This window comes from Bacillus sp. 1NLA3E, from assembly GCF_000242895.2.
Lineage (GTDB): Bacteria > Bacillota > Bacilli > Bacillales > Cytobacillaceae > Bacillus_BU.
This window is the reverse complement of the sequence record NC_021171.1, coordinates 2,479,873-2,710,558: the sequence shown is the minus strand read 5'-3', so window position 1 is coordinate 2,710,558 and position 230,686 is coordinate 2,479,873. Positions and strand designations below refer to the sequence as shown.

Sequence of the window (230,686 nt, the reverse complement as noted above, 5' to 3'; positions counted from 1 at the left end):
CTTCTTTAAAGAACTAATTACCAGCATAAAAAATATATTTTCGTAAGCAGAGGATTTCCCCTCTGCTTTATTTAATATGCGCAAACAAAAAGAGTGCCCACTGGCACTTTATAGTAAGGGAAAGTTTTTTGGACGTTGTTCGAACTTGGTCATAGCCTTAAAATCAACTCAATGGAAAATTCAAAACCAGAGTAGGTAAGCTCGAACAACTTTTATTTAACAATGATAATTATAATGAAAGAGTTTTAAGAACAAATGAACAGGATATTAAATATTTGTAACGAAATGAAGTCGAACTATTACAAGCGTGCTCTTAATAAACACTTCCCTTTTCTAAACTTCTATTTTGGACTAACTGATATTTTTTCAGCCTTCTATAAAGAGTAGATCTGGCAATATTCAATCTTTTTGCAACAGCTGATAAGTTCCAGTTAGTTTCCTCCAAAAGGCGTATGAGCACTTTCTGCTCTTCATCATGGATTAACGATAGTTTTGGCTTCTGATTTGTACTTGAGTTACTTATCCCATACTCAATTAAGTATGCAGGTAAGTCTTCAAAGGTAATGAGGGAAGAATCGCTGAAAATGACGGCATGTTCCAACACATTTTGTAACTCTCTAATGTTACCAGGCCAGGGATACTCTAAAAAATATTTAAAGATATCTTCTGATAGTGAAAGCTGCTCTTTCTCGTATTTATTGGTTAATTGCTTTAAAAAATATTCGACTATCAAAGTAAGGTCATCTTTTCGTTCACGAAGAGGAGGAATATTGACACTTACCACATTAAGCCTGAAAAATAAATCCTGGCGAAAAAGCCCTTTGTTACAAAGGTCGTATAAATTCTTATTCGTAGCTGCAATGATTCTTACGTTCACTGAAATCGGTTTGGAGGAGCCAATTCTTGTAATTTCTTTTTCTTGCAGGACTCTTAGAAGGTGTACTTGTAATTCAAGTGGCATCTCCCCAATTTCATCTAAAAATAAGGTTCCTCCATGTGCTTCTTCAAATTTCCCCTTTTTCCCTTCCTTTGAAGCACCTGTGAAAGCTCCTCTATCATAACCAAATAATTCGCTTCCAATCAGTTCCTTTTGGATGGCTCCGCAGTTGATTGCTAAAAAAGGTTGATCGCATCTGTGACTTGATTTATGTATAGACTGAGCGATTTTCTCTTTTCCAGTACCACTTTCCCCCAAAAGCAATATCGGTACGTTTGACATAGCGGCTTTTTGGCATTTGTACAATGTATCTAAGAATCCCTCTGAAACTCCAATTACATCCTCCCACGATCCATCCTTTAATCTAAGACGAGATGTAGAGCGGAGTGCTTTTTTGTTTTTATCAATAAATATCACCCGATATCCAACAAGGTTTTCCATATAATGGAGTTTTTCGATTGAGTGAACTTGGAAATCACCAATATTGATTTCAATGGCTGGATAAACTTCATCTTTTCCAGGCAGGGCCTGATTTAGTTCATTTATTAAAGAATGGAAACTTAGATTTAATCGCAAATCTGTACCAGGTGTAAGTTTGAAATACCTAGCTAATAATTCACTACTTTTTACAGTGAAAAAGGTATGGTTAAGAACAAGAACATGATCTTTTTTCCATTTATTTACAGATTGGAAAAAAGATTCGGTTAAATAGTAATTAACCTTCATATAAATCTCAGCGAATTGTTTTTCTATTATTTGGGCGAGAGATACCGCTAATCCTAATGTATGAGGCTGGGCGTTGCCCCAAAATCCCGTAAAATCTACCGCTCCAATCATTTCTTTTGTAAAGGGGTGAGTGATTGGTGCGGATGAACATGTCCATGGGTGACAGCCTAGACAAAAATGTTCTGCAGAGAATATTTGAATGGGAGTCCTAGTAGCAAGACTTGTTCCAATTGCGTTTGTCCCGGCGCTCTTTTCGCTCCAGTCCATACCCGGTATAAAATTCATTTTCTCGGCTTCCCGCCACTCCTGTTTTTCACCTTTTAAATAAATAATATAACCGTTACGGTTTGTTAGGGTGATGAGATATCCAGTTCCAAACATCTTTTGATAAAAATCATCAATAATTGGCTTCGAAATTTTGTAGAGTTCTGATTTTTCTAATACCTGTTTCAACCCCATATCTGTTAAAAATGTATTTGTTTGGAGTTGACTAGGATTAACGTTGATTTCCTGACAACGCTTCCATGATTCTAAAACATTTTTTCTTATTTTATTAGGGCTGACCTCCCCCCACGCTTTTGAAACAAAATTCTCCCATAAAGTTGCTAATTCCCTAGTTCTATCAGGTAAATTTCGGGTTGAGAAGATAGATATAAAATTGTTTCCCATCACTGCCCCCTTAATAATTATTAGAATATTAAGAATATTATATCATCATCGGTTAAAAGGGAAATCGGACGATTATCCTTTTATTACTCTTTTAGAGTGTTTCATGATTCAATTGTCGCGCTACAGTTGTTGCGATTCGCTCCATGTCTTTGTTTAATCTTTTAGAATTCCTTTTAAACTTAACGTTTTTAAAGGTTCAAGACTTGGCACAGAAATTGCATTATAAATTTGTGTAAATGTTTAAAAGTTTCTGATGAAAGAAAGGGGAGAAAAGTATGGACACAATGACAACTAGGAAAGCACAAATACTTGCCATCGATGCTGGAGGGACGATGACAGATACCTTCATTATTGATGATAATGGTGATTTCGTTGTTGGAAAAGCGCAATCAACACCTGAAGACGAATCAATTGGCCTTCTTAACTCAGCTCGGGATGCACTTACATACTGGGAGACAACAGTAGAAGCTGAATTTCCAAAGTTACTGGCTGGTGTTTACTCCGGTACGGCTATGCTAAATCGTCTTGTCTCAAGAAAGGGACGTAAGGTTGGATTAATTGTCAATAAAGGGATGGAAGACTTCCACCGTATGGGTCGCGCAATCCAAGCATACCTCGGCTATTCCTATTCAGACCGTTTACACTTAAACACACATCGCTATGATCCGCCGCTGGTTCCGAGGGAATTAACAAAAGGTATTACTGAAAGGGTCGATATTTTTGGAAACGTTGTCATTCCGCTTTATGAGCATGAAGTAGAAGGAGCAGTTCAAGAATTATTGGAACAGAATGTTGAGGCAATCGTTATCAGCCTGCTTCATTCTTATAAATATCCTGCACACGAACGAAAAATTAGAGATATTGCCATTGCTACGTTGAAAAAGGCAGGGAAGGATATTCCTACTTTTGCATCGGTTGATTATTACCCAGTAAGAAAAGAGACTCATCGGACAAATACAACGATTATCGAAGCCTATGCCGCTGACCCGTCCCGCGAGACGCTGAATAAAATCGACGATATGCTAAGGGAACATGGTACGACCTTTGACCTAAGAGTCATGGCAAGCCACGGAGGAACAATTAGCACCCAGGCAAATGAGTTGGCTCGAACGCTGGTTTCAGGGCCGATTGGCGGTGTGGTTGGAGCAAAATATCTTGGCGAAGCTCTTGGTATTCCAAATATAGCTTGTTCAGATATCGGGGGTACTAGTTTTGATATGGCACTTATTACCCAGGGTGATTTAAGTATAAATACGAGTCCTGACATGGCTAGATTAGTATTATCATTACCACTTGTTGCCATGGATACAGTTGGTGCAGGGGCTGGGAGTTACGTTAGAATCGATCCGAACTTTAAGTCTTTAACGCTTGGGCCTGATAGTGCCGGATCAAAAGTGGGTGTCTGCTACCCTGAAGGTGGCGTAGAAACTGTTACGGTCTCGGACTGTCATGTTGTTCTCGGTTTGATCAACCCCGATAATTTCCTCGGTGGGGAGGTAAAACTTGACCCAGTACGTGCCTATGAAGCAGTAAAAAAACAAATCGCCGACCCACTTGGGTTAAGTATTGAAGATGCGGCCTATGGTGTAATCGACTTGCTAGAGAGCCAATTACGTAACTACTTAGAGTCAATGATTTTAGGGAAAGGTTATTCCCCTTCACAATATGTTTGTTTTTCTTACGGTGGAGGAGGTCCGCTTCACACTGCAGGCTATACAAAGGGTCTTGGTTTTGAAGAAGTGTTAGTCCCCGCTTGGGCAGCTGGATTTTCTGCGTTTGGTTGTGGTGCAGCAGACTTTGAATATCGCTACGATAAGACTCTCGATATCAATGTGGACCAAATTGCAGGAGATGACATTAAGCTAATGGCCGGCAAAGAATTGCAAGGTGCATGGGATGAGTTGATGGAAAAAGTAGCAGCAGAATTTGAAAAAAATAAGTTTGATAGAAAAGATGTTGATTTTAGACTTTATTTCCGCATGCAATACCAGGGTCAATTGAATGACCTAGAAATAGAAGCGCCAATTAAATCCTTTAAAAGTGTTCTTGATTGGGAAAATCTTGTAGAAGCTTTTGAGGATACTTACACGAGAATTTATGCGAAAGCCGCAAAATCACCAGAGCTGGGGTACAGTATTACCGGTGCCATCATTCGGGGTATTGTGGATGTCGCAAAACCGCGAATTCCTGAAGAACCACTGCTAGGAGAAAAACCGGCAGGAGATGCATTCCTTGGAAAGCGAAACGTTTATTGGAAAGGCGAATGGATTAAGGCAAATATTTGGGAGATGGAAAAACTAAATCCTGGTAACAAGATTGGGGCATTTTCAATTCTCGAATCTCCTGCGACTACCTTTGTCATTCCACCAGGTTTTGAAGCTTATCTTGATGAACATAGAATTTTCCATTTAAAAGAATTTTAAGGATAAAGGGGGGTTTTTGTATGAATCGAACTGAAAAGGGTCTACAAAGCCAGAAAAATATAGGCTGGGATGGGAAAACACTTCAGCAAATGCGCACTGAAGTCGATGAAGTTAGTCGAGAAACTGGACATTATGCCGGGTTAAGAACATTACCATTAAAAGAAACCGATCCGATTCGCTACGAAAAAATCTTCTCAAAATTGCGGGGCGGGGTCGTACATGCACGGGAAACAGCAAAAAAGGTTGCAGCATCTCCAATTGTTGAGCAGGAAGGAGAATTATGCTTCACTCTTTATACACCAGAAGCTGATTCCGTTGTAACTTCCACTGGAATTATCATTCACGTTGGGACGATGGGTTCAGCGATAAAATACATGATAAAAAATGATTATGAATCAAACCCGGGAATTGAGGACGGAGATATTTTCTGTAACAATGACTGTCAAATTGGCAATGTTCATCCTTGTGATGTCCATACCATCGTTCCAATTTTTCACAATGAAGAGGTTATTGGATGGGTCGGTGGGGTAACCCATGTAATCGATGTGGGAGCAACAGCGCCAGGTAGTATGACAGTGGGCCCAGTTTCTCGTTATGACGACGGCTACCAAGTGGCCTGTCGTAAGATTGGGAAAAGCGATACGTTATTAAAGGATTGGGTCATTGAAAGCCAACGCTCTGTTCGGACTACTAAGTATTGGTTATTAGATGAACGGACACGTATTGCAGGGTGTCACATGATTCGAGACCTTGTGCTAAATATTGTCAAAGAGGAAGGAATCGATACTTATAAACATTTTATTAGAGAAGTCATTGAGGACGGACGCCGCGGTTTTGTTAATCAGGTAAAAAGCATGTTGATTCCTGGAAAATACCGCCAAGTTTCCTTTGTTGACGTTCCTTACAAAGATTTGGATGTTCCACCCTACGCTAGAGTGAACACAATCATGCATGCACCGACCGAGATGACCGTCCATAAGGATGGTAAGTTCCAAATAAATTTTGAAGGGGTTAACAGATGGGGGTGGCATAGCTATAACGCTACACCTGTTGCGATTACGAGTGGAATCTGGGTAATGATGTCCCAAACCTTAATCCCAAATGACCGGGTAAATGACGGGGCACTCTACGCGAGCCATTTTGATCTCCCATATGGCTCTTGGCTGAACCCAGACGATATTAGGACAGCACATAGCTATGCATGGCATTTCCTGGTCTCGGCATGGAGCCCGTTATGGCGGGCACTTAGCCGAAACTATTTCGCACGTGGTTATCTCGAGGAGGTAAACGCAGGTAATGCCAACACCTCTAACTGGCTCCAAGGGGGCGGTGTGAACCAGTTCGGCGAAAATCACGCCGTGAATAGTTTTGAATCAGCAGCTGAAGGAATTGGAGCAAGTGCGGTTCGAGACGGTATTAGCCATGCAGCTGCGATCTGGAACCCAGAAGGTGATATGGGTGATATGGAAATTTGGGAGCTGGCGGAGCCCCTCTTATATCTAGGACGTAGCATTAAACCAAACACGGCTGGTTACGGAAAATATCGTGGTGGAAGTGGATACGAAACATTACGAATGGTTTACGGTGCGAAGGATTGGACGATGTTCTTTATGGGCAACGGCTACATGTCGAGTGACTGTGGACTAATGGGTGGTTATCCAGCCGCATCAGGCTATCGCTTTGAAGCACATGGAACAAATTTGAAGGATCGTATTGACAAGAAACTACCAATCCCGACTGGTGGAGACACTGATCCTGATAATCCGGAATATGAGCAATTAGTTGATGCTACAGAGATTATTCGTGATAAACAATCGATTACAACCGAAACGATATTTGAAAACTATGATCTGTATTTGAACTACCTTCGTGGGGGTCCAGGATTCGGGGATCCACTTGAGCGTAGCCCAAAAAGCATCGAAGAAGATTTGAATGACGGCCATCTTCTTCCGCGTTTTGCTGAGAAGGTATATGGAGCGGTGATCAACGAGTCACAAAAGGGTAATTTTATCGTTGATGAAAAAGCGACTGAGGAACGCCGTAATCAAATTAAAAGAGCACGGTTGAAACGTGGTGTTCCAGTTTCTGAGTGGATGAAACAAGAGCGCCAAACGATTATTAACAAAGAAGCAGCAGTCCAAGTACGACATATGTATGCAAGCAGTTTTGCCTTAAGCGAAACCTTTGCTGCGGAGTTTAAAGAATTCTGGGATTTACCAAAAGAATGGAAAATGACGGAAGCTGAGTTAGGTGTACCTATATTTGGAGCAAAAATTAACCATAATCAATAATTATACTAAATGGGGTGGGGTGAAAACATGACACAATATGATCGCAAAACGATTGAAGAATTAATAGATGGGACGATCGATTTCTATAAGCTAAAAGAAATGCTCTCAAGCTTTAAAGATGCTGACCGCTTTGAAAAATATGTCAGCATACTCCAAGAAAGAGTTGCGTGGAAGGACCCAATTTTGCTCCCGGCTGGACTTCATTTATATATTGTTCAGAAGGCGAACGGGGACCGAATCGTAAAATGTGACTGTGGCCATGAGTTCTGTCAGGCAAGCGACAATTGGAAGCTTCATTCTCTTATCAATGTTCGCGATACTCAAGAAAAACTTTCGGACCTTTATCCGAAAATGCTGGCTCCAGATCCAGAGTGGCAAGTAATTCGAGAGTACTATTGTCCGGAATGTGCCGCTCAGCTTGAGGTGGAAGCAGTTACACCTTGGTATCCAATCTTGAAGGATTTTGAACCAGATATCGATACGTTTTATACTGAGTGGTTAAAAAAACCACTTCCGGTCGCAAAATAATTTTATGGATGGAATGGGCGACAGCGTTTAGCTGTCGTCCATTTTTGTGGTGCAAGAAGCTTTAAATAATCATACGCTGTTTGTTGATACTATTAGGGGTGACTAGTACTCTATACGAGACTCCCCCACTGTTTTTTTGAAAAAGAAGAGGTGGACAAGAATAAATATTTCTTAGCATCAAAAGAATATTTGCTATTTCGTTGATAAACACTCAATATTAATACGATAAGTTCTTATCAGTATGGTGATACGTAAAAGAAGAAAGTAGGGATTATGTTTGCCTGATTTTTTATCAATGGGTATATCAGAAATGTTAGTGGAAAAATTACAGGAATCTGGTGTTGTCACACCGACTCCAATACAAGAACAAGCTATTCCTTATGTCATGAAAGGAAACGATATTATTGCTCAAGCACAAACTGGGACAGGTAAAACATTTGCGTTTATTTTGCCAATCCTCGAGCACTTAGATCCTGAAGCATCACATGTTCAGGCACTCATCGTAACTCCAACAAGAGAATTAGCCTTGCAAATTACCGGTGAGTTTAAAAAACTAATCAATGATTTACCAGGAATAGATGTGTTGGCTGTTTATGGGGGGCAAGATGTTGATAAACAGTTAAAAAAATTGAAGAAAAATGTTCAAATTGTTGTCAGCACACCGGGACGATTATTAGATCACATAAGAAGAGGAACTGTTAACTTATCGGAAATCTCCTCTCTTGTCCTTGATGAAGCAGATCAAATGCTACAAATTGGCTTTTTGAACGAAGTAGAGGAAATCATTGATCAAACACCAGCAAGTCGACAAACCATGTTATTCTCTGCGACAATGCCTCCTGAAATTAGGACCCTTGCTCGCAAACATATGCGGGAACCAAAATATATCCAAGTAGAAAAAACACAGGGACCCGCTCAAACGGTTAATCAATTGGCGATTCATACTGTGGACAGAGCCAAACAAGCAACGCTGATCGGACTAATTGAAGCACATCGACCATTCTTAGCTGTTATTTTTTGCCGAACGAAACGAAGAGTAAGCAAGCTTTATGAAGCACTTAGATCACATGGGTATAAATGCGATGAGTTACATGGAGATCTGTCACAAGCTAAAAGAGAACAGGTTATGAAACGATTTAGAGATGCTGAGGTGCAATTGCTGATTGCTACAGATGTTGCTGCTAGAGGGCTTGATGTTGAAGGGGTTACCCATGTATACAACTATGATATTCCTCTTGATTCAGAAAGCTATATTCACCGAATTGGTAGAACAGGTAGAGCAGGTATGACCGGCATGGCAATCACATTATATGCTTCTAAGGATCGCCCGCTTCTTGATTTGATCGAAAAAGAACTCAATTTATCAATTGAAAAACAAAATCTTGGTAATATGGAAAAGACAGATGATGAAACTGTGGATCGTCCGAATCGCTCTTCCTCAAGCCAAATGGAGAGACGGGGCAATCGAAAGGGAAGATCAGGACGTACTGAAGGTCCCCGAAGACAAGGAGATAAGCGTAGTAATAAGTTTGAGGATCCTAACATCACAAGAGATCGAAGAGGTAATTTGTTAAAAGATTCACGAAGCAGAACAGAAGTTAAAGGTAAAAAGTCCGAGGTTCCACGCCAACCAAGAGACCGAAATGAAGTTAGGTCCGAAGGCGCGCGTCCAGCAAGAAATCGAAATGAAGGTGCCCGTCCACAGAGGAGCCGGAACGAAGCCAAGTCTGCTGATTCCCGTCCACAGAGAAGCCGGAACGAAGTCAAGTCTGCTGATTCCCGTCCACAGAGGAGCCGGAACGAGGTCAAGTCTGCTGATTCCCGTCCACAGAGGAGTCGGAACGAGGTCAAGTCTGCTGGTTCCAGTCCATCAAGAGGCCGAAATGAGGTAAAGTCTCAGATTTCTCGCCCTTCAAAAAAGCGGAATGATTTTAAGTCTCAAGGACCTAATAATAGATAAATATTAAATTTTGTAATAAATTCTAAATCCTCTATTGACGTGTCCATAAATAATTGATAGTATCACTTTATTATTTAAATATATCGAAAGCGATGAATGTTATGGGTAACACTATTACAGGAGCAGCTTCTGGAGAGACCGCCAATTGCGTGGCGCCGAAGGATTCACAATCTCAGGCAAAAGGACAGAAGAGTAACTAATACATATTTTTGTATGTTATTCTACTACCTACCAAGATTGGAGAAATCCAATCTTTTTTTTATTGTGTTAAAGCTCAATGTTGATTTTTTGCACAAAGTTGATTGTAGTGGAAGGCACGAAGACTCCTGCGGGAGCAGCGGGACAGGTGAGACCCCACAGGCGCTTAAGCGCCGAGGAGGCTCACCGCCCGCCCCGCGGAAAGCGAAGTGACTGGAGCGGAAATCAACAGCCTAGTTTAACAGAGCTATTTTTTTAAAAATACTAATGAGGTGAAAATCATGAACAAAAGACGTGCAGTTGTAAGTGTAGTTGGAAAAGATCAAGTGGGCATTATCGCCAAGGTGACCAACATCCTGTCAGAGAATAGCATCAACATTCTTGATATTAGCCAGACGATACTACAGGACTTTTTTACAATGATGATGATTGTAGATGTATCTGGAACTGAAAATTTAGATGTTTTACAAAAACATTTTGATGAAGTTAGTGAGGAACTTAGCCTTAAAATAAATATACAGCTTGAAGAAATTTTCCAAGCCATGCACCGGATTTAAAGGGGGATTAACAAATGAATATTGCTATTCAAGAAATGATGGAAACGATCCGCATGGTCCAAATGGAAAACTTGGACATTCGGACCGTAACAATGGGGATTAATCTTCATGATTGTGCTGACTCTGATTTTGAAAAAATGAATGACCGAGTCTACGATAAAATAGTGAACTATGCTAGTCGGTTAAAAGAAGTAGCCGAAGAAGTTGAAAAAGAGTTCGGGATTCCAATCATCAATAAACGCATTTCGATCACTCCCATTGCCGAAATTCTTGGTAATGCAACTAAAGACCAAGCAATCATATTAGCAAAAACGCTAGATCGAGCAGCCGTAATACTAGGAATTGATTTTATCGGAGGATATTCTGCTCTCGTACATAAAGGAATTGCAAAAGGGGACCAAACCTTGCTCGATGCATTACCAGAGGCATTAAGTGTAACCGAGCGAGTATGTGCGTCTGTTTCAGTTGCTACAACAAGAACAGGTATTAATATGGATGCAGTTAGTAAACTTGGTGTGATTATTAAAGAAGCGGCCGAACGTACAAAAGACCAAAATGGTCTAGCCTGCGCAAAGCTTGTGGTGTTTTGTAATCCTGTGGAGGACAACCCATTTATGGCTGGTGCTTTTCACGGATCAGGTGAAGGGGAAGTTGTTCTTAATGTTGGCGTAAGCGGTCCAGGCGTTGTCTTGAATGCACTTAAACGTCATCCTGAGGCGGACCTTGGCGAAGTATCAGAAGTCATCAAGAAAACAGCTTTTAAAATTACTCGTGCTGGTGAATTAATTGGTCGAGTGGTAGCGGAGCGACTTGGTGTTCCATTTGGAATTATGGATTTGTCGCTTGCACCAACTAATGCGATAAACGACAGTGTTGCTGAAATTCTTGAAGAAATCGGTCTCGAGCGTGTGGGTACACATGGAACAATTGCCGCACTCGCCCTTATGAATGACGCCGTGAAAAAGGGTGGGGCTATGGCTAGTTCATACGTCGGTGGCCTAAGTGGCGCGTTCATCCCCGTTAGTGAAGATAACGGAATGATTCGTGGTATTCTCGATAAATCATTAACACTTTCCAAATTAGAAGCGATGACATGCGTCTGCTCGGTCGGTCTCGATATGATAGCCATTACAGGAGATGTAACTCCATCTACCTTATCAGCGATCATTGCCGATGAAGCAGCAATTGGGATGATTAACAAAAAGACAACCGCAGTTCGGGTTATCCCTGTCCCGGGTAAAATAGAAGGGGATTTAGTAGAATTCGGTGGGTTACTAGGCCGTGCACCAGTAATGGGTGTCAATCCATTCAGCTCAGAAAAATTTATCCGTCGAGGCGGTCGAATACCGGCTCCATTGCAGGCATTAATTAATTAATACACAAAAAAGCATTCGAGGTGAATTCCTTGAATGCTTTTTTATATCAAGGGGCTGTTAAACTAGAATGTTGATTTCCGCTCCAGGCGCTTCGCTTTCCGCGGGGCGGGCGGTGAGCCTCCTCGGCGCTTAAGCGCCTGCGGGGTCTCACCTTTCCCGCTGCTCCCGCAGGAGTCTTCGCGCCTTCCACTCCAATCAACATGGTGCAAAAAATCAACATTGATCTTTAACCCGGCCTATAGTAATATTTGGGACAATCTTATTTCCCGCGTATTATCTGGACTCGTCCAACTTGTCCATCCGTTAGTCTTACTTTTATTCCATGGGGGTGTGTACTAGAGTTGGTTAGAATATCTTTCACTACACCACTCGTTAGTTTGCCGGTTTTTTGATCTGATTTTAAGACAATTTCAACGGCAGTCCCAGGAGTAATGTCTTTTCTATTTTGTCCGTTCATTATACACCCGTTCTTCTAGCCTGGTTATTTGCCTTTTTTGTTTGTTGGCTTTTCAATTTTTTGGTTGCGGTGGATCCATTCGAGAAAGATTTGTTATTTGATGTTTGATTTTTCTTATTTTCAAGCTGTTGTTTAATTGCTTCTTGTAGGCTCATTTTCTTTTTTGGTGTTTCGGTTTGATCTTGCTGATTGGAATCAGTCATAATTCATCCTCCTATGTATTGTGGTATATCAATTATAAACTATTGTCCCACATTTAAGTGATTTCCATATCTTTTTACAATAAAAAGTATCGACCATGATTATATTTTAAACGATTGGATAATGCAAATTTCTAAATTGAATTTCAATAGTTTGATATAATTAGGTTATATAGTTCTGGAATATTTAGGTAATAACACAAGGTAAGTAATAATAATTTTGGAGGCGTACCATGGAAAGCTGGATTACCCATTTCATGGAACAATTTGGATATTTGGGTATATTTTTATTAATGTTCTTAGAAAATGTCTTTCCGCCGATTCCTTCGGAGTTAATTCTAACGTTCGGAGGATTTATGACCACTTATTCAGATATGAACATCTTAGGAGTCATTTTTGCTGCAACAGGTGGTTCTGTTTTAGGAGCGGTCATTTTGTATGGGGTCGGATTGCTTATTGATGTTGAGAGATTGTTGAAAATCATTGATAAATGGGGAAAGTATCTTAGAATCAAGCAGAAAGATATTCTCAAAGCAGATGATTGGTTTGATAGACGTGGCTACTGGACCGTTCTTTTTTGCCGGATGATTCCATTGGTAAGAAGTATAATCTCCATTCCAGCAGGGATGTCGAATATGAAATTTCTACTCTTTTTGTTTTTTACCACGGTTGGGACCTTAATTTGGAATTTAATCCTTGTTACTGCTGGTGCTTTGTTAGGGAAGTCATGGGACAAGGTTCTATATTATATGGGTATTTATTCGAATATCATTTACTGCATTTTAGGTGTCCTCGTCTTTGTGTATTTGATAATTACCTTTAAAAAAAAGAGAAAGTAATTATTTTTAAATAATTAAGATCAGAGAAAAATTCACAAAAATTTTATAACGAACGAACAATTAGCAAAAAATTGAGGTCTTTTTATACAGATTGACCTAGATACCTTTTCAATTTGTTGTTTCGTTGGTACGGGAGGGCTCATAAAGTGTGGATGAATTACTGTATCAATTAATTATAGAAGCAAAACGTGGAAACGAAGAAGCCTTCTCATCACTGGTCACCCGCTACAAAAGGCAAGTGTTTCGCCATGCTTTTGCGATGGTAAATGATCGCATGGAAGCAGAAGATATTTCACAAGAAGCCTTTGTAAAAGCTTACTTCTCGATTTCAAAATTAAATAATGAATATGGGTTTGTTTCTTGGCTAACCCGGATCGTCTCAAATTTATGTTATGACAGGATAAAGAAAAAGGAAAAAACCGTACCGTTTGGGAATGGTGAAAAAGACCTATTATTAAGTACGTATTCTTCTCATAATCAATCCCAAATGAGGATGACGTTACAGGAAGCTATGCAAGAGCTTTCAGTAGAATATCGGACTGTTCTGGTATTAAGGGAGGTAGAAGGGTACTCCTATAATGAAATGGCTGAAATCCTTCATATTCCCCTTGGAACGGTAAAATCTCGATTAAGTGCAGCAAGGGAATTATTAAAAAAAGAACTGGTAAGGGGGGACTGAAATGCATGACCATGTTAAATCATTATTATCTGCTTATGTTGACGACGAACTTGATTCGGAAGAAACTTCAATAATCGATCATCATGTTGCACTTTGTGAGGAGTGTAAACATGAATTGGATCATCTAATGTTCATGAAAAAGGAAATCATGGCACTATTTCATTTTGTAGAGGCACCTGATGAACAGTTTGAACAGTCTGTCATGAAGGAAATAGCTGATCTTTCCTGGAAGAAACGCAACGTGTTTCGACCGCTTCTTTTGGGAAGTACTTTTGCAATTGCATTCATATTTGGGGTTGTTTTCCTTAAAATGGGACATTTCCTATTTATCGGTATGAAGCTAGCTACTGCTTTTGTAAAAATGGCTCTCAGTGTAGTCCATGCATTAGTTGCAATTAGCTCTTCGATCCCATCTATATTTGGGGTATTCATCATTACTTCCCTAATAATTATTGCCATTTCAGGTTGGTCAATCCGCTATTTGCTTGAAACAAATACAACAGGGTAAGGAGTTGAGAGTTTTGAAAGTAGCGCGATTATATTGTGTTTTTACGATTATTTTAATCTTTTTTATTGTTGCTCCCCCTGCTATGGCGAAGGAAAACCATATATTAGCCAAGAAGCAGACTACGATACCAGAGCAACAAAGTGTTGAAAGCGTAATCGTCGTTGGGAACGATGTTGTGATTAAAGGTTCAGTGACGATTGCAGTAATCGTTGTGAATGGAAATTTGAAGATTAATAACAAAGCACATATCAAAGGACCGGTTGTTGTCATTGGAGGGGATGTAGAACAACAAAAAGGTGCTCGGGTAACTGAACAAGTGTTGTCCTTAAATCTAAACAATGAGACGAAAAATAGTCTATTTCTTGGATGGTCGCTATTTTTGGGAAGCTGGCTCCTAAAGGTTGCTGGGAGTATTCTGCTCATAACCATTACAGTATTATCTGGGGTAATTTTTAAGAAGAGGATAAAGAGTGCAACCGGGTATTTGAAAGTTCAGCCTGGAAAGTTGGTTCTTACAGGTGCAGTTGCCTTTCTGGGAATCTGTGCATTCATTACATTGTTATCGATAACGATTATTGGCATTCCGATTGTGGTTATTTTACTGTTAGGAGTCCTCATCTCTTTTTTCATGGGGATGGCGACCATCAGCAAATTTTTAGTAGACAGAATGGCAAGTATGTCTGAAAAGCCTGAGTGGCTTTTGTTACTAACAGCTGCATTTGTCCTAGTTTCGTTCATGAATTTCCCCTTATTAGGAGGGCTAGTGAGTCTAATGATCATTTGGCTGTCTCTCGGTTTTTCTGTAAAGCGCACCTATGACTTTATCTCAAATTTAAAAAATAGAAAACAACTCAATAACAATAAGTAGCTCAAGGTTAAAAAGCATTCAAAAAAAGCACGAGGGGGAGAATATGAGAAACCTAAAAATTGTGGCGATGGTTAGTTTTTTTACTGATTTAGGAACCTACATGGTTTATCCGCTTGTCCCACTGTTTCTAGTTTCGGTGGGAACCACACCATTGATTATTGGAGTGATCGAAGGGGTTGCCGAGAGTATTACCAGTATATTAAAGTTTGTAACTGGCTATTTTTCCGATCGCATGAAAAATAGAAAAAGGCTTGCTATATATGGGTACGGTTTTTCGGCAGTTGGAAGACTTTTACTCATTTTCTCCCAGTCATGGGTTGGGGTTTCTCTTTGGCGAATAGCTGACAGGGTAGGTAAAGGGATTCGGACTGCTCCTCGTGATGCGTTAATTATTGAAGCAGGGGGGAAGGAGAACCATGGTCGATCTTTTGGAATTCAACAAACGATGGATATGCTTGGGTCTGCAATTGGGGTGGCTGTTGCTTTTGGTTTAATTTTCATCGGAGGTAAGCAATATTCAACCGTCTTTCTATATTCTATTATTCCTGTCTTGATTGGATTTCTCTTATTGTTTTTTATCAAAGATCCTAAAGGAATCACTTTAAGTCATACAAAATCATTCCGATTAAACCTGCGAGGTTTAGATAAACAGCTCAAGCAGCTGTTACTCGTCATCCTTTTGTTTACGATTGCCAATTCCTCTAACCAGTTCCTAATTCTTCGTGCATCAGATATTGGGATAACTACGGATAAGATTCTTCTTTTATATTTAGTCTACCACCTGTCCACGTCTATTCTTTCATACCCTATCGGATTTTTATCAGATAAAATAGGACGAAAAAACTTGCTTGTTGGGGGTTATATATTATATGGCTTCATCTATTTAGCCTTTGCCATGATTCACTCTGCAAGATGGATCTGGTTATTGTTTGCTTTGTATGGAATATATACAGGAATGACCAAAGGGGTGGAAAAAGCGTTAGTTGCTGATTGTGCACCAAGTCATCTAAAAGGGACTTTGATGGGATTGTACGCAATGATTACGGGTATAGGTTTACTGCCAGCTTCTGTATTAACCGGATTTATCTGGGACCATTTTGGTGCTGCATCATCGTTTTATTTTAACGGGGCGTTGGCATTAGTAAGTGCGGGGTTTATTTATTTAGTACTATCAAGGAAAACGGAGAGAACTGCTCCAGTAAATTAATACAATCAGTTCTAATTTAAGGAGCCACTAGGAATTTAATACCCCCGTGGCTCCTTTTTTAGGATTGATTTATTTAGAAAATACAAAGACTTTTTGACCAAAATAATTGGAAATTGTGTAAAGGCCTGTACCAAACAATACCGCAATATCGGTTTTAAACGAACTAGAAATAAAGGAAACTTGATCCAATGCCCAGTTTGTAAATTGTTTACCTAAATAATACGATATAAAATAGCAAACTAAGATGACGATCATAAACCGGAGAGCGCTCTTACCGACAGGAGCGTTGCTCTTAAAGGTAAAAGTTTTGTTAAGAAAATAACTGACTACCGCCCCAATGGAATTACCAATAAAGGTAGAAAGCCAGTAACTCAGCCCGGCAGCATGAAGAAGGATGTACATGCTAGAAAGCCCAACCATAGTATTGACCAGGCCAACGATTAAAAATCGAAAAAAAGGATGGAGCAATTAATTCACTCCTTTTTTGGGTTTAAATTGAGAAGTAAATACTTGATGCTTTTGATTACGGACCATGACTTCGGTTTCAACTGTATAACGTGGACGACGTTTGACTTCTTCATATATTTTACCAATATATTCTCCAATAAGTCCAACACTCATTAAGAGTAATCCTCCGATAAGCCACAATGAGGTCATGATTGACGTCCAGCCTGATTCGGTATGTCCCATGAGTTTTTCAATGAGTGCATAACTACCAGCAGCCCCACTAATAAAAAAGGCCAGGAACCCAATTAAGGTAATAAACCGAATCGGGCTCACACTAAAGGAGGTAATCCCGTCAAAGGCAAAAGATAGCATTTTTTTCAAAGGGTATTTTGATTCACCCGCAAAACGTTCCTTGCGGTCATATAAAACCTGGGTGGTATTAAAACCAAGTAGTGGAACAATTCCTCGTAAAAACATATTTGTTTCACTAAATCTGGAAAGCTCTTCAAGGGCTCTTTTGCTCATTAACCGGAAATCGGCATGATTATAGACTAAATTAATTCCGATCTTTTGCATGAAACGGTAAAAGGACTGTGCGGTTGCTCGTTTAAAGACTGTATCATTATCCCGACTTTGCCGTACTCCATAGACAATCTCGAAACCCTGCCAGAATTGGACCACAAATTCGCGAATAACCGAAATGTCATCTTGAAGGTCTGCATCAATCGAAACGACGCAGTCAGCATTTTCCTTGGCAGATTCAAGTCCTGCTATTAACGCTTTTTGATGTCCAAAATTACGAGCCAATTTTAAGCCTGAAACATATGGATTTCTTGTGCTCTCCAATTGGATGAGTTCCCAGGTTTTGTCGCGGCTACCATCATCAACAAAAAGTAGGTAGCTTTCAGTTGAGACCAATTTTTCTTTTATTAATGAAGAAAGACATTCGGTTAACTGGCTTGCAGTTTCGCTAAAGACTTCCTCCTCGTTATAACAGGGAACAACAATTGATAAGATAGGTTGTTGTTGCATTTTACTCACTCCTCAAAATGTTTATCTTACTTCGTATAAGTATATCTTCCAGGCTGATTCACGGTTGTCGAAAGACCTGAGAAATTGAAGGTGATTGGCTTTCGCATTTATTATTGGAACAGAGGAAAAAATATAGCGACCCCCTAATTTTTTGAAGGCTTCTGTATTTAAGTCCAAGTGCCTAATTTTCTTAGTTGAATTTTTTCTAAAATCATATTTTTTTCCGAGTTCATCCACAAAAATATAAACCCGATTGCCCCAGTGATCATAATAGTCTTTTAGCTTGTTATTTTTATCTAATTCGTTGGCGATGATTTTTCTAAATTGGTACTTGTACTTTAGTGGATAATAGTTATTGTACGTATCAAGCGTATAAAATCCATTATATTGAGCGATTGCTGGGTGAAGCCCGATGCTAGCCACTCGATACGATTGTTGTGGCTTGCCTATATATTTGTTTATTTCTTGAAACTGCTTTTCCGCATAAAACTCTTTAAAGGATGGATAATCTACGATTCGATAGCGGATTTCCTCATTAAATCCAGTTAAAAACAATACTTGAAGAATCATTGAAATGATGATCATTCGTTTCCAATGTTTTTTCATGTCCCAAAGGATGGACAAAGCAAGAGCGAAGCCAACATATATGACCAGGGGTCGTAAAAAATGAAAGCGAGCAAAATTAAAGGTGTTTAATAGATGGAATTTTTCCTTTAAAGGCTCCCAGCCCTTGTAAAACCAAAATGCATACCAAACGGACAACACGAAATTTATTAGTAATAGAAGCATAAACCTTTTTTCAGTTTTCCATTGTTTGTTCTTGATCAAAAGATACAGAACTAGGAATACTAAAGGCAGAATAATCATGGTGTGTAAGGTCATGACATGGGTATGACCTAAGGTGAAATTCTTAAAGACAAGTCTGATTGTATGCCAGAAGCTTAGTTTTGATGACAAAAATTCGTCTCGACTGGTTGGTCCTTCCCCAAAAACAAGAGAAGCAACAAGGCGATACTCTACTGCTAAATATAAGGATGTCATATAGGCAATACTGGTTAAAAAAATGATGTTCCATTTTTTTTTCACGATTAAATCTCTTAGCCAAAGCAGGCCCATGGCTACAAGAAAAAAGAAAAAGCCAAGCACAAAGCTAGAGTATAGAGGAAGAAGTGTTAGTACTAACCATTCCCTCCACGAAAAATCCCGCTTCCTTATATTTAAAAATGCCCAGAGTGCCAATGGATGCCCAAGTGTACTCAACATCCCTGAAGGCCAAAATGGAGTTAGGGCAAAAGCAAGAGCGACGCCAACTCGAATCAAATATTTCTCTTGATCTATTACAAAATGTTTTTTTAGTAATAAATACATGCCTAAGAAAGCCACGAATCTAGTTATTGATTGACTAAGTGCATAGGCCGTCATCGGTGAAAATAAGGAATGTAGCCAAACTATCCCACTGAGCTCTGTCCCAAATGCACTCCTAGGCAGTCCATTTATGATCTGAGGAATGGTGGAGTGAAGCGAGCCGAACAATTCACCACTGTTAATTAAAACCCTATACCAGGCAATGTTTGAATCCAGATTATCATGCACCCGAATATGGGCATTTTCGCCTAACAAAAACAGAGGCAAAAGATTGATTACAATCATTAATACTGAAATCAGAATAGCGAGGTTCTCGTTACTCTTCCAGTTTCTAACCGATAACATTTTAAACCACCAATCTTTAATATAATTTCCACTATGTAAAAAGACTTTATATTGGCTGAAAAGTTCGGTTAATCAAAAATAAATTCCTTTAATAATTTTTTGAAAAGGAAATTAACAAGGTGGACAACACTTTTTGTGGATTTTTTATCGGTCTGTAACTTTTAATAAAATAAATTAGGAGTTCCAATATAAATATATTGACATGAATATTTACTTAGTGATATTATAATAAATTTGATTAAAAATGATTTATGTGTTAATCTTATAAAGTAGCTAATATGGAGGTGGATGAACTGTTTAAAATCGGTGATAACATTGTATATCCAATGCATGGAGCAGGTGTCATAGAGGCCATTGAAGAAAAGGAAGTCCTTGGAGAAAAACGGCAGTATTTTGTGATTAAAATGCCAATCAATAATATGCAAGTGATGATTCCACAGGCTAAAATAGAAAATTCACGCATACGGATGGTTGTTGAGAAGCCGGTACTTGATAATGTTTTAAATGTTTTTCATCATGGAGAGTCTGATCGTTCCCTCACTTGGAAGGAAAGATACAAGTCCAACATGGAGAAAATGAAAACAGGCGAAATCCAAGAAGGTGCCGAAGTTGTTCGCGATTTAATGCGGATAAACAAAGAAAAGGCATTAAATACTAGCGAAAGACAAATGCTTGATAATGCACGGAGAATCTTTATTAGCGAATTAGGTTTAGTCAAAGGGATATCCGAAATTCAAGCTACAGATTTGTTAAATGTAGAAATAGCCTCTCAAGGCTGAAAATAGATACGTTAATCTTTTAAAAAAATAAGCTGAAAGGCTTTTTTTTTTTTGCATAAGGCTGTGTTAAAGCTTAATGTTGATTTTTTGCACAATGTTGATTGGAGTGGAAGGCGCGAAAACTTCTGCGGGAGTAGTGGGACAGGTGAGACCCCGCGTAGGTGCCATTTATTTGGCATTGAAAATGAGACTAAACCAAAGCCATATTCATGACTTTTTCGAAAGGAGCAGTTCCAATGACATTTTGGAAAGTAAATGGCTTTATCATTTCTACAAAAAAAGAATTATTAGACTACGACATGATATTTAATTTTTTAAGCAAGGAGTCTTATTGGGCGAAAGAGAGAACAAAGGAGACTGTTGAAAAATCAATAAAAAATTCTGCGCTTTGTTTTGGGATTTTTAAAGAGGATTCAAATGTGGTCAACCACCAAGTGGGATTTGCAAGAGTCATTTCTGATTTAGCAACATATGGTTATCTCTGTGATGTATTTGTCCTGCCAAGTTATCGAGGATTAGGACTTTCCAAATGGTTAATAGAAGTGATCACAAACCACCCAGAGCTTAAAGATATTCGGAGATTGTTATTGGCGACTAAAGATGCTCATTCTTTATACGCAAAATACGGTTTTGAGCCGTTAGATGCACCAGAAATGTTTATGCAAATTACCCGTAAATAATCGATCTAAACTACATAAACAAACAAGGTCCAATAGGCATTTTCCAATACACTGCATACGAATATAGAGTGAGTGGATTGGAGTGAGTGATGATGAGGGACCAAAATAAACGACAGAATGATAAAAATACTGAAAATAACAAACAGTTAATTCTTGAATTAGAAAAAAATGTGGCTATAGGGGTCTGGATAAAAGTAATTGGTCAAGTCATTGAAGTAATCAATTTGTCAAAAATTATGACACTAAGTGAAGAATTGAGTTCAGATTTTAATGAACGACAAGTTTTAACAGGGGTGTGGATTCAAACCATTGGGCAATTTATGGAAGGGATTGGGGTTACTAAGCAGGTCCTCACAAGCAATGAATTTCTAGACTTGGAAGGACAGAAAATAACGGTAACGGGCGATTGGCTGCAAGCACTTGGTATTGTTCTCGAAGCTAACGCAGGTTCAAAACTTGTAACAGAGGAGCAAGAAGAATTAATAGTCAAACGGCCATTTTTGCCCTAATTCCATAAATAGGATGCAGACCATAAGAAATGAGTGTTCGTTCATACTATTTGCATGAAAATAAATTTTTATTCCAATAAGGATCGTAAGTTAATTTGCAAGGGAAACACTATATTCCAGTATAATTTAAGCGCAGAATGTGAAAATTAGGACATGGAAGGAAATTCACTTCTGAACTCTAATGAAGGGTGTGCTTAATTTTGAACAATAAAAAATGGATGACTACTTTAATGAATCAAAGCAAAAAAATAAATATGTTTGGGAAAAAAAAGACGAATAAAGGAACCTTGTGGGCCTCTCTTATTGGTCTTGGTGTGAGTGCGGCGGCTTATAGTGTCGGCCGAAGCCAAAGTCAAAGCAAGAACCGGACAAATCCATTACAAAGTTTGATGAAAAATATCCAGCAAGGCAGTAAAAATATCTCTATCCCAAACATGGCAGGATTAACGGAGTTCTCCGAAGAGTTAAGTCCGAAAAAAGAGGATTCTAACCGAAGTTCAGAACAAAAAGACGAAGCAAATTTTTCAGAAACCATTCCAACCGAGGACCTATTAAATAACGATGAAAATCTTTAATATCATTGATTCTGGCTGCCGCATAGGCAGCCTTTGTTGATTGAAAGGACAACTATATACGTGGCAGAATTTTATGCTTGAAAACATTTTATTGTATGAGATGCTATAAGGAGCAAAAGGACTTTGATAGGAGTTGTTTTTAATGAAAGAAAAAGTTATTGAAGAATGTACTTCCATCATCCAAAATTCAACTAATATAGTGGTGTTAACAGGTGCTGGGATCAGTACAGAATCAGGAATACCTGATTTCCGATCCCGAACGGGGATTTATCAGGAAACACCTGAAGAACTTCTCTCAATCGATTATTTTTATGACCATCCAAAGAAGTTTTATCAGTTTGCGATGGAGAACTTACATCATCCAAGGGCTGTGCCAAATATCGGTCACGAGTTATTGGCGAAATGGGAAGAAAAATCTAAAATTACTCATCTGATTACCCAAAATATTGATGGATTACATCAAAAAGCTGGCAGTAAAAATGTGATTGAATTTCATGGGACAATGAAAACGTGTTCATGTATGAATTGTGGGAAGACCTATTTAGCAGAGGAAATGGTCAAAAGGATGAAGGAAAGTGATCATTTTTATGTTTGCAATCATTGTGAAACCCAAACCGAAGAACATCATTATATTAAACCAGATGTTGTTTTGTTTGGCGACTCAGGTCAGTGGTTTACCTATGATGGGTTTAAGACGATTACTGATATGATACATCGCGCGGATTGTCTGCTCGTGCTTGGATCTAGTTTAAAAGTTACTCCTTTTTCAACTTTTCCTCGAGATAGACAACCTGGGGTTCCGCTCATTATTGTTAACAAGGGGACAACGGCTTATGATTTAGAGCCAAATACATATGTGATTCAAAATTCGATCAGGGATACGTTGAAAAAAATAGATCTGAATTTGGAGGCCTGAGACTTGGGGGGAAATGAGAAGTGAGGGCGAAATCGTAAAGGTTTTGCTCTATTGTTTTTAAAACTATATTATTGTAGAGTTATAATTACTCTAAATCAAAAAAACTAAATAGTATTTTCTCATTAAAGGAAGTGTAAATATTGTCTAATCAATTAAAGAAAGATGACAATATTCTTAATAGCTTAAGGGCAGACTGTAAAAATTGTTTTGGTTTGTGCTGTGTTGCCTTGCCCTATGCAAAATCTGCTGATTTCGCTTACGATAAAGATGGTGGTACTCCTTGTCAAAACTTGCAAGCAGATTATAGCTGTCGTATTCATGATAACCTTAGACAAAAAGGGCTTCGGGGATGTGAAGTATATGAATGTTTTGGTGCAGGTCAAAAAGTTTCCCAAGTCACCTACAATGGAAATGATTGGCGTGATCATCCAGCCTTGGCTAAGGAAATGTTTGATGTATTTCCCATTATGCAACAATTTCACGAAATGCTATGTTATTTACATGAAGCACTTAGGTTAGCTGAGGCTCAATCTATTTATAAAGAACTGTTGGTTGCAATAGAAGAGACAGAAAATCTTACTCAACTAAGTCCAAAATTGATCATAGACATTAATGTACCATCTCAAAGAGTGATTGTTAATGATTTGCTTTTAAAAACAAGTGAATTAGTGCGTGCGAAAGTTAAAAATAAAAAACAGAATAAAATAGGTAGAGGTAGTAACCTTATCGGGGCAAAGCTGAGAGGAGTGGACCTTAGAGGTGCCAACTTAAGAGGCGCATTACTTATTGCAGCTGACCTGAGAGACTCCGATATGAGAGTAACTGATCTTATCGGTGCAGACTTAAGAGACGCAGATTTAAGTGGAGCTAATCTCACAGGAAGTATCTTTCTCACTCAAGCACAAATTAATTCGGCCAAGGGTGATAGTAATACTATATTACCACCGACTTTATGCCTCCCTAATCACTGGTTAAAGTATGGGGAAAATAAATAAATGCGGCACCTCTGAAAAAACAGAGGTGTTTTTGTCTTTTTTAAACGTCCTAATGGTTATTAAAAATCAAATCTCTTATCAACGTAGACGCTTCCGTCAGCTTGTAATTCGGCAAAAAAGACTTCTTTCATATTCTTAATTCCTTGATTTCTTAATTGAAGAACAAGCCAATCCTCTTGCAAATTAAGTTCTTTAAGATTTTTTAAAACAACTCTTCCGTCAACTACAAGCTCAGAGGGTAAGTATTTCCGTGGCACGACCGGAATTTTTGCATCTTTTTTGGTCACGGATTCTTGTTCTGCCTTTTTTAGGACGCTAAACTGTCCGTTTGGTTCAAGAATCGCATAATCAACCTCAGTTACTGAAAAGACATCCTTTGTTCTCAGCAGCATGCTAATATCGTCCATATTTAATTTATTGGAAGCCATTGCTTTTTCAAGAATTTTTCCGTTTTTAATGATAATGGTCGGCTCACCATCTAAAAGCACACGCGCTTTGGAGGATTTGAGACTAATTAATTCGATTGTTAAGGTTAAAATTGCCCAAAACGTTAGTCCGGTGACTCCGTCAATGAGTTTTATATCTCTGTGTACTACCATATCGCCAGCAATATTGCCTAGTGCGATTCCAGTTATGTATGTGAAAAATGTAATATTACTTAATTGTTTTTTTCCAAGGATCCTAGTTAAAAGCAATAATACAAAAAATCCGATTAAGGTTCTGATAAATGTTGTTGTAATAGTCTCCATGTTGATCCTCTTTGAAAAATTATTAGTATTTTAATGAAAAAAATGGAGGATTGATATTACTGGGGATGGAAAAAAGCAGGGGAGTTACCCCCTACTCAATGTTTCCTTCGGCATCTAAAATTTCATCAAATGCCACTGACACTTTTTCAAACTCTTCGTCACTTTCGATCGCCGCTAGTTCACCCTCAGCATCCACTTTCAAAAAGAAAATATCAATATCCTCATCGTCGTCACTTTGAATGTCTTCGACAAATCCGACTGCAACATACTCCGTTTCTTCTATTTCTATTACACCAAGGACTTCAACTTCCTGCTCCTGTCCCTCATGATCACTAATACTAAAGACTTCTCCTACTTCAACTTTATCCATTTAAATTCCCCTTCCTTTTCCATAGTTGGTAAGACCCAACAATCTATATTCTATCATCCCAAACAGGAGGAATTTCATACCATGAAAAAAATAATTATTTGGGAATTTTGTTCTAAAGTAACATTGAGGTCAAAAAGGCAATGATTTGATATTTAGACAAGTTCTGCGGGGTGTCAGGTAGGTAATTCGTAAAGTTATATAGAATTTATAATAGTAGTTTTTTTAAATAAAGGCTGTGTTAAAGCTCAATGTTGGTTTTTGGCACAATGTTGATTGGAGTGGAAGGCGCGAAGACTCCTGCGGGAGCAGCGGGACAGTTGAGACCCCACAGGCGCTTAAGCGCCGAGGAGGCTCAACGCCCGCCCCGCGGAAAGCGAAGCGCCTGGAGCGGAAATCAACATTCTAGTTTAACAGAGCCTAAATAAAAAGAGTCATTAAAAGGTTAGAAATAGGCAAAACTCGGATATTGAGTATAAATAGTGTTTCTGGGAGGTTCGGCAAATGAACAAGCTATTTGTAGACAAAACAATTGAAATTAATGCTCCAATTACAGTGGTTTGGGATACTATAACTAAGCCTGAATACACAGGTCAGTGGGCTCAAGAATTCTCAAGTGGTGGGCCACAGTTCCACATTGAATCAGATTGGACACTTGGAAGTCCAGTGTTATGGAAAGGAAAGGATGGAACAACCGTTGTTGAAGGAAATGTGACCGCTTCTGAGCCAAACAAACTATTACGTTTTACCGTATTTGATGTTAGAAGTGAAGAAAGACCATTAGTAACTGAAGAAGATGGCATAACCCTCAGACTTTCTATGGTGAATGGAAAGACAGAACTACATGTTTTGCAAGGTGATTTTTCTGTCATGTCAGAAGGAGAAAAGTACCGTGATGCAAGTGCAGAAATTTGGGACAAAGTTCTAATAAAAGTTAAAGAAATGGCAGAGAAGGAAGATTAACCGTGGTGGAAAATTTAGTATTAATTTGAGTTCAAAACTGAAAAAAATAAAGGATCTTTGTTGTTTTATACTACCAAAAGTTATAAAATCAGATAATACCAAGTGATAAACTTGGTGATGGGTTGAGAATGAGTTTAGGAGGGAAAGCATGCCAAATAGTTTACAAGACACAACAACATTACATAACGGTGTTATAATGCCATGGTTTGGATTGGGTGTATTTAAGGTTCAGGACGGTTCAGAAGTAATCGAATCTGTGAAAGCCGCAATTAAGAATGGTTACATAAGTATTGATACTGCAGCTATTTACCAAAATGAAGAAGGTGTCGGTCAAGCCATAAGAGAGTCAGGAGTACCGCGCGAGGAATTATTTATTACTTCGAAAGTGTGGAATGCTGATCAAGGTTATGAGTCTACCCTACAAGCATTTGAGACAAGCTTAACGAAACTTGGTTTGGATTATTTGGATTTATACCTAATTCATTGGCCTGGGAAAAATAAATACAAAGAAACATGGAGAGCACTTGAAAAGTTATATAAGGATGGGCGCGTCCGGGCAATTGGTGTAAGTAACTTTCAAATTCATCACTTAAAAGATCTTATCAGCGATGCCCAAATCAAACCGATGGTTAATCAGGTTGAGTTCCACCCACACTTATCACAGAAAGACCTCCTTTCTTTTTGCCAACAAGAGGGAATCCAGTTGGAAGCATGGTCGCCACTAAAACGAGGTGAACTATTAAGTGACCCGACAATAAATGAAATCGCTGCAAAATATCAAAAAACTGCTGCTCAAGTCGTTTTGCGTTGGGATTTACAAAATAAAGTAGTGACAATTCCTAAATCCATTAAAGAACATCGCATTATAGAAAATGCTAATGTCTTTGATTTCGAATTAACTGCAGAAGATATTGAAAGAATTGATAGTTTGAACAAAGATGATCGGATCGGTTCTGATCCAGATAAAATGACTGTTGGATTTACTGATTGAAAACAGTCGTAGGATAAATAGATGAGGGCACCTTTTTAGAAATTCTAAAAGTGTGGCCTCATTTTTTTGCCTTCGATTTACTACCATTTTCCTCTTTGTCTAAAAACCTCTCTTTTAAGTTTGGGGAAGGCAGCATACAGTTCTCTTGCCTACCAAACCATTTATAGCGATTTTTTGCGACAATATCATAAAAGAAATCCCTAATAAAACGTGGAATCAATAGAAAGATACCAAACAACTTCCATGGCCAATTCAACTTCATGCTTATTCTCAAAGCAGCACTTGATTTCAGATAGGACTTTTCATTCTCAATTAATACGATGCTATTTATGTCCTTATCCACATGGTACTGATTTAATAATCTTTTGCCTATATCACCCTGAAGTGAAGCGAATTTATAATGTTCAGCAGGATCATTTTGAATGATAAATTGGACACTTTGGTTGCAAAAATTACATACACCATCAAATAGAATGATACTACCCATTATTTCACCAACTTTCCAAAAAACTTTCCCAAAATCGCCAAAATAATAATAATTTAAGCGACATCTTGTAGCTTTTTTCCGTCCAAGTTATTATATTTAATGGATTGGGTTATAAAAATTAATGTAGTGGGTTAGAAGGCTTAAGGGAAAAACTCCATTTAACTTAAAATACCACAAAAAGGAAGTTTTGTATGAATAAAATATACTCACTTGGTTTAAGTTTTCTCTTGTTATCACTTCTATTTGCAGGATGTAGTGGTAAAAACCATTTTGCTGAAAGTGATCAAATCAAAAAAAATCAAATCACTTCTAAAGAGAATGGTGATTCGAAGCAAGAGAGCAAAACAACAGAAGCTATAAAGGAAACGATCCCCTCTACAACAAATGAGAGTAGTGAACAAAATGCAGGTAAGCAGGAGGCAACAGCACAAGAGAATATTAAGATTGCAGATCAAGTAAATACGTCATCTCAGAAAAATGGTGCGATTCATGTAATTGCCCAACCAGAGAGTATTCCTGTGCTTGTCAATAAACAAAACAAGCTACCTGATTCATATATACCCAAGGATTTAGTTAGTACAACGGTCCCTTTTGTATCTTCAGCGACGACTGAAAAGAGAAAAATGAGAAGTGAAGCAGCCGAAGCATTAGCAAACCTTTTTGCAGGGGCAAAGCAACAAGGCGTGAACCTATTAGGTGTATCAGGTTATAGATCACACAGTACACAGGTTAATTTATTTAATTACTATGTAAAAATAGATGGTTATGAAAGGGCTAGAACATATAGCGCACTTCCTGGAACAAGCGAGCATGAAACAGGTCTTTCTATTGATGTTACTGGAGGTAATGGTAAATGTGCAGCCGAAGATTGCTTCGCTAATACGACCGAAGCTAACTGGCTTCAAGCGCATGTGGCTAATTATGGATTTATCATTCGATATCCAAAAGGCAAAGATGCTATTACTGGATATAAATATGAACCATGGCACATTCGTTATGTAGGAAAAACAATAGCTACTGAAATCATGAGCAAAGGTAGCACACTTGAAGAATATTACAGCACACTTCCAGTAAATAACTAAAAATAGTGGTGCCTGACCCCAGTGCTTTAAAGCAAAGCACTGGGGGTCAGGCACCATTTTTTGCATTAACGCGTTAAACCTCTTTGTCATTGGCCTTTTTTTCTATTAGTTGAAAAAACTATTTATAATTATTCATTTTTATGATTAAATATTAATATCAGAATTAAAGGATAATGTTATAAAATAAATGATAAACAAAAAGGTGAGAACGATGGTTGAAATTAGAAAGGCAAAGATTTCGGATATCGAAGTAATTTATGATTTAATTAATGTATACGCACAACAGAGGGTCGTACTTTCGCGGACGAAAGAATCGCTCTATCAAAATATTCAATCGATGTTTGTAGCAGAGATCGACAAAAAAGTAGTTGGCTGCGCAAGTTTAACGATTTTTGATCACCAATTGGCAGAAATTAGGTCATTGGTGGTTGACCCTGATATGGGAAAAAAGGGAATAGGTAAGCTTTTGGTTGAACAGATAGTCGAAGAAACGAAAAGAATTGAAATCGATCGGCTCATATCGCTTACCTACCAAGTTGATTTTTTTCAAAAATGTGGTTTTGAAATTACAGTTAAGGATAGTATGCCGCAAAAAGTATGGAAAGATTGCATCAATTGTCCTAAAATGCCAAGCTGCGATGAAATAGCAATGGTTTATTATATTAAGTGATTCCTAAATTACCAGAAACCCCCTCTTTTTAGTAGAGGGGGTTTTTTTCTCCAATAATTTATTCTTCTCTTTATCTATCAAATATCTCCCCCTATTAACCATATCCTTCATCAATTTCCAACAAGTATAATGTTATAAAATGTAATATTAACCAATAATTTGTCACTAAAATATTATACGCTATTATAACTGTAAATTTAACCCTTTTTTTGAAAAATATTAAAATTTATAATGTATATATAACAAGTTAATATTTTCCAAAAGGGAGAAAATGCTATGCAGGTAGAACAAATGCGAAAACCGAAGAAGAAATGGATTGTAATAGGAGTGGTCACTTTAATAGTAATCATTGCTGGTATTAACATTATGGTCATGCAAAGTAAAAATAAAACTAGTAAAGAAGATTTGAAGTTTGCATTCGCCAAAGAGAGAGAAATAAGAAACACAAAGTTAGTTTCAGGCAGTGTCGTGCCTGCAAATCAAGAAACATTTTATCCAGACGCAACAAAAGGGAAGGTTAAGGAAATTTTTGTTCAAGAAGGACAACAAATTGTGAAAGGACAGAAGCTTTTTTTATATGAAAATCCTGAGCTTTCTATTCAAACCAAGCAGTTGGATATTGATAAAAAAATGACCACCTTACGTAATGACCAAGGTAAAAGTAATATTGAAACCGTAAAAAAGCAAATCCAAAAGGCAAAAAATGACGGAGCAGGTAATGAAATAACCGACCCGCTAGAATCACAATTGCAGGATTTGCAATTACAACAAAAAACATCGGAATTGGAGATGGAGAAAAACAAACTGCAATCCGAGGAATTGCAGCTAAAGCAAAATGAATTAATCGTTGTTAGTAGCATTGCTGGAATTGTGCAAAAGGTTGAAAAAGATGCTGCACAAAGTACTTCCCAAACACAAGGAGCAGCAGGTAAACCGATTGTTCAAATTGCTTCTCAGGATCCGTTCCAGGTACAAGGGACATTATCAGAATTGCAAAAGGCCCAAATCCTGCCGAATCAACCTATCACAATTTCCTCCAAAGCCATTGTTAACAAAACATGGAAAGGAAAGATCACTAGTGTAAGTCAGTACCCTACATCAGACGAAATGGGTCAAATGACAGCAGGTGCAACTGGGCAGACATCACAAAATATCTCATTCTATCCGTTCAAAGCGACATTAGATTCTCAAGAGGAATTATCACCAGGTTATCATGTCTCCATTCAAGTTGAGTTAGAATCCAAGAAAATGCTAGCGGTACCGCGCAGCAGTATTGTAGAAAAAGGGGATTCCTCATTTATCTATGTAGTGAAAGGCAAGAAACTTAGCAAACAAGCAGTAACGATGGGAATGGGTGATGGTGAGTGGACTGAAGTATTAGAAGGATTGAAAGCAGGAGATAAGGTTGTTAATCATCCTTCCGCAAATGTGCACGATGGGATGGAAGTGAAGGAGAAATGATTAGTTTAAAGCAAATCAGTAAGACATACAAACAGGGAGCACTTGAAGTGCCTGTACTCCATGATATTAACATTGAAATCGAAAGTGGTGAATTCGTATCAATCATGGGACCGTCTGGGTCAGGGAAATCAACGTTGATGAACATAATCGGGTGCCTAGACCGCCCGACAAGTGGAGAGTACATCTTGAATGATGTAAATATCCTTCAAGCCGAAGAAACTAAGCTTGCCCTCATTCGAAATCAATACATAGGTTTTGTGTTTCAACACTTCCACCTTTTGCCTCGGTTAACAGCGTTAGACAATGTGGAATTACCGCTTGTATACGGCGGGATTCGTAAAAAAGATCGACGGGAACGGGCATTTGAAGCACTAGCTAAAGTTGGCTTAGCAGATCGTGTCCACCATTTACCAAACCAGCTTTCCGGGGGGCAAAAACAAAGAGTTGCCATAGCACGTTCAATCGCGAATAACCCGACATTTATTTTAGCTGATGAACCAACAGGTGCTCTTGATTCAAAATCTGGTGAACAGGTAATGAATATTTTCACCCAACTGAATAAAGAAGGGACAACAATCATCATGGTTACGCATGAGGACGAGGTGGCCGCTTTTACAAATCGCCGGATTTTACTGAGAGACGGCCAAATTACTCAGGATAGAAAGGGTGTTTTTGCGTGAGTTTATTGGACAGTATTAAAATTGCCCTTTCGTCTATCCTTGCTCATAAGCTCCGTTCCACACTTACCATGCTCGGAATCATTATCGGTGTGGGATCAATTATTACAGTTGTAGCGATTGGCCAGGGTGGTGAAGCTTCGTTAAAATCCCAGTTTGCCGGTGCAGGAAATAATACAATCCAAATCAACTTTACTCCTGATAACGAAGATCCCTTCGCGATGCCGTTTGAGCAGGTTCCTACTTTTACACAGGAAAATTTATTGCAACTTAAAAGGATTCCCGAGGTTGCCCATGTCATTGCGACCAACAGTGCCATGGAGCCTCTTTATGTGAATGAAAAGAATATTGGTGCACAAATCTATGGGATAACCAATGATTATTTTGCCGTGAATTCTTTAAAAATGACAGCAGGCAGGAAGATAAGTGAAATTGATTTTTCCCAGTCCAGCAATGTGATTATGATAAACCAGCAGGCAGCAAAAGATTTTTTTCAAGAAAAAAAAGCAGTAGGTCAAATTCTCGAAATCCATGGACAACCATTTGAAGTGATTGGTGTTTACAAGGTGGCCGATAATATTTTCGGATTAGGAATGCCTGAATTGCTTATGCCACTTACGATATGGCCTGTTTTATTTGGAACAGAAGAAATTCAATCTGTGACATTGCAAGCAAGGGAAGTTAGTAAGCTTGAGATAGCAGGACAGAAGGCAACAAACCTCCTCAACGACGCAAGGCCTTCTGATTTAGCCGGTAAGTACGAGGTTTTCAATCTTGAAGAAATCAAGAAAAGTATCTCAAAGGTAACAAATATCATGACCATGATCATCGGAGGGATCGCAAGTATTTCGCTTCTCGTCGGTGGAATCGGTGTCATGAACATCATGCTTGTTTCTGTTACAGAACGAACAAGAGAGATCGGGATCCGAAAAGCATTAGGTGCAACAAGAGGGAAGATACTTCTGCAATTTCTGATTGAAGCGATGATGCTTACTATGTTAGGCGGGATTATTGGTATTGGATTAGGTGTCGGTGGAGCTTTTATCGTATCGCACTTTGCGAAGTGGCCTCCATTAGTATCAGGTAAGGTTGTGCTTGGGGGAGTTCTATTCTCAATGGTTCTTGGAATAATTTTTGGGCTGATGCCAGCAAACAAAGCGGCCAAGCTTGACCCAATAGATGCTTTACGTTACGAATAAAAAGGAGAGTGGATAGTTTGGAAACCAATTTATCTTATGAAGAAGTACAAGGAAAGAAGCCCTCAATTTTCGGGGTCATCACATCACCATCCCAACAATTTGAGAGAATGAAAGAAAAGGCTCCAATTGGAGTGCCGTTAATTATTATGATGTTGTTGATGGCTGTTACAGGGGCACTCGTTTCGTTTATTAGTTTAAATAATCCTATATTAACAAATTCAGAGCTAATGCCTACGGATTTTAAAATTCCAGTTGGATTGACAGTTGCAATGGGTGCTGGAGGAGCATTGGTTGGAGGAACGATTATGTTTTTCATCGTAGCTGCCTTCTATAAAGTTTGTATGATCATAATGGGAAATGATACAGCCTATAAAAAGGTATTAGTAATTGTTATTTATGCTAATATTATCTCTACAATTGGTTTGTTGGTTAACGCTTTAATCGCACTTGTTTTAGGCGGATACGAAGCTACTTATACAAGCTTGGCTCCCTTGTTTACTGATAATCAGGTGCTACATACAATTGCCACGAACTTTGATATTTTTAAAATTTGGTACTATATTGTGTTGGGGTTAGGTTTACATATCGCCGCAGGATTAAGCAAAAATAAAGCAATCACCCTTGTTTTGATTATATTTATCGTTAGTGTAGGATTAAGCTCGTTTGGTGGTTTTATTCCCAAACCAGGGCTATAATAGCTCCTAAAACACAAAACAAAGAAGCGATTTGGATAAAACCGGTCGCTTTTTCTTTTTTTGTGAAAAGTTTAAGAAACGGGATAGTAATAGAGGTATAAGGATTTGCTCCATTGAAGAGAAATCTTGGCCAATAAGAATATCTATTTTCCGAAAGAATATAAATAACTAGAGAAACACAGGTGAGTGTAATTAATACATAAGGAGACCTTAAATGTATAAGAATAGGGTATATTTTTATATTGATCAGTATAGAACACAGGAAATGTCTTTTTATATGAGGTGTGTTTTTATTGCCTTTGGAGCAACACTGGTAGCTATTTCATTACAGTTATTTTTGATAAAAAATTATGTTATTGATGGTGGAATAATAGGTATATGTATACTAATCTCACAAATTTTCAGTATTAAAATCGGTATCCTTATTATATTATTAAACACTCCTTTTTTAATTATCGGATATTATTACCTAGGGAAAAGGTTTCTCTTACTAAGTCTTTATGCAATTTTTGTCCTAGCTATCGGAACTTATATCTTAGAACCCTATCCTGTCTTAACAAATAAACCTATTTTAGTTATTTTTCTTGGCGGCATCATTTTAGGATTAGGAGTAGGGATCATTATTCGGTTTGGAGGTTCTTTAGATGGGACAGAGGTTATGGCTATTTTGTTGAGTAAACGCTCTTTTTTTTCAATTGGACAATACGTGATGTTTTTTAATTTCTTCATTTTTGGGAGTTCTGTTTTCGTTTTTGGCATCGATGAAGCCATGTATTCCTTGGCAACTTTTTATATTGCATATAACACAATTGACTTTTCTATTAAAAGTAGTAACTTTTAAGCCACCTTTTCGCTCAATAAGTTGGCTTCATGAAATATAATCAGTTTAAGATGCGGCAATGATTCCAAGTAAAAAGAGACTATCCGAAATTCGGAAGTCCCTGGTTGCACTTATTTTTTATTCATGCCTTTTTGGGGAGTCATGCATATCAATCCTGGTTGAATCCTGAGGATTTACAGCTGATTTAATGCCCGAAAAAAATACTCCACCAACAATTCCAAGACAAATAACGAATCCTATTGTTTCCACCCATAAATACGCCATGAAATATCCCTCCTTTTATTGATGTATATGCATTGTGGTGATCAAAATTCACATGTATTCATTCAATAAGGAAGGTTGTTTTTTTTTTTTTTGCAGGTTCAGAATTCTTGAGGATGGATCATGGAGTAGTACATGATTACGGCTACCGAAATGTACCAGTAATGTTGATTTCCGTACCAGGCACTCGCTTTCCGCGGGCGGGCGGTGTGCCTCTTCGGCGCTAAAGCGCCTGTGGGGCTGCAGGGGTCTTCATGCCTTCCACTCCAATCAACATTGTGTAAAAAATCAACATTGAGCTTTAACACAGACTTTAGATTAAACCACTGTCTCGAAAAAAATGAATACTTATCTCGGCCTAATTAAACATGTATCTCGGATGAAAAATAACCTCCTACAATGAGATGACAATGATTATTCATTGATCTCCAGCAAACGGGCCAGATTGTTGAATAAGAGAAGGAATTATTAGAAAGTGAATCGAAGCTCTCAGTTATTCAATTAACGGCAGTAACAAAATAATAAAAAACCTTTAAAACTTACATAAAGTCCTTTTTATGCCCCCTAGAGAATATACATGTAAAAATATTTTTTATATGGGGGATTATATGAAGTTGAAAGGGAGGATAAGTTTAAGCGTTGGTTGGATAACTTTGTTTCTAATGGGTACTGATTTATTTGTGGTATCCCCATTATTACCGTTTATTTCGGAAGCATATAAAGTTAGTGCATCGACCACTGGATGGATGGTAACTGTTTTTGCAGTTACATATGCTTTTTCGGCTCCTTTCTTCGGTTGGCTTTCAGATAAAAAAGGACGGAGAACATTGATTACATTTGGCTTATTGCTGTTCGCTATTTCTAATACGCTAACTGCATTTTCTCCTTCATTTTTATGGATGATTGTTAGCCGTATTTTAGCTGGTTTATCCGTTGCTTCAATCACTCCTTTGATATACGCAATCATTGGAGATATTGCCCCACCCAATCGAAGAGGAACATGGCTTTCGATTGTTGTCTCAGGACACTTGACGGCTCTTTGGGCAGGAGCGCCATTCGGTACGTTATTAGAGCATTTTCTTGGATGGCGCTCAGTATTTGTTGTAATGGCAATCATAGGAGCCATATTGGCGGTAGTGAATTTTAAAACATGGGAATCTATTCCTAATAATGATTTAACAAGAAACCTATTAGAAGGAAATCTGCTAAGAATACTTTGTTCTGTAAGTGTTACTACCATTTGGGCGATTTCAATGTATACCCTTTATGTTTATTTAGGTGCAGCTCTTTACTCCAAAAATAAATTCTCATCATCAGAAATCGCATTAGCTGTTACTTTTTATGGTGTCGGTGCTGTTTTTGGGAGCCTTACAAGTGGGCAATTAACAGATAAATTCGGAGAAATGAAAATTTCGAAGGCTACGCTAATTTTCTTAATTCTAATACTCATTTGTTTAGGGATATTCTTCTCATCTGGTGATTGGGTTTATTTCTTTCTTTTTATTTGGGCTTTAGTTGGGTATGCAGGATTTACATCATACCAAGCACGATTAGCTGTGGAATATCCAAAAGAACGAGGAATTGTTATGGCATGGAATAATACGGCTCTGTATATTGGTATTACCATTGGTTCAATAATTGGAGGTTTTGTCATATCTAATTGGGGATATTCTTTACTTCCATATGTTTGTAGCGTTGCAGCAATCGTAAGTTTTGTGCTTAGTACCCAAAAGGTACAAGAAGCCAAAAAAGAATCAGCTTTTTCAACAGATACATGACCTCGGAACGAGGTCTATTTGGGATTCAGCCGAGATACATGTAAAAACGGGCAAATTACACGATATCAAAAATAGCATTAAGAAACGTGGGTTTTATGCACAAAGCGCAACTTCAAACTAAAAAAGTCAAATTCCCTGTACGTTTTCAAAGGGAACTGACTTTTTTTATTTGACTTCTTCAAGGGGGACCGCCAACAAAATGCGGATTTCGCACGTTAAGCCACTTTTATAATAAAAAAGCCGGATTCCTGCTCGCCAAGAGGCTCCGGCTTATGTTAATTACACTCTGATTCTCGTTAGCTTTACTCAGTGATATTTTTTAAGCCTTTTTGAAGCCGATCTTGGAGATTTGTACGCACCGCAGGCCATTCTTCTGCAATGATTGAAAAATAAGCTGTATCCCTAATGCTACCATCACTTGCAGGGAGGTGTGCCCTGCGAATGCCTTCAAAAGTAGCACCAAGCCTTTGTATAGCAGAACGTGAACGTATGTTACGAGCGTCAGTTTTCAGTGTGACTCTGATTGTATTCCACGAATCAAATGCATGGGCAAGCATCAGAAGCTTGCACTCTGTATTAACACCAGTACGTTGGAACGAAGCTGCATACCAAGTGCTACCGATTTCTGCCACGGTTGGTGGAGTCAAATCTGTGGGTGAAAGCCCACTTGCAACGCCCGGAGGCCATGAAAAAACTTCTAGATCAAGAAATCGTGTTGTTCCGACAATACCGCCCGTGTCGAGGTGACGAACCACAAATGGCAACGCACGACCTTTCGAAAAGTCGGCTAGAGCAATTTCAATGTAACGTATAGTATCTTCTTGTCCATTTGGAACATAAGTATATGTATAAGTTGACCTATCTTCTAAGGCAGCAACACAGAGATCATTAACGTGGTCAATCGTCAAGGGTTCTAAGCAGACTAAGTGACCACGAAGCGTAACTGGCATTAGCATGGTATCATACCCTTCAAATTACATAAATTAGTTTATTTTACAATGCATCTTTTAGCATTACTTCCAGAGAGTTGAATATATTTAGTTGTTATTATAAACATTATGAGTTGTATTTGTCCCGATGAATCGCCAGTGACAATGACAAGTAAATGTCAGTAAGCTTCACGTCTACTATCATTTTTAAGGCATTTTCTTTTTGAAAAATCACGACTAAATTTTAAAAAAATTTAGATATCCATCTTAACGTTCTTGCCTGGGTAGAAAGCCAATTGCGGATCCAATTGATTTTCTTTTGCAGTTCGTACGCTGGGGGTAAGTCTAAAAACAACTGTATGACTCCCTAGAGAGGACCGATATTTCTCAACATGGGATTGTGAAAGGCTTTTATCGTAATAGCCGGGTACGTACTTATCTAGCATGGCTTGCATTGCCGTGGTAGCTTCTTTTAAATCAGTTACCGTTTCTAGTACTCCAAACAGCATCACACTCATGTACGCAGTATCTGTCTTGGCGGGTATAGGACTTACCATGGTTCCATATTCTTCACATAATGTGAAACAACAGTTGGGATTGGCATGAATCAAATCTATTTTTCTCCCCTGCGCAGCTCCATGAAAATACAAAGCTTCATTCATCCAGATAAAATTTAAAGGAACAACATAAGGAATCTCCTCATCAGTTAATCCAAGGTAACCTGTTCGTGCGTGGCTTAAAAACTGATCAATACGCTTATCATCTGTACATAGCCTTTTTTCTTGGCGGATCTTATGCATTTTTCATCCCATCTTTCTTTATAAATGATAAAATCATTCTAGAGGAATTTTGTACATGATAAAAGTGACAGAATTAAAAAGTTTAATAGGGACAGATGGAGGGTTAACAGTGGAACTTACCCCGTTTTTAAACAAGAAGTTGCCAGAATCTTTATACAGCCAGTTGTATCATTGGATTAAGAAGGAAATTGAAGAAGGTAGGCTCTTGCCAGGAATGAAGATGCCATCAATTCGCCAGCTTACGACTCATTTAAAGGTCAGCCGGAATACGGTTGAGGCAGCATATCAGCAGCTACAATCAGAGGGATACCTCGAAAGTGTCCCTAAAAGTGGAATATGGGTAGCTGAAATTGAGAAACCTTTACTACATCCACTTGAGGTGGAACATCCTATTATGTTGGAATGTAAGCCTTCAAGCGAAGTCCTTGTGGATTTTGAATATGGAAATGTCGATCTTGACAAATTTCCCTTGAAGCAATGGAAGAAATGTCTGTCAGACGCAGTTGATCAAGAGAACAACTGGTTATTTCAGTATAGTGAGAATCAGGGTGAATTTGAATTGAGGCGGGAGATATCAAACTATTTACTGCAATCCAGAGGTGTACGCTCTGTACCAGAACAGATTCTTATAACGGCCGGAACTCAGGCCTCCATGGCGTTGATCTGCCATCTTTTAGCACTCCGGGAAAAAACCGTGGCTATGGAAGAACCGGGTTACAGTGGAGTTCGATCGGTCTTAGAAGACCAGGGATGCTATATTGATCCCGTGCCTCTTGAGAAGGATGGATTGTCAGTAGAGCATATTCAAACGAGCAGGGCAAAAGCCGTATACTTAACGCCTTCTCACCAATTTCCATTTGGTATGGTTCTTTCCATTTCGAAAAGAATGCGATTACTAAAATGGGCTTATCAAACTGGAGGATACATTATTGAGGATGATTATGACGGCGAGTTTCGATACCGGGGACATCCGATTCCTTCGCTAAAATCCCTGGATGAACATGAAAGGGTTATCTATTTAGGTACATTTTCTAAATCATTTCTACCTTCAGCTCGGTTAAGTTATATTGTATTTCCACCTTCTCTAATGGTTCAATATTCACGAAAGTTCGCAGCTTATAACCAATCTGTCTCTCCTATTATTCAGAGGGCTATGGCCCTGTTCATGCAAACAGGGGAATTCGAAAGGCATATTCGAAGAATGCGCAAGATGTATCAAAGAAAACATCAGGCTTTGCTAAGGAGTATTGAACAATATATGGGCACTCAAGTAAAAATTGTTGGAGAAAAGTCAGGCTTACATATCTTATTGAAACTAAAAGGCGTAACAGCCTTCGAGCTGATCGAAAATGGTCTACAGAAGGGTGTCAAAGTTTATTCCCCGTCAAGGTTTTGGCTTAATCCAAACACCGAAGGTAATTCCTATATCATGTTAGGATTTGGTGGATTATCAATTGAAGAAATTGAAAAAGGAGTCAGATTACTCGCTAGCTGCCTCCCATGAAGAGGGAGAACAGTAAGTAATAAACATATTGGCTTAATCAATAAATCCAAATAAAAGGATAGTAGAAAAACCTCATTTATATACGTTAAGGTGAAATGTATCATAAATGGGAAGAGTGGTTTATTCAACAATCGGGCGCTAACCTTGAACAAGGATAGCGCTTATTTTCAATTGAGCAATTTAATTGAGTAAGGTTATTGAGCTAATAATTCAGGAGTCGAAGAAGTAATCACCTGATTCTAGAAATATTAAAATTTAGTTATAGAAAAAGAAGATATAATGAAATAGGGCGAAATGTGCTAAGGTAGCATGATAGTTTTCATTGAATTTTTTATAAAATGGAGATAAGGGATTTAGGAGGAATAGTATTTTGCAGGTTAGTAAAGAAACAATCTTTAAAAATAATAAGAATATTGAATTTACACATATCACAAATGGAAGTTCAGTTGTTTGCTTTATGTTTTCTGGAGCAGGTTATACATATGAAAAACCCTTATTATATTACTCTACAATGACGATGCTTCAAAATAAATATGATGTTGTCCATATCCACTATACTTACGACCAGGATATATTTAAGTTTCCTTTAGAAGATATTGGAGAGATCTTAATTAAGGATGTAAATCCAGTAGTTACTGAGATTCTTAAACAAAATCAATATAAGGAACTTATTTTTTTAGGGAAATCCCTTGGTACATTTCCTATTATTAAAGATTTTATGAAGGATGAGCTATTTATCAATTCCAAAATGATTTTACTTACACCATTATTAGATTTTGATTCAATTTATGAATCTTTGATGAACTGTAATCATTCAGCACTTATCGTTATAGGTGACAAGGACTCACATTATAGAAGTGAAAGAATCGAAGCACTTATTGAACGTAAACCAACAATTAAAATCGAAATAGTACCTAACACTAACCACCAATTGGATAATGAGCCACTTGATACTTTAGCATCAATATTAATTATGAAAAAAGTAATGAGTAGGTTGGAGGACTTTTTAAAATATAATTTGTTCAAGTAAAAGGGGGCGCTATTTCAAGAAGAATAAGTAATTTTAGGACTAAGCTCATATTTTTAGTTATTCCATTAAAGGGCGCAAGAATTGAAAAAGCGGACTATCTTAGCAGTCCATTTTTCTTGGTCTTTAATCATTTAAATGACAGGTTTGTTTAACAAAAATATACAAAAATTTGAGTTGTTTGTATATACTTAGTAAAAAAAGTGAAGGTGAGTGTTTTTAAAGTGAGAGTAGCTTATTTAGGACCTCAGGGGAGTTTTTCGGAAGAAGCAGCATATAAATACTTCACAAATGATAATGTTGAATGGTATATGTGTGATTCTATAATAGAAGTTCTTGAAGCAGTTGGGGAGAATAAGGCTGAAACGGGAATTGTTCCAATTGAAAATACTATTGAGGGCACAATAAATATTACGGCAGATGGTTTGTTGAGAAATCAGTTATATATAGAAGCTGAAATTATCTTCCCAGTTTCCATGAATCTTCTTGTTGTAGAAGAAGGAATACAATTGCATGAAATACGTGAAGTATGGTCAATTTATCCCGTTCTTGCTCAATGTAAGGAATTCATTCGAAAAGCCAAGGTTAAAAGTAAACAGTTTGATAGTTCTTCAGCAGCAGCCCTAGCTGTAAAAGAATATGGAAGAAGAGAAGTTGCAGCAATTTCTTCTGAATCTGCAGCAAAATTATTTAATTTACATATAGCTAAAGGCAACATTCAAGATAATCTTGAAAATCATACTAGATTTGTTGTAGTTAGTAAGGATTATGAGAACTCAAAACAATGGAATAACAAAAATAATAAAACAATGCTATTAGTCTCTCCGAATAAAGAACATTCAGGAGTCCTATCCTCAATTTTGAATGTATTTACAGCTCTTTCAATAAATTTAACATGGATTGAATCTCGCCCTACTAAGAAAAAATTAGGAACTTACCACTTTTTTATTGAAGCAGAAGGTGGATTACATGAGAACAAAATTAGTAAGGCAATAACTATTCTTGAGGCTTTTGGTCATGAGGTTCATGTATTAGGGACCTATCATACCACGCATTTATAAATTTATTTTCTAATTATTTATCTTCAATACAGGTATTTTAGAAATCAAAGCATTGAATATAGAGCTTTGTAAAGTATTACTAATTTGGTGCGAATCTTGCATAAGATTTAAACAAAAATCTTCCACAAACGGGCGCAAGAATTGCACAACGATGGACTGTTTCAACAGTCCATTTTTCTTGGTCTTTAATCGGTTAAATGGCAGTTTAGTTAAAGAAGGAAAGATATTATAATTGTTAAAATGAGACTTAATGGGAGGCGAAATTACACTTGGATAAGACTCAAGTAAAGGTTTATTTCAGCTTGTTTGGAGATGACTTTCCATTAGATGATGTAACGGAAAAGTTAGAAGTAACACCTACCGACACTTATAAAAAAGGCGATTTAATTCCAAACCGTTCAACTGTTATTAGAAAAGAAACAAGTTGGGATTTAGGAACAGGCTACCAAGTTTCACTTGATGTAAATGACCAACTAAAACAAATTATAGATAGGCTACAAAATAAGTCATCAATAGTTAACGAAATAAAAGAGGCTTATTCCTTGGAGTGTAAATTCTTTATTGTAATTAATATAGAAAAGGGAAATACCCCTGCTTTATATTTGGATAAAGACATTATAAAATTTGCTTCAAGTATTGAAGCTGAATTTGATGTAGATTTGTACGCTAATCCTTATGATGATTTTGGCGAATAAAAAAGTACAAACTTTATTTCACTAATGGGTTCGTTGCTTGAAGAAGCATTAAGTGATTTTAGGACTAATGCTATATTTTAGTTATTCAATTATAGGGCGCTTTCCTTTAATAAGGATTAGCGTCTATTTCCATTTTAGGGCCATTTAATAGAGCGATACCTTTAGTGAGACTTTAATATTATGTAAATTTATAAGCAAATTGTGAATGACTGCACTTAAACTAAAGTGAGCAGGATTGTTGAAGTTGCTTGGTAATGTAACTAATAATATTTTGGAACGGGATACTAAGATGTACTTAAATAATTTATATTGTAATAATATGTTGAAAAATATAACATTTAAGTAGCGCTTTAACCAAAATGTTATAAAGGAGCCTTTTTATGTCAGACAAAATTACATATAGAGATGCAAGTATTGAAGATTTACCAATTATAGTGGATATTTATAATTTGACTGTTCCAGGCAGAATGGTAACTGCTGATACTGAACCTGTAACTATAAATGACAGATTAGATTGGTTTAAAGAACATAACCCATCCAAAAGACCTTTGTGGGTTGTAGAATACGAAGAAAAAATTTGTGGTTGGGTAAGTCTCCAATCTTTCTACGGAAGACCAGCCTATGATGCAACTGCCGAAATAAGTATTTATTTTCATGAAGATTTTAGAGGTAAAGGACTTGGGAAAAAGGCTCTAAGTAAAGTTATAGAGGAATGTCCTAAGTTTGAAATTGATACCTTACTTGGATTCATCTTTGCACATAATGAGCCGAGTATCAGACTATTTTCAAGTTTCGGTTTTGGGAAGTGGGCTCATTTACCAGAAGTCGCTAAATTAGATGGGATTAAGAGAGATTTGGTTATTCTTGGGAAAAAGATTTCTTAACTTTTAAGAACTATAATTCTTCAACTAACTAAGTGCGTTACAATAAGAAAAATTAGTGGAATATTTGATTCTATTATATTTTGATTTTCAGCATTCGGGCGCTATCTTGGTACATACAAGGATAAGCGCTCATTTTCCATTTTAGGGCCATTTAATGGAATAAGGATTGTTGGTATGGGGAAAAATCCAAAAATTCACGAAAGGAATAAAAATATTAAAAAGGGAAACTCTTAAGAAAAAAGGAGGATCAAATAAATATGACCTTGAAAAATCAGTGGATATATAATATTGCAATGATTTTACTCTCGTTCCAACTTCTTCCTTTTATTGGAAATGGTAGTTTAAAAAGATTCCTTCCTGCGTCTATACTTATTGTTATTTTTGAAGCAATTAACGTAGCATTTGGAAAAAAGCGAAAATGGTGGATTTTTTATAATAAGCCAAATTCATATATTTCAGGGGAATTTCCTTTTAATATTGGACCATTTTTTTTAGCTTCAATATGGATATTAAAGAAAACTTATGGAAATTTTAAAAAGTTCCTTATACTTAATGCAATTATCGATGCTTTCTTCGCTACTATTTATATTACAATACTTGAAAAATTGAAAGTCGTTCGTTTAAGTAGAATAAATAACTTTCAATTTTTTCTTTATTTCTTTTACAAGGCTTTTTCTTATATGGATTCCAATACATAATTGAAAAAAAGAAATTCAATTAACCGATTCTAAGACATCCAATTAATTCACTAAAGTAACGGGGCGATAGCACAAAAGCTAAAAAACAATTTTTTTCTTCTTTAATAATTTCCATTTTCCACAAATGAAAGAGTTAAAGATCAAAGCTGTCATTACCGGCAGCTTTTTCTTATTGTGCTAACCGGACAGGTTTTATATCAAGATTAGTCATAATAAAAACATCTTGTATATTAATTTACAGGGGACAAAACACTAGGAAATAGTATAATTATAGTTATTATGTATTTTTCTGTAAAAAGGATGTGTGTTTGTTGAGAATTGACTTTTTTCTCCCAGCAATTGTTATCACTAGTGTTTGGCTAATTTTTAAGGCAGTTAACGTAATTTTAATTATTAAGAAATTCGATTTTAAACGAGAAATTGTAAATTCATTCTATTTCATAAGTGTGATGGGAATAATAGGGCAAACACTTTTCCCACTTGAGATAGCTACGGGTCCTGAATACCAATCACGTAATAATTTTATACCATTTTCGAGTATCAATGAGTTATTAAAACACTTTTATTATTTTGTTCCATTAAAAAATATATTAGGAAATATTATTTTATTTATGCCGTTTGGTTTCATTCTTGGTTTGAAATTTAAGCGAGTAAACAATATGTTGAGTGTTTTTTTAGTAGGTGCATTAAGTTCAACGTTAATTGAACTTATTCAACTATTACTTCCTAACAGAGCATTCGATGTTGATGATATTATATTAAATACTAGTGGTAGTATTATAGGTTTCCTAATACTGAAAGCAACCAAAATTGAAAAAATCATTGGATTTCGTACGATTCAAAACGAATAATAGGGATTGGTTTATTGAAGTACGGGAGCTTTTGTAAAGAATTTAGGGGGCATTTTTGAAGCACTATCCTTTTTTGTCCATATCTCCATGTCCCTCATTTTGGATGAGTTGGTATAATTAACTAGAAATAGGGATGGAGGTTTGAATATGATAAGGAAAGGACACTACATCTGCTTGTGTTTTTTACTGTTAATTTGGGTAGCCGGCTGTTCCATTAGTAGTGATATTGAACAAAAGGAAGTAAAAAAGGAAACGGAAATGGTAGAAGTTCAACGATTAAACCAATTGGAGAACGAAAGTACGGTTGCTTTTACGTACTCTAAGGATATCAGAATCTTTAAAGAAGCTGCTAAAACTGCCGTGAAAGAACCAGGAATCGCGAATATAATAGATCCCATGTATAAGGTAACAGTGGGGAAAGAGTCGTATTTCCTTTGGGTGGGCAATGGTCACGGTACTATCATGAATACAAAGGATAAACAAACCGTTTACAGTCTACTTGACCAATCAACAAAAGATATAGAACAATTATTCATGAAAACATATCCTGCAATTAAGAAAGATGGGACACTTGATATGGCCTCATCTTCAAATTTCCCGTTGGATGATAATAACGTAGGTTTTTTTATAGGAGCCCTAAATCCGACCCCAATTGAAAAGGTCGAAAATGGTGTCTATATTCAAGGGGTACATGCCCACGGAGACCGCCAGGTGTTTCAAATTTTTTCTAAAGTATCGCAGGGAGATTATCAGTATGCTGCGGCTCGGCTCGAAGGTGAAAAACTGATTATTGAAGTAACGAGCCACAAGGCAAATAGCGGGGAGGTTTCCCACCCATATGTGATACATTCTTTATCTATGAAAGAAAATCCCAGATATTATGTTGTTATTCGGAACGGTATAACGGAGAAGAAGGAAGAAATTTTTTACGGAATTGAATAGAGTTTAAAAAAAGAGACTTTTTTGTTTAAAATTGATATTAAGCTACAGGTAGATTAATCCAGAAAGGATTAACCCCTTTGTTATGAGTTTCTCTATTGAACAATGAACAACGTGGTAGCATCGTGAAGAAATGTACTTTTACTATAGGGTGCTTGTGCGGCCGAGCCTAGGTCGTATCATATAGCGGGTGGGATTCCCGTCGAGTAAGAACTAGCCATTCGCTCGTAGCGAGTCTTGGAGGGCTAAAGGTAACTTTAGTCTTTAAGCGTAGACAGTTAGGTGGCGGGCCGAAAGCCAAATGGTTGAAGGGATTGAGCTCCATAATGTTAGTAAACCGAGAGGGCTGATGCGTTAAGCACAGCAGAAAGCTACATTTTATCTTTCGTTAAAGGCAAGAAGGGTAAAGCCTCTCTGGAGTCAGAGACCTTGGCACGTCATACATTGATATGATACGGCAACTCGGGAGACCCTACCGGTCTTTTCTTTTTTTTTAGAAGAGTATGGTCTACAAGCGATAATAAGCAAGGAAACCAAATGCCGATGTAGGGAGTCGGATAGCAGCGTAGTACCAATGAAGTTGGGTAATGCCGATGGAGGAAAGGCTAGCTACCAGTTATCACCCTTACTAGGGACACATTTACTACACGCAGAGGTAGGTATAATAAATGGAAACAAAACTACTAAGGATAGCAGAATTAGCAAAATCTGATCCTAAAATGAAATTTACATCTCTTGCACATCTATTAAATGAAGAAGCATTAGTTCAATGTCATCTTGAACTTCCCAATAAGAGGGCAACTGGGATTAACGGTACAACTAAAGAGCAATACGGTGAAAGTTTAGAAGAAAACATAGAGGATTTAGTAAGTAGGCTTAAAAGCAAAAGCTATCGTCCTGTTCCAGTAAGGAGAATGTATATTCCAAAGCTCAATTCAAACAAGAAAAGACCATTGGGAATACCGGAACATGAAGATAAGATTGTTCAAAAAGGCATTACAAAGATACTAAATACCATTTATGAAAATGACTTTCTAGACTGTTCCTTTGGATTCCGCCCAAATCTTAACTGCCACGATGCTTTGAAAATACTGAACCACTATATTGAAAATAGGTCAGTAAATTATGTAGTAGATGTAGATATTAAAGGATTCTTCGACAACGTTGACCACATATGGATGATGGAGTTCTTAAAACAGCGAATCGCTGACCCTAACCTACTAAGAATAGTTGGTAGGTTTCTTAAAGGTGGATACATGGAGGAAGGTAAGAAATACAAGACAGACAATGGCACACCGCAAGGTGGATTATGCAAAGCTTAGCATAATCCACCTTATGCAAAGAAAGTTATTATGCAAAGTAAAAAGTAGAAAGCTTATTATTTCAACGTTTTTTTTTGAATTACTTTGCATAATTCTTTCGGTTTACAGATCAATATTTGAAGAAAATTGGTCGGAAAATAGCTAAATCTTGACAAATTGAACTAATTTTTCTGCCTTTTTGAGTGTTTTGCTGAATGTTTATCAAGATTATTATGCAAAGTAAATGAAGCATAAACTCATTAAACTCTGCATTTACAGCACCTACTTTGCATAACGCGTAACTTTGCATAAGGTGGAGTAATATCTCCGATATTAGCCAATGTATACCTCCACTATGTCCTCGACCTGTGGTTTGAGAAAAGGGTTAGGAAACAGTGCAAGGGACAAGCATACATAGTGAGATATGCAGATGATTTTGTTTGTTGTTTTCAATATAAAAGTGAAGCCCAGCAATTCTTCCATTCTTTAAAGCTGAGATTAAAGAAATTTAATTTAGAAATAGCTGAGGATAAAACCAAAATTATTCCCTTCGGGCGGTTTGCGGAGCAAAATGCAAATCAACAGGGGAGAAATAAACCAGCAACTTTTGATTTTCTTGGGTTTACACACTATTGTGGGAAAAGTAAACAAGGGAGATTTAGAGTAAAACGGAAAACAAGCAGAAAGAAAGTACAAGGTAAACTAAAAGAAACGAAAGAATGGCTGAAGAGTAATAGAAGTAAAGATATTCATATGATTATGGATAGATTTAAACGCTCACTAATAGGTTATTACAACTATTACTGCATCACTGATAATACTCAAAATGTTAACAACTTCAAAGACAAAATCGAAAAGCTATTGTTTAAATGGCTCAATAGAAGAAGCCAAAGGAAATCCTTTACATGGGATAAATTCAGTCTATTTCTTAATAAATATCCACTTCCATCACCAAGAATAAAAGTGAATATATACGATTTAAGGAAAGAGATTAGCTATATTCTGTAAATGATAACTAGGAGGAGCCGTGTGCGTAAATAGCGCAAGCACGGTTCTGTGAGGGGGGTGGAGTCCAATTTACCGCAAGGTAGAAAGGCTCCCTTCTACTCGACTAGTAAAAAATTCGGGGGCATTTTTGCAGCAATATCGCTATTTCCACTAATTAGCAATCGGGGGCATTTCTTAAACAAGAGATGAGCCTGATTGTGGAGCAACTCCTTTAAAAGAAAATTTGAATCCTATGCTAACTTTTTTTTATTGACAAAATTTAATTAATCGATAGAATAATAAACAATTAATATTATATTTGCATAATGAAGGTTTGTTTAAAGCATTTCAGAGTATATGAACAAAGGCTATGATAAGAAGTAGTAACAATCATGTAAACAGACAGAAAGTTACCGGTTGATGAGAGGTGCATGTTGAATGATTGTGAATTCATCTTGGAGCTGTGTACTGAAAAGGATTCCTTAGTAGGATACACCGGCTTAGCACCCGTAATCATGTGCTAAAGTATCGTCAGATGACTGTACTTACAAAGGTAAGCAATATGAGTTGCTTATGAAATAAAGGTGGTAACACGTGTTTAAATCGTCCTTTTGGTTAATCCAAAAGGGCGTTTTTTTTTTATCTTTTTATATTATTTAAGGGAGGAATTTTGATTGAGTAAAGATAATCAAAATAAGAGACTTCAACGTGGTTTAGACAATAGGCATATCCAGTTAATTGCACTTGGAGGTGCAATTGGAGTTGGATTGTTTTATGGTTCAAGTGCAACCATTCAAATGGCTGGTCCATCCATTTTGTTCTCCTATTTAATCGGAGGCTTAGTTATTTTTACAATTATGAGAGCACTTGGGGAAATGGCTGTGGATGAACCGGTTTCAGGTTCATTTAGTTCTTATGCACATCGATATTTAGGGGCGTTTGCAGGTTATTTATCAGGCTGGACCTATTGGTTTATGTGGGTTGTCGTTGGAATGGCAGAAATAACGGTGGTTGGTGTTTATGTGAATTACTGGTTTCCGGAAATTCCACAATGGCTGACAGCATTGGCTGCACTTATCGTAATTACAATGATAAACCTTGCAAATGTAAAAGCATTTGGAGAGTTTGAATTCTGGTTTGCACTGATTAAAGTTGTAACTATAATCGGAATGATTCTCCTTGGTTTAGGAATCATTTTCCTCGGAATTGGGAACGGAGGTCAGCCAATCGGTTTTGACAATCTTTGGACTCATGGAGGATTTATGCCAAATGGAATCAAAGGTATTATTATGTCAATGGTCCTCGTAATGTTTTCATTTGGCGGGGTAGAATTAGTTGGAGTTACGGCAGGGGAAGCAAAAAATCCTCAACAATCAATTCCAACAGCCATCAACAATGTAATCTGGAGAATATTAATTTTTTATATTGGTGCATTAGGAGTCATGATGATTATATATCCTTGGAATGAGGTAGGCATGATTGGAAGTCCATTTGTGTTAATTTTTGATAAAGTTGGAATTCCTGGTGCGGCAAATATAATTAACTTCGTTCTCATAACAGCAGCCTTATCTGCCTTTAATAGTGGGGTATTCGCTTCAGGAAGAATGTTATACAATTTATCACTGCAAAATAACGGTCCGAAATATTTCGGAGAGCTTAGCAAGAATGGAAGTCCGAGACGAGGAATCCTAATCTCTTCAATGTTTTTATCAGTCGCAGTAGTTTTGAATTATATTATTCCTGAAAAAGTGTTTCTGTATATTTCTTCTGTTGCAACGGTTGCGGTTATTACTAGCTGGACGATTATCCTGATTACACAATTAAAGTTTAGACAATCCAAAACAAAAAATGAAATAAAAAAATTAGCATTTAAAATGCCGTTATACCCAGTTTCAACCTATTTAGCTTTGACATTTTTAGCACTTGTCATTGTCTTAATGGCATTTATTAAGGACATGCGAATCGCATTAGTTGTAGCACCTATATGGTTTTTGATTCTTTATATAGGATATAAAATAAAAAAAAGGGATTCGACAGAGAGTATCATTAAAAGGGAGAATGTTGGATAGCCTCTTTTCTAGTATTCATAACCAAATAACAGCCATTTGTGAAGAAATATGCTTAAAGGGGCGCCTTAGTAAAAAAATCAAAAAGCATTTTTGCAGATCTATTGCATTTACCACTATTCAGCTATCGTGCACTTATATGATGTAACTAAAGCCTAATTTCTCACTTACAACACCGAGAAATTAGGCTTTTTATATTTTAATTTTCATACAGTTTATATCCTCATTTTCCTGGCGCTACCGCTACCATACAAAATAGTGAATTAGAGGGTCTTTTATTGGTAAAAATCTGGCAAAGTGTGACAAATTACTGGTCAAATACTGGTGCAAAAAATGGTAGAAGTGGTAAATTCTATTGGCCGTAATCAGTAGTACCTTATCTATATTCAGTAATAATCGGATGAAATTGGTAGTCATTTAAGTTAATGGAGTTTTCATCATAGAACTTGATGCCCTCACTTTCTAATGACGTCCTTTGGATAAAAAATGACTCTTCCGCTTTTAGTCCAATCTCACCTTTAGCATTTATGACTCGATGCCAGGGAAGGTGATATTTTTCACTCATTGAATGGAGAATTCGAACCACTTGGCGTGCACCTCTTGGGCTTCCTGCCAAACTCGCTATTTGCCCGTAAGTCATTACTTTTCCTGATGGAATTTGCTGAATAATGTAAATCACTCGCTCGGTAAAAGTCTCCAAATTATATTTCTCCAATCATAATGCAAATTAGCTATCGAAATAGATTTTAACATGTTTTTTTGTTTTTCTTTTATATAAAAATTACAACACCGAAAGAAACTTGACAATAGAACCTAAGCAATGGTTTTTCAAAATGTTTACTAATAGTGCATGAAAATTGTCTGTAAGGTTAATCTATTTTTGACTAACTTTAGAAAAGGGGCATTAAAAAGATGACTGAATCTAATCGAACAGAAGCAGAACAATGGAAAGCAAGAAAACAATCACAAAACCCACATGGCAAGGTCAAGTCTTTTGATCAGCTAGCTGAAGGTACAGGGAAAACTGAATCTAAAAACAAGTAAAGCCGGGTGAAAAAGAGACTGACTCTAAAAGTTATTTTTTAATGACTTTTAAGGTCAGCCTTTTTGCTATAACGAGTCGGATCGGGATATTTGTTAATTGAATATGGTATAATTTCCGTAATAGAGGATTTTAAGATTCTACCTATAAATGTGTTATCTTTTTGGACTTCTAATAGGGTCGTGAGCAAATGTTAGGTGTAGAAGAGGTTAATTTTATTAAAGAGTGTATTCCTTTTTATGAACAATTAAATTTTGATGAACAAGATCAATTAAAGCGGGCAATGACTCGGCAAGTGTTGTCCAAGGGAGGACAGCTTTCAGAGCAGAATGATCATTGTAACGGACTGGTTGTGGTGGAGACTGGAAGGATTAGAGCCTTTATTATGTCTGCTGACGGAAAAGAAATTTCACTTTTTAGGCTTAATGCAAAAGATATTTGCATTCTTTCGGCATCGTGCTTATTTAATAATTTGAATTTCAAAATCTATCTTGATGTTGAAAAAGACAGCTCCATTTATTTAATTCCATCAATTGTTTTTGAAGAAATAAGTCACTATAATATAAATGTTAAAGAATACATGTTGGAGCACATGGCTTCACGATTCTCATCAGCTATGTGGGTGATGGAACAGGTCGTTTTTGGTAGCTTATCTAAGCGGGTGGCCAGTTTTATCTTAGAACAAACAGTTCTTGAGGATAGCCAAACATTATGTATTACACATGAAACGATAGCGAAAAATATTGGGTCTGCTCGTGAAGTGGTAAGTAGAATGTTAAAGCATATAGAAAGTGACCAAATAATCTCCACATCTCGAGGAGCCATCTTTGTGAACGATCTTGAAAAACTAAAAATGTTGGCACAATAAAAGATGACGGTCAATTTAACTAGACCATCATCTTTTTTAAACGTCAAAATCAATTAAACTATAACTCTGTTTTAATATACTCAATCATTCTAGGTGTAATATGCGGAATGATAAGAGGGAGCATGTTGGGCATTAATGCATCTAGTGTCTTAGGAAGTAAATCTGGCATCAGTTGCTCCATGTCATCTGGAAGTGGCCCTACTCTCCGTGATACCTCCGCTAACATTTCAGGCATCACCTTTGGCATAATTTCTGGAACTAGCTTCGGCATTAAGGTTGGCATCATTTTAGCCATCATATTCAATCCGCCCGGCGTGTGCTTCATGGCTTTCATCATTGGCACCATACCTGCTGGCATGTTTTCCATCATAGGTTTCAATAATGAAGCCATAACATCAGCAAGGACTTCCGGATTCATTAAAACGATAAATTTTTCAAAGTAACTCCACATTTCCAATGAGTAATCGGTTTTATCTTCGATATGATAGCCGAGCCCTTCCATGACAAAACGGGCTAAGTCGGTTATCTGTAAGTCTAGCTTATTCTTGCTGTTTGAATCCCGAAGCTGAACTTGGCAGCAAGGGCATAAAGCCACTACCGTTTTTGCTTTCGCATCGACAGCCTCTTGCAACCTTATTCCTCCCAGTTTTGGTGCGACGGGCATTTCACCAATTAAGGTAAGGACCGATCCACAGCATAGCCCTTCCTCACGATTATGCTCCATCTCGACAAAATCGACTCCTGGAATTGCTTTTAATAGATCTCTTGGTGGCTCATAGATTCCTTGCGCTCTACCAGCATGGCAAGAATCGTGGAAGGTGACTCTCTCATTTACTTCATGGTCAAATTTAAGTTTTCCATCTTTGATTGCTTCTGCAGCAATCTCAGAATAATGCTTCACTTCGAAATCATATTCGATACCTTTTTTAGCAGCTAATTCGGCATATAACTCTTTCCAAACTAAACCACAGGCCGGACATGAAGTGACGATCGTTTTTGCCCCGCGCTTTTTAGCTTCTGCAACATTGTGTTCAAAAATCTCTTCGAACACATCCCATTTTCCCGCCACCTTCATCGGAATCCCGCAGCAAGCTTCATCACTGCCCATATAGGAAAAATCAACTCCGGCCTGATCCAATAATCTTACAGTGGCTTCAGCAACATCAGTGTTCACAAAAGAGGCGGTACAGCCGGCAAAATATAAAACATCGGCTTTCTCTTTTATTTTTGCCTTTATTTCGTCAGGGACCCAGTTTGCCCGTTTTTCTTTCTTACCCGCCCAAATATTACGTTCTCCACGGAGTGATGCAGCCATCATTTCGAAAGGAGGGAAGGTCATTCGTTTTTCCTCATCAATAAGATTTCCCCTCAGCTCCATCCAGTTATGCTCGATTGGAATGTCCAATTGACAGCGAGTGTTACAGACTTCACAGGTTGTACAGAGCAAAAAGTTTTGAACTGTATCAGGATTGAATTTTTCCCTGCCTGCAATGACCTCGCGAATATAATGGTATTTTCCTCTTGGTGATTGGGATTCCCAACCTCTTCCTGCAAATTGTTCGCATGTAGATACACAATATCCACAGCGAGAGCACGCAGTGGCGTAATAGGCAATATCGCCTGGTATTCCTTTTTTCTTGCCCTCCCTAACTGCATCTCCTAATGGTGCAGTTGCTGCGTTTGCAATAGGTCGGATAAGGGGTTCAAAAGTGGACGCTGTCCCCATGATAGTATCAATTAGGCCGCCCCCTAATACCTTATTGGGGTTAAATAAACCTTTCGGATCAATCTCAGCTTTATAGGATTTCACTTTTTCATATCGATCATGACCAAAAACATTCTTGGCTTCACGTCGGAAGTAAAGTCCAGTTGCATAGGCAGAACCACCATGCTTTTTAGCTATTTCAATCACCGAAAGGGACAAAGCAAATGCCATGTTAAACGCAAAGGTCCGTTCATCATGGGGGATAAAACCTAGCAAAATAACCTTTTCCCTTTTAGCAGCCATTCCTTCCAGGACAAAGGAATGTTTGATTTTAGTATCAATATCAGTTAGCACTGCTGCCAAATTTTTTAGTGGTACTACTACTTCAGTTGGAATGATCGAAGGACCAATTCTTTTAAACCGCATCGGTTTAAAGCGATCAGACCATTCATGTTCGGCTGCCTCCTGAGAAAGTTCGGTGCCTCCATGCTCATTGGTGATTTCACTTAAACCTTTATTAATTGCTTCGTGTCTAGATGCAGGATAAGCAATGACAAGAACAAATGTTTCGGGTAATTCGGGATCTGCCTTCCGGTTCTTTTCCTCATAAGGATGGCCATGCCGGTGGGGAAGCTTCTTTTTTAATCTCATTGATTCAGGGTTTAAAAAAGTAATCGACCAAATCGGTAATTCCGCTTTATAAATAGCAGATAAAGCATTCCCGATGGCTTGGTTGTCTCTAAAAGAAATTAATCGATGAACTTCAGGTTCCAACTCTCTTACTTTCATCGTAATCTTGGTAATGATACCGGTAATTCCTTCCATATCGGCAATATAAAGCTGTAGTTCCGAGCCGGTAAAGGTCTTTATATCCCCGTCAGGTAAAATCACATTCGCTTCAAGAACATTTTCTTTAAAAACCCCAAATTCATACCCGCCGAAACCAGTACCACCCTGTGCTAATAAGCCACCAACAGTGGAAGAAGGAAGGGAAGAAGGATATAAAATCAAGTCGAGGCCCTCTTTTTTTAATTGTCTTTGCAATTGTTCCCAAATAATACCGGCCTCTACGGTAACCTGTAGGTTCTCCTTATCAATCGCAATGACTCGATTCATGCCAGAAATATCGATTACGATCGCTCCTTCCTCTGGAAGTACACCTCCAAACCCGGATGTAGACATTCCACGTGGAACTAGCTTCACATTTTCCTCGTCTGCCAGTCTAACAAGCTGCACGATTTGCTCGTCATTTTCAGGACGAACAACTCCACCGGGAATCCCAACTGGAAGAAAAGGCTTTACCAAACCTGGTAATGCACCCACGTCATAGGAATACATTTTCCGTTCAACCCGATCTGTTCTAACTCTGTTCCCAAAAATATCCATCAATTTCTGTTCTAGCTTTTCACTTACGGCTACCATTTAAATTCCCTCCGAATCAAATATAGATCCTTGTCAACGTCAAAGCTGATAATCGAAAAAGGAAGAAGGATATGCTTTCTCTTAACATTATTATCGTTTTTTAACACGTTCGATCTCTGTGATATAGTCACACTCAACCCATGCAGTTGTTACGGCTTTATTACAGTTTATCGGTGGAAGTTGATTGTCAATAAGTTCGGTGAGCCAAAAGATAAACAAAGAGACACCATCGTTGCCAAAAGAGTGGGTATTGGCAGAAAAAGTTTTAAAATCAACAATGTAAATTAAAAAAGGCATTTTAAAAAAGGATTTTCCCTATGTAAAGATGAAAGTGTAGGAATGTACAAATCCGTGGAGGCGATTTATGATGCAAAGTAAAATGACAAAACTCCTGCAAATTGAACATCCAATTATTCAGGCACCTATGGCTGGAGGGATCACGACTTCAAGTCTAGTATCATCCGTATCAAATGCAGGTGGTCTAGGAATGATTGGTGCTGGATATATGAGTTCCAGCCAAATTCGTGATCAAATAAGGGAAGTTAAGCAATTAACCAAGAAAAATTTTGGGATAAACCTATTTATTCCCAGCGAATTTAATGTTTCAGAGAGTGCTATTTTAAAAGCAAACCAATTGTTACAACCCATTAAAGAACAGCTAAATTTAAAAAACATTTCCTATAAACTTCCCATTGTTAAAAATGAATGGGAGACTTTTCATGAACAACTAAGAGTTGTAATAGAAGAAGGAGTCCCAGTATGTTCCTTTACTTTTGGGGTTCCTTCTAAGGAAGTTATAAAAGAGTTAAAAAAACATCAAATCACTTTAATAGGAACAGCAACAACAGCTAGAGAAGCCAAAATTATAGAAGATGTCGGAATGGATATCATTGTCGTTCAAGGAAGTGAGGCGGGTGGACACCGCGGAACATTTGTAGGCAACCCTCAAGATAGTTCAATTGGATTAATATCACTCATTCCACAAGTAGTGGCAGAGGTGAATATTCCAATATTGGCTGCAGGAGGAATTATGGATGGTAAAGGATTAAGGGCATCGATTTGTTTAGGAGCATCGGGAGTACAGATGGGAACGGCATTCTTAACCTGTTTGGAAAGTGGCGCTCACAATGCCCACAAACAAGCCATTCTTAAATCTAAGGGAGATCAAACAGTTTTAACTCGAGTGTATTCTGGAAAATGGGCTAGGGGGATAAAAAACAAATTCTATTCCCATCTCCAGGAACATGAAGTGACACTGCCAGATTTTCCGATTCAAAATACATTAACAAGCACGATTAGAAAGGCTGCTTCAATGCAAAACAACCCAGAATATATGTCATTATGGGCAGGCCAAAGTGCAAGTTTGGCTAAAAATCTGTCTGTTGAAGAGTTAATGAACCAAATTATTGCTGAGGCAAAAGAAGTTGAAAAAAACTTATAAAAAGGCCGAGTTAAAGCTCGGTGTTGATTATTTGCAAACTGTTGATAAAGAAGTGAATTGGAGCGAGCGGCTGTCTAAGAAGGTAGATTATAGGATGGAAAAAGAAGTGCTAGCAGGAATTTTTACGGGATACAAAAATAAAAGGATGACAATAATAATATTATGTTAACACCCAGTAAGAAGCTTTTGTCTTGCTAAGTTGAATTAATCTCCAAAATAGAAGGCAAGCCTTGTTAATGCAGGCTTGCCTTAATCTCTATGATGAAATTTTGAAAAAACGCGGCAGGTTACCCGCGTCTTCCGCCTCTACCGCCTCGTTTTGTTTCAGTGCTACGTTTGAGGGTAGATAAATTCTCTTCGCTAGCCTTTAAAAACTTGGCCATTTTATCTTCGAAATTTTCTTTTGGTTTGAAATTGCTTTTTGAACCACGGAAGTCTTTTGAACGACTATCTGGTCTTCCCTGTCTTGCTGGGCGTTGCGAATAAGAAGTGCTTTGTCCTTCGGGTCTATCTATAGCCTTCTTAATAGACAAGGCTATTTTTCCCTCTTTTTCACTAATCACTTTTACTTCAATCTGGTCGCCTACTTTGAGATGGTCATTAACATCTTTTACATAGCTATCCGCAACCTCACTGATATGCACAAGACCTGTTGCGCCTCCTGGTAATTCTACGAATGCTCCAAAATTGGTGATGCCTGTTACTTTACCTTGGACCTTGCTGCCTACTTCGACTGACATAAAAATAATGTTCCCCCTCGTTAATGTTAAAACCACTTTATTATAACAAATCCAGGGGATAATTTCAATCCGTGGATTAGCTTTTATTTTCTTGCTATCTAGAATGATAAATAACAATTATTTATCATCACTATCCTGGTGCTCGGGTGAAAATAGCACCAATGTCACTACAGGTGGCTGTCTTTATTATTCAAATTTAGGAGACAAAGGTGCCTCTAGGATTTTTCCACTTGTTGATTAAAATGTTCTGAAATCAGTTGATCAAGCTTTTGGAGTTCTTCAAAACTAAAAATTTCGTTACTTGTTTTCAAAGATAAAAGAGCACTTTCAATCAAAAATACTCGAGGGTCCTTTGAGTGCAATAGTTCATCCTGAACAAAGTCTAGCAACTCAGTGTACTTTGTTGGGTCTTCACAAGTACTTAAAGCCTTTTTTAATGAAAATACAGCCTGATGAAGCTTTTGCTGAAATTCTTGATCGTTTTTTTTACAGTCAGGAAACCAACTCTCTAATACCTCAGGTTCAATTAATTGAACTCTAGATTTTGTTACTTCGTCAACCATCTTGACAACACGGTCAACACTATAACGGACTACCTGGTGGATGCTGGCATTTGATTCATGACCCAATGCATAATATTTAAGGTTGTACTGTAAGAGCCCCATAAACATAATGGCACAATCCAACAAATATGGTTTCGTACTATCGTCGAAGATGTCAGTAAACCGATTGTATACCCAACGTAACATGCTTAAGTTACCTAATTTTATGAATTGTTTTAGTTCCACATCATTTGAGAAGTTTACTTCTTCAAAGAGTGAAAACAATTTATTTGCTCTATTCGTTTTCATTTGTAATTCAATTTGTGTAATGAAAATGTCAATGTTAGCAGAATCTTGGCCAATCAGTAATTCGTTACGATCCAGTTCCAGTTTCTTGTATATCGTTTTAAAAAGGGCAATTAATAATTCATTCTTTGATGAAAAATAATTATAAAAGGTTCCTTTAGATATCCTACTATAGTCTAAAATATCCTGAATGGATGTGGCTTGAAATCCTTTTTCGATAAATAACTGATGGGCCATTTTTATGACATGCTGTTTCCTGTCTTTCATATCATCACCTATAATCATAATAGACTGTGTGTACAAAAATCATAGTACATGATTTTTGATTAATAAACAAATCCTAGTAAATATCAGGATATATTTTGATTGCAAAAATTGAACTGATGTTATATGATATATTTCTATCTGAACCGATAGTATAAAACAATGAACTAAATGTCTAGGGGGAAAACAATGAACCATTCCATAAAAAAGACTGATCGCCCACCATACGGAGTGATTGCGGTCTTGATATTCGGAGCTTTTATTGCTTTTTTAAACAATACGTTATTAAATATCGCCTTACCATCGATAATGAAGGACTTAAACATTGAAGCATCTACAGTACAGTGGCTGACTACAGGCTTTATGTTAGTAAATGGGATACTGATTCCAACTACTGCATTCTTAATTCAAAAATTTTCTGTTCGGAATCTGTTCTTAGCAGCAATGGCTTTATTTACACTAGGGAGCCTTGTTGCTGGAATTGCACACATATTTCCGATTCTATTAGCGGGTCGGATGCTTCAAGCTTCAGCATCAGCTATCTTGATGCCGTTATTAATGAATGTCATGTTGACCAGCTTCCCGGTTGAGAAAAGGGGAGCTGCAATGGGGGTATTTGGGTTAGTTTTAATGTTTGCACCAGCAATTGGACCGACTTTATCTGGTTGGATTATTGAACATTATGACTGGAGAATGCTATTTCACTTTGTAACGCCTTTTGCCATAATCATTTTCTTAATTGGCTTTTTCTTACTAAAAGACAAAAAAGATAAAATTGACCTGCGACTTGATTTCTTTTCGGTCCTTTTATCCAGCTTAGGTTTTGGCGGCTTGTTGTATGGATTTAGTTCTGCAGGTAAAAAAGGCTGGGATAGTCCTGAAGTATACTTGACGCTTTCTATTGGTTTCATTTCACTAGTTTGGTTTATTTTACGTCAATTAAAGCAGGAAAAACCAATGCTTAACTTCAGGATCTATAAATACCCAATGTTTGCTTTATCATCCGTTATTTCCATGGTTGTTACCATGGCGATGTTTTCGGGGATGTTATTAACACCAATATATGTTCAAACTGTTCGCGGTATTTCTCCACTAGATGCTGGCTTAATGATGTTACCGGGTGCGATTTTAATGGCGATTATGATGCCGATTACCGGTAAATTATTTGATAAGTTTGGTGGACGTATGTTAGCCATTGTTGGCTTAACTATTACGGCTGTAACTAGCTATTATTTCAGTAAATTAACACTTGACACTACCTATACAAATTTAATTATTTTATATTCTGTTCGTATGTTTGGTATGTCCATGGTAAATATGCCAGTAACCACAAATGGCTTAAACCAGTTACCAGCTCGCTTCTATCCACACGGTACTGCGATGAATAATACAATGTCACAAGTATCTGGAGCTATTGGTACTGCATTATTAATCACAATCATGTCAAATCGTGCAAAAACACATGCTACTGAAATTGCAGCAGGTATGATGAAGAAGGCGACTGAGAAGGCAGCAGCTGCTGGAGTGGCGCCAACACCTGAAATGCTCGCTCAAATAAAAGAACAAATTACCATGAAAGCCATGCTAGAAGGAATTAATGATGCTTTCTTTGTAACAGTATTTATTGCACTCCTGGCACTAGTTCTTGCATTGTTCATCAAACGGGCAAAAAGAGCGGAAGAAGATTCGGTAGAAAGAACTACCGGTCAAGAGAATTCTCGGAAATTAGCAGAAAACTAATCACTAACAAAGTGTCAATAAAAGGAGATTGGAGATCATCCTATGATGATAACTAATCTCCTTTTTATTTTAGGCTCTATTGTTTTTGTGGAAAGCGCCGAGGATGCTCACCGCCCGCTCCGCGGAAAGCGAGCATCCCGGAGCGGAAATCAACAACACTTCTCTTTGAAAAATGGCAAACAAAATTTACGGAAATAGCCTTTTTTAATAACAACATATTGACATGAAAATAGAGAGTGTGATATTAAATGTATATCGGATTAGCACTCGATAGGATAGAGTGCTAATTGTAAGATGTCTAGTTTTTAAAATCATCTATTTTCCTTTATACTAATTGAATGGGTGTTCACGTAGTTCTAAAAATGAAAGGAGAAATAATAATGGCAAAAAAACAGTTTCAAGCAGAATCTAAACGGTTACTAGAAATGATGATTAATTCAATTTATACTCATCGTGAAGTATTTCTGAGGGAGCTCATCTCTAACGCTAGTGATGCGATTGATAAAATTTACTACAAAGCATTAACGGACGATACGCTAAGTTTTAGCAAAGACAGTTATTACATAAAAGTAGTTGCCGACAAAGAAAATCGGACTTTGAAAATCATTGATACTGGAATTGGAATGACCGAGGAAGAGCTGGAAAATAACCTTGGAATTATCGCCAAAAGTGGTTCATTAGCCTTTAAAAAAGAAAATGAATTAAAAGATGGATATGATATCATTGGTCAGTTCGGCGTAGGATTTTATGCAGCTTTTATGGTGGCAGACGATGTTACAGTAATCAGTAAAGCAGTAGGCAGCGATCAAGGATATAAGTGGGAGTCAACTGGTGCAGAAGGATATACAATTGAGCCATATGAGAAAGAGTCAGTAGGAACTGAGATTATCCTTAAAATAAAAGAGAACACAGAAGATGATAACTATGAAGAGTATCTTGAAGAGTATCACTTAAAATCGATCATCAAAAAATACTCTGACTTTATTCGCTATCCAATCAAGATGGATGTAACTGGAAAAAGGCCTAAAGAAGGTAGCGAAAATGAATTTGAAGATTATTCCGAAGAACAAATTATCAATAGTATGGTTCCTATTTGGAAAAAGAATAAAAATGAGCTAACAGCAGACGATTACGATAAATTTTATATCGAAAAACGATACGGTTTTGACAAACCTATCAAACATTTACATATCAGTGTGGATGGAACAATAAGATATAATGCCATATTGTATATCCCTGAAAAAATTCCATTTGATTACTATTCAAAGGAATTTGAAAAGGGCTTAGAGCTATATTCAAATGGCGTATTGATCATGAACAAATGTGCAGACTTACTTCCAGACTATTTTAGCTTTGTCAAAGGAATGGTCGATTCGGAGGATTTATCATTAAACATTTCTAGAGAGATGCTACAACATGATCGTCAATTGAAGTTAATCGCAAAAAACATCAACAAAAAAATTAAGAGTGAATTGCAAGGTTTAATGAAAAATGAAAGAGAAAAGTATGAGGAATTTTACCATTCCTTTGGCAGACAATTAAAATATGGTGTATATAGTGATTTTGGTGCCGAAAAGGAATTATTGCAGGACCTTTTGATGTTCTACTCCTCTAAAGAAAAGAAACTTGTTAGTTTGGATGAATATGTTACAAGAATGCCTGAAGATCAAAAATATATTTATTATGCTTCTGGGGAATCGAATGAAAGAATTGAAAAGTTGCCACAGACTGAATTTGTTTCGGAAAAGGGTTATGAAATATTATACTTTACCGATGAAATTGATGAGTTTGCCATCAGAATGCTAATCAATTATAAAGACAAAGAATTCAAATCAATATCAAGTGGTGACCTCGGGATTGAAGTAGATGAAAATCAAACAAACTCCGAGTCGGAAGAGAAGGAAAACAAAGAACTTTTTGACTATATGAAAGCCATTTTAGCAGAAAAGGTAAAGGATGTAAGAATTTCCAAACGATTAAAGTCTCATCCTGTTTGTTTATCAACAGACGGTGAAATCACAATCGAAATGGAAAAAGTCCTAAGTGCAATGCCTGATAACCAAAACGTCAAAGCAGACAAGGTATTGGAAATTAATAAAAATCATGAGGTATTCCTTTCCTTAAAAGATGCGTTTGCAAGCGATAAGACTAAATTAGATCTTTATACTAAGCTTTTGTACAATCAAGCATTGTTAATCGAAGGGTTACCAATCAACGATCCAGTTGAATTTACAAATGATATTTGCAAATTAATGGCCTAGTATAAAAATAACAGCCTCGCACTAATCATTAGTGCGAGGCTGTTTTGTTAATATGTAGTTATTTTAACTTGAAAAAAAATAAAAAAAGGTAAATAATATAATAGTTTTACCAAACCAACTACCTATTGTTCCTTAAAGAACAAGACAATATAGTTGTGAAAATTTGAATTTTGGAGGTTCAGGAAGGTTCCATGAAAACTAGGGAAGCCTACTATGACAACGCGAAGGTTTTATTAATTTTTCTAATGGTGTTCGGTCACCTACTTCAATCATACATTCAGGAAAACAAATTCATTTTTGCTTTGTATACCACGATTTATCTATTTCATATGCCAGCATTTATATTAATTTCCGGGTACTTTGCCAAAGGATTTAGACAAAAGGGTTATTTATTAAAAATAACAAAAAAGCTGATTGGGCCTTATTTAATCTTTCAAGGAATTTATTCATTCTATTATTATTTTATTCATGAAAAAGATGAAATCAAAATTGATCCCTTGGTCCCAGAATGGTCATTATGGTTTTTGGTGAGTTTATTTTGCTGGAATATTATGCTTTTTCTATTTACGAAATGGAAAGCCAGATATGGACTTTTGCTATCAGTTTGTTTGGGGGTAGTAGTCGGTTATTTTAATGGAATAAACGATTATTTAAGCCTATCAAGAACACTTGTATTTTTCCCATTGTATTTACTGGGTTTTTATTTGAAAAGAGAACACTTTCTGAAAATACGAGATATTAAAATCAAACTCATATCGTTAATCATTCTACTTTCGATATTATTAGCATTTTATATACTACCTGAATTTAATTATAAATGGTTTTTTGGATCAAAGCCTTATATTGATTTTCATGTTTCTGGTATTAATGGCGGAATCGTTCGCTTAGGAGTTTATATGTTAACTTTACTCACAACGCTTGGATTTTTTGCATTTGTTCCAAGAAAAAATTTCTTTTTCACAAAATGGGGAACGAGATCTTTATATGTTTACCTTTTACATGGCTTTTTTATTAAATATTTTAGAAATAGCGGATTAGAAGAATTATTAAATGAACCAGGGCAAGTTTTCGTGCTTATTTTCCTTTCATTACTAATTATTACGATCCTTTCAAGTAATGTAATTAAAGCAATCGCCCAACCATTTATTGAACTTAAAATGTCGGCATTAAAGAACTATGTAATGAACTTCACAAATAATTTGAAAGAGGTTAATAACTAGTCCAGAAAAGATGAGAGATTTATAAGTGAAGTTTATATAGGCGTTAGTGGGAGTTGTTGATGAGAAATTATACTATATTGACCTACATGGTTATGGTTTTAATGATAGTAGTTCTTTCTGGTTCTTCCGTTCAGAGGAACGTATTAGCTGTGGTTGCACTGGGTGATTCAATTACTTATGGAACCGGAGATCCATTGAATAAAGGTTATATTGGAAGGTTTAATGAGCAGTTTGAGAGGTTAAAGGGAACCACTGTACACATAAATAATTATGGTATACCAGGTTATACTGCAGAAAATCTGATAGAACAGCTTAAGAGTGAAAAAATTAAAAAAGAAATTCAAGAATCAAATTATATCATTGTATATATTGGAACAAATGATTTTAGAAGGAGTGCCAAATATCAATTCAATCCGATTAATCTCAAAAAGATGAAGGATGGAAGAAGTGATTTCTCCAGAAATCTGCAACAGATTCTTGAAAAAATAAGAAATGAAAATGGATCTGCACCAATTATTGTGATGGGGCTTTACAATCCTTATACCCAATATAAAAACCACAAACAGATCCTTGCAGAGATCAATAAATGGAACAAGGACATAACTAAGGTTTCTTCATATTATGAACCGAATATGTTTGTTCCGACAATTGATTTGTTTGAAGGTAAACCTAAAAAAAGGTACTTTAGTGATTCCCTGCATCCAAACGCTGCTGGGTATGAGTTAATTTCAAATCGACTTTTTGAGAAAATGCTAATCCTTTCAGATTCTAATCATTAGAATAACCTCCGTGTATGATCAATGGAGTGATTATTATAAAAAACTAGCCATGCACCTTATCCAAGTGCATGGCTAGTTTTATCTAGAAAATAAAAACATAATTTTGGCTAGTTGTAAAATTAAATGCAACAGCTTAAAACGTGAAAAGCCACAGATAAACCGTGTATGATTAAGTCGACTAAAACAAGATCATAACGGGAGGTTTATCTAATGGCTTGCACTAATTCTAGCACAACCCTACGGACTTTCAAACACCTTACTAGTTTCGAACGTGGAATGATAGCTGCCCTACACTCACAAGGCAAGTCCATGCAGGAAATCGCAGTTGGCATAGGACACGATCGTACGACTGTCTGGCGTGAAATTAAACGTGGTACTACAACACAGATGCGTTCGGATCGATCCACTTATCAGGCCTACTTTCCGGAAACAGGGCAGACAAAGTACGATACAAACCGAATGGTTTGTGGGGCTAAGATTAAGCTTGATCATTCACTGGAATTCATTCAATTTGTTGAGTCGAAGATACTGGATGACAAATGGTCCCCTGATGCTGTTTGTGGATTTGCCCAAGCCGGCGGTCTTTTTCAGGGTGCTACTGTATCCACAAAGACTCTATATAACTATATTGAACGTGGATTCATCGCAGTGAGAAACATTGATCTTCCTATGAAACTACGGCTAAATACAAAGAAAAAGCGAATACGCGTAAACAAGCGAATCTTTGGTCGCAGTATTATTGAACGTCCTGCAGAAATCGAAGACCGTAAGGAATTTGGCCACTGGGAGATTGATACTGTCATCGGAAAAAAAAGCCTAGACGAAGCTCTCTTAACAATTACTGAGCGGAAGACCCGTAAAGAAATCATTATAAAGATTGCCTCTAAGGGAAGTGAGGCCGTAATTGCCTCGATTAATGAATTGCGAAATACCTATGGTTCTATGTTCTCTCGTGTATTCAAGACCATTACTTCTGACAATGGCTCTGAGTTTGCAGAACTCGTCCCTACCCTAATCAACGAAGACACAGATATCTTCTATACTTATCCTTATACTTCTTCCGAACGTGGCACGAATGAGCGCCACAACGGATTGATCCGTAGGTTTATTCCTAAAGGTAAAGCTATATCCTCCGTTGCGGATGAGACGATCTTGTACGTGGAGAATTGGTGTAACCGCCTACCTAGAAAGATTCTCGCCTATCGAACGCCTGAGGAATGTTTTCTAGAAGAGCTCGAAAATATTGCATAAGTCACGGTGAGTCTGAACTTTCATGTTTTGTTGCATTTAATATTGCAATTTACCAAAACATAATTTTCAAATAAATGAATTGACAAGCTCTTCAGAATTCGCTAAGATATGGGGAATCACTAATTCGCTTTAACGCGTCAAACCGCTAATATTATATAAGGAAAGTAAAGAGGGGGACAGTTCAGTTTAGATAACCAAGAATAATGATTATCTATATTAGCAATACATAAAAAATACTAATCTAATAATTAGCCAAGGAGGAAAAACAAATGAAAAAAATAGTCATAGCTATTGTATGTGGAATGTTGTTAATGCTCACGGCATGTGGAACGGGGAGCAAGAAAAGTAGTAGTAAGCAGGAAGAAAAGAAAATCGTGAAAATTGGTATCATCCAGCTTGTTGAGCATCCTGCCTTAGATGCAGCGAGAGAAGGGTTTGTTTCTGCATTGAAGGATGCGGGGTATGTGGAGGGTAAAAACTTAAAGATAGATTACCAGAATTCACAGGGCGATATAAATAATAATATGACGATTGCCCAAAATCTAGTAGCTGACAAAAATGATTTAATATTTGCAATTACTACATCAAGTGCACAGGCTGTGGCAACATCAACTAAGGATATTCCAGTCCTGTTTACTGCCATAACTGACCCAGTTAAAGCAGATTTGGTCCAAAGCTTAGACCACCCAGGTGGTAATGTTACGGGTACATCGGATACTCATCCAGATGCAATCAAAAATACAATTAAGTCTATTAAAACTTTTTTCCCGAATGCAAAAAAAGTTGGAATTGTTTATAATTCAGGTGAATCAAATGCTGTTCTGAATGTGGAAAACGCGAAAAAGGCGTTAAAAGATAACGGCTTAGAGCCAGTATTAACCTCCATTGCCACCAGTTCTGAAGTGAAACAAGCAGCGGAATCGTTGGTTGACCGTGTTGACGTTTTATATGTTCCGAAAGACAATACTGTTGTTTCAGCCCTTGAGGCGATTATCAAAGTATCCAATGAACATAAAATCCCAACCTTTGTTGGGGAAGGGGATTCAGTAAAACGCGGTACATTTGCTTCATACGGTTTTGAATACCATGATCTCGGATACACCACTGGAGAGATGGCGGTTCAAATTCTAAAAGGGAAAAAACCGAGTGAAATTCCGGTCGGTTTTCCAAAAAATCTGGAGCTTTACATCAACAAGAAGGCAGCAGCGCAAGAGGGGATCACTGTAACAAAAGAAATGACAAAAGATGCTAAAATTGTTGGCGAATGAACTTAGTGTGATCAGAATTAGCTGACAATCTAAATTAATCATTAACAGCCCTACATGTAATTAACGTAGGGCTGTTTTTACCTTGTATATCGATTCGCATAGCTCGAGGCCACGAATGCATTGGGTTTAATCTTCGGTTCAATACCCATGGATTCCATTCTAGTGACCATCTCTTTCACAAAAGCACTGGTCTTATTTCGTTTCCCTGCCCCAATATCGATATGACCTTCCATCGTAAAGGTAGCTCCTTGGTAAAGATACGGCAAAATAATATGAATTAACTGTTCCTTTCCATTTTCATCAAACAATGAAACAATTTCCTCTGTTAATGATAATTCAAACGAAATGCGTTCGTGTAAATGGGTCATTTTCCTTGGAATGGTCACCTTTCTAATACACGCCCACACGCCTTTTCCTTGATTTTGAATCACAATACCGGTAATAAAAACAGTTTTTGTTTTATGAACTTGGGAATCAGTTCCGATCATCAACCGGAAATTTCCACTTGGATACAATTTCATAAACTCCTTAATTCGCATAAAGACCTGCTCAAAGGACATACCATTTTCCTGCAGATTTTGAAAAGAATAGTCAACAACATGGTTCTTTTCCATCTTAGTAGCACCACAACTTTCCCATTCCAATATTGGATAGATATTTCATCTTATTTATAAGTATGGGAAAAGTTTTGATGTCGTGCCGGATACTTATTAACGTAAAGGAAATTAGACTGTTTGAAGTTAAATCCAATCGCCGTAGGTTAAGAGTGAACATTACAGTTGGGGACTAAAAAGAGTGGCGTTACAGTTAAACCAATTATGATTATGAATAAAGACAAAAAGAAAGTGTCCGAAAGTATACTTCTTGGACACAGATAATAAAATCTAGGATATTTTTACCATATCGTACGAAAGGTTTTTTTGATCCCATTTGAAAATTCCTTCACGTAATCTAATAATAGGATCGAAGGGGAATGGGGATTCTTGTAGTTCCAAATTCTCACCATTGTCAATTTGGTCAACATATTTTTTTCGTAATTGGAGCAATTCCATTTCAGAAGCTATACGGAGCACCATTTCCAATGTGATTTCGTTTTCACTGACCCCTTTACTACTACAAATGCTATCCTGAAAGCTTTTGTTATATTGGATCATCATTGGTAGGTCTTTTATAGATGCAACGCCGAAAACATCTTTAATGATATCGTCGTATTTTAACTGGGAGCCTGTCGCAAGTGTTTTAAGATCTTTCTCTGGATTTTCTAAATAATAAATCGTTTCAATTTCATTCCCCATGGAGAACACCCTTTCTAATACGTAACCAATTTTTATTCCTTACTCTTATTATGACATATTTTCGCCATTTTAGGGTGACATGTATTTAAATCTTGCTCGAAGATTGCTTTATTTTGTCGATATTTATTTTGCGGGAGTCATCAAAAACAGTAGATTAAGGTAAATATTAAGTATTATTGGGGTTCGACATAGATAAGTCGTTTGCCATATTTTTATGTATGAAGATGTCTATTTCTGCGCTTACCCAGGAAATTAAAATTAAGTTTCCCAAAGTTGGTTACCGTTTTTTATAATAGAATTAGTAAATGTTAAACTAACTTTTAAGAGGTGATAGAATGAGCTCTGCGGTGATAAAATCTATTAACATTGGAAAACCAGTTTCTTTAGAGTTTAAAACTAGGGGGATTTCTTCAGGGATTAATAAGAAGCCGGTAGAAAAGCCGCTATTTCTTTCAACACTAAATTTTTCGGGGGATGAACAAGCGGATTTAGTTCATCATGGTGGTAAAGATAAGGCTATTTGTGTTTATCCCTATGAGCATTATGTTCATTGGGAAAAAGAGTTGAAACGGCCATTATCATATGGAGCTTTCGGTGAGAATCTTACAACAGTGGGTTTACTAGAAGATGATATTTGTATTGGAGATATATTCAAATTTGGTGAGGCTATTGTTCAAATTAGTCAGCCAAGGCAACCTTGTTATAAGTTATCTCTGAAATACGGTGTAGAAGACCTTCCTATTAAAATTCAACAAACGGGATACACTGGATTTTATTGTAGAGTTCTCAAAGAAGGGACTGTTTCCAAAGAGTTGGGACTGACCCTTATGCACCGCCACCCTAAAGGAATAACCGTTTCTTATGCGAATCTGATTATGCACCACGAAAAAGGTAATATCGAAGGATTAAACAAAATGCTAGATATTGATGAGTTGTCCGAAAGTTGGCGTGCGACGTTTATCAACAGAAGAGATGGAATAGCTGTTGATGCTGAAAGAAGGTTACTTGGGAACGATAAAAAATAAAAGGAATCAGTGCCAGGATATTTCCAGTTGATTGGATGTTCCTGGTACTTTTTTTTTTAAGATGGTTGGTTTTGTCCAATTTTTGAATACCTAAACCATATTAATCCATACTAACAATGATATTTAGTGATTGGAGTAGTGATGTTATGGAATCTTTTGAACCACAAAATGAGACTGAAGCAATATTACATGATTATAAGCTAGGTTTAGGTACTTTTACTCAAAAGATGCCAGATTTAGCTCAGCATTTTAATGCTTTTACAGAGGCATGTTTTAAAGAAGGGGAGTTATCACAAAAAGAAAAACAGCTTATTGCATTAGGGATTAGCGTATTTTCACAAAATGAATATTGTATTATCTATCATACAAAAGGATGTCTTGATCAAGGAGCAACTGAGGAAGAGATTTTTGAAGCAATTGGTGTATCTGCCGCATTTGGAGGCGGCGCAGCAATGAGTCAGGTTGTAACACTTGTACAAGCCTGCATTACAGATTTAAATAAGTAAAAGCAATAAGGCAATGAAATTTATTTTTATCCGGCAAAAAAGATTTTATGGTATAGGAGGTTTTTCATCTTGGCGAAACTTCTTCAAAATCAGGTTGCCTTGATTACAGGGGCGGGCTCTGGGATCGGTAGGGCCACCGCATTGAAGTTAGCACAGAACGGGGCAAAGATTGCGTTAGTTGATTTGCACAAAGAAAACATCCAACAAGTCAATCAGGAAATTGTAGAAATAGGTGGCCAGGCTATCGTACTTGAAGCAGATGCTTCTTCTCCGGAACTTATGAAGGAGTGTTTTGAAAGTACCTTTGCAAAGTGGGGTCAGCTCGATATTGTCTTTGCTAATGCAGGAATCAATGGAGTTGTTGCTCCAATTGAAGATCTAAGCCCTGATGATTGGGATCTGACCATTTCAAATAATTTGAAAAGTACTTTTCTAAGTATTAAATATGCCATTCCACATATGAAGACAAACGGTGGGAGCATTATCATCACAAGCTCGATTAATGGTAACCGCATTTATAATAATATCGGTATGTCAGCCTATAGCACATCAAAAATTGCCCAGATGGGGTTTGGGAAAATGGCAGCCTTGGAACTGGCTAAATATCAAATAAGAGTTAATATGATTTGCCCAGGTGCAATTAAAACAAATATCAATGATAATACTTGGCCTGAAAAAAACAAATTGGAAAAGGTGAAGATTCCGATCCAATACCCTGAAGGAAGTCAGCCATTAGAACATGCACCGGGAAAACCAGAACAAGTGGCAGATCTAGTTTTATTTTTGGCATCCGCTCACTCTAATCACATTACTGGAAGCGAGATTTTTATTGACGGGGCAGAATCGCTTTTATAAAAAATAGTTACGGTAATCTATTAAGGGGAGGTTATTCCTTTAGTAGACAGGTCATCCATAAAAAATGGTGAGGTGGTGCTCCTATGGAAAAAGGTAAATTGCACAATACTGGTTGGCATTTGAAAAGAAAACAAAATGAAGAAAGGTTGGAAATTAGTTCAACCGGGTACGGTTTGGAATCAGTTACATCAGAAACCGATGAAGATCAAACAAAACATAATAATAACCCTTCTTGTGGGGGCTTATAAATTTATAAATAGGTTACAACAAGATGCTAAAAACAAAATCATCCTTATGGAAAGGGATGGTTTTTTGTCGTTTGAAAGATGGTTGGAAAGAAATGAATGTCCCATCTAAATTCGGAGATGTACCGTGGATATAGATTGTCGGATTATGTCGTGAATTTGTGATAAAATAATAGATGTTTATCGTATATGAATCTAGTATTAAGTGAGAGAGAGTGAACTAGGTGGGGAAAAAAGAAGTTGCGTTGGCACAATTGGAAAGCATTTTGACCGAGTTAAAAGAAGGACAAAACGAAAGTGCTGCTACCGCTGCAATTGGACATAGAGAAAAAGTATCTCATAAATCTGGTACTATAGCCAGACTCATCTTTAAAGTATGGGGATTAAAAATATTAATTTTTACCATTATTATCGTGTTGGCCATATCTGGAGCCTTATGGTTGTATTCGGGAAATCTAGTAAAAAAAGAAAGCTCAACATTTGTTGAACAGGTTCAGGAATTATCGACACTAGCAACGGCAGAAGCCCATATTAAGGTCGTAATTGAGCAGGAAGATAATAAGGTATTCGGGAAAAACATTTCAATGGATATCCCTGGAACAAAACGGGAGGCATTATTGATTATTCCTGCCACAGTGCTTGCTGGGGTTGATTTAAAAGGGATTACTTCAAAGGATATTAAAATTAACAATAAAACTAAAGAACTTGAAATCGTCCTACCACATGCAAAGCTCATTCAGGGTCCCTCAATTCAGATGGATAAGGTACAAACTTTTTCAGACGAGGGCTTGTTTCGCGGGAATGTTGAGTGGGATGAAGGTTTTGACTTCGCCTCCGAAGCACAAAAGAAAATCAAAAAAGAAGCAACGGACATAGGCCTACTACAAACAGCCGAAAAAAGTGCAGATAAAATCCTTAAAGAATTTTTTAGCAACCTTGGCTATTCAGTAAAAGTAACATTTAAGTAAAGTTCGATAAAAAAATATGAGTGTTGGCATCAATTATATATGGGCGGTGCTGGCACTCCTACGAATAGGGAATTTAATAAGAAATCATAGCATTAGAGACACTTCGCAATACGCAAAGCGTCTCTTTTTTGAACGGTTTTTTTTTAAATTTTTTTCACATTTTTCACCCATTTAATTAGGAATAATGTGTAAAATTATATCAATAATAGTTGAAGCTATGTAGACTAATGAAAAAGGTGGTAATAATGGGTACCAAAATGATTAAATGCCCAGGTTGTGGTTTAACCCTCCCTGATCAACAAATTGTATTACCTAATCGATACAACGCTACAGGTGAATGCTATCAAAAATATAGTGAACTTAGCACATACACGCTGAATAAACAGGACATTTATTTCAATCACCAGCATGCTATTGATACATACAGTGCACAGCATTCTGGTAGTGGGATGAAAAACATAACAACCGCATACTCATTAATTGGATTATATTATGCGATTGAACACGGGTATACAGGAAAGCAAGTACAACATATACATATGTTACTATCAAAACAAAAATATAACTGGCAGGGATTGCAACCTCCGAATAAGCACTATTCCATAACAGTTTACGATGTTTTAAAGGAAGAACCTGGAGAAAAACGTGATGTTATGCTCCGAAATTGGATGGATGATGTTTGGAATTGTTGGAAGGATCAACACCAGTGGGTGAGAGACATTATGAAATCCTTATTAAAATAGTAATTATTTCAAATCAAATTCATTTATTATCATTGATCTTCTATAAGAGTAATCCAGATAAATAAATTTTTAACGTGAAGGATAAACGACGCTGAACGAGGGAATATAATGGACAAAAAAAACGATGAAAAAAGTGAGTTTACTGAACCAGCCTTTGAAGATTTTTTAGTTGAGGAAGTGGACCCTCACAGTGAGCAAAAAAAGAAGCGCCGCTCCATTATGATTCGGTCCGTGGCAATGATAATAGCCTTTATGTTCTTGATCAGTAGCTTTTCTTCATTTTCAAGTATTTTCAATCTACCTGCCTTTCATTTTGTAAAAACCTCCTACCAATTATCTAAACAAAAGGATATTCAACAATATAAAAAAGCTGTCGTTTCCGTTGAGGGAAGCGATTCAAAAGGAACTGGTTTTAATATAGTTGCGGATGGATACATTATCACGAATTATCATGTGATTGAAAAGATGAAACCAATTTTGGTTTATTTTCCCGATGGACAAGTGTTTAAAGCGACTCTCGTTCATGGCTATCCTGAAGTAGATTTAGCGTTCTTAGATATAAAAGGGAAAAACCTCCCCGTTTTACCGTTAGGAAGGGATTCCAGGTTAACAGAAGGGGATTCTGTTTATGTTATCGGAAATCCTTTGGGGTATTATCAAATTGCCAATCAAGGTGAAATGATTGGATATGAGGTAGTAGAAAAAATAGAAGCTCCTATCCTTGCGTTGACAGCTCCCATATTTCGGGGAAATAGCGGTAGTCCTGTCATAAATAAAGAAGGAAAAGTGGTGGGAGTGGTGTTTGCCACAACCGTACCAAAACTAACGAAAAGGGAAAATCCCGAGGGATTAGCGATTCCGATTCGTGAAGTGTTAACCCGTTTGCCCAAATAAACTCTTGTCAGATGATGTAAAGTACTTTCCTGAAAAGTGTATAATAAAATTAGGTTTTTTATGAAAGATTGCTATTTTTTTTATAGGTAAAGAAGTTTATTGGAGCGGAAGGTGCGAGACTCCTGCGGGAGCAGCGGGACAGGTGAGACCCCGCAGGAGCTTTAGCGACGAGGAGGCTCACCGCCCGCCCCGCGGAAAGCGAGCATCCTGGAGCGGAAAATCAACCACATATAAAATTAACAGAGCTACAAGTAAACCCTGATATATTAGTTTGAGATATTATTTATACATAATCGGAGTGATATGAATGGACCTTCAATTAAAAGGAAAAAACGTACTAATTACAGGTGGTTCAAAAGGAATCGGAAAAGCAATTGCGAAAGCCTTTATTTCAGAGGGAGCGAACGTATCAATTGCTGCACGCGATTTAGTTTTTTTAGAAAAAGCAAAAGAAGAGTTAGGTGGGGATGTTTCCCTTTTCCAAGTTGATATTTTGAAAGCTGCTGAACGAATAAATCTGATTCAATCTTATATCGAACAGAATGGTTCAATCGATATCCTAATCAATAATGCAGGTGGTAGTAATGGAGGTAGTGCGACAGAAACAGCAATGGACTTATATTATGAAGCAATGGAGCTGAATTTTTTTTCGGCTGTTCATTTAAGTAAACTTGCTGTTGATGATATGAAACTACGCCGGAGTGGTTCAATCATTAATATTACGTCGGTCTATGGAAGAGAAAGCGGAGGCAAAACCACATACAATAATGCAAAATCTGCTCTTATAAGCTTTACTAAAGGTTTGGCAGACGAGGTTATCTCAAATGGGATTCGGGTTAACAGCATTGCACCTGGGAGCATTCTTCATGAAACAGGAAATTGGATCAAACGCCTCAAAGAGGATCCCGATAAGATAAATAAGTTTGTTATGCATGATATTCCAGCGGGGCGTTTCGGTACGCCAGAGGAAATAGCAAATGTTGCTATTTTTTTGGCATCGGATAAAGCTTCTTGGATTGTTGGAGCAAGTATTAATGTAGATGGTGGACAATCAAAGATGAATTTTTAGGCTAAGCATGAGCAAAATCTATAGAGAAATAAATTGGGGGTCCCATTTTTGGGACCCCCAAACTACGAATCTATTTTCTAACACTTATTATTGTTGGGCTTTTAATTTTTCTAAATTAGGCTCAACGCCAAACCACTGCTTGTAGATTTTTGTGTAAGTGCCATTTTCCAGTATGGTTGTAAGAGCTGTATCCAAATCAGTTTTTAGTTTGCTGCCTTTTGGTAATAAATATCCGTAATATTCTGCTTCAAATGCACTCTCATCTTCAATTACGACGAGCTTGTCCTTCGGATTGTTTTTAACATATTCCTCAACAACAGTATTATCAGCCACTACAGCATCAACACCACCATTTTTCAATTCCATAATGGCTAATGGGATGTTCTCAAACTTCTTAATGTTTTCGTTTTTCTTACCAAACATTCCTTCAACTGCGTCTTGACCGGTGGTGCCATTTTGAACTGCAACTTTTTTATCCTTTAGGTCTGCCGCCGTTTTGATGTTACTGCCTTCCTGGACCATAATCATATTTGTCGACAAAAAGTAAGGGGAAGTGAAATCATAACTTTGTTTTCTATCTTCATTGATGGTAATAGCTGAAGCTGCTAAGTCCGCTCTTTTTCCTTTAATCTCTACAAAGATAGGGTCCCAACCAACATTATCTACCTTAACCTGATAGCCAGCTTCTTTTGCTACAGCATTTACTAAATCCACATCAAAACCTACGACTTCACCCTTGTCCATATATTCAAATGGAGCATATTCTGCCGCCGTAACAACACGAAGAATTTTCTTTGTTTCCTGTGAACTGTTTCCTTTTTCATCAGCATTATTTTTATTTGAACCACATGCTGAGAGTATCAATGTTAACGAAAATAATAGAACAACCATAATCTTAAATTTTTGTTTCATTTTATTAATCCTCCTAAATTTATGTTTTCTTTGATGAACATCCAATTAAACTATTATTGTTTTTATCAACATAATTCATTTTAATCGTTATTGTGTATTTATGCAATCATTTGTATAAAAAATATTTTTGTAAAATAATAATAATTAATGGCAGTAAAACTTTGTATGTTCGCAACAGGTTCTGCAATACTTCATACATTTTTAACCTTTTAAGTGAAATCATAGGTACTTTTACTCTAGTTTTTGGGATAATGTTCATATGAGCAAATAAATTCACAGAGGGATTAACCGAGTTAAGGTGGTTCTAATAAGTGGTTGCGGCTATTACTGGCAATAAGAAAAAGGATGTAAGGAAAATAAGGGTGGCTGCATAAATTACTCACAGAATATACTTATAAAAAATTAATTGGGGGATTAATGATGGAAAAATATATCTTATCATTAGATCAGGGGACAACTAGCTCAAGGGCAATTTTATTCAATAAAAAGGGTGAAATTGTTCATATTTCACAGAAAGAATTTACTCAATATTTTCCAAAGCCAGGTTGGGTCGAACATAATGCAAACGAAATCTGGGGATCTATTTTAGCAGTCATTGCAACATGTTTATCTGAATCAAATACCAAACCTGAGCAAGTAGAAGGAATCGGAATTACCAACCAAAGAGAGACAACGGTTGTTTGGGATAAAGAAACGGGTATTCCCGTATATAATGCAATTGTTTGGCAATCTAGACAAACTAGCGAAATTTGTGATGAGCTAAAAGGTAAAGGTTACAATGATTTGTTTAGAGATAAAACAGGTTTATTAATTGATGCCTATTTTTCGGGAACAAAAGTAAAGTGGATTCTAGACAATGTTGAAGGGGTCCGTCAACAGGCAAAAGAAGGAAAGTTATTGTTTGGGACGATTGATACATGGATTATTTGGAAGTTATCTGGTGGGAAAGCCCATGTTACAGATTATTCAAATGCTTCAAGAACATTGATGTACAACATTCACGAGTTGAAATGGGACGAGGAGCTCCTTGAGATTCTTACGGTTCCAGCCTCAATGCTACCAGAAGTACGTCCTTCTTCAGAAATCTATGCCCACACAGTTGATTATCATTTCTTTGGTAGAGAAGTACCAATCGCTGGAGCGGCTGGTGACCAGCAAGCTGCTTTATTCGGGCAAGCATGCTTCGACCAAGGTATGGCTAAAAACACTTACGGTACGGGATGCTTTATGTTAATGAATACGGGTGAAAAATCCGTTCACTCTGAACATGGATTATTAACGACTATTGCTTGGGGACTAAACGGGAAAGTAGAATATGCACTAGAAGGCAGTATTTTTGTGGCAGGTTCTGCCATTCAATGGCTCCGAGATGGATTAAGAATGTTAAAAGATGCCAAAGCCAGTGAGGAATACGCAAAAAGAGTACAGTCATCAGATGGGGTTTATGTCGTTCCTGCTTTTGTTGGACTTGGCACACCGTATTGGGATAGTGATGTCCGCGGAGCAGTGTTCGGTTTAACACGTGGTACCACAAAGGAGCATTTTATCCGGGCAACTCTAGAATCACTTGCGTATCAAACTAAAGATGTATTATCTGCGATGGAAGCAGACTCTGGGATTGAGCTAAGAACCTTACGTGTTGATGGTGGGGCTGTTAAAAATGATTTCTTAATGGAATTCCAATGCGGCATATTAAATGTACCAGTCGAAAGACCATCTATAAATGAAACGACTGCACTTGGAGCAGCATATTTAGCAGGCTTGGCAGTAGGGTTTTGGAAAAGTAAGGAAGAAATTGCTAAGCAATGGGCCATTGAACATTCCTTCGAACCAGCAATGGAAGCAACACAGAGGGATCAACTTTATACAGGCTGGAAAAAAGCAGTTCAAGCAGCAATGGTGTTTAAATAAAGGCTGTGTTAAAGCTCAATGTTGATTTTTTTCACAATGTTGATTGGAGTGGAAGGTGCGAGACTCCTGCGGGAGCAGCGGGACAGGTGAGACCCCGCAGGCGCTTAAGCGCCGAGGAGGCTCACCGCCCGCCCCTAAGGTGCGCGAAGCGCCTGGAACGGAAATCAACATTCTAGATTAACAGAGCCCAAATAAAAAATATAACGACATATTAAAAGCTTATTGTTTTTTTTAGAAAAGAAGTGTTATGATCAAATCAAGTTAATAACTCGGTAAGAGACCTCGGAGAGACCAAAAATCCATTATCGCAAGGCGGTATTGTGTTTTTGGTCTCTTTTTATATAAGGAGGAGACAAAATGAAATTTTCAAATCTTGATAGACAAGGACATATTGAAAAACTAACAAATGAAAGCTTTGACCTTTTGATATTGGGGGGCGGAATAACTGGGGCAGGAATTGCCCTAGATGCTGCTGCAAGAGGGATGAAGGTTGCAATCGTCGATATGCAAGATTTTTCTGCTGGAACTTCAAGTCGCTCAACTAAGCTCGTCCATGGCGGTTTACGGTATTTGAAACAATTTGAAGTCAAAATGGTGGCTGATGTTGGAAAAGAAAGAGCGGTTGTAAACGAAAATGGACCTCACGTAACCACTCCAGAGTGGATGCTACTTCCTATACACAAAGGGGGTACATTTGGGAAATTTACTACATCAATTGGTTTAATGGTTTACGACTTTTTGGCTGGAGTTAAAAAGAATGAACGAAGAACAATGCTTGATGCAGCTGAAACATTAAAACGTGAACCGTTATTAAAAAAGGAAGGATTAAAAGGTGGTGGCGTATATGTTGAGTACCGTACTGATGATGCCAGATTAACAATTGAAGTCCTTAAAGCAGCAATTGAAAAAGGTGCCATAGGACTGAATTATGCGAAGGCTGATGCATTGTATTACGATAACGGAAAAGTGGCAGGTGCTATTATTCGTAATGAATTAAATGGAGAGCACTTTACCATTAGGGCAAAAGAAGTTGTGAATTCAACAGGGCCATGGGTAGATTTTATCCGTGAAAAAGATCATTCGAAAATTGGGAAACAATTGAAACTGTCAAAAGGAGTCCACGTTGTAATTGATCAATCAAGGTTCCCATTGAAGCAGGCAGTCTATTTTGATACAGCAGATGGAAGAATGGTGTTTGCGATCCCGAGAGATGGTAAAACGTATGTAGGTACCACTGACACATTTTACAATGGGGATGTGACACATCCTGGGATGACAGAAAGTGATCGGACCTATATTCTAAATGCGATCCATTATATGTTTCCTGATGTCAATGTAACAGAAGAAGACGTAGAATCAAGCTGGGCTGGCTTAAGACCTCTGATTTATGAAGAAGGAAAGGATCCGTCTGAGATTTCCCGCAAGGATGAAATTTGGGTTTCAGATTCAGGATTAATTACAATAGCGGGCGGTAAATTAACTGGATATCGGAAAATGGCAGAAACCGTTACAAACTTGGTGGCTAAAAAATTAGCAAATAACAAGCAATCTTTTAGAAGTTGTGAAACAAGAAATTTGCCGATTTCTGGTGGTGATGTTAGCGGTTCGCTTAGATTCCCCCAATTCTTAGTAACCCAAGAAACAGTTGGGATGCAATTAGGTTTAACGAAAAAAGAAGCTCAGCATTTAGCCTCAATTTATGGTTCCAATGTTCCGGCGCTTTTCAAAATAGCTAAAGAGAGACGTGAGGATGCAAACCGCTTCAAATTGCCAATCTTAACATTTTGCAAGCTAGTTTATGCGATTGAGAATGAAATGATTGCTACACCTGTTGATTTCTTTTTCCGCAGAACAGGCGATTTATTATTTGATATCGATTTAGTTTTGAAAAACAAAAACCAAGTGATTGCTTTTATGGCTAATACTTTTAATTGGTCCAATATTGAAATAGCCCGATACAGTAATGAATTGGAAAGAGAAATAATGAATGCAACTGCTCCAACTGGGTTGGAAGAAAGGAATGATCTTAAAACTCAGAGTGATTGACACTTCTAATAAACACTATATTCATAGTACTTTTACCCTAAAAACAACATGCGATTGTAAATATTATGTAAATGCTATAGATTCTATCAATTCAATATCATAAAATAAATATTGACATTTGTGCGCATTAAAGAAAACTTCAATAGAAAAGGTAGATGATTGGCGTTGTATGATGAATTCGGAATCATTGATATTGGATCAAATTCAGTCAGGCTTGTTATATTTAAACGTGATAATAGCGGGCAGTTAAAAGAAATAGAAAACGTTAAGATTGTAGCACGATTACATCAACATTTAACACAGGAAGGGATCCTTACTTTTAATGGTATCTCCTTATTAATTAATACATTACTTTGTTTCAAAGAGGTTACAAGCTACCACAATGTAAAGGAAGTTATGTGTGTAGCTACAGCAACTATACGGCAAGCAGGTAATCAAGAACAAATCCTGAAGGAAGTGGCCAAACAAACTGGTTTCACAGTCAGAATTCTATCAGAATATGAGGAAGCCTATTACGGATATTTTGCTGTAATCCATTCTTTCTCGATTGAAGAAGCAATCACAATTGATATAGGTGGAGGAAGTACAGAAGTAACTTATTTTAAAAATCGTGAAATTGAAAACTATCATAGTTTTCCGTTCGGAGCATTGTCATTAAAAAATCGATTTATCTCTGGAAATACCCCTACAGAAGATGAGTTGGATCAGATAAAGGATTTTGTTCAAAAAAATTTCGAATCTCTTACATGGTTGAGAAGTAAACAGGTTCCAATCATTGCGATGGGGGGGAGTGCTCGAAACCTAGCGCAAATCCATCAGGCATTGCGAAAATATCCGTTAGCAGACATTCATCAATATGAAATGGTATTAAAAGAAATAGAAGATGTTAACCAGTACCTATCAAATTTATCCTATGCACAATTACAAAAAGTAGAGGGATTATCCAATGATCGTGTAGATATCATCCTTCCTGCAGTTGATGTATTCGAATCAATCGTCAAAGTTACAGAGGCGCCTATTTTTATTTTAAGTGGCAAAGGTTTACGTGATGGGGTTTTTTATAAAGAATTAACGAAACCAAATGGATATAAAACGTTTCCAAATGTAATCGAACAAAGTCTGTATGAACTATCTCAAGATTATAGGTTGAGTTTAGAGCATGCAAATCAGTTGTCAAAAATTGCAGATTCTATTTTTATCCAATTGCGAGACCTTAATTTAACAGATTTCTCCGAAACAGACTATTTCTTTCTTAAAAAGGCTGCCTCCATCTATAATTTTGGTGAATACGTTTATTATGAATCAAGTAGCGAACACACTTTTTATTTGCTCGTCAACCGCAGAATTGATGGAATGAATCAAAAGGAACGAATCAAACTTGCCCTTATTGCCTCATATAAAAATAAATCACTGTTTCGGCAATATATTGAGCCCTATCAGAATTGGTTTTCCAAAATTGAACAAAAAAAAATACGCTTACTTGGAGCAATCCTAAAATTAGCTTTTAATCTAAATAGTACAAAGAGAAACATTGTAGAAAGTGTGGAATTAAATTTCGATAATGATTGTCTTACGTTGAAAGCATCCTGTAATAAAGACTGGAAACCAGAAGAATACCAGGTTGAAAAGCAAAAAAAACAGTTAGAAAAATTATTAAAAATGAACATTCTTATTAGTTTTCAAAAAAACACTGAATATTTACAATAAATTAACAAAGTTTTAACATGGAATTAATATCCATTCAGACTCTTGTGTTAATATTATAATTATGTGAATTTTCTTAGTAATGAGGATGTGTATTTCAGTGGTTACAAATATGGCAAAAAAACTTCAACTCGATAATCATATATATTACAACAATAGAGAATTAAGTTGGCTGGCATTCAACGAACGTGTTTTGGAGGAAGCCATTGATCCAAACAATCCTTTGTTAGAGCGACTTAAATTTCTTGCCATTTTTAGTTCGAATTTGGACGAATTTTTCATGGTTCGAGTCGCTGGGCTTAAAGACCAGGTTCAGGCAGGGTTTAACAAACCAGATAATAAAGCGGGCTTAACTCCCAAAACTCAGCTTGCGACCATATCCATGAAGAATCATAAATTGGTAGAATTACAATATGAAACCTTTTCTGAATTAATTCCAGAACTAAAGGGTGAAAAGATTGAGTTTGTTGATAGGATTGACCAATTATCAGGGGAATTAAGAGAATATCTTGAAAATTATTTTGATATACATATATTTCCAGTTTTAACACCGATGGCGATTGATGCATATCGGCCTTTTCCAATGCTATTAAATAAAAGTTTAAATCTTGCTATATTAATTGAAGATAAAGAAGAATTTGCGGATTGTAAGGAAAAATTAGCAATTGTTCAGGTTCCTGCAGTATTAGATAGATTCATACTATTACCCACAGATCAGGAAAAGCACATGATTGTCATGCTTGAAGATATCATTAGCTACCAAATCGAAAAATTGTTTAAAGGGCACCATGTAAAGACCCTAACTCAGTTCCGGATTACACGGAATGCAGATATGACGATTCATGAGGAAGGCGCTAGAGATTTATTAAAGGAGATAGAAGATGAGCTAAAAAAGCGAAAATGGGGAGCAGCTGTAAGGCTAGAAATCAAATCGGACACTTGTGATGAAAAAATCTTACGATATCTTCAAGATGAACTTGAGGTACATAAAAAAGATACCTATATAATGAATGGATTTCTGGATTTAACCTTTTTATTTAGTTTTTATAAAACTTTCGCTAAAGAAAAAGAACATTTAGTATATGATGTGATGATTCCAAAGCCTCCTCAAGATTTAAGTTCGCTTGAGAATATTTTTGATGTAGTATCCAAACGAGACATCCTATTGCATCATCCTTATGAATCTTTTGAACCTGTAATTGATTTTGTTACGGAAGCTGCAGTGGATCCTGATGTGTTAGCAATCAAGCAAACACTATACCGAGTGAGTGGTAATTCACCTGTTATAAAAGCATTAGAAAAAGCCGCCGAACACGGTAAACAAGTGACCGTATTGGTTGAATTAAAAGCACGATTTGATGAAGAAAATAATGTACAATGGGCAAAAGAATTAGAAAAAGCAGGATGCCATGTTATCTACGGAATGTCCTCATTAAAAACACACAGTAAAATAACTCTTGTTGTTAGACGAAAAAACAATAACATCCAACGCTTTGTACACCTTGGAACAGGTAATTATAATGATGCAACGGCAAAAACATATACTGATATGGGGTTAATTACTTCGAAACGAAAATTCGGTATTGATGCGACGAACTTTTTTAATTATTTAAGTGGATACACGGAGAAGCCGAATTTTCACCATCTTTCAGTTGCTCCATTTGATATTCGAAAAGATTTTATCCAGTTATTTAGTGATGAAATAGACTACCATAAAAGATATGGTAACGGGAAAATCGTCGCGAAAATGAATTCTTTAACGGATAAGAAATTGATTATGAAATTCTACGAAGCATCGAATGCTGGAGTTGAAGTTGATTTAATTGTCCGGGGGACATGTTGCCTACGTCCAGGAATAAAAGGAGTAAGCGAAAATATAACAGTAAGAAGTATTGTTGGACGATTTTTGGAACATAGTCGAATTTATTATTTTCATCAAAATGGCGAAGAAAAAATATTCTTATCTTCTGCAGATATGATGACCCGGAACTTGGATAAAAGAGTAGAAATATTATTTCCAGTTTTTGAAGGACTATTAAAGAAAAGGATCAAAACGACCCTGTCACTTCTTCTATCAGATAATGTGAAGGCACGATTACAAAATTCGATTGGTGAATATGATTACGTAAAAAGATTACAGGACCAACCCATGATCGATAGTCAAAAATTGTTATATGAGATGTTGAATGTTGTTTCAGAAGATGAAGAATAAAGTCCATCAGAGGATGTAAGTGGATTGTGTGGAATCATAGTGCAAGGTATATTTAAAAAAAACAAGCGTAAGTAATTTGTTTACGCTTGTTTTTTATGAAATTGGATTATTGATTATTGAAAACTTTTTCTTTTCTCAATTCCACAAGAATTTCATTTAAAAGAGTTATGATCTCATCCATTTTTTCATCATTTTTTGATGTAATGACTTCTTCAGATGGTTGTGGTTTGGATTGATCAACACTGTATTCGGAGTGGTCAATAACGTGATCCATCGCTTCTGTCCAGGAAACGCCTTGTTGTTCATGGGCAGTGAAGATTTCCTTCCAAACAGGCACCAAATCTTCAGTCAGCGGTTCATTGTTTTTTATAATGCCTTTTAATCTTAATCTTTCACGAAAAACTCGGATATTCCCCTCGCTATGATGCCCCACCAACTTTGCGAATTTCTTTACGGACAACTTTTTTTTCAATACCATAAAATTTCCTCCTAAGATTCAATAAGTTTTATAGGTTCGTTTATACCTATAATTATACATTTAATTGATGGTATTATCAAACGTTTAATCCTACCTATAATCAAAGGTGGAATTAGGTGTGAAAAAATGTGATTATCTGGAAAATTATTAAACTTCAGTCTTGTTTAAATTAATAACAATATTATACTTAAAAAGGATACTAGAAAAAAATAGACTAATAATTGGAGTGGATGTATGATGAATTTTAATTATTTTATTCCAACTAAACTATTATTTGGTCCCGGAAAATTGAACGAGCTGGCTCATGAAACATTGCCAGGCAAAAAAGCGTTAATTGTTATTTCGGCTGGAAAATCAGTAAAAGAAAATGGATATATAGATCGGCTAACAAGCATTCTTGAAAGTAAGGAAATTGAATACTTTATTTTTGATAAAATTCTTCCGAATCCTGTAAAGAAACATGTAATGGAGGGTGCCCAATGTGCAAAAGAAGAAAAGTGTGATTTCGTAATCGGATTGGGAGGGGGAAGTAGTATCGACTCAGCAAAAAGTATTGCTGTAATGGCTAAAAACCCTGGTGATTATTGGGATTACATTAGTGGTGGAACAGGGAAGGCTTTACCTGTACAAAATTCTCCACTTCCGATCGTTGCCATTACCACTACTGCCGGAACGGGTACCGAAGCCGATCCATGGACAGTTATTACAAAGGAAGAAACAAATGAAAAGATAGGGTTTGGCAATCAATACACCTTCCCAGTATTATCGGTCGTCGACCCTGAGTTAATGCTGACAGTTCCTGAAAAACTGACAGCATATCAAGGATTTGATGCACTTTTCCATGCACTAGAGGGATACATAGCTAATATTGCTACACCTATCAGTGATGCCTTTGCATTGAAAAGTATAGAGTTAGTCGCCAAGTATCTTCCAACATGTGTGAAGGATGGAAATAATCTTAATGCCCGAACACAAGTGGCGCTTGCCAATACCCTTTCTGGATTTGTGGAATCAACATCAAGCTGTACTTCCGAACATTCAATGGAGCATGCTCTTAGTGCACATCATCCGGAACTTCCACATGGTGCTGGGCTCATCATGCTTTCAGAAGCATATTTCACATTCTTTGCCACAAAGTCTCCTGAAAAATTTGTTAATATGGCAAGAGCGATGGGTGTTAACGTAGATTCTCTCCCAGAGGATGAACGTGCTATGTCCTTTGTAAATGCATTAATTGAACTTCAAGAAGCATGTGGTGTACGCAATTTAAAAATGTCTGACTTTGGAATAAAGAAAGAAGAAATACCAATGCTTGCCGAAAATGCTCGGGCAACGATGGGAGCACTTTTTGAACTAGATCCATATTCACTATCGTTAGTAGAAACAATCGCCATAATGACAAAGGCTTTTAATTAAACACTCGCTTTGTGATAAAAATGAATATAACCTAAAAAAAATGGACCAAATTGATTAACGATTTGGTTCATTTTTTTTATATTTGATATTGAAAGATCGGTAAAAGGAGGAATGTGTTCCATTGTTGCAGGAAAGGCAGTAGAGTGCATATTGATAATATTGTTTATTTTGACAAATTATGCGAATTATGAGAATTTATAAAAGGACCTATTTATATGTTATTTTATAAGTATCAATTCTTAAATTTCTATTGTTACAAAGTTGTAAAAAGGAAAAGCTGATTCTTTTATATTGGCTGTTTTCGTAAACTTTGTTGCTTTTTACTAAAAGAGAAGTGTGGTTGATTTCCGCTCCAGGATGCTCGCTTTCCGCGGGGCGGGCGGTGAGCCTCCTCGGCGCTTAAGCGCCTGTGGGGTCTCACCTGTCCCGCTGCTCCCGCAGGAGTCTCGCACCTTCCGCTCCAATCAACTTCTTTATCAACGGTTTTCTTTCCAAGAACCTATTAAAAAAACAACAATCTTTTAGAAAAGAGCCTTTATATTAGAATTACTCAAACAAATGGAGGAAATGAAATAATGTCAAATTTGCCAAATTGCCCAAATTGTAATTCAGAATACACTTACGAGGATGGAAGCCTTTTTGTCTGTCCAGAATGTGCTCATGAGTGGTCTTTAGAATCAGATGCAAACAGTGAAGATAAAAAAATAGTCAAAGATTCAAATGGAAATGTATTAAACGATGGTGATTCTGTTTCAGTAATCAAAGACTTAAAAGTAAAAGGAAGTTCATCAGTCCTTAAAGTAGGGACAAAAGTTAAAAATATCCGCTTGGTTGATGGAGATCATGACATTGATTGCAAAATTGATGGTTTTGGTGCGATGAAATTAAAATCTGAGTTTGTTAAGAAGATTTAACAAGGATGTATTTTGCAAAAACTAAAAAGTTTCTTTTATTAAAATAATTAAACAAATATATTAGGGGCGCAGGGCCCCTTTTGATTTATACTATAGCTGAAGGGAGGACAATAGAGTATTAAAAAATATCAACATCTTGACTTCACCATATGAGAACGAGATCTTCCGCAAAGCGAAAGCTTATTTATCACTCCTTCAACTTTATTCAATCCACCATTGGTATTCAACACTATTCATCATTGTTAAAATGCAATTTATTCTAAAAAATGTAAAATCGCCTTGATCATAAGATTCAAATAAGAAAGGTGAAAAATGATGAAAATAGGAATAATCATCCATTCTGAAACAGGTAACACTTTTTCGGTTGCCCAGAAACTGAAAGTGGGACTCATCTCATCAGGACATTCGGTATCAATTGATAAAGTTATCGCTGCCAATGATAGACAACAGGATATTCAGAAAATAAACCTTCTAACGATACCAGATGTTAGTGGATATGATGCAATTATTTTCGGAGCTCCAGTTCGAGGTTTCTCTCTTTCCCCCATATTAGCGGCCTATCTATCCCAGCTTGAGACATTACAAGGTAAGAAAGTGGAGTGTTTTGTGACTGAATTCTTTCCTTTTCCATGGATGGGGGGAAATCGGGCAATCAGGCAAATGAAAAATATATGTGAATCTAAAGCTGGGAAAGTAATCGGAACTGGAATTATTAATTGGTCAAGTAAACACCGTCAAGAACAAATTGACCATATTTTAGAGAGACAATCCAGCTTATTTTAGGGACCCAGACGGAAATATGTTAGGTATGTGCAATGTTTTTCAACCAGATCAATCAGGAGGTGAGTTGATGAAGGTAGAAATCAACAGCAATATATTGGAGCTTTTTTGGGTGATATAACTAAACAAAATACGGATGCAATTGTTAACGATGCAAATTGTTCACTTTTAGGTGGTGGCGGGGTTGATGGCGTCATAAACAAGGCAGCTGGTTCTGAATTATTACATAAGTGCAAAAGACTCGCGATATAGTCCTGCTCGGAAAAGGAGTGCCTGGAGCGGAAATCAACAGGCAAGTTTAACAGAGCCTAATGAATAAAGCTTATTAATGCAATAAAAAGGGGTGAAATCACAATGATTTCATCCCTTTTTGATTTCTTAATATTTTGTTAATTGTCGAAAAACCCTAAAGCAAATTTAATTCCTTCCTCAATTTTATTTGTTTCATAGCCTGCTAAATCCTCATTCGTAATTTCTAATGTTGTTCTTGTTAATGAATAGCCACTGTCTAAGTTAATATCAAGCAGTGCTTCATACCCATTTGTTGTTTTTGTAATATCGATAATATCATAATCGCGAATAGGGGTCCCCGTTTCATAATTCAAAGGTTCTAATTCTGACATTAAATCACCTCCACCAATAATCTTGTATAGCTTATACAAAAATCGAAAGCGATAAACATTTTTTTGTAGTACGGAAAATATCTATCAACTGGTAACGCTGTTAGTACCAACGGATATAAACTTCCTTCTAAATATGTGATTCATACAGTTGATCCAATCTGGAGAGGAAATATGGCAAACGAGGTAGAACCACAAGTAAATGCTATCAAAACTCTCCTCAGTTGGCAGCAAATAAAAATCTAAACAGCATTTCATTTCCTTCGATATCTACAGGGGTATATCGATTTCCGGTAGATTTGGCAGCAACAATCGCACTCAAAACCATCATTGCTTTTTTAGATGAACACCAATTAATGGTTCAATTCTGGCAAAATGATTTTGAAGTATATGTCAATGCTTTAAAAAATATCCTTTCTGAAAAACAAAAGTTGTAATGAGGAATGATTAAATAATTATTTTAAATGAGTGCTGGTCATTTTATGAAAGCATATCAATATACGATTTTGGTGATGATTGGCGACATAAATAGAACTTGAAAGAACCATTTAATTGTTTGTAATATAACAGAAATCATTTGGAAAATTATTTACTTTCACTTCACTGCATTCAGGGCATATTTTATAAACGAATTGTCTGCGTGCTTCATGATAGAAGGATTTGGGAGAATAAAAATTATCCCACATTTTAGCCAATTCTTCAGATCGATATTGTTGTAATGGTTTAATACGCTCGTCATTGATTCGTTTCTGATTTTTATTTTTCAAAAGTTGTTGAAAATCGTTACATTTTGCTAGATTTTCAGCTAAAGTAGCTATAGTTTGGCAAAATTCCGGTGCACATTTTTCAAAAACATCATCAATTAATCCGATCTGTTTTGCAGTGTTGGTTCCTAAAGAAATACACTTTTCTGTTAGCTCAAAGGCATTTTTGTTACCAACTCTTTTTGGCAATAAGTACGTCCAATATTCTGAACCGTATAAACCCATTCCTTTATAGTGAGGATGGAACATTACTCCTTTGCGGGCATAGACAAAATCTGCGGCAAGAGCAAGAATGACTCCGCCTGCACCGGCATTCCCCTGGATGGCTGAAATAACTAGATGAGTGCTCGTAGTGATAATCTCGCGAATTAAATCATTTATGGCATTTATATTATTCCACGATTCATCAGCAGGAATCTCAGAAGCTTCAATTGTATTTAGGTGGATGCCATTTGACCAAAAATCCGAACCTCCCATAAGCACGATCACTTTAGTATCTCTTTTAAGTGCATATAGGTATGTTTGCCTAAGCCTGTTGCACTGTTCGGTACTCATGGCGCCATTATAGAAATGAAAATGCAAATATCCTATTTTATTCTTTTCTTTATACCAAATTTCCCGATATGTTTGGCCATCATATCTTTTATTAAAAGCAAGTGGTGATTCAGGAATCTCATTTAATATTTCAATTAACTCCATCGTGGCGGGCAATTTGAAATTCCAAGGCCCTTTTCTTTTTAAATGAGTAATCCAAACTGCACCATCTCCGGTTGCCCGGCAAATCGCTCCATTGCGCCAAGCGATAATTTCACCTGGTTTTCCTTTTAATCTGTCTTCTTCATGAACTCCATATAAATAATACTCTTTTCCATCAATCACATCTAACACTCCTGGTTGACTGTCTCCACTACGGATTTTCCGAGCGACTAGCTCTGTACTTTCAGACCAATCAATCGCTCTATGGAACTGCTTCATAGGAGTATGCATTATGCCTTTTACATCTTTACGGCTGTAATCGAGCGGCTCAGGGACAAAATCACCTTTTTCAAAACGTTCTACCGTCAGTAGCAACGCTTTAATCGCTGCTTCCGTCACTTCATGTCTGTATAATTGGCTTTTACTTTTATCTCTCATCTTAAAATTACAGGCTGCCCAAATATCTCCTGCATCCATTTCTTCGTTAGCCTGAAGCAAGGTAACTCCCCATTCTTCAACACCATTTAATATGGCCCAATCTAAGGAAGAGGGACCGCGATCTCCTTTAATTCCAGGATGAATAATGATACAAGCATTATTCCGCCAAACTACTTCAGGAATTTCTTTTTTTAACATTGGGGCAACGATTAAATCTGGCTGATGTTTTTCTACTGCCATAATCATTTGATTTTCCCCCAAAGCTAAATTAACAAGAACTTCGTGGCCGATTTGAACTAATTCATCATAAGCTCTTCTGCTCAAACTATTATGAGACGTTGTTAAAAATAAAATTCTCATCAAACTCCACCTTTTCCATCGAAATAAAAATTCCCATGATAAAATGCTGTAATATCAACTTGGATAGCATTAATAAGTTTGTAATTTTAATAATCTCCATAAACAGTTTAATTCATTGAAATGCTTTAATTAAGTGAACCTTTTGTTAATAAAATGTTGCCATCGGTAAAACCTATATGGTTATCACTCTTTCAAAGAAAGGGGACGGTTCGGGATTAGTGAAAAAGTCTTATAAAATCACATTAGTAAGGGATACCGTTTGCTCAAAAAATATATCAAAAAAGTGTTTTAAATCTTGATTTTATAGGCTTTTCCCAATAAAAAAACCTATAAATGGTATAATATGTACGACCAAATACCAAAAAGACTGAATCCCGCACAACGATTGGAATAACAGAAGAGGTATTCGATATTAAAAGATATAATATATTTGAGATAGGTACCAAGGGGCGATATAAAAACAATGAAAAACAAATGGCTAAAAAGAATAAAACCTCTTTTGATAACGGTAATAATCCTAATCATTCTTTTTATAGTGGGAAATTATACATTAGATAAACTATTTGGGGATATGTGTGGAAACGATATTGTTCAAAAAGTTATATCTCCGAATGGTAAAAAGGTGGCTTATATCTTCCAACGAAATTGTGGTGCCACGACAGGAATATCATATCAATTAACACTCATTGATGCAGATGAGAAACTGCCAAACAAATCTGGAAATACATTTGTTTCAGACAAGAAATTCAAAGTCAAATGGATTAATGACAAGAAATTAAGAGTAAATTATAAGAAATCTTCTGAGACAAACGAAATGGATAAGAGTGTGAATTGGATTAAAATTGAATATGCAGGAGAATAGTTCAGTTTAAATGATATTTTGCATACTAAAAGAGCATCGAAAACGATGCTCTTTTTGCTATATTTTCTGCTTTTTTGATTGTCAAATACATTCTAAAATGAATGCGAAAGTTTGTGTTTTTATTACAAAACTTCCCACCAAGAGAACCCGTAGAACCCGTTAACCCTCTGGGCGTTGCCTTTTCCTTTTTTTATAAAAGATTAACAAATTATGCTTTTGAATATAATTGCGCCACCGTGGTTTCAAAGGGTTATCTCAATCAGTGTAATGAAAAAGTTGCGGCACACAGGAGACTATTAATGACATAAAAAGATATAATCTATGCAGTCTCTTCTAATTCAAACTGTTTATTGTTTCGTAAAACGGTTATAAAACCATCCAATATATCATGACTAACAGAAAATCCTTTACGTCTATAGAATTCCAAGGCGTTATTATTGCCATTTGAAACAAAGATAAAATAATCTTCGACATCATCAAATTGCTTCAACCACTTCATTGACATGTTGAAAAGTATTGATCCAATCCCATATTGTCTGAACTCTTTTTTAATATAAAATTGGGATAAACACCCTACATTATTTCTACTAACAGAAGAAAGCTCAAAAAAAGTGGCAAATTCATTTGAATATGTTTCTTTGGGAGAGATATTTGAATATACATAACCTACTATTTTATCATCATCTTTAACTACTACAGTATAATTGTATATTGCACTTTTTATTGAAGGAATCATCCGTGTGTCAAAATTCATGTTGTCAAACAATTCCGGTTTTATGTATGATTTCGATTTTTGAAAGGCCATGAGTTCATTGCATAAATCTCTACAGTATTCAATTTTTCCATCAGGTATAATTTCATATTTAAAATTCATTTTTTCCCTCCTATTATTAATCATTCTATTCACAAATTTCCAACACCTACTAGGAATCCTACTTGTGTTAGTACTTAAAGCCTTGCTAATGTTACTAATACCCGGTTAACCACGATATAATTTTAATACATAATTAAATTAAAACAAGTCTGCAGTAATTTAATACTAAGTCAGTAAAAACTGATTAAAGGAGTGTTTCGATAATAGTGAAGAAACTGGAAACAAAAATATGAATAATTGCCCATTAAAGTATGTTTTGAACTTAATTGTAGGTAAATGGCGACTTCCTATTATCTGGGCTTTGTGGCAAAACAATACATTACGTTCCAACGAAATGAAACGTAATGTTGATGTAATAGCAAATATGATATTGAAAGAATCCTTTTCATGCGAGTTCTCCGATTGCTGAATAAATCCACTGATAACTAACCAGAATGTTAATAGTTCACATATGAGCGGGAGTATGTAGAAAAAACAATGATGGAATTGGCACTTCCCAAAAGTGTTGTCGCAACTAGCTCACATGAACTAGGGATTGATATTGTTGATGTAGATATAGTCCATACAACTGGATAGCAACTATAGTTTAGGGTGGTATCAACTGGGGAGAATCCGAGCATTAGTATAGCTGTTAATTATTCGCTTTCTTTGTATCACTGGAAGCTAACGGATGCTTGGAAATAAAGTGGAAAATGTCAAAAAGCTTGGAGATTGATCCAAGCTTTTTTACATTTTTTTTAGTTTGAATAGAATTGCTGATCATTTAGTAAATTAACTCAATAAAATAAATCCAGCTATGAAAACTGATTAATTAAATACTTCTACCTTACTAAGTTCAAGCACACTTTGCAATGCACGTGTTTCTTCATCGCTCAAAGGAACCAATGGTAATCGAACACCACCAACATGGATCCCTTTCATATTTAACGCTGCTTTAACCGGAGTAGGGTTTGGTGCTGCAAATAGTGCTTTCATAATTGGGAGAAGTCTGCGATGAGCTATTGCCGCTTCCTCGACATGACCCAACTTAAAGCTATTCATCATTTCTTGCATTTCATTCCCAATAATATGAGATGCAACAGAAATGACTCCCGTACCGCCAATCGCTAATAGCGGTAACGCTAAACCATCATCACCACTATAGACGGTAAAATCACTAGAGGTCTTGTTAATGATGTCTGCCATCACATCTAAGCTGCCACTTGCTTCTTTAATAGCGACAATATTATTAATCTTAGAAAGACGAACAACGGTTTCAACTGACAGGTTAACCACACTTCGTCCAGGGATATTATAAAGCACAACGGGTAACGAAGTTGATTCGGCAATTGTTTTAAAATGTTGAAACATTCCTTCTTGAGAAGGCTTGTTATAGTAAGGAGTTACGAGCATAATCCCATCTACACCAGTTTCCCCAGCCTGTCTTGTTAAGTTTATTGAAGCTCTCGTATTATTGGAGCCTGTTCCTGCGATAACGGGAACTCTGCCACCGACAACATCGACAACAAATTTAAATAATGCTACTTTCTCTTCTGTAGTTAAAGTAGGAGATTCCCCAGTTGTACCTGCAACAACTATTCCATCAGTACCATTAGCAATTAAATGATTAACTAGGATTCTTGTCGCATTAAAATCAATCTCATCATTTTGATCAAACGGTGTAACCATTGCGGTTAATACCTGCCCAAAATTCATTTTTCCTCATCCTTTACATAATTTTTTTAAAATTATAGAGGGACAAGACTATTCAAAAATCAACGCAAAAAAACAGCAACGAGGGTTCGCTGCTGCATTAGAAACATAAATAAAAATATCGTTCCCATGCGTGAGATAGCCCTCCATATAGTTTCCTATATGACAGTTCTGCATTTATTCAATAGCAGACCCAGTTTTAAGAACAATGAGGTTCTTTTCACTTCGGCAAATTCCCCTTTCTACAATCGTCACTGGATCTCATCATCCTAAGATTGTGTACTATTGGTCTTTGCGCCTCTATCCTCACTTCAAAAGGTATTGAAGTAAGAAAATATTTAATTGAAAGTAATAATAACAGAATTCCGTTACTGTTTCAAGGGTAATAGTAGAAATATTATAATAAAACAGAAGAGTGATACACTTGAATTGTAGTCTGGCAGAGTGGATGAAAAGAAGTTCAGTTTCTCTTTGACTACTTCTAAAAGAAAATCTATAATTATGTTGTAAGCATTAAATTTGGGAGGATTATTAAAAAATGACCCATTTTATGAGACTTCGATTCCAAACTTTGAACTCGTAATTTAATACGTTCAAAGGCTCTGTTTGTGTATACAGAGTACACGGGATTAGTCTGTCCTTTTTTAATCATCTTCATTTCGCATTTAAAATATATAAATGTAGAAAGGCAGATCATTCAATTTTTCTTTATTTATGTCCTTTTCTCCGTGAAAGGAGTTATTTAGTGAGGACTTATTGGTATAACACCAAGGATTTTATTCCCGTTACTCTCAAATCACAGGCAGATAGCCTGTGGTTTTTTTCGTGAGAAAAAGACCATGACTAACTGGAGGTTGAGAAGAATGGAAAAGGTATATATCGAGTTAGAAAATATTGAACTGTCATTTTTAGATAAATTAATTTTATATATCCAGCGGCTGTCAGTATATCAGTTTGATCGAATTGGGTTTGTTGGCAAAAACGGGGTTGGAAAAAGTACGCTATTAAAGCTAATGAATGGTCAAATTTTACCGGATAAGGGTCATGTAAACCGTTTTGTGGATTTTGCCTATTTTGATCAATTAAAGACACCTGTTGAAAAAGATGTGGATTATGAGTTGTTAGGAAAGCTTGCTATCCCTCAAACAGAAATTGAAAACTTCAGTGGAGGGGAACAAACACGGATGAAACTAGCTGAATTATTCTCCACCTATCATGAAGGTTTATTAATTGACGAGCCGACCACTCATTTGGACGAAGCTGGTATCCAATTCTTGATTGAGAAATTGTCTTATTATCCTGGTGCACTTGTCCTTGTAAGTCATGATCGTTATGTATTAGATAAACTAGTCACGAAAATTTGGGAAATAGAGAACGGAACTGTAACGGAATATCCAGGGAACTATTCAGATTACGTTGCCCAAAAAGAGCTTCAGCAAAAGCAACAACAAGAACAGCATGAAAAGTATGTTAAAGAAAAAAGCCGACTTATGAAAGCTGCAGAGGAGAAAATGAAAAAGGCTGACAAAATAACCCAGGCGAATGGCCATATCAATAAAAAGGAAACGAAAGCAAAAGCAAATAAGATGTTTATGACCAAATCAAAGGATACAAGCCAAAAAGCGGTTCAACGTGCAGCAAAAGCGATTGAACAACGCGTTGAACAACTCGTTGAAGTGAAGGCGCCAGAGGAGCAAAAAACACTTCATTTTCATCAACCAATAGCCTTGCAGCTCCACAATAAATTCCCAATAATGGCTGATCGAATAACGTTAAAGGTAGGGGACAAAACCCTTCTCAACGAAGCGAGTTTCCAATTCCCATTAGGTAGGACCATCGCTATCACGGGAAATAATGGCTCAGGGAAAACAACCCTCCTTCGCCATATTATAAACAAAGGAGAGGGGATGATTATTTCTCCCAAGGTTGTATTAGGATCATATGAACAATTGGGATACCAATTTAATAAAAATGAAACTGTAATGACATTTATGAAGGAGAGAAGTGACCACCCTGAAAGCAAAATACATGAAGTCCTTTATGAAATGAACTTTACAGGAAATGATTTGAAAAAGAATGTTTGTAATTTAAGTGGTGGTGAAGCGATTCGTTTAGTGTTGTGTCAATTGTTTTTGGGAAGATACAATGTACTACTTTTAGATGAACCAACTAATTTTTTGGATGTTTTATGTATTGAAGCATTAGAACGCTTTTTAAAAGCTTATGAGGGTACCGTTATCCTCGTTTCGCATGACCGTAGGTTTATTAATCGTGTTGCAGATTGTACCTTTGTGATTGAGGATCAGCAACTAAAATTAAGAAACTGATTTGGGAAAGAAGCAGAGGAATTTTAATATAAAGTAACATCTCTACCAAAATGAAATTAAGCCTAAAAAAGAGACAATCACTCACATTTATAGAGGTTGTCTCTCTATGTTCTTCTTGTATTTTAGATATTGTTTGCACGATGATTATGAGGTAAGAGATTATGCCGCATCCTTCGAAGAAGCATTATTGCAAGTTCTTTTTATTCTGAAGCAATTGAAGGATTGTGAATTTTTGTATCTAAAAAACGAATTCCCTCAATGCATCCTTTAACAAGCAAAAAAGTAAACGAATAAACACCAAATGTAATATAGCTATTCCAGCCCTTATGATATTTGACTAAATCCGTATTTTTTTCAAGCCAATTTTCAAAAAGTGTCAACGGACCGCTAAAAAGGAAAACACTCAAAAATGTTTTTAATGGCCTCATCTTATCAGTTAATTGATTATATATAACACATGATAAAGGGAACAATATATATAAAAACACAATGTTGGAATCAAATAATTTAGGGAAGTAGCGATGTGGATATTGCAAATATTTTGTCCTTATTACTGGTCCATCAATTATTGTAGAAACTAAAGTTTTTAACAAATAAATTAGAAACCAGTCCTTTAAATCCCCTTTTCTTCGTAATAAAAAAAATATGCTGCCGCCAACCCCAGCTATAGTCATTAAGTTCAATATCGTTCTGTCCTTCATATATGCACCTCCTAAAAATAAGATATCCTTTTTCAAAATGTATTATGAGCTGAAACCGAACGCCATGTTTTACCAATGAGGGCAACCCTTATAAATGAAGGTATTTGGTATTTATTTGCTATATTTTTAGAATTTCTCCGCTTATATTTATTAGGATCTTGTCCAATTCAAAAGGTGCTAAATTTTTCTTTGTTCAGATTGTTTTTCTTTGATAAGATCGTTTATATAAAAGGCTGTGTTAAAGCTCAATGTTGATTTTTTGCACAATGTTGATTGCAGTGGAAGGCGCGAGACTCCTGCGGGAGCAGCGGGACAGGTGAGACCCCGCAGGAGCTTTAGCGACGAGGAGGCTCACCGCCCGCCCCGCGGAAAACGAAGCGACTGGAAATCAACATTCTAGATTGACAGAGCCATATAAAAAAGAAGACTGTATGATTGTTGGAGGGGTTTTTAGTGAAAAAGATCTTGATAGTCGAAGATGATGCCAAGATTGCTGAACTAATTCATACGTATCTTGAAAGGTACGGTTATCAAGGTAAAATTGTAAATGAATTTGACCAAGTGCTTAATCAATTTCAGCAATTTCAACCGCATCTGGTTTTATTAGATATTAATCTGCCTACTTTTGACGGTTATTACTGGTGCCGACAAATTCGAACCGTGTCAACCTGCCCGATTATTTTCATCTCAGCCCGAAGCGGGGATATGGACCAAGTTATGGCATTAGAAAATGGTGGGGATGATTACATATCAAAACCTTTTCATTATGAAGTGGTGATGGCAAAGATTCGCAGTCATTTACGCCGTGTATATGGGGAGTACGCACCAAAATTTGCTGAGCGTACAGTTGAGCTGGAAGGACTTATTCTATATCCTGAACGATTGGAAATAACCTTAGAGGGAAGAACCTCCATTTTAACAAAAAAAGAAGCGGATCTTTTGGAGATGTTTTTGAATAGTTACCCAAGGATAATGAGCCGTAATAAAATATTAGAAAAATTATGGGACGACCAGGTTTATGTCGATGACAATACTGTCAGTGTGAATATGACAAGGCTGAGAAAAAAATTAGCTGAACTTGGAATTGAAGATGCGATTGAAACTGTTCGGGGCGCAGGTTATCGCTTAAGCCAAACATGGAAAAAGGGAGCTGTATGAGGTTATTTTTCCGTCAACACTTCCCACTGATCACCTTCTCACTGCTCCAAATCGCGCTGGTTATCTTAGTTTTCTGGTTTAGCGGTTTTAAAAATATCATGATTATTGGTTACGCTGTTTTCCTAGGGGCTTGTGTACTTATTGCCTATCTTGTTTATCGTTTTGTAAGCCAGTCCTCTTTCTATGACAAGCTAACAAAACCTCCTAAAAATTTAGAGGAATCGATTACCATAACCGGCCATACCCCGCTTGCAGAAGCAATGGATAATTTTATCGTTAACCAGTACCGTCAATATCAAGACCAATTGGCGAAATGGGAGGTGAAGCAACAAGATCGGATTATCTTTATGAATCAATGGGTTCATCAAATGAAGACGCCACTATCTGTGATCGAGTTAATTATCCAAGGTGAAGATGATCCACGTTTTGAAAGCATTGCAGAAGAAACGCTCAGGTTGCGAAAAGGTTTAGAAATGGCCCTGTATACCTCCCGATTAGATACATTTACTGAAGACTTTTATGTGGAAGAGATGACTCTGTTCGATGTCATTGATAAGGTAATAACTGAAAACAAACAATTTTTTATCCGAAACTATGTGTATCCAGAATTGAAAGTAGACCGTACTTTAAAAATTAGAACGGATGCCAAATGGCTCCGATTTGTGCTGGATCAATTATTAACCAATGCAATTAAATATTCTGCGGGAACTCGACAGAAGATAACCATTACTTCTTTTGCGAAAAATAATGCAGTTTATCTTGAAATAAAGGATCGGGGTGTAGGAATTCCAGATACCGATTTACCCCGCGTATTTCAACCATTTTTCACCGGGGAAAATGGCCGAATTTTTAAGGAATCAACAGGAATGGGTTTATTTTTAGTGAAAGAAGTACTGGAAAAACTAAATCATGAAATTACGATCGAGTCTGAGGTAGGAAAGGGGACGACCGTTCGGATTATTTTCGCCCGAATGAATGATGTTCATTGAATTCACTACAAAAAACAAGATAAAGCTAGGCAAAATGCATGTGACATCTCCACATGTATTTTTGTGTTGGTAGAAATTCTTAGTGAAAAACAATATATCAGTAAGAAATCAAATATATCGGCAAAAAACCAAATATATCAGCAAAAAATCAAATATATCGGCAAAAAATTAAAAAAACAAATATATCGGTAAATTGACTTATATTGGAAATTCACCTCAAACATCAGCCACTTTCTCCAAACCTTTCGATGCTGTCACCTTCATGAAAGAAAAATCGATAGGAGCTTTTCCAAAGTCGCGATATAGTCACCTTATTAGAAAAATAATGAGGAGAATGAACAAATGAAATTGTCAGAAGTGAATATATCTTGGTTTCGTACCATTAATGATTTAGGAAAACAACATCCATTGTTTAATCCTATTTTTGAATTTTTTGCTGAGTACACGGTGTATATTTTATCTATCGTAATTTTTTACTACTGGTTTACTCGTGGTAAAGAAAATCGCTTAATGATTTAAATGCATCTTTTTCATTCCTTCTTGCTGAAGTAGTTGGGAAGCTCGCAGGGGGCTTATATTCAAACAAACAGCCTTTTGCAGAACTAGCAAATGTCAATCAATTAATCGAAAAGAGCATAGACAACTCATTTCCAAGTGACCATACGATTTTGTTATTTTCGATGTGTTTTTCGATATGGCTGGTACGAAAAAAAACAGGTACCCTTTGGTTGGTACTTGCGCTTTGTACTGCCATTTCTCGGATTGGTGTTGGTGTTCATTATCCGTTTGACGTCCTTACTGGAGCCCTGCTTGGAATTTTGGCTGCTTTAACTGTAAGTTGGTTGACTACAAGATTTCATTTTACGCATCAATTGCTTTATTTTTATGAAAAAGGGGAACAAATCTTTCTCCCAGCAAAAAATCAATCAAAAGACGCTTAAAAAGAAATATCTTACAACGATGTAAGAAAACTGAAAGGTTAATCGATAGGTGATTACCTTGAATTTGGGTAGACTGGGCGTAGAAATGGTAAACATTAAAGGGGAAGAGAACAATGGAGATTCTTAAGGTTCAAAAACTAACGAAAATTTACAATGGCAAGGTTTCATATACAGCATTAGGTGGAATCAATCTCACAATAAAAAAAGGTGAATTTGTCGGGATCATGGGGCCATCAGGAAGCGGAAAAACGACGTTGCTAAATGTCATTTCAACAATTGATACACCAACATCGGGACAAGTTCTAATTAATGGAGAGAACCCACATACATTAAAGCCAGAACAACTCGCAGCATTTCGGAGACAGCAATTAGGATTTGTATTTCAGTCATTTAATCTATTACCAACGCTTACCGTTAAAGAAAACATCCTATTACCATTAACTTTGGATGGCACAAACCTGGCCGAAATGAACCGAAAGCTTGATGACATTGCTATCAAGTTAGGAATCACTGAGATCCTTAATAAACGAACATATGAAATATCCGGAGGGCAAGCGCAGCGGACTGCGATTGCTCGGGCAACGATCCACCGTCCGCAGCTATTACTAGCCGATGAACCGACTGGGAATTTAGATTCAAAGTCTGCACGGGATGTAATGGAACTGTTAAAAAAGCTTAACAAAGAGGAAACAACGATGATGCTTGTTACCCATGATCCTATGGCTGCAAGCTACTGTAGCCGTGTCATCTTTATTAAGGACGGGGAACTCTATAACGAGATTTATAACGGGGATAACCGACAAGTGTTTTATCAAAAAATCATCAATGTCCTATCGCTGCTGGGAGGGGATACCCATGACTTTTCGACAGTTCGCATTTAACAATGTTGCAAGAAACAAACGTGTCTACATAGGGCATTTCCTTAGCAGTACCTTCGCGGTAATTATTTTTTTCACCTTCGGATTGATCGCTTATCACCCAGCATTAGAGGGGAATATTACTGAGGTTAACGCAACGATGAACACGTTGGGTAAAGGTGGATTCCAAGTTTCACAGTACATTATCTACATTTTTTCGATCTTCTTTATCTTATATTCTGTCAGTTCATTTTTGAAAAAAAGAAAGAAGGAATTTGGGATCCTTATGATCCTTGGCTTGTCTCCAAGGCAATTCACTCGCCTTGTATTTTATGAAAATATTATCATTGGAGCGCTAGCGACAGTTGTAGGCATCGGAGTTGGCTTGATTTTTTCAAAATTGATTTTACTAATTAGCGCATCGGTACTAACCTTAGAAAAAGGATTACCATTTTACTTCCCAGCCAAGGCGATCACCACAACAGGAATCAGTTTTATGCTTTTGTTTGTATTGATATCGTTCTTTACCTCTAAAACGGTGAGGGTATCGAAACTCGTGGATTTGATTAAGTCAGAAGAAAAGCCAAAACCGGCACCGCGGGCATCGATTTGGTTAGCGGTGTTTGCGGTAATCCTCATTATGGCTGGATACCTTGTAGTATTTTACTTTGCTTTGGCTTTGAACAAAATGTCTTCTACCGAAATGTTTAGTTATATGGCTGTTGTGGTGGGCTTAGTTGTCTTAGGGACTTACTTTTTATTTACCCAATTAAGTGTTTATTTTTTAAAAGCAATGAAACAAAGAGATCGTCTGTTTTTCAAGAAAACAAATATCCTTTCCATCTCGGAACTTGTGTATCGAATAAAGGACAATGCCATTACATTCTTTTTAGTCGCGGTTATTTCGGCCGTTGCGTTTACAGCGATTGGCACTTCATCAGCGGTTGGGGAGGTATTGTTGCATCAACTAGACCTTACCTATGCAATAAAATACGATTCAACCGTAAAAAATGATCTTGAACAAAAGCACCTTATAGAAATTAAGAAAGAGCTTGAAAAGGAAAAGATTCCATATACGCTCATTTCTACCTCTTACCAAGTACTTAACCAGAACGTGATGAAATTGTCAGAGTACAACAACTATGCAAAGAAGCTGGGTTACAAACCATCGTTGTTAGAAAATGAAAATGAAGCAATTGTCATCCAGGGATTAAGTTCTGCTGGAGGACCAAAAAAGGGGGAGGCAGTACAACTGAAACAAGGGCTAAATAAAGTACAAATTCGAAAGGTCATCTCGAACAGGTACTTTGCCAATTATATGCCTTGTTTCGTTATTGCTGATTCTTTGTATACTGAGATGCTTAAGGTTTCTAATGATAAAAATAACCAAGACTTAACAGAACATCATCGTTATGGGTTTCTCATTAAAGATTGGAAAGGAACTCATGATCTAGCTGAAAAACTAAGTGCTAATATAGACTCTAAAGCGGAACATCCAGATTATTTTGTTTCTTTTTTACCTATACAGTGGCAATATTTAAAGCAGTTTAACGGAATTTTTTCAATTTTGACTGTCCTGGTTGGGATTGTATTCTTCGTTTTCGCATCAAGTTTTCTCTATTTTCGATTATTTACTGATTTAGAAAAGGATCAGGAGAAATACCGAATGTTATCAAAGCTTGGTTTAAGTAAGAAGGAATTAAATCGGGTCGTAACACGTGAAATGGGCGTTCTGTTCTTTCTTCCATTTATTGTTGCTGTCATTCATAGCAGTGTTGCCTTTGTGGCGTTGCAGCAATTAGTTGGGCGAGCGGTCGGGAATATATCCCTTACTCAAAACTTTGAATTTGTCCTAGTTAGTTTTTTAATTTTTCATCTTGTCTACTTTTTCATTATGAGAAGATCGTACTTAAAACAGTTATACAGAGCAATCTTTTAGAAAAGGAGCGATTTTCGCTCCTTTGAAAAGATGCACAACTCAATCTACAGAAATTATCAACAAATCATTAGTCATTTATTTATAACAAGATTTTTGGTATATTATGTTATAGTTGTAGAAATGAGAGGGGGTATACGGTATGAATGAAGACCAATTCTTACTGTATGATCATCAAAAGCCAATTTTATTAAAAGCAGAGAAAATTTCATTCTATTTACAGGGTGAAATAATCGAAGCATTTACAGAAAACAATGAGGTTTATTATCTAATTTTTTATAAATATCAGTTCCTTACTGCGGTAAAAGCAATAAGACTCCGTCGTAAATCATATATCGAGGACTCTTTTAAAAAAGGTATGGTTTTTAATGCTCCCCATCCGTTTATAAATGGATTACTTTCATCTAACGCCCCGTTAAAAATAATCAGTTTCCAGCCACTAATAAAAAAACTTGATAGGCTGTACACTCCGCAAGAAAAATCCTTTATTCTTACCTTCTTTGAATCGTTTTTTCCAAAAAAGCAATTGTTTGAGCAGATTAATTCTGTGTTTTTTGAATATCGTCGGAATGGACAGATGTTTTTAGGATATCGAATTATCCGCATTTTAATGGATTTTGCCCCAAAACATAGTTTGGTCAAACAGCTTGCTAATGACTCAATGTTCAATAAATATGCAGATTTATACAATCAAAAATCTGAAAAACTGTTTGCAAAAGATCTCATTTTTGCTGAAAAAACACTGTATGCCCAGAAAGATAACGAAGAATGTTTTCAACAACTTGTAGCACTTATGGAAAAAGAATCCCGCTGGATCGATTTGAGTTCTTTATTGATTTACAAATTATCGCAAACCCCTTCAATTGATTATTATCAACTCCTACTAGACCAACTGGAGAAGCATCTAAGCGAAAATGAAACGGTGCAAATCCTAGAAAAATTATCCAACGACTTACCATCATTCCTTCCTTTACAAAAAGAATTATTTGAGAAATATGTAAAAAACTTTAAAATTGAAAAAGTACTGAACATGATGAATTCCTATCACTTTCAACTAAATAGCTCTCAGGTCCAAGCACTTGGAGATATCTTAGATTGTGTAGATTCAGAAGGACAATCGTTTCAACCAGAGGTGCTAAAGGACTTATTGAAATCGTATATAGACTTTTTCCCAGAAAAGGCTGAAATTCTTCTTAATAAATACGTCATTTCATTACTGAAAACACATGAGTTAGATTACATTAAGGAATGGCTTAATCCGTTTATGAAAAACCATCAGTGCCTTAAAATATTTGAAAAAATCGACACCATGAAAAGACTTAATGAAGATCTTGACCAAATGCAAACGCTGGGAGAACTGTATGTGGAATTTGGACAGTTCGAAAAAGCGATTGAATGTTTTAGCTGGGAAATGGAATTAAAACCAACCAATACAAAACCACTACAATGGTTATCTAAAATCTACCGAGAAATGGGAATGAATCACGAAGCAGATGCTTTTCGTGAGCTGTGTATTGATATACAAAAATGGGCATAGGAGGATACAATTGTTAAAATATGTGCAAGGATTTTTTTAATGGGAGATGAATACTAAAATGGAAAAACTAATGCGTTTAGGTAAAACCGATTTAATGGTCAATCCGATTGGTTTAGGAACCAATGCTGTTGGAGGTCACAACTTATTTCCAAACCTTGATGAAAAAGCAGGACGTGATTTAGTTAGGACAGGGTTGGCTCACGGGGTTAATTTTTTAGATACAGCGTTCATCTATGGTCCAAAGCGTTCAGAAGAAATCATTGGTGAAGTTGTAAAAGAAACAGGGAATCGTTCAGATATTGTCATCGCCACTAAAGCTGCTCATAAAATGGTTGGGAATGATGTTTTAATTGATAATTCGCCAGCTTTCTTAAAACAATCAGTGGAAGAGGGTTTGAAACGGCTGCAAACGGACTATATTGATTTATTCTACATCCATTTTCCTGATCAAGATACGCCAAAGGATGAAGCGGTGGGGGCATTAAAGCAATTAAAAGATGAAGGGAAGATTCGTGCAATCGGTGTATCTAATTTTTCCATTGATCAGTTAATAGAAGCGAATAAAGATGGCTACGTCGATGTTTATCAGGGCGAGTATAACTTATTAAACAGAGATGCTGAGAAGGAATTGTTCCCTTATGTAATTGAAAAAGGTATTTCATTTGTGCCATATTTTCCGTTAGCCTCCGGATTATTAACAGGTAAATATGACTTAAACACCAATTTGGCTGAAAAGCGTGGGAAATTCTTTCAAAAAGAAATCTATGAACAAACGATTCGAAAAGTAGACCAAATTAGAGATATAGCTAAAGCAAGGGATGCAGAAGTGGCCCACGTTGTCCTAGCATGGTATTTAACACGCGAATCCATTGATGTCGTCATACCAGGAGCAAAAAAAGCCGAACAAGTCCTACATAATCTTAAAACTTTAGCTGTTCATTTATCAAAAGAAGAAATTCAACAAATAGACCGGATTTTTCAATAGTAATTTTTAAAAAAAGAAACTCCTTTGGTTAAAAAATTAAACCAAAGGAGTTTCTTTTGTCTATGCTCATGAACATAGTTTACTTTGAGTAGGAAGCCCCTACTAATTTTATCGGGTTCAAACCTAGTATTAAACAGCTAATATTAGTGTAACCTGTATGCTTGAACTTAGAAAAAATTTGTTTTAACGCTGGGAAATCACTGCTGCGTTTTAATGATCGCAACTCTTTCTTATACAAACGAAGCACAGATTCATGCACCGAATTTGGAGTATATTGGTCTGCATCCTCATCCATAATTAAAGCACCCATGTAGTGAAATTTAAAATTTAGTGCCCGTGTAAGATAAACCACTTCCAAAAGTTTTTGATAAAGGCTTTCATTGTCCTTTTTTAAATCCTTAAGGGCGTCATTGGCGGCCTCTAACTCATTGATACTACAAAAAGTAACCACAAATTTTCCTCCCTTATTTTCTAAGTTTTTGTGAAAATAAACTTAGCTCAGTTGTCTAGTTATTATCACCCAAATATTTATTTTCGCAAAATTTTATATTTTTGAAATAATAAATTTGTCTGAAAATAAGTGTACCTCGCATTGTTGATCATGTAAAATGGTTATATTTTATCGATTGCATAGCTTTTATCTATGTAACCGTAACCATCTGAATATTTCATTCGAACAGGACTTTATTCATAGACAAATTGTGGAATTTTCATAGAAAAAGAGTTCCGGCTTAGCCCAAATTAGTTCCCAATCCCTATAATTTCATTAGATATTATTATTGAGTAATGATAGGAAATTCACAAATTATGGGAGGGAAGAATTAAGCTAAAAAATGGAAAACACTTACTCACATTATTTGAATATAGAATATTTGGAAAATTCACTTTACCTTTTTTATGTAGAATGAATGGATTGAATGACAATTGTCGTTGAAGAATTGGTTGCAAAAAATCAAAGCTTCCCCTTATGGATTATTTGCAAAGTTCTGCTAAGAATTTTCCATCTTCCTAAGACATAACTTATATTAATACAAAATAGTGTGATTTTTACGGATTATTCTATTTGAGGGAGGTATTTCATGAGTGAATTATATAATGACAAACTGGTCGAAACGAGAAATAGACTGATTCATGAAATTAAATTATTAAATAATGATGAATTTAATAAAAGGTATGGGAGTAATAGGTGGAGTGTAGCCCAAGTCTGTCATCACTTAGTTTTAACAGAAAAAATATTTGCAAAAGTAATTGAACTTGGACTAAAAAGAAATGATAGTAATAAAACGGAACGTAAAAACATTAACCATATAAAGGATAGAACAAAAAAGATAGTAGCACCTGAAATAGTTAAACCAAATTCAGAGACAATGGAGCTTCAGCAAGTCATTCATTTGTTAAATGACTCGAGAAATGAATTTTTGGATGTACTTAGTACTGTGAAAGACGAGTCCAAATTAGCAGGAAAATCTGCAAAACACCCCATCTTTGGGGATCTTCCCTTAGATCAATGGATTGAATTACTATATTTGCATGAACAACGCCATATTGAACAAATAAAAGAAGTAATAGAAAATACCAGATAATTAAAATAATCATTTAGTGTCTTAATGACCAATTTTTAGCTGTTCTATCGTGAACTGGAGCCATTCTTTTGTTACATAAGACAAATAGTGATTTTTCCCCCAGATAATAGCTAGGCTCCAACTGATGGATGGATTTTTCACCTTGACTGACACCACATTTTCACCTAGATTGTTGCAAACACTTTCTGGTAAAAGAGAAACACCGAATTTATTTGCAACCATTTCTTCTATAAAGGAGAGACGTGCACTTTCTGAAATAATATGCGGATTAAAGCCAACAGAATTACAGGAATGAATAATGCGGTCGTTAAGAACAAAATCTTTATTAAACAATATTAAAGATTCATTTTTTAAATCAACTAAATTAACTACCTCTTTTTCGGCAAGAGGGTGTGAGAGGTGAAGAATAAGCTTTAGATCTTCTTCCATAAAAGCAAAATGCTCAAAAGTCTCCTTTTTTGTAGGAAGAACGATGACACCTGCGTCAAGTAGATTATTCCCTACATCTTCTTCTATTTTCTTCGAACCAGATTCTTCAAATTGAAAAGTGATCCCAGGATATTGTTCGTGAAACATTCCAACAATTCTAAGGAAATCGTGGGCATTAAATATTGGCGGCAATCCAATCCGAATGTGGCCTTTTTTTAGCCCTGTAAGGTTATCAATTTCCGTTTTTAAATTCTTAAAGGCTTTGTCTATTAATTTAGCTTGCTCCAAAATGGTCCTTCCTGCATCGGTTAGGACTAATTCCTTTCGGGATCGGTCGAACAGAACCACTCCTGTCTCCGTCTCAAGGTTTTTAATCATTTTACTAATTGTTGGCTGAGTGATAAACAGGTGGTCCGCAGCAAGGGAGAAACTATTGAACTTTGATACTTCAATAAAATACTGTAAATGTTTGATATCCAACCTCGTACACCCCTTTTAATTTATTTGTGGGGATTAATGTCCTTATTATTTTATCAAAGCTTTCAGAAATAGGGTATTTTGGAGCCTCCATCCAGTAAGGGGAAACTTCAAACGTTTTTCATAGTAATAATCTGGCTTTTTCATGAATAAAAATGATTTGAATACGTATGTTTACCATTCTAATACTTAAACCCGAGTATTATTTAAGCAAGATAGGGAGGGAATCTGGTGAAATCAATCGGAATCTTAGGGGTAGGTCAAGCAGGTGGTAACATAGCTGAAATAGCATCAGTGTTGGGCTTTCAAACCGCCCTTATCAATACAAATCAACGTGATGGCATAGTGAATACAAAGGTAGTAAAGAGGTATTTTGTCCCCGGTTATAGCGGTGCTGGCCAAGATCGCTCATTAGGATTAACAGCTATTTCTGATCATTATAAAGAGATAGTTGATTTTGTAAACAAATCCTTTAAAAATATAAATTTATTATTGGTGGCATTCTCAACTGATGGTGGTACAGGTTCGGGGATGAGCCCTCCGTTAATTGATTTATTAACGGATCAGTTTCCAGGCATTAAGATAGGGGCCATTGCAATTGTACCAGAACGAAACGTTTTGGCTGGGAACCGAATCAATACTGCAGAGTGTATCGAAGAGCTTTCGAAAATAGAAGCGATATCTTCTGTGTTCCTAGTAGATAATGACCAAATGCGCAAAATAAATCCACAATCAAGCAAACAACAGATCTACCTTTCTACAAATCGTCAAGTGATGGAAGCAATTAACCATGTCCTAAGAGTAACGCAAAAGAGTTCTTTATTTGGAAACTTTGATGAGACAGATCTAATGAATATCCTAGGGACAAGGGGAGTAACCATTATCTCTTCGACGCCTATTACTGACGCTAAAACAACCTCAGATGTATCTTCTAAAATTCAACTATCTTGGGCTAATTCTATTTTCTGTCCAGTTGAATCACAAGGGGTCATCCGAGCGGGTCTCATTTATGAAGGACCAGAGAATATTTCGAAACTTATTAATGTCCCATCGGTCTTTGAAAGAATAGGAGAACCTTTGCAATTATTTGAAGGGACCTATATTTCTGAATCAGATCCTACTATTACCACTATTCTCTCAGGATTATCCTTCCCGTCTCGACGCCTGCTATCACTTGAAGAATCGTTAGAGAAAAATAGAGATCGTCTGCAGAATTTAGTCAAAAAAGAGTATACACAGCATTATCAATCAAGAGTTTCCTGGGCATCCGATTTAAAATCCAAAAGACCTGAAAGGCAAGTAGGCTCACTATCTGCAAAATTAGGTAAGTACCAGAAATAAGGTGAGGGTTCTTTTTCCACTTTTCCTACATTTGAAAGTGAAAACACCCAACTCAAATTCCATACAGTAAATATCGAGAGTGTGACTTTTGATATATGGGTTTAATTGTCTCTATGATATTTTTATATTATCAATAAAGAAGATACCAAAGAGACATACATGGAGGGTTACAAATGAGTTGTGGTTGTGGAAACTTTACGGATGGAAAAGCAATTGTTGATCATGTGAAAAGCAAGGAAAAAGAAAATTTTGTACCAACAGTAGAACATGAAATTACGTGTGAGTGTGGGGAAACCTTTGTATTAAAAACGGTTATTATGAACTGTCCAAAATGTGAAATGACATATGCAGTAACGCCCTGTAGTTCAGCTGATATAAACAACGTGAAGGCTGCCGGCATAAAATACGCTTAATTAAATAGTAAAGTGAAATGGGGCAATCATTCGATTGTTTCAAAAAAGGCTCTTTTCTAAAAGATTGTTGTTTTTTAACAGGTTTTATAAAAAGTAAACCGATGATAAAGAAGTTGATTGGAGCGGAAGGCGCGAGACTACTGCGGGAGCAGCGGGACAGGTGAGACCCCACAGGCGCTTAGCGCCGAGGAGGCTCACCGCCCGCCCCGCGGAAAGGGAGTGCCTGCAGCGGAAATCAACAGACATGTTTAACAGAGCCTAAAAAAAGAAGAGGTCGCTCAAGGGCCAAATTGTTGACCCCCTTGAGACAGCCTCTTTTTTGTTGTGTTCTAAAAGAACAGGTTAAAGTGTAATATAGTTTGGCATTAAGTGTTCAACCAAAGAATTTTTCCATTTCCATACTACTAATGGGAGGACTAAACAAATTTCCTTGGAGCTCATCACATCCCATTTGGATTAATACATCTCTTTCGTATTTTGTTTCAATTCCTTCAGCGACAATATTTAAACCCAGTCCATGTGCAATATCAAAAATGGATTTGACTAAAAGTGCCTTTTTTTCATTACGATCTATACCATTAATAAACTGACTATCAATTTTTATCTCATCAATAGGTAATTGGAGCGAATGAAGGAAGGAAGAGTACCCCTTTCCAAAATCATCGATAGAAATAAGGACACCTAAATTTTTTATCTGGTCGATGACTTCCGCAACGTGCTTAATATCTTTTACAAAAACACTCTCTGTGATTTCAAGGATTAAATCCTTAGGATCCATGCCTGATTCATTTAATGCTTTTATTACCATGGAAATTAAATGGTCATGATGAAAGGTTTTCGCTGATATATTTACAGAAATAGGTAGCTTCTGTAAATGTGCATCTTGCCATTTTTTGTTTTGTTTACATGCTTCACAAAGGGCCCACTCGTCTATTGTTGTTATAAGACCAATTTCCTCTGCAATTGGAATGAAGGTGGCCGGAGGCACTTCCCCTAAGCTAGGATCAAACCAACGCAACAAAGCTTCTAAACCCGTTACCTTATCATTTTGCATCTTTGGTTGAAAAAACAGTTGGAAGCAATCCTGAATCGCAACTGTCCGCAATGAAGTTTCAATTAATAACCGTTTTTCAAACTTGCCCCTAAGCGATTCATTAAAGAATTGAGGAATATTTCCACCTTTTACTTTGGAAGCGTACATCGCAATGTCTGCACATTTCACAAGAGAATCTAAATCTTTTCCATCTTCCGGATATAAGCTAATCCCTACACTTCCTGCTATAGATAATACCTTTCCATTGATGTTAAAGGGGGATAAAAACCCCGTGCGAATGTGCTCTAACGTGTGAGAGATTTCTTCTCGTTCATCAACCTCATGGACAATAACAAACTCATCTCCACCAAGTCGAAAAATTTCCCTTCTATCATTGCGTATGAGACTAAGCTTTTTTGCTGTTAATTGAAGGAGTGTGTCACCTGCGTCGTGACCTAATATGTCATTTACTTGCTTAAATTCATTTAAATCAATAAAAATAATCGCAATAAATTTAGTAGTATTATTTTTAATTAGGTTCCCTAAATACGTCTGGAAATGAAGGCGATTCGGTAGAGAAGTTAAAACATCATAATAGGCTAATTGATGCAGTTTATCCTCAGATTCCGTTAATTTCTTTGTTTGACTTGTAAGAATCCTGTTCATCTCAATGCTTTCTTGAAATAATTCTTTTATCTTTTGGGCCATTTCCTTTAGGTTTTGTGAAAGTAAACGTAACTCTGAGATATTACTTTGCGGCCAATCAATCGTTTCTTGATTGATTAACTTCTTGGGTAAACCTGTTGTGGCGATGGTTAATTGCCTTAAATTATTCAAAAACATCCGATTAATAACCGATAATAAAATTATGGTAAAGAAAGCAAATAAGACTGACAACTCGAGATGAATCATAAATTCATTAAATATTTGGTCTTGGTATTGAGCAATTGGAAACTGAATGATTACTTTCATCGGTAAAGCATCTACATTTTTTATGTACACTAATTTTCCTGATCGCCATTTAGTAATGGGGAGTACACCATTTTGATCTGTAGGTAGAGCCTCATAGAAATGATTAGAAACCTTTTTATACTCATAAATCTGATTCCAATTGTAATCATCCGTTACCTGAATGGTATTTGAACTGGAGGCGATCACTTTATTTTGATCATTCATAATAATTATGCTATATTCAGTGGATTTATTATGCTCAATAAGCTCATCTAGTTTGCCTAGAGGAGGATTTTGTAGATCCTTCTTATTTAAATGTAAAATCTCTGATTTAATTTGAGTAAACCTTTTTTCAGCCTGTTTCATGGAATTGTGAGTAATAAACTCATGTTCGGTCCACGTCTTAGTCAGAATGATTAAGAAAAAGGGGATCATGATTGAAATAATGGTTATATGAGATAAAAACTGATGAATGGAGACATTGTTTTTATTTAATGGAATTGATTTGAGCAACTTATAAAAAGGGAAATAAGCTAAGAGCATGTCTGCAATCAAGACATTATATAATCCATTTAGGATATCCTTACAAATTTGAAAATAAAGTGTATCTCCAGCTAACGAAGACTTATTCAGAAAGAATATTGCCGTTATTCCAAAGGTTAACCAGAAAAACAAATCCACAAAAAACATTTTCGCTCTTTTTTTTATATGAAAATAAGCGCCGACGAAAATGATTTCGATTAATAAAATAACGTTATAGGCTACGTATATCGGCCCATTTGGGATAAACAAAAAAGTTAGGGTAGTGACCAAAATAGCTAAAGGAAGACCGTATAATCGAAATATCAAAAAAATAACAATACTCGTAAAAGTAAAAGTAATACCATAAACAAAAGTTACTTTAAATGCTGATGAAATAAAGGCTAGTGCTAAAAGGAGAAAAAAGAGAAAGGTTTCACTATTTAATCTTGGTGTGAAAAATTTTATTCTGAACATATGTCAACCTCCTAACCTAGCGGAATTTCCTTCAATCAATTAGCATATTCATTCCTACTTTTTGTTAAACAAAATTTTCATGGATATAATAATGATTTTTACTATACAAATATATTATCAAATACTTACTATATCGGGTGATTTGTTTACTACTTCCCAATCCTAAATTTAGATGGATTTCACAAAGAGGACATAGTTTAATTATTATATTTGTTTTCTACGTGAAAATAAATAGCAGTAATCAATCATTCAATCATGCCAATTAATGCTGGTCATTTATTCTGAATCGTTTTGGTTGACATTTGTCCTACGTTAATATATTGTTAATTCGAGATAATTATATTAAGGATATTAAGAGGGGAAAATTAATAATGAATATTTTAGTAGTTAAAGCAAATAACCGCCCAGCTTCAGAATCTGTTTCAAGTAAAATGTATGAAACTTTTATGGAGAACATTGAAGGTGTTAACGTATCAACCTATGATGTGTTTGCTGAGGACATGCCTTACTTCGGTCAGGATTTATTCAACGCTTTCGGTAAAGTAGAATCAGGCGAGGAAATGACAGATATAGAAAAGCGTATTCTAGCTGCAAAACAAAAAGCGATGGATGCATTAACAGCAGCAGATGTGGTTGTATTCGCCTTCCCATTATGGAATTTAACGATCCCAGCAAAATTGCAAACATTCATTGATTATGTATTCCAAGCTGGTTTCGCCTTCAAATATGATGAAAATGGCCAATTAGTAAGCCTAATGACTGACAAAAAGGCCGTTATCCTTAGTGCACGTGGTGGCGTTTACTCAACACCAGAAGCAGCACCAATGGAAATGGCTGCTAACTATGTTAAAAACGTATTGGCTGGAATTTTCGGAATGGAAATTGTTCAAGAAGTCATTATTGAAGGTCATAATGCAATGCCAGATCAAGCAGAGACCATTATTGCTGAAGGTTTAGCAAAAGTAGCAGCAGCTGCAAAAAGTATTTCAGCCGTAACCGCTTAATAGAACTAGCAAACTAACCTTGCAAAACAAAACGTACATCAGTAGAAACGGCTTTGAGACTCACTTAAGTTGAACTACCCCTCCTTAACACCCTTACGGGTTGTTTGAAGAAGGGGATTCCTAAGAACACTAGTGTATCCACTAGTTATTGATTAGGCGATCCCCGCAGTCCCTGCGGTTAGAAGTCTTAGGGCTTCGTTTTTAAGATTGATTCCTGCGTTAATATCTCGATTATGATGGGTATGACATTGAGGGCATTCCCATTCACGTAATCCGAGATTTTTAACGTCTTTGTTTTTGTAGCCACAACCAGAACAAAGCTGGCTACTTGCAAAGTTTTTTGAAACGGTTACTACTTGTCTACCGTACCATTTCGCTTTGTATTCGATCATACTTTTGAATTGTGACCAAGATACTTCGCTGATTGCTTTAGCAATATGGTGATTTTTTAACATGTTCGATACGGACAAGTCTTCCATCCCAATAATGTCGTGGTTTTTGACAATCTTGGAAGAAATCTTGTCCAAATAATCTTTTCTTGCATTTACAATTTTTTCATGAATACATGCAACTTTTCTTTTGGCTTTATACCAGTTCGTACCACCTATCTTTCGTCTGCTTGTAACTCTTTGCGCATGGACTAATTTTTCTTCTAATGAACGAAAAAACTTCGGATTAGGGTAAATCGTTCCATCCGAAAGAATAGCGAAATCTTTCAGTCCTACATCAATACCAATTGCTGAATTAGTTTTAGGCAATTCTTTTACTTCCGATTCAGTGGCTAAAGAAACATAATATTTACCAGAGGGGTTTCTTCTGATCGTGGCACTTATAATACGACCTTCGACTTCACGACTTTTTGCAAAACGGACGTACCCTAGTTTGGGAAGTTTGATGTGGTTGTCTATGATAGCGATATTTCCGTTTGTATACTTTGTTGTATAAGATTGCACTGGATTCTTTTTTGACTTAAATCGAGGTTGTTTATTTTGCTTTTTGTAGTAGCGATCATAGGAATCAGCTAAATTTTCTACTGATTTTTGCAAAGCAATACTATCGACTTCTTTCAAAAATGAGTAATGTTTCTTCAGTTCAGGAAGCGATTTCACTGTTTCAAATTTGTTTAAGAATTTGCCTTTCCAGTTATTCGCTGTGAGCTGACCGTTTTGTCTCATTTCTTCGACGATATACCAGTAAGCATCTTTTTCTTTTTGTTTGCCAAGAAAGAAATTGAAAACAAATCTTGAACAGCCAATGGTTTTGTTAATCTGTTCAATTTGTTTTTTATTTGGGTAGATGCGGAGCTTGTAAGCCTTGTTTACTAGCATATATTTCGCCTGCCTCACAGGAACATTTGTTCTTATTATAACACAAGGAGGAAGGTTTTGGCTATCGCCAACCGACATTCATCCCCTCCCTACTCATTGGGCTTCGCCTTCACATTCCTTGAGGAAGGGGAATTCTGTCGGAAGGATGATAAAATGAGCTACAAACTCAAGTGCCCAGTTCCTTCCAATGATTTGGTAGGAGCTGGGCACTTTTTTTATATGAATTGATCTGCGATAACATCCATTAAGACATTAAACAAACTAACAATGACACAACTGGTGTCTTCCTTATAGGGGTTTTATCTTTCGATAACGAATTTTTCCATTTCATCAATTGCGATACCAACCCTTGCTGAAGTGATGGGGCCAATCGGCATTACATGAATTGATTCTTCAGGCCGGGTAGATTTTTCAGCAATTAATGTAATCAGATCTTCATTAATCTCAGTTATTCCCAAATCGGTAAGCGATATTGGCAGCCCAAGCTTGTTGTAAAAGGGAATCAATTGCTCAATTTCGCTCCACTTATCTTCCAATACAAGTTGTACAAGAATGCCATATGCGACTTTTTCACCATGAAGCGCAAGGTGGGTTTGAGCCAAACTAGTTAGCCCGTTATGAATAGAGTGGGCACCGGCTATTCTTCCATAGTGATCTCCGAACCCACCTACCATCCCGGCGAGGATTATAATGGTTTCAACGACTTTTACAAATTCTGCGTTTAATTTCTCCGTTTTTGCAGCATGGATCGCTCCTTCAGAATGTTGCAAAAGCTGATCTTTACACTGTTTTGCAGAGTAATAAGCTATTTGTAAGGGAACGGGTTTATTTTTTAGTATGGACATTTGGGCATCGGCCTCGTACCATTTTGCAAGTGTATCGCCAATTCCGGCAATCAGCATGTTTAGCGGTGCATGAAGCAAAATTTTAGGCTCGATTAAAACAAGACTTGCACTGACTGGATAAATGTCATAACGAATAAATACACCTGTTTCATCATAGATAACACTGATTGGGGTCCATGGAGAACAATTGGATGCCAATGTCGGAATCAATACAGAGGGGACATGAGCTAAATGGCATACTGCTTTAACGAGATCAAGTACTTTGCCACCGCCAACCCCAATGATCACATCATATGAATGATAATGGATGTGGTCGGTAATTTTTTCAATTTCGCTAATTGAACATTCACCATTATAAGTGAGTTCCGCAAAATCAATTTTGCTGAAGGCTGGTAAAAAGGGGAGGGTAGCCGCCCAGGACTTTTTACCGTGAACAAACAATGCCTTTTGAAAGCCACGTTCCAACAGCTTCGATTCCAACTGATTCAAAATACCTTCCTGCAAGATATATTCGCTTGGAGCGCCATGAACGGAAAAGATATCCATGTCTATCACTCTTTTCTATTGTTTCTGATTACTTCATCCATTCAGGCTTTCCGAACCCTTTAAAGTCTTTATCAATGATTTTTTCAAAATCTGCTGATTTAACAACTTCTTTAATGTCTTTTGCAAGCTGAGAATCCTTGTTAGAAGTTTTTACTGCGACAACATTGCGATACTGGTCCATCATATTTTCAAGCGCAAGGGCACTAAGTAAATCCATTTTTGCAGCCAATGCGAAGTTACCAGGAACGGCTGCTAAGTCTGCACTTTCCACAGAACGAGGGAGTTGCCCCGCTTCAATCGGTTGGAATTTAAGGTCCTTCTTATTTTCTTTAATGTCTTTTTCAGACACTGTAAGTGGGTTTACATTTTCAGTTAATTTAATTAGGCCTTCAGCTTCGAGAGTGTTAAAGGCACGAGCCGAATTTGTTGGGTCATTTGGTATCGTTATAGTAGATCCGTTTTTCACATCATCTAAAGATTTATAAGTGTTAGAGTATATTCCCATTGGAGCGGTAGGGACAGAAATCAATCCTGTTAAGTCCATTTTGTTTTCTTTTGCAAAGTTTTCAAGATAAATCGTGTGTTGAAAAAGGTTAGCTTGAATATCATCATTATTTAATGCTTTGTTGGGTTGGATGTAGTCGCTAAATTCAACAATTTCAACTTTATATCCTTTTTCTTCTAATCCTGGTTTAATCGCTTTTTTTAACATGTCGCTATATGGACCGGCTGTCGCACCAATTTTAATCTCTTTTGCTTCTTCTGTTTTGCTTGCCTTGTCACTGCTGTTTTCCTTTTTGTCTGTACTTCCACAAGCTGCAAGAGCACCTACTACTAATACAAAAATAATTGCTGTTAGCCATTTTTTCATGCCGATTTTCCTTCTTTCTTTATTTTCTTTTATCTACAACTTTGGCAATGGAATCACCAAGTAGTTGGACAACCTGAACTAAAATAACTAATATCAAAACAGTTGAAATCATGATCGTATTATCATAACGATAATATCCAAACCGGATGGCTAAATCGCCAATTCCGCCCCCACCAACGGTGCCGGCCATAGCCGAGAACCCGATTAAACTAATGAGGGTTAAGGTGATGCCAGAAATAATTCCGGATCTAGCTTCAAGTAACAGCACATCCTTAATAATCATCCATGGCGTTGCACCGGCAGCAATCGCTGCTTCAATCACTCCTTTATCAATCTCCCGTAATGCAGACTCAACAACTCTTGCGAAAAAGGGAATCGCAGCAGCCGAAAGTGAGACACTTGCCGCAGCTGGTCCAATTGTGGAGCCAACGAGCAAATTAGTTAAAGGAATTAATGCTACCAATAAAATAATAAATGGAATGGATCGAATTAAATTGACAGTAAAACCCAAAACATTTTGAAGAGAACGATTTTCTAAAAATAACCCTTTATCTGTGACATATAAAAGAATCCCGACAGGTAATCCTATGATTATTGCGATGACCAGCGAAATGGAAATCATATAAATAGTTTGAATAAATGCAGTATTAATTTCTGGAATAAGTTCAACGAAATGCTGAAAATCAAAGCCCATCCCGTAACACCTCCACTTGTGCGAACCGATTTTCGATATATTTTATGGCATTGTTAATTTCTGGTTGTTTTCCATCTATTTCCATGATAAAAATACCAAGTGGTAATTCCTGAATATATTCAATCGATCCGTGCAGGAAGTTGCCTTTTACCTTAAACAACTGAAGTGTATCAGAAATGATACTCTCACCAGCAACCTGGCCCTTGAAAATTACTTTGATAATTGGTCCTTGGCATTTATTTAAAATATTAATTGGTATCTCATACGAAACGACACTTTTGATAAACTCTTGAGTGAGGTCTGTTTTTGGGGTAGCAAATACCTCATATACATTGCCTTCTTCAATGATCTTCCCGTTTTGCATGATTGCCATTCGATTGCAAATTTCCTTAACAACCTTCATTTCATGGGTAATTAATACGATTGTAATGTTCAGTTCCTGATTGATCTTTTTTAGTAAATTTAATATCGACATCGTTGTGGTTGGATCCAGAGCTGAAGTGGCTTCATCACATAACAACACCTTAGGATTGTTTGCTAGCGCACGAGCAATTGCAACCCTTTGTTTTTGGCCACCGCTTAGCTGGGAAGGATAGACATCTCTTTTATCAGCAAGACCAACCATATCGAGGAGTTCTTCAACCCGTACTTTTATGTTACTTGACGGAAGTTTGGCAGCTTTTAAGGCAAATGCGACATTTTCAAAGACAGTTTTTTGGCTAATCAAGTAAAAATGTTGAAAAATCATCCCAATTTTTAATCTTGCTAACCGTAAGTCCTCACCCTTTAAAGAAGTAAGATCAGTACCATCAACATGAACCTGTCCAGAAGTCGGCCTCTCCAGCAAATTAATACACCGGAGTAGAGAGCTTTTTCCCGCACCGGAATAACCGACAATTCCGTAAATTTCACCTTTTTGAATGGACATCGACACGTCATCTACGCCGTTTACAGTACCTCTTTTTGTTTGATAAACCTTTGAAAGATTCTGAATTTGTATCATATGAAAACCTCTTTTGTATCCAAAGCAAAGGGGGAAGAGCTATCGCAAGGTCCTTTTTAAACAAAAAATGCCCCTTTCATCTGAAAGAGACATCGAAAAATAATAATTTCGACTTATCTCTCAGAATGAAAGTCATTCTGCAGGAATTGGCACCTTTCCCAAAAAAGGGGGTTGCCGGACGTCATAGGGCCTAGTCCCTCGGTCGCTCTGGATAAGTAATTTGAATTGAAATTTAATTGTATGTTTAAGATAGTACTAAGTTATTTTAATTTTGTCAATCGTAAGAATATTATTTTTAAATAGAAAAACGCTTTCAATATAATAAAACCAATAAAAATAGTCGGCTAAAAATATTTTTATGTGGGATGCATAGAACTTTCTAGATTTATTCACTACTAGACATTTTTATTTAAAGATTATAGAATTTGTTCTATTATCGGTATAACTTTTCTTAAAAGGTGGATAACATGGAATATTCAGATCTCTTAAAAAAATTGCCTGTTCAATTTTTTGCATCACTAGTTAAGAAGGTGCAAAAAGCCATTGGTGAAGGGCGCGATATTATTAATTTGGGTCAAGGAAATCCTGATCAGCCAACACCAAATCATATTATTAAAGCATTGCAAATCGCCGCAGAAGACCCAAATACCCATAAATATTCACCGTTTCGCGGGATCTCTGAACTTAAAGAGGCTGCAACTGAATTTTATCAAAAACAATATGGTGTAGTAGTTGACCCATTGACTGAAGTAGCAATACTTTTTGGAACAAAAACGGGGTTAGTCGAACTCCCGATGTGTTTGTTAAATGAAGGGGAATTAATGCTTCTTCCCGACCCAGGCTATCCAGATTATTTGTCAGGTGCAGTGTTAGCAAAAGTCCAATATCAGACGTTTCCACTTAAAGCTGAAAACAACTTTTTACCCATTTTCTCAGAGATACCAGCTGATCAATTACAGCAGGCAAAGTTAATGTATTTGAACTATCCAAATAACCCGACTGGAGCAACGGCAGACCGTGCTTTCTTTGAGGAAACGGTAGCATTTGCCAAACGAAATAATATAATCATCCTTCATGATTTTGCCTACGGTGCAATTGGTTTTGATGGAAAAAAACCGGTCAGTTTCCTTGAAGTTGAAGGTGCAAAAGAAGTCGGTGTTGAAATGTATACATTGTCAAAAACATACAACATGGCGGGGTGGCGTGTGGGTTTTGCAATTGGAAACCCTGAAATTATCGAAGCACTAAATCTCATTCAAGATCATCTTTACTGCAGTCTTTTTCCGGCTGTACAAAAAGCGGCTGTTACCGCTTTATCAAGTGATCAAAACTGTGTCAAAGATCTCGTGTCACGGTATGAATCACGACGAAATACGTTTATAAAGGCATGTCGTGAAATAGGTTGGCGGGTGAAAAGTCCGGCCGGATCATTTTTCGCTTGGCTGCCAGTACCTAGTGGTTTTACAAGCAATGAATTTGCCGACTATTTACTGGAAAAGGCTGATGTGGCAGTTGCACCAGGAATTGGCTTTGGCGAATATGGAGAGGGCTACATCCGTGTTGGCTTATTAGTGGATGAGGAGCGACTCAAGGAAGCGGTAAAACGGATCGAAAAGCTGAATCTTTTTCTTTAGAATTTGCTGTTTGAAACAAAAGAACCATTATCCATTGGAGAAAAAGTAAGTTTATAGAAAAAAAGCTCATATACCTATCAACTTATAGGTTGTGTGCTTTTTTTTTGAAAAAATGATAGGATTGGTTTTTTTGCATCCAAAGTGTGAACTTAGGCTCCATTCTGCAGTAACTATAAGTCCAGTGAACCCATTTAAAGTCACCTCATATTAAATCCTCCATCTATAAATTAAAAGTTTTTGTTTTTTGTCAAAATTTTTAAAAAGCTTAGCAAATAAGGTTGTAAACGCTATTATGTAAAACTTGTCGGCAATTGTCGAGAGAAATCGAAAAAGTTAGAATGATTTTAATGTTAATATATCTTTTAATAGTAACTAGAAATAGTACCAGATAAGGCAGGTGAAAAGGATGGTATTTAATCCAACAGATTATCAGTTGCACCTATTCCATGAAGGTTCTTTATACCTGAGCCATGAATTATTTGGGGCTCATATCGTAAAAAAAGATTCAGAGACTTATACTCGGTTTTGTGTTTGGGCACCCGAGGCAAAGAATGTGAGAATAGTAGGCGATTTCAATAGTTGGATAGGAGAAGGATATGAATTTAAGAAGATCAATGATGAGGGTGTCTGGTCATTGTTTGTTGAAGAGGATTTAACAGATGCTCTATACAAATATGAACTTGTCACACCAACTGGTGGAAAAATTTTAAAGGCTGATCCTTTTGCATTTTATTCTGAAGTACGGCCAAATTCTGCCTCGATTGTTTATCCTCTTGAAGGGTATGAATGGAATGATCATTCATGGCTTCGAAAAAGAGTAAAGAAACAAACATTATCACAACCAACCTCAATTTATGAAATCCATCTTGGATCATGGCAACTAGCTCCAGATGGGACATTGCTTACCTACAGGCAATTGGCAAAAGAACTAATTCCTTATATTCTTTCACATGGTTATACTCATATTGAAATTTTGCCCTTGACAGAGCATCCACTTGATATTTCCTGGGGCTACCAAGGGACTGGATATTTTTCGGCAACAAGCCGTTATGGTGAACCACATGACCTTATGTATTTTGTTGATCAATGCCATCAGAACGGAATTGGTGTCATTCTTGATTGGGTTCCAGGGCATTTTTGCAAAGACTCGTTTGGTTTATATTGTTTTGATGGAAGTCATGTTTTTGAATATCAAAATACAAAGGATCGAGAAAATATTGTCTGGGGCACGGCTAATTTTGATTTAGGAAAAACAGAAGTTCAAAGCTTTCTTATTTCTAATGCACTGTTTTGGCTTGATAAGTACCATATTGATGGATTTAGGGTAGATGCTGTCTCCAATATTATTTATTGGCCAAATTCAAATCAAGAGGTAAATCCTTATGGTGTAGAGTTTTTAAAGAAATTGAATACGGCAGTTGCTGCCAATTATCCTGATGTATTGATGATTGCTGAGGATTCTACCGATTGGCCGAAAGTAACATCGTCGCCAGAAGACGGTGGTTTAGGATTCAATTATAAGTGGAATATGGGCTGGATGAACGACATTTTAAAATATATGGAAACGAATCCGGATGAACGGAAATATCATCATAATAAGGTTACTTTTTCATTGCTATACGCTTTCTCTGAAGCATATATCCTCCCCTTTTCACATGACGAAGTAGTTCATGGAAAAAAATCCCTTCTTGATAAAATGCCGGGTGATTATTGGCAAAAGTTTGCTCAATTAAGACTACTTCTCGGGTTTATGACGGCACACCCCGGCAAGAAACTAACGTTTATGGGAACAGAACTTGGTCAGTTTGCCGAATGGAAGGATAAGGAACAGCTAGATTGGCACTTGCTTGATTACGAAATGCACGGAAAACTGAATCTGTTTGTTAAAGAACTCCTAAAGGTTTACAAACGCTCTAAGCCTCTTTATGAATTGGACCATGTTTACGAGGGATTTGAGTGGATTGATGCGAACAATTCTCACCAATCTATTTTCTCATTTATACGAAAGGGAATAAAACCTGAGGATTATGTAATTATTGTTTGCAATTTTACTCCTGAAACATATTCTGGTTATCGAATCGGTGTTCCTAAATCGGCATCTTACAGGGAGATTTTAAATAGTGATGCTACTGAGTTTGGTGGTTCAGGCGTATTAAATAGAAAAGTGATAAATGCAGACGAAACCAGGTTTCATGGAATGCCTCATTCAATTGAAATGAACATATCACCATTTGGGATTTCAATTTTGCGTCCAGTTCAAAAAAGAAAGGGGAAGGTAATCGATGCACAAGAAAAAAGTGGTAGCAATGTTACTCGCAGGGGGACAGGGAAGTAGACTTAATACACTAACAAAAGATCTTGCAAAACCTGCTGTACCATTCGGAGGTAAATATCGTATTATCGATTTTCCATTGAGTAATTGTACGAACTCGGGAATTTATACTGTTGGTGTATTGACACAATACCAGCCCCTTGTTCTTAATTCATATATTGGTATTGGAAGTGAATGGGATCTTGATCGGAAGGATGATGGGGTAACGGTCCTTCCGCCTTACACAGCTTCAAAGGAAGTGAAATGGTATACAGGTACCGCCAGTGCCATTTATCATAACCTAAACTATGTTCATCAATATAACCCGGAATATGTGTTGATATTATCGGGGGATCACATCTACAAAATGAATTATGAGCTGATGCTTGATCATCATATTGAAAAAGGTGCTGATGTGACCATTTCCGTTATTGAAGTTCCTTGGCAAGAAGCGAATCGATTTGGCATTTTGAATACGGAAGCGGATTTGAGAGTAGTTGAATTTGAAGAGAAGCCTGAGTCGCCAAAAAGCAATCTAGCATCGATGGGAATATACATATTCAACTGGAAAGAGCTTGAAAAGTACTTACTGTTGGATAATGAAAATTCAGAATCTAGCCATGATTTTGGGAAGGATATTCTTCCGTTAATGCTTAATAACGGAAGAAATTTATACGCTTACCCTTTTAAAGGATATTGGAAGGATGTAGGAACAATCCAAAGTCTTTGGGAAGCCAATATGGATTTGTTAGATGAAAACTGTGAGCTTAATTTGTTTGATAATAGTTGGAGGATCTATTCTGTAAATCCGAATCAGCCGCCACATTTTATCAGTAAAGATGCTACACTTACTGATTCCCTTGTTAATGAAGGTTGTATCATAGAGGGGACGATTACGAGAACAGTCGTTTTTCAGGGTGTAACAGTAAAAAAAGGAGCCGTTGTAAACGAAACAGTGATCATGCCTAATTCGGTAATCGGTCATGATTGTATTATTGAAAAAGCAATTATATCATCCGGACTTGTTGTGCCAGATGGCGTAGTCATCCGGCCATGTAACGAGGGTGAAATTTGCCTTGTTTCTGAAGAAACATTAGCCGAAATGATATCTACTAAAAACGGGTTTCAGGGGGGGCTTTAGTTTTGAATAAACGGTTACTAGGCGTCATAAATGCGACCCTTTTTGAAGATCTTGAAGAATTGACATTCCATCGTTCAGTCGCTTCTCTTCCGTTTGGTGGGAGGTATCGTATAATTGACTTTGTGCTTTCGAACATGGTGAATTCAGGCATATACAGCGTGGCGATATTTTCTAAATGTGAAAATAGATCTTTAATGGATCATCTGAGTTCAGGTAAGAACTGGAATCTTAATCGTAAACATGACGGGTTATTTTTCTTCCCCTCACCAAGATTTGATTCAACAGATAGAGATACAGCTCCATTTGATCTTTTAGCAGCAAATATAGATTTTTTTAAAAGAAGTAAGCAGGAATATGCGGTGATTTCCAATGCCAATATCATTTTTAATATGGATTTTGAAAAGCTTCTTGAATGGCATATCGATAATGGCTGTGATATTTCCGAAGTGCAACAAAATGGTAAATCGCTTGAAGTATTTGTTGTTAAAAAAGAGCTCTTACAGGAACTGATTGAATCACGTAATAAAACCGGCTATTTGGGGATTAGAGATGTTGTAACTGATATCAATTGTCCTTACAAGATTTGTTATTTTAATTATGATGAATATGCAATTACGATTAATTCAGTTAACAGCTATTTTTTAGCAAGTATGGAATTGCTCAATCCAGAAATCTGGAAGAAGTTGTTTCTAAAGGAACGCCCCATTTTGACCAAGGTAAAGGATGAACCGCCAACACGTTATGAAAAAACAGCGGTTGTTTACAATTCAATGGTTGCAAATGGTGCAGAAATAAAAGGAACCGTAGAAAATAGCATTATTGCCAGAGGGGTTAAAATTGCTAAAGGGGCAGTTGTGAAAAATAGTATCATCATGCAGAAATCACAAATTGGGGAAAATTGTATATTAGATTATGCTATTCTCGATAAAGATGTAAGAGTTGAATCAGGGGTAAGGATATCTGGAACGAAAGATGCTCCGATTATCTTGGAAAAGGGATTAGTACAGGGAGCGTGGAGAAAAGCATGAAGATCTTATTTACAGTTTCGGAATGTGTACCATTTATTAAATCGGGGGGACTTGCGGATGTAGCGGGGGCACTTCCGAAGGAACTGAAAAAACTTGGGATTGATGTTAGAGTTATACTTCCTAAATTCCAATTAATCCCTGATGAATATAAAAAACAAATGAAAAAAATAGCCGAATTTATTGTTCCAGTTGGCTGGAGACAGCAGTACTGTGGCATTGAAGAACTTGAACTTGATGGTGTTGTTTACTATTTTGTCGATAATGAGTACTATTTTAAACGTAGTCAAATGTATGGAGATTTTGATGAAGGAGAAAAATTCTCTTATTTTAATCTTGCTGTTCTGGATAGTATAAAGCAAATTGGTTTTTATCCTGATATTATTCATTGTCATGACTGGCATACAGGAATGATCCCTTTTTTATTAAAAGAAAAATATCGAGACCATAATGGCTATGAAAAGATCCGTACGGTGTTTACCATTCATAATCTCCAATTTCAAGGTGTTTTCTCAAAAGAAATCCTTGGGGATTTCTTTGGGCTAGAAGACCGCTATTTCAATGTAGAACAGCTTGAATTTAACGGGAATGTTTCTTTTATGAAAGCGGCCTTGATTTCAGCAGACAAGATTACAACTGTGAGCCCAACTTATATGGAAGAAATTCAAACGGCCTATTTCGGTGAAAAACTTGATGGAGTATTGCGGAGCCGAGGAACTGATCTTGTTGGTATTTTGAATGGAATTGATCATATTTTATATGATCCCAAGACAGACCCAGCTTTAACCGCACAGTTTGGTCCAAAAGATCATGAAGCACGTCTATTAAATAAACTATCTATTCAAAGACAGTTTGGCCTTCAACAGGATATTGAGATACCACTTATAGGTATGGTTACGAGACTAACTAACCAAAAAGGGCTTGAGCTAGTCCGGGAAGTATTCGACGAAATCATGGCAACGGGGGCTCAGTTTATCGTATTAGGGACAGGTGATCGGGAATTTGAATACTTCTTCAACCAAATGTCTACTAAATACCATGAACAGTGCCGAGTTTATATTGGCTTTGATGAAGAGCTTGCGCATCGGATATATGCAGGAGCTGACTTATTTTTAATGCCTTCAAAGTTTGAGCCTTGTGGTCTTAGTCAAATCATTGCCCTTCGTTATGGTGCTATTCCGATTGTTCGGGAGACTGGTGGGTTAAATGATACAGTTAAATCTTATTCTGGAAAAATTGGAGAAGGAAACGGGTTCACCTTTACCAATTTCAATGCTCATGACATGCTTTTTACAATTGAAAGAGCTTTAAGTTATTTCCATAACAAACAGGAATGGAATAGCCTAGTTGAGAGTGTATTGCAGATGGATTTTAGCTGGACCAGGTCTGCACATATTTATCATCTTCTATACAAAGACCTAGTCTCAAGGAGTGATAGGAATGTTCACGAGTGTACAGGAGTTTAAAACAGAATTTCTACAAAAGCTCGAAATGACCTATAGGACGAGCCTTGCCGAGAGTACAAAACTTGATCAATTCCAAACACTTGGGCTTATGATTACGGAATATGTGAGTACGAACTGGATAAAAACGAATGAGCAATACCGGAATTCTGGGCAAAAACAAGTATATTATTTATCGATTGAATTTTTATTGGGAAGACTACTGAGTTCCAATATCATGAACCTTGGAATTGAAGATGTGGTCAATCAAGGCCTGAAAGAATTGGGGATAAACATTGAGGAGCTTGAGGAGATTGAAGCAGATGCCGGACTAGGAAATGGAGGACTAGGACGGCTGGCTGCTTGTTTTCTTGATTCCCTTTCATCGTTAAATCTTCCTGGGCATGGTTGTGGTCTTCGCTATAAGAATGGATTATTTGAGCAAAAAATTGTCAATGGGTATCAGGTGGAGTTGCCTGAACAATGGCTCATGACTGGAAATGTGTGGGAAGTTAGAAAAGCCGATGAATGGTTGCATATCCCATTTTGGGGAACAGTAGAATGTCATCAGGAAAATGGAAGACTTGTATTTCGCCATTTAGATGCAGAACAAGTCACGGCTATTCCATATGATCTACCAGTCATGGGATACCATACAAACAATGTGAATACCTTAAGGCTTTGGAGCGCGGAATCGTCTCGTGGTGCTGCAAATGTTGATATTTATAAGGAGCAATCAGAATCTATTTCTGATCTTCTATATCCTGATGATACACATGATGAAGGGAAAATCCTCCGCCTAAAGCAGCAATATTTACTTGTGTCCGCCAGTCTACAATCGATTATTCGCACCTTTAAAAAACAGAAGAGAAATCTGCTTGATTTTCATCAACATGTTAGTATTCATATAAACGATACCCACCCATCCCTTGCTGTACCAGAGCTGATGAGAATCTTGATGGATGAAGAGGGATTAGGATGGAAAGAAGCTTGGCATATTACTGTCAATACCCTTTCCTATACAAACCATACCACTTTATCCGAAGCATTGGAGCGCTGGCCAATCCGAATTTTTCAGCCGCTTTTGCCAAGAATTTTTATGATCGTTGAGGAAATTAATGAGCGTTTCTGTAAGCAACTGTGGGAGAAATACCCTGGGGATTGGGATAAGATTGCAAGCATGGCGATCATTGCTGATGGAGAAGTGAAAATGGCTCCACTTGCAATCGTAGGCAGCCATAGCATTAACGGAGTGGCCAAGCTTCATACGGAGATTTTAAAAAAACGGGAAATGACCGCTTTTTATCAAGAGTTTCCTGATAGATTTAATAATAAAACAAATGGGATAACCCATCGGCGCTGGTTATTGAAGGCAAATCCAAACCTTTCTAGCCTTATTACTGAATCTATAGGATCCGAATGGATAGCGGAGCCAGAAAAATTAGAGGAGCTTCTCAAATTCAAGCATGATTCTGCCTTTTTGAGAAAAATGGATGCTATCAAGTTAGCAAACAAACAAAGACTTGCGAGGATTATTCATGAAAAAAGCGGAATCAAAGTAGACACAGCTTCTATTTTTGATGTCCAGGTTAAACGGCTGCATGCCTATAAACGTCAGTTGCTTAATGTGCTACATATAATCTATTTGTATAACCGACATAAAGAAGATTCCAATTATCATTTGTTTCCAAGAACATTTATTTTTGGTGCAAAGGCCTCTCCCGGCTATTATTTTGCCAAAAAGGTGATAAAGTTGATCAATGCGGTTGCCGAAAAGGTCAATAAAGATCCAGATGTAAACGAAAAACTAAAAGTGGTCTTCCTTGAAAATTATCGAGTATCATTAGCTGAGGATATTTTCCCTGCTGCAGATGTAAGTGAACAGATTTCTACTGCTAGTAAAGAGGCTTCTGGAACCGGGAATATGAAGTTTATGATGAATGGGGCCTTGACGGTGGGGACACTAGATGGTGCAAATGTAGAGATTACTGAGCTTATCGGAAATGAGAATATTTTCTTGTTCGGGTTAAGTGCTAGTGAAGTTGCTAATTTTGAACGAAATGGTGGCTATTCTTCACACGAATACTATTATCATGATCCACGGATTCGTCAAGTAGTAGATCAATTGGTTAATGGATTTTTTCCGAATTGCGAAGGAGAGTTTACGGCCATTTACGAATCTTTACTTGATCATAATGACCCGTATTTTGTCCTACGTGATTTTGAGCCGTATGCCAATATTCATGAGATCATTGGTGATGAATATCGAAATAAAAAGGTATGGCTAAAGAAGAGTCTTATCAATATCTCCAAATCAGGATTCTTTTCAAGTGATCGGACCATCCAGGAATATGCAAAAGATATTTGGAACATCAAATCTTTAGAAATTTAGGCTAAGATAAAGCTAATTGTTGATTTTGCAACTATGTTGATCTTCGCTGCAGGTGCGAGACTCCTGCGGGAAAAGCGGGTTAAGGGAGAACCCCGCAGGCGCAGAGCGAGGGCACTGAAAAAGTCCGTCTAAAGAGAAAAAGAGGCTAACAACCCACAATATATAGGTCATTATCTTCTTTTATTGTCTATATAGCGATAAAAATCTTCGGTACTTTAAAAAAACATCACTTTTTCAGTGGCTTCCGCTCAAGCGCCGAGTAGGCTCCCAACCGCCCGCGGAAAGGGAGCGCCTGGAGCGGAAATCATAAGGCATGTTTAACAGAACCAAAATTTAAAATCGGGAAGCAAGGGGATGGTTCCTTGCTTCTAAAGTGTGTCAGAAGCTATATTAATGTTATAGCCTTGAACCAGGTTGAACAATTTTCTGTAATGTCCAGTCTGAAATCATTTTTATTACCAAAATATGAACAAAGGAGGTGGTGAATAAGATGAACAAAATAGCAGACCAAGTAACTGGAAATTGGAAGAAACATATTATTCTCTTTTTAAGCAGTCAGACCATATCACTTTTTGGCTCGGCATTAGTTCAATATGCGATTATGTGGCATGTAACTCTAACGACCAAGTCTGGAATAATGATGACGTTATTTATCATTTGTGGCTTCATCCCTTCCTTTATATTATCGCCAATTGCGGGGGTATGGGCGGATCGCTACAACCGAAAAATCCTGATTATGCTATCTGATGCTCTTATTGCGATTGCAACTCTGATTCTAGCAATTGTATTTTTAATGGGCTATGATGCGACTGGGTTACTTTTTGTCATAGCTGCAATTCGGGCAATCGGGGCAGGCATTCAAACTCCAGCAGTCGGGGCAATTTTGCCTCAAATAGTACCAAAGGAAGAGTTGACTAAAGTAAATGGAACAAACGGAACTCTACAAGCAGTCATTATGTTTGTGGCTCCGATTGTTAGTGCCGCACTGTTGACGATCGCTTCCATTGAAATGATTTTCTTTATCGATGTGATTACCGCAGCAATTGCAATCATAACACTACTTGCATTTTTAAAAATTCCTGTACATAAGAAGGCATCCGAGCAACAAACAACTAGCTATTTCAATGACTTTTTACAAGGTATGACCTATATTAAAAACCACGACTTTCTGAAAAAGTTCTTTCTATTCTTCGCCATATTTTTCGTTTTGATGGCACCTGCTGCATTTTTAACACCTCTACAGGTTACACGCTGCTTTGGCGACGATATTTGGCGGTTAACAACCATCGAAATTGCTTTTTCTGTTGGTATGATGGTAGGTGGAGGAATAATAGCTTCTTGGGGAGGCTTTCAAAACAAAGTTCACACCATGACGTTCGCAAGTCTTTTAATGGGAGTTTGTACGTTTGCACTAGGTATTGTCCCTATCTTTTGGATATATTTAGTTTTTATGGCTGTTTTCGGAGTAGCGATGCCAATTTTTAATACGCCAACAATGGTTTTAATACAAGAGAAGGTAGAAGAAAATTATTTAGGTAGAATTTTTGGTGTATTTGGGATGATTTCAACTTCGATGATGCCGATTGGGATGCTCATTTTCGGACCACTAGCCGATATGATAAAAGTCGAGTGGCTTCTTATAGGTACTGGGTTATTCATATTAATACTCTCGATTTTCTTAGGCAGAAAACAAAGTGTTAATAGAAAAGGGAAAGCCGGAATTGAAAAATCCTTTATCGGAGGAACCATCCAATTAGAAAAGAAGACCATTAAATCCTTTTGCTTGGGTTGTTAAAAAAATACATTAAGAACTAAATGAAGAATAAACGCATAATTTTTATATATTCGGAGGTTTTAATAAACATGGAAATACGATACAGTTCTCCATCCGCGATATTATATCAATCATTAAGACTGAGAACTGGAATGGGAACGAAAAATTTATCAAAAATAGAGATTGCCTTGGAACATTCTCTGTTTATTGTTTCTTTGTGGGATCATGATAAGTTAATCGGTTTTGGAAGAATAATCGGTGACGAAGGAATAACTTATGTTGTCTCTGATATCATGGTAGATCCAGATTATCAACGGAACGGCCTTGGGAAAGTGATTATGAGAGAAATCGATTCTTATTTAAATAAAAATACAGATGAATATGCATATGTATTATTGATTGCGAATAAACCCGCGGATAGACTATACTCCCAGTTTGGTTTTGATTATGTAACACCAAATTCCTGTGGGATGAAAAGAAAACAAAATAAGGTGTAAGTTACTTTAGAAAAAATAGCGCCAGCATCATCCAAGTCGTGAGTGATGCTGGCGCTATTTTAGTACATTAATAGATTTATTTCTCTATTCGCTTGCTCTATTCGCTTGCACTATTCGCTGTTAGCGGTTGCCCCGGAGGTCTCGCTCCTCTTTGCAAATCAGCAATTGCTAGCCCGAAATCCATTTGCAAATGGGGATAATCTTTGAAACTTTTCCAGTCACCACCCCAATCAAAGCCTAGCTTCTTGGCAATGGCTACCACCTCTGTCCAGTCTGCAACGCTATTTCCATTACCATCATATTGCCTATCCCAAATAACCTCTCCGGATGGCAGCTTGATGGCAAAATCTACTGCAAGTCCAAAATTATGGTAGGATTCTCCGCCTTTTGCATTGGTAACGATGTTCCCCTCAGTAGTACGACCTTGTTCATATAGAAGATTCTGTTCAGATACACTTCGGAACCCATCAGTGATTACAATTGAAATCCCTTTAGCGGCTGCTTTTTCTATGAGATGATTTGAACGTTCTTCAACCACTGGGTTGAGGCGATCTGGCATCTTAACATTTTGTTTATTAACCGTTTGATTAACTACTGGTTTTGTTAAAAATTGATGGTACATGAAAATAGCAATTAGGACAAGGAGGATCGTGATGAAAGTACTACTTCTAAACCTTTTTCTTTTCAAGATGGCTTTATCCTTTCCTACTAAACTTAGATTCTCACTAACTAAGACGAATGAAACGGGAGAAAGATTCATTTAAATCATGGAAATTCAGGACCTTTCTTAAATCTAGTCTGTTTTAGTAAATATTGTTGCTATTTACTAAAAGAGAAGTGTGTGGTTGATTTCCGCTCCAGGCACTCGCTTTCCGCGGGGCGGGCGGTGAGCCTCCTCGGCGCTTAAGCGCCTGTGGGGTCTCACCTGTCCCGCTGTTCCCGCAGGAGTCTCGTGCCTTCCACTCCAATCAACATTGAGCTTTAACAAAAATAAAGGTATTTAAACTAGATTAATAGAAGTTTTAAAAATAATCAATTCATCGTTTCCTGTCCAACCAAGTAGAATCATAGGAGAAATAGAATACCAATGTAAGGGGATGCTGTTATGAAATTTGGTATGAGAAAACCAAGTTTTAAAAAAAGAATGGCTGCTAGAACAAGCATCAAAAGACAAATTGTCCATCGCGCAGGTTTGAAAATGCCCAGGGGGTATGGTTGGTTAAGAAGTCCTAAAAAGTATATGTATAACAAAGTGTACAATCGAACAACCTTTGATATTTTTAAATTAATCAAAAAGCTATTCAAATAAGTTCATTCCACTAATAGTCGATAAGATAAAAAAATCTACTACTTAATGTACCAATGTTCTTGGTAATATCTTCACTTACTTTATCTCAAGAAAAATACAACAATAGCTATACTAAAAAAACTTGCAACTGTTGATACAAAGGTAGTACTCGAGACAAATTGTGGTTTAGCATCAAATTCAATTGCATACATCAAGACAGTGACTGCAGAAGGCATTGCTGCCGTTAGAATTAGTACTGTTTGTAAAAGCGGCTGCAATGGGAAAAGAAGACATATGGCCCACGTAAGAAGTGGAGATAAGATCAGCCGGATAAACGTACCTAACCAAATCGCTTTCCAATCAAAATCTTTAAGAGTTAACTCCGCTAACTGCATCCCTAAAAGAATCATCACAGTTGGAACAGAAGCTTGTCCTACCAAATCGAAAGCCTGAAGGAAACTGTCCGGCATCTGGAAATGAAGGGCTTGAAATAGTAATCCAAGCACCATCGCGTACACACTTGGCATTTTGAGAATATTTTTGAATGACGTACTCGCGCTTTGTTTGCCTCGAGATGCGAGATAAACGCCAAAAATACTCATTAGAATAAGATGAAAAACCATGATTAAAACTGCGAATTCAAAGCCAGGACGACCGAACGCAAACAAAACAATCGGCGCACCATAATTACCGGAATTCATAAACACCGTGACTAACATCATCGAGCTTTCACCCACAGCATCATAACGAAGCATTCGGCTTACGACTCTAGTAATGGCCATGAGAGCAATCATCAGCAGTATAGAAACTGCTGCAGCATACAAAATCTGCACATTTAATTTAATCGTGAAAAAGGTATGAAAGGTTAGAGCTGGTAACATGATGTAAAGGGATATAACGGAAATCGAACGTATACTTACTTGGAATTTCTTTTGCACCAAAAATCCGGAAAGAAAGATGAGAAAGGCAGGGAGTACTATTTCTAGTAAAATCATAAAAAAATAACACCTTCAAACTTTTTTGTATTTTATATACGAAGTATTAAGACCAAAACATTATATCTAAAAAGTATCCTATGGCACAAGGACCAGATTTGTATATATACAAATTAAATGTATAAAAAAGGGAGTGTTAACCACTTTTTTTGCTTAAACGTTTAAAAAGTATTATGTTGAGTAAAAAAGTCGAAATACTAATAAGAATAATTGGTCTACCTTCTTTATTTAACAGATGATAATATAAAAAAAGAAATTGTTAGTAAGTTGAACTAAAAAGAAAAAGCAACAAAGGAGTACGTATATGAACCATCACAAAGAAAAAGAAATTCAAGAAATCTTATCATTAATTCCAAATGATTCCGATATTATTATTCCACTAGGAAATGGAGAGCCTGATCTCATTCTGTCTGCGATTGATGAGAATCCACAACTGTTTTCCTCCTTACGAATTCACCAAATGCTTGAATTAAAAGATAGAAACTATATGAAGGGGCTATATCCTCATATCCATTATACTTCGTATTTTTTGAATACTTTTGCTCGAAAAGCCTACCTGAATGGAACCTGTGACTTAATCCCAAATCATTTTCATCAAATGCCTAAACTATTAGAAAAAACAACAAAGAACCCCATTGTTGTCTGTCAAGCTACACCAATGGATGAAGATGGGTATTTTTCACTTGGGACGGTCGCGGATTATTCTGCTTACTTTATCGGGAAAATCCCTTTTATCTTACAGGTAAATGAACATACACCACGAACGCATGGTCAAAACAAAATCCATATATCTCAAATTTTAGGATATGTTCGTCATAACACCCCATTAGTTGAATTAAAACCTTCAGTAATAACGGATGTAGATATTAAAATAGCTGAACACATAGCTGAACGGATTGATAATGGCGCCACCCTACAAGTAGGAATCGGCGGTATTCCAAATGCTGTTGTTAGTCTCCTGAAGGATCATAAAGACCTTGGTATTCATACAGAAATGTTAACAGATGGAATTAGTGAACTATTCAAAGCAGGTGTTATTACCGGTACAAAGAAAAAAACTCATATTGGAAAAATTGTAACAACCTTTGCATTTGGATCAAAGGAGCTTTATGATTTTATCGACCATAACGAGCATATTGAAATGCTGTCGGTTGATTATGTTAACGACCCTCGTAATATCGCTAAAGAAGACAACATGATTGCAATTAATGCGACAACAGAAATTGATTTCTATGGTCAATGCGCTTCTGAAACAGTTGCTGGAAGGTATTATAGCTCAACAGGTGGTCAGGTAGACTTTGGAACCGGCGTCCAATTTGCTAAAAATGGCAAAGGGTTTATTTGCATGCATTCCACGACAAAGAATGGAACAATTTCAAGAATTAAATCAGTTCTAGCCCCTGGATCAGTGGTTTCTACATCAAAAAACGATGTGGATTATGTAGTAACGGAGTATGGGATCACTCAACTCAAAGGAAAAAGCCTATCACAAAGAACTCAGTCCTTAATTAGCCTCGCACACCCGCAATTTAGAGAAGAACTGTTGTTTGAAGCCAAAAAGAGGGGATTGCTTATTTAGGAAGCACAAGGATTCTTGTGCTTTTTTTGTTTGCATTGAAGGAAGGTAGTCGATGACTACCAAATTGCAGGAGTTGTTATCACTACTATGGGTGTAAGTGATGATGAAGACGGAGTAAGTATAAGACTACCTTAATTCTAAGTTCGAACTGTAAAAAATAAACCATTTTGGTAACAAGGGCTTCGTGTGACTATTTTTGTGCTTGAGACAAGATTTTGTAATAAAATGGATACTTAATAACCTATTAAAATGGTAAAATTTTAGTTAATTCAATCAAAAAGGTGATTCAAAAATGTCGGTAATTCTAGCGAGTATATGAACATGGAATTGGTCCCCAAAATTAGAAGGAGGAGGGAAAGCCTAGTCCCCGGATTTAGTCTATTCATAAGTTATAAAATGCTTCATCACTCTATTAAAAATAGGAATCAATCCTATTAAAAAGGAGGACACGATTTTGAATATTATACTTGGCAACTGGCTCGATTCTGCAACCTATCCAGATGCACTTGGAAATAAGCAAGCGGCAGAAGGTACGGTGGTAACCGGGCTTAACGGCTTAATTGGGATACTGGAAACACAGTTAGGTCTCACATCACCTCAAGCATCCGAAAACTTAAGAATCGCAGAATGGCAGGAATTAATTCGAAGTTTTGATACAGGCGATATGCCATTCTCTAAATCCTTCGAAACCGATTCTTGGAATACAGCTAGGGAATTGCTGAGTCGCCGTGATGAGTTAATCCTATCCGGCTGGGACCCGAATGTTCATGATGGTGGGGGAAAATGGATTGATACGCTTGCCCAATTGGAGCTAGCCAATCAAAACAAAACCGCCGGATTCCCGGATCGTGTTCGAGAATTGTTAGCAGTCCTACAGGAGCAAGCACAAGTACAAATAGCGAAAATCACGATTGTCGATGAAGATGAAAAACTTTGGGACCCATGGTCTATCCAATTAATCAATAGTTTAAAAGAGCAAGGTGTAGAAGTTGTAAAGGGGATTCCCCACTTAGAAAAAGAGCAGGACTCAACATCGGATTTAGCTCAACTCCAAGCCGTTATTAGAGGAGAACGTTCATCGGCTGAAGCCATTGGGGATGGAAGCCTACTTCTGATTCGTTCCGAACAGGAATTGGATGCAGCGGATTTCTTAATCAGCTGGCTACAGAAAAATGGCAACGAAAATACGGTGTTAATTAAAGGGGAGGGGGCGCTGCTCCTTGATGGACTGCTTCACCGTCGAGGTGTTCCAGCCTTAGGAGTAGATGCCGCTTCGAAGTGGCGTGCCGTCCTTCAAGTTTTGCCGCTAACCATCGATACGTATTGGCAGCCATTGAGGGCGGACCGAATGTTGGAATTATTGACGATCCCAACCTCCCCTGTCCCTGGACTAATCCGCTTTAAATTAGCCAATGCCTTAGCCTCCAGCCCGGGAATTGGCGGACCTGAGTGGCTGCGAGCAATTGAGGACGGGATTCGGGCCTATGAGGAATCATGGACCGAAGAAGGGATTGAAGAACAGGAACTGAAAAAGCGCCGCAAAAACATAGATGCGAAGCTCGATTTATGGGTTCGACATGATTATTATGACCCAAATGAAGGAATTCCTTTTGAAAAAATAGCCTATATTTGCCATAAAGTCAGTCTATGGGCTGCAAATAAATATCATATGACCAATGATTTGATGTATGTTCAAGCCTCACAGGTTGCCGATGAAGTAATAGAAGGAATCAAAACACTTGGTGTAAGCACAGTTTCACATCTGCAGGTGGCCCGCATTCTCGATTCGGTTTTAGGAGAAGGGGCAAAATTATTCAATTACTATCAAGAGGCAGCACAGTGGCAGGTAGTCAATCATCCCGGTCAAATTTGGGGCAGTGCTGATACCATCCTTTGGTGGGGATTTCATAAAAACATGGCTGGACCAAGCATCAGAACCTGGACCTCGAAAGAACGCGAATGGCTTAAGGAGCAAGGAGTCAATCTGCTCGATGAAGACGTCCGCCGAAGAAGGGAAGCTGCTTCCTGGCAACGGGCAGCTCGTTTAGCCAATAAAAGACTAATTTTGTTTGCTCCCTCAAAGGTGAAGGGAAAGGAAATACCGATTCACCCGTTATGGGATGAAATTCGTCACGCTGTCGCCAAAGACTATAGCACAGAGAATAAAATAACAATCGACGCAGCTGAACTTCGCAAACAGCCTAGCTTTGCTTTGTTTGGCACTGAATTCGAACGCGAAGCATTGAACATGCGCCATTTACCGGAGCCAATCAGAACCTGGAACGTCCCGGTGAACGTTATTCTCCCTCGACAAGAAGAATCGGCAACAAGCTTCGAGGGCTTAATCGGCTGTCCACTTAAATGGACATTTAAGTATGCAGCAAGAGTAAAGCCGGGAAATATCCTGAGCCTACCAAACGAGTCGATTATGCTTGGAAATTTAGGACATATCATCTTAGAGAAATTGATTACGGAAAAGCCGAATTGGAACGAAGATGAAGTCAAAATTCGCGCTGTGGATTTGTTTGACGAATTAACGCCAATGCTGGCTGCACCTTTATTAGAACCGCAAAACGGCATCCTAAGAAACCAAACTCGGTCCAAATTGCAAAAATCACTGCAACAATTTTTCAAAATATTAAATCGTGAAGGAATTCAGATTCAGCATACCGAGCTGGAATTGCAGAAAAATTGGAGCGATGGAGTGGAGTTCAAAGGTCGCTTAGACCTGGTCGGAGAAACGCAAACGGGTAAAAAGATCTTTTTCGATGCGAAATGGTCCAGAAGACCAATCAACTATAAAAAACGGTTGGAAAATTTATCGATTCAATTATCACTATATCATTGGCTGTTAGCGGACCATGAAGATGAAGAACTGCCTGTTGCATATTTTATGCTACGCAGCGGTGATTTCTTCAGCTTACCGCATGACGATTTTCCGGCTGATTACCATGTCCTTGGTCCGTCGTTAATTGATTCTCATCAAGTCGTGCGAAATGCGGTGGAGGAAATTTGGACACAGCTTTCCAAGGGTACCGTTATTGCATCGGGTGTACCAGCAACACAAACCAGCGATAAAGCTGAGAATGGTGAGGAACTTAGTGTTCAATCCTTTACAGCAGTAATTGATCCACCATGTGCTTTTTGCGAGTATCAAAATCTTTGCGGTGTTAGGAGGGTGGCCCAATGAGCGGCATGTTGAAGATGTTAAGTGCAGGAGCGGGTGCGGGCAAAACCTCCCGACTGTCAGGTGAGATTTTAAAATCAATCCAGAACGGTGTGCCTCCGGAAAATATTGTGGCAACCACTTTTACAACAAAGGCTGCAGATGAACTGATCGAGCGCGTCCGTCTCGAGCTTCTTAAAGCAGGCGATGCCACATCGGCAGCTCGAATTCTAGATGGATATGTTGGAACGATGAATAGCGTTTTTGGTCGACTATTAAGAGAATTCGCCCTCGAACTCGGGCTGTCACCCGTTCAAAAGGTATTAGCAGAATCAGAGGCTTCCAGTCTATTTCATACGGTCGCGGCAGAAGTGAATGATAAATTTTACTTTGACCATCGTCAAGTATTCTCCCGGCTCGGCATAGATGAGCCCGGAGACAATGACTGGCGCAAAACCGTCCTACAGATTATCAAGCTAGCTCGTGAGAATGGTATCAAGCCGGAAGATGTCCAAGCCTGTGCCGATTACTCTTGGGAAATCATGACTGCTTGGCTGCCAGCACCACTTTCCAATCCCGAACAGCTCGAAAAATCATTAAAGTCAGCGTTAGTCGCAGCGAAATCCGTGCTTCCTGGTGGTGATAAGACAAAAGCCACTGAAAAGGTGGTTGAAGCGATCGATGAAGCGCTAAAGGAATGGGAGCGCAACGGCTTCATTACATGGCAGCAGTGGGCTAAACTGACTAAGCTAAAGCCGGGTAAAAAAAGTGAAGATGACGTTTCTCCGATTCATGCGGCGGCTTCGATTCATGACAGTCACCCAAGGCTCCATCAAGATTTGAAAGAGGCAATGTTTGCGTTATTCTATTGTGCAGCAGAGGCAATGGAAACCTATGCCCTTGAAAAAAGCAAACGAGGCTTAATTGACTTTACCGATCAGGAGTCTTTAGCCCTCGGTCTACTTAAGAACCCAGACAATGTGGAGGCGCTACGGGATAGAATTTCCGACGTTTTTGTGGATGAGTTTCAGGATTCAAGCCCATTACAGATTGCTTTAAACATGCAGCTTCGGGAACTGGCTCAACGAGCAACCTGGGTAGGAGACGTGAAACAGGCCATTTATGGATTCAGAGGAACAGATCCTGAGTTGATGCAAACCGCAATGACGAGTATCCCGGATTTGGAAGTAGAAATATTGGACGCTTCTTGGCGTTCACGCGAATCACTTGTCGATTTCGTTAACTCCATTTTCGTTCCGGTTTTTGAAGCAAGAGGGATGTCAGAGGGCAGAATTTCCCTTAATCCACAGCGGAAGGACAAGCCCGAGCAAGCGGTTGCGGTGGAAGCTTGGTCGTACTTGAATTCAAAAAATCAGACTACAGATGCAGCCCATATTGCATTAGGAGTGCAAAAAGTATTATCCCAAAAAGAAAAGTATGTTTTAGTCGATAAAATTTCTCGCGAACCACGTTCATTAAGAGCGGGAGACATTGCGATTTTATGCCGCTCGAACGATGAGTGTGTGAGGGTTGCTGAGGCACTATCTAATCTAGGAATATCTGCCACTGTTGGTGAAAGTGGGTTACTCGCGACACCAGAAGTTGTATTTGCTGTGGCCGCAATGCGCTATTTGGTCGATCAGAAAGATACATTGGCTCTTGCTGAATTAATCCACTTTTCTTCCGAGGACTGGGGAGAAGGACGTTGGTTAACCGATTGGTTAGATCCGGAAAAACGCTCAAAAATGTTAAACACCGAGCGGATGATCCATGATTTGGACAAGGTCCGCGCAAAAATTGTCCAAATGAGCCCGGCTGAAGTATTAGATTTAGCAATTGTTTCGGCTAAAGTAGATGAGGTTGCCCTAAGATGGGGACAAGGAGATCAGCGTTTTGCAAACTTGGATGCGCTTCGTAAGCTAGTGACCATCTACGAGGATAACGCTGGTACGAATGGAACGGCAGCAACGACAAGTGGATTTCTCTTGTTTCTTGGAGAAGTAGAAGGGGACAAGGAATTAAATCTTGTCGCCGAATCCTCCGATGATAATGCGGTTCGAGTTCTAACCTATCACAAGGCAAAAGGATTAGAATGGCCTTTCGTTATTTTAAACTCGTTAGAAAGATCGTCCAAGCGGAAAAAGTTGCCGGTATTTGATCGCGTAACGGCGGTCAGTACGGAAGGATTTAATGTAGAAGACCCGCTTAACGGACGTTGTCTCTATTATTGGCCTTGGCCTTATGGGGCACAATCTAGTAATGTACGCCTGGATGCCTATGTATTGGAGGCACCTGAGCTTCAACAAAGAGAACAACAGCTAATCGATGAAAATCAAAGATTGATGTACGTCGGCATGACTCGGGCAAGGGACTATCTTGTATTCACGGCACGTGATTTTTCAAAAGTGGGCTGGATAGAAGAATTGACTGATGAGGTTGGCAATCCAGTTATTACAACTCTTGGGGTTGCTGATGAAAACCAGGAAGATACTCCTCTTGATAACAAAAACGGAAAAATCTATGTCAAAGGCCAGTCATTTCCTTGTAGGGTGCGGGTGTTATCGATTGAGGAGGAACAAGAGCAGGCAAGCAATCAAGCTGAATCTCCTGAACTTGTTTATGTCGGGAAAACAATCGAAGTTCCACCATTCGTACCGGCACGTTTTAGCCCTAGCGGACAAAAGAATGATCAGATTGCGGATGAAAGGGAAAGTGGTCTTCCAGCTGCAGTTGAAATGGAGACTGATGTTTCAAAAATTCATCGAATCGGAAACCGTCTGCTGTTATCGGGTAATCCAGACATGGCCTTACTCGGTGAAATGATCCACGGCTTCTTAGCTGCCGATAACAACAAAAGGGCAAAAGAAGAGCGCTTGGCAATGGCTCAAGCTATTCAGAAACGATACGATATTAGTGCATTATCGGCTGATGCCATGCTTGACGCCTCTAATCGATTGCAGGAATTTATAACCCAACAGTATCCTGAGCTTCTTGCGCGACATAGTGAATGGCCAATTCATTTGAGTAAAGGCCTGCAAAAGGCTTCAGGCTGGATTGATTTACTGCTGCTAACTCCAAATGGATGGGTGATTATTGACCATAAGTCATTCCCAGGAAAAGAAGCCAACTGGCTTTCACACGCTGCCAGTTACCTACCTCAGCTCCGAATTTATGCTGAGGCATTATCTAAAGCTACTGACCACCCAATCTATGAAGCCTGGATTCATATGCCAGTAGTTGGGGCGATGATTCACTTTGCCGGGGAAGAATTAAAGCACTTGGAATAAGTTGTTTATTCCAATCCTCTGGTTAACCGGATGAAGGCTGAACCGAGAAAATGATTTGTAAATCAAAGCGCTCACATTCATGTGAGCGCTCTATTTTTTTACCCTCACCTTCATTAAGAAGGGGCGTTATTTTTAAAAAAAGTGCTCTGGATTGGAGATAGAGTATAAACTTTGTATTGTTTCGTATATTTATTATATTTATTGTTGTAGAAGGCTTGAATTTACTTAAAAACAGGCAATCAAAGTATTGCATAAATATTCGAAAAAATATATAAAAAAATAGTTGTCAAATCGTGTAGATTTTTATATAATCAAAAACAGATGTAAGAAAATACTACGCGGATATGTGAGGTAATATAACATGACTGAAGCAACTATTTCAAATACGGCAGCAACTTTAGAAAAGATTAAAGAAACAATTAAGCAAAAAAATGTTGAACTACTACACTTGCAATTTGTTGATATTGAAGGGATTTTAAAGCATGTCACAGTAACAGCTGAACAATTTGAAGATGTAGTAGAAGGTAAAATGATGTTTGACGGATCTTCTATTAAAGGTTTTTCACCTATTAATAAATCCGACCTTTACCTGCAGCCTGATTTATCTACTTTTGCTGTTCTTCCTTGGACAGTAGAAGAGGGGTATTCTGAAGCACGTTTCCTATGTTCTGCAACAAATCCGGATGGAACACTATTTGAGGGAGATACAAGAAACGTTTTAAAGAAAACAGTTGAGCGTGCTGCTGATAAAGGCTTCACAATTTCTGTCGGACCTGAGCTAGAATTCTTCCTTTTCAAAAATGATGATAATGGTTATGCAACACAAGAATTAGGCGATAAAGCTGGCTATTTTGAGCCATCACCACACGATCTTGGTGAACGTGTTCGCTTAGAAATTTACCGTGCCTTGAAAGCAATGGGCTTTACAATTGAAGCTTCTCACCACGAGGTAGCAGAAGGCCAACACGAAATCAACTTCAAATATTCTGATGCTCTAACTGCAGCGGACCTTTCAACTACTTACAAATGGGTAGTTAAAACAGTTGCGAAGAAATTCGGTTACCATGCTACATTTATGCCAAAGCCAGTATTTGGAATCAATGGATCTGGTATGCACGTAAATATGTCCTTCTTTAAAGGAAACGAAAATGCATTTTTCGATTCTTCCGATGAGTTACAGTTATCAAAACAAGCCTACCAATTTATTGCAGGTGTTTTAGAAAATGTTAAGAGCTTCGTGGCAGTAACAAATCCACTAGTAAACTCTTACAAGCGTTTAGTTCCTGGCTATGAAGCTCCAGTTTATCTAGCTTGGTCTGCTTCTAACCGTTCAGCACTTATCCGTATTCCAGCAAAAAGAGGACTTGCGACACGTGTAGAATTACGCTGTCCAGATCCATCATCTAACCCTTACTTAACTTTTGCAGTCATTGCTGCAGCAGGTTTAGATGGAATCGAGAAGGAACTAGAAGCACCAACTCCAGTGAATGAAGACATCTTCCACATGACTGAGGAAGAAAGAGCGTTCAAAGGAATTGAAAACCTTCCTGGAAGCTTAGAAGAAGCTGTTAAAGAATTAGAAGCAGGCGAAATTGGTTCTAAAACGCTTGGAGAGCATGTGTACACTGAGTATGTAGCTGCGAAAAAAGCAGAATGGGATAGTTACCGCACTGCAATTTCTTCTTGGGAAATCGAAAACTATCATTCTAAGTTTTAATAAGTATAAAGCGGGCGTTGTTCGCATAGAGGCTGTCGACTTTGTCGGCAGCCTTTTGTTTTTTTTTGAAAAAGAAAAACAAAAGTTAAGCTGGCGGACATTAAATCCCTTATTGATATGATAATGACTAATTTTATTATCCTAGTGGACACCAGGTACTTTATTTTGACTAATATCATGCCGTTTTATCCTAACATTTGCGAATAGCGAATCCTATGTCCGATAAATGACTAAATTCTCAATAATGATCAAAATAACGGAACCAGTGGAGCTCTGTCAAGAAAGTGGACACCTAAATAACGAAACTTAATTAATATAGTGTTGCAGTAGCCTCTTCTTCACTTTTCAAATGATAGATGATTCCGTGAAAGCATCAAGCCAAAACCGCTTGACCCTTTCACGGAATCATCTGGCTAGTCGCTAAGTGAAGAAAAGGCAGCTTACTGCTTTTGATTGGTGTTCTACCCTTTATTAAGCCTTCCCCTGCAGTATTGTTGTGAATACTGCACTGGTGATACATATCCAATTGAACTATGAATTCTTTTACGGTTATAGAAAAATTCAATGTAACGATAAATCTCGGTGTAAGCTTGATCTTTAGTTTGAAATTTTCTACCTCTTAATAATTCTTTTTTAACCAGACTAAAGAAGGATTCTGCACAAGCATTATCATAACAGTTTCCTGTACGACTCATGCTCGCCTCCATTTTATATTCCTCAAGTCTTTCCCGGTAATCCTTAGATGCATACTGAGACCCACGGTCTGAGTGGTGAAGCAAACCTTTTTCTGGATTTCTTAACTTATAAGCGTCTTCTAAAGCATCAAGAACTAATTGAGTTTCCAGATGTCCATAAAGGCGCCAACCTACTATTTCTCGAGTGTACAGGTCAAGTACAGTAGCTAAATATAAGCGTCCTTCCCGACAAGGAATATAAGTGATATCTACTACCCATACCTTGTTTGGTGCTGTTGTAGTGAATTCTTGATTTAATCTATTAGGTGCTACAGGGTATTCATGATTCGAATTTGTTGTACAAACTTTAAATTTCTTGGAAACACAAGATCGTAAACCTAGTTCCTTCATGTAAATACTAACTGTTCTTTCCGTGATATTATATCCTTCTTTTAGTAATAACTTAGTAATTTTCGGACTACCATATACACTGTCGGAATCATTATAATAGTGTACAATACGTTCTTTAATCCGTTCCCTTTGTACTCCTTGTTGACTCGGTTTATGATTTCTCCATTTGAAATAACCGCTCGTGGATACCTCTAACACTTTACACATCTTCACCACCGAGAACTCCGAGCGATGGTCTTCAATGAATTGAAACCTCATGTTCTTGGTCTGCTGAAGATGTGCACCGCCTTTTTTACAATGGCCAATTCTTCTTCTGTGACAGCTAACTTTTTGTCTTTTTCCTTTAATTCACGTTCTTTTTCTTTCAATTCTTGTTCTAGCTTTTTTATTCGTTCTTCAACCGCCAAAGGTTCATATTCAAATTGACGATATTTTGTCATCCAGTCATGTAGGCAGCTAAGCGGAACTTTTAACTCATCCGCAATATCTCTCATAGTCTTTTTTTGTTGTTGTTCTTGTGCAAACTTAACTGTTTCTTTTTTAAATTGTTCACTATAACTCTGACGTTGGTCACCCATGGAAACCCCTCCTGGTAAATATCATTATTGCCACAAATGATTTCCGTTAAAGGGGTGTCCACTTTTTATTCTAGTTCCACAGTGTCCTTAAAGACCGCTATCGTAGTCCGGGAGGTTTCGTACAAAAGAAGGAAATTAATTATAAAGCCCGATTTTGGAGAGAATAGTATGAAACGAAATTAGGGGTGGCTTATGAGCGATAAAATAAATCAAAATCAAACCATTGTAGGAACAAACATTGATGAAGTAAAAAGATTAAATGCACAATCCGGACTTTCTTATAATGAAGCGAAAGAATTACTTGCCAGAACCACAGGAGGGCACGGGACAGAGATGTACAGTAACACTGATGTCGAGGAAGTTAAAAGGAAGAACCAAAAGTTATGAATCGTATCCACTGTTCAAAAAGTTGCAGTGTTTGAACCGTACAGGCTTGAACGTGAAGTGGGCAACCAGCTTTGTACAAGTATTTTATTCTAAAGCAGAGAGGAGCAGTGGAGAGGGTTATACTGCTCCTTATTTTAATTAAAAAATAGAATCCTTACAATTTTGTGAATACAACCATTTGATAAAAATAGATTTGTTATAATAAAATCAATGTTGGAACCCCTGTTTCAAAAAACTTCTGATTTACCTCACTAATCAGCTATTTAAACTCGTTACCTCATTTTCAAACGTACTCTTCTTGAATTTTCCTTGTTTATGGTCCACCCCCAATTCAAAATTCACATCTTAAATGGCACATCTATGTCTTCATGACTTTTAATACAGTTTCTCACTAATTTTGAAAAGGAATGATAGGATGAAAAAACAAAAAGCAACTGAAAATCTGTTCTCAATGGTTCAAACAGACATGAAGGCAAAAAAGTTCCGAAAGGATTATCCTGTTTCTGAAAAATTATCCGAAGAAATGGTAAACGTAGTGTTTCGGGATTTCATGATGTATGCAATAAATCAGTATTATGACGATGAAAACCTTTCAATTCTACAAGAATTTTTAGAAGAACATAGTTTAAAGGTAGATAAAAGGCAGAGTTTGCTCGACAATTTGTTTTGGTGGAAAGTATTATGTTATTCTGGAGGGAATAATCGAAACAGTTGCATAGAGGATTATATTTTTGAAAATTTCTCTCGTTTCAGAAACAGGCCTTTAATAACCTCTTGGCTCAGGGAATGTGATAAGGCAGCCCCTAAATTTTATTTCATTGGTCATCAATTTAATGATCGTTTGTTTGCTGCAGTCGATATTTTGACTGAAAAACCACTTTCTATCATCGTATGTGACCCGAATGCTATTTCACCTAAAAATGGGGAACTTGCAGTTGGGACGCTACTCCCTTTAGGTGGCGACTTATATTTTCCAATCGTTGATTTTTATCATTTCGATTATGAAGCTAGGGAAGCAATGTCCAGTTGCCTTCACTACCACTATTATAAGCATCTGAAAAACTCTACTATGCACGAAGCTTTTCTACACGTACTTTCCGTCATGCTGCAAATAGAAGGGATAATCGCCTCTGAAAGAAATGTAGAACGTAAATGACACAGTTCATGCTTCTTCGATAGCGAATTTAAAAGCCTCTATCCGTTTCATTCTTCATTCCTTCAGCAAAATCTTCCCTGTTAGTAATCCTCAAAAGACAAAAGAATCCCATGACCAGACCGATTAGAAAAAATATAAACCTGTGAACCACTATTGAATCAATATCAAAAAACATTTATGATTGTAGAAAAATTGGGGTACCTAACCACCGATTGCGAGGAATCAACAAATGAAATTAGGGTTTATGAGTGATACACACGGAGGATTTGAAAATTCAGTCCTGGCTCTTGAATTGCTAAAAGATTGTCATCAAATTTGCCATATAGGGGATGTGCTTTATCATGGTCCAAGAAATGATATTCCTGCAACCTATAATCCGAAAAAATTAGTGGAGTTATTAAAGAATCGCACGGATATTATCTATGTGCGAGGAAATTGTGATGCAGATGTTGATGAGATGGTTTTGGAAAAAGACCTTTCAACTAAATCAAGAGTGGTCACCTTTGATAACTACCGGTTTTATCTTGTCCATGGATATGAAGAAACGGAAGAAGATCGAATTCAAAAAGCTAAAGAACTCGGTTGCCAGGTTGTTGTATCAGGACATACACACGTCAAGGTGCTGAAGGAACAAGACGGAGTCATCCTACTTAATCCAGGAAGCACCACTATACCAAAAGATGGCTCTAGTTCCGTTGCACTCTTTGAAAATGGACAAATTGAGCTATGGGATCTCGAAAGTCAGTCTGTAATTAAGGCTTTGAAGTTGACAACGTAGAGGGTAGCAGGTAGGACACGGTACGCCTAGAAAATACATGAATTAAATATAGGAAGGGGACACGTAAGTTCCATTTATACATAAAGTCGCTTTGATATAAATATATCAAGGCGCTTTTGTGCGGACATTGAATCCCTTATTTATATTAAAAATACTATTTTTATGAACTATGCGGACATTGGATCCTTTATTTTGGCTAAAAAGATGTCGTTTTGCATTTTTATGGGCGAATAACGAATCCTATGTCCGCATAACTACTAAAATCCTATATTATGATTAAAATAGCGGAACCAGTGTCCTCAAAAATACCCTTATCTTATTTTGTATGTCCTAATCCGCTCATTACCGCTTGCTACCCAAAGCAGTTCTGAGGTTACTAGCCTATGTAAAATACGTCTCGCATGGCGGTCACTAATCCGTAAGTGAGTAGCAATTTCGAGAGGAGTAAATGGTCGGAGTATCCTGCGTCCAAAACGTATTATCTCTGCCTCAACACAAGATAATTGTGAAGGAGTATCTATAGCGATGAATTTTCCAATGAAAGCAAGTACAAGTTGTTGACATTGCTTTGGTTCATCTACGATAGATAAATATGCAATGGGTAAAATGGTCCATCCCTCAAGGGCTAATAAGGAATGACGCCAGCATAAATCCTTAAACCGTCTAACATCAAGATCTCTTGCGTGAGGTCCATACCCTTGAATTTCAATACAGCCCATACAATCATCGGGCCTATAGGCAAGATCTAAGTAACGATAACCGTTGTTGAAATCTCGGACCTCCCACTCAGGATATAAATAATCAAAATTGCCTACCGCAGGAAACCATATCTTCCGAAGGAATTCAACTGTCCCGTGCCCTAACCCCTTTTCTAGAATTTCGCGTCTCTTATGATTTTTCTCTTCGGAAATTTTTTCTTTAAGCCATTCTTCGTATTTTTGCTCGAATCTTTCTACCATTACAATTCCATCCTTTCCGATTATTAGATGCTAAATTGAATACGAATAAAATACTGGTACAAATGATATATGAATAATTAAATTATGAATGGGTGGGAGGTAAGTTGATTGATATATTGGTAGGTATGGTTAATCTGTATTTGAAAGGGGTGTGGCATGGGGCTTTTTCGGACATAGGTTCCTTTATCTGTCTAATATTAAAGATAAATCAAAGGGAAATGGACATTGAATCCTTTATTCATGAAAAAAACACCAAATTTTACTCCTTTTAAAGCAAATAACGGATTTTATGTCCTTGGAAAAAATAAATAGAGGATTGTGGAGGAAATAAGGAATTCTGTGTCCGCTCACGACAAACGTTTCCGTTTCCGATAGGCTCAACACAAAAAGGGATGGAGATGATTCTTCATATTCCACAAATAGTAGCAATTTCCTGCCATAATTTTTTCATAATAGCAGAGTAGAAATATACTGTTCATATGATTGTAGAAAATATTTAGAATAGAGGAAATTACTGTGAAAATGTAGTGTGATATAATTTTCTCGGAAGGGAGGTAGAAAAATGTCAAAACGGTAATAAATATTTTTGGAATTTAGATTCCTTTCTGTTAAATCTGCGATCTTCCCCATTAATTCATCATTTAAAACCCACTATCATGCCGTCTTATAATAACTTCTTGCTAAAATACTAAAATTTAATAACTTGGATATATGGGAACATTGCCTGTTATATCAAGAGATTAATAAAGGAGATGTATTATGAATACAGTTCTGAGTAAGATTGCTAGAGGCATCAGTGTTTGTTATTCAGAGGTTTTCCCCAATCAAGACACCGATTATTTCGAATTAGATTACAGTGGAAAGTTATTTTTGGTCGCTAACTCATATTGTATGAATCCAGATTGTACATGCAATGAGGCAGTTTTAAATTTTGTTCAAGTTTATCCGAGAGAAAGCAGGAAAGCTGACAGTTTTATGATAAGGTTTAAACTTAACGGCAGGGGATATAAAATTCATGACCAGGGCAAATTCAACAGATGTGAATTGCAGGCCATTGTGAGGCATTTTACTGCCGACGGCACAATTCTAAAATCTTTAAATGAACGATTCAAAGAGATGAAGGAAATAGCAAAAGAAATATTAGTTAAGTGCCAGTAAAGATGGCATGATTATTCGATGGCTAAATTATGAAAGGATAAAAGCATCTATCCGTTAATCCTGATTTTCATTTCTTTCCGCAAAAACTCCCCGAAAGGATGTCCTCAAATGACAACAGAATACATTGATTTAAAAATGGATTTTATGTTTAAGCAATTATTTGGTCAACAAAATCGAAAGCATATTACGATCGCATTTCTGAACGACATTTTAGGAAGAAAAGGTACGGATCGAATTAAAGAATTAACTTTTGAGAATACAGAAAAAATTAAAGACCGTCTGGATGGCAAAACCGTTCGCTTTGATGTAACAGTTTATACGGCAATCGGTGAAAGGATCAATGTCGAAGTGCAAATTAAAGATCAGCAGGATATGCCGGATCGAACACTATATTACTGGTCGCGCATGTTTTCCTCTTCATTAAACTCCGGCGACTCCTATACTCTACTTCCTCCAACCATTTTCATCACAATTGTCAACTATCCGTTATTCCCATCCGAGACAGACCGTTTTCACACAAAATTCCATATTACGGAGGATGAAGAGGGATTTCTATGGTCAGACTTGCTCGAATTCCATTTGATTGACTTAAGCAGTTTCATGGTACAATGGAAAAAATATAGACGAAATTTAAAGGAACAAAACGATCAAGAATTGCCATGGCTTATGATGCTATCGGCAGCAGATGCCAAACGGAAATTGTTACATAGCGAAATATTGGCAGAATTGGAGGAATGGGCGATGAATATCGAAGAAGTAAGGGAAGCGCTGATTGAATGGGAAAACTTAAGCGCGGACAAGAAAAACCGAGCCGAATATGAAGCCCGGTTAAAGGAACTACGTGACCAATTAAGCAATCTCCAAGGATATCATCGGAAGGGAAAAGAAGAGGGATTTAAAGAGGGAATAAAAGAAGGGATAAAAGAAGGAAGAAAAAACATTGCTGGGAACTTGTTAAAGAAAGGCTTTTCTATTTCGGAAATTGCTGAAATGACAGGATTATCGGGTGAAGAAATCCGGAATCTGTAGTGTTTTTCCAAGGAATACTTTTTATTAATTGATAGGTGGTGTTTTTACTTGAGAAAAGTTCATTTTTCTGAAGAACTCATGAAATACATTCAGAGCATGGATCGGGATAACTCCGTTGTTCAGTTCACTATTCCAAGGAAAGGAAGGTGTACTCCTGTTCTTCAAGAAGATGAACATTCAATAAAATCTGACGTTGATGCAAATCCAGAACTCGAAATAATGATAAACGAAAGCCAAAAGCAATATAAGAAAGGATTGGAATGTCCACGTCTGAGCTAATAAAATCACTGACACCTAAGGATTTCGTTTGATGTATCCGAGAAATATTATTTGGCCACCAAAATCATATTCAGTTGGGTATTCTAATTTACATAATGTGGTCTGTCCATTTGGGGGCACCGATTGTTTACCTAAAATATATAAAGGAATGATATCATGACTAACAACAAAGAACAGATTGCAGAAAAGAAAGCACAATTAATTCAATTGGCTACAGCTTTTAGCAAAAATCATTTAAACGAAGAATATGATAGTTTAATCGAAAAATTGATAAGCAAAATGGCTAGAAAAAGAGACGTTCCTTTTATGACGGGAAAAATTGAAATCTGGGCAGCGGCGGTTATTCATGCATTGGGTACGATAAATTTTTTGTTTGATCAAGATAGTCAACCTTATGTGTCAGTTCATGACATTTGTGATTTCTTTGGAACAAAACAAAGTACGACAACACAAAGGTCAAAACAAATTAAAGACATGTTTAAACTTACATATTTTGATAGCGACTTTTCAACCGAGACAAATAATCAAAGTAACCCTATGAAAACCTTAGTTATGGTGAATGGCTTTCTCGTTCCGCAAGATCTTTTGCATAAAATTAAAGGAAAATAGAGCGTAACGAGAGAAACTGGTCATATTGTCTGGCTGGATCTTTATTTTTTAGTATAGTTGGCATTCGATGGCGATATATAGAGTAAAGCTCAATAAAAATATAGGAATTCTAAAGTTTTGAAAGACAATTTAAACTAGTAACAGGAGAATCTCTAATAACAAATTGAGGTGAATTATGGTACCTATTTCAATCGATGAATTTATAAAGAAAATGGCAAAGGATAGCAAGGACTTTAATAAAAAGGATATAAAAGAAAGCATTCTAGCTGCTGCTGAAAGGAAAAAGAATGGTGTAGGCTGTATCCAATGTGGGGAAAACATTTGGGCAATTGGTTCTGGTGTTACAGGGACTGATATGTGCTTTACATGTTCCACAGGAGAAACTGACCACTCTAAAGATTATGAACTTGACATAGTGTGTTATTAAATTAGGGTATGGATACATTAAGTGTCTGTAAGAAATAAAGTAGATTCCCGCAGGATCTTTTAAAAAAACAGGTTCGTTTTAGAAAATTTGATTCACTCATAAATGTTGTTAAATCCAATGTTTATGGGTGTTTTTTAATAATTTTTAGGAAAAGGTAGTTTTGAATATGAAAAATTTTGGCGGGGGAAAGATCTCCCTGAGGTTGAAAGGTTTTATGTTGGAGACCAGGTAACCAATTTTGGTCCCATTGTTGTTTAATGAAAACGATTGAACATAAGGAGGCAATAACTATGTCAAAAACAAACCAAAAAATCGTTCCTCATTTGTGGTATGACAAGGAGGCAATAGAAGCAGCCGAGTTTTACGCTTCCATTTTTCCAGACTCAAAAATTACGGATGTAACCACCATCCACGACACACCATCAGGCGATTCCGAAATAGTCTCTTTTGAGCTATGGGGGCAGAAGTTCAAGGCAATCAGCGCAGGGCCATTGTTCAAAATCAATCCGTCGGTGTCTTTCACTGTTAATTTTGACCCATCAAGAGAAAAAGACGCGAGAGAAAAAATAGATGAGGTTTGGAACAAATTGTCCGAAGGTGGTACAGCGTTAATGCCGCTTGATCAGTATCCGTTCAGTGAGAGGTTTGGCTGGATTCAAGATAAGTTTGGTTTGTCGTGGCAGTTAATCCTTACCAATCCAGAAGGTGAAGAGCGACCTGCAATCGTGCCATCGCTTTTGTTTGTCGGTGATCAATGCGGTAAAGCGGAAGAGGCGATGAATCTTTATTTATCGATATTTAAGAACTCAAAGCAGGGTCTTATCGCCCGCTACCCCAAAGGAATGGAGCCTGACAAAGAAGGAACCATCATGTTTTCAGATTTCACCTTAGAAAATCAGTGGTTTACCGCGATGGATAGCGCGCATGAGCATCAATTTAATTTTAACGAGGCCATTTCATTTATGGTTTACTGCGACACACAAGATGAGATTGATAACGTTTGGGAAAAGCTATCTGCCGTTCCTGAAGCCGAGCAATGCGGCTGGCTGAAAGATCAGTATGGCGTATCCTGGCAGATTGTGCCAAGTGAGATGGACGAGATGATGAGTAAGGGCACTCCTGAGCAACTTGCGCGCATAACGAAAGCATTTCTAAAAATGAAGAAATTTGATCTTGCCGAATTACAGAAAGCATTCAAGGGATAATGGGATAGATAAGTAAGTCTTTTAACAAACGGTGCCACAATGTACAAAAGAAACTCTTCAATAGTCGCTGTGGCACCTCTTTTATTTTCATCCTCTTGTAAAACAAATCTATGAAAACACTCTGGGATTAACCGTCATGGATAAAATTTTTAAAACGGAACATAGGAGAAACATGAATAAAAACATAAAACATAGTTTACTATATTCTCAAATTGTATTTATCATTCTTTTACCGGTATGGATTGAATTAACAAAATACCTACATCCGATTGTCGTAGGAGTTGTTTGGTTTTGTGTTTATTTTCTCGTTTTATTTGGTGTATTTTGGGCGAAAAATGAAAAAATTAGATTGTCGAAAAATATCTTCCATGGTTTAACAATTTTTTATTCCATAGGATTGCTTATTTTGCTATTTTTCAGACCCAATGGCCAAAGTCACAGAACCATTAATCTTATTCCTTTCGATACCATCTTTTTTTATCTGACTGGAAATGTTGATTATTTAATTGCACTTTATAATTTAGGTGCAAATATTGGTTTATTCATACCATTTGGGTTGTATTATCGATATACAAAGAAGACGCCTGGTATGAAACAATTGCTTTTAATCTCCATGTGTACCATCAGCACGATTGAATGGTTACAATACTTTACAAAAAGAGGAAGTTTAGATATTGATGATCTAATCCTAAACGTCTTAGGTGTGTGTATTGGGTATTTGTTCTATCCGTTTTTTCAAAAGGTCTTGGTTGTTAAGGAACCCTAGGTAACTGTTTTGCGTGGTTTAGTGATGGGTGAGCTAGTTTAGTTTTACTGGTCTCGAACCTTCCCCTTATGTAGAATCCCTTAAAATAATATAGTCCCCGTGTTTCCAAAGGCCAAACCATTGGTGGTAATAATTAGGGAAACACAAGATCCCCTAGTTTACAAAGTTAGTTCTTAGCACTGTCCTTTTGGTTAAGTGCTTTTTTTATGCTGGGTGGGACAATCCCTCAGTCCTTATTTGATAGAAAGAGAAAAAGGCTTATTTATCACTTAACCACCAATTGCATTTAGGGGTGCCTATTCTCATATAAGAAAAAAGTGATAAACTAATAGGTAGTTTTAGGAAAAAAGGAAGTGGTAAGAGAATGAAATCTAGTATATTTAATTTTCTTGGAGAGTTTTCTAGTACATTAGAAGAGTTAGCATTACGGATTGAGGCACTTTTATGGGAGCAACCACAAGCAGCTATGACTCAAGCGCGCTTGTTTGGTGAAACGCTAGTATCAATGATTTTTGAGCAAGAAAATATGAGTGAAGTGTATCCATTGAAACAGGTGGAAAAGATAAATAGATTGTTTAAAAACGACGTAATTCATGATGAAATTTATAAAAAATTAGAATACATAAGAAAAAACGGAAACATTGCGTCTCATCAAGTTACAGAGATTGATCAAGAAGTTGCAAAACAAGCACACCGGGCACTTTTTGAACTTAGTGTATGGTATGCCGAAGTCTATGTTAGTTATACATTTACTGCTCCCACATACCAGTTACCTTCTCGAAATAATCAAGATCATAATAATTTGAAACAATGGATGGATGATTATATCAAACAGACTCAACAAAGACTTGCTGAAATAGAAGGACAACTGGAGCAGTTAAAGCAAGAAAAACAACAACATTCAGTCGTTAAAGAGAAGAAAGGATCCAAAGTTCCCAAAGATCTTAATTCAGTTAGGTCCACTGAGCGAAGTGTGCCTTTAGAAAGATTTCAATCATCATTTGAAAAAATAAATTTTAAAATGAGAAATCTAACAAAAAAAGCTGCTGAATTTGAACATGAGGAGTATAAAGAATTTGTCTATCTATTAGATAGAGCAACTCCAACAGTAGCTATTCATCCTTCACTGGTTGAGCAAACGAAAATGTTAGTGGAGGTGCCAAACAAACAGGTTAAAAGTACGGCTTTAAGACGTTTCCCTAAAAAAGAAGAGGAAGGCAAATTTAAGTCGAATTTTGGATATACTTATACGTTTCAAACCAAGAGTGAACTAGAAGTTTTACTGGTAAGAGTAGTAGACGCTATAAAGTCTAGAAGTATTTATATAGGTGAAAACGGGTGAGATCTTATTGATAGAAATTGAATTTACGAGATTTCCAAGGAAGAAGCGGAAGTTACATGATCTGGTTCTATTTTTGGTTTAGGGCCGGTACAATCCAACCACCTGAAAGGACAGATGGGGAATTTTCGGAATCGATTGGAACTTGATGCTTTAAGTGATTAATAATCGTATGGACAACAATTTTAATAGTCTCAAGGTACAGGCATCATCCAATTTTCTGGATGATGCCTGTCACCTTTTTTTTATTTTTTAACAGCGTGAATATAATGAATCGTTTCGAATGCAGATAAGTAATCTGTTCTATTTTGAAAGAATTGATTGTTAATGGTAAGTGGTGACAAATGTTCGTAAATGAGTAAACCTGCATTTTCCAACATTTTCTCAAGTTCATGATAAGTAAAACAAGACTTCATTGGCTCACCGCTAGCAGCGGCCATTTGAACCATATTTTGAACCCGATTAGATATGCCTTTCTCTTCAAATAGTTTTTCGTCTGCATAATCAAAAACAATAGAACTTCCTTCTGGAACTTTGGAAAATAATTTATTAATCAAGATAGCATTTTCTTCTTTTGTTAAATAATAAGAAACACCTAAAAAACTAAAGAAAGTTTTTTTGTTAGGCATAAAACCTTCCTCAACGAGATTTTGGATAGAAAATTCTTCAGTGAAATCCATTGAAACAAAATGAAGATGGTCGGGAATTTGATAGTTTGTATCTTTCAATCTAGTCTTTTTAAATGCTTGTGTTGCAGGATGATCCACTTCAAATATTTCTAACCTGTCGGATAATTCTGGATGGCGGAAACAAAATGTATCTAATCCGGCTCCAAGAATGACGTACTGTTTCACGCCTAGCATAACTTCATTAAGTAATACTTTTTCGCAATAGGCAGCCCGTGCTAGGGGAGTAGGTGAAAGTTGGACCTGTGTAATCCATTTTAAAATTTCATCTGGATCGTCTTTAAACCTTTGAGAAATCTCTTTGTTAAAAAACGGTATACCTTGAATCATGTTCTTACTGATATCAGAAAACTCATTTTCGGTAATTAAATCATTTGCAATAAAATCATTAAAAATTTTGGGTATGTCATATTTACTGTGGTATGCTCTACCAAAGGCTGATATTAAGGAAGTTAAACTCGATTCACTTTTCTTCATACTTTAATCCTCCCTTATAACAAAAATAAGATTCCCCTGGCCAGGAGAACCTTATTATACATACAAATATTAAAGTTGTAAATTATAGCATAAATAAATTTTCTTGTCAAGTTTTAAGTTATTGTAGTTCATTGCAGAATATTAAATGAATTTTGCTGTGGAGGTCTATTCACAAATGATTTTATTACACTATGGATTTGTATCCTTGGGTATGTGCAGTTTACGTTGAGGAGGAATATAGAGGAAATGGTAATGGATCTTTAAAAATGTTGATGTGAAGTTTTAGGTTAGCGGACATTCCTGCTTTTGCTCCATTTATAGACTACTCTGTCTAAAAATTAACATACTAGACTGTTGTATATTTCTAAAAACATGAGAGGTGTATCGTATGAATGACAAAAAAGATGTCTTAGATAATGGTCCTTTTCTTCATGGTACTAAAGCTGAACTTAAAATTGGGGATTTATTAGAACCACAATACTTATCAAATTACCAAGAAAAAAAATCTAACTATATATATTTTACTGCAACATTGAATGCTGCTAAATGGGGTGCAGAATTAGCAAGATCTACAGCAAAAGAAAGAATTTATATTGTAGAGCCAATGGGTGATTTTGAAAATGATCCGAACTTAACTGACAAAAGATTTCCTGGAAACCCAACACGTTCTTATAGGTCTAAATCTCCTTTGAAAATAGTAGCCGAATTAAGTTCATGGGAAAGACATTCCGACGAAGAAATAAATCATATGCTTGCATCTTTAAAAAAGTTAAGTGAAGAAGGAAAAAATGTAATATACGATTAATCCTTAAAATCGGGTTTTAGTAAACGGTTTGAAAATGGGGAATGGAATCAAACTCATGAACCAATCCAATGAGTAACACGGAACTCATAGGTAGGAGGGGGGTATTAACCCCCAATCACTCACACCAAGTTGTTTCCTTTTACCCTAGCGGTTCTTCCCCAAACCTTTCCCATAACACAGGAAATAGGTCTTCCAAATCATCCTCATCCCAATCAAATTCAATATCCGTTTTATAATGAAGTCCTTTCTTTTCAAGGGCTTCTAAAAACTCATTATGTATATCGTCATCCCATTTCAAGATCACCAGTCTTTATAAGCGTATAGGCATCAAACCCAACCGAAAGCAATTCCTCATTTTTGGGGTCTATAGATTGGATGCAGAAGTGGTTAAACAGTTCCGAAGTTCAAAAGTAAAGTTGATATCGATTGAAGAATTACCAGCTGGTTGGCTAGGGGAAAATTATGTATTGTATAGGGGGTACTTGGATTCCAAAGGGGAATATCTTTTATATATTTATAATGCGTTTCACTACTTTGGTTGTAACGTTACAGTTTTTTGGGACAAAAGAAAAAGCACTCAATAAACAGAGTGCCTTGTCCTGCAAATATTTTTTATCTAAGTAAATCACTTATTGAAGATTCAAATGTTTCCCTTAAAAATGAATCTAATACACTTTCATCAAAAACTTTATCATCTGGCCCCATAAAACTGTATGTGTTTTCGTTGAAATAAAATTCATGCCCATATCCAGAACGAATATTTTCTATTTCAATTTTTTTATTTGTGAATTTTACTTCCAATCTATAATTAAACAGTCGAACCTTGCAAAAGTAATCTTCGGTTTCTATTTCGAAATTTTTTTCAGCAACTTCCAATACATCCCTCAAACTATATTCTAAATCAAGAAAGTAATTTCTAATCATTATAAACGTTTCGTCTAACGTCCTACTGATAGTTAATTCTTTCTTAAAAACCTCGTGGACTTTCGGAATAAATTCGTCTTTAAAACTCATCACATCATCTCCTTTTCCTCAATATTTTTGACATTAGTAGATATTCTTCTTGCCTCTTCACTAATATGTGGCAGTTGTACTTCATTTACACATCAAAATAAAAAAATTAAGCTAATTTATCAATTTTCGATTTTTTACCCTGTAGCGTTACAGTTTGTTTTGGGGAAATAAAAAAGCACCGCGTGGGTGCTTAATTCACTTTTCCTTATTTCATTTTTAATTCTTCTAATTCTTTTGTACGTTTCATCTTGAAATGCCGGAACCGAGCCTGCGTTTTGTGCTAATGTTGAAAATAAGCACAGTATTTCCTACCCTTGTAATTCACATTAACCGGGGAATAATCGGAAGAATTCGGCGCCGTTTATAATCAAATGATGTCAAGGGATCTCGATGAACGAGTGTTTGTAAAGAATATCGAGAATGTCCAAGGGGACGAAAGAGATATTATCCTTTTCTCGATTGGATATGCACCAAATGAAGAAGGTCGGATTTTTAACCGCTTTGGAATGCTCAATCAAAAAGGCGGCGAAAATCGCTTGAATGTCGCGATCACAAGAGCGAAAGAGGAAATCATCGTCATCACAAGCATCGAGCCCGATGAACTGAACGTTGCGAGCACCTCGCAATTAGGACCAAAATTATTAAAATCATACTTAAAATACGTCAAGGCAGTCGCCCATACTCAGAGGGAGCAAATCAGTGCTGTGATTCAAGAAATCAATGAAAATGTCAATACCCAAGTTCAGACAAAAGAATTGCATTTTGACTCCCCGTTTGAAGAGCAGGTCTACAGAGGATTAAGGAATCTTGATTACGAGGTCACGACACAAGTGGGCATGTCCGGCTACCGAATTGATTTAGCCATCGTTCATCCAGAGGAAACCTCAAGGTATATCCTAGGCATCGAGTGTGACGGCGCCATGTACCATAGCTCCGCAAATGCCAAAGAAAGAGACGTCTATCGCCAGAAGTTCCTCGAAAACAGAGGATGGGTGATTGAACGAATTTGGAGTCGAAACTGGTGGAGGAACCCTTCTGCTGAACTTGAAAGAATCGACCAGAAGGTAAAAGAGAATTAGTTTAGGCAGTCTGGACGGTGGACCCAGGCTGTTTTCGTTTTACCTATGGTATGATTACCGTGAGCATTGTTATAACACATAAACTTAAACAAACCAGATGAAGAATTTAAAACGATAGTTGAAAAACATTCAGATATTCTCTCATCATCTTCGAACCCTTGCAGTGGGGTTTTTACTGGTGATGCATTAGCCTTTCATATTTTTTCAACGGCATTCGTCATAAGAATGTCGTTTTTTTATCAATGAATTGGTAGGATTTTGTAATTTGTGATGGAAGTTAAATATATGAAATAATTAATCTCTGAATTATTGTATTTAATTTCCAAAAATTTGGGGGCATTATATGAAAATTTCTGTTTATAAATGAATCTTTTGAAAACGGTATAGAATTACAGATTTTGATAAATTTAACATTTTATTCTTATGAGTTTCTAATCATCAAAGTTTTTACCTCATTGTTCACATTTTTTCAGATATAAGCGAACAACAAAAAAGGGGGATAACTTTAATGCTAAATTCATTAGAAAGATTAAGATTAGATGTGCAGTCTTTATGCAACTATAATGTTCATCTTATACCATTGGAAAAAGCAGAAGCTTATGGTTTGTTTTCACAGAGCCCCGCTCAAGTTACAAATGAGGGAATCGTTTGGCAGATTTTCATTCTTGAATCCTTATCGAATGAAGAACGCCTAGAAGCCGAAGCACATGAACTAGGCCATTTGTTAGTTTACTATCGGCCACCTGGGCTCATAACAATGGATTCTATAGTGATGTTTGATGAAGACATCCATGTACTGATTTGTCGAATAGATAATGCCATTTCACATAAATTACTTATCGATGAGTTGGAAACTAACTATAACATTAGTAGTGGTTTACACATTCAATTAATGGAGACATCATTAGAGGACATTCGTGCTGAAATTAGGAATTTAGTAGCCAGAAAAAATAATAAACTATTACAAGCCATGGGAGTTTATTTATTTGATATTGCGCGAACAAACATGAATGCTTCAGCGAGAGTTGACCAAAAGCTTCAGTTAAACACAACTGTCAAACATGCTTTTAAGTCAGCGCAGCTTCACTTATCCCAGATTAAATTAGGCCAATCTCAAACCATTCAACACCAATATGTTAATAAATTTATGAAAGCTATCGGTTATCAGGAGGAACTTGATTATTTTTTACTATGAATGAATGCAAAAATACTGCTTTGGTCGAAAAGAATAGAAACGCAAAAATCGAAGGAGAGAAGAAAGTGAACGAATTACAAGTATTTAGTGAATTACATAAATTTATAAATGGCTTAGGTCCAATGGAATTTACCCTCGCTCCAAAAAGTCTAACGTTAGGCTATAAACCTTTTCGATTTGGTGGCAAGAGATCAAAGTTTGCCACGTTATTTGGAGATAAACGTTACAACTGTTTAATCCTTCATGTTGACCCTGGTAATCAAGAATCTACTAAAGGAAAAATGATACAAAAGGAAATTCAACAACTCTTACGTTTTGATATCCAAGAACTACGAAACTTTGTATTAAAAAAACATGAAGTGTATATTCCGTTTGAAGTAATTGATTCTAAAGAAAAGTTTGAACTAGTAAAGAAAATTTTAAGAACACAGTATGAGATTTTAAAGTAATTGACAAGTCGAACAGAAAGAAATGGTCGGAATATCGTAAGAAGTGCAAGAATGGAGCGATCCCCATGAGTACCGGGTAATGACAGGCCGTTTACCACCGCAATCCTAACTGGACATAAGAGTTATAAAGTCATAGTTTGGAGTATCAAAAATGAAAAAAATTTGTTTGAATTTTAATAAGACCGGCCTTACGTAAACTGGACTGATTAAGAGTAACTTTTTTATTACGTAGTAGACTATACTGCGCAGTAAAGTTCTTCATTAATGATTTTTCTGCTCCCTTTGAAAAGGAAAAGAAGCAGATGGTAGGGAATAGATATATTAGAATATAATAGTGAGAGTAGGGATATGGTATGGAATTTGGGGATTTTCTAAGAAAGAATTATCATTTGGGAGATAAATCTGTAAAAGATTATATTAGACGGTGAAACGGGATCCTTAACAAAGGTTTATATAATGGAGAAACAGAGCTTACTCCTTCTTTGATAGCATCTGTTGATAGGGAGTATCCAGAAGACTCTCATTATCGCCTCATACTTAAACAATATATTGAATTCCAAAACATACTGAAACAAAAAAGTTAATAAGGATAAGTGGGAAATGAGTAGGAATAAATCTACTCATTTTTGTTTTTAAGACCAAGAGTATTTGATCGGAGAAGTATATAATCTATAAGGTTAGAAGAGGAAAAAGCAAAATGTAAACAATTTCAACATAGTTATTTGAAATACTAGTTTTTTATATTAAATGATGATAAATGGAAAATTATAGTGTAAAATGTATTTGTAATTTACTAATCCTTGGAGTGATTTCATGTTAAAAAATCTATTTAAGAAGAAAACAGCTCTAGACGAATTATCCTCATCTAATATTGATGAAGTCGATGAAATTGAAATTGAAGAAGAACTAGTTATTGAATTAAAAGATGAAGCAGAAAAACTGAATGCTGAAGATATAAACCAACACGAAGAGCATTTCTCAGAGGAAAAATTTTGGACTAAGGTTCAAAAGTTTTCTAAAAGAGCTGGAACTTCTGTAGTCTACGCCGTTCTATTACTTTATTACACACTTCAAAAGCCAGATGTACCATTAAAAGTTAAAGCAACCATTGTTGGGGCTTTAGGTTACTTTATTTTACCTCTAGATATTATACCCGACTTAGCAGTTGGTGTAGGGTATGCTGATGACTTAAGTGTTGTAATATTCGCTTTAGTTCAAGTAGCTCTATATGTGGATGATGAAATTAAAATGCAAGCCAAAAATAAACTAAAAGATTTATTTGGCGAGAATGTAGATACAACCGAGATTGATAATAAACTAGGTAGATAATGATAATATGAGTCTGTTTCCAAGGTTTTAGGAAACAGACTTAGGGTAAACGAAAAATTGGTATTAATGATTGGATACATAAACATTACCTATACACTACAAGGAGGGAAATATGGTACGATTAACAAGTTCTACGAGGCAAAGAATCTTAGAGCAAAACGAAGGTTTTACTAGGAAGACCTATTCTGAGGAAAGAAATTCCAGAGAAGAAAGAATATACACAATCTCAGGTGGAGTTCTTCATATACGTACTGTAGGAAAAACTTCTTGGGCTGATAGTCATTATGACAAGGAATGGATTGCCAGTGACGATGAAGCACATAGGTTTTTATACAAGTAAAAATGGGAAATGAATCTTGATGGAATAGAATGAAAAAGAACATAAAATAGCGAGGCACTCTACAGAAATACATCGTAGAGTGCCTCGCTTAATTTCGTATTTGACCATTACTGCGCAGCAAAAAGTTTTAATTTTTAGGTAACTTTGTGAAAGAATGTACATAAGCTAAGCCCAACTTACTTCAAAAAGGATACTTTATAATACGATAAATTCATTAGTTCATACTCGGAAAGAAAGTTAACAGAATAAATCAAAGAATATTTGCGAGTTCACATGAAGGAAATAAAATATATGTTATTATTAATAACTCAACTTTCGCAGACTGAAATAGGCAGGTATGCCTTGATATAGTTAGGTAAGCCCGCGATCCATTGTTGTAGTTGACTTTTAATTAACTTTTGAATTTTTTTGTTACTCTCTTTAAGGGTATCTTCAAGAAGCTCGATTAATTGCTGAAGCGCAATTGCCCAATCGAGGTCACTGATTTCATCACAAAGTTCATAAAACATACCGCCTAATGTTCTTTGGTCCGTACTACATCTGTTTTGCCAGGCCAGAACAATATATCGTGCAAAAACTATCGTTGTATGACTAATTAAGGAATCATAGGAACGACCTTGAAACTCCTTTTGGAGTTTTAATAGGGATTTCGTTGTTTTGAAAAACACTTCAATGTCCCATCTCATTCCATAAATTCTGATGATTTCTTGGTCACTTAGCGTACAGTCTGTACTCAGAATCGCTAACCATTCGCTCTTTTTATTACGGTTTTGAACGAATACCATTTTAACTACAACTCCATTGGCTTGGGTAGTATGAATGGAGCGAAGAATCCCTTTTTTCCTTGAATAGGTGCTGCCAAACGATAGAGTTCCTTTAAGCTGACACGCTTATCATCTACAAGGTAACGTTGTTTTAAATTCTTAACCATGCCAATTACATCAAGCCCCTGCTCTTTGATGTTCTTAATAAGTGGTTGATGGGTAAACCAAGTATCCATCAACACATATGAAGCATCAATCCCAGCGTTCAATGCACGTTGAATCATATAAGGAATTTGTTCTGGAGCAGTTTGTAAGGCTTCAAGACGGCGTTTGTAGCCGGTGCTTCTCTTGTCGATTTTACTTGATATTCCGTTAATTTGGCTTGTTTTAGAGCTCAATAAAGAAAAGTCCACAGGAATGAACGTTGCACCATCTGACCAACCAAGGGTAAGCATACGGAAGCCTTTATAAAAGCGCATTTTTTGAGAGGCATGATCAAAACAACGAGCTAGTAATTCGACGGATTTACTACGATTTCGATCATAAGAAGAATCATCTAATACTAGGACCTTCGGTCTTTCATGATTCGAGAGTTTCGTTACTTTTCCAATTGTGTGAACGCTAAGAAACAGTAAAAATCTACGCCACGCAAAGGTGGACTGATTCAAGAAACGATAGACGGAGTCCTTAGCAGGAAAATCGGCAGATTTTCTACTTTCAAGCGTCCGATACCAATTCTTATTTTCAAAGATCAAACAAAAAATTAATTGAAAAAGATAACCACAAGAAAAGCCCAGAGACTTTGTAATACCAGCTTTTCTTAGATGCTTTAGTACTTGTAATTCTTTAAATGTGGATGTTAGTTCATTTGGTAGTTGCTTATTTTGACCATTATTCGATATCATATAGGAGGCACCTCTTCTGTATGGTATTGTGATTCTCGACAAATCAACTATACCAAACGAAGAGGTGCTTTTTCATGCCTATATTTAAGGGCAAGTACTTTATTTCAACAACTCCGAGCTTTACAGACATTTAAGCTTAGCACATTTTTCTAGGTGCGAAAGTTGAGTTAATAATAAATGTTAAATATTTACTTGGATAATGATATTAAGGTATCTTAAAAGGTTAGTGGCATATCCCTTAATATCTGTAGATAAAAATCTTTTGAGTGGGGTTTTAAATGTTGCAAGAAATACTTGTTCAACCATATTTGGTTCCGAATTGTAATTCTATATCAACACTTCCAATCAGATTAACTTCAGATTGGAAAATCATTTCAAGTGCATTAAATGCTTTTACGATAGATGAGGCAGATGAAATTCTAACTTTAGTTGATAAGCTAATTGATGAAGCTACATGGAATAAGGTAATGGAAGGCTGTAATTATAAAGCCCATCAAAAAGCTGTATCGTTACCTATGATTAAAAGATATGTACAAATGATATTAGATGGAAAGTTCCCTCCACCAGATATAAAAGTTGATGATGGAGTAATTATTAAGGGGCACCACCGATATGTTGCGGCTAGAATCGTTGGGTGGGAGGATGATTTAAACGAAAGGCCATGCAATAATGTAAAGAAAGAGCAATATATACGTGAGTGGTCGGAAGTAAATGTGGATACGACTGAGTGGGATCGCGATTTTATTTGAGAAGGAGGGGGTTTTTATGTTTATTCAAAGAATCGCAAATGAACCCTTAGAAATTGAAGTAGAATCCTTGAGAGCAGCTATATTGGATGGCTTAGATTTGCACAGGGTTATGTTAAATGAATATGATTTAAGGGGCACAAGTTTTAGATATACAAACTTACGAGGAGCTGATTTATCCTCAGCAAATCTATATGGTTGCGATTTAACGGGAGCTTATCTAATGGTTGCGATATTAGAAAGGGTTAATTTAAAAGGTGCCAATCTGAGGAATGCAAAATTAAATGGTGCTGATTTAATTTCTTCGGACCTGTCAGGGGCTGATTTAACAGAAGCAGACATCTGGAAGGCAGATTTTAGTGGAGCAAATTTGTCTAACGCTAACATGAGTTGCTTAAGAATTAACGAAGCGAATTTCAAAGGAGCGTTTTATAATAAAAATACAAAATGGCCAGAGGGTTTTAATCCAGAAAGGATAGGTGCAATCCTAACCGTTCAGGAAGATATGGGGATTACAATCAAAATTAGACAAGAAGATATTCCGAATATTTTAAAGGTAAAGGGTAACTTGAGTCCTTTAAAACTTCCTAGTGGTTTTAAAAAGGCAAAATTAGAATTGGATGATTCTCGTATCTTAGAATTTGAAGATATATCAAAATTATTTAAGGTAATAAACAAGATGTTTAATAATGAAAAGATACAATAGAAATTTTAGTTTTTTGGACCTTTTGGTCATCCATGGTGTCCATTTTTAATACAACAAGTAACTAGAAAAACAGGTGTATTATATATGTGCATAATGGTTTGTGGAGAAGCGACTTAAACGGACCCTTATGTTGAATAAGAATGTAAAAAACCAACATAGTAATTTGCTGCGCAGTACAACCATACTATGCAATAGAAGATGATAGTCAACAATCCGATGCGATTGAGAGATAAGCCTAATTCCTCGGTAAAATTGGAGGATTAGGCTTTTCTAATTCAATATCTCTAAAGTTTTTCTATTGGTAAATACGTTGACAGCAAGTGGTAAATTCAGTGGCAACTGTGCGTACAAAACATGGCAGAAGTGGTACATTCTTATGGCTGTAATCGATCAAACGGCTTAGGTCTACTATGATAAAGTTGGAAATTTAGAGTATTGGTGTGATTGTGCTGAGTAAATTGTAATCAGAAATAATTATAAAGATTTATTTGAAGATTCCAGATTTGTATTAATTGCATTCAATAACCCTTTTTTACTCTAAATGCCAAAAACGAATCAATCGAAGAATAATTTTCGTCTTCGTTTTCGATCGTTGGATTTTTTTACTTTCATTAACTTTTTTGGAGGTTGTTTGCGAATCCATTTTATAAACCTGCAAATATTACTCGGATTTGATTCCTCCTAATAATTTAAAGCTTTATTCCAAAAACTAACAAGTGAAATGATCACTTGGAGGTATTTGTATGAATCAAAATCAAAAGAAGTCAACTTTTCCCCCTCAGCATCAAAACAAGCAGCCTGGAGTTGAAACGGAAATGAATCCCCGTCCAACATCATTAATTCCTACATACAAGGCTGGCGGAAAACTATCTGGTAAAAAGGCGATTATTACAGGAGGAGACAGCGGAATTGGGAAGGCTGTTGCGCTTCTTTTTGCAAAAGAAGGGGCAGATGTTGCCGTTGTCTATTTGGAAGAACATGATGATGCCGGTGAAACGAAACAGCTTATTGAAGCGGAAGGGCGCAAATGCCTGCTGTATCCCGGTGATATTGGCAATGAAGATTTTTGTAAAAGTACCATTGACAAAATACTGCAAGAGTTCGGTAGTCTGGATATTCTTGTTAATAATGCGGCTGAGCAGCATCCACAGAACAGCCTGTTAAATATCACTTCTGCACAATTGGAGAAAACGTTCAGAACTAATATTTTTTCATATTTCTACATGTCCAAAATAGCATTACCACATTTAAAAAAAGGAGCTTCCATCATTAATACAGCCTCGATTACAGCCTACCATGGCCATGAACAGCTAATTGACTATTCGGCAACAAAGGGGGCCATCGTTTCCTTTACTCGTTCACTGGCATTGTCGCTTGCTGCCCAGGGAATCCGGGTAAATGCTGTAGCACCGGGACCGATTTGGACACCATTGATACCATCCACTTTTACAGCAGATCAAGTTGCCACTTTTGGCTCGGACACACCAATGGGAAGAGCAGGACAACCGTATGAGCTGGCACCTGCTTATGTTTATTTGGCCTCGGATGATTCGAGTTACGTAAGTGGACAAACCATCCATGTCAATGGTGGTACCATTGTTGGCGGATAGGTTGCTATTGCCAATCAAAAAGGGGATCGCCTCCATATTCTTCTATTACTCTTTTAACAATAATCAAGAAATAGGGCATTAAGGGAAGTACATGCTACAATAAAAAAAGAAGCAAATTTCCTGTTTTAAAGTAGCCAAAAAATTAAATAATTATCTGAAGATGAAAGGAGCCCACCACTAAATGAAATATCAAGATACTTGGGATTTAGATGCCATTTTCCCCGGAGGTACGAAATCACCGGAATTACAAACAAAATTACAAACTATTCAGCAGGAAATCCAAGAATATCAAACCTTAATTCAGGAGTGGAACTTTGAAGCATCCAAGTCTGCGGAACCATTAAAGGCTATTTTAGCGAAACAAGAAACGGTTGGAAAAGGTTTAGGTCAAGCGGGAACCTTTGTACATATGTATCATGATGCCTACATGAATGATGAACATGCGAATGTTGTAATGGGTCAAGTTATGGACTTGTCAGGTGAGGTGGAAAAACTCTCTACTACATTTACCAAAAAACTGGTTGCAGTTGCTGATGAAGACTGGCAAAAGCTATTACAAGATCACGAATTACAAGGAATTTCCTTTTCCTTAAATGAAATACGTGATAAAGGGAAACGACTGTTATCGGAGGAAGAAGAGAAAATCCTTACAGAGTTAAATAAAGATGGTCTAACGGCCTGGAGTCGATTATATGGTACCACGGTATCGATTATGACGATCCCATTTTCAGATAAAGAGGGAAATACAACGGACTATTCTGTTGGTCAGGCGATGAACCGGATGTATGCAGATCCCGACCCTGAGGTCAGAAAACAGCTTTTTGAGAATTGGGAAGCAGCCTGGACCAAATTTGCACCTATTTTTGCTGATACGTTGAATCATTTAGATGGCTACCGGCTTACGCTGCAAAAAGCTCACAGCCGGGAACACTACCTTGAGGAGCCATTAGAGTATAACCGTATGTCTAAAGAAACGCTCGATGCGATGTGGACAGCGGTCGCTAACCGTAAACAACCTTTCATTGATTTTTTAAATCAAAAGGCAAAAATTCTGGGAATGGAAAAATTAGGCTGGCAGGATGTCGACGCTCCTGTTGCGTTTGGAGAAATGGAGCCACCGAGTTTTACCTATGATGAAGCCTGTGATTTTATCATTGAAAACTTTGCCACTTTTGGAGCTGAAATATCAGCCTTTGCCAAACATGCCTTAGAGAATCGCTGGGTGGAGGCGGAGGATCGTCCAAATAAGCGACCAGGCGGTTATTGTACCGGACTTCCTGAATTTGAGGAATCACGAATTTTTATGACATTTACTGGTTCTCCGTCTGATGCCAGTACCTTAGCTCATGAATTAGGTCATGCTTTTCATAGTCATGTAATGAGGGATTTACCTACATTAAACCGCAGATATGCGATGAATGTTGCCGAAACGGCGAGTACCTTTGCAGAGACCATTATCGGTAATGCAACCGTAGCCAAAGCAAAAACGAAAGAAGAAAAAATCACGCTATTAAATGCCAAAATGGGCAATGCAGTTGCTATGTTTTTAAATATACATGCCCGTTTCCTCTTTGAAGATAAGTTATATGAAGAACGTTCAAAAGGGATTGTGTCGGAGCAAAGATTGAACGAGTTAATGGTTAATGCCCAGAAAGAAGCGTATTGTGATAGCTTGTCCAGTTACCATCCTCATTTCTGGTGCAGCAAATTACACTTCTTTATCGATGACGTACCATTTTACAATTTCCCATATACATTTGGCTTTTTATTCAGCTTAGGAATCTATGCTGAATCCCTTAAAAATCCAGAAGGATTCGAAAGGAAATATATTGCTTTACTGCGTGACACGGGTTCGATGAAGGTAGAAGATTTAGCCATGAAACATTTAGGAGTGGACCTCACGAAACCGGGTTTTTGGGAGGCTGGGATAAAATTAATGGAAAGCGATGCAGTGGAATTTATCCAATTAACGAATGAACGATTAAGTTAAACTAATAGGGGAAGTTAGCTCGGAAATGTGATAAAATGAAATTCCTTGGCAGGGGCAATATCAGAACAGATAAGAAGCAGTGACCTCATTACTCGAGGCCACTGCTCCTTATCTTTTTATAATGGGACTTGATGGGATTCCAACCCACAAAATACATAACAGTTTACGTTGTAACTGCTAGTTGCTCTAAGCATTGAGCTACAAGTCCCTGACTATAGTATGTGCAGTTGTTTCAGTGCAATTCATTCATTTTTCTATTCCAAGTCAGCAACTAAAAAAGTGCCAGGCACCATCCAAGTGTAACCCAAATTGAAATAATTTTAACAAAAATAGATGATTTAAATAATTCTTCTAGGAGCCAACTCTAATGGATATGAAAGAAAAATCACTAATCAGTTATTACGGTAGAAAATTTAATAACAGCACCTTTGATGAAAAGGATGTTTTGTCATTTTTGGTTTTAATCAAAAAGTACTACAAAGATATACCTTCCATCCATGAGCTGGGGGAAATGGCTACAAAGCGAGAGCAATATCAGGGTTTAATTACTGATTACATATTCGAGACCAGAAGGAAGTTTACCAGCATTGGTCAAACAAAAGCAGCTTTACGGATCCATGATGTTTTTCCTTTTAAGGAAATTAGAAATGGTTTTAATAAAATTATGGCAGATTTTCATCTGATAGAATTAACGAATGAGAAAATCAATGACTTCGTTACCTGTCTAATTTCTATCCTTCAACAAGTAAAAATTATTGATGAAAATAATAAGGAAATTGGTAAACTATTTTTTGCCATCTCGGAAAAACAGGTAATCTTGATGGTGGAAATAGAGGTTTCTCAGAATCTATTAAAGAAAACGAACGTGGTTTTTCCTGTCCTGACCGCAAATAACAATTACACTAAGATTAAAAAGCAAGATCGCTATGACACACCTTATCTTTTTGGGGATGAAGTGGTTGAAGTTACAAATCAGGATGGAAAGCTGGAACTTATTTTTACAGAATTAGTTGGAAAGTAATTGAATGGTAAATAATTGTTCTAACTCCTCTAGCAAGGGAGTGGACAATGGACAAGGAATTCTGAAATTCGACTGGAACAATCCAAAAAATAGGATAGTGCAGTCACCTTTTGTTTGGGCGTGATTCCCCTGTAATGAAAGATGTTATATTGAGATTCCTATCTTTTGTCATTGATCCAAACAGAAGGAAAACTTAAAGTGGTTGGGGATATTGAGTGGAGCAGAGGACAGCTAAGGAAAATCTCGAACAGTTGGTACTCTGCGGGGATAAGTGCAAACTTGACTTGTTCTACAGGCCAATAAAAACATATGATAGTTTATGGCACGAATTTAAGTAAAACCAATAGAAACCAGGAGGAGCAAATAATGCCTCAGTTAATTTTCAAAGGGATATCGGTTAATCAAGTAAAATCAATTAGTTCTGGTTTAGTCGTTGAGCTGGCCAAACTTTGCGAATGTGAAGTTGATAAATTTCAGTTTGGAAGTACCACAGTCTATTTTTATTTTTAATGAAATTGAAGTATCCTCATTCCCATTTATCGAAGTGAAATGGTTTGATCGTGGACAAGAAATTCAAGATCAATTTGCCAACATCATCACAAAACATATACATTCGTTGGACATTCCAGAGGTGGAAGTGGCCTTTACTGTATTTCCTGAAACGGCTTATTATTTGAACGGGAAACATTTTGGTTAATCATTAAGTTAATAAATAAGCATCAATAATCGAAGGAAGGACGCTCAACATGTCATTTTTAGAGAAAATCAAACCACATCTTACTAGCAAGGACTTTTTAATTCAAGAAACAGTGCTCCATGCCATCCACGATTATCCGTTCCTACCGGAGGAATGGACAGTTCAGCTTTTGAAAGAAGCTTTTCTAAACGAAGAAAAGCAACCGTCCATTCTTATTTACATTAGTAACCAACCGCTTAGTGAAGAGGCCGTTACTGTAATCAGTGAAAATATCCCACAGATGGATAAGACTAATATACATTTAGCGCTAAGTTTATTTGATGGAATTGACCCTGAACTGGCTCTTAAACATAGGGAGACGTTGGCAGCTTATATTAATAAGGATATGTGGCCAATATATGAGCTTACCGTAAACGGTACAGAAGACGAAGTATACACAGAATATGGAAAGTCATTAGAATCTCTAGAACGAGCAGATTCTTACCAGCACGAAATATACATAAAAGCCAAAAGATTGGCAGCCTGTATTGTTCAAAATGGCTGGATTACAGAGGACGAAATCGATATTATTCTTCAAGAGGAGCTCAAAGAAGAATGGTTTTCATTTAATGGTACCTTGACGGTTTATATGATTGGTTTATTAAAAATAGACAAGTATATCCCAGTACTTGCGAGCTTATTAGATCGGGATGATGATATCCTTTTGGAAGAAGTCTCTGCAGCTTTGATTGGATTTCAAACAGATGAAGTGGTGAAAGCAGTTGAACCATATTTAATGAAAGAGGATTCCATTATTTTTGCTTCATCTATTGTGGAAAATACTAAATCGGAACTTGCTGTTCAAGTTTTACGGGATGCCTATCATGAAGCTGGAGAACTAGAAGATCAAGATTTGCTTTTTGAAGCGTTGTGTCATCAACTCTCAGAAGCGGCGATCCCTGAAATTAGCGGCCATATGAATAAAGAGTATTTCTCGAGCATGATAGAAATCGAGCAAACGGTATATGGTTACTATTCTATATTAGGTTTGCCCCACCCTGACTTGGAGCTTTGGCGACAAGCAGCAATGGAAACAGAAATGCATTTTAGAAATGAAAGCCAACAAAAAGGCTATTTCTATACTCCTCCAATTAAGAGCGAACCAAAAATTGGCCGGAATGATCCCTGTCCATGCGGCAGTGGGAAAAAATACAAAAAGTGTTGTGGGAAATAGAGTGTCTTATTTGTGAAGCACCATTCAAATGAATGGTGTTTTTTCTGTAATTTTTTTAAAAAAAGTATTTTAGCTAGAGGTTGGAGTCGCAATTTATGAAATTAACCTATTCGTCCGAAAATGGCACCTTTCAACTTTACCCGAAGACCATGCTGCCATTTTTGGTGGCGTTTTTATTGACGCAAGAAGGCAATGTAGTTGGATACGCAACATTATTCTTATTTTCCAAAAGGCAAAGTTACTCTATTTGCAAAGAAGGACAAAGAACTAGTTTGTTGAATTAATAAGTGATCAATATAAAAACAGAGACTAGAAATAAATATTTTCTAACATAACATCTGAAAGAGGTTAATGTATGAAAATCCTAAAACAAAGTTTAATGATGATTGTGATTTACTCTTTACTTATAGGTTGTCAAAACGAAAAAAATGAGCCCGTTTCTAGGGGAAATGGAAATGAAAATGCGGAAAATACAGTTGCCGAAAATGGTGAAGTCATAAATAAACACGGAAGCATTGAAGGACTTGAAAGGATGGATCAATTTTTTGAGGATTTTACCAAAAAGATAAACTCAAAGTTAAGAGTGGTTCACTATACAATTGAAGGCGACCCGATCATTAAGGATTTAACTTACGACGGAAAAACAATAACGGTTAAACATGATACAACCGCGGATCAGTTTGGTAGCGGAAGCATCACAACCTATTCTTGCAAAAAATTGTATAAAGAGGTTAATCCGACAAATGTCTCTTATGTCGCCTCTGAATGTCAGGGGAATGAGTTAGGTGTGGATGAAATCTTATTTGTTGGATATGACATGAAACAGCAAGATTTGTTTGAAATCCAGTTAAAGTATGGAAAAGACTTAGAAAATGAAATCAATACAATAGATAAAAAATTAACAAAGGTTTTAAGCAAAGACGAAACAAGAGGTATAAGTGATTTTGATTTATCTTCTTCTATTAAACAGGAAATATATAAAAGACTAGTATTAGCTAATTATTTAGATGAGCAGTCATTAGAGAATCGCTGCAAAGAAAAAGATAAGATGAAATACAATTTAAAAGTTAGAATAAATGGAGCGAGTCGAGAATATAACTGGGATGCATGTAATGACAGCGAAGAAGGGAAGAAGATGATGGACATAGCCCAGTTTATCATCAAGTCTTCAGAGAATAGTAAGGGTACGAATTCAGAAGAAATTCAGGGGTATGTTCTGGATATAAAGGAAAATGAAATATTAGTGGCCCAGGATATGACGGCTTTCTTTTATCAGCTAATAAAAGATACACCAATAAGTGAATTAATCGAGGGTTATAATGTAAGACTTATATATTTAAGAGGATTGTCCTCAGGGGAATATAAAAAAGGTGATAAAATTTCCGCCTTAATCAATGGTGAAATGAATGAGGAGTCAAAACCAGCAACAGCCATTGTAAAAGAAATAAATAAAATAAATATAAATTAAACCTATTGTGGTTAAGGTATCCTAAGGAGTACCAAGTATGCTGAGGGAACCCAAAGTATTTTTAAAGATTCCTTTATTTTAATTATATTAGCTACTCAAATGGAAGGATGATTGAGATGGATTCGGAACAGAAATATACATCATCTTATACTCTTAAAGATCAAGCAATATCGTTTCTAGAACTTGTAGCAGCGGGGGAAGTTCGAAAAGCCTATCAGAATCATGTAGGTCCTAACTTTCGTCACCACAATCCATTTTTTCCTGGCGATGCAGATTCGCTCATGCTAGCGATGGAAGAGAATGCAGCTAAGAACCCTGACAAGATTCTTGTTGTCCAGCATGCTATTGAAGAGGGAGAGGTTGTTGCTGTTCACTCCCATGTGAAACAGAATCCCGGGGATTTTGGAGTGGCTGTGGTCCATATTTTCCTCTTCAAGGATGACCGAATTGTAGAATTGTGGGATATAGGTCAATCCATACCTGAAAATTCTCCTAACCAGAATGGTATGTTTTAGGGTGAAATCATGAACTTTTGGCTGCTAATAACGGTTATTAGACAAACATGAGTTTCTAATCCCATAGTTATTCGCTCGATTAAGCAAATTAACTTGATGTTACGATGAAAAGGGTATAAATGCGAAGGATGTGTAAAAAGATGGATTTCGAAACAGTTATGCAGGAACTAGAAGCACTCGGCAGTGAACGAAATAAAAAGATATATATAAGCAATGGCGCACATGAGCCAATTTTTGGTGTGGCTACAGGGAAAATGAAGCCGATTGCTAAGAAAATAAAGAAAAATCAACCCTTAGCTGAGCAGCTTTACGCTACCGGTAACTACGATGCCATGTACTTTGCCGGAATCATTGCCGACCCAAAGGCAATGACTGAAGCGGATTTTGAGCGTTGGATCGATGGAGCATATTTTTATATGCTGTCCGATTTTGTCGTGTCAGTGACTTTGGCAGAAACCGATATTGCACAAGCTGTTGCTGATAAATGGATTGCAAGCGGTGAAGAACTTAGAATGTCTGCAGGCTGGAGTTGCTACTGCTGGCTTTTGGGTAATCGCCCTGACGTTGAATTTTCCGAAAGTAAGTTAGCCAATATGCTTGACCAGGTTAAAGAAACGATTCACGAATCTCCAGACCGGACGAAATCCGCTATGACCAATTTTATCTACACGGTTGCGATTTCATATTTGCCACTCCATGATAAGGCGGTCGAAACCGCTAAGGCAGTAGGCCCAGTTGAAATCAAACGGGACAATAAAAAAAGCACTATCGTCCGTGTTTCCGAAAATATTCAGAGAGAACTTGATAGAGGAAAGCTTGGATTTAAACGCAAGTATGTAAGATGCTAAAACTCGGTGGGGCCATCTTTTGTGATCGTCGCTACGACACTGTCTTTGTGTACCACAATGGAGCAGAATCCTACTATGCTACCAGAGGGTTCCTTGGTTCGCTAAGGGTCTAAATTTGGGTGTGATAATAGAGCCTAATCCTTTAAAAGATTAGGCTCTTTAGTGTATAGCTGCAACTCCATTTTTTCTATTAAAGATTAAATTTAACTGAGGTGGATTGCTCCGAAACATCCCATAACTTCTGCATTGTTTCTTTGTTATAGACTTTTGGGAGAGGTGTTTCGATTGTCGGGTTCCCTTTACGATTTCCAGCACCATCCGGGCCTATATATTCGCTACCTACTAATTTTGGGTCTGTTGCTGCCATTATAGTAGGTAATGCTCCTTTTTCAGCCGGTTGCGCAATCAGTTTAATTATTGGCTTAATATACCAAGGTGCTTTTTCTTTTCCAATTCTAAAAAGATTGGTAGCCGATATCCCTGGATGTGCAGCTAAGCTTATTGTTTTATAGCCATTCCGCTTTAAACGTTCATCTAGCTCTTTGGCAAATAAAAGGTTTGCTAACTTACTTTGGCTATAAAACTTCATTGCTTTATAGCCTTTTGAACCATCCAAATTATTAAAATCAATCACTCCATTTCGATGGGCGATGGAACTTAGGGTAACGACACGAGGGTGCTCTCCTTTTTCTAATAAAGGGAGCAATAAACCTGTTAAGGCAAAATGTCCTAAATGATTGCAGCCGAATTGAAGTTCAAATCCTTCCTCCGTTCGTGAAAATGGTGGAATCATAACTCCAGCATTATTAATCAATAAATCTATTGAATTGTATTTTTGGGAAAATGCTTCTGCAAACTGATAAACGCTTTTTAATTTTGCTAAATCTAGATAAAGAACATCTATTTTCCCGTCAGGAAATAACCCTAGTAACTCTTTCTTTGAAATTTCTCCTTTATTTACATCTCTCACGGCCATGACCACTAGATTTCCCGTGCTTACAAAATATTTGGCCGTTTCAAGTCCAAGTCCACTATTCGCGCCTGTAATAACAACTATTTTACTAGATATATCCATTCACTCCTTTATATTATCGTGAGCTTATATCCTAATTCTTGGTTTTTTCGTATTTTTATAGCGAGATATTAGATATACTTTTTAAGCATAATCCTTCGGCTAAAACTTTTCTACTATAACAACTAAGAAATCTAATTTAGTCCCATCACCATTGTTTGTGATTAAGGGGAAATTCTGGCAATAATGCCGATTCCTGAAGATGAGATGGAAGTAAGACTCTTAGAAATTAATTTTGTTTAAAAAATAGAGGAAAAAAGAAGGGTTGCGTTTCCAATCGTAAAACGTGAATTTACATAAAAAAATGTTTATTAAATTGCTCCGAAAGATTGGTCTTAGCTAAGCTAGGTTATAAACGGACATGTTGTCCGTTTGGCATAAAAAAACAACTGTTTTTTGAAATCTATTCTTTGATTTTTAAGGTAGGACCTTTGTGGTTGGATCAAGATTCGAGGAACATCGGTTTTTAGATATGGAATAAACATGTGATCGTTATTGACATTATGGATATGGTTTTTCCATCTGACCGTTTCTGTACCATAAATAAATTAAGAAAAATTTAAGATAAATTTAATTTGGATTTACAATTAATCACCGAAAATAATATACATACAGATCGAAAGCATATACAGAATGAGAGGAGAAATACACTGTGCTTCCTTATGCAATCATTACGATAAATTTGGCTTTTGTATTTTACACGATTGGCGTTTGGAGTGAAAAAAAGCAGGGCACCCTGAAAAAATGGCACTTATTAATTTTTTGGTTAGGGCTTTTGTTTGATACCATCGGAACAACGTTGATGAGTATCAATGAAAGTGGCTTTGTATTCAATTTACATGGAATTACCGGAGTACTTGCGATTTTTTTAATGTTATTTCATGTTGTTTGGGCATCAATTGTGATCATTGCAAACAAAAGAGATGCTAAGCTACATTTTCATAAACTAAGTATACTTGTTTGGGTGATTTGGATTATTCCATTTTTTACTGGAGCTATTATGGGTATGAGTGCATAGTTTTGGCTTTTATAAAATGAAAATAAGTGTTAAGTAGCTTGAAGATGATTCCTATTAGGGATCATCTATTTTTAGTTCCATTGATATCGATAATTGTTATACGGCGTCACTGTTCCTCTTTTGTTGTTGCACTCGTGTTATTTTTGATTATACCTATGGCGAGCAGGAGGACGGGAAAAAAAACAAAACTTTTTAGGTTTGGTAAATATCTAAGAGGCGATCGAAAACCTTATGAACCGTTCCCCTCTTAAATATGGTTATGTTTTACGTAATGGTCCCAGGGTATTTATTGGCTAGGATTTACCTATAGGGGAAAAATTGAAAATGATGTAGTTTTTTAAAGGTTTTGAAGTTATGCAATGGTTGGTGTCATTATAACGTGTTAAAACATACAATCTTCTTAGTGATGTGTAGATTTTAACATTAAGGAGATGATGAAATGAACTTCGAGATGGAAAAAGCAAAAATGTTGGCTAAAAATATTCATGATTTTATAAAATATGTTGGTAAAAGTCATAAAAATAGCAACAGTATTGGTTTAAATACAGATAAATTTTATCAAATAAAACTTTGGATTGAGGAGTTTAAGTTTCAAATAATAGCAGATGAACTTCTGAGAATTAATAAGTTTGAATGGGATGAAAAGTACACTTATTTATTAGTTGATAGATTTAAACAAGGGATCAATATTATTGATGAGTACGTAAAAAATAACTACAATGATTTATTTATCGTTTCGGCTAGACTTTACACATTAAAGAACCTTTGCTTGTCATTAAATAAACTCGAGCCTAACACGCCCTAACAACAAACTTTTACGACTTAATAAATGGAAAAAGCAGGTTGACTGATGTAGTAACAAATAATAAAATAGAGAAAATTCAAAATTAGGCAAACACCTTGATTGGGAGTATTAAGGAATCATTTATTGTTTAGAGAGCTGTCGGTTGGTGAAAGACAGTCGATAAAATCCCCAACTCGCCCATAAGTGGTAAGGCTGATCATTCATTAGGTCTTAACGGTTGACTTCCGTAATCGGTTGTAAAGTGGATTTGTTTGTCATTGTAAACAAATCAAAAAGAGTGGTACCACGCAGGTTAAGCCTTCGTCTCTTATAGGAGATGATAGGCTTTTTTATTTTTTTCATTTATTAAGGGGGAGAAAAATGACAACAACAAACTGGCAAAGACAAGATGTTACACAACATTATTTGGAACAAGTTCGGGGAGGAATTCCTTTCGGAGTAGAGCAAGTTAAAATGACGCTTCAGCTAATCAATCATTTTACTCCTAACCCAAAAAGAGTAATGGATTTGGGGTGTGGAAACGGGTTTTTAGCCGAAATTTTGCTTAAAGCTTATCCAGAGGCTTCTGCTTTGTTAATAGATCATTCCGAACCCATGATACAAGTGGCACGTGAGTATATGAGTGATTACAGTAATCGTTGTGAGATCATACAGGGCGATTTTAGTCATTCTATATTAAAATATGTTGAACCTAATTCGATAGATTGCATTGTTTCTGGTTTTGCGATTCACCATCTTACACACGAAAAGAAAAAGGCACTTTATCGGGAGATACATGATGTTTTAGTAGATGGCGGGATTTTTATCAATATTGAGCATACAGCTTCGGCTACTCCTGCAATCGAAAAATTACATGATGAGCTCTTTATCGATCATCTTGCTTTTCATAATAAAAGAGACAGGGCAGCAGTAGCTACTGAATATTACAACCGACCCGATAAAGAAGATAATATACTCGAAAGGGTTGATATTCAGGTTAATTGGCTTAGAGAAATTGGCTTCCAGCATTCTGATTGTTACTTTAAGTGGATGGAACTTGCTGTTTTTGGCGGAGTAAAATAAACATAAGTGGCAGAAAACAAGCTTTTTTTTGGTAATCCCTTGCTATTGCCATATTCTCCTATTTAGTTGGGGTGAATACAAATAAGGAGCTTATTATTGCTAAAAGAACCAGTCCAAAAATAATGAACAAGGTAATAATGGTAGACTTCCTCATATTTCAGCACTTCCTTAAAATTTATTTTTTAACTAGTATCGTCTTTATATAATATTAGTAGATAGGACAGATCATGAGACGAACATACTGACAAATTATTACAACATAAATCAAGAAGGATTAATGATAAACGAATTCTCTAAGCTTAAGAAATTAGTAATATCACTTTTTTACTAGCGAATAAATTTTTCAAAGATTTAAAAATCGTAGGATATTTCATTGATTGGATTGATGTTACCTGATGAAAATGCAAAATAATCGAATTCATTCCAAAAAGTATTAAATATTAAAAAACCCAGCCTTGAGTATTCTTCAAAGCTGGATTTTTTAATAGTTTTTTAATGATCCTCTTTTGTACTGCTATAGCTTATTTTTTTAGCTTTTTTATTGTTCAGCTGAGTTAACACTTTTTTACTCGGCATAAAGAGCGTCACAATGAAGGTTAGGATTCCTAAAATGGCAATAAACATATAAGCTTCACTTGCGCCATGGATGGATGACTCCTTCATTAGCTGGGCCTTGGACATGACGTCGCCCGATTGTATTAACTTTGTAGCATAGTTGGTACTGCTTGTTGTCATAATAGTGACGACTAAAGCTGTACCAATCGCTCCGGCAACCTGACGAACGGTGTTCGTAACAGCTGAACCATGGGCATTGAGTTGTCTAGGAAGAGCATTCAGTCCTGCTGTCGTGATTGGCATTGTTAATAGAGAAAGACCCATGCGCAAGACGATGGTTCGGATCATCAAATAGCTATAAGAGGTGGTTTCGGTCAAATCGGTCACGCCCCAGATGGCCGCAATGGTTAAGATTAAACCAATTAGAGCAAGCGGCTTTGCCCCGAATTTATCAAACAACCGGCCTGAAACTGGGGACATGACCGCATTTAATAAAGCACCTGGCAACAATAATAAGCCAGTGTCAAGAACGGAAAATCCACGGCTTGCCTGTAAGTAAATGGGCAGCAGAATCATATCTGCATACATGATCATCGTCAATAAAGTATTCATGATGGCTGTCACGGTGAACATTTTTTCTTTGAATACGACAAGATTTAGCAATGGGTCAGATGAATGAAGCTGACGCCAAATAAACAGTACGAGTAAAACTAGACCGCCGCTTAAATAAGACAGCACGAATGCGCTTCCCCAACCGTGATTACCTGCACTGCTAAAGCCATAAAGTAGCCCGCCGAATCCTAAGGTAGAAAGAAGGATGCTGGTGATATCGAGCTTTGCCTTAGATGTTTCAGATACATTTACAAGGTATTTAAGCGATAAAGCAATGACGATTGCAACTAGTGGAAACATGCCAATAAAAATCCAGCGCCAAGAATAAAATTCGATCACGAGCCCTGCTAAGGTTGGGCCAATCGCAGGTGCGAATATCATAACAAGGCCAATCATTCCCATTGCTGTTCCGCGGCCTTCTGTAGGAAATACCATAAGAACAACCATCATTAGTAAAGGCATGATAATTCCGGCTCCTGCAGCTTGTATCAAACGGCCTGTCAATAGAATAGGAAAACTCGGGGCAATGGCATTAATGAAGGTACCAATTAAAAGCAATAACATTGAACTGATGAAAAGCTGCCGTGTGCTAAAACGCTTCATCAAAAAGGCTGTCACTGGGACTAAAATTCCGTTTACGAGCATGAAGCCAGTTGACAACCATTGGACTGTTGTTGCTTCTACCGTAAATTCCTTCATTAAGTCTGGTAAAACAACATTTAATATCGTTTGATTTAATACCGATAAAAATGAGCCTAAGAGGAGAACAAAGAGAAGGACTCCCTTTTTTATTTGTTGTTCAGGTTGATCCATAGTCTATTTCACATTCCTTTCACTTTATGACCATAATTGACAGAGTGTCTATAAGTTGATATTGTGTCAATAAATACTAACATAGGAGATATAATAATAGCCATCCACAATATTGTATAAAGTGTAAACTAATTGACGGTTTTTAATTAGATGTTGATTAAGAAGAAGATAATAGACGAAGGGGTGATAAAGTGTCTAATAAGGAAAAGGTGGATCCGCGAATTAAACGGACGAAACGAATGTTTGTAGAAGCACTTATTTCATTAATTCAAGAAAACAGTGATAAGAGTAAATTAACGGTACAGGAAATTGCCAATCGCGCCGAATTAAATCGGGCAACTTTTTATTTGCATTATCAAGATATTGATGATTTGATGGAACAAATGATTAAGGAAAATCTTGATGAGTTAAATAAGACAATGAAAACCTTGTCCGAGGAAAATCAGCTTAAGATAGAATCTCCAAGACCCCAGAACCGTCTTGACCTATTTCTGGACCATTTTTATCGGAAGGCTGGGCTCTACAAAGTGATGCTGGAGAATAAGGATTTCCGCAATAGAGTGTTTAATCTTTTGTTAGAAATCACCGAATTTTGGGATGAACATAGAAAAGAGAATGGGCGGTTGCACAAGGTACCCAATCAGATCATTGCATCCTCAACCTTTGGTATAATATCATGGTGGTTAGAGGAAGGTACACCTTTCAGTCCAAGCTATTTAGCCAATCAGATTAGACAAATTCATAAATAAATCGGCAAGCTAAAAAAATGGTAATAATATAAAATCATTTCGTATAAGTTTTAATTGTAGAGGTGTCAAGGTTACATCCCGAAATGGATGCAGTGTGACATCTTTTTTTATTGTTTAACAATCAAAATTATCAAGTAGATTAACAGGTTAACTTATCAAATTGAAATAACAAAATCAGAGTGAAAGCACAAGCTATGGTAAAATAATAGGTGAGAAGAGGCGATATTCAAATGAAAATATTAAGTTCAATTGTTATCATTGTTCTTGCTTGTGTTTTAGTATTTGTGATTGGTATTATTGGCTATTTTATTATTTTGTATCGAAAAACCAACCGAATTGACAAAAGTCAGCAGCAACATGCGATCAGAAGAAATTATCCTGTTCTAAGTAGAATTCGCTATTTTATGGAACAAATTGCTCCTGAAATTAAACAGTATATTCTAGATGAAGATCATGAAGGTAAACCGTTTTCTCGGCTTGATTTTCAACAAATTGTTAAATTAGCAAAGTATGGGAAAAACATCATTTCCTTTGGTAGTAAACGGGATTTTGATCAACCCAATCAATTTTATCTTCGAAATGCATTCTTTGCGAAACAGCTAACCGATTTGGATGCGGATAATAAAGAAATGATTTACACGAAGAAGTACATAGATGCACCAACTATGAATCATAACAAGCTGATGGAATATCAGGAATTGTTTTTTCCAAAGAATGAAAAATTGATAGAAACAGAGATGAACCCTTGGTTGTACAAGGATGACGATACAATCGTCATTGGGGAACAGACTTGTAGATTTCCTTTTGTATTGAAAAGTCCAATTGGCATGTCAGGGATGTCTTATGGGGCATTGGGAGAAAATGCGATTGAGGCGCTTGGATTAGGATTGAAGGATGCTAAAGCCTTTATGAATACAGGGGAAGGTGGAATATCTCCCTATCATTTAAAAAGTGGAGTCGATATCATCGCCCAGATTGGCCCTGCAAAGTTTGGTTTTCGCAATGCAGATGGCTCCTTTTCTTGGGAAGAACTTCAGAAGAAAGCACAAATTCCTCAAATTAAAGCCTTTGAAATAAAATTAGGTCAAGGTGCAAAAATACGTGGTGGCCACTTAGAGGGTTCTAAAGTAACGCCTCAGATTGCAGAAATTCGCGGTGTTGAGCCATGGAAAACGATTAACTCTCCTAACCGCTTTGATGAGTTTCATGATTTTGATACCATGTTTGATTTTATCGAAAAAATTCGTGAGGTAACGGGCAAACCGGTGGGAATTAAGATGGTGGTTGGGGGCCAAGAGACGTTTGAAGAGTTTGTGCAATATATGGCCTATCATAAACGATATCCTGATTATATTGCCATTGATGGTGGTGAAGGTGGCACGGGAGCCACTTATCAATCAATGGCTGATTCCGTAGGTTTACCCATTAAGCCTGCGTTGATGATTGCCCAAGAACTGTTAATTGGTTACCAGATCCGCGATCAACTAAAAGTATTTGCAAGCGGTAAGCTGTTCTCTCCTGACAGAATCGCCATTGCCTTAGCGATGGGAGCTGATGTCGTTGTCTTGGCAAGAGGGTTAATGATATCTGCTGGCTGTATAAGTGCTGGTGTATGTGCAACGGGCAACTGTCCTGTTGGGGTCGCTACAACCAATCCAAAACTTCAAAAAGCATTAGTTGTAGGAGAAAAGCGCTATCGTGTGACAAATTATGTTACGACTTTGCGAGAAGAATTGTTTGCCCTATCTGCTTCTGCAGGACTTACTTCTCCTAAACAATTCAAGCCAAAGCATGTTGTCTATGTCGATAGCAACTTTCATGCTGTGAATGTGGTAGATTTGCCAAAATATGAATTGAAGGATAAAAGAGTTTTGAATTCGTAAGCTAGAAGGCGTTCTTTGTTTTAGGCTCTTTTCGTAAATTTTGTTTCTTTCTGAACTTACGTGTTCCCACTTAGCCGCTAGTTCAGACATTGATGCCCAAAATTCGAAGCGATTAGAAAAATGGGAACGAAAGAGCCGTATTGATGCCAAAAACCGGAAATAGCAGGAAAAATGGGAACGAAAGAGCCGCATTGATGCCCAAAATCGGAAACAACAGGAAAAATGGGAACGAAAGAACCGCATTGATGCCCAAAATCGGAAACAACAGGAAAAATGGGAACGAAAGAACCGCATTGATGCCCAAAATCCGAGGTTCCTAGGAAAAATGATTGTATGGGGTGTTAAAGAGAAATTAGGCAATTATCCAGAATTTACGGCATTCCGTCAAAAGAATGCCGTTTCTATTTTCCACAGGTAAACGTCGTAAGCCAACATTAATTTTCAATAAAATGGAATACGATGTACAATAGAAAATAAGAGATTAATAGCTAATATTGGGAGTCTTACAAGCTTTTTTGTATAGTGCAGTGAATTATCGTAACAAAGAGAGTGAAAAGGGCGATTCGCATTATTAGGAGGCTTTTATGATACGTTCAGAGTTATTTAGAGAGGTATTTGAGCAATCACATGTTCCACAAGTCCTAATAACCTTAGATTTAAAAACTTCAATGGGGAATAAGGCTTTCTATAGTTTTGTGGGGTATACAAAGGAAGAATGGGCCTCAATGACCATTGAGGATATTTCCCATCCTGAAGATTATAAAATTAATGTTCAATTAATGAATGAGTTAATTCGGGGGGAAAGAATACATTACCAACTTGAGAAACGTTATTTCCATAGGTCAGGTGCAATTATACATGGTACATTAAACGTTTCCCTTATTACTGACCCAATTACAGATGAACAATATATGTTTGCTCAGGTAATTGATACAACCGAAAAATATCTGATGGACCAATCATTAAAAAATAGTGAAAAAAAATATAGATTATTAGCTGAGCATTCTTCAGATATGATTATGCTGCATGATGTAAAGGGTGTTTACCATTATATATCTCCATCCTTTAAAACAATATTAGGATATGAAACGTCTTCTTTAATAGGTTCGACCTCTCCATATAACTTTATCCACCCAGAGGATATACAAAGGGTGACGGAACATCATCAACAGTTAATAATGGGGAATAAGAATACAACGCTATTTTCTTATCGTGTTAAAAAAGCAGACAATTCATATATATGGGTTGAATCTAATATAAAAGGAGTCCTTGATAAGGAAACGGGTGAATTAACGGAAATCATTTCAGTATCTAGAGACATCCAACAAAGAATGGATACATATGAGTTGTTAAACAAATCAGAAAGGCTTGCCATTGTTGGGCGAATGGCTGCCGCAGTGGCTCATGAGATTCGTAATCCTCTTACTCCAATTAAAGGATTTATATCATTACTATCTGATAATAGAGAGTATAATCCATATTTTATCGAAATCATCCTAAGCGAAATCAAGCGAATTGAAAGTATAATAACCGAGTTTTTATCTTTGGCAAAGCCCGCTAAGCGTAAAATGATTGATATAGAAATTGATCATCTCTTAATGCATGTATTGAATCTTATCCAAACCGAAGCATTATTGGAAAATAAAGAGCTTATCGTTCAGATGGATAAGATACCAAAAATCTTGGGCGACGAAAACTCGTTAAAACAAGTCCTACTTAATGTATTACGAAATGCCATGGAGTCGATAGAAGGGCATGGAACTGTTACTATAAGTTTGAACATTGAAGAAGGTTGTGCTTGCATAAAGATTCAAGATAATGGTTGTGGGATTTCCAAAGAGCGACTAACGAAAATAGGCGAGCCATTCTATTCAACAAAAGAAAAGGGTACTGGTCTCGGGTTGATGACAAGCCTACAGATCATCGAAAATCATCATGGTAAAATGGACATAAAAAGTGAAGAAGGCAAAGGAACCACTGTGACAATTTTTCTTCCAATAGAATCACCCTTGCCAATTGAAATGAATTAGAAAAGTAACTGGATTAGTTAACGATAATCTTCAAAGACATCTGATGATAACAATCATCAGGTGTCTTTTTTTAGGGAATGGGAACGAGGGATCAGTCGCCATGTTTCCACTGTGTTTCCGCAATTGACAACATTAATAGTAACCGCTATATTGTAGATATATAATATCTGTAATATAGCGAAATGGAGGCAACGTTTTGAAATACTCAAAAGCAACGAATTATGCTTTGCATACGATTGTTTATATGATTGAGCATGCCCAAAATGAAAAGCTAAGTGTACAAAAACTGGCGGATCACTTTAAAGTATCCACTACATATCTTTCGAAGATTTTGACACAGTTAGTGAAGGCTGGTCTAATTGAGTCTTCTTCAGGTGTAAAAGGAGGATATGTCCTAAGTAAGAAAATGGATGATATATCATTCTTAGATGTCATAAATGCAATTGAAGGAAATGGTGCCTTTTTTAAATGTGAATTTCAAGAAAACAGATGTTTGATTAATCAAGTTATGCTGGAAGCAGAAAACCTAATGGGAAAATATCTGGAAGAGAAGAAGCTATTCGAGATCGCAAAAAAAGAAAAACATCGTTGTCAACAGGAGGGTGAACATGGAAAAGCATCAATGTAATTCAAATAAAATAGACCGTTTGGCCAACAAAATAAAGTTTTTAGATAACCCTGAAAGAAAAGCAGCCCTACCGCCAGAAAAACTATTGCAACATCTCCCAATGAAGCGATCGAATCATGTTTTAGATTTGGGTGCAGGAACAGGATATTTAACAATCCCGGCAGCTCAAATGGTTGATGGCATAGTGTATGCACTAGATGTAGATTCTCATATGTTAAAGGCGATAGATGCTAAGGCACATGCTGAAAACATTACAAATATTCAACTGGTTAAAGGAAGTATCGATGATATTCCATTATCAGATGATTCAATCGATATTGCACTAGCCTCCTTAGTTTTACATGAAGTAAAACCGTTATCTAATACGTTACAACAAGTTTATCGAGTGCTTAAAGAAGGTGGATATTTTTTAGTTCTAGAATATGAAAAAACTGAAGGTCCAACTGAAGGTCCACCCATGCATGTCAGAGTTCCTTCATCCATTATGGAACAGGAAATGATAAATGCCGGATTTACAATTGAACAAAAAATTTTTCTGAGTGACTTGTTATACATCTTAGTCGTTAAAAAGTAGCAAGTTTTATCTATGGTTAATTATCATATTGTGGAGGAATTTATGGGAAAAAGGAAAACTATCATGTTTAGTATGATTATTATTTTTATTTTAATAGGAATGGGATTTTCATATGTTCATCACATCCAAAAAGTAAAGGCTGCAGAGCAGAAAAAAACGGAAGAATATAATGATCAATTAATAAAATCAGCTAAAGAAATGGTTGGGAATTTATATGCGAATGATAAAAAAGAAGCTTTAGCTACTGATATTTCAGATGAAAAAATAAAAAAGGCTTTAAATAAAGTTGGGCAAGTGAAGGATGTCTCTTTAAAAAAGACATTGGTAAAAGAAATAAATAATGTTGCGTTTCTATTAAAGGTACAAACAGATTTAGCAAGCTTATTAATCGATGGCGTTCTAATCGAGGGTGCAGATGAAGAAAAAATCGCGGCTTTATCAAAAAATGTTGATAAAGTTAAACCAATTAACCCCAAAATATATAACACATTCAATAGTGTTCTTGAGGAAATTAGCACACAGTTTAATACAATCAAAACCGCAAAAGAGAAGCTATCGGCCTTATTTACTGACTTAGAAACCAGCACAGTTAAGGACGATATTACACGAGACATGTTTAACGATGCGAAAAGTTCGATTGATTCTATTAAAAATAAAAAAGTGAAAGAAAGTTTTGCTAGTTTAATTGCGAAAGTTGATAGCTCACTAACATCTAAAGAAAAACAAGAAAAACTTAAACAAGAGCAACAAAATGCATTAAACACACAAAACCAAGCAAAAACGAGTTCTCCACAATCACAAGTGGCAACTTCAAATGTGCAAAGTCCAACCGATTTAGCCAGTTTCGTTGCAGGTAGTAAAACAGCAAGCAAGACTAATCAAATTGTGACGGTTGTAGCCAACGGAAGCAGCGCCAAAATTAGTTTATTTGAAAAAAATGATGCCATTTGGAATGAAGTAATCAATACGAATGGATATGTCGGAAGCCTTGGTGTGGGACAAGCTAAGGAGGGGTCTTCTAAAACGCCGAAAGGGAGCTATAGTCTGGGTTTTGCCTTTGGTACAAGTAATCCGGGAACCAAACTTCCTTTTAAACAAATTACTCGCAATAGCTATTGGATCTCCAATGTTAATGACTCCAATTATAATACTTGGCAGGAAAGGGAAACATCAAGTTCCTCTGACGAACATTTAGCAGACTATCCTGTACAATATCAATATGCCATAGTCATTAATTATAACAATGGGGTAGGAGGAGGCTCCGCATTCTTTTTACATGTTGGTAATGGAAGACCTACTGCGGGCTGTGTATCCGTACCAAGGGAAGTAATGGTCCAATTTATGCAGCGTATTGCTCCAGGAGCCTACATTATTAATGTTAATAGTCAAAGTGAAATAGCCTATTATTAATTTTAATAAAAGGCTATGTTAAAGCTCATTGTTGATTTTTTGCACAGTGTTGATTGAAGTGGAAGGCGCGAAGAATCAAAGAATCGCCCCCGTGTTCCATGTTCAATTCAAGAGGGTTAGGCATCTCTTATTGCACCTAAAATAGGTTAATGTTATGCTGGTAAAAATTATACTAATATTATTAAAAGGAGAGATATGATGATTAATAAAATTGGGAAAATTACAGTATATGTACAAGACCAAGAACAAGCAAAAGATTTTTGGTTAAATAAAATTGGGTTTGTGTTAAAGTTTGAACAGCAGATGGGACCAAACATGTCTTGGATAGAGGTCGGACCAAGTGAAGAAGAATTTGCCACTTTAGTTCTTTACTCTAAGGCAGCTATGGAGCAACATAAACCAGCTATGGTGGCCCATCCATCCATTCTTTTCAGCACAACCGATATTGAATCAGCTTATGAGAAAATGAAGCAAAATGGAGTAAAAGTAGAAGAAATGTTAAGAATGCCATTTGGTACGATGTTCACATTTTATGATCAAGATGGAAATGAATATATTTTAAGAGAAGATAAATAGTAAATGATTCCCCGGGTTTACCATAAAGGTACTTCATACTGGGGATACGAGATAAAATACATAGACCAGTCGGGGCAGTTAAGTGATTTTACAACAAAAGAGGGTGACAGGTGCCATTCAGAAAATCGGATGGTCCCTGGTCACCCTTTTTTGGAGCCCAAATCTTGAATTTCACGTCATCGATTTATCACAATTTATGGTAAAATAAAAAAATACAATCGAGTAATGAATTCTCATTTCCAATTAGAATTCCCGAGGCTGATGCTGTTACAGCAGCAAATGGATTAGCGGTTCTTATAAAAATATTGGGAGGAGTTATCTTAAAAAATGAAATCGGATACAAACCACTTATTTGAAGAAGATATTAAAACTATTTTGAGAGCTGCGGATGAAATTATTGCTCAAGGAGGAAGAACGCTGCTTGCAAAAATTTTAAAGGGCTCAAGAGAGAAAAAAGTTTTGCAGCTAGAATTGAATCAGTGCCCGGTCTATGGTTGGTTTCATTCAGAAAAACTGGAAGAGATTTTGAAAAAGATCGACTGGATGATTGACTATGATTTTTTGGATATTGAGTTCTCCGGGAAGCTACCGATGATTGTTTTCACGGAACGTGGCTGGGAGATTGAAGCTAATCAGCGGGCAGATGAATTTTTAAGAGAATGGGTTCAATGGTTGGAACAGGGAAGACCTAGTCCCGAAATGAGCTACTTGAAAGATCGCAATCGCAAAATGATTCTCTTGTTTCTTGAAAAGATTAAAGAAACCAAGGATCGAAAGTACATACCGTATTTAGAAGCTTGGGAAAAAATTGAATATAAAAGGGTAAAAGCCGAAATTCGAACGATCATTCATGCATTGGAATCAAACGAACCAGTTGATCTTCAATTGGTTCAAGATAGACAGGAGCTTCTAAATGAAGCTTTGAAGGGATCGGCCCCTCAAGATATAGTCCTAAAGTGCTGGGAATGCGGAAAACGGTTTATTTTTACAATTGGGGAACAACAATTTTATAAACAAAAAGGTTTTGTATACCCAAAAAGATGTGAAAAATGCCGCGACCAAAGACATGAAGCCTATTTGTAGATAAGAATGAGTTAAATGAAAAAGGGGAGTTATGATATGCCGTTGGAAATCGTTCGTAATGATATTACAAAGATGAAAGTTGACGCGATTGTAAATGCTGCGAATACAGCTTTGAAAATGGGTGGCGGTGTATGTGGTGCTATTTTTAGTGGAGCAGGTGCCAATGAGCTACAAGCGGCATGTGATGAAATCGGTAGCTGCCCGGTCGGACAAGCGGTAATGACAGACGCCTTCAGGTTACCGGCAAACTATATCATTCATACGCCAGGGCCCATTTGGCAAGGAGGTTCAAGTCAAGAAGCTGAAAATTTAAAGGCATCCTACGAGAATTCCTTGATATTAGCCAAAAAACATCAATGTGAGTCCATTGCGTTTCCGTTGATTTCGACTGGAATATATGGCTTTCCAAAGGAGCAGGCTTTACAAATAGCGGTTTCCACTATCGGTTCATTTTTATTAAATCATGACATGTTGGTATATCTCGTCGTTTTTGACAAAAAATCCTTCGGTTTAAGTAAAAAGCTATTCGCATCCATCCAGCAATATATTGATGAGCATTATGTAGAGGAAGCAGAAATTAATTTTAATCGTAATCGAAATGAAGAACGGTCTGTAATGGAACCATTGCAAGATGCGGAGATGAATGAGCAGAATTTTTACGAAAAAGAAGAGCATTTTCCCAAATATAGAAGTCTGGCAGATTTGGTGAATCAACTTGATGAATCCTTTTCTGAGCGGCTGCTTCGTTTAATAGATGAAAAAGGAATGACAGACGTAGAGACCTATCATCAGGCCAATATTGATCGGCGGTTGTTCTCAAAAATCCGTAATGGGGCCAATTATACTCCAAAGAAGAAAACAGCCATCGCGTTTGCCGTTGCGCTAAAGTTAAATTTGGATGAAACGATTGATTTACTTGCTACTGCAGGTTATACATTATCACAAAGCAGTGTATTCGATGTCATTGTTGATTATTTTATCAAAGAAGGTAACTACAATATCCATGAAATAAATGGAGCTTTATTCGAGTTTGAACAACCTTTGTTGGGTGCTTAAAGTGTTGCTTTAAAGCGTTTTTGCTGCTTCCATTGTGGGGAATATTAATAGATTACTTAAATCATAGGCTGTGTTAAGAACAATGTTGATTTTTGAGCCTTCTGTTGATTGGAGCGGAAGGCGCGAGACTCCTGCGGGAGCAGCGGGACAGGTGAGACCCCACAGGCGCTTAGCGCCGAGGAGGCTCACCGCCCGCCCCGCGGAAAGGGAGTGCCTGCAGCGGAAATCAACAGACTTGTTTAACAGAGCTAAATCATAAAATACTTCCCATACAAGCTGGGGAGTTTTTTTACGTTTACGTATAAAGTTTATTAATTCTTACAAATAAACTATCAATAGATTTTTACAAGGGCAAAAAAAAAGAGGGGATGTATTTAATTACTTGAGGATTGGCTAAAGCCAAGTATTTCTTGAGGAAAATAAATGAATCTGCCTTAGTATTTATAAACAACCGGAACTTTTCCAATACTTTTATAATGCTTAGGTGTGATGCCATACTTGTTTTTAAAAATTGCAATGAAATGGGAAATATTCTCATAGCCCAGTTCATAGGCTACTTCCGTAACATTCTGAATTTTCAGTAAATCCTTCGCTTGAGTCATCTTAAGGTTAGTTATATATTCCTTTGTGGTAATTCCAATTATCTTTTTGAAAGAATTACAGAAATTCGCCTCGGACATATTTAAATCGAATGCCAATTGCTTAATGCTTATCGGTCCCCTGATATGATCTTGTATGTACTTGATTGATTTGTATATAGGATTATCGTGTTCAAAATTAATTACCTGCTGTATACCCTTTATCTGAACCAGATGATAAGCCAATTCCTGAGCGTAAAGATCAATCAGGAATTCTTTATTTTTATCAGGCTTTGCAGAAACATTGGTAAGTTTATTCAAACATTTCCCGAGCTCGTTATTTATGTTACCTCGGAAAAATCTTTCTTCTTTAAGAAAATCATAATCTGTATCTATATCAATACTAATTTTCTCTGTCACCTTTTTTAATAGGTTGTCGTTGAGCTCAAAAACCAAAGCCTTTGTAGGGATATCAATATCCATATGGACATTCGAATGGGGTGGCAGCAAAATAAACTGGCCCGGTTGGTACGTAAAATTAATATCATTATTTACGGAAACATGTTTGCAGCCTTCTATTATCGTACAAAGCCTTGTGTTCTCATATGATTTGTAATCACAACTCATTGGAGAAAGATCATAAAATAATAATTTAGTGTAATCAGTTTCCAAACCGTGAACTAATTCTATACCTCTATTAAAATTAGTCAGCATCTATTAAACACCTCCTTATTTCAACTGATAACGTATACATAGATATAGTACTATGTGGGTCAATTTTTAGATATGGACAATTGGTGACAAAAAAAATAGCGTTACTTTTTAAAGATAATTGTTAGTTTATAAAAAATATTAATAATATAGTGAAAGCGTAATCATTATTACGTATTTGGAGGAGGTGTAACTGGCATCGCGAGAGCGGTAACCAGGATAATCATGAGTAAAATATTAACGATTTCTCCTGAAAAATGTATTGGCTGCAGAAGCTGTGAGTTGATTTGCTCTTTTATCAAAATAGGTGAATTCAACCCGAGGGAATCGGCAGTAAATGTACTATCTTATGAGGAAGTTGCCATTTCAGTCCCTGTCATGTGTATGCAGTGCGAAGATGCTGCGTGTATGAATGTATGTCCAGTAAATGCGTTTTCGAGAGATGAAAACGGCGCAGTTGTATCAGATTCGAAAAAATGTATTGTATGTAAATTATGCATTAGTGCTTGTCCTCTGGGGAATATTTCCTTCAGTTCGGCCGAAAGGCAAATTGTGAAGTGCGACCTGTGTGGTGGTGATCCCAATTGTGCGAAAGTCTGTCCTTCTGGGGCAATACGGTTTGTAGATGGATCCACGGCTAACATGAACAAAAAAAGGATGATTGCTGAAAAATTTAAGGATTTGTTTGCGGAGGTGAAGGATCAATGAACGGTTGGATAGGAAAAATCATCCGTGTTAATTTAGCCAATGAAACAATTAAAACCGAACCCCTTAATATGCAGGATGCAAAGCTTTATCTGGGCGGAAGGGGCCTTGGAACAAAGATCTACATAAACGAAGTTGACCCAAAGGTGGATGCTCTCAGTCCTGAAAACAAGATGATATTCTTAACCGGTCCGTTAACAGGCACGGTGGCTACTTGCGCGGGAAGGTTTGAGGTAGTATCAAAATCGCCTTTGTCAGATACAATCGGAGCATGCAGTTCTGGCGGACATTTTGGACCAGAACTGAAATTTGCAGGTTACGATGGAATCATTTTTGAAGGTAAAGCTACAAAGCCATTATACCTTTATGTTAATGATGATCATATTGAACTTAGAGATGCCAGCCATCTTTGGGGCAAGGAAGTGCCTGCAACGACAGATGAACTGATGAAAGAAACGGATGAGGAAGCAAAAATTGCCTGTATAGGGCCGGCCGGTGAAAAGCTTGTATTGTTCGCTACCATTATGAATGATAAAAACCGAGCTGCTGGACGTTCAGGACTTGGGGCCGTTATGGGTTCCAAAAACCTAAAGGCAATCGTTGTAAGAGGTACCAAGTCAATAACGGTTGCGAAGAAAAAAGAATTTATAGATGCTTGCATGGATTCATTGAGCAAGATAAAAGCAAATCCTGTAACCGGTGGCGGACTTCCAGCATATGGAACACAGGTACTCGTAAATATTCTAAACGAGTCTGGCGGACTTCCAACAAGGAACTGGCAGGAATCTGTTTTTGATAAAGCAGAGGATATCAGTGGCGAAACCCTCGCAGAGAAGTATCTCGTAAGAAACAGAGGCTGCTTTGACTGTTCGATAGGTTGCGGTAGGGTCACGAAAATAGAGAGATCACAATACACAAACTTTGGTGAAGGGCCTGAATATGAAGCAGGCTGGTCGTTTGGAGCGGACTGCGGTATAAATAACCTCGAAGCGGTATGTGAATCAAACTTCCTATGCAATGAGCTTGGCATGGATCCGATTACAATGGGTTCAACCATTGCTTGTGCCATGGAATTGTATGAGAAGGGTTACGCTACATTCAAAGATACTGGAATGGATTTACAATTTGGCAATGACAAATCAATTGTGGAACTTACAAGAATGACTGGTTACAGAGAAGGCTTCGGAGACAAGCTGGCGTTAGGCTCCTATAGAATGGCGGCCGAATTCGGTCATTCTGAACTTTCGATGTCTGTCAAAAAGTTGGAAATGCCTGCTTACGACGGACGTGCCCTGCAGGGAATGGGTCTTGAATATGCTACCTCTAATCGTGGAGGCTGCCATGTCCGCGGTTATATGACATCACCCGAAATACTTGGTTTGCCTGTAAAAATGGATCCGCTAGTGACCGAAGGAAAGGCTGCCATGCTAAAAATATTCCAGGATCTCACGGCAGTTGTGGATTCTGTAGGAATGTGCCTATTTACCACATTTGCAATTGGCCTGCCTGAGATTGCTGAAATGGTAAGGACCTGTACAGGCATAAACTATACGGATGAAGAAGTTCTTCAAATCGGTGAAAGAATATGGAACCTTGAGAAGATTATCAATATGGAGTGTGGAATTACAGTGAAGGATGATACCCTGCCTCCAAGACTTTTGAATGAACCAATTTCCGAGGGTCCTGCAAAAGGCAAGGTTGTCGAGCTGGATACAATGCTTCCCGAATACTATTCATTAAGGGGATGGGATAAGGAAGGCGTACCATCCGAAACGAAAAAGGAAGAGCTTTCGCTAAAATAATTTGAAAAACCGTTCGAAACGAGATACAAACCTTTTCTGGTGCCAAAACGCTTTACAGCTATGCCGAACTCGGATTGATAAATATTAAGGATATTGAAATAAAATAATGCCGGCAGGTTTTATACAGAAACGTATAATCCTGCCGGTAAATTCCATCTCAGGTGATCGTTATATGATTATTAAATTTTTTGCGTATATAAGGGATTACACCCATACGAAAGAAACAAATATGGATCAGTGCGAAACGGTCGAGGAGTTATTAAAGAAACTTTGCAGCAAGTACGGCAAAAAACTTGAAAATAAAGTTTTTGAAGATAACAAACTTAGTGCAGAAATCATTATTCTAGTTAATGGACGGCATATAGACCATTGTAATGGGATTCATACAAAATTAAAACAGGACGATGTAATTTGTATATTTCCTGTTGTTGCAGGAGGTTGATTGTTATCAACCTTTTCATTGTTTAAATAGTTATGAGAGGGGGTAAATGTATTGAATGCATTGCCTTTAGTAGGTGTATTAATTTTGCTGCTTTTTGAAGTAATTGCTGTTATGAAAACTAAAAAATTAATGGCATTACTGATATATTCATCACTAGCCGAAGTAGGATATATTCTTCTTGGAATCGGCAACGGAACTTTTGTCGGACAGACAGGGGGGCTTCTGCATCTAGAATATCAAATTCTTATGAGAGGTTTGGTATTCCTTGCGGCTTTTGTAATCATAAAACACGGTGGGACGCAAAACATTGCGAAATTAAAAGGAATGGGTAGAACTTCACCATTCATTGCTACGATGTTTGCATTTGGTATCTTTTCAGTTATGGGTCTTTCCCCGTTTAAGGGATCCATAAGCAAATTTTTAATCGTTTACTCATGCATAGAAAATAGTCATTATGTTTCCGCTTCGCTCGCTATCATGGGTAGCATTATTGAAGCCTGGTATTTTATCAAGATACTACATCAAATCTGTTTTGCCGAAGCTGAGGAGGGGGAACAAAGCCCCGATAGACCGGATCATACATCTGTAATGTTTAAAAAGATCAGTTACGGGGTTGTAATTGTTCTGGGAACTCTAACTGCGCTGACTTCACTCTTCCCTGAACCATTAATAGCATTTAGCGGAAATTTGGCCAATTTACTGTTTGGAACAACCGAGCTTGAATTACCTGTTTTTGATTCACTATGGCCGATTCTCGTATTAGTACCATATATTGGGGCTTTTATCGTGTTCATAGCTGGCCATTTTTTGCCGAAGCTCAGTGGAACACTCGCAGTATGCATTGGTGCGGCGACAGTCGGAATGGTTTGGATGGATGGGAAGATCGACGGCCTGTCCAAATTCTTTGCGCTAATTATTTCAGTTATTATGTCTTTGGCTATTATCTATTCAATCGGATATTTTAAGAATGAAAAGCGCAACAACCGTTACTTTTTCTTTATGCTGCTAACTTTGGGTAGTTTGATCGGTGTAGCAACAAGCACAAAGTTTGGCAATTTCTATGTGTTCTGGGAACTGATGACATGGGCGTCATATCTGCTTATCGTTCATGTGCCGACACAGAAGGCTTTAAATGCTGGTTTCAAGTACTTTATGATGTGTACGACCGGTGCCTATTTTATGCAGTTTGGTATATTATTGCTTCAGCACAGTGCCGGAACAATCGACATGGGAGCGGTGTCGGACAAGCTACCTTTGATTGCACCTAGTATGTTAATTGCCATAATCGTTATGTTTGTTATTGGAACGGGTGTAAAAACGGGTCTTGTGCCAATGCACAGTTGGTTGCCCGAAGCCCATCCTGCGGCTCCGTCACCTGTATCATCCATCCTTTCTGGAATCCTTACAAAAATAGGTTTATATGGGCTAGTGAGGGTTTTGTTTGCAGTTTTCGGAGTGGGCCTATTGACTCAATTAGGATCCACTGGAAAGTTTTCATATATAGGTTTATCAATATCCATTTTAGGAATCATAACGTCACTCTATGGAGAGATAATGGCTTTACGCCAGAAAGATATTAAACGACTGCTTGCCTATTCGACTATGGGGCAGCTTGGCGAAATAGTCACCACACTTGGATTGGGGACATATCTGAGCATGGTTGCTGGCCTTTATCACGTATTGAACCATGCAGTAATGAAAGGCATGCTGTTTCTTGCCGTAGGTCTATTGGTACACAAACTGAAAAGCAGGGATATTACAGCATTTAAGGGAGTTGGAAAGGTAATGCCTTTTACCGCGGGATGCCTGTCAATTGGAATCCTTGCCATTATGGGTTTACCTCCATTCAACGGTTTCATCAGCAAGTTTCTTATGCTGTATGCTGCAGTGAGCTCAGGCTACTGGTATATCGCAGCTCTGATCCTGCTTGGAAGCATTATCGCGGCGATTTATTACATCAGGCTGATCAAAACCATCTTCTTTGAAAAATATGAAGGACATGCCGTAAAAGAAGGACCTTTGACAATGCTGATCCCGATTGGTTTGCTCACCGGGGTGGTTATCTTTAACGGGTTGTTCCCACAATTTGCATTGAAGCTAGTTATATCTGCTGCAAATTCAGTTGCAGCTAAAGGGGGATTAGCGATAACTTCCATCCCTGAGATTCAGGTGAGCTGGCCTGTGATCATCATAATCCCGATGCTTGGCGGTCTGCTGGCCTTCTTTTTGGGTAAACGTTCCCCGAAAATCGCAGGCTGGATATCTGTGGCAGTGATGTCCGTAACCCTTGTAGTAATTGCCGTTTCACATGCAAAATTTGATATATACTCTTTAAGCTTTGCCCTGCTGATTGCTTTCATAGGCTTGCTCAATATACTGTTCTCATTGGGATATATGGGGCACGGACATTCCCAAAACCGCTATTACATGTTTTTCTTAATGATGATTGGCGGTCTGATTGGTGTTGCTACTAGTAATGAATTCTTCTCCTTCTTTATTTACTGGGAGATTATGAGTAGCTGGACCCTATATTTCTCCATCATTCATGAGGAGACGAAGGGTGCGTTAAAAGAAGGCTTCAAATATTTCATATTTAATTATATAGGCGCCAGCATTGCCTTTTTAGGAATACTCATTTTAACAGTGAAAACAGGTGTCTTTGACATGAGTATCCTGGTGGAGCGCTTGAAAGAAATAGACCTTGGGACGTCAGGATTGGGATTGACTCTGATCACTGTTGGTTTTCTTATGAAAGCTGCAGTGCTACCTTTCCGGATTGATTATCAGATGCACCCTTCAACTGCGCCGACGCCTGTGAGTGGATATATTTCTTCAGTATTATTAAAAAGCGCCCCATATAGCCTTATTAAGTTGTTCTTTATCATGGGAGGCGCCGTTGTGGTAGGGCGTCTTGGAATGGTCTTCAATAATTCTACTCTAATGTACACAGTGTCATGGATAGCCGGTCTGTCAATTGTAGGTGCTGGTGCGATGGGACTAGTACAAAAAGGAATTAAAAGGTTGCTGATTTATAGTACCGTCAGCCAAATTGGTTATATAATCCTTGGCTTAAGCCTTGGTTCAACGCTTGGACTAACAGGTGCCATGCTGCATTTTGTTAACCATATGTTTTTCAAGGATCTCCTTTTCCTTGCTGCAGGAGCAATTATGGTACAGGCACATGTTAGAAATCTGGACGATGTTACCGGCCTCGGCAGAAAAATGCCTGTTACTTTAGCATTTTTCATGATTGGTGCCTTATCTTTGGCTGGGATACCTCCTTTCAGCGGTTTTACGTCAAAATGGATCATTTATGAAGCAGCTATGGAAAAGGGTTATGTATTCCTTGCGATCCTTTCACTGGTTGGAAGCGTCTTGACAATGGCATATTTTGTGAAATTTATGCATTCTGCTTTCTTTGGTATTCCATCAAAAAATTCAGAAAATGTCAAAGAAGCATCATGGACCATGCTGGTTCCGATGGGAGTATTATCTGCAGTTAGTATTATTTTCGGTATAATGCCAGGATTACCTCTTACTGTCATATCGAAAGTGTTATCTTTGGCAGGTTTTGCCCAGCCAACCTATACATTATTCAGTGTTGATACGCCTATTGGAAGTTGGCAGGTTGGTACCATCACAATTACAATCCTTCTGGCGTTAGTTGTAGGCTTGGTACTCCTCCTTTCCGGAAACAAGAAGGTACGTTATACCGACGCCTATACCTGTGGCGTAACAGACCTTGATGCAGAAAAAATAAATGTAGCTTCAGAAAACATGTATGAAACTCCAGCAAAACTGGTGAAGAGATTACACAGAATCATCATACCTGTGTTTGGTAATGGCGAGGAGGAAGAGGAATAGTGGATATTATAAAACTGCTTTTTAATGTTTTGATTTTTCCTGGTGGCCTTTTTGCTATTGCCTTAAGTTTGTTACTTACCGGTGTTGACCGAAAAGTATATGCACGCCTGCAGAGACGTGTGGGCCCCCCGGTATACCAACAGTACCTAGACATAATTAAACTATCGCAAAAAGAAATATTAGTACCGCGGACTGCTAACTTTACCGCTTTCAGGTTTGCTCCTCTGGTGGGCTTTGCAGGAATGCTTACAGCGATTGCTATCATTCCTGTCACAGGGGTCTATTCCGGGCTTTATCAATCGGGAGACCTGCTGGTATTGTTATATTTGCTGGCTTTGCCGGCGCTGGCCATGATGATCGGGGCTTCCGCTTCCGGGTCGCCGTACAGTTCTGTGGGACTTTCTAGAGAAATGACCATGATGCTGGCATATGAAATACCATTAGTGATTGTTCTCCTGACGGTAGGAATGAGGGTCGGCATGGCTGGTGGAGAAACTGCCGTTTTTTCGCTGAGCAAGATCGTGAATTTCCAGCTCAACAATGGAGCATTGCTTTTTGATTTACCTATGCTGCCTGCCTTACTCGCATTTTTGTGTTGCATTCCCGGTACAATCGGAGTAGTACCCTTTGACATACCGGAAGCGGAAACAGAAATTACTGAGGGAACCATTCTAGAGTATTCAGGCATGGGTCTTGCAATGTTTAAGCTAACTGGTGGTTTGAAGATACTTGTGATGGGTGCTTTGACTGTTGCACTGTTTTTTCCCTCAGGCATTAGTGATTTTTGGCTAGTAAATCTTTTATGGTTCATTTTAAAATGTAGTCTTCTATGCTTTTTTACTATTACACTAGTTCGGGCTACAAGAGCGAGAATGCGTTTGGATCAGGCATTTAAATTCTATCTACTGTTTCCAACCGGTTTGGCGTTAATCAGTCTAGTTTTAACGTTACTTTCTATTAGAATATAACCTTTTTAAGGAGAATAATATTTATGGCAAATTTACTTCAAAAACTCGTAAAAAAGTCTCCTTGGATATACAGAATCAATGCCGGCTCATGTAACGGATGTGATGTGGAAATGGCAACAACTGCCTTGATTCCTAGGTACGATATTGAGCGCCTCGGATGCAAATATTGCGGAAGCCCGAAACACGCTGACATTGTGTTGATATCAGGGCCGGTTACTGCGGTTGTAAAGGAGAAAGTATTACGTGTATATAATGAAATACCACATCCTAAGGTTGTTGTAGCAGTGGGTATTTGTCCTATATCGGGTGGGGTTTTTAGGGATAGCTATGCCATTGAAGCCCCACTAGATACGTATATACCGGTGGATGTGAACGTTCCGGGATGTCCCCCCCGGCCTCAGGCAATTATTGACGGGGTTGCAATGGCAGTTGAAATATGGAAGACCAGGTTCTAGGGGGAATATAAATGAGTTCATTTTTGAAAGTTATTCTTAGGAATATCATACAAGGTCCGTCCACAATTAATTACCCCTTTGAAGATTCACCTGCACCGGAAAAACTAAGGGGTAAAATAAAGCATGATCCGGAGGCCTGTGTGGCATGCCATATGTGTGAATATGTCTGCGCAGGCGGTGCCATAAAAATACAGGAATCCGATGATAAAAAAGGAGTAAATTTTATTGTATGGCACAACACCTGCACATTTTGCGGTTTGTGCGAGCATTACTGCCCAGCAGATGCCATTCATTTAACAAATGATTACCATACAGCGCATTTGCAAGAGGAAAAATACAACTATTCCGAAAGAACCTTAATCAGAAAACAACAGTGTACACACTGCGGTGAACCTTTCATAGCGCTTTCGCCGATATTAGTAGAAAAGGTATATGGCAAAGATGGCGATGTGAAGGGAATGACCAAAATGTGTGAGAAATGCCGGAGAAAAGTTTTATGGGAAGGTGGTGTATTTAAATGAAAGAAGAAGTAATGAACGATTTTAATCATAAAATGACCCAGAAACTAGGTGAAAAATTCGACCTGAAATGGGATATTGATAAAAAAGGTGTTGTATGCGGCTGGTGTAGTCTTGTCCACTCTGAGGATATCTATGCGGTTGCGGAGGTAGTAGCCGATTTTAAAGGGAGAATGATGACGATTTCCCCATTAAATACACCAGCTGCTTTTGCTGGTGATGTAAAAGGAGACGCGTCCAGTATTGAAAAATCGGTCAGTTTGGTCATCAATTATCATTTCTTTTTTAAGGGAATAAATTGTACTGTCTGCATTACGTTGCCTGACGATCAAAGATCGGTACAATCGATAACCCCTGTCCTGAAAAGCGCAGATTGGCATGAGAGGGAAATGCAGGAGCTTTACAACATCAAACTGCAGGGCCATCCTAATCCCAAAAGGCTATTTCTTGATGAAAACGTTCATATGACAGATCACACTATGATACCGCTGTCTGAAGCAATGAATGGCTCAAGCACCAGTACTTTGTGGGAAAAAATCATGAATTCTGACAGAAAGGATGCGAATATCAGTGAGTAGTTATACTCTTCCTATCGGACCGGTACATGTCGTACTGGAAGAACCTATATATTTTAAACTTCGGGTGGAGGGAGAGACGGTTGTCGGACTTGACATAAATGCTGGACATGTCCATCGAGGGATTGAATTCCTTGCGATGCAAAGGAATTTTTACCAGAACCTTACTCTCACTGAAAGAGTTTGTTCGTTGTGTTCCAATAACCACCCGTTTACCTATTGTATGGCAATTGAAAAAATTGCAGGGATTGACATACCAGAGAGAGCCGAATATTTAAGGACGATTGCTGATGAAATCAAACGAATTTCATCACATCTGTTCAACGTTGGCCTGATTCCGCATATTATCGGTTTCGACTCACTTTTTATGCACGCTATGGAACTTAGAGAGACCATGCAGGATTTAAAGGAATCAATTTTCGGCAATAGGATGAATTTATCCGTCAATACTATTGGCGGGGTGAGATATGATATTTCTGACGAACAGGTACAGTATATCCTTAAAACTCTGGATAATTTAAAAAAACCACTAGAAGAAATAACTGGGATTTGCAAGTCTAATGCATCCATTCGTCGCCGTACTGAGGGAGTCGGTATCCTTCCCGAAGATAAAGCCATTGTTTATGGTGTAACAGGACCTGTAGCGAGGGGTTCAGGTGTTGCAAATGATGTTAGGGTGGATACCCCTTATGCAGCTTATGACAAACATAAGGTAAATGTAGTGACAAAGAAAAACGGTGATGTATTTTCAAGACAAATGGTTAGGCTGGGAGAAGCTGTTGAATCAATAAATATCATTGAGCAGTGTTTAAAGAACCTTCCTGACGGGCCAACCCGCTTGGATTATATGCCTGATATTCCAGTCGGCGAGGCTATTGCAAAATCGGAAGCTCCCAGGGGGGAATTAATCTATTACGCACGTTCAAACGGCACGGATATTCCCGAACGGATCAAATGGAGAGTCCCTACGTACCAGAACTGGGAAGCCCTTAATGTCATGATGCAAGGCTGCAAGATTGCGGATGTTCCTGTCGTGATAGGCAGTATCGACCCGTGCATTTCCTGTACCGAGAGATAAAAAATATGGATTTTTTATAGAAGGAGGTGCAGCAAGTTGCATGAACTAGCTATGGTAAGAAGTATTTATGAGGTAATAAATGAAAAGATCAAAGAGTTTGGTCTAAAAAAGGTGAAACAAGTCAAACTTATCGTTGGTGAATTGACCGGGGTTGAAGATATGACCATGAAATCCTGCTTTGAGATATATGTTCAGGCAACACCTGTAGAAGGAGCAAAACTCGTTATTGAGCGGGTTCCGGTTACTGTGCGGTGCCGAATATGTGGTAATGAATACGAAACTAAAATTCCATTTTCCGAATGTGATGTTTGCGGAAAAAAAAGTATCAAGGTTATTTCCGGGAAAGAATTATATATCGAAAGCCTGGATGTTGAGTAAAATTAATTACATATTCAGAAAAGGTGATAACGATGTGTGTTGCAGCTTTTGGTAAAGTTACAGAACTCATAGGAAAAAATGCACTAGTTAGTTTCAGGGGAGCGTTGAAGGAAGTTTCCGCTGCACTGCTTCCCAAGGTCAAAATAGGTGATACTGTTGTTGTTCATGCAGGCTTTGCAACCGAAATAGTCAAAGATCCTCAAAAGATTTATCGAGATGTAGTTGCTACAGACGCGTATGCTAGACAGCTACTTGACGGTATTGAAAAAGAAAATAAAAGGCTTCATGAGCGGGAATTAAAGATCATGAATTTTTGCGGTACCCATGAACATACCATTGTACAATACGCCCTGCGCGATCTTTTACCTCCCAATATACAATTAATAAGCGGTCCCGGCTGTCCGGTTTGTGTTACGCCTGAAGAAGAAATTGGCTTGGGGTTGAATCTAGCAAAAAGAAAAAATATTATTCTTACAACCTATGGCGATCTTTTAAGGGTACCGACAAGATGGGGCTCTCTAGAACAATTAAGGTATGAGGGTATAGACGTCAGAATGGTCTGCGATATCTCACAGGCTCTTAATATAGCAAAAACTACAAATTCAGAGGTGGTGCATTTCGCGGTAGGTTTTGAGACCACTGCCCCTGGTACGGCTTCAGTAATACAGGAGGCTGGAAATATAGAAAACTTCTCCATTATTTCTTCACATCGGATCACTCCTCCAGCAATGGAAGAAGTAATTTTGAATTCAAAAATGGATATATTGCTTTCTCCCGGACACGTAGCAATGGTTATTGGAACAACTCCTTTTGATGTCCTTGTAAAAAAATACGGGATACCTTGTGTTATAACCGGTTTTGAACCTGTTGACGTTTTACAGGCTATTCTGCAGGCAATGTATCATTTTGGTAAGGACGAGAATTCAGTAATAAATCAATATGAACGGGTAGTAAAAGAAAAAGGGAATATACTGGCACAAAACTTGATAAATGACACCTTTACCCTAAAGGATGCAAGTTGGAGAGGGGTAGGCATTTTGCCTCAGTCCCGCCTGGTATTAAAGAGCGAATACCGTAGGTTTGATGCCGAGGCTAAATTTGATATACAGCTACCTGAAATGGAAGGGGTAAAAAGCCAGACTTGCTTGTGCGGAGAGGTACTGAAAGGTTTGAAACCTCAAGCCTGCCCTAATTTCGGTAAAGAATGCACTCCTACAAATCCAGCAGGCCCCTGTATGGTTACGCAGGAAGGTGCTTGCAGCATCGCATATAAGAATCGTTCTATGATTCTAAATTAAAGCTGTGTTAAAGCTCAATGTTGATTTTTTGCACAATGTTGATTGGAGTGGAAGGCGCGAAGACTCCTGCGGGAGCAGCGGGACAGGTGAGACCCCGCAGGCGCTTTAGCGCCGAGGAGGCTCACCGCCCGCCCCTAAGGTGCGCGAAGCGCCTGGAACGGAAATCAACATTCTAGTTTAACCGAGCCTAAATTAAAGCTTGAGGATACAAAAAAGCTCCGTTTATTTAATCATTTTGCAAATCATATCAAGCTTGGAAATGAACGTACAGTCTACATAGATTGGGGAATACACTTTTATTATTACAAATGAGGAGAATAAGCAATGAGTGAGATAAAAGTTGTAACCAATATTTTAAAAGCAAACGATGAGATTAATTCCCTAAATAGAAAGAAGCTTGATGAAAAGAAAATCTATTTACTAAACCTGATGAGTTCACCCGGTTCAGGTAAAACAACGTTCCTTGAGAAAATTATATCCAAGTTAAAAGCGGATATTAAAATAGCTGTCATTGAAGGTGATCCTTATACAAGTTTGGATGCCCGAAGAATTGAAGCAAAGGGGGTGCCTGTTGTTCAGATTAACACCGGAGGAGCTTGCCATCTGGATGCTAACATGATTAGGAATGCAATGGATAACCTCAATCTTAACGAGATTGAACTGTTAATTGTTGAGAATGTTGGCAATTTGGTATGCCCCGCAGAATTTGATATTGGCGAAGATATCAAAATAACCGTAATGAGTACAACCGAAGGGACTTATAAACCCCTTAAATGTCCTTTGGCATTTGAAAAGTCGGGAGTCGTCATTCTAAACAAGATTGATTTGGTCGAGTATACCAACTTCGACAAGGTTGAATTTTATAAAAGTGTGAGATCCCTTAATGATAAGGCAATCATTTTTGAAACATGCTGTACTAAAGACTGGGGATTGGATGAACTATGCTTTTGGCTTAAAAATCAAGTAAAAGAAAAACAAAATTAAAATTTTACTAGTTTTGGATTATGTTGGGAGGTAGCTGATGTGAGATATGAAAGACAATTGATAATCCCACAAATCGGGCATGAAGGGCAGAAAAAACTGGAGCAAAGTACGGTTACGGTTATTGGTACGGGAGGGCTTGGTTCGCCTGTGCTTACCTATCTTACCAGTGCTGGGGTCGGGACAATCCGAATCTTTGATGATGATGTTGCTTCGGAATCCAATCTAAACCGACAGTTTTTACATAACACGGAAGACGTAGGAAAGCTAAAAACTCTATCAGCAAAAGAAAAATTATCGCAGCTAAATCCGAACGTTAATTTAGTTCTATTCAATATCAGACTGGAAACGGAAAACGTAGAAGAATATATCGCCGGTTCAGATGTGGTGGTCGATTGTGTTGATAATATAGCTACAAGAATGACTGTTGCCCGTGCCTGTATTAAACTAAACATTCCGCTTGTAGAAGGCGGTGTTTACGGGTTTTCTGGATATGTAATGGATATTGGAAGAGAATTTCCTTGCCTATCTTGTCTAGGTTTTGACAATGTGATCCCAAAAACGCCAATCCCTGTTTTGGGGGTTACAGCGGGAGTCATTGGCTGCATGCAGGCAAACGAGTGTATAAAACTTCTTTTAGGAATCGGTGAGCCTCTTTACGGACGTATGCTAAGTTATGACGGACTAAGAGGTACTTGGGATGAAATTCTAGTAAAAAAAGCAGACGACTGTCCAGTTCATGGAAATAAAGAAATAGATGGCGGCATAAAATTATGAACGATGCTTATAACAGAAAAATAGATTATTTACGTATTTCAGTGACAGACAGATGTGATCTTCGTTGTAAATACTGTATGCCGGAGGGTAGTGTTAAGTCTCTTGCACATAAGGATATTCTTTCTTACGAGGAAATTCTACGAATAGCAGAATGCAGCGCTCGTCTTGGTGTAAGACGCATTAAAATTACCGGTGGGGAACCACTGGTACGCTCTAATGTAATAGATCTTATTGTAAAGCTTAAGAAAGTTCAGGGTATTGAAAAGGTAACGTTGACTACTAATGGAACCCATTTGTCCGAATTTATCGATGCGCTGTCTGAGGCAAAAATCGATGGCATCAATATTAGTTTAGATACATTAAATCTAGATCTTTATGAAAAAATTACTGGAAGAAACTCATTGCATAAAGTTTTCGAAGGAATTCAAAAGGCACTTGAGTACCCGAATATTAAACTCAAAATCAACTGTGTGCCCATGGGAATACCCGAGCAAAATCTAGTAGAAGTCGCCGGACTTGCGAAGAACAATCCTGTCCATGTCCGTTTTATTGAAATGATGCCAATCGGGTTGGGAAGGAATTTTCCCTTTAAGAGTGAAACAGATACCATGCGAGAATTGGAGCAGGCTTATGGAACCCTTGTGCCTTTTGATCAGGTTTTGGGGAATGGGCCTTGCCGCTATTATAGTATTTCAGGCTTTCAAGGTAAAATTGGATTTATTAGTTCCATGAGCCACAAATTCTGCGACAGCTGCAATAGAGTGAGGCTATTAGCGGACGGGAAGTTAAAGACTTGCTTACAGTATGATATCGGTACAAATCTGAAAGAGATCATAAGGGACGGAAAATCCGATAGGGAATTGGAAGCTGTGATTTTACAAGCACTTAAGAACAAACCTCTTGAACACCATTTTACAGAAGAGTTTGTTATCGAGAGGGAAAGCAAGCCTATGTTCCAAATTGGCGGGTGAGGTAAAAATTTACGTAAAGAAGTCTCGAAGAAAATCTTAAGCCTATTTTTGGCATTTGGACACCCTTTATTAGAGCATAATATGTCGCTTTTAAAGCGACCATTTCTTATCGTCTCTTTGTTATCCTAAATTTATCAAAGAACGGAGGATGATAAGGATGAAGAAGAATTTAACGGAGTTAGTGTTTATTTTGGATAAAAGTGGGTCAATGGCCGGGCTTGAAGCAGACACGATTGGTGGATACAATTCTATGCTTAAAAAGCAGCAAAAGGCTGAAGGAGAAGCTTTTGTCACCACAGTATTATTCAATCATGATTATGATTTATTGCACGACCGAATCAATGTAAGAGGCATAGCTCCTATTACCGAAGAAGATTATGAAGTGGGCGGCACAACTGCCTTACTTGATGCAATCGGTTTAACCATCCAAAAAATCATTAATGTGCAAAAGAGAACGAGTGAGCCTGAACGGGCAGATAAGGTTCTATTCGTCATTACAACGGATGGAATGGAAAATGCCAGCAGTGAATATAAGGCGGATAAAATCAAAGCAATGGTTAAGCATCAAAAAGAAAAATACGGCTGGGAGTTCATATTCCTTGGTGCAAATATTGATGCCATTTCAACTGCTGCACAATTTGGAATTGACGAGGGCTTTGCCGTTGACTACCATGCAGACAACATTGGAACAGAATTAAACTTTCAAGCTGTAAACGAGGTTGTCATGAACCTTAGAAGCGGAAAGAAAATTGACCGGAGCTGGAAGGAAGAAATCGAACGGGATCATAATCGGCGACCTAGAAACTGATAATTGTAAAGGAACTTGAAAGTTAAGTTCCTTTTTTTATGGACACTATTATCTTTACTTGTCTTAGTACGAGAATAATCGATATGACATAGAACTATGAAAAAATGGTAAAATGGTTGATATATCAAATATAGGAAACATAAATTGGAAAGGCTGATTTCTTAAATGCCGAATGACAATTTGAATAAAAGTCTGAATACACTTCGAAAAATATACTCCGACAATCTTTCTGTAACTTTAATTGCGGAAGACATAATTTCTTGTTCCATTGATGATGATACTGAAAAAATAAAAGCCAAAATGGAAGAATTGGATTTTGATTATTTTGGCGTTGAATCCAGTGGGAAAATGATTGGTTATATTATTAAACATGAATTGGAAGATCTATCAATATCGAATTATGTTCATTATTTTTCAATGGAAGATCTCGTTTCAGAATCTACTTCTCTAATAGAATTGTTACAAATTTTAAAAGAAAAACACCCTATTTTTATTTTAGAAAAGAATCAAGTATGCAAATTAATTACGGTTGCTGATTTACAAAAGCAACCCATTCGCATGTTGGTGTTTGGCTTAATCTCTTTGTTGGAAATGGAATTAGTCCAATTGCTTAAGAAGGTCTATCCCGATGGAGAATGGAAAAGCTGTTTAAGTGAAGGAAGAATGACGAAAGTATTTCAGGTTTATGAAACAAGAAAGCTGAAAAACGAGGGATTGGGAGTCATTGAATGTTTACAGCTTTCAGATAAAGGAACCATCATCAAAAAAACACCACAACTTTTGGAAAAGCTAGGCTTTGAATCTAAGAGTGATGTCGCACAGTTCTTCAAATCAATCGAAGAATTGCGAAATAATACAGCACATTCTCAGGAATATGTTTATGAAGATTTTAATGATTTCCTTGAGCATATTAGTCGAGTGGAGAAAATATTGAATTTGATTTAGATTTAGCAATACTGAAAATATAGTTCGATTCAATGATAAGTTAACAATGTAGTGAAGAAAGTGCCACGTATCACCCAAACACCGGTCTAAGCTAGATAAAAAGGATAGATAAATTTGTAGATACTCACTTTATCTATCCTTTTTTTTTGCCCTAAATTGGTCAATGTTCTTTACTACTAATCATAAAACTATGCTTTTTTTGAAAATAGACTTGCTAGTCCTGAGGTTGCTTCATAGGGAAATAGGATCGTGCTATTTTTTTCTGCAGCGATTTCTGTCATGGTTTGGAGCATACGTAATTGCATAGCGGCGGGCTGTTTGCTAATTACTTCTGCTGCCTCGGACAGCTTTTCGGCTGCTTCGAATTCTCCTTGTGCGGCAATTACCTTAGCAACCCTCTCGCGTTCTGCCTCAGCCTCTTTTGCCATTGCACGTCGCAGTCCTTCAGGAAGGTCCATCGACCGGATTTCTACCCCGGTGACCTTTATTCCCCATGGTTCTGTAACTTGATCCAACTCTTTCCGAAGTAAATCATCCAATTTTTTTTGTTTGGTCAGCATTTCCTGCATGGTGTGAGCACCCAAGTTGGAACGAAGAATGGTCTGAGCTAATGTCCCTGTGGCTTTTCGATAGTCCTCAACATCAAGAAGGGCTTTTTGAGCGTTAACGACTTGGTAGTAGACAACTGCATTCAAGGTTACTGGAACACTGTCCTTTGTGATAATATCTTGATTTTCAACATTTTCAACTCGAATACGCATATCAATTTTACCGACACTTTCAATAAAAGGTATTACCAAATGAAAGCCTGGCTCAAGTGAACGATTATAACGTCCTAATCGAAGTACAACAGCTTGCTGATACTGTTGAACAATTCGAATGGAAATAATAAAAATAACAACAATAAAAAATAGAATGATAAGAAGAATATTCAAATACATAAAGGTCATCTCCCTCTAATTGAAAAACCTAAATTACTATTTTGTTAATAGTAATTTACTAAGATTTTCTCTATAGCTGAAACATGTCACCTTCTTGAGTAGTTCCCCATGCTTGTAATAAATCGCAGTATTTTTTACTTTTTATTGGACGGTCCATATAATCCCTCCCTAAAATTATTCTACCAAATTAAATGAAAAATAACTTGTTTCCGATAGTAAGGATTAAGGATAAGTTATATAGGTAGCATCTACAGTGGCAATCAGATCAAGATAGGAGCCGTATTGAATCTATCCACCTTTATTTATTTTTATATTGTAAATATGCAGGAAAAATTCCTCTTTAGGTCGAATTTTTAGACCAAAAAGGGAGGAAAAAGCTATGGGATATATGGAGAAAGAATTGACTGATTTACAAAAAGGTACTATCTACACCACAGAAGAAATTGCCAGTATAGTTAACAACAAAAAAGATGCAATGTTTTTGTGTGATGATACCCCATATTTTCAAAAAGGAGATACCTCATCCTCCTATTTTGTGAAGAATAAAATTGAAACTTTTATCCACCGAAATGATGGAGGATCCTATTTCATCCCGAGCTCAAAACAATTAATTTATATCTTAACAAAGTGTAAGTAAACGATTCTAGCACCAAGTAACTTTACGATTTAAAAAAATGGCTTTGTTAATGCTCAATATCGATTTTTTGCACAATGTTGATTGGAGTGGAAGGCGCGAGACTCCTGCGGGAGTAGCGGGACAGGTGAGACCCCGCAGGAGCTTTAGCGACGAGGAGGCTCACCGCCCGCCCCGCGGAAAGCGAAGCGCCTGGAACGGAAATCAACATTCTAGTATAACAGAGCCAAAAAAATAAATGACCTAAATTATTCCTCGAAATCAGCCAATTTTATTTTTGTAAACTGATTAATTTAAAACATCTAAAGTACTTTTCAGATTAAATGAAACAAAAAACCAGATTCTTATTTCAGAATCTGGTTTTAATATGTATGGGCTGCTAGCCTCGTTTTGATTGCATGCTTCCCATTACAGAATTTCTATTTCTACATTTTTAGGATAATCTCATCTTAAAATCTTGATAGCCAAATTCGCGTACGACCCTACAATCTCCATCTTTATCTTGAATGGCGATGGCTGGTAATGGCATTCCGTTAAACGTAGTGTTTTTGACCATCGTGTAGATCGCCATATCACCAAAAACTAATCGATCTCCACTCTTTAACGGTTGATCAAAAGTATAATCTCCGATGACATCGCCTGCAAGACAGGTTTGACCACCAAGTCGATACATAAATGGCTTCTCTCCAACCTCGCCTGATCCAAGAAGGGGAGGGCGATAAGGCATTTCTAACACATCAGGCATATGACAAGATGCAGAAGTGTCAAGAATCGCAATATCCATATGGTTTTGCAGCGTATCAAGAACAGTCGTAATCAGATAACCTGCATTGAGTGCAACCGCTTCTCCTGGCTCAATATATACTTCTAAATCATATTTGTCTTGCATTCTTTTAATACAAGCTTCTAATCTTGGGATATCATAATCTTCTCTTGTAATATGATGACCGCCGCCAAAGTTGATCCATTCCATTTTGGATAGGTATGCTCCGAACTTTTCTTCGACAGCCTGAAGAGTTGTGTCTAAATCGTCAGAGTTTTGCTGACAAAGGGTGTGAAAGTGTAGTCCTGAAACACCGTCTAGCAAATCGGGACGAAAATTCTCTATTGTTACACCGAAACGGGAGCCTGGTGCACAAGGATTATAGATGTCATGCCCAATTTGGGTCGAGCATTCAGGATTGATGCGCAAGCCAACTTTTTTGCCGGCTTGAAGTGCTTTATCTTTAAATTTATCCAGCTGTGAGAAGGAATTAAAGATTATATGATCACAAATGGATATAATTTCGTCGATTTCATCCTCACGATAGGCAGGGGCAAAGACATGATTTTCTTTGCCCATTTCCTCGTAGCCAAGACGTGCCTCGTATAAGCCACTTGCAGTCGTCCCACTTAAATACTTCCCAATAAGAGGGTACATTGAATACATTGAAAATGCTTTTTGTGCTAAAACAATCTTACATCCTGTCCGTTCCATGACTCCGTTCAGGATTTTGAGATTTTTTTCTAGAAGACTTTCATCCACTACATAACAGGGCGTTGGTAACTCATTAAACCGCATCTTAAACAATATGCTCCGGTTCTTTAACATTTGTCGGCTCTGAATCCACTAGTTCTGGATTAAAGCTTTCTTTCCATGGAAGTCCCCATTTGTTTAATGCATCCATAAATGGATCTGGATCAAATTCTTCAATATTAAATACGCCCGGTTTATTCCATGTTCCATTCATCAACATCATTGCACCAATCATAGCAGGAACGCCTGTTGTATAAGCTACTGCCTGTGAGCCTACTTCTTTATAGCATTCTTCATGGTCACAAACATTGTATACATAATACGTTTTATCTTTTCCGTCCTTTTTACCTTGGAAAATACAACCTATGTTTGTTTTTCCCTTAGTTCTTGGACCAAGGGAAGAAGGATCTGGTAATACAGCTTTCAAAAACTGAAGTGGAATGATTTGTTTACCTTCATATTCAATTGGCACAATAGAAGTCATTCCCACATTTTCAAGACATTTTAGGTGAGTAAGGTAACTTTGGCCAAATGTCATGAAGAAACGAATCCGCTTAATTCCAGGAATGTTTAGAGCAAGAGATTCAATTTCTTCGTGGTGCAACAAATACATATCTTTCTCGCCAATTTCTGGGAAGTTGTAAACACGCTTAATTTCCATTGGTTCAGTCTCGATCCATTCACCATTTTCCCAATAGCTTCCTTTGGCAGAAACCTCACGGATATTGATTTCAGGATTGAAATTCGTTGCAAAAGGGTAGCCATGATCCCCAGCATTACAGTCAAGAATATCGATATATTCGATTTCATCAAAATGATGTTTAAGAGCATGGGCTGAAAATACACTTGTTACACCTGGGTCAAAGCCGCTACCTAAAAGGGCTGTAATCCCAGCCTTTTCAAAACGCTCGCGGTAGTCCCACTGCCATTTGTATTCAAATTTTGCCGTATCTTCCGGCTCATAGTTTGCTGTATCCATATAGTTTGTTTTTGTTGCTAGACAAGCATCCATGATCGTTAAATCTTGATATGGTAAAGCTAAGTTCATCACGATATCTGGTTTAACCTCTTCAATTAGAGCAATTAACTCATCCACATTATTTGCATCAACTTGTGCAGTTGTAATTTTTGTTTTACCACCATCTAGTTTGGCTTTTAAGGCATCACATTTGGATTTTGTACGACTTGCGATACAAATCTCTTCAAATACTTCACTATTTTGAACACATTTATGGATGGAAACTGATGCGACTCCACCACAACCAATAATAAGTGCTTTTCCCATTTTCTTATCTCCTTATAAATAGATTTTGCCAAGCAAAGAGGAATTCCGCAATAATCTGACTAGTGGTTCATCAACTACTAATGATGTCTGTAGGAAAAAGATTACTGTCATAACGCCTCAAAAACTATTTTTTTACACAAAAAAAGCAAGTGTAAAACGCATAGTCGCGCACAACACTTGCTTTAGATATAATCATCAATATTAAAAAAGGAAGTATATACACGACTTAAGGTCATGTGCATACGTCTACCATAACAGCGCAAAGACATAATGGCAGAAAGCTCTTTAATATTCAACATATATCATAATTTGATCAGAGTCTATATAGCAAATAATTACTTTTACCACTCTTATTGACCGTTTCACAAGTTGTGTGCATATGCACTGGTTGTAAAGTAACCAACTTATAAAATTTGAGCTTTTAACTCAATCAATAAGGCAACTAAAGTTGCCAATCGGCATTTGACCCGGCTGTCCGTATGGCCTTGACTTCCAAAAGAAAGTGGTCAAAATTATCTGCATGGAAAGACTCAAAATATGTTGAACAATAGCCTTCCAATTTATGCTTCTTTATAGTATCAGCATATAATCCAAATAGCAATAAAAAAAACAAAAAATATTGTCGTAAATTTTAACTTGCGAATTAATTCATAGGTAGTATCGTTTTATTTGTTGGAAAATGCCTTTGTTTCCTTTATACATTATGTGCATTAATCATCTTAATCCTTGCATTTCCTATTCTTAAATAACACAATAAATATGAATAAGGAATGGAAGAAAGGTAACTTTATACTTTTTTAAGGAGTTTATTCTACATGCTAATTCAATGTACAAAAAAATTGTTAGAGCAGCTTAAGCTTAACCCTGAGTCAGAAGTAGAGGGTGAGGCATTATTTTCATGGCATGCAAATTTAATTACTTTAAATCGGAGAAAAACTGTTGTCCTTGTTAATGATCAAAATCGGTATACCGTCGTTTTGTATGGGTTAAAAGCGAAGGATTTTAATAAAATTAATGAAATCGTCGTTGGAGGAATCCGTGAAACATTCCGTGAAGAAGGAATAAAAGATGGAGTAATTGAGAAGTATCTTTTTCAATCCAAGAAGCTCATTTTTGCGAAAACAAAGAATCGTACATCTGTGGCAAGAATGAATAAGGCCTGTGAAAATGTTTATTATTTTGAAGAGCTGTTGGATAGTCATTCAATTATTAATTCAGAGATGGGAGTACGGATTAGCAGTATATTGGTTGGGGATGGGAAGAATAGCTATATTCTTCCAAATGAAGAGATGTATAAGGATCTTGAGAATTTCGCTGGGGAAAAGATTTTTAGTACAAAGGCAGTACAATTGAAAGTCAATCTAAAACTTGAGGAGAATCAGGTTTGGCGGAGAATCATTGTTCCTTTAAATAGATCATTTGAGGAGCTGCATGAAATTATTCAAAAAGCTTTTGGATGGAGGGATTATCATCTCCATGAATTCTATATTTATGAGAGTACAATTTCTGGAATTGACTTATCCACCAATCATCCCACCTATCTTGAAGCTGGGTATAGACCTATTTTAAATATTGTTTGCAGCGATGAGGCATTTGAATATCCTAATGATGTTGAAATGATCCTTGAAAAAGGCATCCGGCTATCAGACTATTTACCAACATACAAAAAATTGAAATACAATTATGATTTTGGGGATAATTGGCAGCACGTAATTGAAGTGGAAAAAACGATTGACGATTATGATCAACCTTATCCTATTTGTCTTGAGGGAGAAGGGAATACTCCACCAGAAGATGTTGGTGGAGAGGGTGGGTATGAAGAATTTCTTGAAATACTAGCTAATCCAGAGCACTCAGACTATCAACATACGGTCAAATGGGGTTTATCGCAGGGTTATGCTGATTTTGACATTGCGTGCGTGAACAGGGTTCTTAAAAGAAAATAATTATTAATGAAAACTGGGATTCCAACTTAGTTGAATATATTGGGTAATTTTGTAGCAAAATATCTTCTATATAAATGCTTTCCGCTAAAGGAGAGAATATTAATGAAGATTGCTTTTAATTTATTGCGGCAAACAGAGCGATATCATTATGATGATCCTACCTGTGGTGTTTTAATAGATACATTCCGAAATGGAAGTCACTGGCACGCAGTCGCTATTGCAGAAAACGCTGAATGGTATTGTCATAATGGTTTTGGTGAAACAAAAGAGCAGGCAGTGAAGGAAGCTGTAATAGGGGTATTAAACCTTGTTAAAAATCGGGATTTATAGTACAGGTAATCATTAGAAAAGCTCAAACCCTGAAGACTATAGGGTTTGAGCTTTTTTGGGGATTTAGGGTAGAATAGGAAAACTTGGAATCATATCACTAACGATTAATAGCCAACTTCGACCGATGCAATAACTATGTACATCAAATCATTTTTATCGCCTTTTTCCTCGAGGACAATCCCACTTGTTGTCAACATTCCTCCATCCATAACTTCCACTGTTACTTGGCCATATGGCAAAGCTTCTTTTACGGCATCAAAATCAAGTTTCTCTTTATCACAAGGTACAGCTAGTTTTACATTAACTTTCATATTATCTAAACTGTTTCCAGGTAATACAGAACGAATACCCGGCATCGAATTGTAGTGAATGGCATTTTTTATGGCTCGAATGGCTGCAGTTGTTACATTTTGACCGTGGACATCAATTCCCATCCCTGTTTCAATAAACATGATTTTTTCCATTATTAAATTCATCTTCCTTTCATTTGGCTTTTTCCATTTTCTATACCTTATTATATGGTTATGTTAACATAAAACATTGGAAGAAGCAGGGATTGAAGGATTGGGTATGACTCCTTTTTGCAAGTTCCTAAGAAACACAGAAATCGCATTAGGATGGGGAAGGACTATTGTTCACTAATTTCGAAATGCTAATTAATGGTTAAGCATTCTTCATAATAATTGTATCTAATGTATTTGCCACTGTCTGGCAGTAATCTGCGATATTTTCAAGCTCCTCATAAATTCCTTTATATTGAATAATACGAATAGGGTCTTTTTCTTTGGAAAACAAATGAGTAATAGCTTCCCGTAAAATGCCATCACACTTTGATTCTAATTCTTTAATTTTCATTACATGGTCTCGTATGGAAAGCAATTTCTTTGATGCTAATAATTGTACTGCTTCCCCAATTTCAGCAGTACAATTGCGGATTGCACCTACAAACCTAAGCATATATTCATCTGCATTTACAATTGAATACATTTCAAACAGAGCTGCGGTATGCTCAAACCCGTCTAAAACATCATCCATACTCATCGTAAGAGATAAAATATCTTCACGTTCAATGGAAGTGATGAAGACATTATGCAAATCTCTAGTAACTTCACTCACCAAAGAATCTCCCTTTAATTCATATTCCTTTATATTTTCAAAGAATATTTTAAGATCACTTACATTTTTTAATTTATAGTCTGCAAAATAATTTGCACTTTCGTGTAAATTTAAAGACATGGTCATTAAATAATTAAGAAACTTATCCTGTTTTTTCAATGGCATAAAAAATCCTCCGCTTTGTCTTATTATGTTTATAAAAATATAAACTTAATATTTCCATATTGTACAAAGCAATACATAAGTAGTGGTAAACTAATGACAGGAGGGGACTTACCCATTTTTTCATTAGAAGTATAATTATTAAATAGATATAATTCTAATTTTTCGGAAAACAGATTGACATATTTGAACGAACAGTGGTATAAACACAATAAGCTTTTAATTACATACCTGAAAAATAGTTGTAAATATTATATTGATAAAAGTGGTATAAAAGGGGGAAATGACGAATATGGAAAATCGTTGCAAAATATTAGACTGTACTATCCGTGATGGAGGTTTGGTTAACAATTGGAATTTCAGTGTTGAATTTGTTCAGGATTTGTATAATGGCTTAAGCGAAGCCGGTGTTGAATACATGGAAATTGGCTACAAAAATTCAGCCAAGCTTCTAAAAGCTACAGAACCCAATCCGTGGAGATTTCTTGACGATAACGTCCTGAAAGAAATTATCCCTGAGAAGAAGTTCACGAAGCTTTCTGCTCTAGTTGATATTGGACGTGTTGATCCTAATGACATCCTTCCACGTGAGCAAAGTGTTTTAGATATGATTCGAGTAGCGTGCTATGTTCGCGAAGTGGATAAAGGCTTGGAGCTTGTCCAAATGTTCCATGATTTAGGTTATGAGACTACGCTTAACATTATGGCTTTATCTAGTGTACCTGAGCATCAGCTAATTGAAGCATTTGAAATGGTAAAAGAAAGTCCTGTTGATGTTGTTTATATAGTTGACTCCTTTGGAAGCTTAGATCCTGGTGATATTGAGCACCTTGTGAAAAAGTTCCATGCGATGATTCCTAACAAACAGCTTGGAGTTCATACACACAATAATATGCAGTTAGCATTTGCCAACACTTTAACGGCGTTGAAAAATGGGGTTACTTACCTTGATTCGTCTGTTTATGGTATGGGGCGTGCGGCTGGGAACTGTCACACCGAGCTTCTCGTTAGCTACATTCCAAAAACAAGCTATGAACTTAAACCGGTTCTTGGTGTAATTGAAAAGCATATGCTAGAAATGCGACAAAAGTGGGAGTGGGGTTATATCATTCCTTATATGATCTCAGGAGTACTGAATGAACATCCCCGTGTTGCCATGGCATATCGTAATAGCGACGATCGTGACAAATTCGTTGATTTCTATGATAGTGTAACATCACCTGAAGTCTCTGTGGCTACAGCATCGAAATAGTTAGCGCACAAAAGTTGCTCTAGTGATTAGGGCACAAAAAAGTTCTTGTAAGCAAATTAAAGGTAAAAGCCTTCATATATTTGAGGGCTTTACCTTTTTTTAGTTTGTTCCAAAACTCTAGCAAAATTAAAAATGAATTATGATGAACGAGGGAAAGGAAGTATATTGTTATGATTAGTATTGTTATACCTGGGTTTGGTGATATTGACATAAAAAATTTAATTTTAGATTTTAACGGAACCATAGCAAAAGATGGATTTTTAATTAAGGGTGTTGTCGAATTAATTAAAAGGGTTGTCCAATCCGTTGAAATATATGTCATAACTGCTGACACATTTGGCAGTGTTGCAAATGAACTGAAGGATCTTCCGGTGAAAATTATTCCAATGGAGACACATGATGAAAGAAACGAAAAGCTAGCACTAGTAAAAAATCTTGGCTCTAAAGGAACAGTTTCTATCGGAAATGGAGGGAACGATGAGTGGATGCTTAAGGAATCACTAATAGGTATATGTATAATAGGGCAGGAAGGCTGTTCAACGAAGGCGCTCCATAGTGCTGATTTAGCAATAACTGATATAAAAAACGCCCTGGAGTTATTTATTTTTACCAAAAGATTAAAAGCAACCTTGAGATTCTAAATAATTGGCTATGTTAAAGCTAAATGTTGATTTTGCTCACCAGGGCAGGAATGCAAAAGTTTTAAGACGTAAAAACGGAGAAAGAATGAAGTAGTACAAGAAAAATAAGTATAAAGATAAATGGAGATTGGGTTAAGATGGTAGTATAACTTTTGGGAGGGTATTAATGATAAAAATTTTGGCTGATTCGACATGTGATTTATCAAATACTGTACTTAAATTATTCGATATAAGCTTAGCTCCATTAACAATAAATATAGATGGGAAAATCTATAAAGATAGGGTAGATATTGAACCAAATGACTTCTATGAAATGATGGAGGGGTTATCTGAGTTTCCCACCACAGGTACACCAAGTCCAACAGAATACTTAGAAATAATGATTAAGGCCGTTAAGGACGGATTCAAGGAAGTATTATGTATATGTATGTCAAGTGGAACGAGTGGGGCATATCAATCTGCTGTAATAGCAAAAGATTATTTCTATGAGGGCAACCCAGATTCAACAGTAAAAATACATGTAGTTGACTCAAAATGTATGAGCCACGGAAGTGGTTGGTTAGTAATGAAAAGTGCAATGATGCGGGAACAAGGAGTTTCCTTTGAAGAAATTGTCGAATTTATCGAGAATTGTAAAACAAATGTAAAACATTTTTTATCTGTTGACGATTTAAATCATTTAATAAAGAGTGGTAGACTCACAAATGCAAGTGCATTTATAGGTAAGATTTTAAATCTTAAGCCAATAATGTCTATGAGGAACGGAAAAGGAGCAATAGTTGCAAAGGAAAGAGGTTGTAAAAGAGTACTTAAGCATTATGTTCATGAGTTTATTAAACGAAATGATAAAGAAATTACGGAATTTGTAATAATTGGATATACATCTGATATAAAAATTGCTGAAACTCTAAAAGAAAAAATTGAAATAGAAACGGATTTTTCGGGGGATATCTATATTATGCAAATGGGAGTTTCTGTAGGAACCCATGTTGGCTTAGGGGCCATTTCTATGTTTTTCGTAGAAAAGCGGGACAATCAGTACAAAAATCTATCATAAAGAAACGGAACCTGTTGCTAAATATAAAAGGATAGATTAAGTAGATGGTTCTCACTTTATCTATCCTTATTACTTGTCAAAATCAAAGGCATCCGAAGTACAACAGCTTGCTGGTACTGTTGAACAATTCGAATGGACAGTATAAAAATAACAACCATTATAAAAAGGATTAAAAGAATAATATTCATCCACATTAAAATCAACTCCCTAATGGTAATAATTCTAACAATCTATAATCATATTTTAATCTATTTTGTATGGTAAAACAATGAATCTTAACCAGTTTGTGGAACTATGTTATTATTAAAAAACAACATTTCCAGTGATTGAACCCACTGATCACCGTGATATGGCGGAGCAAATACTCTATTTGATCAAATGAATATTAATACGACATAAGTAAAAACTAAAATGGCTGTCTTGTGCAGATTTTATTAAAAGAAAAACTGAGATAAAAAAAGGCAAAAGATAGAAGGGGGATACGATGACAAAGAGAAATGAATCTGGATGGAACTTTGACAACAGTTATGCTCGTCTTCCAAAGTTATTATTTAGTAACCACACCCCAACTCCTGTACATTCACCGGAGTTGATCATACTGAATTCTTCGTTAGCAACATCCCTTGGATTGAACGGAGAAGTGCTGCAAAGGAAAGAAGGCATAGCAACGTTTGCTGGTAACCAGATTCCCGAAGGAGCTTCTCCTATTGCACAAGCTTATGCTGGGCATCAATTCGGTCATTTTACCAAGTTAGGGGACGGCCGGGCATTGCTTATTGGCGAACAAATCACTCCGAAAGGTGATAGGTTTGATATTCAGCTTAAGGGTTCTGGTAGAACGCCATATTCTCGTGGGGGTGATGGTCGAGCGTCACTTGGACCGATGCTACGAGAATACATCATCAGCGAAGCCATGTATGCGCTGGGTATTCCTACTACCCGTAGTTTAGCCGTAGTGACTACAGGTGAGTCCGTAATCCGCGAAACCGCACTTCCTGGTGCAATTCTGACCCGCGTTGCTACCAGTCATCTGCGCGTTGGAACCTTCCAATTTGTTGCAAAATGGGGCACGATTGAGGAACTCCAAGCCCTGGCTGATTATGCATTGCAACGGCATTTTCCATATGTTGAAGCTGATGAGAGTCGGTATCTTTCGCTGCTTCAGGGAGTGATCAAACGTCAGGCAGAGTTGATTGCAAAATGGCAATTGGTTGGTTTTATTCACGGGGTGATGAACACCGACAACATGACCATTAGTGGGGAAACTATCGATTATGGTCCTTGCGCCTTCATGGATACCTATGAACCTGCAACGGTGTTCAGTTCTATTGACAGAGAAGGTCGCTATGCTTATGGTAATCAGCCGTATATTGCTGGGTGGAATCTAGCACGTTTTGCTGAGACCATTTTGCCACTGCTGCATGAGAATCAGGATCGGGCAATCGAACTTGCTCAGGACGCGATGTCAAATTTTAACGAGTTATTTCAATCGAACTGGTTCGGGGGTATAAGAGCAAAATTAGGATTATTTAACGTAGAGCCACAAGATGAAGCCCTTATCGAAGACCTCCTCAGTATGATGCAAAAGTATCGCGCAGACTATACCAACACCTTCCTATCATTAACTTATGATAAGACTGAGGATTCGGTCTTGTCAGGCACCGAAGAATTTAAACAGTGGTATGAGAGGTGGCAGACGAGACTAACAAGGCAGGAGGACTCGAAAGATTTTTCTTCTCAGTTGATGAAGAACAGTAATCCTTCCGTAATTCCTCGGAACCATCAGGTAGAAGCGGCACTTGAAGCTGGAGTGAAACAGGGAGACTCCAGTGTAATGGAGGAACTTCTTGATGTTCTATCCGACCCATACGCTTACAGCCCTGAAAAGATTGATTACTGCAAACCACCTGAGCCATCAGATAAACCTTATCGAACCTTCTGCGGAACGTGATAATGAACACAGCTTTATTTAAAGAAAGGCTGTGTTTGGAGCGGAAGGTGCGAGACTCCTGTCCCGCGGAAAGTAGTACCTGGAGCGGAAATCAACAGACAAGGTTTTAAAAAAAGAAATTAGGTAAAATCCAAAAAACACTCTTCAATTATTTATTGGCGAGTGTTTTTTGGATTTTGATGTTTAAAAATTGCTAGATTCTAAAAATAACGTAATGAACTAAAGTAAGAAAAACTAAAAACGTAAAGTTATAAATACTGAACTTAATTAAATACATTTTACTATCTTGTGGGTTTGCTTGAATGAATAGTTTATAGGAGATCACACTGGCTAATGATGCAACAATTGTTCCAAGTCCCCCTAAATTCACTCCTAATAATAACGGTTTCCAGTCTGTTGTAAAGTGAGAAAGAAGGATTGAAGCAGGGACATTGCTGATCAATTGACTTAAAAAAATCGAACTAAAAAATACGGAAGTGCTGTCTTTTAGGTTTGCACTTGCAAATGCGTGTACTGCATTTGTATTCGATATATTCCCAATGAAAATAAAAAAACTTAAAAAGGTAATTAGCAGCAGATAATCAATTTTAAGTAGTAAATTCCGATTCAATAGCACAACTGTTATTAGCGTAATCATTAACCCAATTTGATAACTTATTAATCCTAAAATGGAAGCTATAATGACCGCCAATACTATGCCCCAAATCAATGCTTCCTTTCGATTCACTATTGAAATAGTAGGAAGCTCTACTTTAAGTTCACTTTTTGGAAGTCTTTTAATGGAAAAATACATCAATCCGATTCCAAGTACAGCTATTAAAAGGATGGTTGCAAAAAATGCCATAGGCTTAATTCCATAATAAGAATAGATAAACAAATTTTGTGGATTTCCCATTGGAGTTAGGCTGCTGCCGATATTTGCAGCAACTGTTTGGAGAATAATGGTCTCCATCATTTTCATGTTTGTCTTTTTACTAATAATTAAAGTTAAAGGTACAAAAGTAAGTAAGGCAACATCGTTCGTTACGAACATCGAGCAAACAAAACAAAGAGAAATGAGAATAGCGGATACTGTTCTGCTATTATTGCATTTATTTAATATTGTAATGGCAAATTTGTCTAAGAGTTTAAGCTCCTCAAAGGCCTTGATAGCAATCATTAGATTAAATAAACTGACCATAACCTTAGGGTTAATATATTCAAGCTTGGGAGTATGAAGGAAACAGCTTGCGATTGCAAGTATAAGGGAGATGGTAAACACCATGTCTTTTTTTAGAAAATCAAATTTCAAATTTATTCTTTTATTATTTTGAATGATTACATATTCTTTCACTTTATAGCCTCGCCAATCTATGTTTGGTAGAAATTAACTAAAAACTTGGTATTCTCCTAAAAGGTTTTTTTTTAATAGATTAAGGAAAACACCATAAATTACATTAAATATAAAAGAAGTCGATGTCAACCATGCTTTTTAGTCAGGAATTTTTAATAGAGTGGGAAATGTTGGGGAAAATTAACAAAAATAACAAAAAATAATTTTACAATAATAAATTGAAAAAAGAATAAAATGTGTTATACTCTAATAGTAAATGTGTTATGTTCTTGTGAGAAAATCATTTAATGTGTTACACTTTTGAAAGCGTTATATTATTTACGAGGTCTTTACATTTATTAAATTAATGAGGGGGATTTATCATGTCAAGTATTGCAGTCGTAAAACAAGGGACTATTGTTTGTCAGGTATGTGGAAAAGAAATTGGAGCAGTAGAAAATGTAGATAGTGTTAAAACATGGTACGGTATTTGCCATGAATGTGTCATTAAAAAGAAAAAATAATAACCTATATTTTTGATCCAACATTATAAATATGAAAAATATAATAATTTTTAGATCGACCTAATAGTGGTCAATGATTTTAATATAATGGAAAGCAGAAGATCAACCCTTCAAGGTGACTTCTGCTTTTTTGTATTGGGATTCCCATTTATATCTCTTTCCCACTGTGTAAGTCTAAACTCTACCCAAAAAGGGAATAGGGCAGGCAACAAAATCACTATGTTAAATTCAATAGTCTATTTTGAATTAAACCTAAGTCATCGGTTCCGCCACCAATTAATGATTAATATAATGGACTGTATCTAACTTGAAACGCTTAAGTCGAGGTGAACTGATGTATTTTTTTAAATCTAATTTTGAGGATATTCGTTTAGCCCAATTAGCGTTCCGCAAACAAACAAAAACGAAGCGGCTTGTTTTAGGTGCTTTTTTATCGAGTATTGCAGCTGTTCTCCAAGCAGCAGGCGGTTTTTTACCAGGGGTAGGATACTTTATAAGCCCATTTGCGACTGGACCGATTCTTTTGTGCTCCATGCTTTCTCTTCCGCTTGGAGCAATATCCTTTTTACTTTCCAATCTATTGCTTCTAATCCTTCAGCCTAGTGAAATTATTGTGTTCCCGTTTACGACTGGTTTGTTAGGACTGGGTATCGGTGCTGCTTTTTACTTTTTCAAGAAGAGATTGAGCCTAATTGTTGCTAGTAGCACTCTTTTGACCTTGGGAATTATTTTCCTATTATATGTTTTGCAATTTCCAGTCCTTGGTCCAGCCGTTTCTGCTTCCTTTTCATTACTCACAACAAGTGGTATTTTTTTATTTGCATTAATGTACAGCTGGATATGGGTTGATATCGGCTTCCTTTTTTTAAGAAAAATAAAAACGATTATAAAGTTGTAGCTTTCCAAATCACACTTGTGTTTGGAGCAACACCAATTTTTATACCAGGTGGTTTAAAGATCCAAAGCTGGTAATGTACACTTGCCTAATCCATTGAAATTCTCTCTATTTGTTTTGGTCGCTTCATCATAGCCCCCTAGAATAAGCCTTACTATTTACATTTTCAAATGACAGTAGTCCATTTTCTAGGTTAAAAGGGAGAAGTGGCCATTTTTATAAAGCAATTTCAATTAAGACAATTTCTTCTAAAGTCTGAAGTTTTTCTTTAAGAACGTTTTCAAAATCTCTGAGGTCACTAATGCGGACTCCTTTAATTCCGAAGCTAGCAGCTAATTGAACAAAATCTGGGTTCTGGAAGGTTACTCCGTAATTTGTTCCAAACATCTTGTTCATTTGTTGCACTTCAAGTTTTAACATCGAATCATTTAAAACAATAATAATCAATGCGAGACCAAGGCGTTTGGCTGTCTCTATTTCAGCAAAATTCATTAGGGCACCTCCGTCACCAGTAATACAAATTACAGGGTCATTTGGGCAAGCAAGCTTTGCTCCGATGGAACCTGGCAATGCAATACCCATTGAAGCGAGTCCATTAGAGATGATTAACTTGTTTGGCACTTTGGGCTGATACGTTCGTGCGATTGAAACTTTATGGGCACCAACATCTGAAATCACAATCGTATTCTCTGAAGAATATTTTTCAATAATATGTAGAACATTCTCAATTGTTAAGGGAAGCAAGCTGGGTTTGTCCGGGTTCCTATTAATTTGATATGCTGTCTTTATTTGTTCCTGAAGATTCCCTGTAGGGACCCATGATTTGGGATGAATTTCAGATTCAAGAAGCAATTGGAGTGTCTTTTTTATATTTCCGACTAATTCAACCTCTACAGGATAATATTCATTTATTTCTGCTGGTAAAGTATCGATATGTAAAACTGAAAGTTTCCTTTCATTCCAAGCCTTTGGTAGTTTTTCTACAAAGTCGAGACCTATGACAATTAATAGATCCGCTTCTTTGATACCCTGTAAAACTAAATCGTTTTCGTTAAATCCAAATGTAAAATAATTAAGTGGGTGTTCTTTAGCTAGCACTCCTTTTGTCATAAAGCTGTGTGTAACAGGGGATTGAAGGGTGTTGATAAAGGTCTGAAGTTCAGGGAAGGCATTTTGTTCAAGTACCCCATGTCCAATTATCAAAAATGGTTTCAGATGTTTTTGTAAAAGGTTATTTGCAGCCTTTATTGCTCCTGAAACAGGGACACTTTCGGGCAATGGTGTAATGGGCAAGGGCTTATTTGGAATCATTTGTGCTGAAAAGTTCTCTGGCAATGAGATGGCCACCGCACCGGATTTTCCCATTTTTGCCGCTCGGAAAGCCTTTCGAATAATAGTAGGAACCGTTTGTGATTCCTTGATTTGTGTGCTCCATTTTGTTACGGGCTCGAATATTTTAACGATATCTAAATATTGATGTGATTCTTTATGTTGCCGTTCCATACCAGCTTGGCCGATTAAAGCCACCACGGGTGAATGATCGAGGTGTGCACTGGCGATACCTGTCATAAGATTGGTAGCTCCTGGACCAAGCGTCGATAAACAAACTCCTACTTTTTTTGACAATCTTCCATATACATCTGCCATAAATGCAGCACCTTGCTCGTGCCTAACATTCACAAACTGAATTTGTTTTGATTTTGATAACGAATCAGCAAGATCGAGTGTTTCCTTGCCGACGATTCCAAATACAAATTCAACTCCTTCATTTTCTAAGCATTGTACAAGTACATCCGTTACCTTCATATTTCCTCCTTTAAGATCTTCATTTTATGCAAGATGTAAATAGGTTTAACACAGAAGTTATTTTATATCCAATTTGAAGGAAAAGGGGGTACTTAAAGGGGACAATCAGAAGTTTTGCGCGACAGAAAGGCACAACTTAGGGAGACTTTACTGCTCGTTGTGCCTTTATTTTTCGTATGCAACAGACTAAAAAAAATAGTGATAAAATTCAGAATATTGACACAAACCAAAAATATATAATTGTCATTATTTGGTATAATATTAACAAGAGGGAGACAAAGAAAAAGATTAATACTATCCCTCAAATCATATGAAAGAAGGTGGCGAAATGTCATTCGCTAATTTTGATGAATTGGTAGAAATCTGTTGGGGAATGGAGGAAGAGCAAGAAAGGTTAAACATGGTAAAACCCATTATGGAGCGGTTAAATCTCATGGAAGTTCCGATTGAGGATTCTAAACGGTGGTGGGAAGAGGCGGCAAAAGAAATTTTAAGAGAAAGAGAGTTATTTCATGTCTGAAATGTATATTTATAGTAGTTCATAATCCTCCGTTTTTTCCGAATTTAGGAATGACGGAGGATTTTTTTTGATAATTCCTGATAAGAATGGGGGGACATATGGAAGATTTGGAAGAAGCCTTGGGGTAACGGCGAAACAAATGCGATTCATATGGTTTTTTTCAGGAAAGTTCCATTACAAAAACAAAGCGTGCAAATTTCTCTGCACGCTCCACCCAAACTATTCTAACTCTAACCCTCTAAGTTTCTCCTTCGCCAATTCCCTCTTCAAATTATAAGACCGCCAGCTAGAACGATCGGCGTCAAGAGCCATTTTTCTTTCCTTTATTAAATCTTTTAATCCAGGTATTTCCTTGTCTTTTTCATAAAGCTCAACTAATCCAATATCTCCAGAATAGGATAGGTTGTTAAAATAATATGGATCAATTTTTCCAGTTTGCTCGTAACGGTCAATGTTATTTGTGACGACCATTTTTTCAACATCAAGCATATTCATGGCAGCGTAATATAGTAATGCACTAATGAAATAGAAGTGAAATAGAGACAGCTTTTCAATCCAAATTTTAAACAAAGTGTACACATAAATGACAACTAGAAAAATCATAAAGGAGTGCGCCATAACCCTGATAAAAGTGAAACCATAGGCGTCTTCATACATACTTAAGCGCATAAATGCTGAGCTTAACATGACGGCGCTTGACAGCACTAGCACTGTCAGTAGGATTTGAGTTAATCGTTTTGTCCGGCGAACATTTCTATCCACAAAATTAAGCACCAAAACCGTAATTGACAGATTGATTAGCGTGACAAATAGCAATTCGAAAAAGCCTTTTCTTGCATACTCGGCATAGGTAAGGTCACCTTGTAATGACCCGCTAAAAAAGTATTTGAATTGGACTATCGTAAAAAGCAAATAAACGGCATTCATTAAAACGAGTACTGTTATACTAATAATCGCATCCATTTTAAAGGAAGTACTGTTGTCTTTATTCATGATGGCTTTTATTTGTTTTTTTAACAAAACCTGCATTAGTCCAAAGAAAGCAAGGGTATAAATCAGAACCACAATGACTCTTATGAAACTTTCCACATCAATTATCTGGAATAGCTGTGGAATATCACCCATCATTCTTTCAAATTGGGTATCCGCTGACATAAGAAGAGGGAGCACCACCAAAAAAACTGGAATGGAGATGAACAAGCCAATCAATATTTTTTTCCAGATTATATATTTATCCTCATTCAAGCCCTGTTTAAAAATTTTCCCGAGTACTGATGCTAAAACGGCATTATATTTCACAGATTCAATCAATCTTGAGAACAGATAACGAAGAAACACAGGCTTGTTCCACGACAATCTTTTTTGACTTGTCACCAAAACGAGATGGAAAATCACGAGGCCTGGAATGACTAATAAATTCAAACCATAAAAAAACTGATTGGTATGAATGAAAAAGCTGCTAGCCAATAACCAAATACATATAAGGATGAGATAGCCAAAACGTTGATGTGAAAATGAAAAACCGCGAAAGCGCCAAAAGAACACAGCATAAAAGATGAAGATAAACACCAAGTAAGAAATGCCAATCTGATCTCTGAAAAAAGCTTCCTCGGCCGTTATTCCAAGCACAAGACACAATATTAAAAAAATCCAATCAGATTTGTTTAGTTTCATTTCCATCTTCTTATCACTCCAAAGTAGAATTTCTATATACAAAGCATTGCTAGGTATATAAGCAAAAAAAGTGCTTATATCGAAGCTTTTTTCCCCCATAGATAGCCAATCCAGCTGACTGGATATAAGGTGATGGTAAAAATGATACAAGCGATAATAAAAGTTTTTGTTAATAACGGGGCAAACCATGAATGTGGGACAATCTCTAAAACTGTTAGAAACATCAATGTTAAGTTAGGGATTAATGCCACAAAAAACGTTTTATTCAGCAGCTTTCTGCCCCCATAACCAAATCCCTTGCCAATTTCATAGCCTAATAACGCCCAAAAGATCATATATACAAACGAAATAACAATCGGAATCGTGGTTAAGTTATCCCAGATGATTGATAACCACTTCCACTTATAAAGATTATGTACCAAGGTTAATGTGCTGCCTCCCCCGAAGAAGAGGATATTGATGCTGATAAAAAGCCATTTCATATTACTTGGAGTAACGGAGAGTTCATCCTCCCAAGCCAAAGCAATTTCCTCAGGGGATCCGAGCCGTGAGGTAATACGCTCTATTACCTCCGCCTCACTTTTGCAATCATAGGCTTCCAAAATGATTTCATCAATATGTGTTTCATACTCAAGCAGAATACTGTCTTTGTCTTGATGATTTCCGAGTCCTATTGCTAGTTCAGCTAAAAATTTATTCTTCGGCTGGTCCATGATTAGATCTCCCTATCACCTTGTTCATCACTTTAACAAATTCCTGCCATTCTTTGGTTTTTTCATTTAACATTGATTTCCCTGCATTGGTAATTCGATAATACTTTCGAGCAGGTCCTTTTTCTTGTTCCTGCCAATAGAATTCAATATACTCCTGCTTTTCAAGCTTGTGAAGGGCCGGATATAGAGTTCCTTCTTTCACACTTAAGCCATTGTCACTGCGCTGCTCTAATTCCTTCACCAATTCATAGCCATACATATCACGCTCATTTAATAATTGGAGCAGAATGAGCGATGTACTCCCTTTAACTAATTCCCGATTAAACATATCATCACCTACCTAGAATTATTAGGTACATAGAAATACTACTGCTATTTTTAAACAATGTAAAGCATTATTGGAAAAATTTTTCTAGGGGATAAGAGGGGATTTTAAATTAATAGTCTTGAAACCAAAATCCATCCGGGGCATATAACGGTACTAGCGAAAGAACCAAATCAAATAGGTATCCAAACATACTCCTCCCAATCATATTTCATATATATAAATGATGGGAAGGAGGTGTTTGAAAGATGTCTTCACATGAAAGAAATCAAGGATTATGTTTATTTCCAGGCTATAGATGGTGTGGTCCAGGCTGTAGCGGACCTGGTGCTCCGATAAATGATGTTGATGCTTGTTGCAAAAGTCACGATAAATGTTTAAGAAAAGAACGCTCACGGCGGTGTCAATGTGATCGGGAATTTGTAAATTGTTTGCGCCCAAAAGTGAACTTTCATTCAGAGAAGGGAAGAACGGCTGCACTGATGTACGGATACATGAACTTCCAAACGATGTTTAGTTGCAGTATACCCAAAAGATAATGGATGAGGCGAATTGAAGTAATGTGGACTTTACTCAATTACTGGAGTGACCAAACAGAGAAAAAAAGAGAATAAACGTTCACTCCAGCGGAGAAACTTAATTGTTTTCATTCCAATCACATAAAGCGCTCCTCGATATCGAGAAGCGCTTTACGTCTGCAGAAGGCGGCTGCATGCTATGGGGAAAGATAATTTCTTATTTAAGTTTTTCGCTCACTATTTAGTTTTTTTGGAATTGAAATTCGGTTTTCCCTCCTCTCTCTATTTAAATTTTACTATTTATCACCTGGACCTATAAACCGTAAGGCTTCGGGGGAACAGATCCTAACTTTTCTTTTTATTTCCTCGATTTGAATTCTAATCAAGCTGGACACGCGACTTCCCTGTTTGGAAAATATGCCCGCTTGTAAAACCAGTTTTATGGAGTCACTCTTCACTTTTACGGTCATTTTAAACATCGTCATGACCTTAACCCTGTGGGGAACCTTTCGGACGGGCTCCTGAATTTCACTTCCATTCGAACTGTTGGCTTGAGCAGGAACCTTTGGATGTAGATTAAATAGTTTCACACTATCACTACCTTTCCGAAAAGATTCAGGGTTCTTTCCCTGTTAGTTTAGTAATTCCAGATGAAAGGTAATGTTTCCTCTAAATAGTGGCTCCCTTTTCATCGTCATTTTCCTTTGAAAACGGTCTAATATCTATCGTTATTGTGGAAATTCGAGAAAATCTATTATCTAAAATGGAAGTTTGCTGGATAAGCTTGATAGAAAATGACGAACATTTAATATCCATACTTAGTGATTATTGTATGACTGATTTGTGGAATCACCATTGGTTGGAATGGAATTTTAATAGAAATCGGCAAAGTTTGCTGGATTTGTCATAATCTCTAAAGGAATAGTTAAACAAAGTTAGAAGTAGTATATATGAGTACATAAAAGGAGGATTTTATGAATAAGAATAAACTAATTACAGCAGGTGTTATTGGAGTATTAGTATTAATTCTAATTTCTTTTTCAGTCACTACTGTAGCATCCGGTCATAGAGGTGTTCTTTTACAATTGGGAGCAGTAAAACCAACTATTTTAGATGAAGGCTTTCACTTTAAGATTCCATTTATACAAACAGTACAACCTATCGAAGTTCGAGTTCAAAAAGAAGAAAGTTCCCAAACCGCTGCATCAAAAGATCTTCAAACGGTAACAGCAACCGTTGCTGTAAACTTTTCTGTGGATCCATCTGCCGTTAATAAACTATATCAAGAGATTGGTTTAGATTATAAATTAAGGATTATAGATCCAGCTATCGCAGAAGCATTAAAAGCAGTAACTGCACAGTACACCGCCGAAGAAATGATATCGAAACGACCTGAAGTATCAGCAAAAGTGAAAGACATGTTAGAAGCAAAATTAACAAAATATTTTATGAAACTCGAAGAAATAAATATAAAAGAATTTGCTTTCAGTGAGGAATTCAACAATGCAATAGAACAAAAGCAAACAGCTGAACAAAATGCTTTAAAAGCAACTAGGGATTTAGAGCGGATAAAAATTGAAGCCGAGCAGCAAATAGCCCAAGCACAAGCCGAAGCCGAAGCCTTAAGATTAAAAAAGGAAGAGGTAACCCCAGAGTTGATTCAATTGAAACAAATTGAGGTACAAGAGAAGGCATTACAAAAATGGGATGGGAAATTACCGAGCGTAACAGGCGGAGCAACGCCGTTTATTGATATAACAGGTATAACGGGCAAATAGAAATCTATCAAATAATTAAAATATCAAAAGGTTGGTGTCGTCTCCATT

At 37.1% G+C, this 230,686-nt stretch carries 212 protein-coding genes, 8 pseudogenes, 3 riboswitches and 2 other annotated features (1 of these 225 cut by a window edge); of the genes and pseudogenes, 161 read left to right on the top strand and 59 right to left on the bottom strand.

The window, feature by feature from the left end; translation table 11 throughout:
• Nucleotides 1-46, top strand: the final stretch of a protein-coding gene (locus B1NLA3E_RS12830) for a DUF1002 domain-containing protein (RefSeq protein ID WP_041581076.1). It extends 869 nt beyond the left edge of the window; only the last 46 of its 915 coding nucleotides appear in the window; the start codon falls outside the window, past its left edge; the stop codon is at nucleotides 44-46.
• 267 nt (nucleotides 47-313) lie between these two features.
• On the opposite strand, the gene B1NLA3E_RS12825 is transcribed toward B1NLA3E_RS12830, so the two are convergent.
• Entirely contained in the window at nucleotides 314-2,332 is a 2,019-nt protein-coding gene (locus B1NLA3E_RS12825; protein ID WP_015594261.1) for a sigma-54-dependent Fis family transcriptional regulator, read from the bottom strand.
• 275 nt (nucleotides 2,333-2,607) lie between these two features.
• Here B1NLA3E_RS12825 and B1NLA3E_RS12820 point away from each other — a divergent pair, with 275 nt between their 5' ends.
• The 6 genes from B1NLA3E_RS12820 (at nucleotide 2,608) to B1NLA3E_RS12795 (ending at nucleotide 11,665) form a co-directional block, all read left to right on the top strand.
• Nucleotides 2,608-4,755, top strand: a complete 2,148-nt coding sequence (locus tag B1NLA3E_RS12820; RefSeq protein WP_041580508.1) for a hydantoinase/oxoprolinase family protein — start codon at nucleotides 2,608-2,610, stop codon at nucleotides 4,753-4,755.
• A gap of 20 nt (nucleotides 4,756-4,775) precedes the next feature.
• Nucleotides 4,776-7,046: a hydantoinase B/oxoprolinase family protein gene (locus B1NLA3E_RS12815; RefSeq protein ID WP_015594259.1), complete on the top strand. Its 2,271-nt coding sequence runs from the start codon at nucleotides 4,776-4,778 to the stop codon at nucleotides 7,044-7,046.
• A 27-nt stretch (nucleotides 7,047-7,073) separates the two neighbouring features.
• Nucleotides 7,074-7,574, top strand: coding sequence for an acetone carboxylase subunit gamma (locus tag B1NLA3E_RS12810; RefSeq protein ID WP_015594258.1), 501 nt, complete (start codon nucleotides 7,074-7,076; stop codon nucleotides 7,572-7,574).
• A gap of 277 nt (nucleotides 7,575-7,851) precedes the next feature.
• Nucleotides 7,852-9,534 carry a DEAD/DEAH box helicase gene (locus B1NLA3E_RS12805; protein ID WP_083935098.1) on the top strand — a complete coding sequence of 561 codons (1,683 nt, stop codon included), beginning with the start codon at nucleotides 7,852-7,854 and terminating at the stop codon, nucleotides 9,532-9,534.
• A 119-nt stretch (nucleotides 9,535-9,653) separates the two neighbouring features.
• Nucleotides 9,654-9,732: riboswitch (glycine riboswitch) on the top strand.
• A 281-nt stretch (nucleotides 9,733-10,013) separates the two neighbouring features.
• Nucleotides 10,014-10,289 (top strand): ACT domain-containing protein, encoded by a 276-nt coding sequence (locus B1NLA3E_RS12800; protein WP_015594256.1) that lies wholly within the window; start codon nucleotides 10,014-10,016, stop codon nucleotides 10,287-10,289.
• Between the two features lie 14 nt (nucleotides 10,290-10,303).
• Nucleotides 10,304-11,665, top strand: a complete 1,362-nt coding sequence (locus B1NLA3E_RS12795) for a PFL family protein (RefSeq protein WP_015594255.1) — start codon at nucleotides 10,304-10,306, stop codon at nucleotides 11,663-11,665.
• 259 nt (nucleotides 11,666-11,924) lie between these two features.
• Here the strand turns inward: B1NLA3E_RS12795 and B1NLA3E_RS12790 are convergent, their stop codons facing one another.
• Together B1NLA3E_RS12790 and B1NLA3E_RS12785 are read right to left on the bottom strand one after the other, a co-directional pair.
• On the bottom strand, nucleotides 11,925-12,122 hold the full coding sequence (locus B1NLA3E_RS12790) for a YwbE family protein (protein WP_015594254.1): 198 nt from the start codon (nucleotides 12,120-12,122) through the stop codon (nucleotides 11,925-11,927).
• Nucleotides 12,122-12,325 (bottom strand): hypothetical protein, encoded by a 204-nt coding sequence (locus B1NLA3E_RS12785; protein WP_015594253.1) that lies wholly within the window; start codon nucleotides 12,323-12,325, stop codon nucleotides 12,122-12,124. Before B1NLA3E_RS12785 ends, B1NLA3E_RS12790 begins: the two co-directional genes overlap by 1 nt.
• Before the next feature lie 230 nt (nucleotides 12,326-12,555).
• Here B1NLA3E_RS12785 and B1NLA3E_RS12780 point away from each other — a divergent pair, with 230 nt between their 5' ends.
• The 5 genes from B1NLA3E_RS12780 (at nucleotide 12,556) to B1NLA3E_RS12760 (ending at nucleotide 16,423) form a co-directional block, all read left to right on the top strand.
• Complete coding sequence (locus tag B1NLA3E_RS12780) at nucleotides 12,556-13,161, top strand: DedA family protein (RefSeq protein ID WP_015594252.1); 606 nt, start codon at nucleotides 12,556-12,558, stop codon at nucleotides 13,159-13,161.
• A gap of 148 nt (nucleotides 13,162-13,309) precedes the next feature.
• Nucleotides 13,310-13,840, top strand: a complete 531-nt coding sequence (locus B1NLA3E_RS12775; protein ID WP_015594251.1) for a sigma-70 family RNA polymerase sigma factor — start codon at nucleotides 13,310-13,312, stop codon at nucleotides 13,838-13,840.
• 1 nt (nucleotide 13,841) lies between these two features.
• A complete protein-coding gene (locus B1NLA3E_RS12770) occupies nucleotides 13,842-14,348 on the top strand; it encodes an anti-sigma factor family protein (protein ID WP_015594250.1) in 507 nt (168 codons plus the stop codon).
• Nucleotides 14,349-14,361: 13 nt separating this feature from the next.
• Nucleotides 14,362-15,216, top strand: a complete 855-nt coding sequence (locus B1NLA3E_RS12765) for a hypothetical protein (protein ID WP_051120153.1) — start codon at nucleotides 14,362-14,364, stop codon at nucleotides 15,214-15,216.
• 43 nt (nucleotides 15,217-15,259) lie between these two features.
• Nucleotides 15,260-16,423 (top strand): MFS transporter, encoded by a 1,164-nt coding sequence (locus tag B1NLA3E_RS12760; protein ID WP_015594248.1) that lies wholly within the window; start codon nucleotides 15,260-15,262, stop codon nucleotides 16,421-16,423.
• 69 nt (nucleotides 16,424-16,492) lie between these two features.
• On the opposite strand, the gene B1NLA3E_RS12755 is transcribed toward B1NLA3E_RS12760, so the two are convergent.
• The 3 genes from B1NLA3E_RS12755 to B1NLA3E_RS12745 are packed head-to-tail and all read right to left on the bottom strand — an operon-like array spanning nucleotide 16,493 to nucleotide 19,612.
• Nucleotides 16,493-16,891 carry a GtrA family protein gene (locus B1NLA3E_RS12755; protein ID WP_015594247.1) on the bottom strand — a complete coding sequence of 133 codons (399 nt, stop codon included), beginning with the start codon at nucleotides 16,889-16,891 and terminating at the stop codon, nucleotides 16,493-16,495.
• Complete coding sequence (locus tag B1NLA3E_RS12750; protein ID WP_015594246.1) at nucleotides 16,892-17,902, bottom strand: glycosyltransferase family 2 protein; 1,011 nt, start codon at nucleotides 17,900-17,902, stop codon at nucleotides 16,892-16,894.
• Between the two features lie 21 nt (nucleotides 17,903-17,923).
• Complete coding sequence (locus B1NLA3E_RS12745) at nucleotides 17,924-19,612, bottom strand: DUF6044 family protein (protein ID WP_015594245.1); 1,689 nt, start codon at nucleotides 19,610-19,612, stop codon at nucleotides 17,924-17,926.
• A gap of 278 nt (nucleotides 19,613-19,890) precedes the next feature.
• On the opposite strand from B1NLA3E_RS12745, the gene B1NLA3E_RS12740 reads away from it, so the two are divergent.
• The 6 genes from B1NLA3E_RS12740 (at nucleotide 19,891) to B1NLA3E_RS12715 (ending at nucleotide 24,066) form a co-directional block, all read left to right on the top strand.
• Nucleotides 19,891-20,391 carry a CarD family transcriptional regulator gene (locus B1NLA3E_RS12740; protein ID WP_015594244.1) on the top strand — a complete coding sequence of 167 codons (501 nt, stop codon included), beginning with the start codon at nucleotides 19,891-19,893 and terminating at the stop codon, nucleotides 20,389-20,391.
• Between the two features lie 236 nt (nucleotides 20,392-20,627).
• Nucleotides 20,628-21,071, top strand: coding sequence for a GNAT family N-acetyltransferase (locus B1NLA3E_RS12735; protein WP_015594243.1), 444 nt, complete (start codon nucleotides 20,628-20,630; stop codon nucleotides 21,069-21,071).
• Nucleotides 21,072-21,160: 89 nt separating this feature from the next.
• Nucleotides 21,161-21,580 carry a hypothetical protein gene (locus tag B1NLA3E_RS12730; RefSeq protein WP_015594242.1) on the top strand — a complete coding sequence of 140 codons (420 nt, stop codon included), beginning with the start codon at nucleotides 21,161-21,163 and terminating at the stop codon, nucleotides 21,578-21,580.
• Nucleotides 21,581-21,780: 200 nt separating this feature from the next.
• Nucleotides 21,781-22,155 (top strand): hypothetical protein, encoded by a 375-nt coding sequence (locus B1NLA3E_RS12725; protein WP_015594241.1) that lies wholly within the window; start codon nucleotides 21,781-21,783, stop codon nucleotides 22,153-22,155.
• 142 nt (nucleotides 22,156-22,297) lie between these two features.
• Nucleotides 22,298-23,071 carry an NAD-dependent protein deacylase gene (locus tag B1NLA3E_RS12720; RefSeq protein WP_015594240.1) on the top strand — a complete coding sequence of 258 codons (774 nt, stop codon included), beginning with the start codon at nucleotides 22,298-22,300 and terminating at the stop codon, nucleotides 23,069-23,071.
• 140 nt (nucleotides 23,072-23,211) lie between these two features.
• Complete coding sequence (locus tag B1NLA3E_RS12715) at nucleotides 23,212-24,066, top strand: pentapeptide repeat-containing protein (protein WP_015594239.1); 855 nt, start codon at nucleotides 23,212-23,214, stop codon at nucleotides 24,064-24,066.
• 59 nt (nucleotides 24,067-24,125) lie between these two features.
• Here the strand turns inward: B1NLA3E_RS12715 and B1NLA3E_RS12710 are convergent, their stop codons facing one another.
• Together B1NLA3E_RS12710 and B1NLA3E_RS12705 are read right to left on the bottom strand one after the other, a co-directional pair.
• The gene (locus B1NLA3E_RS12710) at nucleotides 24,126-24,815 is read right to left on the bottom strand and encodes a YetF domain-containing protein (protein ID WP_015594238.1); all 690 of its coding nucleotides are present in this window, start codon (nucleotides 24,813-24,815) and stop codon (nucleotides 24,126-24,128) included.
• Nucleotides 24,816-24,906: 91 nt separating this feature from the next.
• Entirely contained in the window at nucleotides 24,907-25,185 is a 279-nt protein-coding gene (locus B1NLA3E_RS12705; RefSeq protein WP_015594237.1) for a DUF1292 domain-containing protein, read from the bottom strand.
• Between the two features lie 501 nt (nucleotides 25,186-25,686).
• Between B1NLA3E_RS12705 and B1NLA3E_RS12700 the strand changes: the two genes are divergently transcribed.
• Entirely contained in the window at nucleotides 25,687-26,145 is a 459-nt protein-coding gene (locus B1NLA3E_RS12700) for an SRPBCC family protein (RefSeq protein WP_015594236.1), read from the top strand.
• Nucleotides 26,146-26,293: 148 nt separating this feature from the next.
• Nucleotides 26,294-27,136 (top strand): aldo/keto reductase, encoded by an 843-nt coding sequence (locus B1NLA3E_RS12695; RefSeq protein ID WP_015594235.1) that lies wholly within the window; start codon nucleotides 26,294-26,296, stop codon nucleotides 27,134-27,136.
• Nucleotides 27,137-27,194: 58 nt separating this feature from the next.
• Here B1NLA3E_RS12695 and B1NLA3E_RS12690 read toward each other — a convergent pair whose 3' ends face one another.
• Nucleotides 27,195-27,623: a thiol-disulfide oxidoreductase DCC family protein gene (locus tag B1NLA3E_RS12690; protein WP_015594234.1), complete on the bottom strand. Its 429-nt coding sequence runs from the start codon at nucleotides 27,621-27,623 to the stop codon at nucleotides 27,195-27,197.
• A 191-nt stretch (nucleotides 27,624-27,814) separates the two neighbouring features.
• Between B1NLA3E_RS12690 and B1NLA3E_RS12685 the strand changes: the two genes are divergently transcribed.
• The 7 genes from B1NLA3E_RS12685 (at nucleotide 27,815) to B1NLA3E_RS12655 (ending at nucleotide 34,248) form a co-directional block, all read left to right on the top strand.
• Nucleotides 27,815-28,705: a M15 family metallopeptidase gene (locus B1NLA3E_RS12685; protein ID WP_015594233.1), complete on the top strand. Its 891-nt coding sequence runs from the start codon at nucleotides 27,815-27,817 to the stop codon at nucleotides 28,703-28,705.
• A 211-nt stretch (nucleotides 28,706-28,916) separates the two neighbouring features.
• On the top strand, nucleotides 28,917-29,375 hold the full coding sequence (locus B1NLA3E_RS12680) for an N-acetyltransferase (protein WP_041580506.1): 459 nt from the start codon (nucleotides 28,917-28,919) through the stop codon (nucleotides 29,373-29,375).
• A 276-nt stretch (nucleotides 29,376-29,651) separates the two neighbouring features.
• Complete coding sequence (locus B1NLA3E_RS12675) at nucleotides 29,652-30,836, top strand: efflux RND transporter periplasmic adaptor subunit (protein ID WP_015594231.1); 1,185 nt, start codon at nucleotides 29,652-29,654, stop codon at nucleotides 30,834-30,836.
• Complete coding sequence (locus tag B1NLA3E_RS12670) at nucleotides 30,833-31,516, top strand: ABC transporter ATP-binding protein (protein WP_015594230.1); 684 nt, start codon at nucleotides 30,833-30,835, stop codon at nucleotides 31,514-31,516. The genes B1NLA3E_RS12675 and B1NLA3E_RS12670 overlap by 4 nt, the downstream gene beginning before the upstream one ends.
• Nucleotides 31,513-32,712 carry an ABC transporter permease gene (locus B1NLA3E_RS12665; protein WP_015594229.1) on the top strand — a complete coding sequence of 400 codons (1,200 nt, stop codon included), beginning with the start codon at nucleotides 31,513-31,515 and terminating at the stop codon, nucleotides 32,710-32,712. Before B1NLA3E_RS12670 ends, B1NLA3E_RS12665 begins: the two co-directional genes overlap by 4 nt.
• An 8-nt stretch (nucleotides 32,713-32,720) precedes the next feature.
• Nucleotides 32,721-33,407, top strand: a complete 687-nt coding sequence (locus B1NLA3E_RS12660; RefSeq protein ID WP_236619573.1) for a Yip1 family protein — start codon at nucleotides 32,721-32,723, stop codon at nucleotides 33,405-33,407.
• A 214-nt stretch (nucleotides 33,408-33,621) separates the two neighbouring features.
• Entirely contained in the window at nucleotides 33,622-34,248 is a 627-nt protein-coding gene (locus B1NLA3E_RS12655; RefSeq protein ID WP_015594227.1) for a YitT family protein, read from the top strand.
• Between the two features lie 117 nt (nucleotides 34,249-34,365).
• Here the strand turns inward: B1NLA3E_RS12655 and B1NLA3E_RS25325 are convergent, their stop codons facing one another.
• Complete coding sequence (locus B1NLA3E_RS25325) at nucleotides 34,366-34,512, bottom strand: hypothetical protein (RefSeq protein WP_187292102.1); 147 nt, start codon at nucleotides 34,510-34,512, stop codon at nucleotides 34,366-34,368.
• A gap of 605 nt (nucleotides 34,513-35,117) precedes the next feature.
• Here B1NLA3E_RS25325 and B1NLA3E_RS12650 point away from each other — a divergent pair.
• The gene (locus B1NLA3E_RS12650; RefSeq protein WP_041580505.1) at nucleotides 35,118-36,287 is read left to right on the top strand and encodes an MFS transporter; all 1,170 of its coding nucleotides are present in this window, start codon (nucleotides 35,118-35,120) and stop codon (nucleotides 36,285-36,287) included.
• Between the two features lie 302 nt (nucleotides 36,288-36,589).
• Here the strand turns inward: B1NLA3E_RS12650 and B1NLA3E_RS12645 are convergent, their stop codons facing one another.
• Together B1NLA3E_RS12645 and B1NLA3E_RS12640 are read right to left on the bottom strand one after the other, a co-directional pair.
• Nucleotides 36,590-37,243: a GNAT family N-acetyltransferase gene (locus B1NLA3E_RS12645; protein WP_015594224.1), complete on the bottom strand. Its 654-nt coding sequence runs from the start codon at nucleotides 37,241-37,243 to the stop codon at nucleotides 36,590-36,592.
• Between the two features lie 227 nt (nucleotides 37,244-37,470).
• Nucleotides 37,471-38,016, bottom strand: a complete 546-nt coding sequence (locus B1NLA3E_RS12640; RefSeq protein ID WP_015594223.1) for a pyridoxamine 5'-phosphate oxidase family protein — start codon at nucleotides 38,014-38,016, stop codon at nucleotides 37,471-37,473.
• Between the two features lie 55 nt (nucleotides 38,017-38,071).
• Here B1NLA3E_RS12640 and pdxR point away from each other — a divergent pair, with 55 nt between their 5' ends.
• From pdxR to B1NLA3E_RS12585, 11 genes are all read left to right on the top strand, one after another.
• The gene (pdxR, locus tag B1NLA3E_RS12635; protein ID WP_015594222.1) at nucleotides 38,072-39,520 is read left to right on the top strand and encodes a MocR-like pyridoxine biosynthesis transcription factor PdxR; all 1,449 of its coding nucleotides are present in this window, start codon (nucleotides 38,072-38,074) and stop codon (nucleotides 39,518-39,520) included.
• A 370-nt stretch (nucleotides 39,521-39,890) separates the two neighbouring features.
• Nucleotides 39,891-40,550: an alpha/beta hydrolase gene (locus B1NLA3E_RS12630; protein ID WP_015594221.1), complete on the top strand. Its 660-nt coding sequence runs from the start codon at nucleotides 39,891-39,893 to the stop codon at nucleotides 40,548-40,550.
• 221 nt (nucleotides 40,551-40,771) lie between these two features.
• Complete coding sequence (gene pheA / locus B1NLA3E_RS12625; protein ID WP_015594220.1) at nucleotides 40,772-41,608, top strand: prephenate dehydratase; 837 nt, start codon at nucleotides 40,772-40,774, stop codon at nucleotides 41,606-41,608.
• Nucleotides 41,609-41,877: 269 nt separating this feature from the next.
• The gene (locus B1NLA3E_RS12620; RefSeq protein WP_015594219.1) at nucleotides 41,878-42,303 is read left to right on the top strand and encodes a DUF4279 domain-containing protein; all 426 of its coding nucleotides are present in this window, start codon (nucleotides 41,878-41,880) and stop codon (nucleotides 42,301-42,303) included.
• A gap of 380 nt (nucleotides 42,304-42,683) precedes the next feature.
• The gene (locus B1NLA3E_RS12615) at nucleotides 42,684-43,187 is read left to right on the top strand and encodes a GNAT family N-acetyltransferase (RefSeq protein WP_015594218.1); all 504 of its coding nucleotides are present in this window, start codon (nucleotides 42,684-42,686) and stop codon (nucleotides 43,185-43,187) included.
• A gap of 257 nt (nucleotides 43,188-43,444) precedes the next feature.
• Nucleotides 43,445-43,885 (top strand): hypothetical protein, encoded by a 441-nt coding sequence (locus tag B1NLA3E_RS12610; RefSeq protein ID WP_015594217.1) that lies wholly within the window; start codon nucleotides 43,445-43,447, stop codon nucleotides 43,883-43,885.
• A gap of 311 nt (nucleotides 43,886-44,196) precedes the next feature.
• Nucleotides 44,197-44,736: a VanZ family protein gene (locus tag B1NLA3E_RS12605; RefSeq protein ID WP_015594216.1), complete on the top strand. Its 540-nt coding sequence runs from the start codon at nucleotides 44,197-44,199 to the stop codon at nucleotides 44,734-44,736.
• 147 nt (nucleotides 44,737-44,883) lie between these two features.
• Nucleotides 44,884-45,678, top strand: a complete 795-nt coding sequence (locus B1NLA3E_RS12600) for a hypothetical protein (RefSeq protein WP_015594215.1) — start codon at nucleotides 44,884-44,886, stop codon at nucleotides 45,676-45,678.
• A 665-nt stretch (nucleotides 45,679-46,343) separates the two neighbouring features.
• Nucleotides 46,344-46,997, top strand: a complete 654-nt coding sequence (locus tag B1NLA3E_RS12595; RefSeq protein ID WP_041580504.1) for a reverse transcriptase domain-containing protein — start codon at nucleotides 46,344-46,346, stop codon at nucleotides 46,995-46,997.
• Nucleotides 46,998-47,297: 300 nt separating this feature from the next.
• A complete protein-coding gene (locus B1NLA3E_RS12590; protein WP_328285179.1) occupies nucleotides 47,298-47,984 on the top strand; it encodes a reverse transcriptase domain-containing protein in 687 nt (228 codons plus the stop codon).
• A gap of 340 nt (nucleotides 47,985-48,324) precedes the next feature.
• Nucleotides 48,325-48,577, top strand: a binding site (T-box leader).
• Nucleotides 48,578-48,637: 60 nt separating this feature from the next.
• The gene (locus B1NLA3E_RS12585) at nucleotides 48,638-50,032 is read left to right on the top strand and encodes an amino acid permease (RefSeq protein WP_015594214.1); all 1,395 of its coding nucleotides are present in this window, start codon (nucleotides 48,638-48,640) and stop codon (nucleotides 50,030-50,032) included.
• Nucleotides 50,033-50,405: 373 nt separating this feature from the next.
• Here the strand turns inward: B1NLA3E_RS12585 and B1NLA3E_RS12580 are convergent, their stop codons facing one another.
• Nucleotides 50,406-50,729, bottom strand: coding sequence for an MGMT family protein (locus tag B1NLA3E_RS12580; RefSeq protein ID WP_015594213.1), 324 nt, complete (start codon nucleotides 50,727-50,729; stop codon nucleotides 50,406-50,408).
• 212 nt (nucleotides 50,730-50,941) lie between these two features.
• Between B1NLA3E_RS12580 and B1NLA3E_RS25655 the strand changes: the two genes are divergently transcribed.
• Both B1NLA3E_RS25655 and B1NLA3E_RS12575 read left to right on the top strand, forming a co-directional pair.
• Complete coding sequence (locus B1NLA3E_RS25655) at nucleotides 50,942-51,073, top strand: DUF6254 family protein (protein WP_236619572.1); 132 nt, start codon at nucleotides 50,942-50,944, stop codon at nucleotides 51,071-51,073.
• Nucleotides 51,074-51,261: 188 nt separating this feature from the next.
• Nucleotides 51,262-51,939 carry a Crp/Fnr family transcriptional regulator gene (locus tag B1NLA3E_RS12575; protein WP_015594212.1) on the top strand — a complete coding sequence of 226 codons (678 nt, stop codon included), beginning with the start codon at nucleotides 51,262-51,264 and terminating at the stop codon, nucleotides 51,937-51,939.
• A 58-nt stretch (nucleotides 51,940-51,997) separates the two neighbouring features.
• Here B1NLA3E_RS12575 and B1NLA3E_RS12570 read toward each other — a convergent pair whose 3' ends face one another.
• Nucleotides 51,998-55,066, bottom strand: a complete 3,069-nt coding sequence (locus tag B1NLA3E_RS12570) for an FAD-binding and (Fe-S)-binding domain-containing protein (RefSeq protein ID WP_015594211.1) — start codon at nucleotides 55,064-55,066, stop codon at nucleotides 51,998-52,000.
• Between the two features lie 364 nt (nucleotides 55,067-55,430).
• On the opposite strand from B1NLA3E_RS12570, the gene B1NLA3E_RS12560 reads away from it, so the two are divergent.
• Complete coding sequence (locus B1NLA3E_RS12560) at nucleotides 55,431-56,507, top strand: NAD(P)H-dependent flavin oxidoreductase (RefSeq protein WP_015594210.1); 1,077 nt, start codon at nucleotides 55,431-55,433, stop codon at nucleotides 56,505-56,507.
• Nucleotides 56,491-56,676, top strand: coding sequence for a hypothetical protein (locus B1NLA3E_RS12555; RefSeq protein ID WP_015594209.1), 186 nt, complete (start codon nucleotides 56,491-56,493; stop codon nucleotides 56,674-56,676). The genes B1NLA3E_RS12560 and B1NLA3E_RS12555 overlap by 17 nt, the downstream gene beginning before the upstream one ends.
• A gap of 118 nt (nucleotides 56,677-56,794) precedes the next feature.
• Here the strand turns inward: B1NLA3E_RS12555 and B1NLA3E_RS12550 are convergent, their stop codons facing one another.
• Together B1NLA3E_RS12550 and B1NLA3E_RS12545 are read right to left on the bottom strand one after the other, a co-directional pair.
• Nucleotides 56,795-57,247 carry a S1 domain-containing RNA-binding protein gene (locus B1NLA3E_RS12550; RefSeq protein WP_015594208.1) on the bottom strand — a complete coding sequence of 151 codons (453 nt, stop codon included), beginning with the start codon at nucleotides 57,245-57,247 and terminating at the stop codon, nucleotides 56,795-56,797.
• A gap of 215 nt (nucleotides 57,248-57,462) precedes the next feature.
• Nucleotides 57,463-58,362 (bottom strand): TetR/AcrR family transcriptional regulator, encoded by a 900-nt coding sequence (locus B1NLA3E_RS12545; protein ID WP_041580502.1) that lies wholly within the window; start codon nucleotides 58,360-58,362, stop codon nucleotides 57,463-57,465.
• A 186-nt stretch (nucleotides 58,363-58,548) separates the two neighbouring features.
• Here B1NLA3E_RS12545 and B1NLA3E_RS12540 point away from each other — a divergent pair, with 186 nt between their 5' ends.
• The 6 genes from B1NLA3E_RS12540 (at nucleotide 58,549) to B1NLA3E_RS12515 (ending at nucleotide 66,878) form a co-directional block, all read left to right on the top strand.
• Nucleotides 58,549-60,099 (top strand): DHA2 family efflux MFS transporter permease subunit, encoded by a 1,551-nt coding sequence (locus B1NLA3E_RS12540; RefSeq protein ID WP_015594206.1) that lies wholly within the window; start codon nucleotides 58,549-58,551, stop codon nucleotides 60,097-60,099.
• 380 nt (nucleotides 60,100-60,479) lie between these two features.
• Nucleotides 60,480-62,360, top strand: a complete 1,881-nt coding sequence (gene htpG / locus B1NLA3E_RS12535) for a molecular chaperone HtpG (RefSeq protein ID WP_015594205.1) — start codon at nucleotides 60,480-60,482, stop codon at nucleotides 62,358-62,360.
• Between the two features lie 191 nt (nucleotides 62,361-62,551).
• The gene (locus B1NLA3E_RS12530; RefSeq protein WP_015594204.1) at nucleotides 62,552-63,580 is read left to right on the top strand and encodes an acyltransferase family protein; all 1,029 of its coding nucleotides are present in this window, start codon (nucleotides 62,552-62,554) and stop codon (nucleotides 63,578-63,580) included.
• Nucleotides 63,581-63,639: 59 nt separating this feature from the next.
• Entirely contained in the window at nucleotides 63,640-64,359 is a 720-nt protein-coding gene (locus B1NLA3E_RS12525) for a GDSL-type esterase/lipase family protein (protein ID WP_015594203.1), read from the top strand.
• Nucleotides 64,360-64,569: 210 nt separating this feature from the next.
• On the top strand, nucleotides 64,570-65,610 hold the full coding sequence (locus tag B1NLA3E_RS12520; RefSeq protein ID WP_015594202.1) for an IS30 family transposase: 1,041 nt from the start codon (nucleotides 64,570-64,572) through the stop codon (nucleotides 65,608-65,610).
• A 269-nt stretch (nucleotides 65,611-65,879) separates the two neighbouring features.
• Nucleotides 65,880-66,878: an ABC transporter substrate-binding protein gene (locus tag B1NLA3E_RS12515; protein ID WP_015594201.1), complete on the top strand. Its 999-nt coding sequence runs from the start codon at nucleotides 65,880-65,882 to the stop codon at nucleotides 66,876-66,878.
• A 77-nt stretch (nucleotides 66,879-66,955) separates the two neighbouring features.
• On the opposite strand, the gene B1NLA3E_RS12510 is transcribed toward B1NLA3E_RS12515, so the two are convergent.
• Nucleotides 66,956-67,492 (bottom strand): ribonuclease H-like YkuK family protein, encoded by a 537-nt coding sequence (locus B1NLA3E_RS12510; RefSeq protein ID WP_015594200.1) that lies wholly within the window; start codon nucleotides 67,490-67,492, stop codon nucleotides 66,956-66,958.
• Between the two features lie 270 nt (nucleotides 67,493-67,762).
• On the bottom strand, nucleotides 67,763-68,173 hold the full coding sequence (locus B1NLA3E_RS12505) for a hypothetical protein (RefSeq protein WP_015594199.1): 411 nt from the start codon (nucleotides 68,171-68,173) through the stop codon (nucleotides 67,763-67,765).
• Nucleotides 68,174-68,508: 335 nt separating this feature from the next.
• Here B1NLA3E_RS12505 and B1NLA3E_RS12500 point away from each other — a divergent pair, with 335 nt between their 5' ends.
• The 8 genes from B1NLA3E_RS12500 (at nucleotide 68,509) to B1NLA3E_RS12470 (ending at nucleotide 74,478) form a co-directional block, all read left to right on the top strand.
• A complete protein-coding gene (locus tag B1NLA3E_RS12500) occupies nucleotides 68,509-69,198 on the top strand; it encodes an MOSC domain-containing protein (RefSeq protein WP_041580501.1) in 690 nt (229 codons plus the stop codon).
• 146 nt (nucleotides 69,199-69,344) lie between these two features.
• Entirely contained in the window at nucleotides 69,345-69,704 is a 360-nt protein-coding gene (locus B1NLA3E_RS12495; RefSeq protein WP_015594197.1) for a carboxymuconolactone decarboxylase family protein, read from the top strand.
• Between the two features lie 69 nt (nucleotides 69,705-69,773).
• Entirely contained in the window at nucleotides 69,774-70,559 is a 786-nt protein-coding gene (locus B1NLA3E_RS12490; RefSeq protein ID WP_015594196.1) for an SDR family oxidoreductase, read from the top strand.
• An 83-nt stretch (nucleotides 70,560-70,642) separates the two neighbouring features.
• A complete protein-coding gene (locus B1NLA3E_RS25320) occupies nucleotides 70,643-70,807 on the top strand; it encodes a hypothetical protein (protein WP_187292101.1) in 165 nt (54 codons plus the stop codon).
• A 221-nt stretch (nucleotides 70,808-71,028) separates the two neighbouring features.
• Nucleotides 71,029-71,772, top strand: a complete 744-nt coding sequence (locus tag B1NLA3E_RS12485) for a DUF4230 domain-containing protein (protein WP_015594194.1) — start codon at nucleotides 71,029-71,031, stop codon at nucleotides 71,770-71,772.
• A 245-nt stretch (nucleotides 71,773-72,017) separates the two neighbouring features.
• Nucleotides 72,018-72,515 carry a DUF5946 family protein gene (locus B1NLA3E_RS12480; protein ID WP_041580500.1) on the top strand — a complete coding sequence of 166 codons (498 nt, stop codon included), beginning with the start codon at nucleotides 72,018-72,020 and terminating at the stop codon, nucleotides 72,513-72,515.
• 108 nt (nucleotides 72,516-72,623) lie between these two features.
• Nucleotides 72,624-73,409, top strand: coding sequence for a S1C family serine protease (locus B1NLA3E_RS12475; RefSeq protein WP_015594192.1), 786 nt, complete (start codon nucleotides 72,624-72,626; stop codon nucleotides 73,407-73,409).
• A gap of 307 nt (nucleotides 73,410-73,716) precedes the next feature.
• Nucleotides 73,717-74,478 carry an SDR family NAD(P)-dependent oxidoreductase gene (locus B1NLA3E_RS12470; protein ID WP_015594191.1) on the top strand — a complete coding sequence of 254 codons (762 nt, stop codon included), beginning with the start codon at nucleotides 73,717-73,719 and terminating at the stop codon, nucleotides 74,476-74,478.
• Between the two features lie 87 nt (nucleotides 74,479-74,565).
• Here the strand turns inward: B1NLA3E_RS12470 and B1NLA3E_RS12465 are convergent, their stop codons facing one another.
• Nucleotides 74,566-75,390 carry a basic amino acid ABC transporter substrate-binding protein gene (locus B1NLA3E_RS12465; RefSeq protein WP_015594190.1) on the bottom strand — a complete coding sequence of 275 codons (825 nt, stop codon included), beginning with the start codon at nucleotides 75,388-75,390 and terminating at the stop codon, nucleotides 74,566-74,568.
• A 420-nt stretch (nucleotides 75,391-75,810) separates the two neighbouring features.
• Here B1NLA3E_RS12465 and glpK point away from each other — a divergent pair, with 420 nt between their 5' ends.
• From glpK to B1NLA3E_RS12445, 4 genes are all read left to right on the top strand, one after another.
• Nucleotides 75,811-77,301: a glycerol kinase GlpK gene (gene glpK / locus B1NLA3E_RS12460; RefSeq protein WP_015594189.1), complete on the top strand. Its 1,491-nt coding sequence runs from the start codon at nucleotides 75,811-75,813 to the stop codon at nucleotides 77,299-77,301.
• 357 nt (nucleotides 77,302-77,658) lie between these two features.
• The gene (locus B1NLA3E_RS12455; RefSeq protein WP_015594188.1) at nucleotides 77,659-79,347 is read left to right on the top strand and encodes a glycerol-3-phosphate dehydrogenase/oxidase; all 1,689 of its coding nucleotides are present in this window, start codon (nucleotides 77,659-77,661) and stop codon (nucleotides 79,345-79,347) included.
• A gap of 159 nt (nucleotides 79,348-79,506) precedes the next feature.
• A complete protein-coding gene (ppx, locus tag B1NLA3E_RS12450; RefSeq protein WP_015594187.1) occupies nucleotides 79,507-81,054 on the top strand; it encodes an exopolyphosphatase in 1,548 nt (515 codons plus the stop codon).
• A 109-nt stretch (nucleotides 81,055-81,163) separates the two neighbouring features.
• Nucleotides 81,164-83,263 carry an RNA degradosome polyphosphate kinase gene (locus B1NLA3E_RS12445; RefSeq protein ID WP_015594186.1) on the top strand — a complete coding sequence of 700 codons (2,100 nt, stop codon included), beginning with the start codon at nucleotides 81,164-81,166 and terminating at the stop codon, nucleotides 83,261-83,263.
• A gap of 106 nt (nucleotides 83,264-83,369) precedes the next feature.
• Here the strand turns inward: B1NLA3E_RS12445 and B1NLA3E_RS12440 are convergent, their stop codons facing one another.
• The gene (locus B1NLA3E_RS12440) at nucleotides 83,370-83,741 is read right to left on the bottom strand and encodes a hypothetical protein (RefSeq protein WP_015594185.1); all 372 of its coding nucleotides are present in this window, start codon (nucleotides 83,739-83,741) and stop codon (nucleotides 83,370-83,372) included.
• Nucleotides 83,742-83,975: 234 nt separating this feature from the next.
• Here B1NLA3E_RS12440 and B1NLA3E_RS12435 point away from each other — a divergent pair, with 234 nt between their 5' ends.
• From B1NLA3E_RS12435 to B1NLA3E_RS23985, 4 genes and pseudogenes are all read left to right on the top strand, one after another.
• Nucleotides 83,976-85,157, top strand: coding sequence for an iron-containing alcohol dehydrogenase (locus B1NLA3E_RS12435; protein WP_041580498.1), 1,182 nt, complete (start codon nucleotides 83,976-83,978; stop codon nucleotides 85,155-85,157).
• 575 nt (nucleotides 85,158-85,732) lie between these two features.
• A complete protein-coding gene (locus tag B1NLA3E_RS12430; protein WP_015594183.1) occupies nucleotides 85,733-86,071 on the top strand; it encodes a zinc ribbon domain-containing protein YjdM in 339 nt (112 codons plus the stop codon).
• Between the two features lie 312 nt (nucleotides 86,072-86,383).
• Nucleotides 86,384-86,854 (top strand): flavodoxin family protein, encoded by a 471-nt coding sequence (locus tag B1NLA3E_RS12425; protein WP_015594182.1) that lies wholly within the window; start codon nucleotides 86,384-86,386, stop codon nucleotides 86,852-86,854.
• A gap of 67 nt (nucleotides 86,855-86,921) precedes the next feature.
• Nucleotides 86,922-87,094, top strand: a pseudogene (locus tag B1NLA3E_RS23985) (macro domain-containing protein); the annotation flags it as partial.
• Between the two features lie 146 nt (nucleotides 87,095-87,240).
• On the opposite strand, the gene B1NLA3E_RS12420 reads toward B1NLA3E_RS23985, so the two are convergent.
• Complete coding sequence (locus tag B1NLA3E_RS12420; RefSeq protein WP_015594181.1) at nucleotides 87,241-87,474, bottom strand: hypothetical protein; 234 nt, start codon at nucleotides 87,472-87,474, stop codon at nucleotides 87,241-87,243.
• 135 nt (nucleotides 87,475-87,609) lie between these two features.
• On the opposite strand from B1NLA3E_RS12420, the pseudogene B1NLA3E_RS24830 reads away from it, so the two are divergent.
• Nucleotides 87,610-87,908 (top strand): annotated as a pseudogene (locus B1NLA3E_RS24830) (macro domain-containing protein).
• A gap of 111 nt (nucleotides 87,909-88,019) precedes the next feature.
• Here B1NLA3E_RS24830 and B1NLA3E_RS12410 read toward each other — a convergent pair.
• Nucleotides 88,020-89,729, bottom strand: coding sequence for a hydrogenase maturation protein (locus tag B1NLA3E_RS12410; protein ID WP_015594180.1), 1,710 nt, complete (start codon nucleotides 89,727-89,729; stop codon nucleotides 88,020-88,022).
• Between the two features lie 463 nt (nucleotides 89,730-90,192).
• Between B1NLA3E_RS12410 and B1NLA3E_RS12405 the strand changes: the two genes are divergently transcribed.
• Nucleotides 90,193-90,591 (top strand): DUF5412 family protein, encoded by a 399-nt coding sequence (locus B1NLA3E_RS12405; protein WP_015594179.1) that lies wholly within the window; start codon nucleotides 90,193-90,195, stop codon nucleotides 90,589-90,591.
• A 319-nt stretch (nucleotides 90,592-90,910) separates the two neighbouring features.
• Here the strand turns inward: B1NLA3E_RS12405 and B1NLA3E_RS12400 are convergent, their stop codons facing one another.
• Nucleotides 90,911-91,465 (bottom strand): GNAT family N-acetyltransferase, encoded by a 555-nt coding sequence (locus B1NLA3E_RS12400; protein WP_015594178.1) that lies wholly within the window; start codon nucleotides 91,463-91,465, stop codon nucleotides 90,911-90,913.
• An 807-nt stretch (nucleotides 91,466-92,272) separates the two neighbouring features.
• Nucleotides 92,273-93,160, bottom strand: coding sequence for a 4-hydroxy-tetrahydrodipicolinate synthase (gene dapA, locus B1NLA3E_RS12395; RefSeq protein ID WP_015594177.1), 888 nt, complete (start codon nucleotides 93,158-93,160; stop codon nucleotides 92,273-92,275).
• A gap of 128 nt (nucleotides 93,161-93,288) precedes the next feature.
• A riboswitch (Lysine riboswitch) is annotated at nucleotides 93,289-93,468 on the bottom strand.
• A 227-nt stretch (nucleotides 93,469-93,695) separates the two neighbouring features.
• Between dapA and B1NLA3E_RS26025 the strand changes: the two genes are divergently transcribed.
• Together B1NLA3E_RS26025 and B1NLA3E_RS12390 are read left to right on the top strand one after the other, a co-directional pair.
• Nucleotides 93,696-93,740: an erythromycin resistance leader peptide gene (locus B1NLA3E_RS26025; protein ID WP_144061585.1), complete on the top strand. Its 45-nt coding sequence runs from the start codon at nucleotides 93,696-93,698 to the stop codon at nucleotides 93,738-93,740.
• A 280-nt stretch (nucleotides 93,741-94,020) separates the two neighbouring features.
• Nucleotides 94,021-95,484, top strand: a complete 1,464-nt coding sequence (locus B1NLA3E_RS12390) for an Msr family ABC-F type ribosomal protection protein (protein ID WP_015594176.1) — start codon at nucleotides 94,021-94,023, stop codon at nucleotides 95,482-95,484.
• A 200-nt stretch (nucleotides 95,485-95,684) separates the two neighbouring features.
• Here the strand turns inward: B1NLA3E_RS12390 and B1NLA3E_RS12385 are convergent, their stop codons facing one another.
• Nucleotides 95,685-96,185 (bottom strand): CBO0543 family protein, encoded by a 501-nt coding sequence (locus tag B1NLA3E_RS12385; protein ID WP_015594175.1) that lies wholly within the window; start codon nucleotides 96,183-96,185, stop codon nucleotides 95,685-95,687.
• A gap of 453 nt (nucleotides 96,186-96,638) precedes the next feature.
• On the opposite strand from B1NLA3E_RS12385, the gene B1NLA3E_RS12380 reads away from it, so the two are divergent.
• The 7 genes and pseudogenes from B1NLA3E_RS12380 (at nucleotide 96,639) to B1NLA3E_RS12350 (ending at nucleotide 104,588) form a co-directional block, all read left to right on the top strand.
• Complete coding sequence (locus B1NLA3E_RS12380; RefSeq protein WP_015594174.1) at nucleotides 96,639-97,343, top strand: response regulator transcription factor; 705 nt, start codon at nucleotides 96,639-96,641, stop codon at nucleotides 97,341-97,343.
• The gene (locus tag B1NLA3E_RS12375) at nucleotides 97,340-98,332 is read left to right on the top strand and encodes a sensor histidine kinase (protein ID WP_015594173.1); all 993 of its coding nucleotides are present in this window, start codon (nucleotides 97,340-97,342) and stop codon (nucleotides 98,330-98,332) included. Before B1NLA3E_RS12380 ends, B1NLA3E_RS12375 begins: the two co-directional genes overlap by 4 nt.
• A gap of 342 nt (nucleotides 98,333-98,674) precedes the next feature.
• Nucleotides 98,675-99,273, top strand: a pseudogene (locus tag B1NLA3E_RS12370) (undecaprenyl-diphosphatase).
• 113 nt (nucleotides 99,274-99,386) lie between these two features.
• Entirely contained in the window at nucleotides 99,387-100,154 is a 768-nt protein-coding gene (locus B1NLA3E_RS12365; RefSeq protein ID WP_015594171.1) for an ABC transporter ATP-binding protein, read from the top strand.
• Nucleotides 100,129-102,069 (top strand): FtsX-like permease family protein, encoded by a 1,941-nt coding sequence (locus B1NLA3E_RS12360; RefSeq protein ID WP_015594170.1) that lies wholly within the window; start codon nucleotides 100,129-100,131, stop codon nucleotides 102,067-102,069. Before B1NLA3E_RS12365 ends, B1NLA3E_RS12360 begins: the two co-directional genes overlap by 26 nt.
• A gap of 139 nt (nucleotides 102,070-102,208) precedes the next feature.
• Complete coding sequence (locus B1NLA3E_RS12355; protein ID WP_015594169.1) at nucleotides 102,209-103,603, top strand: hypothetical protein; 1,395 nt, start codon at nucleotides 102,209-102,211, stop codon at nucleotides 103,601-103,603.
• Nucleotides 103,604-103,661: 58 nt separating this feature from the next.
• A complete protein-coding gene (locus B1NLA3E_RS12350) occupies nucleotides 103,662-104,588 on the top strand; it encodes an aldo/keto reductase (protein WP_015594168.1) in 927 nt (308 codons plus the stop codon).
• A 79-nt stretch (nucleotides 104,589-104,667) separates the two neighbouring features.
• Here the strand turns inward: B1NLA3E_RS12350 and B1NLA3E_RS12345 are convergent, their stop codons facing one another.
• Nucleotides 104,668-105,039 (bottom strand): hypothetical protein, encoded by a 372-nt coding sequence (locus B1NLA3E_RS12345; protein ID WP_015594167.1) that lies wholly within the window; start codon nucleotides 105,037-105,039, stop codon nucleotides 104,668-104,670.
• A 628-nt stretch (nucleotides 105,040-105,667) separates the two neighbouring features.
• On the opposite strand from B1NLA3E_RS12345, the gene B1NLA3E_RS12340 reads away from it, so the two are divergent.
• Entirely contained in the window at nucleotides 105,668-106,171 is a 504-nt protein-coding gene (locus B1NLA3E_RS12340; protein ID WP_015594166.1) for a DinB family protein, read from the top strand.
• A 21-nt stretch (nucleotides 106,172-106,192) separates the two neighbouring features.
• Here B1NLA3E_RS12340 and B1NLA3E_RS12335 read toward each other — a convergent pair whose 3' ends face one another.
• Nucleotides 106,193-107,080, bottom strand: a complete 888-nt coding sequence (locus tag B1NLA3E_RS12335) for a LysR family transcriptional regulator (protein WP_015594165.1) — start codon at nucleotides 107,078-107,080, stop codon at nucleotides 106,193-106,195.
• 228 nt (nucleotides 107,081-107,308) lie between these two features.
• Between B1NLA3E_RS12335 and B1NLA3E_RS12330 the strand changes: the two genes are divergently transcribed.
• Nucleotides 107,309-108,418 (top strand): tubulin-like doman-containing protein, encoded by a 1,110-nt coding sequence (locus B1NLA3E_RS12330; protein ID WP_015594164.1) that lies wholly within the window; start codon nucleotides 107,309-107,311, stop codon nucleotides 108,416-108,418.
• Nucleotides 108,419-108,591: 173 nt separating this feature from the next.
• Nucleotides 108,592-108,831 carry a hypothetical protein gene (locus B1NLA3E_RS12325; protein WP_041580496.1) on the top strand — a complete coding sequence of 80 codons (240 nt, stop codon included), beginning with the start codon at nucleotides 108,592-108,594 and terminating at the stop codon, nucleotides 108,829-108,831.
• Nucleotides 108,832-109,204: 373 nt separating this feature from the next.
• Here the strand turns inward: B1NLA3E_RS12325 and B1NLA3E_RS12320 are convergent, their stop codons facing one another.
• The gene (locus tag B1NLA3E_RS12320) at nucleotides 109,205-111,811 is read right to left on the bottom strand and encodes an EAL domain-containing protein (RefSeq protein WP_015594163.1); all 2,607 of its coding nucleotides are present in this window, start codon (nucleotides 111,809-111,811) and stop codon (nucleotides 109,205-109,207) included.
• A 371-nt stretch (nucleotides 111,812-112,182) separates the two neighbouring features.
• Between B1NLA3E_RS12320 and B1NLA3E_RS12315 the strand changes: the two genes are divergently transcribed.
• Nucleotides 112,183-112,815: an FMN-dependent NADH-azoreductase gene (locus B1NLA3E_RS12315; RefSeq protein ID WP_015594162.1), complete on the top strand. Its 633-nt coding sequence runs from the start codon at nucleotides 112,183-112,185 to the stop codon at nucleotides 112,813-112,815.
• A 152-nt stretch (nucleotides 112,816-112,967) separates the two neighbouring features.
• On the opposite strand, the gene tnpB is transcribed toward B1NLA3E_RS12315, so the two are convergent.
• The 5 genes from tnpB to B1NLA3E_RS12290 all read right to left on the bottom strand — a co-directional run bounded on the left by tnpB (nucleotide 112,968) and on the right by B1NLA3E_RS12290 (nucleotide 118,102).
• Entirely contained in the window at nucleotides 112,968-114,143 is a 1,176-nt protein-coding gene (tnpB, locus tag B1NLA3E_RS12310; RefSeq protein ID WP_015594161.1) for an IS200/IS605 family element RNA-guided endonuclease TnpB, read from the bottom strand.
• 299 nt (nucleotides 114,144-114,442) lie between these two features.
• Nucleotides 114,443-115,534, bottom strand: a complete 1,092-nt coding sequence (locus tag B1NLA3E_RS12305; protein ID WP_015594160.1) for an iron-containing alcohol dehydrogenase family protein — start codon at nucleotides 115,532-115,534, stop codon at nucleotides 114,443-114,445.
• A 28-nt stretch (nucleotides 115,535-115,562) separates the two neighbouring features.
• Nucleotides 115,563-116,405, bottom strand: coding sequence for a MetQ/NlpA family ABC transporter substrate-binding protein (locus B1NLA3E_RS12300; RefSeq protein WP_015594159.1), 843 nt, complete (start codon nucleotides 116,403-116,405; stop codon nucleotides 115,563-115,565).
• Nucleotides 116,406-116,424: 19 nt separating this feature from the next.
• Nucleotides 116,425-117,099, bottom strand: coding sequence for a methionine ABC transporter permease (locus B1NLA3E_RS12295; RefSeq protein ID WP_015594158.1), 675 nt, complete (start codon nucleotides 117,097-117,099; stop codon nucleotides 116,425-116,427).
• Complete coding sequence (locus B1NLA3E_RS12290) at nucleotides 117,089-118,102, bottom strand: methionine ABC transporter ATP-binding protein (RefSeq protein ID WP_015594157.1); 1,014 nt, start codon at nucleotides 118,100-118,102, stop codon at nucleotides 117,089-117,091. Before B1NLA3E_RS12290 ends, B1NLA3E_RS12295 begins: the two co-directional genes overlap by 11 nt.
• A 110-nt stretch (nucleotides 118,103-118,212) precedes the next feature.
• Nucleotides 118,213-118,320: riboswitch (SAM riboswitch) on the bottom strand.
• 249 nt (nucleotides 118,321-118,569) lie between these two features.
• On the opposite strand from B1NLA3E_RS12290, the gene B1NLA3E_RS12285 reads away from it, so the two are divergent.
• From B1NLA3E_RS12285 to B1NLA3E_RS12250, 8 genes and pseudogenes are all read left to right on the top strand, one after another.
• Nucleotides 118,570-119,736 carry a pyridoxal phosphate-dependent aminotransferase gene (locus B1NLA3E_RS12285; protein ID WP_015594156.1) on the top strand — a complete coding sequence of 389 codons (1,167 nt, stop codon included), beginning with the start codon at nucleotides 118,570-118,572 and terminating at the stop codon, nucleotides 119,734-119,736.
• Between the two features lie 406 nt (nucleotides 119,737-120,142).
• On the top strand, nucleotides 120,143-122,071 hold the full coding sequence (gene glgB / locus B1NLA3E_RS12280; RefSeq protein WP_015594155.1) for a 1,4-alpha-glucan branching protein GlgB: 1,929 nt from the start codon (nucleotides 120,143-120,145) through the stop codon (nucleotides 122,069-122,071).
• Nucleotides 122,019-123,188, top strand: coding sequence for a glucose-1-phosphate adenylyltransferase (locus B1NLA3E_RS12275; protein ID WP_015594154.1), 1,170 nt, complete (start codon nucleotides 122,019-122,021; stop codon nucleotides 123,186-123,188). The genes glgB and B1NLA3E_RS12275 overlap by 53 nt, the downstream gene beginning before the upstream one ends.
• A 2-nt stretch (nucleotides 123,189-123,190) precedes the next feature.
• Complete coding sequence (locus B1NLA3E_RS12270; RefSeq protein ID WP_015594153.1) at nucleotides 123,191-124,216, top strand: sugar phosphate nucleotidyltransferase; 1,026 nt, start codon at nucleotides 123,191-123,193, stop codon at nucleotides 124,214-124,216.
• Nucleotides 124,213-125,679 carry a glycogen synthase GlgA gene (glgA, locus tag B1NLA3E_RS12265; protein ID WP_015594152.1) on the top strand — a complete coding sequence of 489 codons (1,467 nt, stop codon included), beginning with the start codon at nucleotides 124,213-124,215 and terminating at the stop codon, nucleotides 125,677-125,679. Before B1NLA3E_RS12270 ends, glgA begins: the two co-directional genes overlap by 4 nt.
• Entirely contained in the window at nucleotides 125,654-128,047 is a 2,394-nt protein-coding gene (locus tag B1NLA3E_RS12260; RefSeq protein ID WP_015594151.1) for a glycogen/starch/alpha-glucan phosphorylase, read from the top strand. The genes glgA and B1NLA3E_RS12260 overlap by 26 nt, the downstream gene beginning before the upstream one ends.
• Nucleotides 128,048-128,537: 490 nt before the next feature.
• Nucleotides 128,538-129,804, top strand: a pseudogene (locus B1NLA3E_RS12255) (MFS transporter).
• A 106-nt stretch (nucleotides 129,805-129,910) separates the two neighbouring features.
• Complete coding sequence (locus B1NLA3E_RS12250) at nucleotides 129,911-130,318, top strand: GNAT family N-acetyltransferase (protein WP_041580495.1); 408 nt, start codon at nucleotides 129,911-129,913, stop codon at nucleotides 130,316-130,318.
• Nucleotides 130,319-130,415: 97 nt separating this feature from the next.
• Here B1NLA3E_RS12250 and B1NLA3E_RS12245 read toward each other — a convergent pair whose 3' ends face one another.
• Complete coding sequence (locus tag B1NLA3E_RS12245) at nucleotides 130,416-131,009, bottom strand: M15 family metallopeptidase (protein WP_041581065.1); 594 nt, start codon at nucleotides 131,007-131,009, stop codon at nucleotides 130,416-130,418.
• A 414-nt stretch (nucleotides 131,010-131,423) separates the two neighbouring features.
• On the opposite strand from B1NLA3E_RS12245, the gene B1NLA3E_RS12240 reads away from it, so the two are divergent.
• Nucleotides 131,424-131,627, top strand: a complete 204-nt coding sequence (locus B1NLA3E_RS12240) for a hypothetical protein (RefSeq protein ID WP_015594147.1) — start codon at nucleotides 131,424-131,426, stop codon at nucleotides 131,625-131,627.
• Between the two features lie 80 nt (nucleotides 131,628-131,707).
• Here the strand turns inward: B1NLA3E_RS12240 and B1NLA3E_RS12235 are convergent, their stop codons facing one another.
• Nucleotides 131,708-132,544 carry an AEC family transporter gene (locus tag B1NLA3E_RS12235; protein ID WP_236619571.1) on the bottom strand — a complete coding sequence of 279 codons (837 nt, stop codon included), beginning with the start codon at nucleotides 132,542-132,544 and terminating at the stop codon, nucleotides 131,708-131,710.
• A 361-nt stretch (nucleotides 132,545-132,905) separates the two neighbouring features.
• Here B1NLA3E_RS12235 and B1NLA3E_RS12230 point away from each other — a divergent pair, with 361 nt between their 5' ends.
• The 4 genes from B1NLA3E_RS12230 (at nucleotide 132,906) to glnA (ending at nucleotide 142,350) form a co-directional block, all read left to right on the top strand.
• Entirely contained in the window at nucleotides 132,906-134,180 is a 1,275-nt protein-coding gene (locus B1NLA3E_RS12230) for an acetyl-CoA hydrolase/transferase family protein (protein ID WP_015594145.1), read from the top strand.
• A gap of 454 nt (nucleotides 134,181-134,634) precedes the next feature.
• Entirely contained in the window at nucleotides 134,635-137,370 is a 2,736-nt protein-coding gene (locus tag B1NLA3E_RS12225; RefSeq protein WP_015594144.1) for a PD-(D/E)XK nuclease family protein, read from the top strand.
• The gene (locus B1NLA3E_RS12220) at nucleotides 137,367-140,633 is read left to right on the top strand and encodes a UvrD-helicase domain-containing protein (protein ID WP_015594143.1); all 3,267 of its coding nucleotides are present in this window, start codon (nucleotides 137,367-137,369) and stop codon (nucleotides 140,631-140,633) included. The genes B1NLA3E_RS12225 and B1NLA3E_RS12220 overlap by 4 nt, the downstream gene beginning before the upstream one ends.
• Before the next feature lie 361 nt (nucleotides 140,634-140,994).
• Complete coding sequence (glnA, locus tag B1NLA3E_RS12215; protein ID WP_015594142.1) at nucleotides 140,995-142,350, top strand: type I glutamate--ammonia ligase; 1,356 nt, start codon at nucleotides 140,995-140,997, stop codon at nucleotides 142,348-142,350.
• Nucleotides 142,351-142,811: 461 nt separating this feature from the next.
• Here glnA and B1NLA3E_RS12210 read toward each other — a convergent pair whose 3' ends face one another.
• Together B1NLA3E_RS12210 and B1NLA3E_RS12205 are read right to left on the bottom strand one after the other, a co-directional pair.
• Nucleotides 142,812-143,693, bottom strand: a complete 882-nt coding sequence (locus tag B1NLA3E_RS12210; protein ID WP_015592685.1) for an IS3 family transposase — start codon at nucleotides 143,691-143,693, stop codon at nucleotides 142,812-142,814.
• Nucleotides 143,690-144,013 carry a transposase gene (locus B1NLA3E_RS12205; RefSeq protein ID WP_015592686.1) on the bottom strand — a complete coding sequence of 108 codons (324 nt, stop codon included), beginning with the start codon at nucleotides 144,011-144,013 and terminating at the stop codon, nucleotides 143,690-143,692. The genes B1NLA3E_RS12210 and B1NLA3E_RS12205 overlap by 4 nt, the downstream gene beginning before the upstream one ends.
• Nucleotides 144,014-144,205: 192 nt before the next feature.
• Here B1NLA3E_RS12205 and B1NLA3E_RS12200 point away from each other — a divergent pair, with 192 nt between their 5' ends.
• The 3 genes from B1NLA3E_RS12200 (at nucleotide 144,206) to yfcE (ending at nucleotide 146,334) form a co-directional block, all read left to right on the top strand.
• Nucleotides 144,206-144,400, top strand: coding sequence for a gamma-type small acid-soluble spore protein (locus B1NLA3E_RS12200; RefSeq protein ID WP_015594141.1), 195 nt, complete (start codon nucleotides 144,206-144,208; stop codon nucleotides 144,398-144,400).
• 415 nt (nucleotides 144,401-144,815) lie between these two features.
• The gene (locus tag B1NLA3E_RS12195; RefSeq protein WP_015594140.1) at nucleotides 144,816-145,556 is read left to right on the top strand and encodes a hypothetical protein; all 741 of its coding nucleotides are present in this window, start codon (nucleotides 144,816-144,818) and stop codon (nucleotides 145,554-145,556) included.
• Nucleotides 145,557-145,785: 229 nt separating this feature from the next.
• Nucleotides 145,786-146,334 (top strand): phosphodiesterase, encoded by a 549-nt coding sequence (gene yfcE / locus B1NLA3E_RS12190; protein ID WP_015594139.1) that lies wholly within the window; start codon nucleotides 145,786-145,788, stop codon nucleotides 146,332-146,334.
• Between the two features lie 311 nt (nucleotides 146,335-146,645).
• Here the strand turns inward: yfcE and B1NLA3E_RS12185 are convergent, their stop codons facing one another.
• Nucleotides 146,646-147,293, bottom strand: coding sequence for a hypothetical protein (locus B1NLA3E_RS12185; protein WP_015594138.1), 648 nt, complete (start codon nucleotides 147,291-147,293; stop codon nucleotides 146,646-146,648).
• A gap of 759 nt (nucleotides 147,294-148,052) precedes the next feature.
• Between B1NLA3E_RS12185 and B1NLA3E_RS12180 the strand changes: the two genes are divergently transcribed.
• The 8 genes from B1NLA3E_RS12180 to B1NLA3E_RS12145 all read left to right on the top strand — a co-directional run bounded on the left by B1NLA3E_RS12180 (nucleotide 148,053) and on the right by B1NLA3E_RS12145 (nucleotide 154,108).
• Nucleotides 148,053-148,451, top strand: a complete 399-nt coding sequence (locus B1NLA3E_RS12180; protein WP_015594137.1) for a hypothetical protein — start codon at nucleotides 148,053-148,055, stop codon at nucleotides 148,449-148,451.
• Between the two features lie 108 nt (nucleotides 148,452-148,559).
• Nucleotides 148,560-149,480 (top strand): Rpn family recombination-promoting nuclease/putative transposase, encoded by a 921-nt coding sequence (locus tag B1NLA3E_RS12175; protein ID WP_015594136.1) that lies wholly within the window; start codon nucleotides 148,560-148,562, stop codon nucleotides 149,478-149,480.
• A gap of 48 nt (nucleotides 149,481-149,528) precedes the next feature.
• The gene (locus tag B1NLA3E_RS12170) at nucleotides 149,529-149,759 is read left to right on the top strand and encodes a hypothetical protein (protein WP_015594135.1); all 231 of its coding nucleotides are present in this window, start codon (nucleotides 149,529-149,531) and stop codon (nucleotides 149,757-149,759) included.
• A 156-nt stretch (nucleotides 149,760-149,915) separates the two neighbouring features.
• The gene (locus tag B1NLA3E_RS12165; RefSeq protein WP_015594134.1) at nucleotides 149,916-150,368 is read left to right on the top strand and encodes a DUF6398 domain-containing protein; all 453 of its coding nucleotides are present in this window, start codon (nucleotides 149,916-149,918) and stop codon (nucleotides 150,366-150,368) included.
• A gap of 175 nt (nucleotides 150,369-150,543) precedes the next feature.
• Nucleotides 150,544-150,795, top strand: coding sequence for a hypothetical protein (locus B1NLA3E_RS12160; protein WP_015594133.1), 252 nt, complete (start codon nucleotides 150,544-150,546; stop codon nucleotides 150,793-150,795).
• 290 nt (nucleotides 150,796-151,085) lie between these two features.
• Nucleotides 151,086-152,000 (top strand): VOC family protein, encoded by a 915-nt coding sequence (locus B1NLA3E_RS12155; RefSeq protein ID WP_015594132.1) that lies wholly within the window; start codon nucleotides 151,086-151,088, stop codon nucleotides 151,998-152,000.
• Between the two features lie 172 nt (nucleotides 152,001-152,172).
• Nucleotides 152,173-152,766: a VanZ family protein gene (locus B1NLA3E_RS12150; protein WP_041580494.1), complete on the top strand. Its 594-nt coding sequence runs from the start codon at nucleotides 152,173-152,175 to the stop codon at nucleotides 152,764-152,766.
• Nucleotides 152,767-153,130: 364 nt separating this feature from the next.
• Nucleotides 153,131-154,108 (top strand): DUF4145 domain-containing protein, encoded by a 978-nt coding sequence (locus tag B1NLA3E_RS12145; RefSeq protein ID WP_015594130.1) that lies wholly within the window; start codon nucleotides 153,131-153,133, stop codon nucleotides 154,106-154,108.
• Between the two features lie 242 nt (nucleotides 154,109-154,350).
• On the opposite strand, the gene B1NLA3E_RS12140 is transcribed toward B1NLA3E_RS12145, so the two are convergent.
• Nucleotides 154,351-155,268 carry a class I SAM-dependent methyltransferase gene (locus B1NLA3E_RS12140; RefSeq protein ID WP_015594129.1) on the bottom strand — a complete coding sequence of 306 codons (918 nt, stop codon included), beginning with the start codon at nucleotides 155,266-155,268 and terminating at the stop codon, nucleotides 154,351-154,353.
• 388 nt (nucleotides 155,269-155,656) lie between these two features.
• Here B1NLA3E_RS12140 and arr point away from each other — a divergent pair, with 388 nt between their 5' ends.
• Nucleotides 155,657-156,073, top strand: coding sequence for an NAD(+)--rifampin ADP-ribosyltransferase (arr, locus tag B1NLA3E_RS12135; RefSeq protein WP_015594128.1), 417 nt, complete (start codon nucleotides 155,657-155,659; stop codon nucleotides 156,071-156,073).
• Nucleotides 156,074-156,212: 139 nt separating this feature from the next.
• Here the strand turns inward: arr and B1NLA3E_RS12130 are convergent, their stop codons facing one another.
• Nucleotides 156,213-156,377: a hypothetical protein gene (locus B1NLA3E_RS12130; protein ID WP_015594127.1), complete on the bottom strand. Its 165-nt coding sequence runs from the start codon at nucleotides 156,375-156,377 to the stop codon at nucleotides 156,213-156,215.
• Between the two features lie 308 nt (nucleotides 156,378-156,685).
• Complete coding sequence (locus B1NLA3E_RS12120; RefSeq protein ID WP_015594126.1) at nucleotides 156,686-157,087, bottom strand: hypothetical protein; 402 nt, start codon at nucleotides 157,085-157,087, stop codon at nucleotides 156,686-156,688.
• A gap of 371 nt (nucleotides 157,088-157,458) precedes the next feature.
• On the opposite strand from B1NLA3E_RS12120, the gene B1NLA3E_RS12115 reads away from it, so the two are divergent.
• The 5 genes from B1NLA3E_RS12115 to B1NLA3E_RS12095 all read left to right on the top strand — a co-directional run bounded on the left by B1NLA3E_RS12115 (nucleotide 157,459) and on the right by B1NLA3E_RS12095 (nucleotide 161,479).
• Nucleotides 157,459-158,166 (top strand): AAA domain-containing protein, encoded by a 708-nt coding sequence (locus B1NLA3E_RS12115; protein ID WP_015594125.1) that lies wholly within the window; start codon nucleotides 157,459-157,461, stop codon nucleotides 158,164-158,166.
• Nucleotides 158,167-158,674: 508 nt separating this feature from the next.
• Entirely contained in the window at nucleotides 158,675-159,361 is a 687-nt protein-coding gene (locus tag B1NLA3E_RS12110) for a hypothetical protein (protein WP_015594124.1), read from the top strand.
• Between the two features lie 65 nt (nucleotides 159,362-159,426).
• Nucleotides 159,427-159,810 (top strand): hypothetical protein, encoded by a 384-nt coding sequence (locus B1NLA3E_RS12105; protein WP_041581064.1) that lies wholly within the window; start codon nucleotides 159,427-159,429, stop codon nucleotides 159,808-159,810.
• Nucleotides 159,811-160,623: 813 nt separating this feature from the next.
• Nucleotides 160,624-161,139 carry a YkvA family protein gene (locus B1NLA3E_RS12100; RefSeq protein ID WP_015594122.1) on the top strand — a complete coding sequence of 172 codons (516 nt, stop codon included), beginning with the start codon at nucleotides 160,624-160,626 and terminating at the stop codon, nucleotides 161,137-161,139.
• Between the two features lie 112 nt (nucleotides 161,140-161,251).
• Nucleotides 161,252-161,479 carry a hypothetical protein gene (locus B1NLA3E_RS12095; RefSeq protein ID WP_041580492.1) on the top strand — a complete coding sequence of 76 codons (228 nt, stop codon included), beginning with the start codon at nucleotides 161,252-161,254 and terminating at the stop codon, nucleotides 161,477-161,479.
• 308 nt (nucleotides 161,480-161,787) lie between these two features.
• On the opposite strand, the pseudogene B1NLA3E_RS12090 reads toward B1NLA3E_RS12095, so the two are convergent.
• A pseudogene (locus B1NLA3E_RS12090) lies at nucleotides 161,788-163,148 on the bottom strand (IS4 family transposase).
• 278 nt (nucleotides 163,149-163,426) lie between these two features.
• Here B1NLA3E_RS12090 and B1NLA3E_RS12085 point away from each other — a divergent pair.
• From B1NLA3E_RS12085 to B1NLA3E_RS12070, 4 genes are all read left to right on the top strand, one after another.
• Complete coding sequence (locus B1NLA3E_RS12085; RefSeq protein ID WP_015594121.1) at nucleotides 163,427-163,897, top strand: hypothetical protein; 471 nt, start codon at nucleotides 163,427-163,429, stop codon at nucleotides 163,895-163,897.
• A 16-nt stretch (nucleotides 163,898-163,913) separates the two neighbouring features.
• Nucleotides 163,914-164,600, top strand: coding sequence for a pentapeptide repeat-containing protein (locus B1NLA3E_RS23305; RefSeq protein WP_015594120.1), 687 nt, complete (start codon nucleotides 163,914-163,916; stop codon nucleotides 164,598-164,600).
• Nucleotides 164,601-165,343: 743 nt separating this feature from the next.
• The gene (locus B1NLA3E_RS12075; RefSeq protein ID WP_015594119.1) at nucleotides 165,344-166,210 is read left to right on the top strand and encodes an SDR family oxidoreductase; all 867 of its coding nucleotides are present in this window, start codon (nucleotides 165,344-165,346) and stop codon (nucleotides 166,208-166,210) included.
• Between the two features lie 181 nt (nucleotides 166,211-166,391).
• Nucleotides 166,392-168,200: a M3 family oligoendopeptidase gene (locus B1NLA3E_RS12070; RefSeq protein WP_015594118.1), complete on the top strand. Its 1,809-nt coding sequence runs from the start codon at nucleotides 166,392-166,394 to the stop codon at nucleotides 168,198-168,200.
• Nucleotides 168,201-168,323: 123 nt separating this feature from the next.
• Here B1NLA3E_RS12070 and B1NLA3E_RS25065 read toward each other — a convergent pair.
• Nucleotides 168,324-168,408, bottom strand: a pseudogene (locus B1NLA3E_RS25065).
• Nucleotides 168,409-168,567: 159 nt separating this feature from the next.
• Between B1NLA3E_RS25065 and B1NLA3E_RS12065 the strand changes: the two are divergent.
• The 7 genes and pseudogenes from B1NLA3E_RS12065 to B1NLA3E_RS23965 all read left to right on the top strand — a co-directional run.
• Nucleotides 168,568-169,221: a hypothetical protein gene (locus B1NLA3E_RS12065; RefSeq protein ID WP_015594117.1), complete on the top strand. Its 654-nt coding sequence runs from the start codon at nucleotides 168,568-168,570 to the stop codon at nucleotides 169,219-169,221.
• A 366-nt stretch (nucleotides 169,222-169,587) separates the two neighbouring features.
• Nucleotides 169,588-169,918: pseudogene (locus B1NLA3E_RS12060) on the top strand (DUF1904 family protein).
• A 49-nt stretch (nucleotides 169,919-169,967) separates the two neighbouring features.
• Nucleotides 169,968-171,131: a YecA family protein gene (locus tag B1NLA3E_RS25900; RefSeq protein ID WP_015594115.1), complete on the top strand. Its 1,164-nt coding sequence runs from the start codon at nucleotides 169,968-169,970 to the stop codon at nucleotides 171,129-171,131.
• Between the two features lie 355 nt (nucleotides 171,132-171,486).
• Complete coding sequence (locus tag B1NLA3E_RS12045; RefSeq protein WP_015594114.1) at nucleotides 171,487-172,599, top strand: DUF4362 domain-containing protein; 1,113 nt, start codon at nucleotides 171,487-171,489, stop codon at nucleotides 172,597-172,599.
• Between the two features lie 107 nt (nucleotides 172,600-172,706).
• Nucleotides 172,707-173,114 carry a nuclear transport factor 2 family protein gene (locus B1NLA3E_RS12040; RefSeq protein ID WP_015594113.1) on the top strand — a complete coding sequence of 136 codons (408 nt, stop codon included), beginning with the start codon at nucleotides 172,707-172,709 and terminating at the stop codon, nucleotides 173,112-173,114.
• A gap of 140 nt (nucleotides 173,115-173,254) precedes the next feature.
• Complete coding sequence (locus B1NLA3E_RS12035) at nucleotides 173,255-173,962, top strand: DNA alkylation repair protein (RefSeq protein ID WP_015594112.1); 708 nt, start codon at nucleotides 173,255-173,257, stop codon at nucleotides 173,960-173,962.
• A pseudogene (locus tag B1NLA3E_RS23965) lies at nucleotides 173,962-174,075 on the top strand (DUF4256 domain-containing protein); the annotation flags it as partial. The gene B1NLA3E_RS12035 and the pseudogene B1NLA3E_RS23965, both read left to right, overlap by 1 nt.
• A 77-nt stretch (nucleotides 174,076-174,152) precedes the next feature.
• On the opposite strand, the gene B1NLA3E_RS12030 reads toward B1NLA3E_RS23965, so the two are convergent.
• On the bottom strand, nucleotides 174,153-175,037 hold the full coding sequence (locus B1NLA3E_RS12030) for an oxidoreductase (protein ID WP_015594111.1): 885 nt from the start codon (nucleotides 175,035-175,037) through the stop codon (nucleotides 174,153-174,155).
• 649 nt (nucleotides 175,038-175,686) lie between these two features.
• Between B1NLA3E_RS12030 and B1NLA3E_RS12025 the strand changes: the two genes are divergently transcribed.
• The 3 genes from B1NLA3E_RS12025 (at nucleotide 175,687) to B1NLA3E_RS12015 (ending at nucleotide 177,919) form a co-directional block, all read left to right on the top strand.
• A complete protein-coding gene (locus B1NLA3E_RS12025; protein WP_015594110.1) occupies nucleotides 175,687-176,052 on the top strand; it encodes an HsmA family protein in 366 nt (121 codons plus the stop codon).
• A gap of 439 nt (nucleotides 176,053-176,491) precedes the next feature.
• A complete protein-coding gene (locus B1NLA3E_RS12020; RefSeq protein ID WP_015594109.1) occupies nucleotides 176,492-176,857 on the top strand; it encodes a hypothetical protein in 366 nt (121 codons plus the stop codon).
• A gap of 86 nt (nucleotides 176,858-176,943) precedes the next feature.
• Nucleotides 176,944-177,168 (top strand) — a binding site (T-box leader).
• Nucleotides 177,169-177,217: 49 nt separating this feature from the next.
• Complete coding sequence (locus tag B1NLA3E_RS12015) at nucleotides 177,218-177,919, top strand: class I SAM-dependent methyltransferase (RefSeq protein WP_015594108.1); 702 nt, start codon at nucleotides 177,218-177,220, stop codon at nucleotides 177,917-177,919.
• Nucleotides 177,920-178,411: 492 nt separating this feature from the next.
• Here B1NLA3E_RS12015 and B1NLA3E_RS12010 read toward each other — a convergent pair whose 3' ends face one another.
• Nucleotides 178,412-179,899 (bottom strand): DHA2 family efflux MFS transporter permease subunit, encoded by a 1,488-nt coding sequence (locus B1NLA3E_RS12010; protein WP_015594107.1) that lies wholly within the window; start codon nucleotides 179,897-179,899, stop codon nucleotides 178,412-178,414.
• Between the two features lie 191 nt (nucleotides 179,900-180,090).
• On the opposite strand from B1NLA3E_RS12010, the gene B1NLA3E_RS12005 reads away from it, so the two are divergent.
• Both B1NLA3E_RS12005 and B1NLA3E_RS12000 read left to right on the top strand, forming a co-directional pair.
• Entirely contained in the window at nucleotides 180,091-180,648 is a 558-nt protein-coding gene (locus B1NLA3E_RS12005; protein WP_015594106.1) for a TetR/AcrR family transcriptional regulator, read from the top strand.
• 230 nt (nucleotides 180,649-180,878) lie between these two features.
• On the top strand, nucleotides 180,879-182,531 hold the full coding sequence (locus tag B1NLA3E_RS12000; RefSeq protein WP_015594105.1) for an FMN-binding glutamate synthase family protein: 1,653 nt from the start codon (nucleotides 180,879-180,881) through the stop codon (nucleotides 182,529-182,531).
• A gap of 112 nt (nucleotides 182,532-182,643) precedes the next feature.
• Here B1NLA3E_RS12000 and B1NLA3E_RS24815 read toward each other — a convergent pair whose 3' ends face one another.
• Nucleotides 182,644-182,835, bottom strand: coding sequence for a hypothetical protein (locus tag B1NLA3E_RS24815; protein WP_015594104.1), 192 nt, complete (start codon nucleotides 182,833-182,835; stop codon nucleotides 182,644-182,646).
• Between the two features lie 280 nt (nucleotides 182,836-183,115).
• Here B1NLA3E_RS24815 and B1NLA3E_RS11995 point away from each other — a divergent pair, with 280 nt between their 5' ends.
• The 7 genes from B1NLA3E_RS11995 to B1NLA3E_RS11965 all read left to right on the top strand — a co-directional run bounded on the left by B1NLA3E_RS11995 (nucleotide 183,116) and on the right by B1NLA3E_RS11965 (nucleotide 189,888).
• Nucleotides 183,116-184,561, top strand: a complete 1,446-nt coding sequence (locus B1NLA3E_RS11995) for a PAS domain S-box protein (RefSeq protein WP_015594103.1) — start codon at nucleotides 183,116-183,118, stop codon at nucleotides 184,559-184,561.
• Between the two features lie 196 nt (nucleotides 184,562-184,757).
• On the top strand, nucleotides 184,758-185,189 hold the full coding sequence (locus tag B1NLA3E_RS11990; protein WP_015594102.1) for an RrF2 family transcriptional regulator: 432 nt from the start codon (nucleotides 184,758-184,760) through the stop codon (nucleotides 185,187-185,189).
• Nucleotides 185,170-185,763, top strand: a complete 594-nt coding sequence (locus B1NLA3E_RS11985; RefSeq protein ID WP_015594101.1) for a class I SAM-dependent methyltransferase — start codon at nucleotides 185,170-185,172, stop codon at nucleotides 185,761-185,763. The genes B1NLA3E_RS11990 and B1NLA3E_RS11985 overlap by 20 nt, the downstream gene beginning before the upstream one ends.
• A 42-nt stretch (nucleotides 185,764-185,805) precedes the next feature.
• Nucleotides 185,806-187,173, top strand: coding sequence for a L,D-transpeptidase family protein (locus B1NLA3E_RS23300; protein WP_051120151.1), 1,368 nt, complete (start codon nucleotides 185,806-185,808; stop codon nucleotides 187,171-187,173).
• Nucleotides 187,174-187,368: 195 nt separating this feature from the next.
• Nucleotides 187,369-187,749 carry a VOC family protein gene (locus B1NLA3E_RS11975; protein ID WP_015594099.1) on the top strand — a complete coding sequence of 127 codons (381 nt, stop codon included), beginning with the start codon at nucleotides 187,369-187,371 and terminating at the stop codon, nucleotides 187,747-187,749.
• Nucleotides 187,750-188,076: 327 nt separating this feature from the next.
• The gene (locus B1NLA3E_RS11970; protein ID WP_015594098.1) at nucleotides 188,077-188,832 is read left to right on the top strand and encodes an RQC-minor-1 family DNA-binding protein; all 756 of its coding nucleotides are present in this window, start codon (nucleotides 188,077-188,079) and stop codon (nucleotides 188,830-188,832) included.
• A gap of 36 nt (nucleotides 188,833-188,868) precedes the next feature.
• A complete protein-coding gene (locus tag B1NLA3E_RS11965) occupies nucleotides 188,869-189,888 on the top strand; it encodes a macro domain-containing protein (RefSeq protein WP_041580488.1) in 1,020 nt (339 codons plus the stop codon).
• A gap of 434 nt (nucleotides 189,889-190,322) precedes the next feature.
• On the opposite strand, the gene B1NLA3E_RS11960 is transcribed toward B1NLA3E_RS11965, so the two are convergent.
• Nucleotides 190,323-191,180, bottom strand: coding sequence for a helix-turn-helix transcriptional regulator (locus B1NLA3E_RS11960; protein ID WP_015594096.1), 858 nt, complete (start codon nucleotides 191,178-191,180; stop codon nucleotides 190,323-190,325).
• A gap of 222 nt (nucleotides 191,181-191,402) precedes the next feature.
• On the opposite strand from B1NLA3E_RS11960, the gene B1NLA3E_RS11955 reads away from it, so the two are divergent.
• From B1NLA3E_RS11955 to B1NLA3E_RS11880, 16 genes are all read left to right on the top strand, one after another.
• Nucleotides 191,403-191,885 (top strand): 4Fe-4S dicluster domain-containing protein, encoded by a 483-nt coding sequence (locus B1NLA3E_RS11955; RefSeq protein WP_041580487.1) that lies wholly within the window; start codon nucleotides 191,403-191,405, stop codon nucleotides 191,883-191,885.
• Nucleotides 191,882-193,684 carry an aldehyde ferredoxin oxidoreductase family protein gene (locus tag B1NLA3E_RS11950; RefSeq protein ID WP_015594094.1) on the top strand — a complete coding sequence of 601 codons (1,803 nt, stop codon included), beginning with the start codon at nucleotides 191,882-191,884 and terminating at the stop codon, nucleotides 193,682-193,684. The genes B1NLA3E_RS11955 and B1NLA3E_RS11950 overlap by 4 nt, the downstream gene beginning before the upstream one ends.
• A 172-nt stretch (nucleotides 193,685-193,856) precedes the next feature.
• Complete coding sequence (locus tag B1NLA3E_RS11945) at nucleotides 193,857-194,126, top strand: ubiquitin-like small modifier protein 1 (RefSeq protein ID WP_041580486.1); 270 nt, start codon at nucleotides 193,857-193,859, stop codon at nucleotides 194,124-194,126.
• Between the two features lie 51 nt (nucleotides 194,127-194,177).
• The gene (locus B1NLA3E_RS11940) at nucleotides 194,178-197,990 is read left to right on the top strand and encodes a proton-conducting transporter transmembrane domain-containing protein (RefSeq protein ID WP_015594092.1); all 3,813 of its coding nucleotides are present in this window, start codon (nucleotides 194,178-194,180) and stop codon (nucleotides 197,988-197,990) included.
• The gene (locus B1NLA3E_RS11935; protein WP_015594091.1) at nucleotides 197,990-198,958 is read left to right on the top strand and encodes a respiratory chain complex I subunit 1 family protein; all 969 of its coding nucleotides are present in this window, start codon (nucleotides 197,990-197,992) and stop codon (nucleotides 198,956-198,958) included. Before B1NLA3E_RS11940 ends, B1NLA3E_RS11935 begins: the two co-directional genes overlap by 1 nt.
• A 23-nt stretch (nucleotides 198,959-198,981) precedes the next feature.
• A complete protein-coding gene (locus tag B1NLA3E_RS11930) occupies nucleotides 198,982-199,413 on the top strand; it encodes an NADH-quinone oxidoreductase subunit B family protein (protein WP_015594090.1) in 432 nt (143 codons plus the stop codon).
• An 11-nt stretch (nucleotides 199,414-199,424) separates the two neighbouring features.
• Nucleotides 199,425-199,934, top strand: coding sequence for a 4Fe-4S dicluster domain-containing protein (locus B1NLA3E_RS11925; RefSeq protein ID WP_015594089.1), 510 nt, complete (start codon nucleotides 199,425-199,427; stop codon nucleotides 199,932-199,934).
• Nucleotides 199,931-200,509, top strand: a complete 579-nt coding sequence (locus tag B1NLA3E_RS11920; RefSeq protein WP_015594088.1) for an NADH-quinone oxidoreductase subunit C — start codon at nucleotides 199,931-199,933, stop codon at nucleotides 200,507-200,509. Before B1NLA3E_RS11925 ends, B1NLA3E_RS11920 begins: the two co-directional genes overlap by 4 nt.
• A complete protein-coding gene (locus B1NLA3E_RS11915; RefSeq protein ID WP_015594087.1) occupies nucleotides 200,502-201,584 on the top strand; it encodes a hydrogenase large subunit in 1,083 nt (360 codons plus the stop codon). The genes B1NLA3E_RS11920 and B1NLA3E_RS11915 overlap by 8 nt, the downstream gene beginning before the upstream one ends.
• 36 nt (nucleotides 201,585-201,620) lie before the next feature.
• Nucleotides 201,621-201,962 carry a hydrogenase maturation nickel metallochaperone HypA gene (gene hypA, locus B1NLA3E_RS11910; protein WP_015594086.1) on the top strand — a complete coding sequence of 114 codons (342 nt, stop codon included), beginning with the start codon at nucleotides 201,621-201,623 and terminating at the stop codon, nucleotides 201,960-201,962.
• 32 nt (nucleotides 201,963-201,994) lie between these two features.
• A complete protein-coding gene (hypD, locus tag B1NLA3E_RS11905; RefSeq protein WP_015594085.1) occupies nucleotides 201,995-203,260 on the top strand; it encodes a hydrogenase formation protein HypD in 1,266 nt (421 codons plus the stop codon).
• 324 nt (nucleotides 203,261-203,584) lie between these two features.
• Entirely contained in the window at nucleotides 203,585-204,244 is a 660-nt protein-coding gene (gene hypB, locus B1NLA3E_RS11900) for a hydrogenase nickel incorporation protein HypB (protein WP_015594084.1), read from the top strand.
• Nucleotides 204,245-204,283: 39 nt separating this feature from the next.
• Nucleotides 204,284-205,018: a HesA/MoeB/ThiF family protein gene (locus tag B1NLA3E_RS11895; RefSeq protein WP_015594083.1), complete on the top strand. Its 735-nt coding sequence runs from the start codon at nucleotides 204,284-204,286 to the stop codon at nucleotides 205,016-205,018.
• Nucleotides 205,015-205,989, top strand: a complete 975-nt coding sequence (gene moaA / locus B1NLA3E_RS11890; protein WP_015594082.1) for a GTP 3',8-cyclase MoaA — start codon at nucleotides 205,015-205,017, stop codon at nucleotides 205,987-205,989. The genes B1NLA3E_RS11895 and moaA overlap by 4 nt, the downstream gene beginning before the upstream one ends.
• Before the next feature lie 157 nt (nucleotides 205,990-206,146).
• Nucleotides 206,147-206,797, top strand: a complete 651-nt coding sequence (locus tag B1NLA3E_RS11885; RefSeq protein ID WP_015594081.1) for a vWA domain-containing protein — start codon at nucleotides 206,147-206,149, stop codon at nucleotides 206,795-206,797.
• A gap of 165 nt (nucleotides 206,798-206,962) precedes the next feature.
• On the top strand, nucleotides 206,963-207,742 hold the full coding sequence (locus tag B1NLA3E_RS11880; protein WP_015594080.1) for a hypothetical protein: 780 nt from the start codon (nucleotides 206,963-206,965) through the stop codon (nucleotides 207,740-207,742).
• 188 nt (nucleotides 207,743-207,930) lie between these two features.
• On the opposite strand, the gene B1NLA3E_RS11875 is transcribed toward B1NLA3E_RS11880, so the two are convergent.
• Entirely contained in the window at nucleotides 207,931-208,683 is a 753-nt protein-coding gene (locus B1NLA3E_RS11875) for a slipin family protein (RefSeq protein ID WP_015594079.1), read from the bottom strand.
• 379 nt (nucleotides 208,684-209,062) lie between these two features.
• On the opposite strand from B1NLA3E_RS11875, the gene B1NLA3E_RS11870 reads away from it, so the two are divergent.
• Complete coding sequence (locus B1NLA3E_RS11870; protein ID WP_015594078.1) at nucleotides 209,063-209,320, top strand: hypothetical protein; 258 nt, start codon at nucleotides 209,063-209,065, stop codon at nucleotides 209,318-209,320.
• 430 nt (nucleotides 209,321-209,750) lie between these two features.
• On the opposite strand, the gene nspC is transcribed toward B1NLA3E_RS11870, so the two are convergent.
• Together nspC and B1NLA3E_RS11860 are read right to left on the bottom strand one after the other, a co-directional pair.
• The gene (gene nspC / locus B1NLA3E_RS11865; RefSeq protein WP_015594077.1) at nucleotides 209,751-210,878 is read right to left on the bottom strand and encodes a carboxynorspermidine decarboxylase; all 1,128 of its coding nucleotides are present in this window, start codon (nucleotides 210,876-210,878) and stop codon (nucleotides 209,751-209,753) included.
• Between the two features lies 1 nt (nucleotide 210,879).
• A complete protein-coding gene (locus B1NLA3E_RS11860) occupies nucleotides 210,880-212,118 on the bottom strand; it encodes a saccharopine dehydrogenase family protein (protein ID WP_015594076.1) in 1,239 nt (412 codons plus the stop codon).
• Nucleotides 212,119-212,933: 815 nt separating this feature from the next.
• Between B1NLA3E_RS11860 and B1NLA3E_RS11855 the strand changes: the two genes are divergently transcribed.
• The gene (locus B1NLA3E_RS11855; RefSeq protein WP_015594075.1) at nucleotides 212,934-214,064 is read left to right on the top strand and encodes a plasmid pRiA4b ORF-3 family protein; all 1,131 of its coding nucleotides are present in this window, start codon (nucleotides 212,934-212,936) and stop codon (nucleotides 214,062-214,064) included.
• Between the two features lie 102 nt (nucleotides 214,065-214,166).
• Complete coding sequence (locus B1NLA3E_RS11850) at nucleotides 214,167-214,394, top strand: hypothetical protein (protein WP_015594074.1); 228 nt, start codon at nucleotides 214,167-214,169, stop codon at nucleotides 214,392-214,394.
• A gap of 104 nt (nucleotides 214,395-214,498) precedes the next feature.
• Here B1NLA3E_RS11850 and B1NLA3E_RS11845 read toward each other — a convergent pair whose 3' ends face one another.
• On the bottom strand, nucleotides 214,499-214,858 hold the full coding sequence (locus B1NLA3E_RS11845) for a Lin0512 family protein (RefSeq protein ID WP_015594073.1): 360 nt from the start codon (nucleotides 214,856-214,858) through the stop codon (nucleotides 214,499-214,501).
• Between the two features lie 199 nt (nucleotides 214,859-215,057).
• Nucleotides 215,058-215,675, bottom strand: a complete 618-nt coding sequence (locus B1NLA3E_RS11840; protein ID WP_015594072.1) for a DUF47 domain-containing protein — start codon at nucleotides 215,673-215,675, stop codon at nucleotides 215,058-215,060.
• A gap of 289 nt (nucleotides 215,676-215,964) precedes the next feature.
• On the opposite strand from B1NLA3E_RS11840, the gene B1NLA3E_RS11835 reads away from it, so the two are divergent.
• The 3 genes from B1NLA3E_RS11835 (at nucleotide 215,965) to B1NLA3E_RS11825 (ending at nucleotide 218,622) form a co-directional block, all read left to right on the top strand.
• Complete coding sequence (locus B1NLA3E_RS11835) at nucleotides 215,965-216,924, top strand: aldolase catalytic domain-containing protein (RefSeq protein ID WP_015594071.1); 960 nt, start codon at nucleotides 215,965-215,967, stop codon at nucleotides 216,922-216,924.
• 170 nt (nucleotides 216,925-217,094) lie between these two features.
• A complete protein-coding gene (locus B1NLA3E_RS11830; RefSeq protein ID WP_015594070.1) occupies nucleotides 217,095-217,565 on the top strand; it encodes an HAD family hydrolase in 471 nt (156 codons plus the stop codon).
• Nucleotides 217,566-217,731: 166 nt separating this feature from the next.
• Nucleotides 217,732-218,622: a DegV family protein gene (locus tag B1NLA3E_RS11825; RefSeq protein ID WP_015594069.1), complete on the top strand. Its 891-nt coding sequence runs from the start codon at nucleotides 217,732-217,734 to the stop codon at nucleotides 218,620-218,622.
• 56 nt (nucleotides 218,623-218,678) lie between these two features.
• Here B1NLA3E_RS11825 and B1NLA3E_RS24805 read toward each other — a convergent pair whose 3' ends face one another.
• Nucleotides 218,679-218,816, bottom strand: coding sequence for a hypothetical protein (locus B1NLA3E_RS24805; protein ID WP_187292100.1), 138 nt, complete (start codon nucleotides 218,814-218,816; stop codon nucleotides 218,679-218,681).
• Between the two features lie 290 nt (nucleotides 218,817-219,106).
• On the opposite strand from B1NLA3E_RS24805, the gene B1NLA3E_RS11820 reads away from it, so the two are divergent.
• Nucleotides 219,107-220,573, top strand: coding sequence for a protein adenylyltransferase SelO (locus B1NLA3E_RS11820; RefSeq protein ID WP_015594068.1), 1,467 nt, complete (start codon nucleotides 219,107-219,109; stop codon nucleotides 220,571-220,573).
• Nucleotides 220,574-220,766: 193 nt separating this feature from the next.
• On the opposite strand, the gene B1NLA3E_RS11815 is transcribed toward B1NLA3E_RS11820, so the two are convergent.
• Entirely contained in the window at nucleotides 220,767-221,906 is a 1,140-nt protein-coding gene (locus tag B1NLA3E_RS11815) for an SLC13 family permease (protein ID WP_015594067.1), read from the bottom strand.
• Nucleotides 221,907-222,268: 362 nt separating this feature from the next.
• Here B1NLA3E_RS11815 and B1NLA3E_RS24800 point away from each other — a divergent pair, with 362 nt between their 5' ends.
• Nucleotides 222,269-222,409: a GapA-binding peptide SR1P gene (locus B1NLA3E_RS24800; protein WP_144061468.1), complete on the top strand. Its 141-nt coding sequence runs from the start codon at nucleotides 222,269-222,271 to the stop codon at nucleotides 222,407-222,409.
• A gap of 334 nt (nucleotides 222,410-222,743) precedes the next feature.
• Entirely contained in the window at nucleotides 222,744-223,307 is a 564-nt protein-coding gene (locus tag B1NLA3E_RS11810) for a hypothetical protein (protein WP_015594066.1), read from the top strand.
• 213 nt (nucleotides 223,308-223,520) lie between these two features.
• Here B1NLA3E_RS11810 and B1NLA3E_RS11805 read toward each other — a convergent pair whose 3' ends face one another.
• Entirely contained in the window at nucleotides 223,521-225,110 is a 1,590-nt protein-coding gene (locus tag B1NLA3E_RS11805; protein ID WP_015594065.1) for an acetolactate synthase large subunit, read from the bottom strand.
• Nucleotides 225,111-225,438: 328 nt separating this feature from the next.
• On the opposite strand from B1NLA3E_RS11805, the gene B1NLA3E_RS11800 reads away from it, so the two are divergent.
• Nucleotides 225,439-225,630 carry a hypothetical protein gene (locus B1NLA3E_RS11800; RefSeq protein ID WP_236619568.1) on the top strand — a complete coding sequence of 64 codons (192 nt, stop codon included), beginning with the start codon at nucleotides 225,439-225,441 and terminating at the stop codon, nucleotides 225,628-225,630.
• A gap of 219 nt (nucleotides 225,631-225,849) precedes the next feature.
• Here the strand turns inward: B1NLA3E_RS11800 and B1NLA3E_RS11795 are convergent, their stop codons facing one another.
• The 3 genes from B1NLA3E_RS11795 to B1NLA3E_RS11785 form a co-directional block, all read right to left on the bottom strand.
• Nucleotides 225,850-227,310 (bottom strand): DUF4153 domain-containing protein, encoded by a 1,461-nt coding sequence (locus B1NLA3E_RS11795; RefSeq protein ID WP_041580484.1) that lies wholly within the window; start codon nucleotides 227,308-227,310, stop codon nucleotides 225,850-225,852.
• A 68-nt stretch (nucleotides 227,311-227,378) separates the two neighbouring features.
• Nucleotides 227,379-228,017, bottom strand: coding sequence for an HAAS signaling domain-containing protein (locus B1NLA3E_RS11790; protein WP_015594062.1), 639 nt, complete (start codon nucleotides 228,015-228,017; stop codon nucleotides 227,379-227,381).
• Nucleotides 227,998-228,345, bottom strand: a complete 348-nt coding sequence (locus B1NLA3E_RS11785) for a PadR family transcriptional regulator (RefSeq protein WP_015594061.1) — start codon at nucleotides 228,343-228,345, stop codon at nucleotides 227,998-228,000. The genes B1NLA3E_RS11790 and B1NLA3E_RS11785 overlap by 20 nt, the downstream gene beginning before the upstream one ends.
• 245 nt (nucleotides 228,346-228,590) lie before the next feature.
• Here B1NLA3E_RS11785 and B1NLA3E_RS23955 point away from each other — a divergent pair, with 245 nt between their 5' ends.
• Entirely contained in the window at nucleotides 228,591-228,881 is a 291-nt protein-coding gene (locus tag B1NLA3E_RS23955; protein ID WP_083935090.1) for a phospholipase, read from the top strand.
• Nucleotides 228,882-229,156: 275 nt separating this feature from the next.
• Here the strand turns inward: B1NLA3E_RS23955 and B1NLA3E_RS25315 are convergent, their stop codons facing one another.
• Nucleotides 229,157-229,450, bottom strand: coding sequence for a hypothetical protein (locus tag B1NLA3E_RS25315; RefSeq protein ID WP_015594060.1), 294 nt, complete (start codon nucleotides 229,448-229,450; stop codon nucleotides 229,157-229,159).
• Between the two features lie 384 nt (nucleotides 229,451-229,834).
• Here B1NLA3E_RS25315 and B1NLA3E_RS11775 point away from each other — a divergent pair, with 384 nt between their 5' ends.
• Nucleotides 229,835-230,638, top strand: coding sequence for a prohibitin family protein (locus tag B1NLA3E_RS11775; RefSeq protein ID WP_015594059.1), 804 nt, complete (start codon nucleotides 229,835-229,837; stop codon nucleotides 230,636-230,638).
• Nucleotides 230,639-230,686 lie beyond the last annotated feature (48 nt).

Bases quoted from the DNA above. Each gene is read 5' to 3' on its own strand.
- B1NLA3E_RS12030 (WP_015594111.1), bottom strand. From the start codon at position 175,037: ATGGATATATCTAGTAAAATAGTTGTTATTACAGGCGCGAATAGTGGA.
- B1NLA3E_RS12070 (WP_015594118.1), top strand. From the start codon at position 166,392: ATGAAATATCAAGATACTTGGGATTTAGATGCCATTTTCCCCGGAGGT.
- B1NLA3E_RS11985 (WP_015594101.1), top strand. From the start codon at position 185,170: ATGGAAAAGCATCAATGTAATTCAAATAAAATAGACCGTTTGGCCAAC.
- B1NLA3E_RS12140 (WP_015594129.1), bottom strand. From the start codon at position 155,268: ATGAAGAAAAGTGAATCGAGTTTAACTTCCTTAATATCAGCCTTTGGT.
- B1NLA3E_RS11850 (WP_015594074.1), top strand. From the start codon at position 214,167: ATGAAGATTGCTTTTAATTTATTGCGGCAAACAGAGCGATATCATTAT.
- B1NLA3E_RS12205 (WP_015592686.1), bottom strand. From the start codon at position 144,013: ATGGGTGACCAACGTCAGAGTTATAGTGAACAATTTAAAAAAGAAACA.
- B1NLA3E_RS12430 (WP_015594183.1), top strand. From the start codon at position 85,733: ATGTCAAATTTGCCAAATTGCCCAAATTGTAATTCAGAATACACTTAC.
- B1NLA3E_RS12000 (WP_015594105.1), top strand. From the start codon at position 180,879: ATGAAAATATTAAGTTCAATTGTTATCATTGTTCTTGCTTGTGTTTTA.
- B1NLA3E_RS11945 (WP_041580486.1), top strand. From the start codon at position 193,857: ATGATTATTAAATTTTTTGCGTATATAAGGGATTACACCCATACGAAA.
- B1NLA3E_RS12290 (WP_015594157.1), bottom strand. From the start codon at position 118,102: ATGATACAAATTCAGAATCTTTCAAAGGTTTATCAAACAAAAAGAGGT.
- B1NLA3E_RS12325 (WP_041580496.1), top strand. From the start codon at position 108,592: ATGAGTTGTGGTTGTGGAAACTTTACGGATGGAAAAGCAATTGTTGAT.
- B1NLA3E_RS11805 (WP_015594065.1), bottom strand. From the start codon at position 225,110: ATGAAGGTAACGGATGTACTTGTACAATGCTTAGAAAATGAAGGAGTT.
- B1NLA3E_RS12095 (WP_041580492.1), top strand. From the start codon at position 161,252: ATGGTACGATTAACAAGTTCTACGAGGCAAAGAATCTTAGAGCAAAAC.
- B1NLA3E_RS12230 (WP_015594145.1), top strand. From the start codon at position 132,906: ATGAACCATCACAAAGAAAAAGAAATTCAAGAAATCTTATCATTAATT.
- arr (WP_015594128.1), top strand. From the start codon at position 155,657: ATGAATGACAAAAAAGATGTCTTAGATAATGGTCCTTTTCTTCATGGT.
- B1NLA3E_RS12340 (WP_015594166.1), top strand. From the start codon at position 105,668: ATGAGTGAATTATATAATGACAAACTGGTCGAAACGAGAAATAGACTG.
- B1NLA3E_RS12120 (WP_015594126.1), bottom strand. From the start codon at position 157,087: ATGAGTTTTAAAGACGAATTTATTCCGAAAGTCCACGAGGTTTTTAAG.
- B1NLA3E_RS12240 (WP_015594147.1), top strand. From the start codon at position 131,424: ATGAAATTTGGTATGAGAAAACCAAGTTTTAAAAAAAGAATGGCTGCT.
- B1NLA3E_RS11795 (WP_041580484.1), bottom strand. From the start codon at position 227,310: ATGGAAATGAAACTAAACAAATCTGATTGGATTTTTTTAATATTGTGT.
- B1NLA3E_RS12250 (WP_041580495.1), top strand. From the start codon at position 129,911: ATGGAAATACGATACAGTTCTCCATCCGCGATATTATATCAATCATTA.
- B1NLA3E_RS12180 (WP_015594137.1), top strand. From the start codon at position 148,053: ATGAATACAGTTCTGAGTAAGATTGCTAGAGGCATCAGTGTTTGTTAT.
- B1NLA3E_RS12700 (WP_015594236.1), top strand. From the start codon at position 25,687: ATGAACAAGCTATTTGTAGACAAAACAATTGAAATTAATGCTCCAATT.
- B1NLA3E_RS23305 (WP_015594120.1), top strand. From the start codon at position 163,914: ATGTTTATTCAAAGAATCGCAAATGAACCCTTAGAAATTGAAGTAGAA.
- B1NLA3E_RS12110 (WP_015594124.1), top strand. From the start codon at position 158,675: ATGCTAAATTCATTAGAAAGATTAAGATTAGATGTGCAGTCTTTATGC.
- glgA (WP_015594152.1), top strand. From the start codon at position 124,213: ATGAAGATCTTATTTACAGTTTCGGAATGTGTACCATTTATTAAATCG.
- B1NLA3E_RS11860 (WP_015594076.1), bottom strand. From the start codon at position 212,118: ATGGGAAAAGCACTTATTATTGGTTGTGGTGGAGTCGCATCAGTTTCC.
- B1NLA3E_RS12200 (WP_015594141.1), top strand. From the start codon at position 144,206: ATGAGCGATAAAATAAATCAAAATCAAACCATTGTAGGAACAAACATT.
- B1NLA3E_RS12510 (WP_015594200.1), bottom strand. From the start codon at position 67,492: ATGGAAAAGAACCATGTTGTTGACTATTCTTTTCAAAATCTGCAGGAA.
- B1NLA3E_RS12530 (WP_015594204.1), top strand. From the start codon at position 62,552: ATGAAAACTAGGGAAGCCTACTATGACAACGCGAAGGTTTTATTAATT.
- hypB (WP_015594084.1), top strand. From the start codon at position 203,585: ATGAGTGAGATAAAAGTTGTAACCAATATTTTAAAAGCAAACGATGAG.
- B1NLA3E_RS11810 (WP_015594066.1), top strand. From the start codon at position 222,744: ATGTATTTTTTTAAATCTAATTTTGAGGATATTCGTTTAGCCCAATTA.
- B1NLA3E_RS12065 (WP_015594117.1), top strand. From the start codon at position 168,568: ATGGATATGAAAGAAAAATCACTAATCAGTTATTACGGTAGAAAATTT.
- B1NLA3E_RS12420 (WP_015594181.1), bottom strand. From the start codon at position 87,474: ATGTCAGAATTAGAACCTTTGAATTATGAAACGGGGACCCCTATTCGC.
- B1NLA3E_RS12645 (WP_015594224.1), bottom strand. From the start codon at position 37,243: ATGCTAATGCCAGTTACGCTTCGTGGTCACTTAGTCTGCTTAGAACCC.
- B1NLA3E_RS12480 (WP_041580500.1), top strand. From the start codon at position 72,018: ATGGGTACCAAAATGATTAAATGCCCAGGTTGTGGTTTAACCCTCCCT.
- B1NLA3E_RS11820 (WP_015594068.1), top strand. From the start codon at position 219,107: ATGACAAAGAGAAATGAATCTGGATGGAACTTTGACAACAGTTATGCT.
- B1NLA3E_RS12505 (WP_015594199.1), bottom strand. From the start codon at position 68,173: ATGGGGAATGAAATTGAAACGATTTATTATTTAGAAAATCCAGAGAAA.
- B1NLA3E_RS11870 (WP_015594078.1), top strand. From the start codon at position 209,063: ATGGGATATATGGAGAAAGAATTGACTGATTTACAAAAAGGTACTATC.
- B1NLA3E_RS12040 (WP_015594113.1), top strand. From the start codon at position 172,707: ATGATTGAGATGGATTCGGAACAGAAATATACATCATCTTATACTCTT.
- B1NLA3E_RS12800 (WP_015594256.1), top strand. From the start codon at position 10,014: ATGAACAAAAGACGTGCAGTTGTAAGTGTAGTTGGAAAAGATCAAGTG.
- B1NLA3E_RS11920 (WP_015594088.1), top strand. From the start codon at position 199,931: ATGAAAGAAGAAGTAATGAACGATTTTAATCATAAAATGACCCAGAAA.
- B1NLA3E_RS11875 (WP_015594079.1), bottom strand. From the start codon at position 208,683: ATGTATTTGAATATTCTTCTTATCATTCTATTTTTTATTGTTGTTATT.
- B1NLA3E_RS12355 (WP_015594169.1), top strand. From the start codon at position 102,209: ATGAATGAAGACCAATTCTTACTGTATGATCATCAAAAGCCAATTTTA.
- B1NLA3E_RS12735 (WP_015594243.1), top strand. From the start codon at position 20,628: ATGACATTTTGGAAAGTAAATGGCTTTATCATTTCTACAAAAAAAGAA.
- B1NLA3E_RS11965 (WP_041580488.1), top strand. From the start codon at position 188,869: ATGCCGTTGGAAATCGTTCGTAATGATATTACAAAGATGAAAGTTGAC.
- B1NLA3E_RS12760 (WP_015594248.1), top strand. From the start codon at position 15,260: ATGAGAAACCTAAAAATTGTGGCGATGGTTAGTTTTTTTACTGATTTA.
- B1NLA3E_RS12770 (WP_015594250.1), top strand. From the start codon at position 13,842: ATGCATGACCATGTTAAATCATTATTATCTGCTTATGTTGACGACGAA.
- B1NLA3E_RS12150 (WP_041580494.1), top strand. From the start codon at position 152,173: ATGAATAAAAACATAAAACATAGTTTACTATATTCTCAAATTGTATTT.
- dapA (WP_015594177.1), bottom strand. From the start codon at position 93,160: ATGAATTTTGGGCAGGTATTAACCGCAATGGTTACACCGTTTGATCAA.
- B1NLA3E_RS11925 (WP_015594089.1), top strand. From the start codon at position 199,425: ATGAGTTCATTTTTGAAAGTTATTCTTAGGAATATCATACAAGGTCCG.
- B1NLA3E_RS12045 (WP_015594114.1), top strand. From the start codon at position 171,487: ATGAAAATCCTAAAACAAAGTTTAATGATGATTGTGATTTACTCTTTA.
- B1NLA3E_RS12740 (WP_015594244.1), top strand. From the start codon at position 19,891: ATGGAGGTGGATGAACTGTTTAAAATCGGTGATAACATTGTATATCCA.
- B1NLA3E_RS12495 (WP_015594197.1), top strand. From the start codon at position 69,345: ATGGAATCTTTTGAACCACAAAATGAGACTGAAGCAATATTACATGAT.
- B1NLA3E_RS25325 (WP_187292102.1), bottom strand. From the start codon at position 34,512: ATGGCGTATTTATGGGTGGAAACAATAGGATTCGTTATTTGTCTTGGA.
- B1NLA3E_RS11775 (WP_015594059.1), top strand. From the start codon at position 229,835: ATGAATAAGAATAAACTAATTACAGCAGGTGTTATTGGAGTATTAGTA.
- B1NLA3E_RS12210 (WP_015592685.1), bottom strand. From the start codon at position 143,693: ATGAGGTTTCAATTCATTGAAGACCATCGCTCGGAGTTCTCGGTGGTG.
- B1NLA3E_RS12015 (WP_015594108.1), top strand. From the start codon at position 177,218: ATGACAACAACAAACTGGCAAAGACAAGATGTTACACAACATTATTTG.
- B1NLA3E_RS12375 (WP_015594173.1), top strand. From the start codon at position 97,340: ATGAGGTTATTTTTCCGTCAACACTTCCCACTGATCACCTTCTCACTG.
- yfcE (WP_015594139.1), top strand. From the start codon at position 145,786: ATGAAATTAGGGTTTATGAGTGATACACACGGAGGATTTGAAAATTCA.
- B1NLA3E_RS12410 (WP_015594180.1), bottom strand. From the start codon at position 89,729: ATGAGAATTTTATTTTTAACAACGTCTCATAATAGTTTGAGCAGAAGA.
- B1NLA3E_RS12515 (WP_015594201.1), top strand. From the start codon at position 65,880: ATGAAAAAAATAGTCATAGCTATTGTATGTGGAATGTTGTTAATGCTC.
- B1NLA3E_RS12475 (WP_015594192.1), top strand. From the start codon at position 72,624: ATGGACAAAAAAAACGATGAAAAAAGTGAGTTTACTGAACCAGCCTTT.
- B1NLA3E_RS12790 (WP_015594254.1), bottom strand. From the start codon at position 12,122: ATGAACGGACAAAATAGAAAAGACATTACTCCTGGGACTGCCGTTGAA.
- B1NLA3E_RS12575 (WP_015594212.1), top strand. From the start codon at position 51,262: ATGTTAGGTGTAGAAGAGGTTAATTTTATTAAAGAGTGTATTCCTTTT.
- B1NLA3E_RS12640 (WP_015594223.1), bottom strand. From the start codon at position 38,016: ATGCATAAGATCCGCCAAGAAAAAAGGCTATGTACAGATGATAAGCGT.
- B1NLA3E_RS11955 (WP_041580487.1), top strand. From the start codon at position 191,403: ATGAGTAAAATATTAACGATTTCTCCTGAAAAATGTATTGGCTGCAGA.
- B1NLA3E_RS12440 (WP_015594185.1), bottom strand. From the start codon at position 83,741: ATGGTATTGAAAAAAAAGTTGTCCGTAAAGAAATTCGCAAAGTTGGTG.
- B1NLA3E_RS12685 (WP_015594233.1), top strand. From the start codon at position 27,815: ATGAATAAAATATACTCACTTGGTTTAAGTTTTCTCTTGTTATCACTT.
- B1NLA3E_RS12285 (WP_015594156.1), top strand. From the start codon at position 118,570: ATGGAATATTCAGATCTCTTAAAAAAATTGCCTGTTCAATTTTTTGCA.
- B1NLA3E_RS12595 (WP_041580504.1), top strand. From the start codon at position 46,344: ATGGAAACAAAACTACTAAGGATAGCAGAATTAGCAAAATCTGATCCT.
- B1NLA3E_RS12655 (WP_015594227.1), top strand. From the start codon at position 33,622: ATGTATAAGAATAGGGTATATTTTTATATTGATCAGTATAGAACACAG.
- B1NLA3E_RS12035 (WP_015594112.1), top strand. From the start codon at position 173,255: ATGGATTTCGAAACAGTTATGCAGGAACTAGAAGCACTCGGCAGTGAA.
- B1NLA3E_RS12315 (WP_015594162.1), top strand. From the start codon at position 112,183: ATGAATATTTTAGTAGTTAAAGCAAATAACCGCCCAGCTTCAGAATCT.
- B1NLA3E_RS12445 (WP_015594186.1), top strand. From the start codon at position 81,164: ATGGCAAAAAAACTTCAACTCGATAATCATATATATTACAACAATAGA.
- B1NLA3E_RS12435 (WP_041580498.1), top strand. From the start codon at position 83,976: ATGATGAATTTTAATTATTTTATTCCAACTAAACTATTATTTGGTCCC.
- B1NLA3E_RS12615 (WP_015594218.1), top strand. From the start codon at position 42,684: ATGTCAGACAAAATTACATATAGAGATGCAAGTATTGAAGATTTACCA.
- B1NLA3E_RS12500 (WP_041580501.1), top strand. From the start codon at position 68,509: ATGAGCTCTGCGGTGATAAAATCTATTAACATTGGAAAACCAGTTTCT.
- B1NLA3E_RS12745 (WP_015594245.1), bottom strand. From the start codon at position 19,612: ATGTTATCGGTTAGAAACTGGAAGAGTAACGAGAACCTCGCTATTCTG.
- B1NLA3E_RS11790 (WP_015594062.1), bottom strand. From the start codon at position 228,017: ATGGACCAGCCGAAGAATAAATTTTTAGCTGAACTAGCAATAGGACTC.
- B1NLA3E_RS12400 (WP_015594178.1), bottom strand. From the start codon at position 91,465: ATGAATTTTAAATATGAAATTATACCTGATGGAAAAATTGAATACTGT.
- B1NLA3E_RS11825 (WP_015594069.1), top strand. From the start codon at position 217,732: ATGATAAAAATTTTGGCTGATTCGACATGTGATTTATCAAATACTGTA.
- B1NLA3E_RS12610 (WP_015594217.1), top strand. From the start codon at position 43,445: ATGACCTTGAAAAATCAGTGGATATATAATATTGCAATGATTTTACTC.
- B1NLA3E_RS12650 (WP_041580505.1), top strand. From the start codon at position 35,118: ATGAAGTTGAAAGGGAGGATAAGTTTAAGCGTTGGTTGGATAACTTTG.
- B1NLA3E_RS12350 (WP_015594168.1), top strand. From the start codon at position 103,662: ATGGAAAAACTAATGCGTTTAGGTAAAACCGATTTAATGGTCAATCCG.
- glgB (WP_015594155.1), top strand. From the start codon at position 120,143: ATGGTATTTAATCCAACAGATTATCAGTTGCACCTATTCCATGAAGGT.
- B1NLA3E_RS12525 (WP_015594203.1), top strand. From the start codon at position 63,640: ATGAGAAATTATACTATATTGACCTACATGGTTATGGTTTTAATGATA.
- B1NLA3E_RS12470 (WP_015594191.1), top strand. From the start codon at position 73,717: ATGGACCTTCAATTAAAAGGAAAAAACGTACTAATTACAGGTGGTTCA.
- B1NLA3E_RS12175 (WP_015594136.1), top strand. From the start codon at position 148,560: ATGACAACAGAATACATTGATTTAAAAATGGATTTTATGTTTAAGCAA.
- B1NLA3E_RS12165 (WP_015594134.1), top strand. From the start codon at position 149,916: ATGACTAACAACAAAGAACAGATTGCAGAAAAGAAAGCACAATTAATT.
- B1NLA3E_RS12160 (WP_015594133.1), top strand. From the start codon at position 150,544: ATGGTACCTATTTCAATCGATGAATTTATAAAGAAAATGGCAAAGGAT.
- B1NLA3E_RS12010 (WP_015594107.1), bottom strand. From the start codon at position 179,899: ATGGATCAACCTGAACAACAAATAAAAAAGGGAGTCCTTCTCTTTGTT.
- B1NLA3E_RS25655 (WP_236619572.1), top strand. From the start codon at position 50,942: ATGACTGAATCTAATCGAACAGAAGCAGAACAATGGAAAGCAAGAAAA.
- glnA (WP_015594142.1), top strand. From the start codon at position 140,995: ATGACTGAAGCAACTATTTCAAATACGGCAGCAACTTTAGAAAAGATT.
- B1NLA3E_RS12115 (WP_015594125.1), top strand. From the start codon at position 157,459: ATGATGTCAAGGGATCTCGATGAACGAGTGTTTGTAAAGAATATCGAG.
- B1NLA3E_RS12465 (WP_015594190.1), bottom strand. From the start codon at position 75,390: ATGAAACAAAAATTTAAGATTATGGTTGTTCTATTATTTTCGTTAACA.
- B1NLA3E_RS23955 (WP_083935090.1), top strand. From the start codon at position 228,591: ATGTCTTCACATGAAAGAAATCAAGGATTATGTTTATTTCCAGGCTAT.
- B1NLA3E_RS25900 (WP_015594115.1), top strand. From the start codon at position 169,968: ATGTCATTTTTAGAGAAAATCAAACCACATCTTACTAGCAAGGACTTT.
- B1NLA3E_RS12705 (WP_015594237.1), bottom strand. From the start codon at position 25,185: ATGGATAAAGTTGAAGTAGGAGAAGTCTTTAGTATTAGTGATCATGAG.
- B1NLA3E_RS11845 (WP_015594073.1), bottom strand. From the start codon at position 214,858: ATGGAAAAAATCATGTTTATTGAAACAGGGATGGGAATTGATGTCCAC.
- B1NLA3E_RS12540 (WP_015594206.1), top strand. From the start codon at position 58,549: ATGAACCATTCCATAAAAAAGACTGATCGCCCACCATACGGAGTGATT.
- B1NLA3E_RS12675 (WP_015594231.1), top strand. From the start codon at position 29,652: ATGCAGGTAGAACAAATGCGAAAACCGAAGAAGAAATGGATTGTAATA.
- B1NLA3E_RS11785 (WP_015594061.1), bottom strand. From the start codon at position 228,345: ATGTTTAATCGGGAATTAGTTAAAGGGAGTACATCGCTCATTCTGCTC.
- B1NLA3E_RS11880 (WP_015594080.1), top strand. From the start codon at position 206,963: ATGCCGAATGACAATTTGAATAAAAGTCTGAATACACTTCGAAAAATA.
- B1NLA3E_RS23300 (WP_051120151.1), top strand. From the start codon at position 185,806: ATGGGAAAAAGGAAAACTATCATGTTTAGTATGATTATTATTTTTATT.
- hypD (WP_015594085.1), top strand. From the start codon at position 201,995: ATGTGTGTTGCAGCTTTTGGTAAAGTTACAGAACTCATAGGAAAAAAT.
- B1NLA3E_RS12390 (WP_015594176.1), top strand. From the start codon at position 94,021: ATGGAAAAGGTATATATCGAGTTAGAAAATATTGAACTGTCATTTTTA.
- B1NLA3E_RS12405 (WP_015594179.1), top strand. From the start codon at position 90,193: ATGAAAAACAAATGGCTAAAAAGAATAAAACCTCTTTTGATAACGGTA.
- B1NLA3E_RS11975 (WP_015594099.1), top strand. From the start codon at position 187,369: ATGATGATTAATAAAATTGGGAAAATTACAGTATATGTACAAGACCAA.
- B1NLA3E_RS12220 (WP_015594143.1), top strand. From the start codon at position 137,367: ATGAGCGGCATGTTGAAGATGTTAAGTGCAGGAGCGGGTGCGGGCAAA.
- B1NLA3E_RS12260 (WP_015594151.1), top strand. From the start codon at position 125,654: ATGTTCACGAGTGTACAGGAGTTTAAAACAGAATTTCTACAAAAGCTC.
- B1NLA3E_RS11930 (WP_015594090.1), top strand. From the start codon at position 198,982: ATGGCAAATTTACTTCAAAAACTCGTAAAAAAGTCTCCTTGGATATAC.
- B1NLA3E_RS12780 (WP_015594252.1), top strand. From the start codon at position 12,556: ATGGAAAGCTGGATTACCCATTTCATGGAACAATTTGGATATTTGGGT.
- B1NLA3E_RS12690 (WP_015594234.1), bottom strand. From the start codon at position 27,623: ATGGGTAGTATCATTCTATTTGATGGTGTATGTAATTTTTGCAACCAA.
- htpG (WP_015594205.1), top strand. From the start codon at position 60,480: ATGGCAAAAAAACAGTTTCAAGCAGAATCTAAACGGTTACTAGAAATG.
- B1NLA3E_RS12305 (WP_015594160.1), bottom strand. From the start codon at position 115,534: ATGGATATCTTTTCCGTTCATGGCGCTCCAAGCGAATATATCTTGCAG.
- B1NLA3E_RS12560 (WP_015594210.1), top strand. From the start codon at position 55,431: ATGATGCAAAGTAAAATGACAAAACTCCTGCAAATTGAACATCCAATT.
- B1NLA3E_RS12425 (WP_015594182.1), top strand. From the start codon at position 86,384: ATGATGAAAATAGGAATAATCATCCATTCTGAAACAGGTAACACTTTT.
- B1NLA3E_RS12455 (WP_015594188.1), top strand. From the start codon at position 77,659: ATGAAATTTTCAAATCTTGATAGACAAGGACATATTGAAAAACTAACA.
- B1NLA3E_RS12020 (WP_015594109.1), top strand. From the start codon at position 176,492: ATGAACTTCGAGATGGAAAAAGCAAAAATGTTGGCTAAAAATATTCAT.
- B1NLA3E_RS12275 (WP_015594154.1), top strand. From the start codon at position 122,019: ATGCACAAGAAAAAAGTGGTAGCAATGTTACTCGCAGGGGGACAGGGA.
- B1NLA3E_RS12710 (WP_015594238.1), bottom strand. From the start codon at position 24,815: ATGGAGACTATTACAACAACATTTATCAGAACCTTAATCGGATTTTTT.
- B1NLA3E_RS12695 (WP_015594235.1), top strand. From the start codon at position 26,294: ATGCCAAATAGTTTACAAGACACAACAACATTACATAACGGTGTTATA.
- B1NLA3E_RS12600 (WP_015594215.1), top strand. From the start codon at position 44,884: ATGATAAGGAAAGGACACTACATCTGCTTGTGTTTTTTACTGTTAATT.
- B1NLA3E_RS12720 (WP_015594240.1), top strand. From the start codon at position 22,298: ATGAAAGAAAAAGTTATTGAAGAATGTACTTCCATCATCCAAAATTCA.
- pdxR (WP_015594222.1), top strand. From the start codon at position 38,072: ATGATAAAAGTGACAGAATTAAAAAGTTTAATAGGGACAGATGGAGGG.
- B1NLA3E_RS24800 (WP_144061468.1), top strand. From the start codon at position 222,269: ATGTCAAGTATTGCAGTCGTAAAACAAGGGACTATTGTTTGTCAGGTA.
- B1NLA3E_RS12385 (WP_015594175.1), bottom strand. From the start codon at position 96,185: ATGAAGGACAGAACGATATTGAACTTAATGACTATAGCTGGGGTTGGC.
- B1NLA3E_RS11970 (WP_015594098.1), top strand. From the start codon at position 188,077: ATGAAATCGGATACAAACCACTTATTTGAAGAAGATATTAAAACTATT.
- B1NLA3E_RS11855 (WP_015594075.1), top strand. From the start codon at position 212,934: ATGCTAATTCAATGTACAAAAAAATTGTTAGAGCAGCTTAAGCTTAAC.
- B1NLA3E_RS12360 (WP_015594170.1), top strand. From the start codon at position 100,129: ATGACTTTTCGACAGTTCGCATTTAACAATGTTGCAAGAAACAAACGT.
- glpK (WP_015594189.1), top strand. From the start codon at position 75,811: ATGGAAAAATATATCTTATCATTAGATCAGGGGACAACTAGCTCAAGG.
- nspC (WP_015594077.1), bottom strand. From the start codon at position 210,878: ATGCGGTTTAATGAGTTACCAACGCCCTGTTATGTAGTGGATGAAAGT.
- B1NLA3E_RS12670 (WP_015594230.1), top strand. From the start codon at position 30,833: ATGATTAGTTTAAAGCAAATCAGTAAGACATACAAACAGGGAGCACTT.
- B1NLA3E_RS12795 (WP_015594255.1), top strand. From the start codon at position 10,304: ATGAATATTGCTATTCAAGAAATGATGGAAACGATCCGCATGGTCCAA.
- B1NLA3E_RS12085 (WP_015594121.1), top strand. From the start codon at position 163,427: ATGTTGCAAGAAATACTTGTTCAACCATATTTGGTTCCGAATTGTAAT.
- B1NLA3E_RS12820 (WP_041580508.1), top strand. From the start codon at position 2,608: ATGGACACAATGACAACTAGGAAAGCACAAATACTTGCCATCGATGCT.
- B1NLA3E_RS12750 (WP_015594246.1), bottom strand. From the start codon at position 17,902: ATGCAACAACAACCTATCTTATCAATTGTTGTTCCCTGTTATAACGAG.
- B1NLA3E_RS12075 (WP_015594119.1), top strand. From the start codon at position 165,344: ATGAATCAAAATCAAAAGAAGTCAACTTTTCCCCCTCAGCATCAAAAC.
- B1NLA3E_RS12730 (WP_015594242.1), top strand. From the start codon at position 21,161: ATGATGAGGGACCAAAATAAACGACAGAATGATAAAAATACTGAAAAT.
- B1NLA3E_RS24805 (WP_187292100.1), bottom strand. From the start codon at position 218,816: ATGTGGATGAATATTATTCTTTTAATCCTTTTTATAATGGTTGTTATT.
- tnpB (WP_015594161.1), bottom strand. From the start codon at position 114,143: ATGCTAGTAAACAAGGCTTACAAGCTCCGCATCTACCCAAATAAAAAA.
- B1NLA3E_RS12815 (WP_015594259.1), top strand. From the start codon at position 4,776: ATGAATCGAACTGAAAAGGGTCTACAAAGCCAGAAAAATATAGGCTGG.
- B1NLA3E_RS12100 (WP_015594122.1), top strand. From the start codon at position 160,624: ATGTTAAAAAATCTATTTAAGAAGAAAACAGCTCTAGACGAATTATCC.
- B1NLA3E_RS12195 (WP_015594140.1), top strand. From the start codon at position 144,816: ATGAAAAAACAAAAAGCAACTGAAAATCTGTTCTCAATGGTTCAAACA.
- B1NLA3E_RS12365 (WP_015594171.1), top strand. From the start codon at position 99,387: ATGGAGATTCTTAAGGTTCAAAAACTAACGAAAATTTACAATGGCAAG.
- B1NLA3E_RS12185 (WP_015594138.1), bottom strand. From the start codon at position 147,293: ATGGTAGAAAGATTCGAGCAAAAATACGAAGAATGGCTTAAAGAAAAA.
- B1NLA3E_RS12320 (WP_015594163.1), bottom strand. From the start codon at position 111,811: ATGTTCAGAATAAAATTTTTCACACCAAGATTAAATAGTGAAACCTTT.
- B1NLA3E_RS12810 (WP_015594258.1), top strand. From the start codon at position 7,074: ATGACACAATATGATCGCAAAACGATTGAAGAATTAATAGATGGGACG.
- B1NLA3E_RS12545 (WP_041580502.1), bottom strand. From the start codon at position 58,362: ATGAAAGACAGGAAACAGCATGTCATAAAAATGGCCCATCAGTTATTT.
- moaA (WP_015594082.1), top strand. From the start codon at position 205,015: ATGAACGATGCTTATAACAGAAAAATAGATTATTTACGTATTTCAGTG.
- B1NLA3E_RS12520 (WP_015594202.1), top strand. From the start codon at position 64,570: ATGGCTTGCACTAATTCTAGCACAACCCTACGGACTTTCAAACACCTT.
- B1NLA3E_RS12785 (WP_015594253.1), bottom strand. From the start codon at position 12,325: ATGACTGATTCCAATCAGCAAGATCAAACCGAAACACCAAAAAAGAAA.
- B1NLA3E_RS11835 (WP_015594071.1), top strand. From the start codon at position 215,965: ATGGAAAATCGTTGCAAAATATTAGACTGTACTATCCGTGATGGAGGT.
- B1NLA3E_RS12570 (WP_015594211.1), bottom strand. From the start codon at position 55,066: ATGGTAGCCGTAAGTGAAAAGCTAGAACAGAAATTGATGGATATTTTT.
- B1NLA3E_RS11885 (WP_015594081.1), top strand. From the start codon at position 206,147: ATGAAGAAGAATTTAACGGAGTTAGTGTTTATTTTGGATAAAAGTGGG.
- B1NLA3E_RS11950 (WP_015594094.1), top strand. From the start codon at position 191,882: ATGAACGGTTGGATAGGAAAAATCATCCGTGTTAATTTAGCCAATGAA.
- B1NLA3E_RS12295 (WP_015594158.1), bottom strand. From the start codon at position 117,099: ATGGGCTTTGATTTTCAGCATTTCGTTGAACTTATTCCAGAAATTAAT.
- B1NLA3E_RS11960 (WP_015594096.1), bottom strand. From the start codon at position 191,180: ATGCTGACTAATTTTAATAGAGGTATAGAATTAGTTCACGGTTTGGAA.
- B1NLA3E_RS11830 (WP_015594070.1), top strand. From the start codon at position 217,095: ATGATTAGTATTGTTATACCTGGGTTTGGTGATATTGACATAAAAAAT.
- B1NLA3E_RS12550 (WP_015594208.1), bottom strand. From the start codon at position 57,247: ATGTCAGTCGAAGTAGGCAGCAAGGTCCAAGGTAAAGTAACAGGCATC.
- B1NLA3E_RS12145 (WP_015594130.1), top strand. From the start codon at position 153,131: ATGAAATCTAGTATATTTAATTTTCTTGGAGAGTTTTCTAGTACATTA.
- B1NLA3E_RS11995 (WP_015594103.1), top strand. From the start codon at position 183,116: ATGATACGTTCAGAGTTATTTAGAGAGGTATTTGAGCAATCACATGTT.
- B1NLA3E_RS12825 (WP_015594261.1), bottom strand. From the start codon at position 2,332: ATGGGAAACAATTTTATATCTATCTTCTCAACCCGAAATTTACCTGAT.
- B1NLA3E_RS11840 (WP_015594072.1), bottom strand. From the start codon at position 215,675: ATGCCATTGAAAAAACAGGATAAGTTTCTTAATTATTTAATGACCATG.
- B1NLA3E_RS25320 (WP_187292101.1), top strand. From the start codon at position 70,643: ATGGAAAAAGGTAAATTGCACAATACTGGTTGGCATTTGAAAAGAAAA.
- B1NLA3E_RS12155 (WP_015594132.1), top strand. From the start codon at position 151,086: ATGTCAAAAACAAACCAAAAAATCGTTCCTCATTTGTGGTATGACAAG.
- B1NLA3E_RS12300 (WP_015594159.1), bottom strand. From the start codon at position 116,405: ATGAAAAAATGGCTAACAGCAATTATTTTTGTATTAGTAGTAGGTGCT.
- B1NLA3E_RS12680 (WP_041580506.1), top strand. From the start codon at position 28,917: ATGGTTGAAATTAGAAAGGCAAAGATTTCGGATATCGAAGTAATTTAT.
- B1NLA3E_RS11800 (WP_236619568.1), top strand. From the start codon at position 225,439: ATGTCATTCGCTAATTTTGATGAATTGGTAGAAATCTGTTGGGGAATG.